The following is a 230,686-nucleotide window of genomic DNA, read 5'->3' as shown; positions in this document are numbered from 1 at the left end:
GCCGACAAGGCCCATCAGGTCTGCCCGTACTCCAACGCCACCCGCGGCAACATCGACGTCACCGTCACCGTCACCGAAGACGAGTAAGAGGAAACACCATGAAGGCACACGAAATTCACCTCGCGTCCCGCCCAGAAGGCTGGCCGACCGAAGACAACTTTCGCGCGGAGGTCATCGACCTCCCCGAACTGCAGGACGGGCAGATCCTCGTTCGCAACATCGTGATGTCGGTCGATCCGTACATGCGTGGTCGGATGAACGACGTGAAGTCGTACGTCCCGCCGTTCCAGCTCGATGCGCCGCTCGACGGCGGTGCCGTCGGCGAGGTCGTCGAATCCAAGGCCGACGGTTTCGCAGTCGGCGACGCTGTTGTGCACGGCAAGGGATGGCGCGATCTCGCCATCGTCCCGGCACAGGGAGCCAGCAAGGTCGACCTCGGCGCAGCCAAGGCATCGGCATACCTGAGCGCACTCGGAATGACCGGCACCACAGCGTATGCGGGCCTGACGGCCGTGGCGTCGTTCCAGAAGGGCGACGTCGTGTTCGTCTCCGGCGCCGCCGGAGCCGTCGGCTCGCTCGTCGGACAGATCGCCAAGGCGCTCGGCGCATCTCGCGTCATCGGTAGCGCCGGATCCCCCGCCAAGGTTGCTCGCTTGCTCGAGCTCGGGTTCGACGCGGCATTCGACTACCACGACGGCCCTGTCGCCGAACAGCTCCGACAGGCAGCTCCCGACGGCATCGACGTGTACTTCGACAACGTCGGCGGTGACCATCTCGAAGCTGCTATCGGGTCGATGAACAAGCACGGCCGAATTGCCATGTGCGGAGCCATCGCTCAGTACAACTCGACCGAACCGACACCGGCCCCGCGCAACCTCGCCCTCGCCATCGGCAAGGAGCTGACGTTGAAGGGATTCATCGTCGGCTCGTACGCGCACCTCACCGAGGAATTCCGCGCGAAGATGACGGATTGGCTCGCCAGCGGCGCAATCGAATTCGACGAAACGATCGTCGAAGGCCTCGACAACGCTCCGGCAGCCTTCATCGGACTGATGAAGGGCGAGAACACCGGCAAGATGGTCGTCACCATCTAGGTCGGGCCGGCACGGCGCGTCACCGCAGTCCACACCCCGGTCGGGAATTCCGACCGGGGTGTTTCCATGCGTGCACCGATTACAGTCGTTGCATGCCTGCCGCCCCACTTCCGTTGCGCGACGGCCTCGACCCCACCAGGGTGCGGATGCCCGACGTCGCGACCGGCGCAACGGTGCTCCAATATCTGTGTGCCCGCTTCCCGCAGGATGCGGCCAGGCTGACCGAGAAGGTGTCCGCCGGGGAGGTCGTCGATGCAGCGGGCGTACCGATCGACCCGTCGACGATCGCCGGCCCGCGTGCGGACATCTACCTCTACCGTGACCCACCGGTGGAATCGGCCGTGCCGTTCTCCCTCGATGTGCTGCACCGCGACGAGAACCTGCTCGTGGTGGACAAGCCGCACTTCCTCGCCACGACGCCGCGAGGCGCGTACATCGCACGCTCGGCGTTGGTTCTGCTGCGACGACAATTCGATCTCCCCGAGTTGAGCCCTGCTCACCGACTGGATCGACTCACCGCGGGTGTACTGGTGTTCACCGTGCAGCGGCAGGCGCGCCGGCCGTATCAGGAGATGTTCGCTCAGCGCACGGTCACCAAGCAGTACGAGGCAATTGCCCCACTGTCCCAGAATGTCGACTTCCCCCTGACGGTGCACAGTCGAATCGTCAAGGACCGCGGCGTTCTTCAGGCGCGAGAGGTACCGGGCGAGCCCAATGCCGAGACACGCGTCGAACTGGTCGACACTCTCGGATCGTACGGTCGATATCGGCTGCACCCGCGCACCGGGAAGACGCATCAACTTCGGGTTCATCTGTGCTCGCTGGGAATCCCGATCGTGGGCGACAACTTCTACCCGTCGTTCCGCGAGGTCGCCGACGACGACTACTCCGATCCGCTCCGCCTACTGGCTCGCTCCATCGAGTTCGTCGATCCGCTCAGCGGCGTGGTTCGACGGTTCGAGAGCAATCGGAGTCTCGATCCTCCTGCAGTGCAACCGATTTCGTAGTACCGGCTATTTCGTCGGCTCGGACGGTGATGCGGTGCGAGATGACCGCGAGCGCGAACAGACCGACCGCTACATTTCCCAGCGCAGCGAACCCCTCCTGGGCGAAATCCACGAGCGCGTTGAGCAACGTGAACACCAGTGCGGACACGCGGAGAGTGCGCAACGGCCACACGGGACCGCCCGTTCGCAACCGCAGCATCGCCGGCAGCGCCGTGGCGAAAGTGATGCAGGCACTGACGAACAGGATGCCGCTGGCGATGCCCATCCTGTCGACGTCGATCGTCAGGTCTCGGCGATCGATGAGCAGGTCACCCAGGACGAGCTCGACGATCCCGAACACGACTCCCGCCCCGGAGATCAGGACCAGTCCCCAGCCGACGACGGGAACCCAACGGGGACTGGTGAAGAACGCGGGAATCAGCCGTGGAACGAACTGGCGCATCGAGTAGGTACGCGATGTCGACCGGCGGCAGGTGCCGAGCAACAATCTGATTCCGGCTACGGTGTCCGGGTCGGCTCCGTCCGACTCCGCTCGCGCAACCATCCGCAGCGCCCAGTCGCGCCGATGCTCGGGAAGACCGTGCGCGACGCCATCCGCGGCGATCGCGGCCGCATTCGCCAGCGACTCGTCCCGCGAGGGCCTGCGGAACTCCCGCACGATCCTGCTGAACACCAACAGCAGCACCACCAGGACGTACATGATCTCCGACGACGGGCCGTAGAAGTAATCGTTGTCCTTGGTGACGAACTTGCCGACCTCGTCGAGAAACAACCCGAACCCGATTCCGCCGAGCACCACGGTGAGGACCCGAACGCCGAACCCGATGAACATCCACCCGATCAACAGAGCCAGCATCATCGCCGCCCCGCCGTACAGGGCGTGCGCGATGTGCAGCGACTTGCCACCGACCTGCGGGTAGTGCGTGAGCTCCAAATACGCCCTGGTGACCAGAATCGTGGCAATGGCCACCACCATGAAGGCCTCGGACGCGGAACTGCCGTAGGCATCGCGGACCACGCCGGTACGTTGCGGGTGCCCCGGACGAGCGATCATGAACCGAGTATGAGCTTCCCGCCGTCGCCTCCGGGCTGTTTTCGCCTCTGCATTCCCGCGCGCCGCATGGGGACGACTTGACAAATTCGTTTGCCGAAACTGCAATGGATCGATGACGGACGCAGAAACCACCCTCGACGAGCTCATCGCCGGCCTCGGCCCCCGCCTCAAGCGCATTCGGATGGAGAAGAACACCACCCTCGCCGCACTGTCCGAGACCACCGGCATCTCGATCAGCACGCTCTCGCGGCTCGAATCCGGTGACCGCAAACCCAGTCTCGAACTGCTGTGGCCGATCGCGCGAGCGCATCAGATGGCACTCGACGATCTGGTGACGACTCCCCCCGTCGCCGATCCCCGAGTACGCACCACAGCCACGGTGCGCGAGAACGTCACCATCCTTCCGCTGACGCTCCGCCCGGGTGGCCTGCAGGCCTTCAAACTGCTGATTCGTCCCGACGACAAGGAGCCACGCCCGCGGGTGCACGAGGGGTACGAGTGGTTCTACGTTCTCGACGGCACCCTGAGACTTATTCTCGGCGAACACGATCTGACGATGAAGGCCGGTGAGGCCGCCGAATTCGACACCCGGGTACCGCACTGGTTCGGCGCTGTCGGCAACCGACCGGTCGAGCTGCTGAGCTTGTTCGGACCTCAGGGCGAGCGCATGCACGTCCGCGCGAAACCGACTGTATGAAAAGTCATGTCGGTGTGAGACAGTGAAGCCCGCTCGACGCAGAATCCACTCGGTCATCCGCACCGACAACACCATCTCGAGGAAAAAGATGACCGACAGACTGCCCGATTCACCCGCCTCTCGTACCGACGTCGACATCGCGACCGGAGTGCTCATCGGGATCCACGGCGGCTCGGTGGCCGACGCCATCGACGAGTTGTTCACCACGGCGAAGAATCACCGGGTAAGTCTGTTCGAGCTCTCCCGCACGCTGATCACTGTCGCCGAGGGGCGCGACGTGGAGCAGTCCACGACGACTGACGCGGTGTACTCGGTGTGGGGTTCGGCGCTGGGCCGGCGTGGAGCCGAGACCACGTTCGGCTTGGTCACCGGTTCCGCCGCAGTCTGATTAGGCGGCTCGCTATCCGCGGACTGCCGGGTCGGTCCGCAGTTCCGGGAATCGAGCCGTCATCGCGTCGATGTGCCGATACATCTCGTAGAGCTCGGTGCGGAGAGTGGATGCCTCGGACTCGAATTGCCTCGCGCGAGATTCGGCACGATCGGCGCGAGCCCGAAATGCTTTGGATTGCGCTATTTCGATGGCCGCCGAACACGTCCGAATGTGTTCGGCCAGTCCTCGCGCGAACACTCTCGCCTGGGCAAGATTGACGTCGTAATTGTCGTCGCGCGGTGACGGTGCGCCGTTCGCTGTGCCCATGAAATGAAGTCGCCCTCGGTCGTCGGCCTCGATATCCTCCGACGAACTCTACGCTCGGATTCGAGCGACCCGTTCGAGAACCGCCCCTCCGCGAATCGCCATCACCCGAAGACGAGTGCCAACACCACCGACGCAGAGGTGGCAACGATGGCAAGGACGATGGTCGCTGCGATCGCACGTTGCCGGACGGTGCGGTAACCAGACGTCTCCAACCCGTCGTCGGCATCGTCCTCGTCGGCGGTACGCGCGGCATAGAAGTCGTCGGAGTCGACTCCGTCCTCGTCGAAATACACGACATCGCGCGGTGGGATCCAGCTCTGCCCATTGGCTGCGATTGCGGCTCCCAGTCGCTCCAGGCGCATCTGAGCCCGCACCGGATACCAATCCGAGGGCGCATGGATGGGGAGCGCTCGGGCGAGCATCAGCGGCGACCGGTACTGCTTCTGCAGTGCCGCGAACGCAGCGGACGCCGTCGGATCGTCGTCGGCCTTGTCGGTCAGAAACCACACGGCACCGGCCGCCGCACGATCACCGAGAAGGAGATACGTGTACGCGAGCAGTTCCAGAACCGCCGGCGACGACGGGTTGCGCGGCAAGGCGTCGAGGAGCCCGTCTCGTGCGGCGTTGGTGTCTCCACGTGCGAGATCGGCTTGCGCGCGAGCGATCACATCCACCTGTCGAGCCTAACGTTGCAATCGAGCGCCGTCACGGGACAGTGGGTACTCCGCAGACGACAAAGCCCCTCTCGACCGAAGTCGAGAGGGGCTTTGTCAGTGCTTGTCGATCACAACCGTGGTGGCCAGGGCCGGGATCGAACCGGCGACCTTCCGCTTTTCAGGCGGACGCTCGTACCAACTGAGCTACCTGGCCGGGCGGCACCGGTGAAACAATGCCATCGCAACGCCGGTGCTTTCACACCGATTCTGCGACCCTGACGGGACTCGAACCCGCGACCTCCGCCGTGACAGGGCGGCGCGCTAACCAACTGCGCCACAGGGCCTTGCTGTTGTTGCCGCGCTATTTCTAGCGCACCAACTCTCCGAACTGCAAATCTGCTTCTCGCCGGAGCGAGATGAAGAATGCTGTACTGCACATCGGATTGTCAATCCGATGCTTTCCTGCGTACCCCCTACGGGATTCGAACCCGCGCTACCGCCTTGAAAGGGCGGCGTCCTAGGCCGCTAGACGAAGGGGGCCCGCCGAATTGCTTCGACGCTACCCTCAACGGCGTTCCGTTGGGAGCTGGGATAGCTTAGGACACTTTCGCGGTAAATCTCAAACCGGCAGGTCAGAGGCAGTTTTTGCCTCGTTTTCGCCGAACTGCTCCCACCCGTGGAGCTCGAACTCGGCCAACCAACTATCCGACGCCATGGCAAGGAGCACGATCTCGACGGACTCCTCGAACCGCTCGCGTAGATCTGCGTTGTCGGCCACCAGATCCGACATGTAACGCTGACCCGCCATCGACGCAGCGAGTACCCGCACGAACTTGGCCGCGTCGAACTGCGGCTTGAGGTCTCCCATCGCCAGCGCTCGCTCGGCCTGCGCGTACCCCTGAGCGCCCCACACCCGGCCACCACCGGAGTGCACCTCTGCGTAGAACTCGGGCTCGACGATCAGCCGGAATTCTGCACGCACGATCACGTCGTTCTGAAAGTTCTGCGCGATGTCGTCGACGATTCCCTTGATGACGTAAAAGGGATGCGCGGTCGAATCCGCCCATTTCTCGGAGATTGCGACATAACGGTCGAGTCCGGCCGCGAGCACCGCTCGGGCCAGGTCTTCCTTGGACTGGAAATGGAAGTACATCGCCCCCTTGGTGGCGTTCGATCCTTCCAAGATGGTGTTGACGGACGCAGCCGCATATCCGCGCTTGGCGAATTCCGCCGCCGCTGCCTCGACGATTGCCGCCCGGGTCCGCCGTGCGCGCTCCTGTTGTGCCATTTACTCCGTGCCTCCGAGCCCAAGCGCCCTGCATATCCACAGGTAGTACAAGTAGAGAGTACTTCACCCGAACGACACGCGACTCGACTCACCTGCGGTCCGCTACGACGCGTGCAGCCGACAGAAAATTCGGTTGGGTAACTGAAACAAGCCGAATGGTATTGTTCACCCGGCTCGAGTGCGCTGCAGGGGGTGCGCACTCGAGCCGCTCACGTACGTCCGCTCGGGCCAGGTCGGCACCGCCGTTCGAGCCACAACGCCGAGACCGAGCATGCGTACGCATTCCGCCGAATGGCCGCCGGTCTCCCAGAGCCGGAAAGCAGTTGAATATCGAATTACATTCTGCACGAGCATCTCTCGAGGCACCTTCGTTTGCACCGCTCCTTAGCGCATGAAAACTGTTGCTGATCAATCGAATACGGCAAACCCGCTCCGTAAGGTCACCAAAAGCACTGTCTCATAATCGATATCAGCGGCGAAACGGTAACGGTTTCGACACATTCTCGGAATAGCCAAAGGCGTACACCACCTCGGGCATAGCGTGATGCGCATCACACATGTTGCTTCGGCCGATCGGGGACGGGTGCACACCATGAATCTATCGATCCGCGTATGTCGTTCGATGACAGTACTACTCGTGTCGTCGGCCTTGACGTTGTCGACGGCGCACACCGCCGCCGCCGACCCACTGACGAATTTCCTCGATCCCGTCGCCGATCCCGCCCTCTACCTGCCGACCCCACTCGGCGAGCCGTTCTTCGACCCGCCGGCAGGTTTCGAGGAGCTCCCGCCCGGATCGGTTCTCGGCACCCGACGCGTGAGCGTGGGGCCGCTGTTCACCCCGGTCACATCGACCCAGATCCTTTACCGCACACACGATTCCAAAGACCGACCCGTCGCTGCGGCGACGACCGTCATCGTGCCCGACGCGCCCTGGGCCGGTCCCGGCACGCGTCCCGTCGTCGCGTACAACATGGCCATCAACTCACTGGGCAACACCTGTGCACCGTCGTGGACCCTGCCCCGAGGTATTGCCCGCGAGATTCCAGCGGTGCAGGCGTTCCTCGCCAAGAATTATGCAGTGGTCGTCACCGATCACGAGGGTCCGCGGCAGGCGTACGCGGCCGGGCGCATGGCCGGCCATGCGGTGCTCGACGCGTTGCGCGCGATGGTGCGCCTCCCCGAACTAGGGTTGCCCGCGTCCTCCCCGATTGCCGTTACAGGCTATTCGGGCGGGGCGATCGCCACCGGATGGGCCGCTCAACTCGCCCCGTCGTACGCGCCGGAGGTCAATCTGGTGGGCGCGGCCTTCGGCGGTCCACCGACCGACTACCGGATTCTGCTGACGTCGATGAACGGCAACGTCGCGTCGACGCTGTTCCTGTCCGCAGCGCTCGGGGTTGCCCGCGAGTATCCCGAGATGTTCTCCCTGATGAACGCCAACGGACTGCGCCTGGCCACCGTGGCCAAAGATCTCTGCATCACACTGCTCGCTCCCGGCGGACTGGTGGCACCGATACCGGCCCAGGCCCTCTCGGACGTGCCGAACGTCGACCGGACCGAGATCGCCGAACGCATCATCGCCGCGACCCGGATGGGCGGTGATCTCGCCCCCACCGTGCCCACGATGATCTACCAGGGCCGTCAGGAATTCTGGATTCCCCGGGAAGGTGCGGAAACGCTGTACGACGAGTGGTGCGCACACGGTGCCGACGTACGCCTCGAGGAGTACTTCGGTGAACACCTCGTCGTCGCGATCAGCGGCATTCCCGGTGCGTACTCCTGGATCGACGACCGCCTGGCCGGTATCCCCGCGCCGCAAGGCTGCAGCAGTTTCGGGCGCTGACCCCCGAAACGCGGTGCCGGGGGTGCATGACCGACACGGCTGCACTGCCCATTACACTTTCGATCCGCGCCCCTATAGCTCAGTTGGTAGAGCTACGGACTTTTAATCCGCAGGTCGTAGGTTCGAGTCCTACTGGGGGCACCACACACCCTTCCGCCGAACTGCATTCGGCGGCACCCGGTCCGTACACTCGGGGTAACGATCGGCCCGTCCGCAGCGACGTGCAGGGAGAACTGCAGCAGTCGCGAAGATCCCCACATCGGCCGATGTCGGTCGTCACGACTGCTCGAACAGCAAGTGAACAGCCGCGACACGGTTCACACCGAACCTACGGTGCCGTAAGCTGGACCGGTCGTACGCAATCTATGGAGGCGATCTAATGGCGAGGGATCTGACACAGCTCGAGCTTCTGCAAGAGCTGGTGCCCACTGCCGAGGACAACGTGAACCGTCACATTTCGATGGCGCGCGAATGGCATCCCCACGACTACGTGCCGTGGGACGAAGGCCGTAACTTCGCCGCTCTCGGCGGTACGGACTACGACCCGGAGCAGTCCAAGCTCTCCGACGTCGCGCAGGCCGCGATGATCACCAACCTGCTCACCGAGGACAATCTGCCGTCCTACCACCGTGAGATCGCCGAGAACTTCTCCCAGGACGGTGCCTGGGGAACCTGGGTCGGCCGGTGGACCGCCGAAGAGAACCGCCACGGCATCGTCATGCGCGACTACCTCGTCGTCACCCGAGGCGTCGATCCCGTCGCCCTCGAAGAAGCCCGCATGATCCACATGACCAACGGCTTCGCCTCGCCCGCAGGTTCGCAGACCGGATTGCTCCACTCGGTGGCGTACGTGACGTTCCAGGAACTCGCGACCCGCGTCTCGCACCGCAACACCGGCAAGGTCTGCGACGACCCGATCGCCGACCGCATGCTCCAGCGCATCGCCGCCGACGAGAACCTGCACATGATCTTCTACCGCAACATCACCGGCGCAGCGATGGACATCTCGCCGGATCAGACGTTGCAGGCCGTCTCGGACATCGTGACGAACTTCGTCATGCCCGGTGCCGGCATGCCGAACTTCCGCCGCAACGGTGTGTTGATGGCCAAGCACGGCATCTACGACCTGCGTCAGCACCTCGAAGACGTCGTCTGGCCCGTGCTGCGCAAGTGGCAAGTGTTCGAGCGCAACGACTTCACCGCCCGCGGTGAGAACAAGCGCGAGGAACTCGCCGCGTTCCTCGAAGACCTCGAACGTCAGGCCACCAAGTTCGAGGAGATGCGAGATCGCTCGCTGGCCCGCGAACGCGCCAAGGCCGAAGCACGCGCGTCCTGAGTTTCGATCGACTGGTGTGCCCGGTACCGACTTCGGTGCCGGGCACCGCCTTTTCTCCCGAAAGTTCTCCCTTCGTTCCAAAGGCTTGTTTTCCATGACATTGCAGATCGGCTCCCTGGAGTTGCGCAGCCCCGTCGTCCTCGCACCGATGGCAGGCGTCACCAATGTGGCGTTCCGCACGTTGTGCCGCGAGCAGGAACTCGAGCGCGCGGGCAGCACGTCCGGTCTGTACGTCTGCGAGATGGTCACCGCACGTGCTCTCGTCGAACGGCAACCCGCCACGATGCACATGACGACCTTCGGGCCCACCGAAACTCCCCGGTCCTTGCAGCTCTACACGGTCGATCCGGACACCACGTACGCCGCGGCAAAAATGATCGTCGACGACAACCTGGCCGATCACATCGACATGAACTTCGGCTGCCCGGTCCCGAAAGTCACCCGCAAGGGCGGCGGCGCCGCATTGCCGTACAAGCGAAACCTGTTCGGCCGCATCGTCGCTGCCGCGGTCAAGGCCACCGAGGGCACCGACATCCCCGTCACGGTCAAGTTCCGTGTCGGAATCGACGAGAACCATCACACCCATCTCGACGCCGGCCGGATCGCCGCCGACGAGGGTGCAGCGGCCGTGGCGTTGCACGCCCGCACCGCCTCCCAGCGTTACTCCGGCACCGCCGACTGGAACGAGATCGCTCGACTCAAGGAGCACGTCACCGGGATTCCCGTCCTGGGCAACGGCGATATCTTCTCGGCGTCCGACGCCGTCCGCATGATGGCGGAAACCGGATGCGACGGCGTCGTCGTCGGGCGTGGCTGCCTCGGTCGTCCGTGGCTGTTCGCCGAGCTCAGTGCCCGTCTGAACGGGCGGCCGGAGCCGACGCCGCCGACCCTGGGTGAGGTCGCCACTATCATCGCGCGCCATGCCGAGTTGCTCGCGCAGCACCACGGTGAGGGCAAAGGCCTGCGAGAGTTGCGTAAGCACGTGTCCTGGTACCTGCGCGGCTTTCCCGCCGGCTCGGATCTTCGGGTGTCGATGGCATTGGTGTCGACCCTCGCCGAACTGGACGACCTTCTGGCGCAACTGGATCCGACCGTTCCGTTTCCCAAGGACGCCGAGGGTCCCCGCGGCCGGCAGGGCTCACCCGGTGCAGTGTCGCTGCCCGACGGATGGCTCGACGATCCGGAGGACCTGTGTGTCCCCGCCGGTGCAGATCTGATGCATTCCGGCGGCTGATCGACCCCCTCACCAGGGCCCGTCTCGCACGAAGTGGACCGCGCCGCTCGAGTCAGTACTATGGCTTGGATTGCCGAGTAGACGGCACATGCGTGTGATGGAAGGCCAGGTTCGAATTCGTGGGAGACGATCGAGAGTCGGGCCCGTCTGTGCCCGAGGGTCGCGCCCCATGGGAGCGCCCGCTGTCCTCAATCGGACGAACCGGCGCAGGCGGACGTTCCGGACAACGTCCCCCTCGGTCCGACGACCCCGCCGCACCCGACCCCGCTGGTTCGGAATCCGACGCACCCGACTCCGATTCTCCGCCGAAGCCGGGTGACAGCGGCCGACTCGGTAAACGCTCCCCACGCAACGCGGACACGGTGTCGGTCGCCGAGCTGGTCGACAAGATGTCTCGTTCGGGAGCGACCCGACGTGATCCCCCCGAACGGCCGGACGTCGAAGAGCCCACCGAGGTCATCTCACCAATCACCGACTCCACTCCCCCGCCGGCTCGGGCGAACCGTCCGATGCCCACCCCGCCGCCGCACGCTGCACCCGAACCCGTCGGAGCACCCGCCGCCGACCGGCCGGCGCTGACGCGTCTGGCGATGAGCCGGGTCCGGCGACGACGACGAGTACGCATGATCGGCCGAAGCCTGGTCTCGATCGTCGCGATCCTCGCCGTGGCTCTCACGGGAGTGGTGTGGGGCTACCTTCGCAACACCGATCAGGGATTCCTCCAAGTCGCCGCGCTCGACCCCGATTCGACCGATGTCGTCGACGCCGCAGGCCAGTACGGAGACGAGACCTATCTGATCGTCGGCACCGATACGCGCGCCGGTGCCAGTGGTCAGGTGGGCGCAGGAACCGTCGCCGATGCCGAGGGGTCGCGCTCGGACACCGTCATGCTCGTCAACATTCCGGCCGACCGCAGCCGCGTCGTCGCCGTGTCGTTTCCTCGCGACCTGGACGTGACCCGGCCCGAGTGCGAGCAGTTCGACAACGTCACCAATACCTACACCGGTGAGATGTTTCCGGAGGCGTACGGCGACAAGCTGAACGCCACCTACGCCCTCGGCGGCCCGAAATGCCTGGTCAAGACCATTCAGAAGATCTCAGGACTGCGGATCGGACACTTCGTCGGCATGGACTTCGCCGGGTTCGAGTCCATGGTCGACGAGGTCGGCGGTGTCGAGGTGTGTACCGCGCAGCCTCTCGTCGACTACGAACTCGGAGACGTGCTCCCCAATGCCGGTACCCAACGCATCGACGGCCGCACCGCACTGAACTACGTCCGGGCACGCAACATCGAATCGGAGGGCAACGGCGACTACGGCCGCATCAAGCGCCAGCAGCGTTTCCTGTCGTCACTGTTGCGATCGGCGTTGTCGAACAAGGTTCTTCTCGACCCGGGCAAGCTGAACGGATTCGTCAACGCGTTCACCTCCGACACCTTCGTCGAGAACGTCAAGACCCAGGACCTGGTGACGCTCGGCCGTTCGTTGCAGAACGTCGACGCCGGCGCGGTGACCTTCCTGACCATTCCCACCACCGGGACGAACGACTACGGCAACGAGATCCCCAACGAGGACGCGATCGGTGCCATCTTCCAGGCGATCATCGACGACCTGCCCCTGCCCGGCGAAGAACGGGCGGAACCGGTGACACCGGAGCCGACCCCGCCGCCCGCGGCTCCCGACGCCCCGCTGCTGGCCGTCGATCCTGGCACCGTGTCGCTACAGGTGTCCAACGCATCGGACATCGCGGGGATGGCGCAGACCGCATCCGATCAGCTGGCGACGTACGGGTTCCAGATCCTCACGGTCGGCAACTTCTCCGGCTCCGCCGCTCAGACCGTCGTTCGGTACTCCCAGGATCAGGAAGCTGCTGCGGCGACGGTGGCGTCGGCGATACCCGGCGCTGCGATCGAACTGGCTCCGAGCCTGAACAACGTCGTGGAGGTGGTCCTCGGTTCCAACTACCCGGGCTACACCCAGTACCCGGCCGACGTCGGTGCGCAGATCGACCCCACCCAGGTGGAGGGAACGACCGAAAGTGCACAGTTGCCCGAGGATCTGTCGTTCACCAACGCGGCCGACGACACGTGCGCCTGACTCCATTCATTCCCCGTTAACCCTCGGGACAGAGAACTGGTCGGTGTGACCTACTAAACTGCGCTCATGCGCGTCGCCTACAACGAACAGATGAACGAGCTCGCCGATCTCCTCGGAGAAATGGCGAGCCTGGCTGGTGCGGCCATGGAAAAGGCCACGCAGTCTCTCCTCCAAGCAGACCTGGTTCTCGCCGAGCAGGTCATTTCCGAGCACGACAAGATCACCGAGCTCAGCGCGATCTGCGAGGAGAAGGCATTCACACTTCTTGCGCTGCAGGCTCCGGTCGCGGGCGATCTCCGTTCGGTGGTGGCCGGCATCCAGATCGTCGCCGATATCGACCGGATGGGCGCACTCGCACTCCACGTCGCCAAGATCACCCGTCGCAGGCACCCGAACCACGCCCTCCCCGAGGTCGTCAACGGATACTTCGCCGAGATGGGACGCCTCGCCGTGCAGATCGGTGCCTCGGCCCGCGAGGTGCTCGAGACCCGCGATCCCGAGCGTGCTGCGAAGCTGCAGGAAGAGGACGAGGCGATGGACGACCTGCACCGTCACCTCTTCACGGTGCTGATGGACCGTGAGTGGAGCCACGGCGTCGCCGCCGCAGTGGACGTGACCCTGCTGGGCCGCTTCTACGAACGCTTCGCCGATCACGCCGTCGAGGTCGGCCGCCGAGTCATCTTCCTCGTCACCGGCCAGCTTCCCGCCGACCTCCACCAGCAGAACATTCCCAGCTCGTAGCACCCACTTCGCTCGAGGTCGAGTAGCGCTGCGCGACAACGCTACTCGATCTCGAACCCAGGGCAGGCGCACAAAGAAGAACCCCCGTCGAGCTTTCGCTCGGCGGGGGTTCTCTGTGCGGTGTGCGGTTATCCGAAGCGACCGGAGATGTAGTCCTCGGTGGCCTTCTGCGTCGGATTGGAGAAGATCTTCTCGGTGTCGTCGATCTCGATCAGCTTGCCGGGCTTGCCCGTTGCCTCGAGGTTGAAGAAGCCGGTCTGATCGCTCACGCGCGCGGCCTGCTGCATGTTGTGCGTGACGATGACGATCGTGAAGTCCTGCTTGAGTTCCTGAATCAGGTCCTCGATCGCCAGTGTCGAGATGGGGTCCAGGGCCGAGCACGGCTCGTCCATCAGCAACACGTCGGGAGAGACGGCGATGGCGCGGGCGATGCACAGACGCTGCTGCTGACCACCGGAGAGTCCGCCGCCTGGCTTGTCGAGGCGATCCTTGACCTCGGTCCACAGGTTGGCACCCTTGAGCGAGCGCTCGGCGATCTCGTCGAGTTCCTTCTTGCCGCGGCCACCCTGCAGCTTCAGCCCGGCGACGACGTTGTCCTTGATGGACATGGTCGGGAACGGGTTGGGTCGCTGGAAGACCATGCCGATGGTGCGTCGCACACCGACGGGGTCGACGCCACTGCCGTAGATGTCCTCGCCGTCGAGCAGCACCGAACCTTCGACGCGAGCGCCGGGCGTGACCTCGTGCATACGGTTGAGCGAACGCAGGACGGTCGACTTACCGCAGCCGGACGGTCCGATGAACGCGGTGACGCTGCGCGGCGGGACTGCCAGAGTGACGTCGGAGACGGCATGGAACTTGCCGTAGTAGATGTTGACGTCCTTGAGATCGAGACGCTTTGCCATGTTCTGATTCCTTAGGATTCTCTGGAGTCGGGTGGGTCAGAAGTTCTTGGGCGAGAAGAACTTCGAGACCAACTTCGCGCCGATGTTGAGTATTGCGACGATCAGGATCAGCGTCAGGGCTGCTCCCCACATGCGCTCCGCGGTGAGCACGCCGGTTCCTGCTTTCTGCAGGTCGACCATCATGAGCGGCAGTGACGTCTGCGGCCCCTCGAAAATGTTGAAGTTGATAGCGGTGGCCGAGCCGACCAGGATCAGCACCGGAGCCGTCTCACCCATGACGCGGGCCAGCGCCAGCATGATGCCGGTGACGATGCCGGACAATGCGGTGGGGATGACGATCTTGGCGATGGTCTTCCACTTCGGCACGCCCAGTGCGTAGGACGCCTCGCGCAGATCCTGCGGAACGATGCGCAGCATCTCCTCGGCCGACCGCACGATGACCGGAATCATCAGCAGCACGAGGGCGAAGGCAACGGCGACACCGGAGCGCTGGAACCCGAAGGTGGCGATCCACAGCGCGTAGATGAACAGGGCCGCGACGATCGACGGAACACCGGTGAGGATGTCGACCATGAACGTCGTGACCTTGGCCAGTTTGGTCCCTGCGCCGTACTCGACGAGGTAGATGGCGACGAAGATGCCGATCGGGATGGAGATGACGGCGCAGAACAGTCCTTGCAGGAGGGTTCCCACGATCGCGTGGTACGCACCACCGCCGGCGATGAACTGGGTGATTCCGGCCTGCGAGTTCTGCCACCAGGCCGGTGCGACCACAGCGGACAGTCCACGTGAGATCACCGTGTAGAGCACCCAGATCAGTGGTACGAGGGCGACGAGCACCGACAGGCTGACGAGAATCGTCGCCGCGAGGTTCGACGCCTTGCGCCGGGCGCTGACGCCCTGGAACGTGGGCTCCTTGACGGGCTTGTCCATGGTTGCGGTCATGGGTCAGTCCTTCTTTCCGGCGATGGCGGCGCGGGCACCGGCGTTGACGACGAAGGTCAGGACGAACAGCACCAGACCGGCGGCGATGTAGGCACCGGCCTGCAGCGGGTTGTTGAACTCGCCTGCTGCCAGCGCGATCTTGGTCGCGAATGTGGAACCGCCGTCGAACAACGTTCCGCCGAAGGTCGCCTGGGTGCTGCGGATGATGATGTAGAGCGCGATGGTCTCACCGAGTGCGCGTCCGAGACCGAGCATCGAACCGCTGACGAAGCCGGACTTGCCGAACGGAATGACCGTGGTGCGAACAACTTCCCAGCGAGTGGCTCCGAGCGCAAGGGCCGCCTCGACCTGGCCCTTGGGCGTCTGAACGAACACCTCTCGGGTCACGGCGGCAATGATCGGCAGGATCATCACGGCGAGCACGATGCCGCCGGTGAAGATGGTGCCGCCGCCTGCGATCGATACCGAGCCAGTGCTGAACAGCGGGAACCAGCTCAGCGACGAGTTCAGCCATTCGGCGAACGGGCTGATCGCCGGGGCCAGGACGTACAGGCCCCAGAGGCCGAAGACGATCGACGGGACGGCGGCGAGGAGGTCGATGACGTAGCCGAGCGGTCCGGCAACACGCTTGGGTGCGTAGTTCGTCAGGTAGATCGCGATACCGAGCGCGACGGGCATCGCCAGGATCAGAGCGAACAACGACACGGTGACGGTGACCAGAAACAGGTCGAGTACACCGAACACCATTGCCGAGGTGTTCGAGGTGTCCCACGCGCCGTTGTAGGTCAGGAAGTTGACCGTGTTGTTGGACAGTGAGGGAATCGCTCGCCAGAGCAGGAAGATGCCGACCGCAGCGATCAGGGCGATGATGAAGATGCCCGAGCCCTTGGCCAGGCCGGAGAAGATCCTGTCACCGGGACGGGTGACCGTCCCCGATGTTTTCGAGTCTGACAATTGTGGTTCTTCCGGTTCGTGGGCGGCACCTGTGGTAGGCACGGTAGCCGCTGAGGGGATGCCGGTGATCGAGTGGGTGTCGCTCATACCGCTCACTGTCTCGTGTCGATGCAGGGTGGTACGCCTTCGGCCCGCGTCACCGCGAGCCGAAGGCGAAACCGGGTTTATCGAGGATCAGGCGATCGCTTCGATGGCGGTGACCAGGCGTTCCTTGAATGCGTCGGGCAGCGGCACGTAGCCGGCTTCTTCGAGGCCCTGCTGGCCCTCGTTGGCTGCACTGAGCAGGAAGGACTTGACTGCTGCCGTGGTGTCGGCGTCGTAGCCCTTCGAGCAGACGATCTCGTAGGTCGCGAGGACCAGCGGGTAGGTGTCCGCTGCGTCGCTGGCGTAGAGGCCGTCGATGTCGATGACGAGGTCGTTGCCCTCGCCCTTGAACTTCGCGGCGTCGATTGCCTTGCCTGCGGTCTCGCTGCTCAGCTCGACCGGTCCGTTACCGAAGTCGACGGCGGCCTTGCCCAGCGACTCCTGGTCGGCGAAGCCCTTCTCGACGTAGGTGATGGCACCGGGGGTGGCGGCGACGGCCTGGGCGACGCCCGAGGATCCGTTGGCACCTTCGCCGACGCCGCCGGCCCAATCGGAGCTGTGGTTCAGCGTCCATGCCTCGGGAGCGGATGCCGCGAGGAAGCGCTGGAAGTTGTCGCTGGTGCCCGACGAGTCGGAGCGGTAGACCGGGGTGATCGCGGTCGACGGGAGCGTTGCGCCCTCGTTGAGTGCAGCGATGGCCGGGTCGTTCCAGGTGGTGATCTTGCCGGTGAAGATCTGCGCGATGACGTCGGGGTTCAGCACCAGGTTGTCGACACCGTCGACGTTGTAGGCCACTGCGACCGGGCCGAAGACCAACGGCAGGTTCCACGCCGGGTTGTTGGCGCAGCGCACGGCGGCCTGTGCGGCCTGGTCGTCCTTGATGGACGAGTCGGAGCCGGCGAAGTCGACGAGGCCCGCGACGAACTGCGTGCGGCCGTTACCCGAACCACTGGTGGTGTACTCGACGGCCTTGCCTGCGCAGACGCCGGAGTAGATCGAGGTGAAGTTGGACATGGCGTTCTGCTGTGCGGACGAGCCTTCACCGGTCAACGGGGACTTGCCTTCGCACGAAGCCGAGGACTGCGATGCACCGTCCGTGGTGGCGACGTTCGCGTCGCTACCGCATGCGGCCAGCAACATGGCACTGACTGCCACTGCACTCACGAGAGCACCGTTGCGCTTGAGGTTCACCTGTTTCCTCCGAGGAATCTTGGGCCGTGATCGCGGCGCGAACTCGAGGTTCGCGCTGCGACTGTGAAGGTGCCGGCTCAGAAGAACCCTCGCACCAGGCAGCGTAGGTTGCCGCCCAGAGAGAAAGGTAAAGGCAGGTGGTAGACGTTTACCCCCGCGTGGGTGAACGGAAGATGAACACCGTGCTGGAAATGTCCGATTACGCGGTCCGCGCGTACGCGGCGTCGACGTGGTAATTCGCGAACCCGAGCTTGGTGTACGTGTGCACCGCCGCGGTGTTGTCGGCCTCGACGTACAGCATGATCTGGTCCAGTTCACGACCGCGCAGATAGTGCAGCCCGGCCAGGGTCAGTACCCGTCCGAGACCGCGACCCTGCGCCTGCGGATCGATACCGACCACGTACACCTCGCCGATGGCCGGGTCGTTGCCCCCAGGGAGTGGAGCCTGCGGAACGACCCGATCCTCAGCGGCGTGAACTTTCGTCCAGTGGAATCCGAGCAGGTGGTCACTGCCTTCCTCGAAGGCCAGGAAGAGACCCGCCGGATCGAACCACGGCTCGTCTCGCCGCGACGCGATGTCGCGGTCGGTCCAGCCGCCCTGCTCGGGATGCCAGGAGAACGCCGCGTTGTTCACCCTCAGCAATTCGGCATCGTCCTGGTGCCCACGATAGGTTCGCAGCGAAATACCTTGCGGTACAACCACATCGGGCAGTTCGGGCTCTGCCGCGGCCCGCCGCATCTGCAGCAGTTCCCGGGCCACCGTCAGCCCGAGCGCACGCGCCACCGACTGTGCTGCGGGCAGATTTCCGTGCGCCCAGATCGGCGTGCCGGAGCCGAGATCGAGTGCGCTGGTGACCAATCGCCGACCTATGCCACGACCGCGATACTCCGGATCGACCACTGCCTCGGCCATACCGTCGGCGACGCCGACGTACCCGACGACTCGATCTGCGTCGGTGGCAACGAATCGAACGACGCTCTCACCCGCGTCGACGGCCTTGACGGCCTGCTCGGACAGCGGTGCCGTACCGTCGATTTCGGTTGCACGCGAAAGAATCCGGTGAATCTCGTCGCTGACGCGCGAGGACGGTGCGTCGCCGTCGAGGGGGTGGACGTCGAACGCAGTATCCGAATTCATCTACGAGAGCGTACTCTCTTGCTCGAACTCGAAATCCGCATCGTCGGAATCGCCGGCCATGGCGTCCGGAGCCGTACCGCCCTTGGAGTTACGCGACGGACGCACGGCCTTGTAGCCCACGTTCCGCACCGTTCCGATCAGCGACTCGTACTCGGTACCGAGCTTGGCGCGGAGGCGTCGAACATGGACGTCGACGGTGCGAGTGCCACCGAAGAAGTCGTAGCCCCATACTTCCTGCAGCAACTGGGCGCGGGTGAAGACGCGGCCCGCATGTTGAGCCAGGTACTTCAGCAACTCGAATTCCTTGTAGGTCAAATCGAGTGGGCGACCGCGCAACCGCGCGGTGTACGTGCCCTCGTCGATGACCAACTCACCGAGCGTGATCTTGCCCGACGTCTCGGGACTCGCAACCCCGCCGCTCCGGCCGACCAACAGACGTAGCCGAGCGTCCAGTTCCGCGGGACCTGTGCCGGGCAGCAGGATGTCGTCGAGCCCCCAGTCGGAATTGACTGCGACCAGGCCGCCTTCGGTCAGGACCGCGACCACGGGGATGGCCGAGCCGGTACTACCGAGCAGCCGACACAGACCGCGAGCAGCAGCCAGATCGGTACGTGCATCCACCAGCGCGATGTCGGCAGAACCTGCTTCGAGGAGAGAAGACACCTCGGTCGGTACCGGCCGGATGTGGTGAGCCAGCAACGCAAGAGACGGGAGTACGCCCTCCGGATTGGGATCGGAGGTCAGTAACAGGAGCTCCACTGCGTCTCCGTTCTTACCGCTGGCCGGTCCAGCCGACGCTGGAATCGAGTGATCGTCAAGGACACAGACTAGCTTGTCCGTACAACCGGTCGAAGCGGGCAGTACGCGATGCTTCGGTCACAATGGACCGGTGCGCACACTTCTCATCGGACTCGTCAGCCTGTTGGCCCTCGCGCTCGTCGTCGATTTCGGGGCCGCGGCCTACTCCGAATATCGCGTCTCGCGCGCCATCCGCGACGGCGGCGAACTCACCTCGGACCCCCAGGTGATCGTGCACGGTTTTCCGTTCCTCACCCAGGCCGCCGACGGCCGCTATCAGAACATCGAGATCCGGGCCCAGGACGTCCCGACCGAATACGTCGGCTCGACGACCATCGAAGCCAATCTGCGCGGCGTCCACATCGCCCTGTCCGACCTGATCGACAACAACGTCCGCGACATCCCGGTGGACGAGCTCGACGGCCGCGTCCGCATCGAGGCAACCGATCTCGGACGGTTCCTCGGCATCGTCGACCTGCAGGTTTCCGCACCTCCGGCCGACAAGTCCGACGGCACGGGCGGCTCCGGCGGGTCGGGCAAGACCACCGCCGGTGGCGTCGTACTGACGGGAACGGTTCCGGTGGGACCGCTGCAGACCACCGTCAGCGTGCAGGCCGACCTTCTGCTCGAAGGTGACAGTGTCGCCATCGTGGCATCGGACTTCTACTTCGGACCGGAGGGGCAGGCCGACTTCACGATTCCCGATTTCGCCAAGCCCACCGTTCTCGGCCTGTTCACCAAGACCATCGAACGTCAGAGCCTGCCGTTCGGACTGCTACCGACGGATGTCTACGCGGAGGGTTCGCAGATCGTCGTCGAAGGGTCGGGAGAGAACGTGAACATCGACCTCAACGAGATCGAAAAGCCGTGACAGGGATCACAGTTCTGGTCGTCGTGGCGGTCCTTACCGTTGCTGTCGGACTGATTCTGCGTCGTCGTTCCGGTGCCGTACGCACCATCGCGTCCACCGATTCCGACGACGTTCTCCCGCTGCTCGTCGATGCGGGCGTCACCTCGGGAACTCCGACGATTTTGCACTTCTCCGCGGACTGGTGTGGTCCGTGCGCTGCCGTGCGTCGTGTGGTGCATCAGGTTCTCGCCGACCGCACCGACGCACGCGAAGTCGAACTCGACATCGATGCTCATCCTGTTCTCGCCCGTGAACTCGGAGTGCTCTCGCTGCCGACGACCTTCGTCCTCGACGGAGAACTGCGTCGGCGTTCGAGAATTGCCGGAGTGCCGTCGGCCGCAGCCCTGCGCGAGGCGCTCGACGCGCTGTAGGGCAAGAGCTACTCAGGTGGGCGGTACGACGCGCCCCTGGTAACGGGTAGGATGCACTTCGTGTTCTCCCGCCGCGAGCTCATGCTCACCAGTCGACGCACGGTTGATCTGTGCCGACTGGGCGGTTGTTGCTGTCGCTGCTGCTGATTTCCGTCTGCCGCCACGCCCATGCGTGATGCCGGCCCGATGATCGAAATCCACATCCGAGCACCGGCGACAAGCCGTGCCCCGGCCTCGCACAGGAGTACCTCTCGATGTCGACATCCGACACCCACACCACCACGATCGACCAGGTCGACGTCCGTGGTCCGCGCTTCGCAGCGTGGATCACCACCGCAGTTCTGGTCGTCGTCCTCCTCGCGAGCACGGTCTCGGTTCCCGCAGCGGCAATCCTGCTGGGGCTCCAGGCGATCGTGTTCGGAATCGGAGCCGTCCGCGGACCCAAGCACAGTCCGTACGGCACGATCTACGCGACATTCGTCGCGCCGCGGCGCTCACCGACCACAGAACGTGAGCCGGTGGCCCCGTTGAAGTTCGCCCAACTGGTGGGCTTCGTGTTCGCCGCCGTCGGAGTCCTCGGATTCGCTCTCGGCGCTCCCGTCGTCGGCACCGTAGCGACAGGCTTCGCGCTCTTCGCGGCGTTTCTCAACGCAGCGTTCGCGGTGTGCCTGGGCTGCATGATCTACCCCCTCGCAGCTCGATTGCGCGGCAACTCGCGCACCGCAGCGTGACAATTACCCCCTGATCCGACAAGAAAGACCGAAAGGAACACCATGGCTCGCTCCGACGTCCTGGTCTCTGCCGACTGGGCCGAGCAGAACCTGAACGCACCGAAGATCGTCTTCGTCGAGGTCGACGAAGACGCCAGCGCCTACGACGGCGGACACATCGAAGGTGCGGTCAAGCTCGACTGGCGCAAGGACCTGCAGGACCCGGTTCGCCGCGACTTCCTCGATCAGGAGCAGTTCTCCGGCTTGCTCTCGGCCAAGGGCATCAGCAACGACGACACTGTTGTGCTCTACGGCGGAAACAACAACTGGTTCGCCGCCTACGCCTACTGGTACTTCAAGCTGTACGGCCACAAGGACGTCAAGCTGATCGACGGCGGCCGCAAGAAGTGGGAGCTCGACGGCCGCCCGCTGTCGAAGGACGTCGTCAGCCGGGAGAACACGCAGTACCGCGCCGAGGCACCGGATCTGTCGATCCGCGCGTTCCGCGACGAGGTCATCGACGCCATCGGCAACAAGAACCTGATCGACGTGCGCTCCCCCGACGAGTTCTCCGGCAAGATCCTCGCGCCGGCACACCTCCCGCAGGAGCAGGCTCAGCAGCGTGGCCACGTCCCGTCCGCGATCAACATCCCGTGGAGCACCACCGCCAACGAGGACGGCACGTTCAAGTCCGACGAGGCACTCGAAGAGCTGTACAAGACCAAGGGCTACGACGACAGCAAGGCCACCATCGCCTACTGCCGCATCGGTGAGCGCTCGAGCCACACCTGGTTCGTGCTGAAGGAGCTCCTCGGCAAGGAAGACGTCAAGAACTACGACGGCAGCTGGGTCGAATACGGCTCCCTCGTCGGAGCACCCATCGAATTGGAGGTTCACTGATATGTGTGGAGCACCCGTGCAGGGTCAGACCATCCCCGCAGGCGTCGACGTCGAGAAGGAAACGGTCATCACCGGCCGTGTCCTCGCCGGCGACGGTGAGCCGGTAGCGGGCGCATTCGTCCGTCTCCTCGACGGCACCGGCGAATTCACCGCCGAGGTCGTCGCGTCGGGAACCGGCGATTTCCGTTTCTTCGCTGCCCCCGGACAGTGGACGCTGCGGGCGTTGTCCGCATCGGGCAACGGCGACACCGTCATCACGCCCGAGGGCGCGGGCGTGCACTCGGCCGACGTCACCGTCGGAGTCTGAGTCACCGAACCGAACCGAACACATAGAAGAACCCCGCACCTGGCAACCAGGTGCGGGGTTCTTTTCGTTGCTCTAGCCGACCGCTCGCGCCGGCTCGGGGACCGTGGAGTACTGCGGCGGGAGCATGCCGGGAGGTACCGGGATGCCCTGGGATTCGAGGAAGGCTCCGAGGTCGCTGACGCGAGTCTGCGTCCCCGGCTCCGGCAGCACCCGGGATTCCGGGGCGGGCCCGGGCGTCTCGGGTGCTTGGGTCTCGGGTGCCTGGGTCTGGGGTGCCTGGGTCTCGGGGGTGGCCGGGTCGACCGCGGGAGGCGCGTTCTTCTTCTCGCGTTCGGTTCGGGCGAGATCGGTCACCCACGCGACCATCTTTTCGCTTTCCCACTCGACCCCGTCGTTGGGGTCGTTGTACCAGTAGGACAGGTGCTGCAGAAAGCCGATCGCCAAGTAGGGGCCGAGCACGACGTCGACGATGCCCTTGTTGTTCTCCACCAGGCCCTCGCCCTCGGCGCGCAGCTTCGCCTTCACCGTTTCGGCACCCGGACCGAGAGCCCAGTTGAGATCGGCGAGTAGTTGGTCGGGCGACAGCGCTGCTGCAGCCTTCGCGTCGTCCACCTGATACTGCCGGTCGGAGACTTTGACGAGAACCTGCAGGAGCGTCTCGTCCGACTCGAGCCACGACTTGTTCGTGGCGATATCGATGATCGCGCGGGTGGCAATGGAGGCGACCGTCCGACCGAAGTCGGAGACGGTCTGCACCGGGTTGAGCAGCGTCAACCGCATCTGACCGAGTACACCGAGCGCCAGCTGCAGCAGTTCGATCTTGTCCGGCGAGTCGCAGGCGAGATCGTAGGGCCGACACGACCAGGTGACCTTGTCCGTCATCGACCCGTAGTCCCGCGGCGCCTGGTCCATGAAGCCGCCGAGGGACTGGCCAACCTCGTCACCGAAGTTCGGCACGCCGGCCGGGCGGTAGGGCGACCCCACCATGACGACACCGACGACGTCGTCGGACGTGACGAGAGCATTGGGATCACGGTGGCCGAGTTCCATCGTCACGCGATCGAGAATTTCGCCGCCGACGCTGTACCCGAGCAGCGCGAACTTGGTCTTCTCACCGCACTTGGTCTTGTACTCGTCCATCAACCGATTGGTCGACGCGATGCCGTCGGCGATCGACTCCTGGTAGGTCGGCACGTTGTCGAGTACGTCGAAACCGTAGGTGGAGGAATACGGGACGTAGAGCCAGCCGACGGTGCCGGGGCTGTCCGCGTTCGCCTCACCGACCGGAACGGTGACGTTGCCGACCCAGTTCGACGCGATCGTCTGCGCTTCTTCGTTGAGCGGATTGCGATCGGAGTCCGAGTCGGTGGCTCCGGACACCGCCAACAGCAGTACGTCCGGGCAGTCCTGCGCGTAGTTGTTCGGATCGATATTCGGGCCCTGAGACGAACCGAAGTCGGCCGAACCCGACTCTGCCGAACCCGAATCGGACGATCCCGAGTCGGGCGCGGCCAGCGCAGCAGCGGGAGCTGCAAGGGCCAACGCCACTGTGACAACCGCCGATCGAACCAATACGGAACCGAACGACGATGTCAGAACACGCTTACGACGCAGCATTTCTGCAGAGACCTCCCCAGCCTTACAAGACAACAGCCTTTTCGACACACATAGTGAATTCGTCGGCGCTCTCGAAGTCGAGAGCCCGACGCCCCCGGGAAGAAGGTACCTGCTCGCGTCGGTTTCGCCATCACTACGAGTGATCCAGGGCACTGTGGGCCGCAAAAATGATGGTGTGTCACCAATGCCACAGCGCGGAAACGGACCGTTGTCATCGACCGGTCTCGCCGCGGGTTAAACTCGGTTCCGTGGTCATCTTCTTCGAGGTATTGCTGGCGCTTGCGGCAGTAGCCATCATCGCGTTCTCGCTCTATGTCGTCTACCGACTGGTCAACGACGAGTCGTGACGGAACCGGGCGCGGGCAACCCCGACAGCATCGACGACGGACTGGGCACCCCTATCACCAGCGGTGACCAAGCCATTTCGGCTGCCGAGCAGAAGTTCGCCGAGGCGTCGGCGCGCAACATCCCGGTGCTGCCCGACATCCCCCATCCGGACGACACCGCAAACCTGCGGCTCGGTCCCGATCTGCACCCGTCGATGCTGGCGCTGCTGCCACTCGTCGGCGTGTGGCGCGGTCAGGGCGAGGGGCACGATCCGGAGACGGACACCGACTATCCCTTCGGTCAGCAGATCGTCGTCTCCCATGACGGCGGCAGCTACCTCAGCTGGGAATCGCGCTCCTGGAGACTCGATTCCGACGGCAATTACGCGCACCCCGACCTTCGGGAGACCGGGTTCTGGCGCATCAGCGGCGGCGACGGAGTCAAGGGGTCCAAGGACGAAGAAGTCGTCGAGCTGCTGCTGACGCACAGCACCGGCGTCGTCGAACTGTATTACGGTCACGCCCTGACCCAGTCGTCCTGGGAACTTGCCACCGACGTCGTCATCCGCAGCACGTCGGGTGCACTGGTAGGCGGAGCTCGCCGCCTGTACGGAATCGTCGAGGGCGGGGATCTGGCGTACGTCGAGGAACGTGTCGTCGCCGACGGCCCGCTCGCACCGCGTCTGTCGGCCCGCCTCACCCGCTACATCGGCTGACGCAGAATCTTTTTCGGATCTCGGGGGCCGTTCGCATGCGAACGGCCCCCGAGCTATACCTGACGTCAGGTCCCGACCGGACAGGTCGGGGGCTCGGGGGCCGGGTAGCTGCCTGGGATTCGCCTGCCGCTCGCGCGGTCTTCGCAGTGAATCCGTCAGCGATTGCGGCTAGCTGACAGCCACCTCACGCGTCCTAGAGTTCATCAACTTCAGACCACCTCCTCTCTCGTGTACTCCCAACGTACGCCCGCGATCGGGAGTCGGCAAAGGGTTTTTTCGCAGTCCGGTCTCCGAGGTCGATCACCTGGTCGGCGTCGGTGTTCTCGGGCAGTTGGTGAGTGACGACGACCACCGTTCGCTCGGCACCGAACAGCCCGTCGTCGGTGGTGAGCAGCTCGCGCAGAATCCGTTCGCCGGAGATTCTGTCGAGATGTTCGGTCGGCTCGTCCAGCAGCACGACGGGCGCGGTGCTCAGCAGTGCGCGTGCGAGAAGGAGTCGACGACGCTCGCCACCCGAGACCGCCTGCGCCCCACCGATCAGTGTCGCGTGAACGCCCTGGGGCAACGCGTCGAGCCACGGTCCGAGACCCACTCGTCGCAATGCCTGCGTTGCCTGGTCTTCGTCCACGTCGCCGCGCACCACTCGCAGGTTCTCCAGAATCGAGGTGTCGAACAGGTGCGCGTCTTCGGCGGACAGCGCTGCATCCGATCCGAATTCGACGGCGAGTGCCCGAAGCATCGTCGTCTTTCCCGATCCACTGGGCCCGATGATTGCGCTCCGCGCATGTGCGCGGAAGTTCGTAGCAGGGGTCGGGCAGGAGTGGAGCCCGCGGAACGACCCGTCCAGGCAGGAGTGGAGCCCGCGGAACGACCCGTTCAGGCTGCCACTCACATGGGGAGCCGCATCGAGCATGGTCATGATTCGGGTGGCCGCGATTCGGCCGCGCATCAGTGCGATTGCCGCTGCGGGCAGAGCTGCGGTCGCCTCGAACGCGGCTAGTGGAACCAACACGATGATCGCGAGCGCCATCGGCGTCATGCCGCCCGCCGTGCCTCCGTCCGGGCCGTACAGCCCGATTCCGATCAGCGACGACCCGATCACCGACGCTCCGATCGCCAGTGGCTGTGCGGCATCGGCGAGTGCCGACGGACGCGCCGCGCGATCTCGCGCAACCACCGAGTCGTGTGCTGCGCCCTCGGCTTCGGCGAGTGTCGCGTCCAGACGACGGGCGACTCGCAGTTCCGCCGCATGGTCGAGTGCGCGGACCGCTGTCTCGGCGAAGCGCACGTCGGCTTCGGCACCGGCTTCCTCGGCGATCCTCGCCGACCGGGCCGCGAGTATCGGTGCACCCACGCCGGCGATCAGCAATGCCACCGCCAGAATCGATGCGGCGGCAGGTGCGATTCCCGCGAGCAGGCCCACGGCCGCGAGCATCATCAGCACGCTCACACAGATGGGAACGACGGCCCGGATGACGACGTCACCGAGAACGTCCACGTCCGCACCGGTGCGCGCCAGAACGTCACCCCGTCGCAGTGCGACCGCGCCGTTCCCGTTCGCCAATCTCTCGTAGATTCTCGTGCGGGCCGCCGTCGTTCCGCGCAGCGCCACATCATGGGTGGTCAAGCGTTCGAGATACCGAAACACCCCGCGCGAGATACCCAGTGCCCGAACGGCTACGACGGCAACCGACAGGTCCAGCACCGGTGGCATCTGCCACGCCCGGGTGATCAACCACGCCGACAGTGCCGCCAGGGCGAGTGCACTGCCCAGCGTCGCCACCCCGGCCAACACGGCCAGTACGACTCTGCGCGGAGACAGCTCCAACAGCGCCAGCGCTCGTCGCAGATCAGACATGCTCGAACTCCCGCTTCGCGGTCGAGTCGCTGCGCACCTCGACGATGCGGTCGGCGGCATGCAGCACCGAACGCCGATGACCGACCATCACCACAGTGACGCCGCGGTCGGCGGCATCTCGAACCGCCTGCAGCACAGTCGCTTCACTCAGCGGATCCAGGTGTGCCGTCGGCTCGTCCAACAGCATCACCGGAGCATCGGACACGAAGGTACGTGTCAGTGCGAGGCGCTGTAGCTCGCCGAGCGAGAGCCCCACCCCACCCTGCCCGACGCGGGTGTCCCAGCCCTCGGGGTGTTCTCGAAGCACCTCGTCGAATCCGGCTGCGCGGCAGGCGAGTTCCAGTGCAGCCGAGTCGGGGATTCCGTGCAGGGTCACGTTGTCGTAGAGCGTGCCCGGCACCAACACCGGCCGCTGCGGGAGCCAGGCCACCTGCGCCCACCACTGTTCGAGATCGAGTTCGGCGATCGGCACTCCCCCGACGCTCACCGCGCCGGTCGACGGCGGAGTCAGGCCCAGGATCGCGTGCAGCGCAGTCGTTTTACCTGCGCCGTTCGGTCCGGTCAGGACCGTGACGGTGCCCGCCCGGCACAGCGCACTCAGCTCCGCTGGTGCCGCTCCGTCCCGACTTGCAACGCCGAGCCCGTCCAGCTCGATGTCGACCGCTGTTGCGTCGGCGGTGCGGCCACCGGTCGGCCGCGCCGTTCGCCGGTCCAACACCCGGAATGCACGATCGGCTGCCTCGACGCCGTCCTCGGCCGCATGAAACTGGGTGCCGACGGCACGCAGTGGAAAGTACACCTCGGGCGCGAGGACGAGCGCGATGATGCCGGCTTCGAGTGTCATCTCGCCGAACACCAGACGCAGCCCGATGCCGACGGCAACCAGCGCTACACACAGCGTCGCGAGCAACTCGAGCACCATCGACGACAGGAACGCAATCTTCAGTGCGCGCATGGTCGTTCGACGATGGGCGTCGCCCAATGCACGAACGCGAGCGGCCGGCCCGTGCTCGCGCCCGAGCGCGCGCAGAGTCGGCAGGCCTGCCAACAGATCGAGCAGTTGCGCAGACAACCTGGTCATCGTGGTGAGCGTGGCGGCCGCCCGGCCCTTGGTCAGCAAGCCGATCAGGATCATGAAGACGGGGATGAGCGGCAGGGTCACGGCGATGATGGCGGCCGACGTCAGATCCTGTGTGAGGATGACGATCAGGACCAACGGGGTGACGATGACGGCCAGCACCAGCGCCGGCAGATAGCCGGTGAGGTACGCCCGTAGTCCGCCGATGGCGCGGGTCACGACGACGGCCAGTTCTTCGCGCTCGGCGTCGAGCTCGCGAGGCTCGAAACGCGTTGCCGTCGTGAGTACTTCGATCTCCAGCTCGGCGACGACCCGCGACGCAGACCGGTGTGCGTAACGAGACTGGGCTCCGGTCGCGAGCACCCGAACCACTGTTGCACCGGCCAGGACGACCAGTTCCGTCGTCCATGCGGACAACGATCTGGCCGACGGGTCGGTGATGACGCCGGCCAGCACGCGTCCGATTGCCAATGCACTCACGATGATGCACAGGGTGACCACGGTCGACAGCGCGACCGTGACGAGCACGTAGCCGCGGGCGGAGCGTGAGTACTTCCACAGTCGCGGATCGACCGGGCCCTTCGGCCGTGTTCGCGCGGTGGTGGGTGCGGTCACGACTTCACCGACAGCCCGATCGAGTCGGGGATCTGGGCGCTCGAAATACGTTGCCGGAAGACCCAATACGTCCACGCCTGGTAGCCGAGGACGACGGGTGCAGCGAAGGCCGCAGCCCACGTCATCACCGTCAACGTGTACGGGCTGGACGACGCGTTGGCGATGGTGAGATCGAAGGCGGCGTCGGTGCTGGACGGCATCACGTTGGGGAACAGGGACGCGAACAGCAGCACGACGACGGCGACGATGGCAACGCAGGTGAAGACGAAGGCCCAGCCTTCACGTACTTTCGCCGTCAGCGCGACGACGAGCAGCAGTGCCACTGCTGCCACCGCGACCAGTACCCACGTCCAGGTTTTCCCGTACGCGAGTTGTGTCCACAGCGCGAAGGCTCCACCGACGAGCACTGCCGGAACCGACAGCCACGCTGCCATTTTCACCGAGTCCTCGTGGACGTCGCCGGAGGTCTTGAGCGCGATGAACACGGCACCGTGCAGTGCGAACACCACGGCCATCGTTACTCCGCCGAGCAGTGCGTACGGGTTGAGAAGGTCGAAGAACCCTGCGGTGACCTTCTTGTTCTCGTCGATCGCGACTCCGCGGACGATGTTGGCGAACGCGACGCCCCACAGCACCGCCGGAACCCACGAGCCGATGCCGATGCCGATGTCGCAGCGACGACGCCACACCGGGTCGTCGATCTTGCCGCGCCATTCGATGGCGCAGATGCGCAGGATGAGCGCCACCAGGATCAACAGCAACGGCAGGTAGAAGCCCGAGAACAACGTGGCGTACCACTCGGGAAACGCCGCGAACAGGGCACCGCCTGCAGTGATGAGCCAGACTTCGTTGCCGTCCCAGACCGGGCCGATGGTGTTGAGAACTGCGCGACGACGCTTCTCCCCCGTCACCGGGTCGGGGTGCCTACCCAGAATGGGCATGAGCATGCCGACGCCGAAGTCGAAGCCTTCGAGCACGAAGTAGCCGACGAAGAAGAAAGCGATGATGAGAAACCAGAATTCGGGCAGTGACATTGCTATCCCCTAGTACGCGAACGAGAGCTGCTTGGGCTCATCGTCTTCCGATTCCGGTGGGTCGACGTGCGGGTGCGCGTCGTGGTCGAGAGGTCCTTCGATGACGTAGCGCCGAAGCAGGTAGAACCAGACACCTCCGAGAGCGGCGTACAGCAGTGTGAACGTCACCAGGGAGGCGACGACGAGGCCGACGGGATGGTCGGAGACCCCTTGGTCGACGGTGAGCCGGATCTGATCGACTCCCGAGAGGTTGGGCGCGACAACCCATGGCTGACGCCCCATTTCGGTGAAGATCCAGCCGGCGCTGTTGGCCAGGAACGGCGTCGGAATGGCCAGTAGTGACAGCCAGGAGAACCACTTCTGGTCGGGAATCCGGCCACCTCGGGTGACCCACAGTCCGGCGACAGCGAGCAACGCAGAGCCTGCGGCCAGGCCGATCATCATCCGGAACGCCCAGTAGGTGACGAACAGGTTGGGCTTGTAGTTGCCCGGTCCGAACTGCTGCTCGTACTGATCCTGTAGTTGGTTGACGCCCTGCACGGTGGCACCGAAGTCGTTCTCCGCCAGGAACGACGTGAGGCCGGGGATCGCGATGAGGTGCACCACGGATTCGCAGTTGTTGTGGGTACCCACGGTCAGGAGCGAGAAGCTGGCTCCGGTTTCGGTGTCGCACAACGATTCTGCGGAGGCCATCTTCATCGGCTGCTGCTCGAACATGAGCTTGCCCTGAATGTCTCCGGTGATGGCGAGCGCCCCACCCGCAACGATCATGACGATGAACGACATGCGCGCTGCCGATCGGAACATCGAGCGCGAGTCGGTGGCTGGTTCATCCAGCTTCTTCTTGCGCGCCTCGCGCACCATCCACCATCCGGAGATGCCTGCGACGAATGTGGCGGCGGTGAGGAATGCGCCTGCGACCGCGTGCGGAAATGCTGCCAGCGCAGTGTTGTTGGTGAGCAGCGCCCAGATGTCGGTCAGCTCGGCGCGGCCGGTTTCTTCGTTGTAGATCGCGCCGACGGGATGCTGCATCCAGGAGTTGGCTGCGATGATGAAGAAGGCCGAGGCGTTGACGCCGATGGCGACGAGCCAAATGGTCGCCAGGTGAACGAGTTTGGGTAGTCTGCTCCATCCGAAGATCCACAAACCGAGGAACGTGGACTCGAGGAAGAACGCGACCAGCCCTTCGAGTGCGAGGGGCGCACCGAACACGTCACCGACGAATCGTGAGTATTCGCTCCAGTTCATTCCGAACTGGAACTCCTGCACTATTCCCGTTGCGACGCCGAGTGCGAAGTTGATGAGGAACAGCTTGCCGAAGAACTTGGTCAGTCGATACCAGGAATCCTTGCCGGTGATCACCCACATGGTCTGCATGGCCGCCACCATCGGCGCGAGGCCGATGGTGAGGGGTACAAGAATGAAGTGATAAACGGTGGTGATACCGAACTGCCACCGCGAGACATCCAACGCGTCCATCGATACTCCGAACTCTTCCACCCGAGCTGTGACGGGCAACACCGCAGGTCAGGGCATTGGCCCTCGACTGATTCGAATGTACTACTACGAGTAGTAGTAGGGAAGAGTCTTTCGACAGGGCCATTGGCCCTCAGAGCATCCGGACGGTCTCCACCGCGAGATCGACCATCTCTGGCACCTCGTCCGCGCGGCTGGGCCGCCCCAGAACGACGCCGTTCATCGATGTCACCCGCGCCGCGAGCGTGACGCTCGAAACGAGCCAAACACCGTCCGCTGCAATGAGATCCGCTGGATACAGATGCCCGTGCTCGCACGTCCAGCCGGCCGCCTCGGCCACCGAGAACAGGGCGGCAACAGTGGTGCCCGCCAGGATGCCCTGCTCGACCGACGGTGTGACGAGAGTCTTACCGCGCGCCACCACCACCGTCGACCGGGGTCCCTCGAGCACTCTGCCCTCGCTGCTGAGGTAGATCACGTCGTCCACGCCCTGGCGGGCAGCGTGGCGCAGCGCGGCCATGTTGGTCGCGTACGACAACGTCTTCGCGCCTGCCAGCTGCCACGGCGCACCGGCGGAGAAGTCGACCGAGTAGCCCCGATCGAGCGTCATCACCGACACCCCGTTCTCCCGGGCGTTGCGCACTCGACCCGGCAGTGGCCCCAGCGTCACGAACGCCGTCGGATCGCCGCCGCCCTCACGACCACGGCTCAGCACCAACCGCAGAACGCCCTCGTCCGTGGACTTCTCCGTCCACAGGCCGACCGACTGCTCGATCACTGCGCGCCAGGCATCCGGATCGGGGACGGGAAGATCCAGGGCCGCCGCCGACACGGCCAGACGCGCCAGGTGCAGCTCGACGCCGCAGGCCGAGCCGTCACGCACCAGCAGCGTCTCGAACGCGCCGTCACCACGCACGGCAGCCAGATCGTCGGCGAACAGCAACGGCCGATCCGCGTCGTGCACTCGGCCGTCCAACGTCACCACTACCGACTCCGACATGCCGCCACCCTAAAGGCTGTGGCCGGGTGCTCCTACTATGGAGTGGTGTCCGATCCTGTGACGATCACCCCGAGTCCTCTTCTCACTCTCCCCGGCGCAGTGCCCTCTCCCGACGACAGCGTCGATGCCGGCGTCGCCTGGCACTACGGCAATCCGTTCGGCGAACAACGCAGTGCCGTCAGCGCAGCCGCCGTCATCGATCGATCCCACCGATTCGTGCTTGCCATCAGCGGCGACGAGCGCTCGAGCTGGCTGAACACGATCTCGAGCCAACTCGTATCGGATCTGCCCGACGGCAGTTCGGCCGAAAACCTCAGCCTGGACGTCAACGGCCGGATCGAGCATCACTTCGTTCAGACCGATCTGGGCGGGGTCACCTACATCGACACCGAACATGCACGGGGACCGGATCTGCTGTCGTTCCTGAAGAAGATGGTCTTCTGGGCCAAGGCCGAACCCAGAGAGGCCGACGAACTCGTCGTTCTCTCCGTCCTCGGATCCGACGCGGCGTCGATCCTCGACAAGGCGGGCCTCCCGGTTCCGAGCGAGATCTACGGCGCGTCGGCAGTGGACGGCGGCGGCTTCGTCCGGCGGATGCCCTGGCCGGGTCCGAACTCGTACGACGTCGTCGTCCCCCGAGCAGGCCTGAGCGACTGGTTCCTTCGCCTCCGCGACGCCGGTGCTGCCCCGGCCGGAACGTGGGCGTACGAGGCGTTGCGGGTGGAATCGGTGCGACCGCGGGTGGGCGTGGACACCGACGAGAAGACCATTCCGCACGAGGTCCGATGGATCGGCAGCGCAGCCGAGTTCGGCGCGGTTCATCTGGAGAAGGGCTGCTATCGCGGGCAGGAGACCGTCTCGCGGGTGCACAACCTCGGTCGACCGCCGCGTCACCTGGTACTCCTGCATCTCGACGGTTCCGCCGACGGACGGCCCGTGACCGGCGACCCCGTCACCGCCGGTGGCCGCGCGGTGGGGCGTCTGGGGACCGTTGTCGACCACTTCGAGCTCGGGCCCGTTGCCCTCGCGCTGGTCAAGAGAACGATTCCGGTGGACACCGCCCTGGAGGCGGGTCCGTGCGCAGCGTCGATCGACCCCGATTCCATCCCCTCGTACGACGACGTTCAGGCCGGCCGCGCGGCCGTCGATCGCCTTCGCGGCCGGTGACCGGGACAGTCTCGGCGGTCTGCGTGGTGCATGCCGACGTCCCGTTCGGGCGGCGCGGCGTCGTCGACAGCGGCATCGACAAGCGCCCCGTGCACGGCCCGGTGGATGTGCACGAGCTCGGCATCGGCGGGGACCACTGTTCCGACACCAAGTTCCACGGTGGTCTCGATCAAGCCGTGTACGCCTACGACGAGGCAGAAGCCCGGTACTGGGCCGATCAGCTGGGTGCGCCCGTCGAGCCAGGACGGTTCGGCGAGAATCTGCGGACCAGCGGCGTCCCGGTGACCGACGCGGTGATCGGCACGCGGTGGCGCATCGGCACGGTGACGCTGGAGGCAACCATCGCACGCAAGCCCTGCGGCACGTTCGCGCGGTGGATGGGCGAGCCGGGGTGGGTTCGCCGATTCACGGCCCAGGGAGATGTGGGTGCTTACTTCCGAGTGCTCGAGCCCGGGGTCTTCGCCGCCGGTGATTCGGTGACGGTCGAATCGGTTCCTCGGCACGCGGTGACGGTGCGGATGCTCTTCGAGGGGCGGGACGCCGCGGCGATGCAGACTCTTCTGGACGAGCCCGGATTGGCACCGAAGGTGTACCGCGACGCGGCGGCGGCGCTGAAATCGTCGCGGAGGCCATGACGCGCAGCACTACTGTTTTCGTGTCGTAGCGCGAAGATAGTTCGCCTGAGCACGGATATGCGCAGGTACAGGCAGCGCGGACCCCTGCCCCGGGCGTGTCGCGCCGCGGGGCCCGGCATCGACACGTGGTGCCGTATGCGCATCGCGGCGATTCGCGCGCTAGAGTGTGTGCCAGGAAGAAATACCAACTCTAACGGGGCCGCCAAATTTCCCCAGGCCGCCCCGCAAGTCCGCGAGGGGGCACCGCCATGGGCCGAGGCAGGGCTAAGGCAAAGCAGACAAAGGTCGCTCGTGAGCTCAAGTACAGCTCGCCGACAACGGACTTGGAGAGTCTGCAAAGAGAGCTCTCCGGTGGTTCGTCCAACTCCCATCGTGGCGGCATCCACTCTGACTCGGATGTGCATTCCCGAGTCGAGGAAGACGAGTACGAGGACTGGCGACGCTAGAAACTGTGCACTGAACGACTGAGGGGGAGCCGCACCGCGGCTCCCCCTCACTTGTTCGTCGTGTGACCGGTCGGTCAGAACCTCGGGTGGTTACCCAGCAGCAGCGCTCGCTCGTCGGCGACGTCCTTGCCCGCAGCCTTCTTGACCGTGCCGAGAGTCCAGCAGTCGATGTGGCGTGCGGTCAGTACCGCCAGAGCACGATCGACGTCCTCGGGGGCGACGATCGCGACCATGCCGACACCCATGTTGAACGTCTGCTCCATCTCTGCGCGCTCGACGCGTCCGCGTTGCGCGATGAGGGAGAAGATCGGGGCCGGGCTCCACGTGGTCCGATCGAGTTCGGCCACGAGGCCCTCGGGCATGACGCGCGAGAGGTTGTTGGCGAGTCCGCCGCCCGTCACGTGGCAGAACGTGCGCACGTCGGTCTCGGCCGCGAGTGCGAGGCAGTCCTTGGCGTAGATCTTCGTCGGCTCGAGCAGTTCTTCGCCGAGTGTGCGGCCGAACTCCTCGACGTGTCCGCCGAGATCCATGTGGTTGATCTCGAGCAGCACCTTGCGAGCGAGCGAGTAGCCGTTGGAATGCAGACCGGACGATCCCATGCCGATGACGACGTCGCCGGGACGCACGCGCTCGGGTCCGAGGATCGAGTCCGCCTCCACGACGCCGATGCCGGTGGCAGAAAGATCGTAGTCACCGTCGGCCATCAGCCCCGGGTGTTCGGCCGTCTCGCCGCCGAGCAGCGCACAACCGGCGATGATGCAGCCTTCGGCGATGCCCTTGACCAGTTCCGCGACCTGCTCGGGTACGACACGGCCGACGGCGATGTAGTCCTGCAGGAACAGCGGCTCGGCTCCGCACACGACCAGATCGTCGACGACCATGGCCACGAGGTCGAGACCCAGGGTGTCGTGCTTGCCGAGGGCCTGGGCGACGGCGACCTTGGTGCCGACTCCGTCGGTCGAGGCAGCCAGGACCGGCTCGCGGTAGTCGCCCTTGAGCGCGAACAGACCGGCGAAACCACCGAGACCGCCCATGACCTCGGGCCTGCTGGCCTTCTTGGCGAGTGGCGCGAACAGTTGAACTGCTCGGTCTCCTGCGGCGATATCGACCCCGGCCGCCGCGTAGGAGGCACCGCCCGAGTGAGTTGCGCTCGTGGGTTGGGATTCCTCGGTCATTCGGCTCCAGCCTGTGTACTCGTTCATGTCAGCGCCCCCAAGCACGCGAACCGTGCGTAGCGGCGCAGATAGCGCCCTAACGGTACCGGAGTGCCCGCTGGCGGGAAGAATTCACGTGTGCAGCCGCTTGCCCGGGATGGCGGCCAACAGCTTCTTCGTGTACTCCTCCTCCGGCGAGCGCAGAATCTTCCACGGCGTGCCCTGCTCGACGACCTGGCCGCCCCGCAGCACCACCACTCGATGTGCGACGCGATCGACCACTGCCAGATCGTGGCTGATGAACAGGCAGGCGAACCCGAACTCCTGCTGCAGCGCCTCGAACAGGTCGAGCACGGCCGCCTGGACCGAGACGTCGAGTGCACTGGTCGGCTCGTCCGCGACCACCAGATCCGGTCCCAGCACCAGTGCCCGCGCCAGGCTGACGCGTTGCCGTTGCCCACCGGACAGCTCGTGCGGGTAACGCTTGTCGGTGCCGGACGGTAGCTGCACGGCGTCGAGCAGCTCGGTGGTCCTGGCCGCGATCGCATCCTTGGTGCCGTACTTGTGCACGATCATCGGCTCGGCGATGCACTGTCCGACGGTGAGCCGCGGGTTCAGCGACGCCGACGGGTCCTGGAAGACGAAGCCGAATCGCTTGCGCAAGGGCTTGAGCTTGCGCTCGCTCACGCCGGCGATGTTCTGTCCCATCACCGTCACGCTGCCGCTGGTCGGCTTCTGGAGCGCTGCAACGCACCTGCCGATCGTCGACTTACCGGAGCCCGATTCGCCCACCAGACCGAGGGTTTCGCCGCGGTGGATGGTCAGCGAGACGTCGTCGACCGCTCGGAATGCCGAGGAGCCGACCCCACCGGAGAACTGCACCACCAGCTGCGAGACCTCGAGTACCGGCTCGCCCGACGTGTCGATGGTCTTGTCCGACTCCACTGCAGCAAGGGTCGGCACCGCGGCCAGCAGCTTTTTGGTGTACTCGTCTTCGGGGGCGTCGAACAGCTGTGCCACCGGCGCTTCCTCGACGACTCGGCCGTTCTGCATGACGACGACGCGGTCCGCCAGATCGGACACGACGCCCATGCTGTGGGTGATCAGCACGATGGCGCACCCGAGCCGGTCTTTCAGATCGCGCAGCAGCTCGAGGATCTCGGCCTGCACCGTGACGTCGAGGGCGGTGGTCGGCTCGTCGGCGATGATGACTTTCGCCTCACACGAGATGGCGATCGCGATCATGACGCGTTGCTTCTGGCCACCGGAGAGCTCGTGTGGGTAGTACGAGAAGCGCTGCTCGGGATTGGGCAGACCCACCATCGTCAGCAACTCGACGGCCCGGGCCTTGGCATCCTTTGCCGACATCCGTCTACCGTCGTCAGGAGTGTGGGCCCGGAGTGCTTCGACGATCTGATACCCGATGGTGAACAGCGGATCGAGAGCACTGCCCGGCTCCTGGAACACCATCGAGATCTTGTTGCCCCGCAGCCTCGCCCACGCCTTGTCGTTCAGCGTGGTGACGTCCTGCCCGCCGAGAACCACGTGCCCGTCGACCCGCGCGGTGTCGGGCAGCAGCCCGATGGCGGAGCGGACACTGACGGACTTACCCGACCCCGACTCCCCCACCACAGCGAGAACTTCACCGGGATAGACCTCGAACGAGACCTCGGTGACGGCATCGACTTCGCCGGCATCGGTGACGAACGAAACGGACAACGACTGCACCGACAATGCGGACTCGCGTGGAGTCACGACACTCGATGTCATACCTTCACCGCCTTCTTGAACTTCTTGCGGGTGCGCAGCAGCGGATTGAGTGTCTCGCTTGCACTTTCACCGACCATGGTCAGACCGAGGACCACCAGCACGATGCCCAGGCCTGGGAACACCGACGTCCACCAGATGCCGTTGGAGATGTCCGGTAGGGCCTTGTTGATGTCGTATCCCCACTCCGAGGCGGAGGTCGGCTCGATCCCGAACCCGAGGAAGCCGAGCCCGGCGAGGGTGAGGATGGCCTCTGCTCCGTTGAGCGTGATGATGACCGGCAGCGTCTGCACCACGTTGGCGAGTATGTGCCGGAACAGAATTCGCGGCGTGCCGGCTCCGGTCACCCGCGCGGCGTCGACGTACGGTTCGGTCTTGACGGCCACCGTCGCGTTGCGGACCACCCGGAAGTACTGGGGCACGAAGATCGCCGTGATGGCAATGGCCGCGGAGGCGATACCGCCGAAACTCGACGACTGACCGCCTGCCACGACGATCGAGATGACCACGGCGAGAAGCAGAGACGGGAATGCGTACATAGCATCCATGAACAGCACGAGCACCCGGTCGAACCAGCGGCCGATGTAACCCGAGGCCAGACCGAGGGGAACGCCGATGATCAGGGACAGCACCAACGACGAGGCGATGACCATCAATGCGGTTCTGGCACCGTAGATCACCCGCGAGAACACGTCCTCACCGCGAACCGAGGTACCGAACCAGTGGTCCGCGGACGGTGCCGCCTGGCGGGCGAAATCCGCACCGGCGTCGCTGGTCTGCGAGAAACCGTACGGCGCGAGAATCGGCGCGAACAGCGCCGCGATCACGAACCCCACCATCAGCGCCAACCCGACGATGAGCGTGACCCGCTGCAATCCCGAGGTGGACTTCACGAACGCGACGCCGGGGAACCCTCTGCGGTGCGGACGGGTGGGAGGGACGTCGGACAGCACGACTTCGGTGCTCATCAGAACCTCACTCTCGGGTCGATCAGGGCGACGATCGCGTCGGTGACGAAGCTGACGACGGCGACCACCACGGCCAGGAACGTCACGATGCCCTGCACTGCAACGAAATCGCGGGCCTGCAGATAACGGGCGAGTTCGTAGCCCAGTCCTTGCCACTCGAAGGTCGTCTCGGTGAGTACCGCACCGCCGAGGAGGACGGCGATCTGCAGTCCGATGACGGTGACGATGGGAATCATGGCGTTACGGAACGCATGTCGCCTCGTCACCGTGCCCTCGCTCAACCCGCGCGCGCGGGCGGCGTCGACGAACGGTGCCTGCAACGTCTGAATCAGGTTGACTCGCACCAATCGCAGGAACACACCGGCCGTCAGCAGGCCGAGCGCAAGAGCGGGCAGAACCGCGTGTTCGAGCACGTCGACGGCGTAACCCGTGTCGCCGTACAGGAACGAGTCGATGATCAGAATGTTCGTCTTCGGGGAGACGTTCTGCAGTGCCAGTTCGACATTGGTACTGGCCCGCCCGGCGACCGGCAGCCAGCCAAGCTTGACGGCGAACAGCAGCTTGAGCAGCATGCCGACGAAGAACACCGGGGCCGCGTACGCCAGGATCGCGAAGATTCGCAGCGACGCGTCACCGAACCGGTCGCGATGGGTGGCGGCGTAGAACCCGAGCGGGATGCCGACCGCGAACGCGACGAGCAGCGCCCAGAACGCCAATTCCAGTGTGGCAGCACCGTTGACGAGCAGGACGTCACTGATCGCGCGATTGTCGGTGGCGGAGCGGCCGAAGTCGCCGCGCAACAATCCGGTGAGGTACTCCCAGTACTGCGTCAGGATCGGCCGGTCGTATCCGGCCTCGGCCTTGCGCTGGGCGATCTGTTCGGCGGGTAGTCGACCGCCGAGGGCGGCGGTGATCGGGTCACCGATCACACGCATGAGAAAGAAGACGACGGTGACGAGAATCCAGGCAGTCGGGATGATCAGCAGGAACCTGATCCCGAGATAGCGGGCGAGCGCGCCGTATCGTGACGGCGCGCTCGCCTGCTGCGCTTTCTTCTCCCCTACCGGCGTCTGTGCGGTAGCGGGCACCGGTCAGCTCTTGGCGAGAGTGACGAAGCGGAACTTGAACGAGGCGTCGAGGGTCTCGTCCACACCGCTGATCTCATCGGTGGCGACGGCGATCTGCTTGCCCTCCAACAGCGGAAGGGTCGGCAGGTAGTTGGTCGCGAGCTCGGTCTGAATCTGTCCGATGATCTGCATCCGTGCGTTCTCGTCGGCCGTCGTGCGCTCGAGGTCGAGCAGTGACGTGATCTCCGGGTTCTCGAAATGCGACTGGAGGAAGTTGTCCGGTCCGAAGAACGGCGTCAGGTAGTTGTCTGCATCGGGGTAGTCCGGGAACCAGCCGAGCTGGTACACCGGGTACGCGTCGGCGACACGTTCCTTGGTGTACGTGCTCCACTCGGTGGACTGCAGGTTCACATTGAACAAGCCCGTCGCGTCGAGCTGGCTCTTGATCGCGGCGTACTCCTCGCTCGAACTCGAGCCGTAGTGATCCGGGTTGTACTGCAGGTTGAGTTGGATCGGAGTGGCGACGCCTGCAGCGGAAAGGAATCCGGCAGCCTCGTCTTTGTTCGGTGTCTCACCGTAGACGTCGGAGAAGGCCTTGTTGGAACCTTCCAGACCGGTCGGCACCACGGAGTACAGCGGGGTGTAGGTGCCCTTGTAGACGCCGTCGGAGAGCGCCTGGCGATCGACCGAGGCAGCAATTGCCTTGCGTACGGCCAACTTCTGCTCGGGGGTGTTGCCGGGCATCGTGTTCATGTTGAAGACCATGTAGCGGGACTCGCCGCCGGGGCCCTCGTGCACCGTCAGGCCGTCGACGGCTCCCAGCGATTCGACGTCGGTCGGGGTGAGGGAACGCCATGCCACATCGATGGCCTTGTTCTGCACATCGAGCTTGAGGTTGTCGGAGCTGGTGTAGTACTTCACGTTGACCGACGACGTCTTCGGGGTGCCGAGAATGCCGTTGTAGTCACCGTTGGCCACGAAGCTGACGAGTGAGTTCTTGCCATAGCTGGAGATGGAGTACGGGCCGGCGAACGGCTTGCCCGCAACCACTGCGTCGTCGTCGAGCACCTTGTCGGCCGGGAACACCGTCTGGTCGACGATCGGGCCCGCAGGTGTCGCGAGGATCTGCGGGAAGGTCTGATCGTTGGCCGCTTTGAGGGTGAACTCGACGGTCTTCTCGTCCGGTGTCGCGATGCTGTCGAGATTGGTCAGCAGCGACGCCGGACCGTTCGGATCGTTGATCGCGACGATGCGGTCGAACGAGAACTTGACGCTCTCGCTCGTCAGCGGATTGCCGTTGGCGAACTTCAGGTCGTCCTTGAGCGTGCACTTGTAGACGGTCGGCTCCGCGAAGTCGCAGCTCTCGGCCGCATCGGGCTCGAGCTCGGAGCTACCGGGAGCGAAGTTCATCAGGAAGGGATACGTCTGGTTCATCACCATGAACGATCCGTTGTCGTACGAGCCGGCCGGGTCGAGCGAGGTGACCTGGTCCGTGGTGCCGACCGTGATGGTCTCGCCGCCGCCGTCGCCGGATCCACCGGCGTCGGTGCGTCCCGAGCCGCACGCTGCGGCGGTCAGTGCGAGTACCGACAGTGCGGCCACTGCGGCGGTCTTCTTGCCGTGCTTACGCACAGCCGTTCGTGATGCGGCGCTGTAGCGCTGCATGCGTCCGTCGTCGGGCGACAGGGTCATCTGAGCCTCTATCCAATCGGTGTGTCCTATGTAACTCGGGACAGTACCGATGGACTGTTTCCAATATGTGGCATTGAGAAAACCCTGCTGTTCCCTAACGGAAAAGACCAGGTCAAGGACGGCTGAGAGCGCTCACATTCGCGTCGTTGTCCACCGGTTGCCCAGCGGCCGACGCCAGCAGACCCTCGAGCACGTGCTTGCCGAGTGCATTGTCCGCGGGCAGATCGATGGGGTACTTCCCGGTGAAACATGCTGCACACAAGCGCGATTCGGGCTGCTCCGACGCCGCGATCATGCCGTCGATGGAGATGTAGCCCAGCGAGTCGGCACCGATGGCCTGCCGGACGCCTTCGAGGATTCCATCCTCGGAATCGACGCCGTTGGCGATCAGCTCTGCGGGAGAAGCGAAGTCGATGCCGTAGAAGCAGGGCCACCGCACCGGCGGGGACGCGATACGGACGTGGATCTCGAGGGCACCGGCCTCGCGCAGCATCCTGATCAGCGCCCGCTGCGTGTTGCCGCGAACGATCGAATCATCCACCACCACGAGCCTTTTGCCGCGAATGACCTCTTTGAGAGGGTTGAGCTTGAGCCGGATACCGAGCTGCCGAATGGTCTGCGACGGTTGAATGAACGTGCGGCCCACGTACGCGTTCTTCATGAGCCCCTGGCCGTACGGGATTCCCGAGCCCTGGGCGAAGCCCACGGCTGCCGGAGTTCCGCTCTCGGGCACCGGGATGACCAGATCACCCTCGGCCGGATGCTCCTTGGCGAGACGACGTCCGATTTCCACCCGAGTCGAGTGCACCGAGCGACCGCCGATGACGCTGTCGGGCCGTGCGAGATAGACGTACTCGAACACGCAACCCTTGGGCTCGGGGGCAGCGAAACGCGAGGACCGAACGCCGTCGGCGTCGATCGCCAACAGTTCGCCGGGCTCGATGTCGCGGACGAACGCCGCACCGACGATGTCGAGTGCTGCGGTCTCGCTGGCGACGACCCAGCCGCGATCGAGGCGACCGAGGCACAGCGGCCGAACGCCGTGCGGATCACGCGCGGCGTAGAGGGTGTGCTCGTCCATGAAGGTCAGGCAGAACGCGCCTTTGAGCAGCGGCAGCAATTCCATGGCCGCCTGCTCGATGGTGCAGTCGGCGGCCTTGTGCGCCAGCAGTGCCGTCACGACATCGGAATCCGACGTCCCGTTGCCCTGCAATCGATCGCTGATCAGGCCCGCATCGCGAGCCTTGGTGGCGAGTTCTGCGAAGTTCACCAGATTGCCGTTGTGCCCGAGCGCAATACCGGTACCGGCAGTGGTGGTACGGAAGATCGGCTGCGCGTTCTCCCACGTCACCGAACCACTCGTGGAGTAACGGCAATGACCGATGGCGACGTGCCCGGGCATCGCGCCGAGTGTCTGCTCGTCGAACACCTGACTGACCAGGCCGAGATCCTTGAACACGAGCACCTGGGAGCCGTCGGACACCGCGATGCCTGCGGCTTCCTGCCCACGGTGCTGCAGCGCGTAGAGGCCGTAGTACGAGAGCTTGGCCACGTCCTCGCCCGGTGCCCACACACCGAACACTCCACACTCTTCGCGCGGCTCGTTCTCCGGCTCGTCGATGGGTTTGCCTATTAGAAGATTCGGACTGTCGACCGACAAATCGGCGTTGGTCACGGGCATTGCTCCCTAGGGGGTCCGGGGCGGGGGGCCGTGCCCAGTCTACGGGCACACGGGCTGACACAACGCATCGTGTGTCCAGGAGATTCCCGACGGCCGAACGGCCGCTGAAATCCGGCGGTCAGGTGATGGTCAGCAACGGCAACCACCGACCCACCTCGACGGCCCGGCTGCCGGACGCGTCGATCGAGCCGTCGCCGAGCGCCTCGGCGAAATCCCGGGTCCCGGTAGCCACCTGAAGCCATGTCAGAGCATCGGTTTCGACGACGTTCGGCGGGGTTCCTCTGGTGTGCCGGGGCCCGACGATGCACTGCACCGCGACGAACGGTGGTACCCGCACCTCCACCGACGAACCCGGTGCGTTCTGACCGAGAGTTCTGGCCGTGGTGCGCACGGCGGCGGCGATCTGCGCGCGCGGCGGCTTCTCGGCCTCACCTCGGATCCAGTCGGCGACGGCCAGAACGGCCTCGCGAACCTCGGCGGGACCGACCTCCTTGTGCGGCGGCATCTCCGATCAGTTCCTTTCGCGTTCGGTCGCCGCGAGATGCGCCAACACGGCACCGCTCGCGTTGAGTGCGTAGTGCAGCGCAGCAGGGGCGAGCACACTGCCGCTGCGTGCCCGCAGCCACGAGAACACCACCCCGGCGACGGTCGTCGCGGCAACGGTCCCGGCCACCGAATCCCCGGCGGCGCGGGCGGGACGAATGTGCCACAGTCCGAAGAAGACCGGCGACAGGGCAGGCGATGCCGCATCGAGCACACCGCGGAAGAGCAACTCCTCGGTCAGCACCGTCCCCACCGGAATCCGAAACAGCACCCACTCCGCGAGATCGTCCTCGGACGGACGGACGCGTCGACGCAGTGCGGGTACGGCGGCCACCACCGCAGACCCCAGGACGGGTATCGCTGCCGCAGCCGCTCCCCATTTCAGCCCGGATGCGGCGTTACGCAGGCCCAGCCGTTCGGCATTCGATCCCGACACCGCAGCCACAGCGACGGCGAACGACGCGTTGGCCACTGCCCGCCCGCGGGCTCCGAGCCCGGCCGCAGGCAGCACGTATGTGCTCCACGCCGTTGTCACGAGTCCGGTCAGAATGGGTCGTTCCGCAGGCTCCACTGCGGTTGCCAGAGCGGTTCTCACTTCTCGGGACCGTCACGTCCGGCGAACTGCTCCATGACGCCGCGCACTCGTTCGGTGTCGCGGTCGGTCCACCCCTCGGGAGCGGCGACGGCCACCCAGCCGTCGAGCACGAGGGTGCCGTAGTTGTGACCGTGGCCGTCGGGGACGCCTGCTGCGTTGGTCAGGTCCGCTGCCACCTGCCAGAAGGTCACCACCGGGAACCAACGCATGCTCGGCAGTCGGTCCGGCCCCGGCGGCTCGGACAGCCAGTCCGGGCGCTCGAACAACAGGTCCGGTGACCACCAGACCACCGGATCCGACGCATGCTGGACGTACAGGATGCGCGGGGCGTACCAGGGCTGATCCTCCGGCGGGATGCCCGACGAATTGTCGGCGAAGCGAACCGTCAGGCCCTCGGAGTACACCGGCCGAACTTCGGGGCTGCCCGGATCACGCCTGCTGACGAACTGACTCCAGATGCGGTTGTCGTTCGGCGGACCCACCCACAGGACGCCGTCGGTGGTGGCGCGGATGTCCGCCAACCCGTCGAACGCGCCTTCACCGGACTTCGTCCCCAGACTTTCGCCGTAGACGTAGAACTTGGGACGGGTGGCCTCGGGCTCCTGCAGCCACCGGTCGTGCACCTTGTCGATCAGAGCCTTGCCTGCCTGGGCGGCTTTGTCGCCCTCGGCGATGAACGAGATCCAACTCGGCAGATACGAGTACTGGGAAGCGACGGTGGCGACATCGCCGTCGAACATCAGCTCCTCGGCCTCGACGGCGGTGGGGTTGACCCAGCCGGTGCCGGTGGTCGGCACGACGATGAGCGCTTTGCGCTGGAACGCGCCGGTGCGTTCGAGTTCGGCGACGACGATGTCGAGTCGTTCGTCCTGAGTCTCCGCGGTTTCCAGTCCGGCGTAGGCCCGAATGGGTTCGAGGCTCGGACGTCCGGTGGCCCGTTCCATCTCGTCGGCTCGCAGGCCGCTGGAGACGAAGTTGCGGCCCTCGAATCCGAGTGTGTCCCACGGTGCCAACGAGTTCGGGCTACCCGACCTCTCGTCGGCGACGGGTTGCTCTGTGCCCTCTCGCGTTTCGTTGTTCTGCAGACTGAACACCGAGTTGGTCACCTCGGAGACCGCACGCAGCAGCACACCCTGAACCAGCGCGACGACCAGAACCACCAGGACGATCACGCCGAGTGCGTTGGCCACCTCGCGTGGCATCTTGACGATGCGATTGATCTGACGGGCGAGCAATCGGACGACGTCGCGTAGCACCCGCGAGATCGAGATGAGCAGTGCGGCAATGGCAATGCTCAATGCTCCGGTACGGAGGTACCCCGTCGTGGTGGTCCCCTCCGCGTCCATGAGCGCGGCGAGCTCACGCTGCCACTGCGCCGAGACCGCCAGCATGATCATCGACGCAGCGACGGCGACGACGAGTACGACGACCTTGACTGCAAGTTCGACCTTGCGCGGCAATGGCCACCACGAACGCGAGGACAGCCACCATCGCGTCACCGCCCATCCCACGGCCACCCCGAAGGCGTACCCGATAGCCGAGTTGATGCCGCCGATGATGCCCTGGAACAGCCATCCACGAGGCAGCAGCGACGGCGTCAGCGACCAGCAGAAGAACAACGCGCTGAACGCGATTCCGGTGAAGTCCAGACGCAGCAGGCCCCACGACCACATGACGAACGGATGCTTCTCCGGCGACGGAGCCGAGAACTCCACCGTCGGGAAGTGATACCGATGATGCTGATCCTGCTCGAGTGTGGGCTCGGTCCCCCTTCGACGCTCCGATACCTGTCCCCCCACCTCGGTCAGCCGAAGAGTCTGGGAAGAGTGCTCTCGAACGTCTCCCGCAGTTCCGTCATCGGCACGGAGAACTGCCCCTGGACCTCGATCGAATCCGAGCCCTCGTCGACGACACCCACTCGCGCCCACGGAAGTCCGCGTGCGGTGCACATGCCGGTGAACCGGGTCTCCTCGGTGCGCGGCACGGCGACCAGCACCCGGCCGGAGGATTCGGAGAACAAGGTCACGAACGGGTCTGCGCCTTCGGGCACGATGATTCGGCAACCGGTTTCGCCGGCCAAGGCTGCCTCGACGACGGCCTGAGCGAGACCACCCTCGGACAGGTCGTGTGCAGCCGAGACCAGGCCGTCGCGGGAGGATGCGAGCAGGATGTCTGCCAACAACTGCTCCCGAGCGAGATCGACCTTCGGCGGAACGCCGCCGAGGTGATCGTGCTCGACCTGCGCCCAGATGGACCCGTCGAACTCGTCGTGGGTCTCCCCCAGCAGGATCAGTGTCTCGCCGGGCTCGAGGCCGAGCCCGGTCGGGATGCGGCGATGGACGTCGTCGATGACGCCCAGTACTCCGACCACGGGGGTCGGCAGGATCGGCTCCGCGCCGGTCTGGTTGTAGAAGCTGACGTTGCCGCCGGTGACCGGGATGCCGAGGCTGACACACCCGTCCGCCAAACCGCGTACGGCCTGCTGGAACTGCCACATGACACCCGGGTCCTCCGGCGAACCGAAGTTCAGGCAATTGGTGACGGCCTTGGGAGTGGCGCCGGTGACCGCGACGTTGCGGAACGCCTCGGCCAGAGCAAGCTGCGCGCCCTGGTACGGGTCGAGTGCGGTGTAGCGGCCCGACGCGTCGGTGGCCAAAGCGATTCCGCGACCGGTCTTCTCGTCGATGCGGATCACGCCTGCATCGGCGTTCTCGGCCAGCACGGTGTTGCCGCGGACGTAGCGGTCGTACTGCTCGGTGATGAATCGGCGGCTGCACAGCTGCGGCGAGCCGATCATCTTCAGCAGAGTGGCCTTCAGCTCGTCCGCGGTTTCCGGACGCTTCAGCGACGCCGTGCTGTTCGCGATCAACGCATCCTGGGTGTCCGGACGCTGCACCGGACGGTTGTACACCGGGCCTTCGTGCGCAACGGTTTTCGGCGGTACATCGACGACGGTATCGCCGTGCCAGGTGATCTGGAGGTGCTCGCCGTCGGTGACCTCACCGATGACCGTGGCCAGGACGTCCCACTTCTTGCAGACGGCCATGAATGCGTCGACGTTCTCGGGGGTCACCACGGCGCACATGCGCTCCTGGGATTCGCTCGAGAGCACCTCGGCCGGAGTCATGCCGGTGGCGCGCATCGGCACCTTGTCGAGCTCGATGTGCATGCCACCACTGCCGGCGGACGCGAGTTCCGATGTGGCGCAGGACAACCCGGCACCACCGAGGTCCTGGATGCCGACGACGAGCTTGTTCGAGTACAACTCGAGGCAGGCTTCGATGAGCACCTTCTCGGTGAACGGATCGCCCACCTGAACCGCGGGAAGCTTCTTGCGGCCCCCACCGGTCTCGTCACCGTCGAAGGTCTCCGACGCGAGCACGGACACGCCACCGATGCCGTCGAGACCCGTTCGTGCACCGAACAGAATGATCTTGTTACCCAGGCCCGACGCGAACGCCAGGTGCATGTCCTCGACCCGCATGACGCCGGCACACAGGGCGTTGAGCAGAGGGTTACCGGCGTAGGAGGCGTCGAACACCGTCTCGCCGCCGATGTTCGGGAGACCGAGGGAGTTTCCGTACCCACCGACGCCTGCGACGATGCCGCTCAGGACACGGCGCGTATCGGGTGCATCGGCAGCACCGAAACGCAGCTGGTCCATGACGGCGATCGGGCGAGCGCCCATGGCCATGATGTCGCGGACGATGCCGCCGACGCCCGTCGCCGCACCCTGGTAGGGCTCGACGTACGACGGGTGATTGTGGCTCTCGACCTTGAACGTGACGGCCCAGCCGTCGCCGACGTCGACGACGCCCGCGTTCTCGCCGATACCGGCGAGCATCGGCTTGCGCATCTCGTCGGTGGTGGTCTCGCCGAAGTACTTCAGGTGCACCTTCGAGGACTTGTACGAGCAGTGCTCGCTCCACATGACGGAGTACATCGCCAATTCGGCGTCCGTGGGCCGACGACCGAGGATTTCCTTGATACGGACGTATTCGTCGTCCTTGAGTCCGAGTTCCTTGTACGGCTGCGCAACGTCGGGGGTGGCGACGGCGTTCGAGACAGTGTCTGTGGGTACAGAGCTAGCGGACACGAGGAATAGGTCCCTTCGATGGAGCGAAATGCCAGGGAGAGTCTATAAGGTGCCGCCGACATGTACGGCATCGGACGTATCGGCCTCGTGCGAACATCACCTGATGGACATTGCACTGACCGAGGACGATCTGGACGAAACGGGCGTCATCGACCCGTCGATGGTGGCCAAGGGAGTCGACGTACCGCCGAAAGCCGTCGTCTGTTTCTTCGCCGAGGTGATCGAGAGCATTTGCGCGAAAGGCGACGCCCGCGTGGTGTCGATCATGCGCTCCGAGCACGGCGAACACCCCGTCTACGAGATCGAACGAGACGGTCAGAAACTTGCCGTCTTCCATCCCGGCGTCGGCGCACCACTGGCCGCACTGTTCCTCGAAGAAGCCATCGCCATGGGCTGCACGCAGTTCGTCGCCGTCGGCGGTGCCGGGGCGCTGTCCGACGACTTGGGCATGGGACACGTCATGGTCGTCGACAGCGCCCTGCGCGACGAAGGCACCTCGTTCCACTACCTGCCACCCGGTCGAGTGGTCGACGCCGATCCCGCAGGCGTCGCCGTACTCCAATCGGTACTCACCGACGCCGGCATCGACTTCGTCACCGGCCGCTCCTGGACCACCGACGCGCTCTACCGCGAAACCCGCGGCCGAGTCTCGCGCCGCGTCGAGGAAGGCTGCCGAACGGTCGACATGGAGGCGTCGGCCTTCTGCGCAGTCGCCCGATTCCGTGGAGTCCGATTCGCGCAACTGCTGTACGCGGGCGACTCCCTGGCCGCCGACTGGGATCACCGCGGCTGGACCAAGGCAACAACGGTGCGCGAACAGTTGTTCTGGCTCGCTGCCGACGCCTGTCTGCAACTCGATCCGCTCTAGGTCCTCGGGTCGCTGGTCGGGGTCGCTGGTTCACCCCCCCGGATTTCGCAAACGCGCGCGCGTTTGCCGAACGCGAGCGAAACAGCCCCGGAATCGGGCACGAATCCGCGCGCACCTGACAAATGCGCGCGCGTTTGCGCCGCCGATCGGGCTCAGGCAGGAGCGAGGAAAGCCGCCAACGCGTCGGCGTATGCCTTCACGTCGCCGGCTCCCATCAACTCTCGGGACGAGTGCATGGCGAGTTGCGCTGCGCCGACGTCGACCGTCGACAACCCGGTGCGCGACGCGGTGATCGGTCCGATGGTCGATCCGCACGGTAGATCCGCGCGATGGACGTAGCGCTGCAACGGTACGTCGGCTTGCTCGCAGGCCAGTGCGAATGCACCGGCACCGGCGGAATCGGTTGCGTAGCGCAGGTTTTGGTTGACCTTGAGTACCGGTCCGCCGCCGAGTTCGATGCGATGTGCAGGCTCGTGACGATCCGGGTAGTTCGGATGCGTCGCGTGCGCCATATCGCCCGAGGCACAGATGGATCCGGCCATCGTGCGCAAAAATTCCTCACGACCGCCGCCGCGCCCGAGCACGATGCGTTCGAGCACGGTGTTGAGCAGGTCCGAGAACGCGCCGCGGTCGGACATACTGCCGACTTCCTCGTGGTCGAACAGTGCCAGCACCGGAGTGACGTCGGTCGGATTCTCCACTGCCGCAAGCAAAGCCTGCGTTCCGGCGTAACAGGTGCCCTGGTTGTCCAGACGCGGCGCACTGACCAACTCGGATTCGACGCCCACCACCGCGCTGGGTGCCAGGTCGTGTGTCATCAGTTCCCAGCCCAGCACCGAACCGGGATCGACGCCTTCGCGGTCGGCAACGTAGGAGATGAACGATCGCGGCGAGTTACCCACGCCCCAAATGGCATTGACGTGCCGCTGCGGATCGAGCGTCACGCCTTTGCGGTCCTCGGACAGGTGGATCGCCAGCTGCGGAACGCGAAGGATCGGCTCGTCCACCTTGACGAGTACCTCGCGGGCGGTGTTGCCGTCACGCACGCTGAGCCGGCCGGAGATACCCAGGTCGCGATCGAGCCAGGAGTTGAGCCAGGCACCGCCGTACGGCTCCAGCCCGACCATCTGCCAACCCGCCGACTCCAGATCAGGATGCTGTTTCACCCGGAGATTGGGGCTGTCGGTGTGTCCGCCGACGATGCGGAAGGGGCCCTCACGCTCGGTGCTCCAGGCAACGAGTGAGCCGCCGCGGATCAGGTAGTAGCGGCCCGCTTCCGTCGGCCAGGCATCGGTCTCGTCCAGACGCACGAATCCGGCGTCCTCGAGCTGCACCGACACCGTCCGACACACATGGAACGGGGACGGCGAGACGTCGACGAAGTTGCAGAGACCGGCAGCAGAGGCAGAGGACGACATGGGAACCATTGTGTCAGCCGCCGCGTCGAACACCCCGAGAGCACACACCGACCGGGGGAGAAACATGATGATCGAGCCGACACCGAACCAACACGTCGCTCACGCAACCACACTCGCCATCGTACGAATGAAAACGATCGAAGCATTTCGTACCCGCGGAATGGTGGTGCACCGTGAGGATGCGACCACGCTCGGTGCGGAGTCGGGTGCACGCTTCCCGCTCGACAACGTGTTCGCCCGCTGCTCGGGTGCGCCCCGGTCGGCGTGGGACAGCATCATCGGCGGCCATGTCCAGGTCATGATCGAGGCGATGCGCGAGTCCGCTCCGGCGTTCATCGCAGGCCTGTCCGACGACGAGTTCCATTCGAAACTCCGTGAACGCGTCGTCGCGCCGTGCGTGTTGGAATCGATGGGTTCGTACAGTTATTCGGTTCCCCTGCTCGCGGCACCCGATGCGCCGAGGCGGGTGTTGAATCTGTCGTCTCCGAATCGAGCTCTGACGTTGTCCGACAGTCACTTCGAGGGGCGCGACATCGACGCTGCGTGGGCTGCGGGTCGCAAGAACACTGCGGCGATCGAGTTCGAGGGAGCGCAGTTGCTCGAACGCGAGGGGGTCTGCATCGAGGTGCTCGACGGCGATTCGATCTATCTTGCGTCGAAGATCGCCGATATGACCACGTTGATTTCGTCGCATTTGGGCGAATGCCTGTACGGCGTACTCTTCGCCGTCCCCAACGCGTACGAATTCGCCTTTCATCGGCCCCGCGACGCCGACGACGCAGTCGCGGCAGCCACCGCACTCGCCGAGCTGGCCGACGTGTTCTCTCGCGATACACCGAGCCCACTGTCGCGCTCGGTGTTCTTCTGGCGAGACGGCGAGTATTGCGACGTGACGCACGGGCCTACGGGTATCTTCACCTCAGCGTTGACCGAACTACGCGCACGCGCGGCCTGACTGCGATCACGTGCCGACAAACCCGCTATTCAGGCGGCGGAGTGGTCGGTCGTCCCGCTGCAGCGTCGCGAATCCAGTCGGGTACGGGTTGATGATCGCGTTCGGCCATGGTGATGTACGCGCGGGCAGCGGCAGCGGCGACCGTTGGCCGTGGTGCTTTGATGTTGCGTTCGTCGGTGGTGGTCATCGCGGGTCCTCCTGCTCGCTCTCGCCGTCAGTGTCCTCGGTTTCGCGCGGTTTCGCGCGGTTGCGCCAGTGCGCGACGTGCAGACCGGCCCGCAACGGCAAGCAGCACCTTGCGTTCGGTGCTGGCGATGAGAGCGACCCCGACGACGGCCAGAACGCCAACGACGAGCGTTACCCACGACTGGGCGGGCATCCGCTGCTCAATGCGCCCCGGATACGCAGAACACGTTGCCGTCGGGATCGCTGAGCGTCACCCAGCGAAAGTCACCCATGGTGTGCTGCTGGACCTCGGTCGCACCCGACTCGACCAGCCGAGAGACCTCGTCGTCGAGGTTCTCGGCGGTCATGTCGAGGTGGAGGCGATTCTTACCCGGCGACGGGTCGTCGACCTTCTGGAAGGCCAGTCGATACGGGGCCGAAGCGAGTGCGACGACGTAGAACCAGCCGTCGTTCTCCTCGACGACCGATCCGTCGACCTGTGAGGCCCACCAGCGAGCGAGCGGGCCTGGGTCGGGGGAATCGAACGTGATCATGCCCAGGGTCAGTGTCATGGCGGAAGATTAGACCCACCCACCGACACGAAAATCAGGCGTTGACGATCGCGTCCAGTGCCGAGTAGAAGATGCCGAGCCCGTCGTCGCTCGGGCCGGTCAACGGCTCGGTGGCGTGCTCGGGGTGGGGCATCAGGCCGACGATCCGACCGTTTGCCGACGAGATTCCGGCGATACCGCGCTGCGACCCGTTGGGGTTGCTCCCGCTGTAGCGGAACACGACGCGGCCTTCACCTTCGAGCTCGTCGAGCACGCTCTGCGATGCCTGGAATCGGCCCTCGGCGTTCTTGACCGGAATCAGGATCTCGGCATCCTGCTCGTATCGCGACGACCATGCCGTGCCGGCATTCTCGACCTTCAACCACTGGTCGCGGCACACGAAATGCAGGCCCTCGTTGCGCGTCAACGCTCCGGGAAGCAGTCCGACCTCGCACAACACCTGAAAACCGTTGCAGATACCCAGGATCGGCATCCCGCCCTCAGCCGCCTTGACGACGGACTCCATCACGGGAGCGAAGCGGGCGATCGCACCGGCCCGCAGATAGTCGCCGTACGAGAATCCGCCGGGGACGACGATGGCATCGACGTTCTTCAGATCGGCGTCGGCGTGCCACAGGCTGACGGCCTCGCCGCCGGCGAGAGTCACGGCGCGGGATGCGTCGACGTCGTCGAGAGTTCCGGGGAACGTGATGACTCCTACGCGGGCGCTCATGAGATGCGGGTCACTTTCCAGTCCTCGATCACCGTGTTGGCGAGCAGCGATTCGGCAAGCTTCTCGAGTTCGGCATCGTCGACGGAATCGTCGATCTCCAGCTCGAAGCGCTTGCCCTGACGCACATCGGACACACCGGAGATTCCCAGCCGGCCCAGCGCACCTGCGATGGCCTGACCCTGCGGATCGAGAATCTCGGCCTTGGGCATGACATCGACTACGACTCGGGCCACGAAAGCGCTCCTTGAAATACGTACAGCAAGACAGTTACCGGCAGGTGGGAGTCTACGCAGCCCTGGCCAGCGGAGCGAAACCGCGCTTACTGTGGAGTGCATGCGGCTGACACACTTCGGACATTCCTGCGTTCTGGTCGAACTCAACGGCACCACGGTGCTGTTCGATCCCGGCACGTTCTCTCACGGATTCGAGGGCATCACCGGACTCGACGCCATCCTGGTCACTCACCAGCACCCGGATCATGTTGATCTGCAGCGACTTCCCGCGCTTCTCGACGCCAATCCCCGCGCCGAGCTGCATGCCGATCCCATGACGGCAGGCCAGCTCGGAGGGAAATGGATCGCGGCCCCGGCGGGCAAGGACTTCTCCGTGGGCGGCATCACCGTCACCGGAGTCGGCGGCACGCACGCCGTCATCCATCCGGAACTGCCGGAGATCGACAACACCGGTTACCTTCTCGGCACTCCCGAGACCCCGGGGCAACTGTTCCATCCCGGTGACTCGTTGTTCGTTCCCGAGCAACAGGTCGAGGTACTGGCACTGCCCGCGGCCGCACCGTGGTCGAAGCTGTCCGAGACGGTCGAGTTCCTGCGTGCGGTGGCACCGAGAATGGCCTTCCCCATCCATCAGGCCGTGGTCGCGGAACAGGCGAGGGGCATCTACTACGGCCGCTTCAAGGACATGTCCGACGCCGAAATCCGCGAACTCCCCGAGGAATCGTCCGTCTCGATCTAGCCGGTGACCTCGGGCGGGAGGGTGCCGATCATGGTCACTTGCGTTCCGTCCCACTGGTAGTCGATCGTGGCCGGACCGCCGGTCGGGTTCGCATTGGCGTCATCGGCGAGTGGCCAGCGGTAGTTCACTGTGATCGTGTCGGCGGACTGTGCCGCCACCGACGTGAACCCGTACGGCTCCAGCGTCGCGGTGCCGAGGTACTCGGCGTCGTGGAAGAAGAGCAGATGCGTCGGCGAGCTGACCGTCGCGCCGTACGGGAGGGCTTCGACCCAGGTGAACGACGCACAGGGATCGCCCATGTCGGTGGCGACCCACGGTGAATCTGCGAACACGAGCGGCAGCGAGTCCACGGCCTGCGGTACCGGCCCCCACGTCAGATCCAGGCACAGTGGCTCGGCTTCCGACGGACCCATGGGGACCAGGTCGCTGGCCTCCTCGGGTGGCGTTCGCTGCGGCTGCGCTCCCTCGGTCACGGTGGCCGGGTCGGGTGTCACCGGTGCCGGACTTGTCTGGGTGGTTGCCTGGGTGGCCGCCGGAACGGCCGAGGACGGTGCTGCCGACGGCGTTCCATGCTCCGATCCGCCGCACGCGACGAGAGCTGTTGCACCTACTGCGAGGAGCAGAAGTCGTTTCATGAAGACCGCCTGGTTCGATTTGCCCGACGCCAGGTATGTCCCCTCGCAAACATGTTCCGTTACATCAAATTTCGATCAAGGGGCCTGAACCCTGCCGGCGCAGGCAACTCTTGCTCCACTGTTCGCTCGCTCCGCGGTATTTCAGCGGAAGCCGCCACAGAGTGGAGCGCCAGTTGCACTCGTCAGTCGAGCCGAACCAATTCCCGCAGTGCCGACTCGTCCACCGCGTCGAGTCCGTCCAAGAATGCAGCGGCGAAGGTACCCGGACGTGACGTCGAGCGAGCCGCAATCTCCGACGCGACCGCCACGTGCGCGTGCGCGGCGACGGCACCGATCAACTCAGACGGAGAAACGGAACAGTACGCAGCCGTCAGCGCACCCAACGCGCATCCGGTGGCTGTAACTCGTTGCAGCAGTGCGCTTCCGCCGCCGATCTTCACCGTCGAGCCTTGCGCGAAGATGTGGTCGACCTCGCCCGAGGCCGCTACGACCTCGGCGCGGTCGAGGAGAGAACGCGCCGCGTCGACGGAGTCCGCCACGTGTGCAGACGAATCCACGCCTCTCGATCCACCCTCAGCGCCCGCGAGTCCCATCACCTCGGAAGCATTTGCGCGAATCACACTGGGCCGGTTGGCAAGTAGTTCCAGCGCGACCTGGGTTCGCCACGGCAGCCCGCCCGCGCCCACCGGATCGAGTACCCACGGCTTCCCCGCTACACGCGCGGCAGCGGACGCCAGACGAGAACTTTCCACCTGCGCAGCCGTCGGAGTTCCGAGATTGACCAGCACCGCGTCGGCGATCTCGGCGAAGCCGGCCGCTTCCTCCGGATTGTCGACCATCGCCGGAGCCGCACCTGCCGCGAGCAGGGCGTTGGCGACGAATTGCACCGACACCGTATTGGTCAGACACTGCACCAGCGGATTGCGATCACGCAGCAGTCGATGCGCGGCAACGATGTCGTCCAGGGTCACACTCGAGGCATTCATCGCTGTCGAGTCTACGACCGCTCCCACCCCGTTCGCGTCAATGGACCACCCCACCCCCTTCGGATCAATGCGCCTTTCTTGCAATCTGAGTGACTGAAAGCCACATTGATCCCAATTGGAGGTACAGAGCAAGCCGGGGGCGGGGCGGGGCGGGGTGAGGCAGCGAGGAGTCAGGCCACACGAGTTTTGGTGCGCGGGATCCATTCGTAGAGTCCGGCTGCGGCGTTGTGGTGCAGGGAGAGGTCGATGGCATCGAGGATTGCCTGTCGGGGCGCGGGGCGTCCGAGTTGTTTGGCGCTGATGGCCAGGCGCACCACTCCCCCGCGTCGGGCGGTGCGACCGGCGCCGAGTACGAGTGCTTTGAACCACCAGGGTTCGGCTTTGAAGCCTTCGCCGATTCCCCAGACCCGGGCGCGGATGGTGCCGTCTCGGTCGAGATCGTGAATACCGTTGAGCGAGGCGATCATTCGGAATCCTGCATCCGGGAGCGCCTCGATGGCTCCGGGTGAGGCGATCCAGCGCGGAGCGGCGAACACTCGGGTGCGCAGACCGGTCTGTTCCATGACGCGGTCCGCGGCCATCAGTCGCAGTCGAGCTTCGTGGCGCGGCAGTGCGGCGAACTCGGAACGTCGACGCTTAGTCGCGGCCTGGTCGTAGCCGTGCAGAACGATGGCGTCGCCACTGTCGCGACGGGAGCGCAACCATTCCTGGGTGGGCACGTCCGCGGCCAGCCGGTACTTGTCCTTCAGCCGCGGTGCGACGAGCAGCGACAGCGGGACGCCCCGTCCGTCGAGGTCTCGCGCGAACTCGGCGGCGTGCTCGTAGGTGTCGTTCTTGATTCCGCTCACCGACACGATCAGGCGTCCAGACATGACTCGAGCCTCGCACACCAGCGTGAACGAGGCTCGACGTCGATGCAGACAGAAGCTAAACGGCGATCGTTTCCTTCGGCAGGATCTTGTCGATCGCGGCGAGGACCTCGGGTGCGTCCGGCTCGGTGCGCGGGCGGAACCGGTTGGTGACGACGCCATCCGGGGAGATCAGGAACTTCTCGAAGTTCCACTGAACGTCTCCGGCGGTGCCGTCGGCGTCCTCGGTCTTGGTCAGTTCGGCGTAGAGCGGGTGCCGGTTGTCACCGTTGACGTCGACCTTCTCGGTCATCGCGAACGTGACGCCGTACGTGGTGGAGCAGAAAGTTTCGATTTCTTCGGCGGTGCCGGGCTCTTGGCCACCGAACTGGTTGCACGGCACCCCGACGACCGACAGGCCACTGGCGGAGTACTCGTTCGCGAGCTTCTCCAGCTTTTCGTACTGCGGGGTCAGTCCGCACTTGGACGCGACATTGACCACGAGGACGGCCCGTCCGGCGTACTCGTCGAGCGAGGTGGGCGCACCACCCAGCGTGTTGATGCCGATGTTCTGAACTTCAGTCATCATCCGAACTTACCTGTGAGTACCGACAGAATGGAACCGACGCACAAAAGCAAGTACGACCCCGCTGGTGGCAGGGCCGTACTTGCGTTCTTCCGAACCGGGCGACGGGGGGATGCGCGTCGCCCGGCAGGTTCTTATGCCTTGGCGGCGTTCTTTTCGATGATGACCTGCTTGTCGGCAGGCCGGTCGTCCTCGGGGTAATGGTCGTCGACCATGGTTTCCTCGTCGAACGGCAGGTTGCCGTCGAGCACCGTGTTGACTCGTTCCTTGTCCAGGGTCTTGGTCCAGGTGCCGACCAGCAAGGTGGCAACGGCGTTACCCGAGAAGTTGGTGACGGCGCGAGCCTCGGACATGAACCGGTCGATTCCGACGATGATCGGGACGCCGTCCAGCAGCTGAGGGGCATGACTTTCCAAGCCGCCGGCCAGCGTGGCCAGGCCTGCTCCGGAGACTCCGGCTGCACCCTTGGAGGCGATGATCATGAACAGCAGCAGCGAGAACTGCTCGGGGATCGAGAGCGGCAGGTTCATGGCGTCGGCGATGAAGATCGAGGCCATCGTCAGGTAGATCGCGGTGCCGTCCAGGTTGAACGAGTAGCCGGTGGGGACGACGATGCCGACGGTGGTGCGCTCGACTCCGACGTGCTCCATCTTGGCGATCAGACGCGGCAGGGCCGACTCGGACGAGCTGGTGGCGACGATGAGCAGGTACTCACGGGCCAGGTACTTGACCAGCTTGAAGATCGAGAAGCCGGAAACGAACTTCAAGATCAGGCCGAGGAAGAAGAACACGAAGATGAAGCAGGTGACGTAGAAGGCCAGCATCAGAGTGCCGAGCTGCAGTACCGCGTCGAATCCGGTCTTGCCGACGACACCGGCGATGGCACCGAAAGCACCGATCGGGGCGAGCCACAGGATCATCGTCAGGATGCGAAAGACGAGCTTCTGTACTGCACCGATGCCCTTGAGGATGCCTTCGCCGCTCTTGCCCATGGCCTGCAGGGCGAAGCCGACGAGGATGGCGACGAACAACGTCTGCAGTACCGAGCCTGCGGTGAGCGACGACAGCAGCGAGGTCGGAATGATGCCTGCGATGAAGTCCATCGTGCCGCCGGCCGCCTCGGCCGTCTTGACCAGTTCATCGGCTCCACCGCTGGGCGGAATGTCCAGACCGTCACCGGGCTGGATCAGGTTGCCGACGACCATGCCGATACCGAGCGCGATGGTGGACATGCTGAGGAAGTAGGCCAGGGCCAAGCCGCCGACGCGACCGACACTGGCTGCCGCGCGGACCGAACCGATGCCGAGGACAATGGTGCAGAAGATGACCGGGCTGATCATCATCTTGATCAGGCTGACGAAGAGCGTGCCGAGCACGGCCAGCGAGACGCCGAAGTCCTTCCACACCAGGCCGACGATGACTCCGGCGATGACGGCGATGATCACCGCGATGTAGAGCCAGTGAGTCTTGTCGCGCTTCTTCTTGGGCTCGGTGGGCGGATTGTCGAACCGCTCCGCATCGATGGTTGTCATGAATGTTCCTTCTGGTTCAAGTGAAGCGCGAGTCGAACTGCGGACTTCGTAACTGTCGCGGGTGGAGTGAGGTGGGTCACCCCTGCTGAGAGATGATGTTGCTGCACCCAGTGACTGGAGTCACCTATACGTTCATTCTGTTCACATCGATGTTTCTTGTCCGAAAGGAATGTGTTGTCCTCGAAGCGGCCGCTGAGCGTGGCGGGCCAGGTTTTGGTCCTGCAACTGGTCGTCATGGCCGTCGTCGTTCTCGCCGGCGGGATACTGACGATCCTCAACGAGAGGTCTAACAGCGACGACGCCACCCGACGTGAGGTGACGGCGATCGCGGTGAGTATCGCCAACGAACCGTCGACGCCGCTGGCCATCGAATCCGAAGACCCGACGTCTCGTCTGCAGCCGGAAACGGAGAAGATCAGGCAGGTCACCGGGGTCGACTTCATCGTCGTCATGGCTCCCGATCGCACCCGCTTCACGCACACCACCGTCGACCTGATCGGTAAACCGTTCAGCGGCAACATCGATCGCGCACTGCTCGGTGAGACGTTCACCGAGACGTACGTGGGCTCTCTCGGCCCGTCCATCAGGGCGGTCACACCCGTCACCGATACCGACGGCGAGATCGTCGGTCTCGTGTCCGCTGGAGTCACCCGCCAGAAGATCAGCGATCAGTTCCTGCAAGGCCTGCCGTTGATCCTCGCCGTCGTGCTCGCGGCCTTCGTCGTCGCTGCGGCCGGTTCGACGCTGCTCAGCCGCCGGCTACGGCGTCAGACATTGGGAATGGCTCCGGCCGAATTGCGGACGATGTACGAGCATCACGACGCCGTTCTGCATTCCATCGGCGAGGGCCTGTTGGTGTTCGGACGCAGCGACGAGGCGGAGTTGGTCAACGACGAGGCCCGACGCCTTCTCGACCTACCGGACGGGCCGGTGTCGCTGACGTCGTTGCCGGAGTCGATGCAACAGATGGACACCGGGATCGTCCGCGGTGAGCTGCACCTGACGAAAGATCGTGTACTCGTCGTCAACCAGGATCCGGTCATGTGGGAGGGCAAACGCCTGGGTAACGTCCTGACGATTCGCGATCAGACCGAGTTGCGTTCGTTGATGGGCGAATTGGATTCGGTGCGCAGTTTCGCGGAGTCACTGCGCTCGCAGGCGCACGAGGCGGCGAATCGATTGCACACGGTCATCACGATGGTCGAGCTCGGTCGGCCCGAAGAAGCCGTCGAATTCGCGACGGCCGACCTCGAACTCTCGCAGACGCTCATCGACCGGTTGATGAACGCGGTCGGCGAGCCTGCGCTCGCGGCGCTGTTGCTCGGCAAGGTCAGCCAGGCTGCCGAACAGGGCGTCGAGCTGACGATCACCGACGACACGGCGATGGAACACGAAGGGGTTCTGACTGCTCGCGAATTGGTGACGCTGGTAGGCAATCTGATAGACAATGCGATCGATGCCTCGAAAGAATCCGACCAGCCGTGGGTCGAAGTGACGGTCCGCGACGCCGACGGTGAACTCGTCGTCCGGGTGGCCGACAGTGGTCCCGGCATGCCACCGGAAACCTTGAAAGCTGCTCTCCGGCGGGGATACTCGACCAAATCGGGATCTCGCGGACTCGGCCTCGCGCTCGTGACGCAGGTGATCACGCGGCACGGTGGCACGTTGACCTCGGAAGTGACGTACGGGTCGGTGTTGGTTGCGACCATTCCGGGAGCGACGTCGTGATCCGCGTACTGATCGTCGACGACGAACCGCTCATCGCCGAGGCACACAAGACGTACGTGGAGCGAACGCCCGGTTTCGACGTGGCCGGAGTCGCACACACCGGCGCTGCGGCCATGCGATTCGCCAGCACCGAACCCGTCGATCTGGTGTTGCTGGACATCGGGCTGCCCGACGCCAGTGGCATCGACGTCGCTGCGGCGCTCGGCGGTCTTCGTCCGAGCCCCGACGTCATTGCCATCACCTCCGAACGTGATCTGTCGGTAGTTCGTTCGGCAGTGGCGCACGGCATCGTGCTGTATCTGCTCAAACCGTTCACGTTCGCTGCGTTCCGCGACAAGCTCGAGCGCTATCGCGAATTCCACGATGCATTACCCGCCGGCGAGAACGCGTCCAGTCAGCGAGACATCGACCGTGCGATGGCGCATCTACGCACGGCCGACGAACGCGTCTCCACCCCCAAAGGCATAGCCCCACAGACGATGGACGGCATCACCGCCAGCGTCAAGCAATCCGTCGACGGCCTCAACGCCTCCGAGGCGGCCAAGGTTGTCGGCGTATCCCGGGTGACGGCCTGGCGCTACCTCGAACGACTGGCCGACGACGGCCTGGTCACCCGGCACACCGAATACGGTAAAGCCGGGCGACCGCAGGTCCGCTACGTGTGGCGCTGACGCGCCAGTGGTGTGGTTGAGTGCCCCCTGGGGCGCTTGATCACTCCACTGCGGCGCCAGCCGCACTCACGATCCACGCGTACTCGAAAGCCGCTTCCTTCCACTTCTCGTAACGCCCGCTGACTCCGCCGTGACCGGCGCTCATTTCGGTCTTGAGCAGCAGGTCCGAGTCACCGGTCTTCGTAGCACGCAGGGCCGCAACCCATTTGGCCGGTTCGACGTACAGGACGCGGGTGTCGTTGATGGACGTGATCGCGAGGATCGACGGGTAGTCCTTGGCCTCGACGTTCTCGTAGGGGCTGTACGACTTCATGTAGTCGTACACTTCCTTGTCCGCCAACGGGTTTCCCCACTCGTCCCATTCGATCACCGTCAACGGCAGCGACGGGTCGAGGATGGAGGTGAGTGGGTCGACGAACGGAACGTTGGCCAGGATGCCGTTGAACAGCTCGGGTGCGAGGTTGGCCACCGCACCCATCAGCAGACCACCTGCGCTGCCGCCGTCGGCAACCAGATGCTTCGGTGAGGTACGGCCGGTGCCGATGAGATGCTGTGCGGCAGCGATGAAGTCGGTGAACGTGTTCTTTTTCTGCAGCGTCTTGCCCTGGTCGTACCAGTGCCTACCCATCTCGCCGCCGCCGCGCACGTGTGCGACGACGAAAACGATGCCGCGGTCGAGCAGAGACAACCGCGCCACCGAGAACGACGGGTCCATCGATGCCTCGTACGATCCGTAGCCGTACAGCAGCGTGGGAGCAGGACCCTCGGGGACGTCCTTGCGAGCGATGACCGACAGCGGAATCTCTGTTCCGTCCGGCGCGGTCGCCCACTCTCGGTGCTGCACATAGTCGCCGGCGTCGAACTCACCGAGAACCGGCTGCGATTTGCGGAGCAGCAATTCCCCGCTCGCGATATCCAGGTCGTACACCTGACCGGGGGTGATGAAGGAGGTGTAGACCATCCTCAGCAGGGGCTGGTCCCACTCCGGGTTCGAGCCGGCTCCGACCGAATAGAGCTCCTCGTCGAACTCGAGCTCGCGGTATTCGCCGTATCCCTCGTCGGTCAGCGGCCAGATCGCCATGCGGGTCAACGCTTCTCGGCGGTAGGTGAAGATCAGGTGTCCGGCGAAGGCGTCGATGTCCTCGACTCGGACGTCGTCGCGGTGTGGAACCAGAATGCGCTGATCGAGTGGATCGCTCACCGGGGCCTCGGCGAGCAGGAAGTTCTCGGCCTTCTCCCCCTCGGTACCCCAGCCGTTGACCGAGCCGTTGTGGGTGATGAGGAAGCGATCCTCACCGGCCACGACGGCGTGTTCGATGCTGTACTCGATGCCGTCCGTGCGCGGCAGTACGACGCGGAACTCGCCCTCGGGATCGGTGGATTCCAGGACGAGGCACTCGGAGGTGATCTTGGAACCGACCCAGATCATCAGGTACTTCTCGCTACGGGTGGAACCGAAGCCGACCCAGTAGCTTTCGTCGGGCTCGTGAAAGACCTTGACGTCCTCGGCCTTACCGAGGGTGTGTCGCCAGACGGTGTCGGGACGCCAGGATTCGTCGACCGTCAGGTAGAAGACGTGGGTGGCGTCGGCGGTCCAGGTGGCTCCCGGCGCGACGTTCTCGATGGTGTCGGCCAGCAGTTCTCCGGTTTCGAGGTTCTTGAAGCGCAGTGTGTACCGCTCGTCGCCCTCTGTGTCGGTCGAGTACGCCAGCAACGTGCCGTCGAGGCTGATCGAGAATGCACCGAGCGAGAAGAAGTCGTGACCCTCGGCTTCGACGTTCGCGTCGAGCAGGATTTGCTCACCGGGTACGTCCACGTCGGAAGACAGCGTCGGCGGTGTCCAGTCGTCGGGAGAGTCGACGGGGCAACGGCATTGGAGGCCGTACGACTTACCCTCGACGGTGCGCGAGTAATACCACCACTGGCCCATGCGCGTCGGCACGGACAGGTCGGTCTCCTGGGTGCGCGATTTGATCTCGTCGAAGATCGTGCCGCGGAGTGCTTCCAGTCCGGCCGTCTGCTGCTCGGTGTACGCGTTCTCGGCTTCGAGGTAGGCGATCACCTCGGGGTCTTCCTTGGCGCGCAACCACTCGTAGTTGTCGATGAACGTGTCGCCGTGATGGGTGCGCCCCTGCGGCACCTTCTTGGCAATGGGAGGGGTGATCGTCATGGCGTGACCCAATCGTCGAAGTTCAGGCCCGAGATGCGCTCGTAGGCCTCGATGTAGCGGCTGCGCGTTGCGGCGACGACGTCGTCGGGCAACGGTGGCGGTGGGGTGTCGGACGCTCGGTCCCAGCCGGATTCGCCGGTCAGCCAGTCGCGAACGAACTGCTTGTCGAAACTGGGCTGAACGCGACCTTCTTCGTACGAGTCGGCAGGCCAGTAGCGTGAGGAATCGGGGGTGAGCACCTCGTCGGCGAGAACGAGGTTGCCGTCGGCATCGGTCCCGAACTCGAACTTGGTGTCCGCGAGAATGATTCCGCGTTCCAGAGCGAAGTTGGCTGCACGCGAATAGATCTCGATGGTGTCTTCGCGGAGCTTGAAGGCCAGCTCGGCACCGACCAGTTCGACGGCCTGGTCGAAGGTGATGTTCTCGTCGTGCTCACCCAGTTCGGCCTTGGCGGCAGGAGTGAAGATGACCTCGTCGAGTTTGCTCGATTCGATCAGGCCGGGCGGCAGTTCGACGCCGCACACGGCACCGGTCGCGTTGTAGTCCGCCAACCCGGATCCGGTGAGATAGCCGCGAGCAACGCACTCGATCGGCACCATGTTCAGCTTCTTCACCACCAGGGCGCGGCCGAGCAGTTCGGCGGGGATGCGTTCGTCGAGCGGATCACCGGCCAGGTGGTTGACGCCGCCGAGCTCCTCGAAGAAGAACACGCTCATCGCCGTCAACACCCGTCCCTTGTCCGGGATCGGGGTGTCGAGGATGTGGTCGTAGGCCGAGATTCGATCGCTCGCGACGAGCAGCAGATGCGCGTCGTCGATCGTGTACAGATCGCGGACCTTGCCGCCGGTCAGATGCTCGTAGCTACTCAGTGATGGTCGCACGAGGCTCAACACTATCTGGGCCGGTGCCGCCACGTCGGCGGGCAGGGATCACAATGAGTAGCAATGGCAACGACCGAATCGACCCCGGACATCGGATTCCGCTCCGAACGCGGTCCCATCCTGATCGCGCTGATGCTCAGCTCGTCGCTGGTTGCGCTGGACGCGACGATCATCGCCACTGCGGTGCTCACCATCGTCGGCGACCTCGGCGGGTTCGCGCAGTTCCCGTGGTTGTTCTCGATCTACCTGCTGGCACAGGCTGTCTCGGTGCCGCTCTACGGCAAATTGTCCGATCTGTTCGGGCGTAAGAAGATCATGGTGTTCGGCATCGCGGTGTTCTGCCTGGGCTCGATTCTGTGCGGCCTGGCGTGGAGCATGCCTGCTCTGATTGCTTTCCGCGCGATTCAGGGACTCGGTGCGGGTGCCGTGCAGCCGATGTCCATCACGATCGCAGGCGACATCTACACGCTGCCCGAGCGCGCCAAGGTGCAGGGCTACCTGGCCAGCGTGTGGGCGATCTCTTCGGTGCTCGGCCCCGCCCTCGGTGGCGTCTTCTCCGAGTACCTGTCGTGGCGGTGGATCTTTTTCATCAACATTCCGCTGTGCGCGGTGGCGGCGTTCATGTTGCTGCGCAAGTTCGAGGAAGGCGCTGTCGAACGCGCCAAGCCGAAGATCGATTACCTCGGTGCCGCTCTGCTCACCGTCGGCGCGACGATGGTGCTCCTCGGCCTGCTCGAAGGCGGCCAGTCCTGGGCCTGGGGTTCGCCGATCAGCATCGCGATCTTCGTCGTGGGCTTCCTACTGCTGGCGGTGTTCGCATGGGTCGAGTCCCGCGCCGAGGAGCCGATCCTGCCGCTGTGGGTGTTCACCCGGCGGGTGCTTGTGGTCAGCAGCTTCATCTCGTTGCTCGTCGGCGCATTGATCCTGGGACTGACGTCCTACGTCCCGACCTTCGTACAGGGCGTGTTCGGCACCGGAGCCATCATCGCCGGCTTCTCGCTGTCCACGCTGACCCTCGGCTGGCCGATCGCGGCATCCCAGTCCGGGCGGGTGTACCTGCGCTTCGGCTTCCGCACGACGGCAGTGGTCGGCGGTTCGATCGGGATCGTGGGTACGGCACTGACGACTCTGCTCGACGCCGATTCGCAGATCTGGCACGTCGCGGCGATGTGCTTCGTCATCGGCCTCGGCATGGGGTTGATCGCGAGCCCCACCTTGATCGCCGCACAGTCGAGCGTCGAGTGGGCCGAACGCGGCGTCGTCACCTCCACCAACATGTTCGCCCGTTCACTCGGTAGCGCCGTCGGCGTCGCGGTGTTCGGTGCCATCGTCAACGCCCGTGTGTCCGGAGATCCAGAACCCGAACAACTGTCCGACGCCATCCATCTGGTCTTCATCGGAGTGCTGGTCGCCGCCGTCCTGATGACTGTCGCTGCGGTGTTCATGCCCAGGCGCACGGCCCGATAACTCGCCCACTGGTCCCGCCGCGTACCGCGACCGGAACCCTGCGTCACGGCATCAACGCACCGAACGCGGAAACCAGTGCACCGGTGAGGTCACCGAGACCTTCACGGCTGTACCGGGAGCGAATCGGTCGCAGGCCCGAGCGACGACGCGCAGCCGGAGCCCGGTATCGCGGTGTCGCACAGTGACCGAGCATTCGGGGCCGGTGAACACTTCGTGTTCGACGAGAAATTCGCCGTCCTCGCGCTCCGAGACCACCAACTGTTCGGGCCGGAGCAAGACCTGCCCCATACCCGTTGCCCTGGTGGTGGATTCGAGACGACCGAGAACGGTGTCGACCCAACCGTCGAGCGCGGCAGCGTCGACGTAATAGGCGTCGCCGACGAAGCTCGCCACAGCCGGCGTGGTGGGCCGCTCGTACAGTGCACGCGGCGTATCGACCTGCGCACAGCGCCCGCCCAGCAGAACCGCAACCCGATCCGCGGTGCCCAGAGCCTCGGCCCGATCGTGGGTGACGAGAATCGACGCGGTCTTGCTGGTGAGCAACAACTCTCGCACGTCCTGCCGAATCGAGGTCCGCAGACCTGCATCGAGAGCAGCGAACGGCTCGTCCATCAACACCACCGACGGAGCCGGGGCCAACGCGCGCGCCAACGCGATCCGCTGCTGCTGCCCGCCCGAGAGTTCGCTGGGTCGAACCGCACCGGCGTCGGGCAGTCCGACGAGCTCGAGCATCTCGTCGACGCGTCGGGCCCGTTCGGCTCGGCCCGACAGGTACGGCCGCACGAACCCTGTGCGCAAACCGAATTCGATGTTTCGGCGCACCGTCAGATGTGGAAACAGTCCACCTTCCTGCGGCATCAGGCCTACTCCCCGCTTCTCCGGTGGCACCTGAACACGCCCGGCGACGGAGAGGTCGCGCCCGTCGGCGGTGATGCGGCCCGCGTCGATACGGTGCAGGCCTGCGATCGATCGCAGCAGAGTCGTCTTGCCGCAGCCTGAGGGTCCGAGAACGGCGAGCATCTCACCGTCGCCGAGGTCGAGATCGATTCCGTGCAGCACCGTCGTACTGCCGTAGGAGGCAACGAGATCGGACATCACCATGCTCATGACAGTGTCACTCGCTTTCGCGTCGTACGCCGCAGCGCCCGAGTCAGGACGATCGTCGGGACCACAGAGATCAGGATCAACGCGAGGGCGTAAGGGGCTGCCTCGCCGTAGCGGAATGCCTCGGTGGTGGACCACAGCGTGGTCGCGAGCGTGTCCACACCGCGGGGACGCAGCATCAACGTCGCCGGTAATTCCTTGGCGACGGTCAGGAACACCAGGGCGGCTCCGGCCGCGATGCCGGGCGCGGCGACAGGAATCGTCACCCGCAGGTCGGTGCGCACTCGCCCGGCACCGAGGGTCCGTGAAACATCCTCGAGCACAACCGGAGTGGCGTCGACGACCGATCGGGTGCTGCCGACGGCCAACGGCAGGAACAGCACCACGTACGCCAGCACCAGCAGCACCGCGGTCTGATAGAACGACGGCAGAAATCTGATTCCGAGAAACACCGTCGCCAGTCCCACGGTGATACCCGGGAGACCGTGCGCAATGTACGTGGACAACTCGGCGGTGCGCGCACTGCGGGACGTGGACCGGGCCGCGAACAACGCCACCGGCAACGCAAGCACGGCTACCACCAGAGCAGCAGTCGCCGAGTACTGAACTGTCTTGGCGCTGACAGCCAGCACGTCCGCCCAGTCGACGGTGAAGCGCAGCGATCGACTGAGCCATCGCGCCAGGGCCAGAATCGGTACCAGCACCGAAACACCGAGGGCTGCAACGATAACGGCCAGAGCAGGCACGCGCCACCGGCCGAGAACCACAGGCTCGGCCATCCGGTCGGTACCCGATCCCACGCGCGCCGTGGCCCCGCGTCGAGCACGCCGTTCGAGGAGGGTCAACACCAACGCGCCCACCACGAGGACCAACCCGAGAACAGCGGCCGCGGTGCGATCGAGCCCGCCGCGGTAGGCGCTGTAGATGCCCAGAGTGAAGGCGTCGTACCGCATCAGTGCCACCGCCCCGAAGTCACTGATGGTGTACAGCGCCACCAACAACGCGCCTGCTGCCGCAGCCGGAACGACGCGACGGCACTCGACGGTCAGCGCGGTGCGTACAGCGCCTCGACCGAGGGTTCGCGAGACCTCGGCCAACGACGGGTCCGCGGTGGCGAACGCCGCGGACACCGGCAACATCACCAGCGGGAAGCACGACAACGTGAGCACCAGCGCAGCACCGGAAAATCCTGCAAGGGAGGGTAATTCAGCGATCCACAGATACCCGGACACGTACGACGGGATGGCCAGCGGTGCCGCGAGGATCATCGAGAAGATGCGTCGACCCGGTAGATCGGTTCGGACGGTCAACCAGGCGAGCAGCGTGCCCACCACGACGGAGGCGACCACCACGGTGAGCGCGAGCGTGGCCGTCCGGACAACGAGGTCGAGGGTGCGTTGCCGCAGGAGCAGCCGCAGTACCTTCTCGGTTCCGCCGTCGAACGCTCGAACGAACAGGTACACCAAGGGTGTCAGCGTCAGCGCTCCCACGCACAACGCGGTCGTCCCGAGAACGGGACGACCGCCGAAGTGGCGCCGCCGAAGCGGCTGGAGTGCGGACACGAACACCGACTAGATGATTCCGACGTCGGTGAGCAGGGTTTGCGTGGCTTCGAGGGACGAGAGCCGGCCCAGGTCGAGGTCGGTCGAACCCAGGTCCGACAGCGGCGGCAGGTCGTAGTCGGACGTGACGCCGTCGATGACGGGGTATTCGGCGGTCTCGTTGGCGAAGTATGTCTGCGATTCGGTCGAGAGCAGCTCGCGCACGAAATCGAATGCCGCTTCCTGGTTGTCCGACGCCGCCAGCACACCGGCACCGGCGACGTTGATCAATGCGCCGGGGTCGCCGGGCTCGAAGTAGTGCAGCTCGACGGGAGCGTCGGCACCGTTCTCGTCCTTGAACGGGTACCAGTAGTAGTGGTTGAGCAGTCCCGTGGCGACCTGTCCGTCGTTGACGGCGGTCAGCAGCGGACCGTTGCCCTCGAACGCGACCGGCTCGTTGGCGACGAATCCTTCGAGCCAGGTGCGCGCACCCTCCTCGCCGCGCTGCACGCGCAATGCGGTGACGAACGCCTGGAACGACGCGTTGGTGGGTGCGTAGCCGATCTGTCCGCGCCAGCGTGGGTCGAGCAGTCCGTCGATACCGGTGGGCAGGTCTGCTGCCTGCACCGAATCGGAGTTGTAGGCCAGCACGCGGGCCCGTGCGGACGTGGCGACCCAGGTGCCGTCGGTGCCGCGGTACTGCTCGGGGACGAGCGCGAGGATGTCCTCGGGCAGCGGTGCGAGCGCCCCTGCTTCGTCGAGGGCCCCCAGTGCACCTGCATCCTGGCCGTAGAAGACGTCGGCCGGCGTCGCGTCGCCCTCTTCGAGGATCTTGGCGGCCTGGGCGTTGGTGTTGCCCGAGTAGTCGACCTCGACGCCGCCGCCGATGCGTTCGATCAGGGGGTCGACGAGTTCTTCGCCGCGGCCGGAGTACACCACCAGGGCGGACTCTGCGGTGGCGGACTCGGAGGTGGAGGTGGTGTCACCCGAGTCCGAAGAGCTGCAGGCGACCAAACCGAGGGCAAGGGTTGCACTGCACGAGAGCAGCGCCAGACGGCGAACGGTGAACACGGTTCTCCTGACGAAAACGGGTCAAACGGACAATTCGAGAAAGTACACCACCAAGGTGAGGCTCAGCTACTTTCCCCCCGGATTGAACGACCGGCCGCCCGGGCATTCCCGCCCGATGACCGAACGCGTGCTCGTCACCGGTGCCAGCATCGCCGGCCCCACCGTCGCCTACTGGCTCGACAGAGCGGGATACGACGTCGTCGTCGTCGAGCGCAGTCCGCAGCTGCGTCTGGGCGGCCAGAACATCGACGTCCGCGGTAGTGGACGCGAGGTGCTGCGGCGCATGGGTCTGGAGCAGACCCTGCTGGCCAACGGCACCACCGAGAAGGGCACCAGATTCGTCGACGATTCCGACGCCACCATCGCGGCCTTTCCGGCCGGAGACGGATCACACGACGGGCCGACGGCGGAGATGGAGATTCTGCGCGGCGAGTTCGCGCGGATTCTCGTCGAATCAGCCGGTCCGCGAACCGAGTACCGGTACGGCGATCGCGTCGTCGACGTGGCTCAGGATGCCGACGGCGTCGATGTCACGTTCGCGTCGAACGCAGCGGAAAGGTTCGACCTCGTCCTGTTCGCCGACGGGATCCGTTCCAGTAGCAGAGAACTGGCGTTTCCTGCCGAGGCGGAGACCACGCCCGTCGGCCTGTACACCGCCTACGGGGTCTTGCCGAAGGGACCGAGTGACGACGGCTGGTGGCGCTGGTACAACGCCCCCGGATCCAGGGTCGCCAATCTGCGCCCGGACAACCTCGGCACGACGCGTTTCAGCCTGTCCTGGGTGTCCGACGATGGCGGGTACGAAACCGCGTCTACCGAAGAAGTCGTGGCCGCCCTGCGAGCGACGTTCGCCGACGTCGGCTGGGAAGTGCCCAGAATCTTGAATTCGCTCGGACCGGGTTCGGAGCTCTACGTCGACTATCTGGCCCAGGTGCAGGCCCAACGCTGGTCGAACGGCAGAATCGGCATGCTGGGCGACGCTGCTTGGTGCGCAACACCATTGAGCGGGATGGGCACCACGTTGTCGGTCACCGGGGCCTACGTGCTCGCCGGGGAACTCGCCCGAGCGCGCGATCATCGCACCGGGTTCGAGGCCTTCGAGGCGCGCATGCGTCCGTTCGTGAATCAGGCTCAGAAGCTTCCGCCCGGCGTGCCTCGCGTCGCGCATCCGAAAACGACTGTGGGAGTAGCTGCTTTTCGCACCGTGCTGCGCCTGGCCGGATCGAAGCCGGTCCAGGCGGTCACGAGCAGATTCCTCGGTCCCGACGCGGCGACGCTGGAATTGCCCGACTACGAATTTCGGCGTTAGAGCCCGACCCGCTCGAGCAGCGCGTCGAACGCCTCGCTGGCTTCCTGCTCGGTGCGGCCGGATTCGATGACGCCGTTGTACACCGCAAGCGCCTCCTCCTGGTACTGCTTGTACTTTTCGAGCCACTTCTCCGAGTCAGCGCGCCAGTAGCCGATGATGTCGAAATACTTGTTCTCGTAACCCAAGTCCTTGCGGAAGTACTTGCGTACCCGGCGCGAGGACGACGCCTCTGCGGCGAACCACACGTAACCGCGTCCCTCGGGCAACGGGTATGCGAGCACCGCGTCGTCGAGCACGCTGGCGCTGTCACCGTTCCCGGATCCGATACGCCAATCGAACGTCACGTCGGCGGCTGTCTCGAACGTCTGGATGTCGCCGCGTTCGAGTACCTCGACAATCGCGTGTGCGCGGGTGCCTGCGGGCAACTGCTCGATCAGCCGACCCAGTGCAGGAACCCCGGTCATATCGGCCACCAGCAGCAGCCAATCGACGTCGGCGGGCGGTGAGTACCACGACCGCGGACGGGTGAAGAGCACCGTCTGACCGGGGGCGGCCTGCTGGGCCCAGGTGGCCGCGACGCCACCCTCGTGTGCGAAGAAGTCGATGGTCAACTGGCCGCGGTCGGGATCGACGCGTCGGATCGTGTAGTTCCGGCCCTCCGGCGCGTTCTCGAGGCCGTGGAACCACCACAGGCCGTCGACCTCGGTCATCGGCGGCGGTGCCGACTCGCCTTCACGCGGAAAGTAGACCCCGACGCACTCGTCGGGTGCCCCGAGCGTGCGGTAACCGGCGACGTGCTCGCCGCCGAAGGTGACGCGCACCATGTGCACGGTGAGCTGCTCCACCGCAACGACGTCGGCGTAGTGGAAACCACGCTGCTGATCGGTCATCTTCGTCCTCGATACATCTCTCGTCCGACTGTGCGAGAACCCTCAGGCTAACTCGGCGGCAATTCTGTTCGATTCTAAACTAAGCCTTGCCTAGCCTGCCAGCGGCCACCTTGGGTATCACCAACGGAGTGTGCGATTCGGGATCGTCGATGATGCGGCACTGCAGTCCGAACACCGCCTCCACCAAGTCGGCGGTGACGATCTCCGCCGGTGGGCCCTCGGTGACCACCGCGCCGTCCTTCATCGCGATGATGTGGTCGGCGTATCGACATGCGTGGTTGAGATCGTGCAACACCGCGACGAGGGTGTTGCCGTTGTCCCGATTCAACGTGGCCAGCAGGTCGAGAAGTTCGATCTGGTGCGCGATGTCGAGAAAGGTCGTCGGCTCGTCCAAGAGCAACAGCGGTGTCTGTTGCGCGAGAACCATTGCCACCCACACTCTTTGCCGCTGTCCACCGGACAGCTCGTCGACCGGACGGGCCGACAGCGACGTCACTCCGGTCGCAGTCATGGCCTCCACCACCGCGGCCTCGTCCGCGACGGACCATTGCCGAATCAACTTCTGATGCGGATAGCGGCCTCGCGCAACCAGATCGGCCACCGAGATGCCGTCCGGCGCGATGGAGGTTTGCGGCAGGAGCCCGAGTCGGCGGGCGACCTCCTTCGCCGGGTACGACGAGATGGACTTGCCGTCGAGCAATACCGTGCCGCCGGTCGGCTTCAGCAGCCGCGACAACGCGCGCAACAGTGTCGATTTACCGCAGGCGTTCGGCCCGACGATCACGGTGAACTTGCCGTCGGGAATGTCGACGGTCAACTTCTCGCTGATGATTCGTTTGTCGTATCCGACGGTGATGCCGTCCGCGTACAGGCGTGGCCTCGTCGTCATTGCTTCCGCCCTTCTCGTGCCAACAACCAGACGAAGTACGCGCCGCCCACACAGACCGTCACCACGCCGACCGGAAGTTGAGTGGGTGCGAACACTCGTTGCGCTGCAACGTCACTGACGATCAGGAGCAGAGCGCCCATGCACGCCGCGGGCACCATCGCCACCGACGAGGTACCGGTGAGTCGCCGAGCCAACTGCGGCGCCGCGAGCGCAACGAACGAAATGGGCCCCGCTGCGGCCGTGACCAGTGCCGTGAGGGCGACCCCGAGAATCACCAGCATCAGACGCGTCGGCTCGACGCGGATTCCGAGCGCTCTCGCCGCGTCGTCACCCATCTCGAGTACCGGTAGCCGTGTCGACAGCGCCGCCGCCACGGGGGTGACGACAGCGAGGGCCACGAGAACGGGAACCACCTGCGGCCACCCCAGCCCGTTGAGTGTGCCCGCGCCCCAGACGGCGGCTGCGATTGCCTCGGAGACATCGGCTTTCACCACGAGCCAGGTATTGACGGACGCCAGGACGGCACTGACCGCGATACCGACGATGATCAATCGAAAGCCCTGCACGCCGCGCTTGTAGGCGAGCACGTACACGACGGCGGCGGCCACCAGTCCGCCGACGAGCGCGCCCGCTCCGGTCCGGTAGTAACCGCCGCCGAGCGTCAGGATGACGACGAGAGCGCCGGTGTACGCGCCGGTCGAGAAGCCGATGATGTCCGGGCTGCCCAACGGATTTCGCGTCAACGACTGAAAGATCGCACCCGACACCCCCAGGGCAGCTCCGAACAGGAATGCCAGCGCAACCCGGGGGAACCGCGACTGCATGACGACGATCTCGGTGATGCGCGGGGCGTCGCCGAACACCGCTGCGAGCACCTGGCCCGGTGGAACGTGGTAATCGCCGGTGCCGATCGCGAGGACGGCGACAACCGCTGTCAGCAACAGCAGGGCCGCGCAGACGAGGACCGTACGAACGTCGATTCGTGCGCCCAGGACTGTGCGAACGATCCACACCTTTCTGCCGAAGTCGATGTTCCCGGCGCGCGGTGCCCGGATCACAGCCCGCTCGCCTTCTTTCGGCGGACCAACAGGATCAGGACGGGGGCCCCGACGAAAGCGGTGACGATACCGACCTGCAACTCCCCCGGCTCGATGACGATTCGGCCGACGAGGTCGGCGAACAACAGCAAGGCCGGTGCCGCGAACACGGTGTGGATCAGAATCCAACGCTGGTCCGGCCCGACGAACCAGCGCACCATGTGCGGCACCATCAGCCCCACGAACCCGACCGGTCCCGCCGCCGCTGTCGCCGCTCCGGCCAACAGGGTCACCGCAACGACCCCGACGGTCCGCGTCCGAAGCGCATTGGCACCCAACGACCGGGCCAGCTCGTCGCCCAGTGCGATCGCATTGAGCGGACGCGCGACGAGCGCAGCCAGGCACAGTCCGAGTACGACGAACGGGCCGGTGGCCGCCGCGATGTCGAGGCCTCGACCCGCCAACGAGCCTGCGCCCCAGAACCGCATCCTGGCGAAGGCGTCCGGGTCCAGCAGCAGCATCCCGGAGGTGACGCCGCCGAGCACCGCACCGAGGGCAATACCGGAGAGCGTCAAGCGAATCGGAGTGGGACCCGCTCGCCCCACCGAACCCAGCGCGTACACCGCGACGGTGGCGAGAACGGCACCGACGAACGCGAACCACACATAGAACCGAACGTCGGTCACGCCCAACACCCCGACTGCGAAGGCGACGAAGAGTGCCGCTCCGGCATTGACGCCCAGAATGCCCGGGTCGGCCAACGGGTTGCGCGTCATCGCCTGGATCAGCGCGCCCGCGACGCCGAGCGCGGTACCGACGAGCACACCGAGCACGGTCCGCGGAACTCGGAGCTCACGGACGATCACCGCATCGGTGGAACCGTTCGACGACCACAATGCGTGCCACACGTCACCGACAGCGATGTTCTCGGCTCCCACAGCGATACTCACCAGGCACAGAATCGCGAGGACGGCGACGACGAGAATCAGACCGGCGGTCCTGCCGGCATCGGTTCGGGCCAGACCACCGACGAGAGCCGGAACATCGCTCTGTTCCGGCTCGTCGCCCGCAGTGATACCCCGCCGTTTCACACCACCGAACGCACCCTCGCACCCACCGCGGACTTGACGATCTCACCGCTGCGCACAGCGATGTTGGACAGCAGAGAGGACGTCAAACCGTGGGTGTGCTCGGTGCCGCCCTGCAGGTAGATCGAACCCACTGTCGATCCACGCGTGACGAGCCGGTAGTCCCGCGTCACGCGCGGACCGTGCGCATCGAATTCGACGGCGTCGAACAACGGCCCGAGGATGTCGGGCAGATCGAGTGACGTGAAGCCGGTGGCATAGACGACAGCGTCGCACAGCACGTCCTCGGCCAGTCCTGTCGGCCCGTGTTCCACCGATGCCCGCACGCCCGACGCCTCCTCCGTGACATCGGCCAGTCGGGAGGCTCCGTGCACGAACAGCCGGCGCTGTCCGCTGACCCGCTCGGCGTACTCGCGCGCGTACAGCTCCTCGATCAGGGGCAAGTCGACGGCGGAGTAGTTGGTTCCGCGGTGATAGTTGAGCAGCTGATCGCGCAGAGAATGCGAGGACGAGTAGAAGTCGTCGACGGCGGTCGGATCGAAGATGCGGTTGGCGTAGGGGCTGTCGTCGGCCGGACTGTACCCGTACTTGCGCAGTACCGCATGCACGGACGCGTCCGGATAGGTCGAATGCAGGTAGTCGACCACTTCGGCTGCGCTCTGCCCGGCACCGACGACGACGAACGTGCGGTGAGTGCGCGACGGCAGCCGGTCGAGGTGGCCGAGCAGGTCGTGATTGTGGAATTGCCGCGCCGACGCGCTGACTCCGTCCGGCAGGGCCGCGGTCAGGCCGCCGGCGAGCACGATGTTGCGGCCGCGGACGGTCCCGGTGCGCCGCCCCTCGGTGCGGACGCCGTAACCGTCACCGGTGTCGACGACCGCGGACGCCCGCGTGCCGTAGTGCACCGCGGCGTCGACTTTGCCTGCGGCCCAGGACAGGTAGTCGTGGAACTCGAGCCGGCTGGGGAAGAACGTCTGCAGATTGATGAAGTGGTTGAGCCGGCCCCGTTCGGCGAGATACGACAGAAACGTGTACTCGCTGCTCGCATTGCGCTGGGTGGCAAGGTCTTTGAGGAAGGAGATCTGCATCGTGGTTCCCGGCAGCAACATTCCGGGGTGCCAAGCGAACTCGTCCTTCGACTCGACGAAGCACGACGTCAGGCGCTCGGCCGGAGCACACTGTCGATTGTGTTCCTCGATCGCGATGGCCAAGCCGAGGTTGGAGGGCCCGAAGCCGACCCCGACGATGTCGTATTCGCCGTCGAGGTCGCTGCTGTAGTCGTCGCTCGGGCTCATCGGATGCTCGCCCCCGACATCTGATCGAGCGCACCGGGGACCGGTTCGGCAGGGTCCACTCCGAGGGCAACGATGCTGTTGTCCGAGTCGACGTGCACCACGGAGGGACTGTGTGTGGGCAGCTCGGCGTTCTCGACCTGACGGAACGACATGATGATCACCAGATCACCCGGAGACACCAGATGGGCCGCGGCACCGTTGATTCCGATCACGCCGGATCCCGGATGGCCTTCGATCACGTAGGTGACCAAGCGAGCGCCGTTGGTGATGTCGACGACGTGGACCTGTTCGCCCTCGATCAGATCGGCCGCCTGCATCAGAGTCGAATCGATCGTGATGGACCCGACGTAGTGCAGATCGGCGTGAGTGACAGTGGCACGGTGGATCTTTCCACCCAGCATGGTGCGGTGCATCAGGCGTCGTTCTCCTTCTTACGGACGAGATATGGGGCAACGCTGGCGAGCTTCTCGCAGGTCTCGTCGAATTCACGTTCGGGCTTGGACTGGCCGACGATGCCGGCTCCGGCACGCAGCCATGCGGAACCCTGCTGCTCGTAGACGGCGCGCAGCACGAGTGCTGCTTCGAATTCTCCCGTCGATGATGCCTTCACGACGGCACCGGAGTACAGGCCGCGCGGTGAGTCGTCGAGCCGACCGATGGCGTCGATGGCCTCCTTCTTCGGGATCCCCGACGCCGTGACGGCCGGAAACAGGGCACCGAAGGCATCCCAGCAGGACAGGTCCTCGCGCAGGCGTGCGCGCACGGTGGACGCGAGATGTTGGACACTTCCCCGTTCGCGCACGCTCATGAAGTCCGAGACGGCCGTCGACCCCGGGCTGGCGATCGATTCGAGTTCCTCGAACGAGGTACGCACGGACACAGCGTGTTCGGTGATCTCTTTCGGATCCTGTTCGAGATCGGACTTCGCTGCCGAGTCGGCATCGGAACCGAGTCCGAACGCCCTCGTTCCCGCGAGCGGCTCGGTGGTGACGATCCCGTGTGCGTCGACGGAGGCGACCAATTCCGGGCTGAAGCCTGCGGCACGCAGATCGCCGAGATGCAGCAGAAAAGAGCGGGCCGGAGTGTTCGCCGTACGCCCGGCGCGGTAGGTGCCCGGCATGTCGAGATCGAATGGGATACGCACGCTCCGGGACAGAATGACCTTGGCGTAGTCGCCCCGTCGGATTTCCGTTACGGCCTGTTCGACGCGGCCGCGGTAGTCGTCGAGATCTCCGCCGACGTCGAGAGCGTGCACGGTCGGCAGCTCGTCGCCGCCGATCGCGTCGAGCGCGGCCAGTACCGAGGCGCGGTCCTCGTCGCTGCCGGTCACCTCGACGGCATCGTGTTCGCGGCCGAAGCGGACCTCGACGCGGGGCACCACCAGGTGCGCGAGGATGTCGTCGGCGTCGCGCCCGGCGGCAGTGGACCGATCGACGTCGTGCAGGTGCTCCGCGAACCCGAAACCGACGAATCCGTAAGCGTTCCACTGTTCTCGGGTCAGGCCCGTGCACGCCTCGCTCAGGGCCGCTGCCGGGTTACCGGACCAGCTCCGCTCGGTCGGTTCTCCGGCCCCCCAGGTGGTGGTCACGAGGTGGGGCCGAAGCACGATGCGAGCGACCACGCCGCCCGCGAACACCCAGCGTCCCCGGTCCTCGTACACGACGTACTCGTCGAACAATCCGGACTCCGCCAACGCGACGACCGTACGCAGTCCCCGCTGCAGTTCGGTCCCCTCGGCCGTGTCCATCGTCGTTTCTTCGACAACGGTCATTGTGTGTGCACTCCTGACGGTGAATCGGTCCGTGACCGCGCATTGCGCGCAACGTCTGCGGTCGGCATCGGCGCGCGCCTTCGATAGGGAACGCTAACCTAACCGACTCGGCAGCACAACGGCTTCCTCGGTGTCAGCGAACACGGCGTAGATCGAGCACCGAGATACCCCAGCCGACCAGCGTCGACGCCGCGACCTCGAGGCCGGCATCGGCTGCTACGCAGGCAAATTCGGCTTTCGTTCGTACACCGCTGCCGTGCATGCAGAGCATCAGCAGATCGAATTCCGACTGGTCCTCGTTGAACGACCCGTCGTTGGACAGTCGCTCGACGACCACCAATTTTCCGTTGTCGGCCAATCCTGTTGCCGCGTTGCGCAACAGCAGTGCGAGATCGTCGTCTCGATAGTGTCCGGTGACCTCGAGCAACAGATACGCGTCGAATCCGTTCCCGTGCTCCACATGCGGCTCGGACATCACGCTCTGCGGGTGATTCACCACTCGCCCTTCGAGTTCGGGCCATTTCCCGAGGTCGCGTCGAATCAGGTCGAGTTCGCTGGGCAACCCGAGCACACCCGCCGATACTCCGTCGTAACGGGAGAGAACGGAACCGAGCACCACTCCGGATCCTGCCCCCGCCACCAACAGGGTCGAGACCCCGTCGAACGAATAGTCCTGCACCAGAGCAGGACCCAGGAACGCGGCCTCGTCGGCGATGTGGTTGTGATGCAGTTCGGCGAGCCGCGGGGACGCCTCGAGGTCTTCGGTCAACGTGTTGCCGGTCAGCAGGCTCGCGCTGGCGGTACCGGTCCGCAGGCTGTCCACCAGACCTGTGATCGACAGTTCCACCCGTGCCTCGATCCCGTCCAGGTCCAGCCAGTGCGAGATCCAGTCGTCGCCGAGCATCGCCTCCCCGATATCGCCGAGAATCAGATCACCGGTGGAGTTCTCGGCGAGGACGTCGACGGCACGCAGATAGCGCACGAATTTTGCGAGGGCGCGCGGGTCCGTCTCGGTGGCTTCCGCCAGCGATTCGACGGAGCACGCCCCTCGGGACACGTGCAACGGGATACGTAACGTGTTGGCCGCCCTGAAAGCGAAGGGCGACAGTATTTCCGCACGTTCGGCGAGCCTGTCGAACGGCTCGGACTCACCGCCGCTGAGGTCGGGCACCTCGGGATCGTCGGCGCGGGTCAGAACCTCGGCGCGACGCCAGTACCCGGTGACGTCGACCATCTCCGGCGGCAGGCCGCGATCCTCGCGTAGATACCGACGGATTCCTTTGAGAGCGGTCGCTTCCCCTGCCACCCAGGCGAACACCGTTCCGTCCCACCAGGGTGCCGCCCGCACCGCACTGTCGAGCAAGTCGCCGGTGCCGGCGGTGACGCCGTCACGGTGGACCCACGTGATCTCGGCGTCGGCGGCCGTCGGCAACGGCAACTCTCGCTCGACGTCGGCGACCTCGACGAACACCCGAATTCGCCGGCCCGGCAATGCCTCTTCGAGATACCGAGCGATGGCAGGTAGCGCGGTCTCGTCGCCGACGAGCAACACCCAGTCGACATCGGCCGGAGCATGGCCCGACCGCACCGGTCCGAGCAGGGTGATGGAATCGCCGACGCGGCAACGCCGACCCCACGTCGACGCGATGCCGGTGTCGTGGGTGACGAAGTCGAGAGTCACCTGCGCGGTCTCGGGATCGGCGCTGCGCACGGTGTAGTTGCGGGTCACCGGACGCGGATCACGCGGCCATTCGACGGTGCGCTCGTGCTGGGTCGGAAGCACCACCGTGCCGTCGGTCTCCGCCGGGAAGAACAACCGAACGAAGTCGTCGAATCCTTCGCTGCGCAACGCCGGGAACCGGTAGTCGCCGCGCGAGAACTCGCGCAGCTGCGGCCCACCCAACACGATTCGGCGCATACCCGAACCCAGCTGACGTGTTTCGATCACCGTTGCCGTGCGCAGGACTTCGGGAAAGACGACCTGAAGTCGATGGGACCTTGCCACGGTGGAACACGCTCCTGTCTTCGAAAGTGAATACGCCTGTGCTCGCGTCGAGTGGGCCGCCCGAGTGTTGTCAGCCCTGAACGTTCTCGGCGGCAGTGTTCAGCGCCGAGGCCACGTCGTCGAGGATGTACGGGATCGTCAGCACCGTCAGGCCACCGAACGCGAAGTTCTTGTCGGCACTGAGGGCCTCGGTGGAGGCGGTACGTCCCTGCGAAAGTACGGGCTGCGAGGCCACGGCGGGTTCGGCCAGGAACCCGGCGAGAGATTCCTTGTCGTACGCCACGACGAACAGCACGTCGGACTTCAGCAACGACGCCTGTTCGAGGCTGAGCTCGAAGTACACGGCGTCGGGGTCCTTGGCCGGGTCGGCCTGTTGAATGGTGGGCTCGTTGACGAGACCGAGCTGCTCGAGGAACTCGACTCGTACGTCGTTGTCCTTGCTGACGGCGAAAGTGCCGGGTGCGTTGGGCAGCGCGACGGTGACCGTCTTGCCCTGCAGCGCAGAGTACTTCGTCGCCGCATCGGCAATCGAGCCCTCGACTCCGGAAACCAGGTCGGCGGCCTCCTTCTCCTTGCCCAGCGCCTTGCCCGCGATGGTCAGCTGGTCCTCCCACGACGTGGTCCACTGCTTGTCCGGGTACGCGACGACGGGCGCGATGTCGGAGAGCTTGTCGAACTCCTCCTGGCTCAACCCCGAGTACGGCGCGAAGATCAGATCCGGTGCGGCGGCAGCGAACTGCTCGACCGGAACCGCTCCGGTGCCGTCACCGGAGAGCAGTGTCGGCGCGTCGCCGCCCAGGTCGGCGAGAGCCTTCGCATCCCACGGCAGAACGCCGCGTTCGTCCGCACCGTACTGGGCACCGTCGAAGGTAGGCATCGCAACGGGTACGACTCCGAGGGCGAGAATCGCGTCCTGGTTCGACCATCCCCAGGTCGCGATCCGCTTCGGTGCCTCGGGGATCGTCGCGGATCCGAGTGCCGAGTCGATCGTGACCGGAAATGCGGACTCCTGCGCAGACGTCGTGGAGTCGGCGGCAGGCGTCTCCTCGGTGTCGCTGCTGCATCCGGCGGCGAGGGCGATGGTCAGCCCTCCGGCGAGCGCGATCGACGCGGCGCTCCTCATCCACTTCGTACGAACCTTCATCGTTCCTCGGAACCTCTCGACTCGACCACGCACTGACTGCGTCCACACCCGACCGGGCGAGGCGACTGACAAGGTAGCACTAATGAGGTTACCCTTGCCTCATTAGGCCGTCCTCGGACTCCCTGTCCTCCACAATTCGACACGCGGCCGACAGGGCCTCCCGCCAGAGCCCGGCCAGTTCCTCCACACCGTCGAGCACTCCTGCCGGCCACGTGTACGTCACACCGAGTACCGACGACCCGTCCTGTTCGTGCACGTAGCTGTCGACGACCAACGCATAGCCGCAGGGCGTCTCGGTGCCGGGCGTGGTGTCGAGACTGCTACGCAATCGGCTGGCCCCGAACGGACCGCCTGTCGCGGTGTCGAAACGGCCCAGATAATTGAATTCGATGTCGGCCGTGGGCATGTGCCGCAGCACCGCACCCGCCTCACCGCTGCACCACCGCAGCATGCCGTACGTCGACCCGTCTCCCGGCACCGAATCCCTCGACCTAGCCGCGTCCGTCGCGATCGTACGCAGAACCGATTCTGCGGCAACAGGATCGGACCGGTGCGACATCAGGGCGCGATGGTCGGTCGCGTCAGCGGTCAGGCGGAGCGGGAACACAGCCGTGAGCCATCCGACCACGGAAGAGCCGTCCACCCGATCGGACGCGATTCCCGACCGCCCGTGCCCCTCCACGTCGACGACGAACGACTGCGAACCCGCCGCACCGCTGTCCATCCACTCGACTGTCGCGGCCGCGAACGTTCCCAACAACAGATGTTCGACGGACACCCCGAGCCGCGGGCGGGCTGCGGCGAGAATCCGCGCGCTTTCCTGAGGAGAGAGCGCGAACGTGGTGGTGCGTACGCCTGCACCGGTATCGATCGACGGATCGACCGAACGCACCATCGGAACCCGTTCCGCCCCGTCGCCGACGCGTGTCCAGTACTCCAGATCGGCGAGCACCTCGGCAGAGCCGGCGAGGCGGTGGATCTCGTGCGCCCACTGCCGCATGGAGGGCCCGATCGGGCCGCGATCCGCCGACAACCGCTGCTGCCACGCAGTCGTGATGTCCGGCAGCAGTATTCGCCAGCTGACCCCGTCGACCACGAGGTGATGCAGCGTGATCAGGAGCTCACCCGAGGAGTCGGTGTCACCGTGGTGGCGCAGCCACACCACATCGACCATCCGGCCGATCCGGGGATCGAGCCGACCACGTGCCGCGCGTGACTGGGCGGCAACACGCTCTGCGAGCAGCGATTCGGTGAGCCCGTCCACATACTCGGTACGGACCCACTCGGCCACGTCGGCAGTACCGTCCGGCAACACGGTGAACACGGACTCGGAGCCGGGACGACGCTCGAAACTCGAATGCAGGATGGGGTGCCTGGCCACCACGAGATCGAGAAGCTCGATCAGCGAGTTCTCGGTCAGATCGGCGGGAGCCTCCAGCAACACCGCCTGCGAGATCTCGTCGACGGACCCATCGAGGCTGTCCATCCAGCGGAGGATCGGTGTCAACGGGACTTCTCCGTACGGCGACAGTTCCTCGACGCCGGAGGCCATCGGTTGCGCCGACTCCGCTTGCTGAGCAAGTGCTTCCGGCGTGCGCCGAGCGACGATGTGACGGGGCGAGACCGCCATGCCCACCGTCCGCAGCCGCGCCGACAACTCCATGGCCATGATGCTGTCGCCCCCGAGATCGAAGAAGTCGTCGTCCGCGGAGACCTCCGGCGCATGCAGCACAGCGGCTACTGCGCGGCATATCTCCCGCTCGACGTCGGTGCGCGGCGCGCGCCCGGAACCGAGAGTCAGGACGGGGTCGGGTAACGCGGCCGCATCGAGCTTTCCGTTCGGCAGCACAGGGAACGCATCGAGCACGGTCACCGACGATGGAACCATGTACGACGGAAGGAGTTCGCCCAGACCCGCGCGCACGGCGCTCACGTCGATCGTCCGTCCCGGCGCAGCAACGACGTATCCGGCGAGGGTCGCCTGCCCGGTAGCGATACCCGACGTATGCACCAGCACCCGCGCGTCTGCGACGGCATCGATCTCTCGCAATCGACTTTCGACTTCCCTCACTTCGACGCGATGCCCGCGGATCTTGACCTGGTCGTCCGCGCGACCGGCATACCTCAATGTGCCGGATTCGGTCCACGACACGAGATCCCCGGTCCGATAGAGCCGAGTACCGTCCGCGGCGAAGGGATCGGCAACGAAGCGGTGCGCGGTGCGCCCCGGCGCGTTGCGATACCCGCGCACCACGCCCGGCCCGGCCAAATAGAGCTCGCCGAGCGCCCCGGGAGGCGCGAGCCGAAGACAGGCGTCCAACACGTATGCCTTCAGGTTGGTCACCGGCCTACCGATCACGGGCTCGGGCGACAGATCCGTCGATGTGAACACCGCATCGACGGTGGCCTCGGTGGGTCCGTAGAAGTTGTATGCGACCACAAACTCGTTCGCGCGCAACTCGTTCCACAACTCGACCGATACCGCCTCGCCGCCGACCCCCACTGACGTGAGTGTGTCGATCGATCCCGACCGCATCATCTGTTCGAACAACGACGGTACGACCTCGATGAAATCCACCGACAGCGTTCGCAGTCGCTCGGTGAGTTCTCTCGGATCGAGAACGACCTCCGGATCGATGAGATGCACTGTGTGCCCGCCGAACATCCACAACTGCGGTTGCCAGGATGCGTCGAAGGCCATCGACCAGGCATGCGCCACGTTCAGAGTGTCCGTGCCCGCGCGCGCCGCCGTCGGCAGATGCACGCTCTCGCGATGGGAGTGATAGAGATTCGCCAGTCCTCGGTGCGGTACCGAGACTCCCTTGGGCACACCGGTCGTACCGGAGGTGTAGATGAAGTACGCCGGGTGGTCGGGATGCAATGCGGACCGACGCTCGGAATCGGTAACGGCAATCCTGTCCGTCGACGACGGCGTCAGGGCCTCGACCGCCGATGCCGTCACCGTGATCACCGGCTGCGCATCGTCGAGAATCTGCCGCGCGCGTTCGGTGGGCCAGTTCGGGTCGATCGGGAGGTAAGCGGCCCCGGACTTCATGACCCCGAGGATCGTCGCCATCGTCGTCACGGTTCGTGGGGCCTCGACGGCCACGATATCTTCCGCGCCGACACCGAAACCGAGGAGCCATCGCGCAATTCGATTGGAGACGCGATCGAGCTCGGCGAACGTCAGAGCCGTGGCGGCGTCTGCAACAGCAACGGTGTCCGGTTGCAACGCGACGCGGTCGGCGAACAGGTCCACCATCGTCCCGTCCGGATACCGACGCTGCGAGCCGGCGTACTCGGTGCGGAGAATCCGAGTCGTCGTCTCGTCGACGAGAGACAGTGCGGCGATCGGCGGGTCGCCTTCGTCGGCGAACGCACCCAACACCGAGGTCAGTGCGGACGCCACTGCGCGGGCGCGAGCCACGGGCACCGAGTCACTGCGGTATTCGACCACCAGCCGCATCCGTTCGCCCGGATGGACCGTCAACACGAGCGGGTAGTGCGTCACTGTGTGGAACCCGGCGACCGACACCGAGAAGTTCTCGGCATCGACACCCGAAGTGTCTGCAGCAGCGAAGTTCTCGAACACCACGAGTGTGTCGAACAGCGTTCCCCGTCCGACGGCCTTCTGAATGTCTGCCAGGCCCACGTGATGATGCGGAGCCACGGCGATCGAGAAGTCCCGCAGACCAGCGAGCACGGTCGACAGACGTGCATCGGGTCCGACGTCGACACGGACGGGAACGGTGTTGATGAACAGTCCGACCATGTCTGCGACACGATCGAGGTCGGTGGGACGCCCCGAGACCGTCGAGCCGAACACGACCGACGGAGAATCCGTGAATGCCGAGAGCACCACGGCCCATGCTGCATCGACCAGTTCGCTCAGCGTCGACGATCGACGACGCGCCGACTCGATGAGCCGAGCGGTGTCCTGCGCACTCCACTCGAGGTCGATCTCGTGCGCCTCGGAACGTACCGACGACGATGCCGATGCCGACGCTGCCACCATCGTCGGTGCCACGTCCGCGCCGAGCGCGCGACGCCACGCGTCGACGGACGAGTCGTCGCGGCCCGCGAGCCACCGCAGGTAGTCGTCGAACCGCGCAGGTTCCGGCAGTGCCAGGCCTCGGTAGAGCTTGAACAGCTCGGTACCCACAGTGCCCATGGACCACCCGTCCACGAGAAGATGGTGGACGGTCAGCACCACCCGGTGACGATCGTTCCCGCAGTCCAGCAGCAGAATTCGGACGAGCGAGTCCTGCTCTATGTCGAACGCACGCCTGTCCTGGTCGATCAGGTCACGGGCGGTAGGCGATGTCGGATCGTCGACGACATGACGGCGGAGTACGACTCGACCCGTATCGCGGATCGCGACGGTCGCCCCGGTGCTCAACGTCAGAAAGCGCGAGCGCAGCGCTGGATGACGGTCGAGGAGCGCGTCGAGTGCGCCCTCGAGACGTCGCGGATCCAGCAGCCCGTGCACCTCGAATTCGGTGGCGATGACGTAGATTTCCTCCACTCCGTCGCCCGAGGCTACGGACTGGAATGCCAAGCCCCGCTGCAGCGGAGTGGCCGGGCGAGCTGCCGCTGGATCGATTCCACGAGAGCGCAATTCGGCTACATCGGCATCGGTCAGCAGAGCTACCGAACTGTCGGGCCGGTCGACGATCGCAACGGCCCGGGCGCTTCGGCCCCGCTCCACCAGCCCTGCGACCGTTCGACACTCGAAGACGTCTGCGGTGGTGATCGGAAGTCCGGCGGTGCGCGCGTGATGGACGAGGGTGATGGCGGTGATGCTGTCGCCGCCGAGCGAGAAGAAGTCGTCGTCGACGCCGATGGACTGGGCGCTCTCCGCACGGGTGGTGTTTGCGAACAGCGCCGCGAGCGCTCGCTCGTCCTCGGATGCAGCCGGTCGCGATCGGCTGGGACCACCGTCGGGTATTCCGCGCTCCTGCAGAACTTTTCGATCGGCCTTGCCGTTGGGGGTTCTGGGAATACTGTCGACGGCCACCCAGAATGCGGGCACCAGATAGTCGGGAACCCGGCGACGAAGCGCCTCCCGCACCGACGCGGTGTCGACCGAGTCGGGAGTCACGTAGGCCACCAGCACACCGACGCCGTCACCGTCGGACACAGCGACCACGGCGCACTCGTCGACCGAAGGGTCACTGGCCGTCCAACTTTCGACCTCACCCAGTTCGACGCGATGGCCTCTGATCTTGACCTGACGATCGTCTCGACCCAGAAATACCAGGACGCCGTCGACGAGACGGGCACGGTCCCCGGTGCGGTACATTCGCGCACCATCGCCGCCGGGATCTGCGACGAAGCGAGTCGCGGTCTCGGCCGGTTTCCCGGAGTATCCGCGGGCGAGCTGCACGCCCGACACGTACAGGTCGGCAGGAACGGCGTTCCGAACCGGGCGTAGCCGAGAGTCGAGCAGCCGTAGTGTGGTGTTGTCCACCGAGGTTCCGATGACCGCAGGGTCGCCGTCGACCCGCTGGACGGCGACGTCGCCTGCGACTTCGGAGGATCCGTAGGAATTGTCGATCGTGGCGTCCGGCGTCACCGCTCGGATCACGTCGATCATGTGGTCGGTCAACGGTTCTCCGCTGAGTATCCAACCGGTCACCGAAGCGCAGTCCGACGGCGCCGCAGCGGCCAGCGCGGCAGCCAGAGAACCGATGGCGGTGACCTGTTCGGCACCGGACCGTCCGATGAGCGAGGCCACGGCACCCGAATCGCCGTACTGGTGATCCTGCGCGAGTACCACACGTTGGCCCGCGAGAATGCCGGTGAGCAACTCCGTCGCGCCGTCGATGAACGCCAGCGAACTCTTGGCAACTCGGCTGCCCGGTCTGCCCCACCGCGTCACCGCCCACTGCAGCCGGTTGGCCAACGCGTTCCTGGTGCCGACCACACCCTTGGGCGTTCCGGTCGAACCCGACGTGTACACGAGATAGGCAGCGCACTCACCCGGGACGCTGCGACCGAACGGCGGCGTCCAGTCCTGTTGTCGTACAACGGTATCGACGCGGACCGCAGTCTCCATATCCGTCAGTGCCGCGGGGGTCGCATCGTCGATCAACAGCAGGTCGTGCCCGGAATCGGACAGGATCAGTTCGATCCGCTCACGCGGGTAGCGAATGTCGACGGGTACGAACGCTGCGCCGACGTCGATGGTCGCCAACAGCGCCGCCACCATGTCGAGACCTCTGCTCACCGCAACAGCGACGCGGCTTTCGACACCGATGTGGTGCACACGCAGCAGTGCGGACACCTGTCCGACCCGCGTGGACAACTGCCCGAACGTGATGTGCTCGCCGCCGATCAGCAGTGCCACGTCATCGCGGGACTGCCCGAAACGCGCTGCCAGAGCGGTCTCGATCGGCACCACGGTTCGGTCCGGTCCGACGCTGCGCCCCTGGCCATGTGGGGCGGCCACCAGTCGAGTGACGTCGATGTCCGACACTGTCGTCATCCGATCGAGCATCTCGACGAACGTCTCGGCGTACATGGCGGCCTGCTGCCGGCCGACAGCGGCCTCGTCGTGCAGTACGAACGCCCACAGAGCAGGATCGGGGCCCACGATCAACGCCATCGGGAAGCTCATGTGCGCACCCAGCACCGTGATCTCGTCGACGGTCCCGCTCGTCTCGGGTATCGGTGCGGGATAGTTCTGGTACACGACTATGGTGTCGAACAGCTCTCCGCCGCCGACTGTTCCGGCGATGTCGGACAGCCCGAGGAACCGATACTCGTCCAGGTCGAGGTGGTCTGCCTGCACGCGTGCGAGCATCTCGGTCGCCGTTGCAGCCGAGTTCCACCGCAGGCGGACAGGCACGGTGTTGAGCAGCAAACCCACCATCGCCTCGGCACCATCGAGATCGAACGGCCGCAGCGACGTCGCCATCCCGAAGGCCACATCGTCGGAACCGGTTCTCGCCGACAGCATCGCCGCCCAGGCTGTCTGCACGACGACGTTCGTGGTCACGCCGGTACGACGCGCGTATTCGGACACCCGCTGGGCCAACGCATCGTCGATATCGACGTCCAGGCGCGTGCGCGTGCCCGCGCTGGACCCATTCGTTCGGTCCCCGGCAACGAGGGTCGCGGACTCGAACCCGTCGAGGTAGTCGGCCCACCGCTGACGCGCAGTGACGTTGTCCTGCAACGCTGTCCACGCGAGATAATCGCCGAAGTCGGGTGCAGGCGGCAACCGCGCCCCCTCGCCCGATTCGTAGAGAGCGATCAGCTCCCTGACGAAGATGGCCTCGGACCACCCGTCCATCAGCGCGTGATGGTAGGTGATCAGAACTCGCGGGGCGCGCGCAGAAGTGGAGTAGGAGAAGCGAATGAGCGGCTGCTCGAAGAACGCGAACCCGGCCGAGCGGTCTCGTCGGAGATGATGATCCCACTCGTCGTCGACGGCCGTGACGACCGGCGTCGACGCGCGCGGTACCACCCAGACCAGATCACCGTTACGGCGTTGCCGCAGCAGCGCTCTGATGTTCGGGTAGCGATCCAACAGCAGTTCGAGGGCACGATCGAGCCGGCCGCGATCCACCGCGGCGGACAGGTCGAGCACCGTCTGTGACAGGTACGGATCCTGCGCTCGCTCGGCGAGCGTCGATTGCAGGTACATCCCGACCTGCAGTGCGGTGAGTGGGAGTACGGCGGCGATCTTGGACTGCGACGTGGCCGCGGTGTCGGTCGTCATGTCTGCTCACATACTGCTTTCGAATTCGTCGAGCTCGTCCTGGGACAGTTCCACCGTGGCGGCGGCGTGGACAGCGGGGCGTGCGTCGGCGTCCGGTGTGAGCTCCGCCCCGAACATTCGCACCGTCCGCTTGCGCATCACCTCACGCGGTGCCAGCGGAATCGAGGCCTTTCGCGCCCGCGATGCCACGGCCAGGCAGGTGATGCTGTCGCCGCCGAGCGCGAAGAAGTCGTCGTCGATCCCCACGCGTCCGACACCCAGAACCGCCGCGACGATCTCGCACAACATCGTTTCCACCGGCGTTCGGGCCGGTACGAACGTGCCTCCGCCCACGGCGTCGACGGTCGGAAGAGCCCGCACATCGAGCTTGCCGTTGATCGTCATCGGAATGCGTTCCAGGGCAGCGAACAACGTCGGCACCATGTACTCGGGCAACGTCGCTGCCAGCCGGTCTCGAATGGAACCGAACAGCACGGACGTGTCGGTCGTACCGCCGTCGCGAGGAACGACGTATGCGGCCAGGGCGCGAGTACCACCGATCTGCACTGTACGCACCACCGCGCCCATCACACCCTCGCATGCGGCCACGGCGCGTTCGACCTCTGCGGTCTCCACTCGATAGCCGCGAATCTTCACCTGGTCGTCCGCGCGACCGAGGTAGTCGAACAGACCGTCGGCTCGAATGCGAACCAGATCACCGGTGCGGTACATCCGTGCGCCCGGAGTCAAGGGGTCGGCCACGAATCTCGTTGCCGTGTCGCCGAATCGGTTCACATAGCCGCGCGCAAGACCGACACCGGAGAGGTACAACTCCCCCACCGAACCGATCGGGACCGGCCGTAGCCACTGGTCCAGGACGGACGCACGTGTGCCCAGAATCGGTGATCCGATGGACGGCCCGACGCTGTCCCTTGTTCCGGTACCGAGCGCGTTGATCGTGTACTCGGTAGGCCCGTACAGGTTGTAGCCGATGCCGTCGAGCCGACTCCACAGTGCATCCGGTACCGCCTCACCACCCAGCAAGACCAGGGGAATTCGATGTCCGTCGCGTTCGTCCAACAGTCCGAGATCGAGCAGATGTCCGGCATACGTGGGCGTCACGTTGACCACGTCGATTCTGTTCTGCTCGCAGTAGTGCGCCAATGCCTCACCGTCGCGGCGTAATTCCTCGTCGCAGATGTGTACCTCGTGACCTTCGACGAGCCACAGCAACTCCTCCCACGACATGTCGAAGGAGAACGACACCGTGTGTGCGATCCGCAGGGTGCGGTCTCCTGCCGCGGCGACGGTGGGAGCGAAGATCTCGTTCCGGTGATTGATCTGCATGTTCGTCAGACCGCGATACGGAGTGACGACGCCCTTCGGTGTTCCGGTCGAGCCGGAGGTGTAGATGACGTAGGCGGGGTGCTCGAGTCGGCCGACGGTGCCGGACGCAAAACCGACCGACGCTGTAGCCGCCTCGACTTCCGACGCGTCGATGTCGTACGCCAACTCTGTTGCGACCTCAGGGGAGTCGATGACCATCCGTGTGGCGGTGGTGGCCAATCCCCGACTCTCCGTGTCCACCGTCGACACCAGAACGGCCGGTTGCGCGTCGGCCAACATGACGTCGAGACGCTCTGTCGGATAGTCGAGTTCGAGGGGCAGGTACGCGGCACCGGTACGCAGCACCGCGAACAGGGCCACCACCATCTCCACCGATCTCGGCAGAGCGAGGGCCACGATGCGTTCGGGAGCGGCACCCCGGCGAAGCAGCGCCAGCGCGCAGGCGTTCACCCGCCGGTCGAGGTCGCCGAAGGTCAGCCGCCGGTCTCCGAACACCAACGCGATGTCGTCGGGAACGGCCTCGGCGCGTGCGGCGAGCAATTCGGCGATCGTGTTGTCCTGCAGTCGTTCCGATCGGCCGTCGAACTCGTTCTCGACGACACTCGGCATGTCGCCCGGGGCAGACGGCCAGCGCGATATCGGCAGATCGGGCTGCGCTGCAACGGTATCGAGTGCCGATGCGAACGAGTCGAGCAGCGATCGGGCACGCTCGTCGTCCACAGAATCGGGTAGATACGTCACCGACAGGTTCAGTTCGTCGCCGGGATCCACTGCGATGGACACCGGGAACTCGGACCCATCGACGGTCGAGATGTGTCGCACGCGGCGCTCGTTCCCTGCCGACGTCGATTCTTGTCGTCCCGCAGGCCCGGCAGCGTTACGCAGGACGAGCAGGGTGTCGAACAGAGCCCCCGCACCGATGGCCTGCTGAATTCCACCGAGACCGAGGGTGTCGTGCGGCATCAGGTCGAGACGCTGATCCTGCACGCGCGCAGCCACATCGGTGGCCGAATCGAATCCACCTGCCGTCACCCGGATCGGCACCGTGCTGATGAACGCGCCGATCGCGGTGTCGGAACCGGCCACATCCATGGGCCGACCGGCGACGGCGGTACCGAACACCACATCGGACCGCCCCACCACACGCATCAACACACTCGCCCAGGCCGCTGCGAGAACCGTGAACAGAGTCGAACCGGATCGACGTGCGTGCAGATCCAGCGCGCCGGACACCGCTGCCGTCACTCTGCGTTCGATCCTGCGGGGTGAACCGTCCCCGCGGGTGGCCTCCGCAGCCACCGAGGTCGGGCTGTCGATATCGCCGAAGTACCGCTGCCACGCCTGCTCGGACTCGGCACGGTCGCGAGAAGCCAGCCAACGCAGATACTCACGGTAGCCGTGGTCCGTAGTAACGGGCGTGCCGTTCTCGTCGTGCTGCTCCAGGACTCGAGCCACGAGCAGTGCCGAGGATCCGCCGTCGAAGCACCCGAACCAGTAGGTGGTCAACAGTCGGTCGACCCCTCCGGGAAGGTGCACCAGGGTGACCCGAAACAGTGGCGGCGCAGCGATGTCGAACGAGAGCGCCCGGTCGTCCGCGAGAATCCGGCTCCATCGATCGTCCACCTCGCTCGCCGGGCACGCACGGAGATCCACCACCGTCAACGGTGCCTGCACCGCAGAGAGTACGACCTGGGCCGGCGCGGTGTCGTCCGGCGTCACGAAGGCCGTCCGCATCGCCGCGGTGGTATCGACGACCGATTGCAAAGCTCGCCTGATCCTGTCGTCGTCGAGGACGCGGTCGACCTCGACGACGGTGCGGACGGTGTACAGCTCGGTTGCATCGGCGTCGACACCTACCTGGAAGACGAGCCCGAGCTGCAGTGGTGACAGTGGCCAGACGTCGTCGATCGATCCGAATTGCTCCCTCAACGAATCGAATTCGGTGGACTCGACGTCTGCGAGTGGGCCGCGGCTCGCCTCGGGTGCGGCCTCGTCGCCTCGGGCACGCCGCAACCGCTCCTGCACCAACCTACGTCTGACGTCGTCGAGATCCATGGGTTCCTTCATCGAGTCGGCTGCTGTTGCGTGCACTGTGTGACGAGCAAGGACTTGTCCACTTTGCCGATGGCGGTGACGGGCAGCGATGTTCGTGTCACCACGCGATCGGGCAGTTTGAATCCGGCGCAGCCGGCCGCCGTCAGGAAGGCCCGCACGTCGGCGACGGTCGGACCACTTCCGTTCGGCACCACGACTGCGCAGACACTTTCGCCCACAGCGGCATCGGGCACCCCGATCACCGCGACCCGCGCTACTGCAGGATGGGTGAGCAGCAGGTCTTCGAGCTCGTCGGCCGCGACGTTCTCGCCGTTTCGGGTGATCACGTCCTTGATGCGACCGGTGACGACGAGATGGCCGGACTCGAGCTCGCGCACCTGATCCCCACTGCGATAGAACCCATCAGGGGTGATGGCAGTCGTATTATGTTCTGCCGCAGAATAATAGCCATTGATGGTGTAGGGGCCCCGCGTCAGCAATTCACCGACTTCCCCGGGCGATACATCGTTTCCGTCCGCACCGACGACGCGCACCTCGTCCAGATGGGACAACGGCCTGCCTTGCGTTCCGATCACCAGTTCCGCGCTGTCCTCGGCTCGGGTGTAGTTCAGTAGCCCTTCGGCCATGCCGAACACCTGCTGCAGCCGGCATCCGAGCGCGGGCTCGACCAGCTTGGCGACCTCAGGTGCCAGCTTCGCTCCCCCGACCTGCAGCAACCGCAAGCTGGACAGGTCTGCATCCTCCCATTCCGTTGCCTCGCACCACAGATGAGTCAACGTCGGAACCAGCGCCGTGATCGTCACGCGATACCTCTCGATCAGCGCGAACGCGTGGTCTGGGCTGGCACTGCCGGAGAACACCACCGTTGCCCCTACCCCGAGGGCACCGAGCAGCCCGGGGCATGCGAGCGGAAAGTTGTGTGCGGCAGGGAGAACGGCGAGATACACGTCCTCGGGCCCGAGATCGCAGACCTCCGCACTGGCCCTGGCGTTGTATTCGTAATCGTTGTGCGTACGGGCAATCAGCTTGGGCAATCCCGTCGTGCCACCGGAGACCAGCAGTAAGGCAGGATCGGTCGGCCGGGCGCGCGGAAACTGTCGGGGCACCCCGGCCACCGCGGACAGAGAGGTATGGGACCCGCCGCCGTTCGATTCGGGTCCGGAACTGTCGACGAAGACGTGCCGAACACTCGTCACCGACGCGAGAACCTCATCGGCGAGTTCGCAATAGTCGAAGTCGCCGTCCCGATCGGAGATCACGTACGCCACCGCCGATGCGGTGGCGGCGAGATGGGTGATCTCACGTCGGCGATGTGCAGGCAGCGTCAGCACCGGGATCGCTCCGCATTCGAGCAAAGCGAACAGCACGACCGCAAAGTTCACGGAGTTCGGCAATTGCACGACCACCCGGTCGCCCGGTTCGATGCCGCGATCGGCGAATCCGGCTGCGACGCTCCGCACTCGTCGAAGCAGCTCGTCGTACCTCAGCTCCGTGCGATCGTCGACGACCGCCCTCGAAGGGCCGAACTGCGTCGCCCACGTTGCGAACACCTCCGGAAGGGTTTCACCTCGCCACAACCCGGCGTCGAGGTACCTGCGGGCACGCTCGTCGCCGAACGGTACGAAAGCGTCGACGTCGGCGTCCGGCTCGGCAAGTTCGGTCATGTTCTGCACCATGGATTCTCGTCCTCCGGGAATGCGAAGCGGGTCAGGAATGGTGTTCGAGCGCGGCCGACAGTTCGTCCTCCGACATCGCTTCGACCGACAGGAAGATCTCGGCGGTGGCCTCGAGGAATTCTGCGTCACCTTCTGCGCCGATCATCCGGTCCGCGAGCCCGGCCACGGTGGGTGCCGCGAACATCATGCGCACGGTGACCGACGTGATGTCGAAGGACTCGCGAATGCGGGCGACGATGGTCGTCGCCAGGACGGAATCGCCGCCGAGCGCGAAGAGCGTGTCCGTCACACCGATGCCGTCGACGCCGAGTACCTTCTGCCAGATCAGGGCGAGGGCGCTTTCGAGGTGAGTTCTGGGCGCAATCCGGGCATCGACCCGTTCGCTTTCTCCCGCTGCGCGACACAGCCGGACGACGGCAGCGGAGTCGATCTTGCCGTTGACGGTCAGCGGCAGCGCGGAGACCGTCACGATCTGCTCCGGCACCATGTGCGCTGGGAGACGCTCGGCGGCCCTGGCCCTCACGGCCGCTACCGTCTCACGGGGATCCGCGTCTCGATCGGTCGGCACCACGGCGGCCAGCAGGATCGGAGCTGCGGTGCGGTCGACAACGGCTGCGGCACTGGCCACCTCGTGATCCGCGGTGAGTGCCGCTTCGATCTCTCCGAGTTCGATCCGAAATCCGTTGATCTTGATCTGGTTGTCCACACGGCCCACGAATTCGACCATGGAGCGGGTCTCGACCATCGAGCCGGGGCAGTACCGAACCAGGTCTCCGGTGCGGTACCAGCGGTAGCGGTCGGCCTCGACGAAGCGCTCGTTCGTACGCTCGGGATCGCCCAGATAGCCGTCGGCGAGACCGACGCCCGCGACCCACAACTCACCGGGCACCCAGTCCGGCACCTGGTTCCCACGCGCATCGACCACCCGAAGCGCCATCGACGCGAGCGGCACCCCGAACGGGACCGTGCGCCAGTTCGGATCGACGTCCACGACCTCACAGATGCTGTTGTGGATCGCGGTTTCCGTAGCGCCACCGAGTCCGGCGAACCGACATCCGGGAACCGCCGCCGTCAGCCGCCGGTAAAGGTCGATACTCACCTTGTCGCCGCCGAGCATGACGACCTCGAGCGAACCGCCCACATCGTCACCGGTGGACAGGATCATGTCCAGCAGCGGGGGCACGCAGCTGATCACCGTGACGCGATGCGCACGAATCAGCGCGGCCCAGCGCTGCGGATCCTTGCGCTCGTGTTCCTCGATGAGCACGGCCGTACCGCCGGCCGCGAACACCGAGAACAGGTCGAACGTGCACAGGTCGAAGTCCAACTCGGACAGGCACAATGGACGGTAGCCCTCGTTCAGGTCGAAAAGTTCGACCAGATCCATGATCGTGTTCATCGCGGCTCGATGCGAGACCACAACACCTTTCGGTTCACCCGTGGAGCCGGAGGTGAAGATCATGTACGCGGGCGCGGTGTCGGGGCCGAGGTGCGGGGCGGGCCGAGGCTCACTCAGGATCGCGTGGGACACCGCGAGACCGTCGTCGCCCGACCCGCCGATCGTCACCGTGAACCCCGCTTTTCGGGCGATCAGCGCAGCACGGCTCGACGGTTGGTCGACGCCGATCGGTACGTACACCCCGCCCGCGGCGAGCACACCGAGAACTGCGACCACTTGATCGGGCCCCTTCGGCAGCGTAACCCCCACCGTGTCGCCCACCCCCACGCCGCGATCGGTCAGCGCAGCAGCTACTTTCAGAGCACGATCTCGTAGGTCTCCGTACGTCATCGACTCGTTCTCGCCCCACTCGAGCGCCAGCGCGTCGGGATGCTGCGACGCGCGATCGAAGAAGGCGCGGTGCAGAGTCTCGTTCCCGGCCGACTGCGATGCGTCCGTTCGGGGTACATCGGCTGCCGGAGTTCGCGACATCAGCTGACGCGGTGGAACCAGCTGACCCACAGGCTCCGCCCACACGGAGTCACCGTCGACCACGAGTGCGCGAACCAGCGTCTCGAACGCGTCGAACATCGCGTCGGGAACTCCTGGGAGGAACTCGTTCTCGCGTATGTCCCAGTTGACCAACACGCCACCGTCGAGTTCGGTGATCTGCGCGTCGAGAACCACCTGCGGCCCCTGCGACATGATCCACACCGGATCACCGAAGACCTGCCGCGCGCGAGCGTCGAACAACTCGCCCAAACCGAGCGCGCTCGTGAAGACGACGGGAGCCAGCACCGGCTCTCCTCGACGGCGGCCGAGGTCGCGTAGCACCTCGACTCCGGAATAGTCGGCGTGCGAGGCGTCTTCGTGCAGTCGGGACCGGATCCGACGGGAACGTTCGACGAACGAGAGCGGCTCGCTCAGATCGACTTCCAGCATGACCGACGACGAGAAGTCACCGATGAGATTCTCGACGTCGGGATGCGTCGGAGCGCGATCGAACATGGGCACGTTGAGCAGAAACCGTTGTTCACGAGACCAGGCACCGATCACCTCGGCGAACGCCGTGGCCACTGCCACCGCCGGGGTGACTCCGTGGGCTCTGGCGTGCGTCTGGAGATCGCCGTATGCCGCGGAGTCGAGATGAAATGCCCGACGCAACGCTACCGGAGCGCCCGAATCATGTTCCAGCAACGGAAGAGTCGGCGCACCGGGCAGTGAGTCGACGCGCTCGGACCAGTAGCGTTCGGCCTGAGCACGGGCGCTGCGTCGATCGATCGGGCGATCGGCGAGGTACCGCGAATAGCTGTACTCGATTGCCCGGAGGGGATCGCCGTCGTAGGCCCGCGCCAGGTCTGCAACCAGAATACGGAAACTCACTGCGTCGCCGGCGATCATGTCGATGTCCAGGTGCAGACGCGTGCGACCGTTCGGCAGGAGCGACAGATCGGCCGAGAACATCTCGCCCGCTTCGATATCGAGCATCTGGTGGGTCAGACGGAGCCGCGTTTCTTCGAGGCGGTCGGTCGGGTCGGACTCGGATCGTAGGTCGTGGACCGTCAACCCGCGCCACCCCGAGGTCGGTTCGATGCGCTGCTGTCCGTTGTCCGAAATTCGGGCCCGCAACATCTCGTGCCGTTGTGCGACGGCATCGAGCGCCGCACGGAGTCGATCGGGATCCACTGCCTCGCCGTCGAATTCGGTGTAGAGATGCGGTGCGACCCCGCCGAACCGCTGCTCGGCACTGCGCCCGATCCAGTAGGCGTGCTGCAACAGTGCGAGATCGAACTCCGACGTGTCCGGTTCGACCAGCGTCGATTGTCGCTCCGGGTTTCGGGAACTCGATTCGGCCGAACCACCGATCAGTTCGGACCAGGCAGAAATGTTCGGCTGCGCAGCGAGCTCGGCAAACGTCACCGTCGACCCCTGCTTGCGGAATCTCCCGACCAACCGCATCAGAACGATCGATTCGAGACCGAGCTCGAACAGATCCGCGTCCATCGACACAGCCCCGGGTTCCGCACCGATCAGTTCTGCAACCACCGCCCGCAGTTCGTCCCGTCCGATTCCCCGCTGATCCATCCGGTGAGTCCCCTTCGATCGACTGTGTTGCGTATGCGCGCGACCAGGCGATATCCAGAGCCCGTCCATAAGGAAAGGCTACCCTCGCTTAGTCGACCCTGAGGAGGCTAGCATCTGTGGGCCACCGCGAGGAGGGTGCCCTCGGCCCCTACCTCGACACCAGGAAGAACGGCGCTCCACTCGACATCGGCCATCTCGGCCTCGACGAAAGCAGACACGTGACATCGATTTCGAGCAGATTCGGTTCCGCACCCCGCGCCCTCACCGGAGGCATCGCGGTTCTCGTGCTTCTCGCCGCTGCCGCGTGCAGCAGCGGCACCACCGACAGCGACGACGCCGGCACCCAGGCCGTCGACCTGAACGCGAACCCCGCCGCGTGCAGTGCGAACGACCGCGTCGACTCGGTCGACCGAGCGTCCGGACCGTTCACGTACACCGACGGCCGCGGACGGACCGTGTCCCTCGATGCACAACCGACCAGAATCATCGCCGACGAGGAATCCGCCGCTGCGCTGATGTCGTACGGAATCAAGCCGATCGCCATCTGGTCGACGACGCCGATGGGCACCAGCCCGATTCTGAGTTGCTCCGATCTGACGGGCATCGAATCGGTCGGCGAGACCTGGGGCACCTTCGATTTCGAGAAAGCCGCCAGCCTGGACCCGGATCTCGTCATCGGTGAGTTCAACCCGAGATTCGGCCAGTTCGGCAAGTTGACCACGACGGCCGATTCGTCCAAGGCCGACACGATCGATCGGATCGCTCCCACCCTGGGGGTCACCTTGGACACGACGTCGACCGCGAAGACCATCGAGAACTACGCCGGGTTGGCGTCGTCGCTCGGCGTCGACCTCGACACCCCACAACTGGCAGACATCAAGTCCGACTACGACGCTGCTGTCACCAACTTCAAGAAGGTTGCGTCCGAACGTCAGGACCTCACCGGAGTCGGAGTCTGGCCCCTCGACGTCGCCTACGTACTCGATCCGTCGGCGGATCCCGACTTCAGCGACTACGAAAGCTGGGGCCTGAAGATGTCCACCCCCGACGGCACCGACGACGGTTACTGGAAGAAGGTGTCCTGGGAGAACGTGTCGAGTGTCGATGCCGATGTCGCGTTCGTCTACCACGACGTTGCCAACGCATCCGACGTGAAGCTTGCCGACATCCCGAGCCGTTACCCCGGCTTCGACACCATCTCCGCCGTCGAGAAGCAACAGATGGTGCTGTGGGACTACGGCGCCAACAAGAGCTACAGCCGCTACACCAACACCATCGACGTCTACGCCGATGCACTGTCCAAGGCGCAGAAGGTCACTGCCGAGTAAGCGCGGCCGCGATCTCCGCCGCCAGTCGGTCGAGTTCGGATCGATGCGGCGACGACGGCCGAGCCCGCAGGCCGAATCCGTCGCCGATCATGCGCGGGATGACGTGGAGATGGACGTGGAAGATCTCCTGACCTGCCACCGTGCCGTCGGCGAGGAACAGGTTCACCCCGGCGACACGCGGATTACTCGCTCGCACAGCGGCAGCCACCTTCTGCCCGACGACGAACAGATGCGCACCGATCTCGGGCGGCAACTCGGCCAGCGTCCGATACTGCTGCTTGGGCACCACGAGCACATGCCCGGTGGTGAGAGGCCTGATGTCCATGAACGCGATCGCGGTGTCGTCCTCGTGGACGCGCGACGCCTCGGCGGTCCCGGCAATGATCTCGGAGAAAATCGTGTAGGGGTTCACGGCATCGAGCCTAGGCGTGAGCGCAGACTGCACGAACTACACCGCGACTGCTGAAACTGCGCGACTCACTCGACCCGACTACTGTTTGCCGATGAGCATCGGCGGGGTTCTCTTCGACATCGACGGCGTACTCGTCACGTCGTGGCAGGCGGTACCCGGAGCAGCCGCGACGCTGAAGTACCTGGACAACAACAACATTGCACGCGCGTTCCTGACCAACACGACCTCGAAGACGCGCGAGCAGATAGCGGCGGCATTGCGCGACGTCGGACTCGACGTCCATTCCGACGAGATCGTCACCGCCGCGTCGCTCACCGCGGATCATCTACGCGAGAACTACCCGGATGCTCGGGTGGTCATGATCAACAACGGCGAGATCGCGGCCGATATGCCGGGCATCGAATTCGTCGACGAGTCGTCCGTGGATCCGGATGTCGTGGTCGTCGGCGGTGCCGGCCCGGAGTTCACGCACGAGCGGCTCAGTCGCGTCTACGACTGGCTGTGTCGCGGCATTCCCGTCGTCGCGATGCATCGATCGTTGATGTGGAGTACCGGTGGCGGGTTGCGCATCGACACCGGCATGTACCTCGCCGGGATGGAGCAAGCGTCCGGACACGCCGCGAAAGCCATCGGCAAGCCCGCTCCCCTGGGCTTCCGCACGGCGTCCGAGCGGATGGGCGTCGACCCGGACGACGTCGTCATGGTCGGCGACGACCTCGACAACGACGTCCTCGCCGCTCAGGTCGTCGGCATGACCGGTGTTCTGGTGCGCACCGGAAAGTTCCGTCAGGACGTGCTGGATCGACGCATCACCGACGAATTCGCGATGGAACCCGATCACGTGATCGATTCCGTCGCAGACCTGCCCGACGTCCTGATGTGAGTGGAAACTCGTAGCCCACTACGAGTTCCCACTCACAACAGAGAACTCAGAGAATCGGCGACGGGCTGTAGGCCGCACCGGCCGGGAACTTCGCGATCAGCCGCTCCACGGCCGAGACGACCGCACTGACCTGAGCGTCCGCAGCGCCGACAAAGGCCGTCTTGTCGGCCAGCGCCGCATCGAGTGCAGCGCGGTCGAGCGGCAGGCGGCCGTCGGCGGCCAGGCGATCCAGCAGGTCGGGCTCGAGTCCCTGCTCACGCATGGCCAACGCGACGGCGACGGCGTGTTCCTTGATCGCCTCGTGCGCGGTCTCGCGGCCGACGCCTGCGCGTACGGCCGCCATCAGCACCTTGGTCGTCGCGAGGAACGGCAGGTAGCGATCCAGTTCCTTGGCGATGACGGCGGGGTACGCGCCGAACTCGTCGAGCACGGTCAGGAAGGTCTCGATGAGACCGTCGATGGCGAAGAACGCGTCGGGTAGCGCGACGCGACGCACGACGGAACAGAAGACGTCGCCCTCGTTCCACTGCGCTCCGGCGAGCTCGGCAGCCATCGATCCGTAGCCGCGAAGCACCACCTGCAGGCCGTTGACGCGTTCACACGAGCGCGTGTTCATCTTGTGCGGCATCGCCGAGGAACCGACCTGGCCGGGCTGGAAGCCCTCGGTGACCAGCTCGTGGCCCGCCATCAGGCGGACGGTGTGTGCGAACGACGACGGCCCGGCACCCACCTGGACCAGCGCGGACACGACCTCGTGATCGAGCGAGCGGGGATACACCTGGCCGACGCTGGTGAGCGTGTGCCGGAAGCCGAGATTATCGGCGACGATGCGTTCGAGTGCGACGAGCTTCGCCGAGTCTCCGCCGAACAGGTCGAGCATGTCCTGCGAGGTGCCCATCGGGCCCTTGATTCCGCGCAGTGGGTAACGCGCGATCAGTTCCTGCAGCCGGGACAGCGCGAGCAACAGCTCGTCGGCGGCCGACGCGAAGCGCTTACCCAGCGTGGTGGCCTGAGCGGCGACGTTGTGGCTACGGCCGGCCATGACGAGGGAGGAGTATTCGGCGGCGCGTTCGGCCAACCGCTTCGCCACGGCGACACCGTGCGTGTGGACGTGTTCGAGCGAACGCAGAATCTGCAGCTGCTCGACGTTCTCGGTCAGGTCGCGGCTGGTGAGCCCCTTGTGGATGTGCTCGTGACCGGCGAGGGCGTTGAACTCCTCGATACGAGCCTTCACGTCGTGCCTGGTGACGCGTTCCCGCTCGGCGATCGATGCCAAGTCGACCTGGTCGGCGACAGCTTCGTAATCGGCGATGGCCGCGTTGGGCACGTCGACTCCGAGCGAGGACTGTGCGCGCAGCACGGCAATCCACAATTGCCGTTCGAGCGTGATCTTGTATTCCGGAGACCACAGCTCCACCAGTTCGGGGCTTGCGTAACGGGTGGCCAGGACATTCGGGATGCTCACGATCATCCAGCTTACGTGGCCCAGTTGTCGGTCTCGGATGAGGTCGGACTCGAATTCGGCCGTCGGACCGAGCATCGCCGCAGCGTGGAATAACCGCACCGCATTCCGATGTTGCAGCCGCCGTGAGCCGAACAGTGAAGGTCGACATCTGGTCCGACATCGCGTGCCCGTGGTGCTTCGTCGGTAAGCGCCGTTTCGAGGCAGGTGCTGCGGAGTTCATCGCCGATGGCGGGACGCTCGAGGTGGAGTTCCACTCGTTCGAGCTGGCACCCGACACACCGGTCGACTTCGACGGCACCGAAGTCGACTTCCTCGTCTCCCACAAAGGCATGCCGGCCGCCCAGGTCACGCAGATGTTGGGGCAGATGACCGAGCTGGCCGCAGGCGAGGGGCTCGCGTACGACTTCGACGCCGTGCAGCACACCAACACCGTCAAGGCGCACGAACTCCTGCACTTCGCCAAGTCGAAGGGCAAGCAGGTCGAGATGAAGGAACGGCTGCTGGCGGCCTACTTCGAGGAGGGCCGCCACGTCGGACGCGTCGACGACCTCGCCGACCTGGCCGCGGAGATCGGCCTCGATCGTGACGAGGTGGTCGAGGCGCTGAAGTCCGAGGAATACCTGCCCGCCGTGCGCGCGGACAAGGAGCAGGCCATCGCCTACGGAATCAGTGGTGTGCCGTTCTTCGTGATCGACGGTCGCCTCGGCGTGTCGGGCGCACAGGAACCGTCGGTGTTCGCTGACGTCCTGCAGAAGGCCGCCACCGGCTCATGAGCGGCCCTTTGGAGATGGTCGGCGACGGCCGCGGCCCCGTCTGCGAGGACGGTGTGTGCGAGGTGCCGCCGATCCGAGACGCAGACTCGGGCGAGAACGACTTCGGGTTGAACACGCCGGCCTGAGGGGGCCTGAGTCAATCGGCCGACACCTGTTCCGCCGGTGCGACGATGTCGATGACGGCCAACAGCATGCTCCGCGCCATTTCGCGCGGATCGGGATCCACCTCGCTGAGCGCGCCCACCACTGCACCGTCGACCACTGCCACGAGTCGTCGTAGCTGCTCTTCCTGCACGGTCCGCCCCGATCGACGCAGCACATCGGTCAGCAGGTCGTCGATCTGGGCACGCAGCCTCAGCTGCACCTCACGAAGTTCCGGATGCCGAGCCGACGCGATGAACCGCTCGTATCTGGCGACCAGTTGCTCATGACCGCCCTGCGGCCCGATCAGCAGGTCGACGATGAGATCGACCGTCGACTCCATCTTCTGCGAGCACTTGCCCTCGTCGTCGATACGTCCGCGCATGACGTCGATCTCGCGGGTCCCGACGACGTCGACCGCGGCGGCCACCAAGTCGCCGAGCGACTCGAAATAGTAGGTGGTCGACGCCAACGGCAGTCCGGCGCGAGCGGCCACCGACCGGTGCCGAACCGCGTCGAATCCACCCTCGACCAGCAGGTCTGCAGCCGCCGACGCCAGAGCGTGGCGGCGGCGCACTCCCTTCGGAGTCGCACCCGACACCTTGTGCTGCGACTCGGTCGGACCTGCGGACATTCCAGTCATCGTGCCAGCTCGCAGCCGTTCGTCGGACTGCTTTCGCGCTATGGAATTGTCAGTGTTCGTGGCTCATCGACCTATCGACCTTCGCTCCGACACCATCACCCGACCAGATTCGATCATGCGACAAGCAATGGCCGACGCCGAAGTGGGTGACGACGTCCTCGATCACGATCCGACGATGGCGGCGCTCGAGGAGAGAGTGGCGGATCTGCTCGGCTTCGAGGCGGCGCTGTGGGTGCCGTCCGGTTCGATGGGCAACATCATCGCGCTGATGCTCCATCTGCAGCGCGGCGATCGATTCCTGGCCCCGGAGCACGCGCACGTCCTGGGCTCCGAGCTCGGCACCGCAGCCTGGTTGGCGGGCGGAATGCCCGAGGCACTTCCCCACGACGGTGGCCCCGGACGCCCCCTTGCGTCGACGGTGCGTACGGCAGCCGGCGGCGTCGGACCGTACTTCGCCTTGCGGACCACATTGCTCTCACTCGAGAACACACACAATTTCGCCGGCGGTGCCGTGCTAGGACCGGACGAGTGGGCGGAACTCGTTGCTGCCGGACGTGACTCGGGATTGAGAATTCACCTCGACGGGGCTCGACTGTGGAATGCCGCTGTGGCACTCGATGTTCCGATCGCGTCGTTGACCGCCGGCGCAGACACGGTGCAGGTATGCCTGAGCAAGGGGCTCGGCGCACCCGTCGGCTCGATGCTCGTCTCCGATGCGGCGAGAATCCACGAGGCCCGGCGTGTGCGAAAGATGTTGGGCGGCGGCGTGCGTCAGGGCGGGGTTCTGGCTGCGGCAGGGCTCGTCGCCCTTGATCGAATCGGCGATCTCGCCGAGGATCACGCAAATGCCTCGACGCTGGCACGCGGCCTTCGCGATCGGGGCTGGGAGGTCGCAGAACCCCAGACGAACATCGTGCTCGCCGCCGTCGCCGATCCTGTTAGGACGGTGACCGAGCTGGCCGATCTGGGCATCGCCGCCGTCACCGTCGCCGGCAAGGTGCGCTTCGTGACGCATCGCGACGTATCCGCCGCCGACATCGACGAGGTACTGGAGCGGCTGCGCCGCATGTGAGCGCAGCGCTTTCCTGTCGTTCCGCAGGCTCCACTCCTGCCTCGTAGCCTGCTACGAGTTTCCATTCACATGCGACGTAGTCGCTCCAACGCTTCTTCGACGTCGGACGTGGTGCCCGCGAACGAGAATCGCACCGTGTGGTTCCCGCGGACGGTGTCGAAGTCGACGCCGGGTGCCAACGCGACACCGGTCTCGGCCAGCACGCGGGCGCACCAACTACGAGAGTCGTCGGTGAGATGCGCGATGTCGGCGTAGACGTAGAAGGCACCGTCGGCCGGAGCCAGATCGGTGATACCCAACGCAGGCAAACCGTCGAGCAGGATCCTGCGGTTGACGGCGTACCGCTCGACATGCGAATCCAGCTCGCGGCGCGACTCTTCGGTGAACGCCGCAATGGCTGCCACCTGCGAGATCGCCGGCGGGCAGACCGTCATGTTCGACGCCAATCTTTCGACGGCCCTGCGCAATCGGGCCGGTAGCAGCATCCAGCCCATGCGCCACCCCGTCATCGAGAAGTACTTGGACACAGACCCGATGGCCACGGATTCCTTCGACGTCTCCCAGGCGCTGGACGTGTGCGCATCGCCGTAGGAGATGCCGTGATAGATCTCGTCGGAGATCAACAGCGTTCCGTGCTCGTCGCACCAGCGTGCGATGGCGGCCAGCTCGTCGGGGTCGATGATCGTGCCGGTGGGATTGGCCGGACTGGCGACGATGAGCCCGGCAGGCGGCTCCGGTAGTTCGTCGAGCATCGCGACGGTGGGCTGGAACCGTGTCTCCTCCACACAATCCAGTTCGACGACGCGACAGCCCAACGCCGCCAACGTGTTTCGATACGCCGGGTACCCGGGCCTGGCCATGACGACGGTATCCCCCGCGTCGAACGCCGCGAGGAACAGCAACGTGAATGCGCCCGACGACCCAGTGGTGATCACCACGTCGTCGGCCTCGACGGTGATGCCGTACCGCGTGCTGTGATACTCCGCGATCGCTTGCCGTAGCGGCAGAATACCCAGCGTTTCGGTGTACCCGAGCAGATGCGAATCCAAAGCGTCTCGGGTGGCGCGCAACACCGGCTCGGGTGCCCTGGTCGACGGCTGACCTGCGGCAAGCGACAGCACATCACCGTGAGTACGCGCCCGCTCGGCTGCCGCGGCGAACACATCCATCACGTGGAACGGCTCGACCTTCGATCGCTGCGATTCACTGTGCATTCCATCGACACTACTGACCTCATCGCCCACTATTCGCACTACCACACGGCATACCGTCGGAGCCCTCGCAAAGTGTGACCTGAGGTCAGCTATCCACAGGAATCAAGGCTATCCACAATTTGCGAATCTCTCTCCCGCGACGACTATTTCGACGCAAGGCTGTGCGAATGACGGTGTACACGCAACAACAACTACTCGATTCGGGAATGACCAGAGGAGCTATCACCTACCGCACCAAGACCGGAAAGTTGACGCGGATACTGCCTGGCATCTACTGCACCGGCGAGCCCGATTTCCGCGACCGGTGCGCCGCGGTCACGTTGTGGCAACCGAAAGCCGTGCTCAGTCACCTGACGGCTGCGTGGTGGTGGACCCTGCTCGACCACGAACCGGAGCAGGTTCACCTCACGATCGCTCGCTCTACAAAACGGGCAGGCCCGCCGTGGGTTCGCCAATACCGCCGAACCCTGATCGAGTCCAGCTACGTCGATCTGCTTCCCGTTGTCACGATCGAACAGTGCATCATCGACGCTGCAAACATGCTGCCCACGACTGCACTGGAGCAATTCTTCGACGCCGCACTCACGCACAAGGTCAGCTGGCGGGCGGTTGCGCTGCAGTGTGAGGAGTCTGCGGGGATGGCCGGGATTGCAGCGGTGAGAAAACAACTACGCGTGTGTTGTCCACGCACCTTGTCCGAGCCGGAGCGAATAGTGGCGCGCGCACTCACGGCGCGGGGCTACCACTTGGAAATCAACGCCGAGGTGGGCCGGTACTTTGCCGACCTGATGGACCGGAGGTCACGGGTGATCGTGGAGATAGACGGCCGTGAGTTCCACGTAGAGTCCAAGGTGTTCACCAGCGATCGAGTTCGGCAGAACTCTCTGCAACTCGACGGTTGGTTGGTTCTGCGTTATTCGGCAGCGATGGTGATGAGCAACCTCGCTTACGTGGTGGACCAGATCATCGATACGGTGCGTCGACGCCGGAAGGCACTGACCTGAGCGCCCACAATTCGCTCCCAAAATCGGGAAAAGGTGTTTCAGCACGAATAGTGGGCGCTGAGGTCACCTACAGCGAGATGCGACCCTCCACGGCAGCGAGGCCGATGTCGGTGCGGAAGTGGCTGCCCGGCAATCGGATTCCGGCGATCCGGGAGTAGGCGTCATCTCGGGCGGCGGTGAGGTCGAATCCTGTGCCGACGACGCTCAGCACGCGTCCACCCGCGGAGACGACCGCGCCGTCCTTCACAGCGGTGCCGGCATGCAGGACGCCTTCGCCCTCGGAGCCGAGGATCTCGTCACCGGTGCGGGGGCGACCGGGGTAGTTCTCGGCGGCGATGACGACGGTGACCGCCGCGCCGTCCTTCCAGCGCAGAGGCGGCAGTGATGCCAGCGTGCCGGTGGCCGTCGCATTCAGCGCCTCGCCGAGCGGCGACTCCAGCAAGGCCAGCACCGCCTGTGTCTCGGGATCGCCGAAGCGACAGTTGAATTCGACGACGGCCGGGCCGTCGGCACCCATCGCGAGACCGGCGTACAGCAGACCCGAGAACGGCACACCACGCTTCACCAGCTCGGCCGCAACGGGTTTCACCACATCACGGACAATCTCGTCGACGGCACCTTCGGGCAACCATGGGAGTGGGGTGTACGCGCCCATGCCACCGGTGTTGGGGCCGGTATCTCCGTCGCCGACGCGCTTGTGGTCCTGCGCGGGCAGCAGCGGCACCACGGTCTCGCCGTCGACGAGGCAGAACAGGGACACCTCGGGGCCGTCGAGGAACGACTCGAGCAGTACCGGGTGACCGTTTTCGAGGAGTTCGGCGGCGTGGTCGCGAGCGACGAGGCGGTCGGTGGTGACGACGACGCCTTTGCCTGCGGCGAGTCCGTCGTCCTTGACGACCCAGTCGGGGCCGAATCGGTCGAGGGCGGCATCGAGCAGTGCGGGCGAGTCGACTATTTCGCTGTGTGCGGTTCGCACGCCTGCCTTTGCCATGACGTCTTTGGCGAACGCCTTGGATCCTTCGATGCGTGCGGCGTCGGCCGACGGGCCGAACGTGGCGATGCCGGCCTCGCGCAGAGAATCGGCCACTCCGAGAACCAGGGGCACCTCGGGCCCGATGACGACGAGATCCACCTCGAGCTTCGTGGCCAGTGCTGTCACCGCCTCACCGGATGCCACGTCGACGGCGTGCTGTTCGGCGAGCGTGGCCGTGCCCGCATTGCCGGGAGCGACGAACAGTTTGTCGACCGACGGGTCGGCCTTCAACGCAAGTAGAAGGGCGTGCTCACGAGCACCGGAACCTATGACGAGTACGCGCACAGTGCATCAGACTATCTGCTCGACGCCGTCGGGCCCCGCACCTGTCGTGATGCGGGGCCCGTCGGGGATGGCGAAGTTACTGCGTCAGGTCGTACAGCGTGACGTTGTCGACGGTGGTCGCGGTGAAGTTCTCGGTCACCCATGCCGAGATTTCAGCCGAGGAACCCGACTCCCTGCCACCCATACCGCCGCCTCCGATGAAGTAGTGGATTCGGCCGTCGGCCACGTACTGCTGGAACTCGGCGAGGGTCGGCGACGGGTCGGTTCCGTTGAAACCGCCGACGGGCATGACGGGATCCTCGGTGGCCAGTTGATAGCCCGCCGCGGTGTTGGCACCGATGGCCGCCGCAACCCAGGTGTACGAGGCGGCGTCCTGTTCGAGCATCGCGGTGACCTCGGCGGTCGGGGTGCTGCCCTCGAGCAGTCCACCCATACCGCCGCCCATGCCCATCTCGGCGCCGCCCGGCAGCTGGCCGGCCTGACCCGGGAGTCCCGCCGGTGGCTGCATTCCGGCCGGCATCTGTGCACCGGGAGGCAGCTGCATTCCACCCGGCAGACCACCCTGCCCGCGCCGGCCCTCACCCATGCCGCCGAATCCGCGCATACCGGTGTTCGGCCCGGCGGACACGATCGATCCGGTGTGCGGGGTGCCGATCGTGTCCACCGCGTACGCCGTCGGCCCGGCCAGTCCGGCAAACATCACCGCGAGAATCGCGACCGCGGCGAGCCTGCCGCGAGTGAGCGCCGGAATCAGCAGAGCCACCACCGCCACCACACCGACGACCAGGATCGCCCACTTCAGCCACGGCACGAAGCTCGCGCTACGGCCGAGCAGCACCCACGCCAGTGCGACGGTCGACGCCACCGCGAGCGCCATCGCGATCCGGACCCACAACCGCTGTCGTTCGCGCCACAGCATCACACTGCCGATACCCACGAGCGCAGCGACGGCAGGCGAGAGTGCGACCGTGTAATACGAGTGGAAGATGCCGGCCATGAAACTGAACGTCAGACCGGTGACGAGCAGCCATGCGCCCCACACGATCAACGACGCGCGTGGCGCATCGGTGCGAGGGGCTTTGCCTCGCAACACCAGTCCCGTTACCAGCAGCACCAATGCGGCGGGGATGAGCCAGGCGATCTGGCCGCCCTGGGAGGCGTCGAACATGCGGAGGATGCCGGTCTCGCCCCACATCGACCCGCCGCCGCCACCGACACCGCCCGGGGTGACGCTGCCGGTCTCGTTGCCACTGAGTCGGCCCAACCCGTTGTAGCCGAGAGTCAGTTCCAGAATCGAATTGTTCTGCGAGCCACCGACCCACGGCCGCGAGGATGCCGGCCAGAATTCGACGATCAGCAACCACCAACCGGCCGAGACGATCATGGCTCCGAGCGCGGCGAACAGTTGCAGCACTCGAGTGCCAAGTTTGGGCGGCCCAGCGATCAAATACGTCAAGGCCAGCGGCGGTACGACGAGCATCACCTGAAGCTGCTTGGTGAGAAAGCCGAATCCGACGAACATACCGGTGATCAACAGCCACTTGGTCTTTCCCGATTCGACGCCTCGCAACATGGACCAGACGGCGGCGATCATCAGCAGCACCAGCAACGCGTCGGGATTGTTGAACCGAAACATCAGTGCGGCAACGGGTGTCAGCGCCAGCACCAGTCCGGCGAGCAGCCCGGCGGCCGCACCGAATCGGCGGACGACGACGGCTCGTAGCAGCGCAACGGAGGCGACTCCGAGGAGCGCCTGAGGCACCAGCATCGCCCAGGTGTTCAGACCGAACACCCGCACCGACAACGACATCAGCCACAGTGACATCGGCGGCTTGTCGACGGTGATGGAGTTGGCCGCGTCGGAGGACCCGAAGAAGAACGCCTTCCACGACACCGAACCTGCTTGTATCGCTGCGGAATAGAAGGAGTTGGCCCAACCCGAGGCACCGAGTCCCCAGATGTATGCCACGCCGGTGCCGATCAGCAGAGTGACCAACCCGAGAAGTTCCCACCGCCGGGAGGTCGCCGGCTCGGTCGGCGCGGCCGCGGACGGCCGTTCGATCGTCGTGGTCATCGGTTCTCCCCCGAAGGATCGGACACCGAAAGATCGGGCTCCGGATTACGGAAGACCCACCGCAGTGCGACGAATCGGCACACGGTGGCAACGAGATTGGCGACGACGAGAACGGCCAGTTCGATGTGCCGCGACACGTCCGGGGACCAGGCGTGCAGTACCGCGAGCGAGCCGCTGGTCATCAGCAGCGCGAAGCCGAAGATCGCCAGACCCTGCAGCTGGTGCTTACCCGCGCTCGCGGGCCCTCGGACGCCGAAAGTGAAGGCACGGTTGGCCGCTGTGTTCAGTATCGCGGTGATGAGCAGTCCGGCGAAGTTCGCGGCCTGTGCCCCGATCATGGGATGCAGTATAAGATACAGCAGTGCGTAGGCCACGGTGCTCGCGACACCGATGATGCCGAATCGCACCAGCTGGCCGATCATTCCGTGCGGTACACCGGCGACGAGCGGCTCCCGTCCCAGGCTTCGACGCAGTTCGGCGACAGGGAGCATTCCGGTCGCAAGGGCACGACCGACGCGCCAGCATCCCTGCAGATCCTTGACGGCGGTATCGAGGAGGTGGACGCTGCTGTCGGGGTCGTCGACCCAATCGACCGGCACCTCGTGAATCCGTAGGCCGACCTTCTCGGCGATGACGAGCAGTTCGGTGTCGAAGAACCATCCGGTGTCTTCGACGAGTGGAAGCAGTTGTCGAGCAACATCGGTGCGCATCGCCTTGAACCCGCACTGAGCGTCGGAGAAGCGGGCGCGCAGCGAGGTGCGCAGGATGAGATTGTAACTGCGCGAGATCAATTCACGTTTCACTCCGCGAACGACCCGGGACGACCGGTTCAGCCGAGAGCCGATGGCGAGGTCCGAGTGACCCGACAGCAATGGGGCGACGAGCGGCATGAGGGCGTTGAGGTCGGTGGACAGATCGACATCCATGTAGGCAACGACGTCGGCGTCGGACGCGAGCCACACCGCTTTGAGTGCCCGCCCGCGTCCCTTCTCGTCGAGGTGATGAACCCGAACTCCGTCGATCTCGTCGGCGAGCCGATGCGCCACCGCAAGGGTGCCGTCGGTACTTGCGTTGTCGGCGATGGTGATCCGCGACCGAAACGGGATCCTTTCCTCGAGATGCTCGTGCAGTCGACGAATGCACTGCTCGAGATCCGCCTCTTCGTTGTACACCGGGATGACCACCTCGAGCGTGGCCGTTGCGTTCGAGCCGGGCCGGTGGCCTGCTGCTCGGGCGAGGTAGTTCGTTGTCATGAGGCAACACTCGTGTGTGCAGCTGGACCCACGCTGCGACGAACCTGGCAATCACCTGGGAGACGCCCCAATAAGGCATTCTGTCCCCATGGCTTCTATTTTCAGCAAGATCATCGCAGGTGAGATTCCCGGACGGTTCGTCTGGCAAGACGACGACGTCGTGGCGTTTCTGACGATTGCCCCCGTCACTCAGGGACACACGTTGGTGGTTCCGCGTGCGGAGATCGATCAGTGGCAGGACGTCGACGGTGCCGTGTTCGCCAAGATCACTGCCGTCGCGCAGATCATCGGTCAGGCTGTCAGGACGGCGTTCGACGCGCCCAGGGCCGGGCTGTTGATCGCCGGTCTCGAGGTGCCGCACCTGCATCTGCACGTGTTTCCGGCGTACGACATGGGCAATTTCGACATCTCCGGTGCGGATCCGAACCCGTCCGCGGAGTCACAGGACGAGGCTGCCGACAAGCTTCGAGCAGCGCTACGCCACCTCGGGCACGAGGCTCACGTCCCTAACTGATGCGCCTTGCTCAGCGCAGAGGTGCCAGTAGCCGTCGGCGCGTTCGAAGCTGCGTCGATACCGCGTCGGATCGGTTGTCCGGGTCGTAACCCGGTCCGATGTCGGTATCGATGTCGCGTGGGCCGGGTGCGACGCCACACTCGGGGCACAGTCCGAGCGGTCCCAGATCTGTCCCGCAGGTCGCATGCAGAAATCGGCGACGTGCGCCCGTGGGCTTCGGGTTCTGTTCCTCGCCCCAGTAGCTCAGGGCGTAGACAGCCGGCCACAGTCCTTCGAGGGCGTGCGTCGGGACGTAGTCGTCGTGGCCGCCGCCATGGGCTCGGGCTTGCCGGTCGAGCAATCCGGCATCGACCAGGGTGCCGAGCCGTTGAGCCAGGACTGCCTTGGAAATGTCGAGGTGGACCTGGAAGTCGCCGAAGCGTCGGACCCCGAAGAAGCTGTCGCGCACGATGAGCATGGTCCAGCGCTCGCCGACGAGTTCGAGCGCGCGGGCCAAGGGGCAGTCCTGGCGGGCGTAGTCGGTTCCGAGTGCCATGCGCCGATCGTACAGTCTGTTGACCGAACCAAGTTGGCCGGTTACAGTTCGATCACCAGACCAGAGAGACGACGATGACCGACACTGCACCCACGCCCGCCGGCACCACGAACGGCACCCGCGCACTGGCCGTCGCCGCATCGGGCACCTTGTTGACGCTGATGGCGTTCACCGCTCCGCTCGCGACGATCAACAGCACCGCGCTGGACCTGATGTCGGACGCAGCGGGACGGACCTGGATTCTGAGCTCGATGAGCATCGGTCTCGCCGCCGCGTTGCTCACCACCGGGACCGTCGCAGACGACTTCGGCCGTCGCCGCACGTTCGTACTCGGAGCAGTCGTTCTGGCCGTCGGCGCAATCGTCTGCGCCGTCTCTCCCAACACCCTGATCTTCGTCCTCGCCCGCATCCTGCAGGGCCTCGGCGGCGCGGCGGTCGTCGCATCGAGCCTCGGCATCATCGCGCACACGCACCAGGCCGGGCCGGTGCGCGCCAAGGCCAGCGGAGTCTGGGGTGCCAGCGTCGGGGCCGGTATCGCGCTCGGCCCGCTGCTCGCCGCGCTTCTCGACCGGTGGGCCAGCTGGCGTGAGGCGTACGTGGTCCTCGCGATCGCCACTCTCGTGCTCGCCGTCGTCGCGCAGCTGCGCGTCGAAGAATCCATGTCCGACGCCCCGCGCGGCCTCGATCCGGTCGGCGCGGTGCTGTTGGCCACGGGAATCGGCGCACTACTGGCCGCGCTGGTCGAGGGGCGGCAGGGGTGGACCGCCGTGACTCCCATCGTGTTGTTCGTTCTCGCCGCCCTCCTGCTGCTGGCCTTCGTCGCGCTCGAATTGCGCAGTGCGAGCCCGATGCTCGATCTCACGTTGTTTCGGCATCCACCGTTTCTCGCCGCCACGGTCGCCGCCCTGACCACGGGCGGCGGAATCATCGCACTGATGTCGTACATGGCCGGGTTCGTGGGCACCGCGCTCGGCATCGATGCCCTCGGGGCAGCGATTCTGCTGTTCGCGTGGTCTGCGACCTCGGTCGTCACCGCCTTGCTGGCTCGGCGCATCCCGGCCGCCATCAGCGGCCGGACCCAGCTCGCCGCCGGACTGATCGGTGTGGCACTCGGCATGGTGATGCTGACGGGCCTCGCCGCGGACGCCGACTGGCCTCGGCTGCTGCCGGGACTGCTCGTGGCGGGCGTCGCCAGTGGCGTCCTCAACGCCGCGCTGGGACGCGAGGCCGTGGCCAGCGTCCCGCCCGGACGCGGCGGTATGGGCAGCGGGGCCAACAACACCGCGCGCTACGTCGGATCCGCTATCGGGGTCACCGTCGTTGCGGTGGTTGCCGTGCCTGCCGGCGATCATGCCGCGGCAGCTCTGGTCACGGGCTGGAACACCGCGGCTCTGCTCACCGCGGCCATTTCGCTCGTCGGAGCTGCGGTCGTGGCGATGTCACGCACCCGGCGGTAGCGAGTACTCCTGCTCGGGACGCCCGGTCGATCCGTACCGCAGTTGCATTCGCAACCGACCCTTGGACACCAGGGTGGCCAGATACCGCTGGGCCGTCGCTCGCGAAATGCCGATGGCTGCAGCGACTTCTCCGGCCGACATCGGCTCCGCCGTTCCGCGCACCGCGTCGAGCACCAGGTCTCGGGTGACCGACTGCGAGGCCGGTAACGGAGCCGCAGCGCGCGGGCGGAGGGCGTCGAGCCCACCGTCGATGTCCGCCTGAGTCAGTTCGTCCGAACGATCGAGCGCGCCGCGGTATGCGAGATACCCGGTGAGGCGATCGACCAGCGCCGAGCGTGGAAACGGCTTGATCAGATACGTCCATGCGCCCGCGGTCATCGCCGATCGCACCGTGTGCTGATCCGCAGCAGCGGAGAGCACCACCGCGTCACACGGCAGCTCTCGCACCAGGTCGATACCGGACCCATCCGGCAGATAGACGTCCACCAGTGCCAGGTCGAACGACTGTGTCGTCAGCAGCTCGCGTGCCTGGGCGATACTCGTCGCCACTGCGGCCACTTCGTACTGGTCGAGCGAATTCACCAGTGCGGCATGCAGATCTGCGACCCTGAAGTCGTCGTCGACGACGAGAACTTTCATTGCGTCACCTCTTCGATCAGTAGTGCGTCGGGAATCGAGGCGATGAACACTGCGCCTCCGCGATCGTTGTCGGCCGTGATCTGCCCGCCGGCATCGGCCAACGTCACTTCGCCGCCTCGGGTTCGCGCGATCTGTCGGCTCAGTGCCAGTCCCACACCTCGGCCACCCGGCGTATCTGCCGTCGACTTGGTCGAGACTCCCTCGACGAACACCTGCTCGGGCGCCAACGCAACGCCGTCACCCGAATCGACGACGACGATATGCAGGGTCGAATCCTCCTGCACCAGCTCGACTTCCACTTCGGCAGGTCGACGTGCACCGAGCCGTGCTGCGTCGATGGCGTTGTCGATCAGGTTGCCCAGCACGGTAGTGACATCCACCGGTCCGACCAGTTCTCCACCGACCCAAGTGTTCTCCCCCAACACCAATCGCACGCCACTTTCGCGCGCGTGTGCCGCCTTGGCCGTGAGGAAGGAACGTAGGTAGGCGTCGGAGACCGCATCGATGCCCTCGACCGCCTCCGATCTAGGTCCGACACCGAGAATCTCGTCGATGTACTCCGACGCCCGATCGGGGTGGCCCTCGTGCAGCAGCCCACTGACCAGATGCATCCGGTTCGCGAACTCGTGTCGCTGGGCGCGCAGCACCGCGGACATCGACTGCACCGCGTCGAGTTGACGCGTCAGTGCCTCCACGTCCGTTCGATCTCGCACGGTGAGTACCGTTCCCAGATCTCGATTGTCACGCAGCACCTTTCGCGCCGCCGCGATGACGACGACCTCGTCGACAGCCGCGAGTACCGGCTCGCCCGTAGGCATCTCGATGACCTCGAGCAATCTGGGTGTCAGACCGATGTCCTCCACGCGCATTCCCGGCTTGCCCTCGATCGAGAGCAAGGTGCGCGCCTCGTCGTTGACCACGGTGACGATGCCGTCCGGATCGATGGCCACCACGCCTTCGCCGATGCCGTGCAGCACCGCCTCCTGCTCGCGCACGAGCTCGGCGAGTTCCTCGGGTTCGAGGCCCAGGGTCAGCCGCTTCCACCTGCGCGCCAACAGGATCGACCCGAGCACACCCAACAGCAGCACTGCGCCGGTGACCAGTGCGCCGTTGATCAGATCCTTCACCAGCTCGGTTCGCACTGCCGTCGTGGAGATTCCGACGCTCACTTCGCCGATCACGACGTCTGCCGAGCCCGGAGCCAGGATGGGCACTTTGGCACGGACGGAGTCGCCCAGTGTGCCGCGTTGGGATTCGACGACCTCGTTGCCCGCCAATGCGCCGGACGGATCGGTACTCACCCGTTGCCCCAGGACGGTCGGATCCGGATGTGCCAGGCGCAGTCCCCGGTCGTCGGTGATGACGACGAACAGAGCATCGGTGCGCTCCCGGGCGCTTTCGCCCGTCCGTTGCAGTGCACCGCCTGCCAGCACTCCCGCCGGCGCAGCATCGGTGCCCGCGGTGTCCGCGGCCGAGAACTGCCCCACGAGCGAACGCACCTCGGGGTCGGAGGCTACGGTCCGCGCGACCGCGAGTGCCCGCTCGCCGTACTCCTCGCTGGCCTGTTCGCCGCTACTGATCGCGAATACTCCGAACGCCACTGCCAGCGCCACCGCAACCAACGCGGCCTGCAGCAGCAGCACTTGAGTCCTCAATCGCACCAGCCAAGGCTAGAGCGAGAGCTGCTCGAGCACAATGCGCAAAAGGCTCTTTACGTTGCTTGCGCGGGTAGTGCGCACAACGGCGAACATGTGATGCCGGTTACGTAACTTCAGTCACAACACGTAGTCCAACCGGACCCACCTCACACATTTCGAGAAGGAGTGCACGATGTTGGTGATACTCGGCTTCCTCATGGTAGCCGCCTTCATGTTCTTGATCTTGACCAAGAGAGCCACGCCCGTCGTCGCACTCACCCTCGTCCCCGTCATCTTCGGTCTGCTGGCCGGCGCGGGACTCGGCATCGGTGACATGATCACCGACGGCATCAAGTCCCTCGCTCCCACCGCGGCCCTGCTGTTCTTCGCGATCATCTTCTTCGGAATCATGATCGACGTCGGACTGTTCGACCCACTGGTGCGCGGCATCCTGCGTGTCGTACGCAACGACCCGATGAAACTTGTTGTCGGAACGGCTATTCTGGCCATGGTCGTCTCGCTCGACGGCGACGGCTCGACCACCTTCATCATCGTCACGTCCGCACTGCTGCCGCTCTACCTGAAACTCGGTGTCAGCCCGGTCATTCTGACGGTCGTCGCCGGACTTGCCAACGGCACGATGAACATCATCCCGTGGGGCGGCCCGACGGTTCGCGCTGCATCCGCTCTGGGAATCTCCCCGTCCGACGTGTTCGTTCCGATGGTTCCGTCGATGATCGTCGGCCTGATCATCGTGCTGCTCTTCGCCGTTCACCTCGGCATCATGGAGCGTCGACGCATCGGCAAGCTGATCTACGAACCCGAACTTGTTTCCTCGGGCGGCGGCGGAAGCATCCGTAACGGCGGCAAGGGAACCGGCGGAGCGGGAACCGGCGGATCGGACGGCTCCGGCGAATCGGGTCAGTTCTTCGACGGTCTCGACCCCAATCGCGACACGCTGCGCCCGAAGTTGCTGTGGTTCAACGCTGCTCTGACGGTCGTTCTCCTCGTCATCCTGGTCATGGACATTCTTCCCATCCCGGTGCTGTTCATGATCGCTGCCTCGATCGCGCTGACGGTCAACTTCCCGAAGGTCAAGGAGCAGGGCGACGCGATCGCTCGGCACTCGTCCTCCATCGTCTCCGTCGTCGCCATGGTGCTCGCTGCAGCAATCCTGACGGGCGTCTTCCAGGGCACCGGCATGGTCGAGGCCATGGCCGAGTGGCTGCTCAACGTCATCCCGTCGGGCATGGGCCCGTACCTGGCCGTCATCACCGGCATCCTGAGCATCCCGCTGACGTTCTTCATGACCAACGACGCGTTCTACTTCGGCATCCTGCCGGTGCTCACCGAGACCGCAAGCAAGTACGGCATCGACCCGGTCGAGATGGCCCGCGCCTCCATCACCGGTCAGCCCGTCCACCTGCAGAGCCCGCTGGTTCCGGCCATCCTGCTCCTGGTGACCCTGGCCGGAGTCTCGCTGGCCGATCACCACAAGAAGGTGTTGTGGCGAGCGGTGGTCGTCTCCCTCGCAATGCTGGCGGTCGGCATCGTCCTCGGTCAGATTCCGTTCGGCTGATCCCTCACCCCCACCTTCCTGAAAGAGACACCGTCATGACTGTTGGCGTACTGCACAACAATTCACCCGAGGGCCGCGCAGCACTCGCGGCCGCCGTTCGAGAAGCTCGGATCAGAGAGACCGATCTGGTCGTCCTGCACGCACTGTCGGGATCGGCCGAGCCGTCCGCCGAGGCAGGCGAAACCGCTGCGGTCTCCACCTCAGTAGAGACCGCCTTGGCCGACATCGACAACGCCGAGGCCGTGGCCTGGACCGTGGCGGTGGGTCGCCCCGATCCCGACGCCGTGAACACTCTGCTGACTCTGGTGGAGGAGCAGAAGTCCGAGATCCTCGTCGTCGGCTCCCGGCACCGCTCGGCAGTCGGCAAGTTCCTGATGGGACAGACGATTCAGCGCCTGCTGCTCGAAATTCCGGTTCCGGTTCTACTGGTCAAGTCCGGAGCGTGAATGTTGCCGACAAGGTGACGACCGTAGTGCGGCACAGCCTCCGATGGATCGGCCTCGCGGCCGTATCCGTCGGGGGCTGGGCCCTTTTCGCGAGTCTGGGCCTGACCGCGCCGTCGCTGTTCGCCGCACTCGTCGTCGCCGTGGTGTTCGCATTGACCGGGTTGGGTCCGGCCGCGGTCCCCCGTCCCGCGTCCATGGCAGCGCAGGGCACGCTGGCGGTGACGATCGGACTCATGCTCGACACCGACACCCTCGCTGCGCTGGGAGAGAACTGGCTTCCCGCGGTCACCGTCGGGTTGGCAACCCTGATCGTCAGTGCCGGCTGCGGTGCCCTGCTGGCACTGCACCGCGACGTCGATCCGGTGACCGGAGCACTGTCTCTGATTGCCGGTGGCGCAACAGGTCTGGTGTCGGTCGCCCGCGAGCTCGGCGGTGACGAGCGCATCGTCGCCGTGGTCCAGTACCTTCGCGTGGCGTTGGTGGTCGTCACGATGCCGTTGATCGTCACCTTCGCCTTTCACACCGACACCGGTGGCACGTCCGGTAGCGACGAGGCGTCGACGACACCGTGGTACATCGGCACGGCCTTTCTGATCGGTGCCGTCGTCGTCGGAATCCTGCTCGCGAAAGCGATCCGACTCCCCGCCCCCGCCACGCTCGGACCCTTGATCGTCGCCGGAGCCTGCGAGCTACTCGGCTGGCCCGTCGACATCGCCGTCCCGGAAGTCCTACTGCCGTTGGCGTTCATCGTCATCGGATGGCAGGCGGGACTTGCCTTCACCGTCGCCAGCCTGCGGGCCATCGGTCGCATCTTCCCGTGGGCCGCGCTGCTCGTACTCACGATCGGTCTGATCTGCGCACTCCTGGGCTGGGCGCTGTCCGCCGTCACCGGAGTCAGCATGTTGACCGGTTATCTCGCGACGACGCCCGGCGGACTGGCCGCAGTGCTCGCCGTGTCCGCGACGACGGGATCTGACGTCACGTTCGTCGCCTGCGTTCAGGTGATCCGGCTGGTGTCGATGCTCGTGGCCGCGCCCCTCGCTGCTGCCGCGTACACCAAGATCGCCGAACGCAAGAAGGATCGGTCCATGGCCGGGTGAGCAGATCAGTCTGCAGCCCTGGGTAGTTCGACCCGGAACGTTGCACCCGCGCCGGGAGTACTTCGCACGTCCACGGTCCCGTTGTGGGCGGCGACCAGGGCTGCGACTATGGACAGGCCGAGCCCACTGCCCCCGCTCTCACGGGTCCGGGACGAGTCGGTGCGATAGAAGCGCTCGAAGACGTGAGCTGCTTCCTCCTCACCCAGCCCAGGGCCGGTGTCTTGCACCTCGAGTACCACCGACTCCTCGGTGGTGCCCACGCACACCGTGATCGACGCGGACTCGGGCGTGTGCCGCACTGCGTTCCCCACGAGGTTGGCCAACACCTGACGCAGCCGGGCATCGTCGCCGGCGACCTCCGGAATACCTGGTCCTGCCGATACCTTCAACGAGATGTCGCGTGCGGGCGAGACAGCCTTCGCATCGTGCACGGCATCGGCGGCGATGGTGAGCACGTCGACACGACGTACCTCGAGGGGACGCTGGGCATCGAGTCGCGCGAGCATGAGCAGATCCTCGACGAGCAGTCCCATGCGCGCCGATTCGCCCTCGATCCGCGTCATCAACAATGCGATGTCGCTCATCGCCCCCTGCCGGTACAGCTCGGCGAATCCCCGGATGGTCGTCAGCGGAGTCCGCAGTTCGTGGCTGGCGTCGGCGACGAACCGGCGCATCCGATCCTCGGACGCCCGCGCCGCTTCTTCCGAGGCGGCGGTCGCCGCGAACGCCCGCTGTATCTGCGAGAGCATTCCGTTCAATGCCGCCGACAGTCGACCGACTTCCGTTCTCTCACTGCGGTGGGGCACCCGCCGGTGCAGATCGCCTGCGGCAATCGCAGCTGCCGTCGTCTCCACCTCACGCAACGGCCGCAAGCTGCGCCGCACCACGAAGTACGCCACCACACCCAACACCACCAATACCGCTGCTCCGATGTACAACTGGAGCACCATCAGTCGGCTGACGGTCTGCTGATTGGGACCCAGCGGAATTCCCACAGTGGTGGATCCGTCACTGTTGGTCACCGTCAACACGCGCCACTGTTTCCCTGGGTCGCTCTCGGAGCCGACCGTCGTCGGGCGATCGGCGGTGACACCGGATAGATCCGGAACACTTTCTGCCACATCGTTGATGGGTCCCCGTACGGTGCCGTCGTTCGCCACGGACCGGACGTAGAAATTCGACGGCGGGCGACCAGGATTGGGCTCGCCGATGGGTGGAAGTGGGCGGGAGTCCGGTTGCGCCCAACCCCGAGATGCCTCGACCAACTGCTGATCGAGGCGACGCATCAACGACGTCTCCAACGAGGACGTCACCGCGACACCCGATGCCAGCAGTCCGAGCCCGACCAACAGCAGCAGGGCAGCAACCAGAGTGAAGCGCAGCGGGATGTCCCCCAGCCGTGAGCGGAAGCCGGTCACCGCGGCTGCCGCATGACGTAGCCGACGCCCCGCAACGTGTGGATCAATCGGGTATCGCCCGTGTCGACCTTACGACGCAGATACGACACGTACGACTCCACCACTCCCACCTCACCGCCGAAGTCGTAGTGCCACACGTGATCCAGAATGCGGGGCTTGCTCAGCACTGTTCCGGCATTGACCATGAAGTACCGCAGCAGTGTGAACTCGGTCGGCGAGAGCGAGACCGGCTCGCCTGCCTTCCACACCTCGTGGGTGTCGTCGTCGAGTTCGATGTCCGCGAACGCGACTCGCGACGATTCCGTCTCCTCGGTCCGACCGGACCGGCGCAGAATCACCCGGAGCCGAGCCACCACTTCCTCGAGGCTGAACGGCTTGGTGACGTAGTCGTCCGCGCCGAGCGTCAGACCGGTCACCTTGTCTTCCACGGAATCTCGCGCCGTCAGGAACAACGCCGGAGCATCCACTCCGTCTGCGCGCAGCCTGCGCAGCAGACCGAAGCCGTCCATGCCCGGCATCATGACGTCGAGGATCAGTGCCTCGGGCCGAAAGGTACGCGACTTGTCCAGGGCCTCGGGGCCGGAGGACGCCGTCGCGACCTCGAATCCCTGGAACTTGAGACTGACCGCCAACAGCTCGACGATGGTCGGTTCGTCGTCGACGATCAGTACACGCGCTTCGGGGGTTTCGCTCACGGTGTCCATCATCGCGCGCGTTGCTGCTCGTCCGCTGGACTCTCGCTGTGAGGTTGCTGTGAGCCCCGAACGAGAGGGGCCCGAAGAGAGGGCATGATGGAGCGCGATGCTCCCTGCGAACACCGATCGCCGCCCGAGGCGCGGGCCGACGGTCACTTCCATGCACGTATTCGCAACTCTGCTCGTGTTGGGCATCGTGACAGGTCCGTACCTCGCCGAGTGGGTCGCCGCCTCCCCTGCCCTGCGAACCGGAGCCACCGTCTTCACCGGGATCTTCGTGCAGGCGACGCCGTTCCTGGTGCTGGGCGTGCTCGTCAGCGGCGGCATCGCCGCGTTCGTCTCCCCGGCCGTGCTTCGACGTGTGGTCCCGAGAAACGAGCCCGCGGCGGTCGGTGTGAGCGGACTCGCCGGGATGGCATTGCCCGGGTGCGAGTGCGGAGCTGTTCCCGTCTCCCGGCGGTTGATGGATCAGGGAATGCCGACGTCGGCGGCTCTGGCATTTCTGCTGTCGGCACCGGCGATCAACCCCGTCGTTCTCGTGTCGACTGCGGTGGCCTTTCCTGGTGAGCCGGCGATGGTTCTCGCCCGGTTCCTCGCCTCGCTCGCCACCGCTGTGGTGATGGGCTGGCTGTGGACGCGATTCGGCAAGGCCGAGTGGATCACCGCGCGGCTGGCGGATCGAGGTCACGATCACGAAGGCTCGAAGTGGGAGACGTTCCGCGAGTCGGCTCGTGCAGACCTGCTGCAGGCCGGGGCGTTTCTGGTGTTCGGTGCCGCGGCAGCCGCGGCCCTGCACCTGGTGATTCCCGACCGGGTGTACGAGCACCTGGCCGGTCAGCTTCTGCTGGCCATCGTGGTGATGGCCGTTCTGGCGGTTCTGCTGGCGCTGTGTTCGGAGGCCGACGCGTTCGTCGCGGCCAGTATGTCGATGCTGCCGCTGCTCCCGCGCCTGGTCTTCCTGGTAGTCGGCCCGGCCGTCGATCTGAAGTTGATGGCGATGCAAGCGGGCAGCTTCGGGCGCAGTTTCGTCCTCCGCTTCGCACCACTGACCTTCGTCGTGGCGATCGTGTGCGCCTCGGTCGTCGGCGGACTCCTGATCGGCGCGCGATGAAACGCGAGGTGCAGAACGTCCTGCTGTTCCTTTTCGGCGGAGCGATCGTGAAGATCTCGCTCGACGGCAGCTTCGTTCGGTACGTCAAACCGTCACTGCATCCGTATCTGCTGATCGCGGGCGTGCTGATCGTCGTCCTCGCGGCAGCCTCGATTGTCGCCGACATCCGGCGCGGTGGGCCGACGGACGGCCACGATCACGACGCACGCCCGTATTGGCTGCTGCTCGTGCCGATTGCGGTGATCCTCCTCGTCGCCCCGCCCGCGCTCGGTGTCTCGGCGGTCGGCGACCGATCCGTGGACGCCGTCTCGACCCACGAGAAGACACCCTTCCCGCCGTTACCCGACGGGCAGGCCCCGGACGTCGCGTTGCTCGACGTCGTGCAGCGGGCCGTCCGAGATTCGGAGGACAGCCTCGACGGCCGGGAGATCAGTGTCACCGGATTCGCCGTGGCGACCGCGAACGGTGGGTCGCCGCGCGTCGACGGCACAACCGACGGTCTCGATCTCGCCCGTGTCCTGATCATCTGCTGCGCGGCCGACGCGCGGTCCATCCGAATTCATCTGGACTCCAATTCGACTGTCCTCGAGAATGTTCCGGACGGAACCTGGCTGCAGCTCACCGGCACCGTCGACGCATCGTCCGCGACCGAAGCCACCGCCTTCACCCCCACGATGACGGTCTCCACGGCCCGGCGCATCGACCCGCCGACGAACACGTACGCGTACTGACACCGGAAAATTCGCGTCCCCGCCGAAGAAAAATTGGTACCGTCGTACAGGTCACTTCCGACAATCGGACGAGGCGCGCCGTACCCGAACAGCGACAAGACGGTGCCGAGAGGTGATTTCTCATGGCATGGCTGATTCTCGTCGTTTCCGGCGTTCTCGAAGCGATCTGGGCGACTGCGCTCGGTAAGTCCGAGGGCTTCTCCAAGCTCGGACCATCGGTCGTTTTCGGTGTCGCGGTGGTGCTCAGCATGATCGGTCTCGCGGTCGCGATGCGGTCGTTGCCCACCGGAACCGCGTATGCGGTGTGGGTGGGAATCGGTGCCACCTTGACCGTGGCGTACGCGATGATCACCGGTGCCGAAGCAGCGTCGTTCCTCAAAGTCGTACTTCTGGTCGGCATCGTCGGCTGCGTTGTGGGACTGAAGGTTCTTCACTGATTTTCTCGGCTACAAGCAGTTACAGTAAAACGATGAACTGGGTGTCAGCGATCACACTGCCCGCACGGGCCGGCTTGGCCATCGCCGAGCAGGCGATCGGCGTCGCAGAGGTCGCGTTGGCGACCACCAGGATGGCGTTGGCCACCGGCGCGTCCGGCACGGCCGGTGTGGCGTCGCTCGCCAATCCGCGCGGCGGCACGATGCAGCTGCTCACCCAGCTCGGCCAGCTGACCTCCGACGACCGCGCGTTGGGCAACGCTCTGAAAGAGGGCGGGCCACTCGACCGCCTGCTCGCCCAGGGCGGCGTCGTCGATCGACTCACGTCCGAGGACGGCACGCTCGAGCGTCTGCTGTCTCCGGGTGGGCCGGTCGAACGCATTCTCGCTCCCGGCGGACCGCTGGACCGACTGCTCGCCGAGGACGGACCGCTCGAGCGGTTGCTCGCCGAGGGCGGTCTTCTGGACAGGATCACCGCCACCAACGGCCCCCTCGAACGCCTGACGGCGAAGGACGGTCCGCTCGAGGTGTTGACGCGTCAGGACGGTCTGATCGAACGGGCTATCGCGGAGAACGGCATTCTCGAGACGATGCTGGCCGAGGACGGTGCCGTCGAGCGTCTGACGGCCAAGGGCGGGCCGCTGGACCAGTTGGTCAAACTCTCCGAGACGCTGACGTCCGTGGCTCCGAACATCGAGCGTATGAGTATCTCGATCGACATCCTGCAGGATTCCGTGGAGATCCTCTCGGCGGCGGTGCATCCGCTCGGCGAGCTGGTCGGCCGGCTGCCGAGCCGCTGGCTCAAGAGCGGTAAGCAGTCGGTGCACGAGCTGCACTGACGGGCCGCAACTTCGGCGCTTTGCCGAGAGTCGTCGACGGCAGATGTTAGCGCTCACACTGCTCACGCGGGGTGCAAAAAGAATTCTTTGACAATGCCGATGTTATCGCTCACACTTTCGTTTTGATGTGATGCGAACCACACGGGACCACCCGACGGCCTCCGCTTCACGGTCTACCTCACAACACAGGGAGAAACGATGAAGTTTCGAAAGCTATCCATGGCTACGGCCGCGGTGGCCCTCACCCTCACGCTCGGCGCGTGCGGATCGAGTACCAAGACCGCAGACGAGGCTCCGGCCGAGGGCGGCAGCACCGCAGGTGCGTTGATCGGCGTCACCATGCCGACGAAATCCTCCGCCCGCTGGATCGCCGACGGCGACAACCTCAAGAGCGCGCTGGAGGGCCAGGGATACAAGGTCGACCTGCAGTACGCGGAGAACGACATTCCCACCCAGGTCAACCAGATCGAGAACCAGATCACCCAGGGCGCGAAGCTGCTGATCGTGGCCTCGGTGGACGGCACCGCCATCACCACCCAGCTGCAGGAAGCCAAGGACAACGGCATCGGTGTCATCGCCTACGACCGGCTCATCCGCAACTCCCCGGACGTCGACTACTACGCGACGTTCGACAACTACAAGGTCGGCGTCGACCAGGCCACCTCACTGTTGGTCGGCCTCGGGCTGAAGAACGAGGACGGGACCGACAAGGCCGACGCGCCCGCCGGCCCGCTCAACATCGAGGTTTTCGCCGGTTCGCCCGACGACAACAACGCCACCTTCTTCTTCGACGGTGCCATGGAGACCCTGAAGCCGTACCTGGACAAGGGAACTCTGAAGATCGGTAGTGGAGAGTCCGACTTCGGAACCGCTGCCACCCTGCGCTGGGATCCGGCGACGGCACAGAAGCGCATGGAAGACCTGCTGACCAAGACGTACTCCTCGGGCCAGAAGGTTCAGGGCGTGCTCTCCCCGTACGACGGTCTGTCGATCGGAATTCTGTCCGCGCTCAAGAGCAACGGCTACGGAACCGCCGGTCAGCCCTACCCGGTCGTCACCGGACAGGACGCCGAGGTGCCGTCGGTCAAGTCGATCATCGCCGGTGAGCAGTACTCCACGATCTACAAGGACACGCGCCAGCTGGCCGAGGTCACGATCCAGATGGCTCAGGCCATGCTCAACGGTCAGACTCCCGAGACCAACAACACCACCGATTACGACAACGGCGAGAAGGTCGTTCCGGCGTACCTGCTGCAGCCCGAGATCGTCTACAAGGACAACTACGAGAAGCTGCTCGTCGAGGGTGGCTACTACACCGAGGATCAGTTGAAGTGAGTTCGGCGATGACGAGCCCGATTCTGGAGATGCGCGGCATCACCAAAACATTTCCCGGCGTCAAGGCGCTACAGGATGTCACTCTCTCGGTGAATCGCGGCGAGATCCACGCGATCTGCGGCGAGAACGGAGCAGGCAAGTCGACGCTCATGAAGGTGTTGTCGGGTGTGTACGCACACGACACATTCGACGGCGACATCGTGTTCGACGGTCGGGAGTGCATGTTCTCCGACATCCGGAGTAGCGAGGCCGAGGGCATCGTCATCATCCATCAGGAACTCGCACTGAGTCCGCATCTCTCCATTGCCGAGAACATCTTTCTCGGCAACGAGCGGTCCAAGCGCGGGTTCATCGACTGGAACCGAACGAATTCCGAGGCCGCAGCCCTACTGAACCGGGTAGGGCTGCGGGAGAATCCCGTCAACGTCGTGAGCGATCTCGGCGTCGGCAAGCAGCAACTCGTCGAGATCGCCAAGGCACTGTCCAAGGACGTGACCCTGCTGATTCTCGACGAACCCACTGCGGCACTCAACGATTCCGACTCCGCACATCTGCTGGATCTGTTGCGCGGTCTACGGGACGAGGGCATCACGTGCGTGATCATCTCGCACAAGCTCAACGAGATCGCGGCCATTGCCGACCGGACCACGATCATTCGGGACGGCAAGACCATCAAGACGCTGGACATGCGAGACCCGGACGTCACCGAGGATCGCATCATCTCGCTGATGGTCGGCCGCGATCTCGAGCACCGGTTTCCGCCCCACGAATCGACTGTGGGAGAGGAAGTTCTGCGGATCGAGGACTGGACCGTGCACAGTCCGACCCAGCAGGGCCGAACCGTCGTCGACAAGGCGAACCTCACGCTGCGGCGCGGTGAGATCGTCGGCCTCGCCGGATTGATGGGTGCCGGCCGTACCGAGTTGGCCATGAGCGTCTTCGGCCGAAGCTACGGGATCGACATCTCGGGACGGCTCTACAAGTACGGCAAGGAAATTCACGTCAAGTCCGTCAACGATGCCATCCATCACGGCATCGCGTACGCCACCGAGGATCGGAAACGGTACGGGCTGAACCTGATCGACGACATCAAGCGCAACATTTCCACCGCGGCGCTGGACAAGTTGGTGACGGGAGGCTTCGTCGACGCCAACCAGGAATACAAGGTCGCCGAGGGCTTCCGCAAGAGCATGAACATCAAGGCACCGAACGTCTCCGCCGTGGTCGGCAAACTCTCCGGCGGCAATCAGCAGAAAGTCGTGCTGAGCAAATGGATCTTCAGCGATCCCGACGTGCTCATCCTCGACGAACCGACGCGAGGAATCGACGTCGGCGCGAAATTCGAAATCTATTCGATCATCAACCAACTCGCCGACGCCGGAAAGGCAGTGCTGGTGATCTCGTCCGAACTTCCGGAACTTCTCGGTCTGTGCGACCGGATCTACGCGCTGTCCGCCGGCCGGATCACCGGTGAGGTCGACCGCGAGGACGCAACCCAGGAATCTCTCATGCATCTCATGACCCGTGGAACAGGAGTACTTCGATGAACCAGCTGTCGACCGTTCGGGGGCTGCTCACGCGAAACCTCCGACAGAGCGGAATCTTCATCGCGTTCGCGCTGATCATCGTGCTCTTCACCGTGCTGACCGGAGGTCAGCTGTTGGTGCCGCAGAACATCAGCAACATGGTGGTGCAGAACTCGTACATTCTCATTCTGGCCATCGGCATGGTCGTCATCATCATCGCCGGCCATATCGACCTGTCCGTCGGATCGGTGGTGGCGGCCACCGGAGCCATCGCCGGTGTCCTCATGGTCCAACAGAACGTACCGTGGCCACTGGCGGTGCTGATCACGTTGATCGTCGGCGGCCTGATCGGTGCCTGGCAGGGTTATTGGGTCGCGTACTTCGGCATTCCCGCGTTCATCGTCACCCTCGCCGGAATGCTCGTCTTCCGCGCGGTGACTCTCATCGTCCTCGGCAACCAGGGCATCGGGCCGTTCCCCGGACCGGTACGCACACTGTCCAACGGCTTCCTGCCCGGCTTCATGGGCAATGTGGGACTCGGGCCATTGGGTGGGGCGGACATCTTCACGTTGCTCGTCGCGATTCTCGCGGTCGCTGGAATCGTGTTCAGCCAGTGGCGTTCCCGAACGGGCCGGCAGAAGTACGGCCAGACCGTGGACGCGATGCCGCTGTTCCTGATCAAGATGGCGTTCGCCGCCGCTCTCGTGCTTGCGATCGCCGTCCAGTTGGCTCGTTTCAAGAACCTGCCGTACGTGCTGATCCTGCTCGCCGTGTTGGTCATGGGTTACTCGACGTTGGCCGGCAAGACCGTATTCGGTCGGCACGTGTACGCCATCGGCGGCAACATTCACGCCGCGTCCCTGTCCGGTATCAAGGTCAAGCCGGTCACGTTCTGGATCTTCGTCAACATGGGTGTCCTTTCGGCTCTGGCCGGAATCATCTTCGCCGGACGCCTCAACCAGGCCGGTCCTACTGCGGGCAACGGCTTCGAGCTCGACGCCATCGCGGCGGCGTTCATCGGTGGCGCAGCCGTACAGGGCGGCGTCGGCCGCATCGTCGGCGCGCTGACCGGTGGACTCATCATCGCCGTGATCAACAGCGGCATGTCGCTGATCGGATCACCCAGCGAGAGAGTGCAATTGGTGAAGGGTCTGGTGCTGCTCGCCGCCGTGGCGTTCGACATCTGGACCAAGCGTCGTGCGGCGAGCGGTAAGGGCGGCAAGGGAGACAAAGCCGCGTCTCCCACCAGTTACCTGGGCGTACCAGTACCCGCTGAGATGTTCTCCCCCGGCGAGCCCGGAAAGCCGGCACCGCCGACCTCTGCATCGATGACGAAAACGACGTGATCCGGGCGGTGACGCGCCGATCCGGTCCGGGCATGCTGAGATGGTGTTCGACCAGCGAAGGAGGATGCGTGCGATGACGCCGACCCGCGGACCGGCCATGACCGACGTCGCTCGGCTCGCGGGTGTGTCCCACCAGACCGTCTCTCGGGTCATCAACGGCCATCCCAACGTCACCGAGGCGACCAGAACGAGGGTCGAGCAGGCGATCGCGGAGCTCGGCTACCGGCCGAACACCGCAGCTCGCGCTCTGGTCACCGGCCGCAGCAGCACCATCGGGATCGTCGGCACCGGCAACGCTCTGTACGGGCCGGTGTCGACGCTCTACAGCGTCGAACAGGCCGCACGACAGGCCGGATACTCCGTCGTCGTCGGCGTCCCCACCTCGTTCGACGAGGTGGCGATCAGCACCTGCGTGCGCAGGTTGCAGAAGCAGGGCGTCGACGGCGTCGTCGTCATCGCGCCGTTGAGCACCGACGGCGGCGACATCGCCGAGTTGGCCGCCGAACTGCCACTGGTGGCCGTCGAAGGATCGCCGGAAGGCGATCTGGCGGTTGTCGCGGTCGATCAGGTCGCCGGCGCGCAATCCGCCACCACACATCTGCTCTCACTCGGTCACCGCGCCGTCTGGCACGTCGCAGGCCCCTCGGGGTGGTACGAGGCGGCCGATCGCGTCATCGGGTGGCGCTCGGCCCACGAGCAGGCCGGTGTCGAACCGCCACTCGTTCTCGCCGGCGACTGGACCGCGAAGTCCGGCTTCGAGGCCGGCTGCCGATTGGCCGAGAACCCGGATGTCACAGCGGTGTTCGCCGGAAACGATGCGATGGCTCTCGGGGTGTTGCGCGCCCTCGAAGTGCACGGCCGAAAAGTTCCGACGGACGTCAGCGTGGTCGGTTTCGACGACGTTCCCGACGCGGAGTTCTTCTCCCCTCCCCTGACGACGATCCGTCAGGAATTCAGCGAGGTCGGCATCCGCAGTGTCGAAATACTGTTGGCCCAAATCGATTCCGGCAACCGCAGCACCCGGCGCTCGCGCATCGAGCCGAGCCTGGTGATCCGGTCCAGCACTGCCGAGGCCCGTGACGCTCACATCCGTAGCTGAATCTCCACCAACAACCGCGCGTCCGGATCCGACAGATCCAACTCCAGAATCTGCTCGACGCGTCGGATGCGGTAACGCACCGTGTTCGGGTGGATGTGCAGCCTCTCCGCTGCGGCACGCACGTCACCGAAGCAGGCCAGGTACGTCTCGAGACTCTCTCGCATCGCGCCGTCGTGGGTGGCGTCGTACCGATCCAGCGCCGCGATCCGCGGGTCCCGTAACTGCTCGTGATTCGAGATGATGTCGACGATCTCGCCCAGCAGCACAGACGTTCTCGACTCTGCGAGCGTGGTGACCCGAACGTCGCCGGTGGTCGCGTCCAATACTCGGTCGACCTCGAACCGGGCTGCGGCCACCCCGTCGAGATCGGCGATCGGCGCGGCCACCGCAGCGCGCAAGCACAGTCCGGTTCGAGTCTCGATGCGCGACACGGCATCTGCGGTCCACACCGGAATCGCCGTCCCCGACGCAGCTCCGGAGAACAGTACGTAGATTCTCTCGCCGATGACGGTCACCAGCGAGTCTCGCCTGAATGCGCTGGCGTGCAACCGGATCGACGGAGCCAGACCGGTGATGTCGAATTCACCACAGGCGGCGAATCCGACGACCGCGGCCGTCCCCGTGGTCGGAATCGACAGCGCCGCGGCCAGCGACGGAATGTCCACGCCGCCACCCCGCGCGCCGAGCAGTCGCTGAATCTGCAGCGCCTCGTTGGTCGGGGCGTTCGCGATACGGGTGATCAGCCGGGCTGCGACCGCCGACGCTCCGCGCAACACCGCATCGGCGTCCACCGACAGCGGACGAGCTCCTTCCTGTACCCAGATCGTTCCCAGTGTTGTTGCTGCGCCGCTGATTCGACGTATTCCGACGGCAAGGCGTCGACGGATACCGAGTTCGGCATCGGCCGGCACGTCGATAACGTCGTCGGTACGGCGGAGTCGGTCGAACACCCCGCGCTCGTGCAGACGGCGAAGGTAGTCGGCCGGTCCTTCTCGCCCCAGGATCGACAGGGTCCGCAACTCGTCGGCCGAGTCGTCCGATGCCGAGTACGCCAATACGTGCGAGCGCTCGTCCTCGATGCTCACCATGCCCTTGGTCAAGGACGCAACCGTCTGCGCCAATTCGTACAGATCGGTGTCCGCTCCGAACAGCCCGTCCTCCGAGGCCGGTGCGCGTGACTGGTCCAGGACCCCGCGCATCGTCGACAGCAGCAGTTCCCAGCGGGTCTGGTGGTGTACCGCGACCAAGGCGATTCCGGTCTCTCGGGCGGCGTGGGCCAACGCGGTCGAGTCCGCCACCTTGGTCAGCACCGCAAGGGGCCTGTCGACCACCGGACGCAACGCCAGATCGTCGAACCACCGCAGCGCATCGGTCTCGGTGACGCCGACCAGCAGGGTCAGATCGGCAGCCGTTCCCGGTGGTCGACGAAGGTCGTCGCCGTCGAGCAGGGCCACGGACTCGACGGCGATCTCGGTTCCCGCCGGCGCGACCACGAGCTCGACCACGGCGCTGTGCAGCGACGTCAGCAGAGACCGCAGCGTCACAGTATTGGCCATGCGGACAAGTACACCACGAATTCTTTGGCCGATGAGCTGATTGAACGGGACGTCGAGGCGACTTCAATGAGCAGCACACACCCGAGTGCGAGGAGTCACCATGGACGCGGTCACATCAGTTCCCACCCCGGTCAACGAGCCGGTCAACACCTATGCCCCCGGAAGCGCCGAGCGCGCCAGGCTGCGCATCCGCTTGGACGAACTACGTGCGAACCCCGTCCGCATCCATCAGGTGATCGGCGGTGTCCACCGCGACGCCGCCGGCACCGATACCGATGTGGTCGAACCCCATAGGCACGCCTCGGTCATCGGTAGCTTCGCCGAGGCAACGCACCGGGACGTGCAGGACGCGATCTCCGCAGCGACCGCAGCTGCACCGGCCTGGCGCGATCTTCCGTTCGACGAGCGAGCTGCAGTGTTCCTGCGCGCGGCCGATCTGCTGTCGGGTCCGTGGCGCGAAAGGATCGCTGCCGCAACGATGCTCGGGCAGTCCAAGTCGGCCTACCAGGCCGAGATCGACGCACCGTGCGAGCTGATCGACTTCTGGCGGTTCAATGTCGCGTTCGCACGACAGATCCTCGCCGATCAGCCGGTGTCGGCCCCGGGCGTGTGGAATCGCGTCGAGTACCGCCCGCTCGAGGGTTTCGTCTACGCGATCACACCGTTCAACTTCACCGCCATCGCCGGCAACCTGCCCACAGCGCCTGCACTGATGGGCAACACGGTGCTGTGGAAGCCGTCTCCCACCCAGGCAGTTGCCGCGTACCTGACGCTGCAGCTCCTCGAGGCGGCAGGTCTGCCGCCGGGAGTGATCAACCTCGTCCTCGGCGACGGTCCGATGGTCTCCGAAGTAGCCCTGGCCGATCCACGCCTGGCGGGCATCCACTTCACCGGATCCACTGCGACCTTCCAGACGCTGTGGCGCGAGGTCGGCAACAACATCTCGAACTACCACTCCTACCCGCGGCTCGTCGGCGAGACCGGCGGCAAGGATTTCGTAGTCGCGCATAGCTCGGCCGATCCGGACGTGTTGACCACGGCCATGATTCGCGGTGCCTTCGACTTCCAGGGGCAGAAGTGCTCGGCCGCTTCGCGGGCATTCGTGCCGAAGTCGCTGTGGGCTCGCATGGGCGAGACGTTCATCGAGCAGGTGTCGGCCCTGAAGTACGGCGACGTCACCGACCTGTCGAACTACGGCGGTGCCGTCATCGACCGAAAGGCGTTCGACCGCAACGCAGCAGCGCTCGACCGCGCGAAATCCGTGACCGGCCTGACCATCGCCGCCGGTGGAACGTGCGACGACACGGAAGGGTACTTCGTTTCTCCCACGGTCCTTCTCGGCGACGATCCCACCGACGAAGCCTTCACCACCGAGTACTTCGGCCCCATTCTGGCCGTGCACGTCTACGACGACAACCGGCCCGACGCCTATGCCGACGTACTGCGCACCGTCGACACCGGATCGAAGTACGCACTGACCGGTGCCGTCATCGCCACCGATCGCACGGCCGTCGAGCAGGCCCATTCGGCACTGCGATTCGCCGCCGGAAACTTCTACGTCAACGACAAGCCCACCGGCGCGGTCGTCGGTCAGCAACCGTTCGGCGGAGCGCGTGCGTCGGGTACCAACGACAAGGCCGGCTCACCGCAGAACCTGTTGCGCTGGGCATCGGCACGCACGGTCAAGGAAACGTTCGTCCCGCCGACCGCACACGGCTACCCCCATCAGGAAGGCGAGGGCACACGATGACCACAGTGCTGAGCAACCCACTGCGGCCGGCTCTGCTGGCGGCCGCACGCTCACCGAAATTGCAGGCCACCGTGACGCGGCTGCGTGCCACCCGATCGCTCGTCGACCGCTTCGTCGCCGGTGAATCGGAGCCCGCCGTGGTCACCGCCGTCGATGCCCTGCTGGCGTCGGGACGATTCGTCTCGGTGGACTATCTGGGCGAGGACACCACCGACCGCGCGCAGGCGACAGCCACCGTTCAGTCGTACCTGTCACTGATACAACGCTTTTCGACGCGTAGTACCGCCGAGACCGCGCTCGAGGTATCGCTCAAACTCTCGGCCCTCGGTCAGGGAATCGACCGGACGCTGGCGCTCGAGAACGCGCGCGAAATCTGTACCGCGGCAACAGCGGCGGGAGTGTGGGTGACCGTCGACGCCGAGGACCACACCACCACCGACTCGACCCTGTCCATCGTGCGCGAACTGCGGCACGACTTTCCCGATCTCGGCACGGTGCTGCAGGCGTACCTGAAACGAACCGAGGCCGACTGCAGGGAGCTGTCCGGACCGAGATCTCGCATCCGCCTGTGCAAGGGCGCGTACAACGAGCCGGCGTCGGTGGCGTTCCAGGGTGCACGGGATGTGTCGGACTCCTACCTACGGTGCCTGGAAGTGCTGATGAACGGCAGCGGCTACCCCATGGTCGCCTCCCACGATCCCGAGATGATCGAGGCGGCGGAGCGACTCGCCGCGAACGCCGGACGGTCCGCAGCCGACTTCGAGTTTCAGATGCTGTTCGGAATCCGCGACCAGGAACAACGACGACTGGTCGACGCCGGCCAGCACGTGCGTGTCTACGTGCCCTACGGAGAGCAGTGGTACGGCTACTTCATGCGCAGACTCGCAGAGCGGCCGGCCAACCTCATGTTCTTCGCGCGGTCGCTGCTCTCTCGCAACTGACTTCACTCGGATCGGCGAACGTGTGTTCGAAAGTGTGTCGGTGGGTCGCGGTAGATTCTGTTCATGCTTTCGGGGGACGGCGGATCAGGGGTGGACGGCATCGAGACGGTGCCGCCTGCCCCTGACGTGTCCGACCCCGACTTGGCTGGGTTGGTCGACGCGGTGGAGTCGGCGGTCGCCGAGTTGGCGGGGCAGGCGTCGGTGGCATGGTCGAATGCCGACCGGCGTGCGGTGATCCAACGCATGGAAACTGTGTCGCGGTCTGTGACGGCGTATTCGCACACCTGGCTCAACGAGTTGATCGCACAGCACGGCCTCGATGTCTATCCGGGGTCAGTGCCGTGCTCGGTGGCGTGGATGCTGCGAATCACCCCACGAGCGGCCGGGGCGCGAGTGCGTCTGGCCGCCGAACTGGGTGATCGCACCGCACTGTCCGGCGAAATGCTGCCTCCCTTGTTGCCGCACACCGCTGCAGCGGTACGGGCAGGACTGATCGATGCCAAGCACGTGCAGATGATCCGCGAATTCTTCCGGCACCTACCCTCGAGTGTCGATCCGCAGACCCGAGATCGCGCCGAACAGCAATTGGTCGGTCTCGCCTCGACCCGACGGCCCGACGACTTCGCACCACTGGTCGCGCACCTGGACTCGATCCTCGACCCCGACGGCGACTTCGACGAGAACGAAGACGAAGACGAAGACAAGAACGCGAAGCCGAGGCCAAGGAAACGGGATGCGTTCTTCTACCTCGGTGAGCAGGGTTCCGACGGAATGTCCGAGGGAAAGTTCTGCGTCGACTCCGAACTACGGGCCTACCTCGAAGCCTTGTTCTCCAAAGCCGCGAAACCAGGAGTCAACAATCCTGCCGACCCGACATCGATCGTCCACGAGGATGAGACCACCGGCGACGAGGACGGCGGCGGGGACGGCGGCGGGAGTGGCAGTGCAGCTACGCCAAAGCCCGGGCCGATGCCCGACGAGGCAGGATCCAGCGATGCTCGATCGGGTGACGAATACCTGTGGGATGGGACGGACGACAACGGTGCCAACTTCTACGGTGACGACGACCGCAGTGGCGAAGACCGCAGTGGCGAAGACCGCGGTGAGGGTGAGTACACCGACAGCAGCGACTGTGGTTGCGGCACAACGCCACACAGCACGCCCAACACCAACGACACCAACGACACCACCGGCTCCGGCAGCGCTGCTGAACCCGGCGGCCACGCCGACGCCGACGCATCGGACACCGCTGCTCGCGACGCTGCCGCCGCACGGGATCGACGCACCCAGAACGAACGCCGCCACGACGCCCTGAAGATGGCGCTGAGGCACACCCTCGCCTCCGGCACCCTCGGCACCCACCGCGGCCTACCCGTCACCGCCATCGTCACCATGAGTTCGAAAGACCTCGACGCCGGCTGCGGCTACGCCATGACCGCCACCGGATCCCGCGTCTCGATCCGCGACGCCATCCGCATGGCATCGCACGCCCACCACTACCTCACCATCTTCGACGACAACGGCAGAGCCCTCTACCTCGGCCGATCCAAACGCATCGCCTCCGCCGACCAACGCATCGTCCTCATCGCCCGAGACAGGGGTTGCAGCTTCCCCTCCTGCACCCGCCCCGCGACCTGGTGCCAGTCACATCACCTCGACGACTGGGTCGAGGGCGGACCCACCGACATCGACTCCCTCACCTTCGCCTGCGACATGCACCACGCACTCGTCGGCACCGGCCCCGGAAAGTGGGCCACCACCAAAACCACAGCGCGACATCGCTATCCGGGCAGAACCCTGTGGCACCCACCAACCGGAATGGACCCCACACGCCGTGGGCTGATCAACCACGCACACCACCCAGAAGAAGTCCTCTACCCACCCGACCAGCACAACGACAACACCCGCGACACCGGCGACGAAGAACCACGACAACCCGCCTGACGACCCACACCACCACCACGGCACAGCTCTGCCTTCAACACAGCCTCGCCTCCCACACAGCCCGGCCCTCCCATACAGCCCGGCCGTCCCACACAGCCCGGCCCTCCCATACAGCCCGGCCGTCCCACACAGCCCGGCCTTCCGCTTTTCGTAGCGGCTGTCGCCTGTGATGCGGCTGGGTTAGGTTGCGCAACATCGGGGCACCCTCACCGCATGGCAAATTACAGAGTTATCGACCCGCACGGAACCGTCGTCGCCACCAAGGACATCACCAGTTCCGAGGACGCGCACGCCTGGTTCAAGGACAGCCGCGCCGACAACGAGGAGCTGGGCTGGCGCCTCGAAGTCGAGCACGACGGCGACTGGGCATTCTTCAGCGACTCGGAAGGCACCAAGGACTAGACCTTGTGCTTTCACACGACAATCGGGCGGTCCCAGTGATTCGCGGGACCGCCCGATCGTTGTGCGGGGGGACGGCAAACGACAGTGGGCAGCCCCTGTGCAGGAGCTGCCCACCTCTTGTCGCGGCGATGTCGCCGCCAGTTCTATTGGTCGGTCGTCGGTCGGGAGGTCGGAATCGTCGACTCGAGGTCGGCAACCTGCAGCAGGCGGGTCACCGATCGGCTTGCCACGATCGACCACGAAGCACCGATGCCAGCCGTGTATTCACGAACTGCATCGAAGACGGAGAGTCCGGCGATGCCGAAGAACTCGACATTGGACAGGTCGAGAGTCAGATGCCGTTTGCTGGACACGCGACTGCAGACGAAATCGGAGAACATCGGCGCGCTGAGCATGTCGATGTCGCCGTGGACGGCGACGACGAGTGAACCGTCGGTGCCGTCGTGCGCGGTGAAGATGGCTCCGGTTGCTGCAACGGACACGGACTTCTCCGCGACGCTCACCGAAGTGGTTCGAACTTTGTTGCCTCGTGATTCAACACTCATGGCAGATCCCATCGATCGGTCGAACTGAAGGGGAAACCGATCTACGCAACGGGAGCAGAATTCTTCGCCTGACCCGGGCGCACACTTCGCTGCGTTTCCCCGTGACCGGCTGTTAGCTCAACCACGGCCAACCCTACGGCACCGGCACGCTCGGAGTCCAGCATTGGCACAATGCGGGCCCCCACCAGCGGTTCGAACATCCCGATGCGAACGCGGGCTACGTGCGGGTGCTGTTTCCCAGCTCGGCGTGATGCTCGCGCATGGCTCCGATGAGCGCTTCGAACACTCGGTGGGCAGCGTCGAGATCCGAATCCGGTAGGTCCTCGAGCGCAGCGCTGGTGCGCGCTCCCAGTGGTCCGAAGAACCCGCGAGCAACCTCCATACCGTGCTCGTCGTAGCGAAGTATGACTTTACGTCGGTCCGACGCGTCGGATTCGCGTCGAATATGACCGGACGCGATCATCCGCTCCACCAGATACGTCATCGCCGCGGACGACAGTCCGAGCATCGTGCCGAGCTCACCCGCGGTGAGGGGCGCGCCCTCGACGTCGGCGACCATCACATGCAGCAGAGCGCGAAAGTCGTTGGGCCGCAAGCTGTGCAACGCACCGAATACCTGACCGATCTGTTCCGACACCGATGACAGCGCCCGAAGGTCCGCCGATATCGCGGATTCGAGGTGGTTTCGGTCGGTCATGGCGGTGGTAACTCCTTCGCTGCGGTCATGGTCAGACTACTGCCCGCAAGAGATTCAGTTGCTTAATATCTAAGTAAATGAGATTGTTTCTTCGTGGACAGCACCCGTACCGAGACCACCGCAGCCTGGGACCGCATCGCCGCGGCCGTGACGCATCGTCGATCGTGGGCGCTCGCCCTCGCCATTCTTATTCTCTCGATTGCCGTGATCGGGCTCGTCGGTAGCAACGATTCTGCCGGTCAGTCGCCGAACTCCTTGCCGACATCCGCCGAGTCGTACCAGGTGGACGAGCTGCTCTCCCAGTTCCCGGACTCCGACACCGCACCGGTGATCCTCGTTCTGAGCCGCGTCGATGGCGGTGACCTGACCCCGGCCGATATCGAGGCAGCCGCTGCTGCGCAGGCCAGGCTGCTCACCGTCGACCGGTCGGTGACCGACGAACCTGGACCCCCTCCGATCGTCGCACCGGACGGGAAGGCCGCAATCGCGTTCGTTCAGGTGAACTCGGAACTGTCCGGCTTCACCCTGAACGACCTGATCACAAGCCTCCGATCCGCGGCGACGGTCGGCCTACCGTCCGATCTCAACGCCCAGGTCACCGGCGGGCCGGCATTCGGAGCGGACATCGCCAACTCGTTCTCCGGGGCCAATTTCACGTTGCTCGCCGTCACCGCACTCGTGGTGGCAGTGCTCCTCATCGCCACTTATCGATCGCCCATTCTGTGGTTGGTTCCGCTTGCCGTCATCGGTTTCGCCGATCGGTTCGCCTCCACCGTCGGCACGGCCCTCGCCGAGGCGACCGGGCTGTCGTTCGACGGCTCGACCTCGGGGATCACCAGCGTGCTCGTGTTCGGCGCAGGCACCAATTACGCCCTGCTGCTGATCTCTCGTTACCGCGAGGAACTCCGCCGCGAGTCCGATCACCGGCTCGCGTTGCGCCACGCCGTCCGGAACGCGGGACCGGCCATCCTCGCCAGCAATGCCACCGTTGTCCTCGCACTGCTGACTCTGTTGCTGGCCATCCTCCCCAGCACTCGCAGCTTGGGAGCGCTGGCCGCGGCCGGCCTCGTCGTCGCATCGGTGTTCGTGCTGTTCGTACTGCCTCCGTTGTTGGCACTGTGCGGCCCGAAGTTGTTCTGGCCCTTCGTCCCCAAGCCGTCCGATCGCGATACCACCACCGAGGGCGTCTGGCATTCGGTGGCCGCCGGTGTCGCTCGTCGTCCGGTGGCGACCGCCTCCATCACCATCGCCGTATTGCTCGCCTGCTGCGCGGCCTTGGTCGGCACACAGATCGGGCTGTCGCAGACCGAGCAATTCCGGGTGACCGCCGAATCCGTCGAAGGATTCGACACTCTCTCGCAACACTTTCCGGCCGGATCCGCAGACCCGATCACGGTTCTCGCACCCACCTCGGATATCGACGGCGTCGTCGCCACCGTCCGGGACGTCGACGGCGTCGTCTCGGTGGATCGGGTCGCTGATTCCGGTACCGGACTGACCCGGCTGTCGGTGGTCACCGACGCTGCCCCCGCCTCCGACGAATCGTTCACCGTCGTCGAGAACCTTCGGTCCACCCTTGCGGGTGTCGACGACGCACGAGTCGGCGGCAGCGACGCCAAAGCACTCGACACCACCGACGCTGCCGCCCGCGATCGGCTCGTGGTGATCCCGGCGATCCTGGCGGTCGTTCTACTCGTGCTGTTGATACTGCTTCGCGCCGTCGTCGCACCGCTGATTCTCGTCGCCACCACGGTCCTGAGTGCCGTGGCCGCCATCGGTATCGGTAGCTGGGTGAGCCTGCACGTCTTCGGCTTTCCCGCGCTCGACGACAACACTCCCCTGTTCGCGTTCCTGTTTCTCGTCGCCCTCGGTGTCGACTACACCATCTTTCTGGTCACCCGGACCCGGGAGGAGACGGTTCGGCACGGCACCAGATCTGCGATCGTGCGGGCGGTCTCGGCCACCGGCGGCGTCATCACCAGCGCGGGAATCGTTCTGGCAGCAGTGTTCTGCGTCCTCGGCGTCCTCCCGCTGATCACCCTCACCCAGTTGGGAATCATCGTCGGCCTGGGCATTCTGCTCGACACCTTCGTGGTACGCACCGTCGTGATTCCCGCCCTGTTCACCCTCATCGGCCCGGGGATTTGGTGGCCGAGCACGATCGACAACGAGACGACCGCAACCAAGGAGCGAAATTCATGAAGGTACGTACGATGTTGAGCCGCACCGCAATTGCAGGAGCAGTCGCAGCAGGCGCCCTGCTCGGCGCGGCCCCGGCGCAAGCGCAACCGGTCGGCCCTTTGGGGTCGGTCGGTCTCGATCCACTGGCTCCGATCCCGTCACTCGATGTCGAACGGTACCTGGGCACCTGGAACCAGGTTGCCGCGGTGCCGCAGCCGTTCAACCTGATCTGCGCCCGTGACACGCAGGCGAACTACCAGATAATCGACGAATTCAACATTCGCGTCGAGAACACCTGCACCACCTGGACCGGCGGCGAGAACCGCATCGTCGGCAATGCTCGGGTCAACGACACCGTCACCAAAGCCCAACTGCACGTGAGCTTCCCGGGCGTCCCCACGCAGGAGAGCCAGGAGGGGCCGACCAACTACATCGTGGCCTACATCGCAGACGACTACTCGTGGGCCTTCGTCGGAAGCCCCAACCGCACGTCCGGATTCGTGCTCAAGCGCACGCCCGACGTCAGCGTCGAGCAGTTCCGCGAGATCCGCAGCGTCGTCGAATCGCTGGGTTACGACTCCAACTTCATCACCACGACGCCCACCCCGGGCGGCGCGACGACGATTCAGCAGCTTTCGACCGTGTAGTGCGGCGGAGCCGCAGTGGCGTGGTTATGTGCCGCAGAGGGCTTAAAACCACGCCACTGCCGGAGGCACTCAGCTCGCGGACAGGATCGAGATAGCGAAGATCAGGCTGTCGCCCTGCTCGATTCCGGCTGCCGGATTGCCGGTCGCGTAACCGTCGGCCGACGTCACCGCTACGGCGACGGTCGAGCCGACGGTCTGTCCGGCGATGGCTTTCTGGAAGCCCGCCACCACGCCGGTCAGTGGGAACTCGACCGGTGCGCCGCGCTCGAAACTGCTGTCGAACGTCGATCCGTCGCGTCCGTTGACGCCCAGGTAGCAGACGGACACGTTCGCGTCGTCGGCGACGATCGGGCCGTCCCCGGCCTTCAGCGTTTTCACCTGCGTCTCGGCGACGCTGAACGGGGCTTCGACGTCGACGGCCGGGGCCGCTGTATCCGTCGATCCGGTGACGGCGATGCTGCCGGTGTCGCCTGCCAGTGTCCACTCCGGGGTGGCCGACGGGTCGGGTGTGCCCGTGGGGCAGCTACTCGAAGCCGTCGCATCGGTGGAGGACGTCGCCGAGGACGTCGTCTGCGTCGTCCCGGAATCCGAGTCGGAACTGCATGCACCCGTCAACAGGACGAGTGAGGTGGTGGCGGCCAGGAACAGGGTGCGGGTCGAGGTGAGTTTCACGGGGCCCACGCTACAAGTGGCATACGGGGCCCCGTGTATCCCGTCAGATCGCGGAGCGGAACACCTCGGCGACCGGGGTGGACGCGCGGCCGATCAATGCCTGCAGGTCACCGGAATCGGTGTCGAGTTCCCCGCGGGAGATACCGGCATCCGCGCTCGCCAGCATGGTCGCCACGAAATCGGGCAGTCCTGCGCCCTGCAGAATCGAGGCGTACTCCGACTCGGTGACATCCTTGTAGACGACCGGCTTCCCGGAGATGCCGGCGAGAACGTCCGCGAGTTCGGCATAGGTCAGGCGCTCGTCCCCGCCGAGCTCGTAGATCTTCCCGCCCTGGTTCTCGAGAGTCAGCACAGCCGCGGCAGCGGCGGCGTAGTCGGCGCGAGAGGCAGCGGCGATCTTGCCGTTCCCGCCTGCACCCAGCCACACTCCGCTGTCGATGGCCTGGCCGAGCGAGCCCAGGTAGTTCTCCCAGTACCAGCCGTTACGCAGAAACACAGCGGGAATCGGCGAGGCCGTCAATCGCTCTTCGGTGGCCTTGTGCTCCGGCGCAAGGCTGATGCCGGAGGTGTCGGCAGCGAGCACGCTCGTGTATGCGACGAGGCTCACCCCGGCTGCCTCGGCGGCGTCGATGACGTTGTTGTGCTGAGCAATTCGCTGGCCGACCTCCGATCCCGAGATCAACAGCACCTTCTCGACACCCGCGAACGCAGACGTCAGCGCGTCGGTGTCGCTGTAGTCGGCCACCCGTACCACCACACCGCGCTCGGCGAGTGCGGCCGCCTTGTCGGCGTTGCGTACGACGGCGACGATGTCGGCAGGCGCGACGCCGCGATCGATGAGTGCGGCGACGACGAGCCCGCCGAGATTGCCTGTCGCTCCGGTGATGGCTGTGGTCATGGAAAACGCTCCCGAGGTTGAAGTATCAAGTTCCGTTTCATCATGCACTTACTTTTCGTGCAGTGCAACATCAGAATTTAGCGCTGCCGGTACGGCCTGCGCTAACATGGAGAAATGTCCGAGGCCGTCGAATCTCTCGAAGCATCCGTCTTCGCACGGGAATGCGGGTCACGGCAGACGCTGCAGAACGCGACGAGCAGGTGGGGAGTGCTCGTCCTGGCGGCCCTCACCGAGAGCGACTACCGATTCAATGCCCTGCGCCGACGCGTCGACGGCGTCAGCGAGCGAATGTTGGCACAGACGCTGCAGACCCTCGAACGCGACGGCCTCATCGTGCGTACCGTGCTCGAGACCATCCCGCCCAAGGTCGAATACAGCCTCACCCCGCTCGGACGTGAGGTCGGATCACGGTTGACCGACCTCATCGAACTGATCGAGGGCTCGATGCCTGCCGTACTCGAAGCACGCGCCGAGCACGACGCCCGCTAGTCAGCTGAGGGGCGTCACCAGACACCATTCGTTGCCCTCGGGGTCGAGTAGCACCTGGAACGACCCGGCCGCAGTGGTGTGCCGGTCCCCCACCGCCGTCGCACCCAGACCTACTGCCTGCTCGACGGCAACGTCGATGCTGGGAACGTCCACGTCGAGATGTAGTCGATTCTTGCCGGACTTACCCTCGGGCACTCGCTGGAACGCCATCCGGGTGAACCCGGGAACATCGACGAAATGCCACGAGTCGTCGCGCACGACGGGCTGACCACCGAGCACGCCCGCCCAGAATCGGGCCAGCACAGCCGGTTCCGTGCAGTCGAATACGACCTCGTCGATACGTCCGATCATGGAGCCATCGTAAGCACCGAGGGTGGGGGAACGCTGTTTACCGCGCTGTGATCATACCGAGATGCACTCGTGACCATGCGGATCTCTGAGCGCGTCGCTACGGGGTAACACTCGAGGAAGGTCGTCGGGGCGCACGAGCATGTCGATCCGGCAACCGCAGGAGCGCGGCACGCCCGGTGCCTGCGCCAAATCTTGGAGGCATCGACCATGTTCCATACCAAGAGAATTCTCGGCGGAGCGGCAGCATTCGGATTCGCCTGTACCTTCGCGACCCTGGTGCCCGGCACGGCCTCGGCCGCACCGGTTGTCTGCACCACGGCACCCGGAGGGGCCGACGTCGCCGCGCTCGTCGGAGGTTCACAGTGCGACAGCTCCGCAGACGGCGCAAGTGCCGCAGCAGGAGTCGGCCTCGAGGGATGGGGCTCGGCGGAGGCGATGAACAACGCGGCGGCACTGGCCCTCGGTCTCAACGGCGGAACTGCCGTCAGCAACGCCGGTTTCGGCGGCGCGCCTGCTGCGATCGCCTTCGGTCCCGGTGCCATCGCACAGAACACTGCGGCCGGCCTCGGACTGTCGATCGCCGTGGCTGCGCCGGGCTCGACGATCACCCTCACCCCCGAGGGTGCCGTCTGCAACGGTGCCGGCTTCGCCGGAAGCTTCACCACCCTGCAGGGCTGCATCGGCTGATGCCCGTCGTCGTCGGGGTGAAACACGACTTGCGCAGGCCATATCAGTGCCGCCGGGCCCAGGTTGATCTACAGTCTCACTGACTACAGTCTCGGTACGCGAGCCGGTGACGGCCCGCTGAACAAGGAGTTCGACGGCAATGATGTCCTACCTGCTCTACGACGTTCTGCTCCCCCAACTCGGCCACGATGTCGCGTCGTATTGGGCACACCTTCTGGTCATCGCCCCGATCTGACATTCGGACCCGGTGCGTACGAAAAATCCCCGCTCGGCCGCGTTGGCCGGGCGGGGATGATTCGTATGGGGTGACCGAAGATCAGACGGGCTCGGGCAGCAGCCGCGTCAACACATCCGACAGGGTGACAACGCCGATCGTGCGCGCACTGTCACCCGCCTCGGCCGACGGTTCGACGACCAGCGCCAGATGATGTCGGGTCTCGCGCATCGACTGCAGGGCGACGTAGACCGGTGTCGTCCGATCCAGCGTGTAGGCCGGGCGGGTGATCTCGGCGAGATACTCCGGCTCGGTCAACGTATCCCTCACGTGTACAACACCTTTCACTACCTCGTCGTCACTGACGAGTATGCGCAGATGGCCGCTGACCCGAGACGCCTCCCGCACGTCGTCGATCGACGCCGACGACGGTACCGACGTCGGCGCGCCACTTCCGGCCACCAGGTCACCGACGGTGAGATCCTGCAATTCCAATGCCCCGGATATCTGCGCCTGGTAACTCGCGTCCAGGGCTCCCACGTTGACCGAGTGCTCGACGAGCTGACGCAGGTCGTCTGCGTTCTGCCCGGTGCCGACGGTGTCGGCCGGCTCGACGCCCACCTTGCGTAGGCACCAGTTCGCCATGTTGTTCAAGGCCGTCAGCACCGGACGCGTGAGAAACATGAACGCGCGCATGGGGATTGCGAGCATCGTTGCCGACTTCTCGGGATGCGCGATGGCCCAGGACTTAGGAGCCATCTCGCCGACGACCAAGTGCAGGAACGTGACGATGATCAGGGCCAGGACGAAGCCGAGGACGTCCGCGAACCAGTAGGGCAGGCCGATGCTCTCGAACAGCGGCGTGAGCCAGTAGTGCACGGCCGGCTTGGTGGTCGCGCCGAGCGCGAGGGTGCAGACGGTGATACCGAGCTGCGATCCGGCGAGTAGCACCGTCAGTTCCGAGGAGCTGCGCAGAGCAGCCCGCGCCGCCCGCGAGTTGGGGGCAGCGTCCTCGAGGCGATGCCGTTTGGCCGCAAGAAGTGCGAACTCCACGGCAACGAAGAAGGCGCTCGCAGCGATCAGACCGATGGTGACGGCCAGAAAGACCCAGAGGTTGCTCATCGGTGCGCTCCTGCAGTATCGGACTCGGCCGAATTCTCGTCGTGCTCGGTTGTCCGCTCGTCGATGGTGAGGGTCAGTAGTGACGGCACGTGACTGTCGATCTCCTGCACCTCGATCGTGACGAATCGAATCGGCGTTTCGTCGTCGTTGGCGAGGTCCGCGTTGTCCGGCGGAAGATCGACCTCGATTCGGGTCCCGATATCGGGTAGCGAACCATGATGGGCGATGGCGAATCCCGCGATGGTCTCGTAGTCACCGTCGGGGAGGTCGACGCCGATGGCGCGCTCGACCTCGTCGACGTGCACCTCCCCTGCCATCGTCCAGCTGCCGTCGTCGGCGCTGACCGGGCTCGGGTCGAGTACGCCGTCGTCGTGCTCGTCGGTGATCTCGCCGACGAGCTCTTCGGCCAGGTCCTCGATGGTGATCACTCCGGTGAGACCGCCGTATTCGTCGATGACACAGGCCAATTGGTTCCGTGTCGCCCGCAGCTCGCGCATCGCGTCGGGCAGGCTCTGCATCTCGGGAAGGATCAGCGCATCGCGGGTGAGGTCTGCGATGGGGGTCGAATCCGGAGCGGTGGAGGCCAACACGTCGTGCAGATGCACCACACCCACGATTCCGTCGTCCTCGTCGAGCACAGGGTATCGAGAATGTTCCTGGCCCATCAGTGTTTTCACCTCACCGAGGGTGTCGGTGTCGCGGACCGTCGCCGCACGTGAACGCGGGATCATGGCGTGTTCGACGTTGCGCGTGGGGAAGTCGAGAATGCGATCGAGCAGCGTCGACAGCTCGTCGGGCAGATCCCCGGTCTCCCGCGAGTCCGACACGATGTGCTCGAGGTCGCGTGGGCTGGCCGAATGTTCCACATCGTGCACCGGCTCGATCTTGAGTGCTTTGAGCAACAGGTTCGACGACTGGTCGAAAATGGTGATGAGCCAACCGAAGAGCTTGAGATAGATGGTCGTCGACAGCGAGAGCCATCGAGCCACGGGCTCGGGGCGGGCGATGGCGAAGTTCTTCGGAAACAGTTCACCGAAGAGCATCTGTACGAACGTCGCGAACGTGATCGCCAGAACGGCACCGAGGCCGACACCGACTGCTGTCGGAACACCGACGCCGCCCAGTATCGCTCCGAACGACTGCCCGATCAGCGGTTCGGCGACGTAGCCGACAAGCAGGCCGGTGACCGTGATACCCAGCTGTGCACCCGAGAGCATGAACGAGGTCCGCTTGGTGACGGTCAGCGTGCGAGCTGCGACGGCGTCGCCGGCCTCGGCACGCGCCTTGAGCCGGGACCGGTCGACGGTCATGTACGCGAATTCCTGCGCAACGAAGTAACCGGTTGCGACGGTGATGAGAAAAACGACGAGCAGGCCGAGCAGAAGAGTGAGCAGAACGCTCATTCGCCGGACACCGCCTCGCACGTAGTAGCTGTAGTGCGGGGAGCCGTGTCCGGCCCGGGTTTATCGCTGTCCATGATTCCTCGAGGTCGAGTGGTGGGATATTTGTCCGATACTACCGGGTCACGGCGCTTTCACGACGAGGACGGGGACCGGGCTGTCCAACAGAACGCGCTGCACCGTGCTGCCCATCAGGAATTTGCCGACCGCCGATCTGCGCTTGGACCCGATGACGAGCATCCCCGCACCGACGTCGGCGACGAGATCGACCAGTGCGCCGGCCGGGTCGCCGCCATCCGGTTCGACGCGCACAGTCGTCGCAGTTCCGGGGAGAGTCCGCTCCACCTCGGCCTGCGCCGCGCTACGGTCTTCCGCCGATACGGAATCGCGGTCCACCACGGACAATACGATCAGCTCGGTCCGACGCAGCTCTGCCTCTGCGGCACCGCGTCGCAACGCTTCCTGGCCCTCGGGGGTGTTGCTCATCGCTACTGCCACTGCGCTCGCTAATGACACGGTCTCTCCCGTTGCTCGAATCCACCGAAGATCGACCTCGATGTTGTGAACTGGACTAATCAGACAAACTGTATCTAACCTGACGCTGTGACACACCACACGAAAGGTCTCTGATGGCGATATCGCCCACCCTGCTACGAACGGCCGGAGCCCTGGTGGTGGTGGGAGCAGTCACCGTCGCCGGGATCGACGCCGCTCGCAGTGCCAGCGGCTCCGACGCCCGAGCCAAATTGACACTGATAGCACCTGCTGCCGCCGGCGGCGGCTGGGACCTGGTCGCGCGCGAGTCGCAGCAGGCGCTGCGCAGCGACGGCATCGTCAACAACGCGCAGGTGGTCAACGTTCCAGGGGCCGGCGGCACCATCGGCCTGAGCCAACTCGAGAACCTCAGCGGTCAGCCCACCACGGTGATGATCACCGGCACCGTCATGCTCGGCGGCATCGCGATCAACAACTCCGACACCACCTTGGCCGACACCGTGCCGATCGCAAAGCTCGCCGAGGACTTCGAGGTCTTCGTCGTTCCCAAGGACTCGCCGATCCAGAACCTCGACGACATGATCGAGGCGTGGCGGGCCAATCCCGGCGGGCTTCCGATCGGCGGCGGCTCCCTCGGCGGAATCGACCACATCGTCGCGGGCCAATTGGCACAGGAAGCCGACATCGACCCCGCCGCAATCAATTACATCGCCTACTCCGGCGGCGGTGAGGTACTCACGTCGCTGCTGTCCAACACCGTCGGCGTCGCGGTCAGTGGATTCAACGACTTCCGGGACCAGATCGAAGCAGGCAACGTGCGTGCCCTCGCCGTGGCCGCGCCCGAGCCGCTCGAGGGATTCGACGTGGACACGTTCATCGAACAGGGCTACAACGTCGACCTCGTGAACTGGCGCGGAATCGTTGCGCCGCCCGGGATTTCGGACGAGGACCGGCAGACGCTCGTCGACATCGTCACCGAGATGGTCGAGACCGAGCAATGGGCGACGGCCGTCGAACGAAACCGCTGGAAGGAATCGGTCGTCACAGGAGACGAATTCGGGGAATTCCTCGAGGTCGAGCAGGCACGTATCACCGGAATTCTGGAAGAGCTGGGGCTGGTATGACAACGACGACTCCCGACACCGCAACCTCCCGCTCCTTCTGGACGGGCCGTAGCGGCCTGATCGTTCCGGCATTGCTCGTCGCACTGGGCGCATTCCTGGTCTACGGGACCATCACGATGGATGTGCCTCCCACCGCCACCTCCCCTGGCCCGCAGGTCTTTCCGGCCATCGTCGCCGGCGGTTGCTTCGTGGTCGCCGTGTTGGTCACCATCCAACTCATGGTCAAGCCCGACGTCATCGATCGCGGCGTCGACGACGACGGCGTGCCGCACACCGGCACCGTGAGCAACTGGCGAACCCTGTCGATCACCGTCGGATCGGTGGCAGTGTTCATCGCTCTCCTCGACCCGCTCGGCTGGGTTCTCGCCGGTGCCATCCTCTTCTGGGGTGTCTCGGTCGGATTGGGTGGTCGCCGTTACGTGTTCGACGCGGCCGTCGCGCTGCTGGTCTCGAGCGCCGTCCAGATCGCATTCTCCGCGGGCCTCGGCCTGACCTTGCCCGGCGGCGTTCTCGCCCAGATCTTCTGACGGAGCTGAATTTTCGATGGATTCATTGAGCAATCTTCTCGACGGGTTCGGCACTGCGCTGACTCCGATGAACCTGGTGTGGGTGTTCGTAGGCGCACTGCTCGGCACCGCCGTGGGCGTGCTACCCGGACTCGGTTCTGCCATGGCGGTGGCGCTTCTGCTGCCGGTCACGTTCACTCTCGACCCCACCGCGGCGCTGATCATGTTCGCGGGTGTCTACTTCGGCGGCCTGTTCGGCGATTCCATCTCCGGCATCCTGATGAACACCCCCGGCAACAGCACCGCCATCGCCGGAACGTTCGAGGGCCACCGGATGGCCAAGAACGGCAGAGCCCCACAAGCTTTGGCCACCTCGGCCATCGGCGCGTTCATCGGCGGAATCGTCGCGACGACCCTGGTGGTGTTCTTCGCCCCGACGCTCGCATCGTTGGCGACCAACTTCGGTCCGGCCGAGTACCTCGCGCTAGCAGTGTTCGCCTTCATCGCTACCTCCGCGGTGGTCTCCGACTCCGCTCTCAAGGGATTGACCGCACTGCTGATCGGTCTCACCCTGGCCGTGATCGGCATCGACGGTCCGTCGGGCGCTTCACGATTCACCTTCGAAGTACCTGCCTTGTTCGACGGCATTCACATCGTCGTCATCACCGTCGCGATGCTCGCGCTCGGCGAGGTCATCCACATCGCTTCGAAGATCGGTCGCCCCGAGGACCGGTCGTTGATCAAATCGCAGGGCCGCCCCTGGCTGAGCAGGGCCGAGTTCCGCGACGCACTGCCGGCCTGGCTGCGAGGCACGGCATTCGGCGTGCCGTTCGGCGTCATACCAGCAGGCGGCGCTGAGGTGCCGAGCTTCCTGGCCTACGGCACCGAGCGTCGGCTCGATCGTAAACGCGAGAAGCCGATGTTCGGCAAAGGTGCCATTCGTGGTGTCGCAGGACCGGAGGCCGCTGGAAACTCCACAGCCGGGACGGCAATGGGAGCGCTACTGGCGCTGGGGCTGCCGACGTCGGCGACAGCGGCCATCATGTTGGCTGCATTCCAGCAGTACGGTATGCAGCCCGGACCGCTCCTGTTCGAGCGCAGTGGAGACATCGTCTGGGCCCTGCTGGCCAGCCTCTTCCTGGCGATGATCGTGCTGTTGATCCTCAACCTGCCGTTCGCACCACTGTGGGCGCAGTTGCTGAAGATCCCGAAGAACTACCTGTACGCGGGTATCTCGGTGTTCGCCGCCCTCGGCGTTTATGCGTCCAGTGCGTCGATCGTGGATCTGATCTTCATGCTCGGGCTCGGCATCGTCGGATTCATGATGCGGCGCTACGACATTCCGCTCGCACCGGTGTTGATCGCCGTGATCCTCGGCCCACTCGCCGAGGAATCACTTCGCCGCGCACTGGCCGTCAGCGAGGGCGACCCGTCGATTCTGGTCAGTAGCGGCATCACCATCGTGCTCTACGCACTGATGATCATCGCCGTGGTGTTCTCGATCGTCAGCAAGATCCGCGCCCGCAAGACCGCCGACTTCTGAGTGCGCTCCGCGCAGTGGTGTGGCTCTGTTCTCGGTCGTTCCGCAGGCTCCACTCCTGCGCGCCCGCAGGCGCATAACCACACCACTGCGAAGCACTCAGTGCTGCAGAGCCGGGTAATCCGTGTAGCCCTTGGCACCGTCGGTGTAGAACGTGCTCTGGTCCGGCTCGTTCAGCGGCAGATCCTCACGCCAGCGGTACGCGAGATCGGGGTTCGCGATTGCCGGGCGTCCGACCACGACGGCGTCGCCGACGTTGTCGTCGAGCAGCGACAGCGCTTCGTCGCGAGTGGTGATCTCACCGAAGCCGCTGTTGACGAGCACGGCACCACCGAACGCCTGCCGCAGATCCTGTACCAGCTCGCCCGACGGATCCTTGTGCAGCACACTGAGGTACGCCAGACCGAGCGGCGCGAGCCGCTCGACCAGCGCGCGGTAGGTGGCACGCACGTCGTCGGAGTCCGTCTCGAGCGCATCCTGAATGTTGTGCTCGGGCGAAATGCGGATGCCGACCTTGCCGGCTCCGAGCGCCGCGGCCACGGCCTCGACCACCTCGGCCACGAATCGCGCCCGGTTCTCGGGCGAACCGCCGTACTTGTCGTCACGCTGGTTCGAGGCGGGCGAGAGGAACTCGTGCAACAGGTAGCCGTTGGCACCGTGAACCTCGACGCCGTCCATACCGGCAGCGACCGCATTCTTCGAGGCCTGTACGAAATCGGCAATCACCGAGGGCAGTTCGTCCTCCCGCAGTGCACGCGGGGTGGGGTACGCCTTCTTTCCCTCGTACGTGTGAGTCTCGCCGTCGATGGCGATGGCACTGGGGCCGACGACCTCACGGCCACCCGTCGTCGCCTCGTGGGTCACGCGCCCGGCATGCATCACCTGAGCGAAGATCAGCCCGCCGTCGGCATGCACTGCGTCGGCCACATTGCGCCACCCCTCGATCTGCTCGTCGGTCACCAGACCGGGCTGACCGGGGAAGCCCTGGCCCGCATGGCTCGGGTAGGTGCCTTCACTGACGATGAGACCGAGGGACGCCCGCTGCTTGTAGTGCTCGACCACCAGCGGACCCGGCACTCCGTCACGTCCTGAGCGCACCCGCGTCAGCGGAGCCATCACCAACCGGTTGTCGAGCTTCAGGTCACCGAGCGTCAACGGGGAAAACAACTTCATGGTTCTCTATCTCCTTACGAGTGCGTGCACAGTACTTGCCACTGATCACTCGAACGACCGAGATCCATGAAGCTATTCCGATCCGAGACATTGCTCACTCACAGGATGTACAGCATCTCCTGGTACGTCGGCAGCGGCCAGAGATCGTCGGCCACCATTGCCTCGAGGGTGTCGGCCGCAGAACGGACAGCCGCCATCGCAGGCAACAGTTCGTCCTTGGCGTGGGTGGCCTCGGCCAGAGCGTCGCCGCCCGGATTCGCTTCGAGGGCGGTCTTCAATGTCGCCAACGCTGCGCGCAGCTCCGACAGTGGAGCCGAGACTGCGTGCAGCGCAGTCATGTCCACGTCGTCGACGCCCGCGCCCTTGAGCGCACTGACGTTCTGCGCCAATTCCGTCTGGTAGCGCAGTGCAGCGGGAAGGATCGATGTCTGACCCATTTCCAGCGTCAACCGCGCTTCGACGAACACCGTCAACGCGTACTGCTCGAGCCCGATTTCGTAGCGCGAGTGCATCTCTCGGTGGTTGAACACCTTGTACTTCTCGAACAGTTCCATCGCCGACTCGGAAATCAACTCCGGCAACGCGTCGAGCGTCGTACGCAGGTTCGGTAGGCCGCGTGCCTCGGCCTCGATCTGCCAGTTGTCGGAGTAGCCGTCGCCGTTGAACACCACCGCGCCGTGTTCGGTGATGATCTCGGTCAGCAGATTCTGCACGGCGGTGTCGAAATCGGTGCCGTCGGCGACGGCCGCTTCGAGGTTGGTCGCCATGTAGTCGAGCGCCTCGGCCATGATCGTGTTGATCGTGACCATCGGGCCGTTGACGGTCTGCATCGAACCGGGGGCGCGGAACTCGAACCTGTTGCCGGTGAAGGCGAACGGGCTGGTTCGGTTGCGGTCGCCGGGATCGGTCGGCAGTACGGGCAGGGTGTCGGCACCGATCATCATGGTGCCCTTGCCTTTCGAGGATGTGGCTGCGCCCTTGGCGATCTGGTCGAACACGTCGGCGAGCTGATCGCCGAGGAAGATCGAGATGATCGCGGGCGGAGCCTCGTTGGCACCGAGGCGGTGATCGTTGGTCGCCGACGCCACGGATGCGCGCAGCAGACCGCCGTACTTGTGTACCGCGCGGATGACGGCGGCACAGAACACGAGGAACTGCGCGTTGTCGTGCGGATTGTCGCCGGGCACCAACAGCGATCCCAGGTCGGAGTTGCCGAGCGAGAAGTTGACGTGCTTGCCGGAGCCGTTGACACCCTCGAAGGGCTTCTCGTGGAACAGGCACTCCATGCCGTGCTTCTTGGCAATGGTCTTGAACGTCGTCATCAACAGTTGCTGGTGATCGGCCGCGATGTTGCCGCGCTCGAACATCGGCGCGATCTCGAACTGTCCGGGTGCTACCTCGTTGTGCCTGGTCTTGGCAGGAATGCCGAGCTTGAACAGCTCACGCTCGGTGTCCATCATGAAGCCGAGCACGCGCTCGGGGATGGCACCGAAGTAGTGGTCGTCGAATTCCTGGCCCTTCGGCGGCTTCGAGCCGAACAGGGTGCGACCTGCATTGAGCAGGTCGGGACGGGCCAGGAAGAAGTGCCGGTCGACGAGGAAGTATTCCTGCTCCGGGCCACAGAACGAGACGATGTTCTCGATGTTCTCGTGTCCGAACAGCTTCAGGATGCGCTCGGCATGTCCGCCCATCGCCTGCTGCGAACGCAACAGCGGCGTCTTGTGGTCGAGGGCCTCACCGGTCATCGAGACGAACACCGTCGGGATACACAGGGTGTTACCGTTCGGGTTCTCGAGGACGTACGCCGGGCTGGTGACGTCCCAGCCTGTGTATCCGCGTGCCTCGAACGTGTTGCGCAGGCCGCCGTTGGGGAAGCTCGACGCGTCGGGCTCGCCCTGAATCAGCGTCTTGCCTGCGAATTCGGCGAGCGCACTGCCGTCACCGACGGGATCGAAGAAGCTGTCGTGCTTCTCGGCCGTCAACCCCGTGAGCGGGTAGAAGACGTGCGCGTAGTGCGTTGCGCCCTTCTCCAGAGCCCAGTCCTTCATCGCCGACGCCACCGCGTCGGCCACCATGGGGTCGAGCTTCTTGCCCTTGTCGATCGTGGCCATCACCGACTTGAAGACCGACTTGGGCAGTCGCTTCTGCATGACGACCTTGCTGAAGACGTTCTCACCGAATATCTCGCCCGGCTTCTCGTCTCCGACGAAGCTGACCGCAGGCGGCACGTACGCCTCGACGTCTTTGATCGCCTGCAGGCGGACGGTATTTCCACTCATGGCTACCCCTTGGCAAGGTGCGCTCCGCACCTGGTGTGTGCGGAGTCCGACTCGGCGACTGTACGAATGCCTCGTGGCGGTGGTGTTTCGTCGCTGTGTCCACTGCAATGCAAAACCGTCGGAAGGCAGGAGTTTCCTTCCACTTAGACGGGGGTAAGTCCGTAGCCAGCGTAATCAACCGGAAAGCGTGGCCCCATGACCGACGAACTGACCGTCCGCCGCGTGATCGACGCTCCTCCCGCCTCCGTCTTCACCGCGCTCGCCGATCCCGAGGTCCAGGCCGCGGTCGATGGCTCGGACATGCTCCGCGGCGCGATCGATCCGACGCCGCTGAACGCGGTGGGCGACACCTTCGCGATGGATATGTATCAACCGGAACTGGGCGAGTACGTCATGGAGAACACCGTGTTCGTGTTCGAGCAGGACCGACGCATCGGTTGGATTCCCAATCGCCAGGGCATGGAACCCCGTGGCACTCGGTGGTCCTGGGAACTCGAGGAGGTCGCCCACGACAGGACAGCACTGACGCAGGTCTACGACTGGTCCCGCGTCACCGATCCGGAGTTCCGAAAGATGGCCGGCTTTCCGAGGGTGACCGAAGAACAGATCGTCGGCACAATGCGCCGTCTCGCAGAACACCTCGGCGTCACCGTCGAGAACTGATCCATCGAAAGAGAGAACCTCATGGTCGACGTCACCCGAACCTTCACCGCCGCTGTCGCGCTCGACAAGGCCGCGGCATTCCTGCGCGACTTCTCCAATGCGTCGGCGTGGGATCCGGGAACCGAGAGCTGCACCCAGGTCTCCGACGGCCCGGTGGCCGTCGGAACGCAGTGGCACAACGTCTCGAAGTTGTTCGGAGTCACTACCGAACTGACGTATACGTTGGTCACCGACGAGCCCGATCACGTCGTGCTCGAGGGGAAGAACAAGACGGCAACCAGCGTCGACGACATCACGCTGACGGCCGAAGGCCCCGGGTCGACCCGGATCGACTACCACGCGCACGTCGAATTCAACGGTGCGGCAAAGGTTGCGGGCCCGTTCCTGAAGGCGGGCTTCGAGGCAAAGGTCGCTCCGGAGACCGTGGAGAAGATGACCGCCGCGTTGGAAAGACTGTGACCTCGGCGCTTCCGAGCTCAGTACCTCGCAGTCATTGCCGTTCCAGCGCAGGTTTTTTCGCGAGGACGGTGAAGTTGTCGGCCGCGGACTCGTGTCGGTCCGGCGCGATGCGCTCGCCGTCGTCGCCGTAGACGGCGAGCAGTTCGAGGCCGGCGCCGGCCACCAGAGTGCGGACGTCGTCGAGGGTCGAGAAGTGCATGACGAGAGCGAATTCATGGGCTTGCAACGGGGCCAGAGCCCACGATCGGTGATCCTCGGCCTTCGACCGGTTGACGAGCCAGTTCCGCACACCGCGCACCTGCACAGACGGATCGAGCAGACGACGTCCGACGGCGACGAGAAGTGCTCGCAGCGAGAACTGTGGCCGAGTCGTCGGTCGCCGTAACTGAAACGGGCTCTCCAGATACGACCGGCCACCTCGATTGAGCGTCGAGAAGACCACGACGCCTGTCTCGTCGGTCACCCGCGCGAATTCGGCCAGTACGCGGCGGCGTTGCTCGTGGGTCACGGTATCGAGTCCGTTGTTGCTGAAGACGACCAAGCCGAACTCACCGTCCTCGAACGCCGCCAGGTCACGAGCGTCGGCGACGTGCGCAGGAAGATCGGGAAAATTCTTCCGGAAAGCGTCGATCATGTTGGGGGCGTAGTCGATTGCCACGTAACGCTCGGACAGCAATCGCAGCAGCGGTGTGGTGCGGCCGCTCCCCACACCCACGTCCAGCACCGGAACCCCGCGGGCCAGGTCTGCGGCGGCGACCAAGGCTGCGGCCTCACCGCGATCGAGAAATCCGTCGGTGGGTCCCATGAATTCCACGTACGTGGCGGCGACCCGAGCATCGTCGAAAACACCCCGGTTGGAGTCGGTGGACAACTCGGACACCTCCACGTTGACGAGCTGCGGACGTACCGCAACTGCCGACGACCGTACCGACGAACCCTGAGGCGCGCCTGAGGTGCTGCCCCGGCATCTCGGCACAGGTATGGTCTGGTTCCCCTCGTCCGTGCATCATCGACATATGACGAATTCGTACGACGCGTGGCCCGAACTTCGAGTCGACAGCTGGGCGGACACGCGCGACACGGTGCAACTGTGGACCCAGATAGTCGGCAAGACCCGAATGGCGTTGTCTCCTCCGCTCAACCACTGGTGGGCAGTTGCGCTGTACGTCGACGCCTCGGGCCTGACGACGTCGCTGATGGCACTCGGCGATCGAGGCCTCGAGATTCGCTTCGACTTTCTCGCACACCAGTTGATCCTCGCCACCACCGATGGCGAGCGCCGAACCATGAAGCTCGAGCCTCGAACCGTTGCCGACTTCTACGCCGAGTACACCGATCTGCTCTCCGGGCTCGGCGTGGAGGCTCCGATCGTGGCAGTGCCGGTCGAACTGCCACACGCGACACCGTTCGCCGAGGACGTCGAGCACGCGTCGTACGACGCCGATGCCGTCCAGAAGTTCTGGCGAGCGCTCGTCAGCGCTGATCGGGTGTTCTCGGAGTTTCGAGCCGGCTTCCGCGGCAAATCCAGCCCGGTCCACTTCTTCTGGGGCGCTTTCGATCTCGCTGTCACACGATTCTCCGGAAGGCCTGCACCACAACATCCCGGTGGTGTTCCGAACTGTCCCGACTGGGTGATGCACGAGGCATACAGCGACGAGGTGTCGAGCGCCGGGTTCTGGCCGGGCGGGGCCGCGGAGGGCGCGTTCTACGCGTACGCCTACCCGAACCCGGACGGGTACGACAGTCATCCGGCCGTCACCGCCCCCGCGTACTTCGATCGTGATCTCGGCGAGTACGTACTTCCGTACGAGTCCGTCCGCACCGCCGAGGACCCCGACGCACTTCTGCTCGCCTTTCTCGAGAACACCTATCGCGCTGCTGTCGAGACCGCCCACTGGGACTAGCTCGGGTGGGGCGGTCATCGTTCCCCCCATTCGGGGGTATCCCACGGGTGACCCGGATCACTACCGTTCGTCGCATTCGGTATCGCACATATACCCGATACCCGACAAAAACGGAGGAACCATGACCGCTGTCTCGCCCGAGGATCCGGGCGTCGCCACTCCGACCCCACCGGCGGTGCAGACGAAGACGAGCGTCCGCCGAGTTGCGGTTGCCAGTGGTATCGGCACCACGATCGAGTTCTACGACTTCTTCATCTACGGCACTGCCGCCGCGCTCGTCTTCCCCACGATTTTCTTCCCGGCGCTCGGATCGACCGCGGGCACCGTGGCGTCGTTCGCGACGTTCGCCGTCGCGTTCATCGCCAGGCCCGTCGGTGCGGTGCTGTTCGGCCACTTCGGCGACCGCATCGGTCGTAAGAAGACCCTGATCTCGACCCTGCTGTTGATGGGGGTGTCCACCTTCGCGATCGGTCTACTGCCCGGCGCAGCGACCATCGGAGTCGCAGCCCCGATCATTCTGGTACTGCTCAGATTCGGGCAGGGATTTGCCGTCGGCGGAGAGTGGGCGGGTGCCACGCTGCTCACGGCCGAGTACGCACCGGCCGGCAAGCGTGGGTTCTATGCGATGTTCCCGCAGCTGGGACCCTCGGCCGCGTTCATCTTCTCCAGTGCGACCTTCCTCGCCACCGGCCTGCTGTTCGGCGATACCAACGAGACCTTCCTCAACTACGGGTGGCGAATTCCGTTCCTGCTCAGCGCTGTTCTGGTCCTCATCGGCCTCTACATGCGGTTGGCCATCGAAGAGACTCCGGTCTTTCGAGCCAACAAGCTCGCCGAGGAGCACGCTCCGGCGAACTCGGCACCGACCAAACTGCCGATCTTCGACGCATGGCGCATCCAGAAGCGTGAAATCATCACTGCGGCAGGCGCATTGGCGTCTCTCTTCGCCTTCTTCTACATGGGGACCGCATACCTGACGAGCTACGGCACCAAAACCCTCGGGTTCGACCGCCCGTTCGTGTTGGTCACCGGGATAGGCGCTGCGGTGATCTTCGGTATCGCCATCGCCACCTCGGCAACCTATTCCGACCGCGTCGGCCGACGTCGGGTCATCATGGCGGCGTGCATCGTCGCGGTGCCGTGGTCGATAGCACTGTTCCCCTTGCTGGACTCGGGCTCACCGGTCGCGTTCGTGATCGGCATGTGCGTGACGCTCGCGATCTTCGGTGTTGCGTACGGCCCGACCGGAGCTCTGCTTCCGGAGCTCTTCCAGACCCGATTCCGTTACACCGGAGCAGGTTTGGGCTACAACCTCGCCGGCGTTCTCGGTGGCGCGATTCCGCCGATGCTTGCCGCACCGCTCACGGCCGCGTTCGGCAGTATCTCGATCGGCGTGATGCTGGCTCTGCTGTCGGTGCTGAGTCTGGTCTGCACCAAGAGACTGATCGAGACCAAGGATGTCGACATGGCGTAAGGGCCCACAACCGACACACACACAAAGAACCGCGGCCACCCGGAAATCGGGTGGCCGCGGTTCTTACCAGCTGTCCTGGAACGAGACTCAGTCGTCGCCACGGGGCGGTGGCTGAACGTCGACGCCACCGGAGTTGTGCTCCGGTCCCGCCGCGGGGTGCTCGGCCGGTACGCGACCGCGAGTCTTGGCGGCCTCACTGTCCTTGGTGGCACCCTCGGCGAACTTGCGACGCCAGCTCTCCTCGGGACGGTAGGGGCCCGGCTTCGGCCGAACCTTGCCACCCGGGAAGGCCAATCGCGCGATGGTCCGCTGGACCATCCCCCACTGCTGAAAGAACGGCCCGGTGTTGTAGGGCAATTCGTAGCGCTCGCAGATGTCCTTGATCTTCGGCGCGACGTCCGAGTACCGAGTGCTGGGCATGTCCGGGTACAGGTGGTGTTCCACCTGGTAGCTCAGGTTGCCGCTCATCAGGTGGAACAGCGGTCCGCCGTCGATGTTGGCGGCACCGACGAGCTGGCGAACGTACCATCCGCCGCGGGTCTCGTTCTCGACCTCTTCCTGGCTGAACGTGTATGCCTGGTCCGGGAAGTGACCGCAGAAGATGATCGCGTTCGACCAGACATTGCGAATGATGTTGGCGGTGAAGTTGGCGGCCACCGTCGAGAGGAACGTGCTCTCGACACCACTGACCCGACTGTCCAACAGGGCGGCCGTCCGGCGGTTCTTGCCGAAACGCGCGGATCCCCGCAGCTTGGACGCGAGGCGAGACCTCTTGCTCTCGGGTAGACGACCACCCGAGGCGAGCTGCGCCAGCGCGAATGCCCCGGCACTGATCAGCGGCCAGCCCACGTAGTCCTTGACGAACTGCTTCCGTGCCTTGACGCCGATGCCCTTTAGGTCCTCGACGAGCTCCTTGACGGGCTTCTCTCCGCGACGGATAGCCTCGATGTCGAGATCGTGCAGGGCGACGCCCCACTCGAAGAACGCCATCAGCAGCACGTTGTAGAACGGCTGGGCCAGGTAGACGGGGCTCCACTTCTGACGTGGATCGATACGCATGATCTCGTAGCCGAGATCCTTGTCCTTGCCGCGAATGTTCGTGTACGTGTGGTGCACGTAGTTGTGGGAGTGCTTCCACGAGTTGGCGGTGGACGCGGTGTCCCAGTCCCACACCGAGGAGTGGATTTCCGGATCGTTCATCCAGTCCCACTGGCCGTGCATGACGTTGTGGCCGATCTCCATGTTCTCGAGGATCTTCGCGATGCCGAGGCATGCGGTGCCGGCCAGCCACGCCGGCTTGCTGGTGGAGCCGAGCAACAGCACGCGGCCGGCAACCAGCAGCTGACGCTGGGCTGCGATCACCGAGGTGATGTACTTGCGGTCCTTGTCACCGAGGCTGGAGTACACCTCGTCGTGAATGGCGTCGAACTCCTTGGCGAGTTCGGCGATCGTCTCGTCGCTCAGGTGCGCCAGCGGGTTCACCGGCTCATCGGTGTCGGTGACGCGCCTGGTGGTTTCGTCGATAGACATACATTCCCCTGTTCGAATGGAAGATCAGAGTTCGATTTCGATGTCGCCCTCAGCAGTGTTGACACAGATCCGAACCGCTTGCCCCGTAGGTTCGGAGATATCCCCGTTACGTAGGTCACGTAAACGCCCCTTCCTCAGGGTACCTACGCACGTATGGCAGATGCCGATTCGGCAGCCGTACGTCAAATCCAGGCCGGCTTCCTCGCCCGCGGCGAGAATCGTTGTGCCGCCGTCGCACTCGACGTCCTTCTCGCTGTTGACGAAGCGCACGGTTCCGCCTTCACCAGCGTCGTCTCCACCGCCGATGACGGGCTGGAAACTCTCGTAATGGAAGCGTTCCGACTCGCCCTGGTCTTTCCAGTACGAGCGCAGATCGTCGAGATGCTCGCCCGGACCGGAGCAGAATGCTTCTCGCTCACGCCAATCCGGGACCAGTTCGTCCAGTTCCGACGCCTTCATCCGACCTTCGTCACTGGTGATACGTAGCTTCACCTTCAGTCCGCCGTGCTTGGCTTCCAGTTGCTCGAGCGTATCCGCGAACATCAACTGTTCACGGTTGTGCACCGAGTGCACCACGACCACGTCGCGGACCTGGTCGTGATGATCCAGGGATCGCAACATGCTGATGATCGGAGTGATGCCACTACCGGCGCTGATGAACACCATCTTGTCCGGAACCGGACTCGGAATCGTGAACTCACCCTCGACCTCGCTGAGCCGGACGATATCGCCGGTTCTGATGGTACCCACCAGATACGGCGACACCGTGCCGGACGGCACGAGCTTGGGACTGACGCTGACCAACCCGTCCTCCGGGTCCGGATCGGACGTCAACGAGTACGCCCGCCAGTGATAGCGGCCGTCGATCAACACCCCGAGCCGTACGTACTGGCCCGGCGTGTGACCCTGCCACTCGAAACCGGGACGGATGTACACCGACACGGCCTCGGATCCCTCGGGAACCACACGTTCGACCTTGCCGCGGAGCTCACGAGTGGTCCACAGCGGATTGATCATCGACAGATAGTCGTCGGGCCGGAGCGGATTGAACAACGACCGGACTGCGCGCAGCATCGTCCGTCTTATAAAAGAAACCTGGGGCTTGGCCCCCCGTTCAGCCATACTCAACGGTAACCCCGGGCGGCCTGCCGCGCGCCGGAATTGCTCAGACTCGAATGAGACTGCTACACAACACGAACAGAACCGGGAAATACCGACCGGTCAGCGTGCTCGCGACACTCGGTCTCCCAAGGCGGCACTGACCTTGCCATACCAGCCCAGCGGCCGGGTACCTCGAGTGGGTACATCCGCCAACAACGCCTCGGCTGTTTCCTCGGCATCGATCTTGTTGTCGCCGATGCCACCGGTCGCCCCGCGCTTGGCCCACCCCACCACGTAACACCCGGGCACCGGAGTGCCGTCGGCCGCGGTGACGCGGCCGCCCTCGTTACGGATGGTGCCGGTGATGTCGTCGAACGGGACGCCCGGCGACGGTGTTCCGCGATAACCGATCGCGAGCAGCACCAGCTCCGTCGAGAGAGTGACCGCGTGTTCACCCACTCCCACCTCGATGGACTCCACCGAGCCCTGCCCATGCACAGCAGAAGGTGCCCGCCCGAAGGCGAACACGATGCGACGCCCGTGCGCGCCGGATCCGAGATCGACCCGGGCCGCACCGGCCAGCGCCGATGCGGGAGCGGACAACGGCAGCCGGTCGATCGCGTCGAAAATTCCGTCCGGTCCCGCCACGACGACGTCGACTCCGGCGCGATCGACGAGCGCCTTGCACTCCGATCGTGTGAATGCCGCGAACTCCGGTCCTCGTCGCGCCAGGACGACCACCTCTCGCACGCGATTGCGACGGAGCTCTGCCAACGCGTGTGGGGCGATCTCGGTTCCGTTCAGAGAATCGGGATCGGCCGTGAGAATGCGCGCGGCGTCGAGGGCGACGTTGCCGTTGCCGATGATGGTGACGCGGTCGACGCCCGTGAGATCGATGGCGTCGGCGGGGACGTCGGGATGCCCGGTGTACCAGCCGACCAGGGTGCGCGCGCTGACCGAATTGTCGAGATCGACACCGGGAATCTCGAGCGCTCGGTCCTTGTCGGCACCGACGGCATAGACGACGGAGTCGAACTTTCGAGCCAACTCGACGTGATCGACGTCCTTGCCCACCTCGATGCCGAGCTTCATCGTCACGCGTGGGTGCGCGAAGATTCCACGAAAGTGCTCGCTGATGCGTCGAGTGCCGAGGTGGTCCGGTGCCACGCCGTAGCGCGCCAGACCGCCTGCGGTCGGCAGCCGGTCGTAGAACGTGATCGTGGTTCCCGGCACGCGCAGCAGGGCTTGCGCGGTGTAGCAGGCCGCCGGACCGGTGCCCACGATGGCGATGCTGACCGGAGGCAGCTCGTTGACCGTCGCCACCGGAAAGCGCGGCTCACCCCACTCCGCAACCGCCGGCTTGTCGCGGTAGTAATCCGCGTTGATCTCGGCGTAGATCTGCTGGTCCGGAGTCAACCGGGACACCCGGGTGATCGCGTCGACCGGGCACGCATCTGCACACGCACCGCAGTCGATGCACGATCGTGGATCGATGTAGAGCAGCTCGGTCTTACCGAAATCCGGCTCGTCGGGGGTCGGATGAATGCAGTTGACCGGGCACACCGACAGGCAGGATGCGTCGTTGCAACAGTTCTGCGTGATCGCGAACGGCATGGGTTATCGGATGTCCTTCACGGCCTCGAACAGTGTTTTCTCGAACAGTGTGGTCAGAGCATGTGCAGACGACGGTAGATCATCTCCGCCGGCTTGGTGATCAAACCGCAGTCGAGAAGAAATGCCATCAGATGCTCGCTCGAGGTGCGCATCATCGTGTGGTGGTGGGCGTTGTTCTTCGCTTCCTTCACCGCACGGTCGACGTCGAGGCCCGCTGCTGCGTAGACCTCCTTGTTGACCATGTTGGACACGATCAGTCGAGCGGCGATCGCGACGACGAGCGCACTGGCCTTGCGGCGAGCCGGACTCTTGCCTTCGATGTCTTCACGCATCTGCGCGCGCGCGAAGGTCATGTGGCGCGATTCCTCGACGACGTGGATCTTGCTGGTGGTGCGCACGAGGGGCAGTACGTTCTCGCCGCGCATCCAGTCGCGCTGCATGACGTCGAGAACTTCTTCGGCGACGAGAATGCCGCCGTAGGCGACCTCGGCGGAGGCCAGGGCCTTGAATCCGCGGCCGAGTTCGATGCTCGACCGGCGCGGCAGGTACGCCTTGATGCCCATCTTCTGGCAGGCCCGAGCGAACATGATCGAGTGACGGCACTCGTCGGCGATCTCGGTGAGCGCGAACTGGAAATCCGAGTTGGACGAGTCCTTGCAGTACTGATCGCGCAACACCATCTGCTGCAGGATCATCTCGAACCAGATGCCGGTGCTCATGATCGAGCAGACCTCGTGGCGAGTGAGCGTGATGCGCTGTTCTTCGCTCATCTCGTCCCACAACTTCGTGCCGTAGAGCGTGCTCCACTCCGGATTGAGACCATAGAGGGACGGATCGAGATCGGCCTCCCAGTCGACCTCTTCGGCCGGGTCGTACGACAGCTGGGCGGCGGAATCGAGCAAACGTGCGGAAACATCCTCGGGCTCGAGGACATCGTTCCTGGAGAGTGTGCTGGTCATCGCCGTCGTTCCTTTCATCGTCGAACAGGAGTGGTTAGCTGTTACGGAGATTACCAGGTACTTGTCGACACAGATAGTCACTCGGGCAGAATCGCCCGAATTATTTTCGTCGGGGCACCTAGAGTTCGAGCGTGCAGAGAACGAAGAAGCGCCAGTGATCGCAGCACTGAGGTCCGCCCTCGCCCGCACCCCGATGCGCCTCTACGCGGCGGGAATGGTGTCGGCCAACGCCATCGGGGCGGTCATCGTCTTCGTGTTGGCGCGGTTCATCCTGCCGCTGCCGGTCGGATCGGAGGAGATCCTGTTCTGCTCTGGAGGTCACTCCGCAGGCTGCGCTCCTGACCGCAATTACCTGGCGTTCTTCGTCTACCTACCGGTCGCGATCGGCATCGGGATCGCGCTCGGACTTCGCGTCGCGAGACCGCTCGTCGAGTGGCTGCACACCGGCGGCACGCCGTCGGACGAGACCACGATCGCCGTGATCCGGCTGCCCCTCCGGCAACTCGGCGTGCACGTTCTGTTGTGGGCGCTCGGTGTTGCGGTGTTCGTCGGCGTCAACGCCTCGGCCGGGGCTGCACTGTCGATCATCGTGGCCATCGCCGTCAGTTTCGGCGGACTGGCGACCTGCTCGCTGGGCTACCTGGTGGCCGAACGCACCCTGCGGCCGATCACCGCGGCTGTGATGGAGGTCAGCGAGGTCACCGACGCCGCGGCACTCGGCGTGAAACTGCGCGTCGTCCTGATCTGGGTACTGAGCACGGCCATTCCCATCCTGGGGCTGGGGCTGATCGGACTCGGCCGACTGATCGATACCGTCATACCCCCGGACGTCGACCTGTCCCCCGCTATGGTCTCGCTATCTGCCATCGCCCTCGTCGTCGGCTTCGGCGGCATGTTCCTCGTCGGTCGCTCGGTGTCCGATCCGCTGCAGCAGGTGAGCTCTGCCATGCAGCGAGTAGAGGCCGGTGCCACCGATACCCGCGTCGACGTCTACGACGCGTCCGAGATCGGCAGGCTGCAGAACGGGTTCAACAAGATGGTCGTCGGTCTCGACGAGCGGGAGCGACTCCGTTCGCTGTTCGGCCGGCACGTGGGCCACGACGTCGCCCAGCGCGCGTTGGCCAGCGCGCCCCGTCTCGGCGGCGAAAACCGGACCGTCGCCGTCCTGTTCATCGACCTGGTCGGCTCGACCGCACTGGCCGAGCGCGAATCCGCCGCGACGGTCGTGGACCTGCTCAATCGATTCTTCGCAGTGGTCGTCGAACACGGCGAGCGCAACGGCGGTTTCGTCAACAAGTTCGAGGGCGATGCCGCCCTGCTGATCTTCGGCGCTCCGGTCGATCATCCCGACCCGGCCACCGCGGCGCTGCGCACTGCACGCACCCTCGCCGCCGCGCTTCGAGCCGACGGCGGATTCGAGATCGGCATCGGCGTCACGTACGGGCCGGTGATCGCCGGCAACATCGGGGCCGAGTCCCGTTTCGAGTACACCGTCATCGGCGACACGGTGAATCAGGCTGCGCGGCTCACCGATCTCGCAAAAGACGACCCCGACACCGACGTGCTCACATCGTCGACGGTGCTCGAACACGCAACCTCGGACGAGCGGCAACTGTGGGAATCGGGTCGGTCCGTGACCCTTCGCGGGCGATCCGCACCGACGGTTCTGGCGGCTCCGATACTGCGCGGCGAACAGGCGAGCACACGGTAGAAAATTCGAAGGTTTCCCTTACGGTGCCGATGGGGCATACCCCCCGAACCAACCCACCCATCGCGCTGGCGCGAGACATTTGCTGGTACAACGTCTCTCGCTCCGAAAGGCACCCATGCCCGCAATTCTGTTCGGCTCCATCAGCACTCTCGTCGACACCTCCGAGCTACAGCGACGCTCGTTCAACGAGGCCTTCGCCGCCCACGATCTGAACTGGAACTGGTCGCAGGACGACTACCGGTCCATGCTCGGATCGAACGGCGGTGCCGACCGCATCAGCGAATACGCGTCGAGCACCGGAATCGAGGTGGACGCGGCCGCCGTGCACGCCACCAAGTCCGAGATCTTCCAGCGATTGATCGGCGAATCCGACGTCAAGACGCGACCGGGCGTGGCCGACACGATCGACTCCGCGAAAGCGAACGGGTTGAAGGTCGGGTTCGTGACCACGACCTCGCGAGAGAACATCGACGCACTGCTCGCTGCCCTGTCTCCCGAGCTCACCGCCGATTCGTTCGACATCATCGTCGACGCCTCGTCGGTCGACGCAGGCAAGCCCGACCCCGCGTCGTACGAATTCGCATTGAAGACGTTGGGCGAGAACGCGTCCGACAGTGTGGCCATCGAGGACAACGCCGGCGGAGTCAAGGCGGCAGCGGCAGCGGGCGTCACCTGTGTCGCGTTCCCGAACGAGAACACTGCCGGTACCGATTTCGGCTCGGCCACCGACACCGTCGATGCACTCGATCCCGAGCGCGTCCGCGCCCTGATTTCAGCCTGAGCGGAGCCTGCGGAATGAGCATTTTGCCTGATCCTTCATCCATCTCAGGAGCAACAAGTGAGTAATCTTCAGGCCCAGGTCGTCGCCGGCGACAGATCGTTTCGTGTCGAGGGATACGAGCGGATCGAATACGACTTGATCTACGTCGACGGAGTGTTCGCGATCGAGAACACCGAATTGGCCGACAGCTACCGTCCGTACGGGCGCGCCCTGATGGTTGTCGACGAATCGGTGCACGCCATCTACGGCGACCGGATCAGTGCATACTTCGATCACCACGGCATCGCCCTGACAGTGGTGCCGGTGCACATTGCGGAGACCGCGAAATCACTCGAGACGTTCGAGCGCATCGTCGGCGAGTTCGACGCGTTCGGTCTCGTGCGAACCGAGCCGGTCCTCGTGGTGGGTGGTGGATTGACCACGGACGTAGCCGGTTTCGCGTGCGCGAGTTACCGCCGAAACACTCCCTACATCCGCATTCCCACCACGTTGATCGGCCTGATCGATGCGAGCGTCTCGATCAAGGTGGCCGTCAACTACGGCAAGCACAAGAATCGTCTGGGGGCCTACCACGCCTCGCAGAAGGTGCTGTTGGACTTCTCCTTCCTCGGCACACTGCCCGAGGATCAGGTCCGCAACGGGATGGCGGAGCTCATCAAGATCTCCGTGGTCGGCAACCTCGAAATCTTCGAGTTGCTCGAGCAGTACGGCCCGGAACTGCTACGCACCCGGTTCGGCCACCTCGACGGAACTCCTGAGTTGCGTTCGGTCGCAGACCGTTTGACGTACTCGGCAATCGCGACGATGCTCGAGCTCGAGGCACCCAACCTGCACGAGATCGACCTCGACCGAGTCATTGCATTCGGGCACACGTGGAGTCCCACGCTCGAGCTCACTCCGCCCGCGCCGTTCTTCCACGGCCACGCGATCAACATCGACATGGCCCTGTCGACGACGGTCGCCGAACAACGCGGCCACCTGTCGACGGCCGATAGAGACCGCGTGCTCGGAGTCATGAGCAGCATCGGATTGGCATTGGACAGCCCGTACCTGACACCCGAGTTGCTGACCGAGGCAACAGCATCCATCCTCAAGACTCGGGACGGGATTCTGCGCGCCGCGGTGCCCGACCCGATCGGCACCTGCCGCTTCCTCAACGACCTGGAGCCTCGCGAACTGGCCGACGTCCTGTCGTTGCACAAGAAGATCTGTCTGGACTTCCCACGGGCGGGCGAGGGTCTCGACATGTTCACCGCACCCACGCCGTGACCGATGCAGCCATGACGCCGCGTCCGGTCACCCCGACGACGATCCTGGCGCGCGAGCTCAGCGAGATAGCCGCGCTACTCGACGCCGATGCCGGGGTGACCGACGAGCTGACCACCCGTGTTCATCGGGCCCGCGATCTCGCCGCGGGACTCGACCCGTATCTCGACACCTGCACCACCTCCGAATCTGCGGCACTGGCCACGTTGGCGTCGCGGACCCGCTCTGCGGATTGGGGATCACGCGACGTGGTCTCCGGTTCCGGGCCCCTGGAGATGGAAATGCTCTCCGGTCATGTGGAGGGACGCTTCCTGGCGTTTCTCGTGCACATGACGCGGGCGACTCGGGTGCTCGAGATCGGTATGTTCACCGGTTACTCGGCGTTGGCGATGGCCGAGGCGCTGCCCGCGGGCGGCGAGGTGGTCGCCTGCGAGGTGGATCCGTACGTGGCCGAGTTCGCGCAGTCCTGCTTCGCGGAATCGACTGCAGGATCTGCCATCTCGGTGCAGATAGGGCCTGCGCTCGACACTCTGCACGGGCTCGACGGGAAGTTCGACCTGGTGTTCGTCGACGCCGACAAGAGCGGATACCGCGGGTACGTGGAGTACCTGCTCGAGAGCGATCTGCTCTCCGACGGTGCCGTGATCGCCGTCGACAACACCCTGTTACAGGGTCAGCCCTACGCTCCGCAGCCGAACGAGAACGGCCGGGCCATCGCCGAGTTCAACGACTATGTCGCGAACGACCCTCGCGTGGAGCAAGTTCTGATTCCGTTGCGCGACGGTGTGACACTGATCCGGCGCACATGATCCGCACCGTTGCGGCGCTGATCGGCCTCACGGTCACCCTCCCCGTCGACCTCGCGGCGGTGGGGGTGGCCGCGCTGCGCGGTACCCGGCCCGTCGCCCATCGAACCGATTCGCCCAGAACGATTCTGATCAGTGGCGGCAAGATGACCAAAGCCTTGCAACTCGCACGGTCCTTCCATCTCGCCGGCCATCGGGTGATCCTCGTGGAATCGGCGAAGTACCGCTGGACCGGACATCGTTTCTCCCGCGCTGTCGACCGTTTCCATTGTATTCCAGACCCGGGTGATTCGGGATATGCGCAGGCTCTGCTGGACATCGTGCGCCGCGAGGGCGTCGACGTCTTCGTGCCCGTGGCAAGCCCGGCCGCGAGTATTCACGACGCCGACGCGCGTGCACTCCTCGATGCGCACTGCGAGGTGATCCACGGCGACGCGGATACCGTACGGATGGTCGACGACAAGTCCCGATTCTCCGAGCACGCAGTGTCATTGGGACTCCGTGTTCCCGACTTCAGGCGCATCACCGACCCCGCCCAGATCGACGAATTCGACTTCGCGCCGGGCCGTGAGTACATCCTCAAACGGATCTCGTACAACCCGGTCGGCCGAATGGATCTGACGCGGTTGACGGCGCACACGCCGGAACGCAACTCCTCGTTCGCCCGGAGCCTGCACATCACCGAGAACGACCCGTGGATCCTGCAGGAATTCATCGCCGGACAGGAGTACTGCACGCACGGCACGGTGCGCGAGGGTCGCCTGCAGGTGTACGGCTGCTGCGTGTCGTCCGCCTTCCAGGTCAACTACGAGATGGTGGACAAGCCCGAAATCCTGCGCTGGGTAGAGACATTCGTCTCCTCGCTCGACACCACCGGGCAGCTGTCGTTCGACTTCATCGAGTCCGCCGCCGACGGCCGGATCTACGCCATCGAATGCAACCCGCGCACCCACTCGGCCATCACGATGTTCTACGACCACCCCGACCTGGCTGCCGCGTACCTCGACGACGGTCACCCGATGACCATGCCGCGTGCGACGGCCCGGCCGACGTACTGGATCTACCACGAGCTGTGGCGTCTGATCACCGAGGGTGATCGAGTATCTCGGCTCCGCACCATCTTTCGAGGCAAGGACGCCATCCTCACCGGTTGGGATCCCCTGCCGTATCTGTTGGTACATCATCTTCAGATTCCGTCGTTGCTGATCCGGAACCTCCGCGAGCGGCGTGGCTGGTCCCGAATCGATTTCAACATCGGCAAACTCGTGGAAAACGGAGGCGACTGATGACGTTGTCTGTCGTGGTGCTCGTCGGGTCCTCGGTGGACCGCTTTCACAGTGACCTCTCTCGGGTCTACGCCGGCGGCTTCCTGGATGCGCTCGGCACGAACCCGGCGTACAGCTTCGAGATCGCATTCGTCTCCCCGGGCGGCCTCTGGAGTTTTCCCACCGGTCTCGAGGATTCGAGTATCGCTGCGGCGCAGCAGATGCCGTTGGCACAGGCGGTGGAGCTCATCGCGGCGCGCGACTTCGACGTCATGGTTCCGCAGATGTTCTGCATGCCGGGTATGACGACGTACCGCAGCCTGTTCGACCTACTGGGCGTGCCCTACCCTGGCAACGGTCCGGACCTCATGGCGTTGACGGCGAACAAGGCCCGCGCCCGCGCCGTCGTCGCGGCAGCCGGCGTGGGTGTTCCCGACGGCGTGGTCGTCCGATCCGCCGACGACGTGATGGACCTCGCCCTGCCGGTCGTGGTCAAGCCCGTGGATTCGGACAACTCGATGGGTGTCTCGCTGGTCCACGGGTCCGACGGGCTGGCACCCGCGATTCGAGAGGCTCTGACGTATTCGCCTGCTGCACTGGTGGAGACGTACGTTCCACTGGGTCGTGAAGTTCGGTGCGGGATCATCGTCCGAGATGGCGAACTCGTGTGCTTGCCCCTCGAGGAGTACGCCGTCGACTCCGTCCGCAGTAGTGCGGACAAGCTGAATCGCACATCCGACGGCGATCTCTACCTGGTGGCGAAAGAGCAGACCAGAGCCTGGACGGTCGACGTCACGGATCCGATCACCGAAAAAGTCTGGGCAGCAGCACGATCGAGTCACATCGCACTGGGATGTCGGCACTACGGCCTGTTCGACTTTCGCATCGACCCGGACGGCGAGCCGTGGTTTCTCGAAGCCAGCCTCTACTGCTCCTATTCGCCGTCCAGCGTGTTGGCGGTGATGGCCGCAGCCGCGGGCATCACCGTCGAAGAATTGTTCGCATTCGCGCTCGAAGAACTGCCGGTGAAGGAGTCGTCGTCATGACGTTGGGAATCGAGATGGCCGATCTGAACTTGGAATCGGTTTCGGTAGAGCAACTTCGAGAGCTCCTCGCCGAACACGGGGTGTTGATTCTGCCGAACCAGCCCGTCGACGATCAGCGCTTCCTGGCGTTCCTGCGCCGATTCGGAGAGTTGATGTTCACCGAAGGCGAGACGCCTGTTCCCGACTGTCCGGATCTGAACGTCATCAGCAACGTCGGCCGTTCCACGCCGCCGAAGTCCACGTTCCACGTCGACACCACCTACATTCCGAATCCTCCCGCCTACACCGCGTTACGCGCGGTCGAAGTTCCCGCGGCCGGCGGCAGTACGTTGTTCAGCGACCAATACGCCGCATACGAGACGCTTCCAGCGGAAGTGAAGGAGCGTTTGGCCGGGCGCACGGTGACGCACCGAGTGACCGGCGTGGCGTCGGATTCCGATTCTTCCGCCGACCATCCACTCTTCGCCGTTCACCCGATATCGGGACGCACCGCGCTGTCGCTGTCCGCGCCCGCTCGCTGTGTCGCGATCAGCGGACTGACCGAAGACGAAGCACGAGACACCGTTCGCTACCTCGTGGAGCATTCCACGAGGGAGGACAACCTGCTGCGGCACAACTGGTCCCCCGACGACATGGTGATGTGGGACAACAGGTGTGTGATGCACCGCGCCGATCACAGCGGGGTGGTCGGCAACCGGGTGATGCACCGCGGGATGGTGGCGAGCACCCACCCGACTGCCTCGGTGTGACCGATGACTCAAAGATTTGCCGCCGCGGCTCACGCCCGGAGAATCGAGTCATGACTTCCCCCTTGGCGATCAGCCGCGAAACAGCCGTCGGCGCCGAAGCTCGTCTGTCCTGGATCCTGTCCGGACTGGCAGGCATGGTGGGTGCGGTCGCGTTCCTGCATTCCGCCGGCTACTTCGTGACCTTCATGACCGGCAACACCGAACGAGCCGTCGTCGGACACTTCGGCCATCCGGAGGGCAAGGAGGTGGCACCTGGGGCGTCACCCTGGGCCGCATTGGCCCTCATGGCCGCGTTTCTCGGCGGCGTGATCGTCTCGTCGATCTGTCGGCGCCGCTACTGGTCCAACCACCCCCATGGAGCGACGGTGTTGACCACCGTTGCGCTGGGAGCTGCGGGTCTGATCGACATCGCTGTCTCCGGGTGGTCGTCGGCAAACGTGAACTTCTACCCGATCCTCCTCGTCGCCTTCGCGCTGGGCGCGTTGAACACCGCGTTCACGAAGAAGGAGGAGACGTACATCCCGCTCAGTTACGTCACCGGAACGGTGGTCAAGCTCGGCCAGGGAATCGAGCGTCACCTCTTCGGCGGCGGAACACACTACGACTGGCTCTGCTACGCAACGCTTCTGGGCTCCTTCGCGGCGGGAGGTGCTGTCGGTGCGTTCATCGGCGTCGTGATCACCGGGCCGCAGGTGCTACTGCTCACTGCGCTCATCAGCTTCGGTGCAACGATCTTCACGTTCACCCACACCGAACGGAACTCGTTGCTCGGCTGATCGGTGGCTGATCGGCTAATCGGTGACCATCGGGGATGCGCCGACGATCGTGCGCAGCATTCGGTCGACGACGGGACGTGGCAGCCGCGATCCGATCAGCACCTGCCTCCCCACGAGACCCTCGATCATGACCACGAGCATCTCCGCATCCCCCTGGGGGTCTTCGGATTCCAACGACGCGACTATCCACTGGGTGTACGCGACGAACGCGGCCCGCTGGGAGTCGAACAGATCGCGGATTTCCCGATCGTGTTGCGCTTCACCGAGCAGGATGCTGCGCGCGATCACTCTTTTCGTCGCTTCTCCGGTGGTCATCGCCTCGATGAAGTCGATGATGCGGTTCACGACGATGTCCACGGTGAGTGGTTTGACATCGACCAGACCACCGAAGGTCGCGCCGGCAGTGTCGTAGTCGCGGGCGAACAACAGCTCGAGCGCCAGGTGCAACAGTCGTCCGCGAGTGGGCGCGTGGTAGTTGACCGACCCGGGGCTCAATCCTGCTGCAGCGTCGACCGCCCGGTGCGTCAAGCCGCGAAAACCTTGCGTTGCCAGCACTTCGATTGCTGCCGCGGCGATTTCGTCGCGCCGACGCACTCTCGACTCGTCGTCCTTGGGACGGGCAGGACTCATACCACGGAGTCTAGTGCCCCACCATTGACAGTTGCCGAAGTCACGTCATAGTCTCAACCGATGTTGAGGAACCCCGTCCGATGAGCCGCGGCCCGTCGCGACGACAAATGATGGTGGGTGCCGCCGCGGCTGCAGCCACGGCTGTGTTCGGCCCCGCGGCACGAGCGGTCGCAACTCCCGGCACCGGTTCGAGTGAAGACTGCGGCGAGCGGTACCAGGGCTACCGCGACATCGACCGAGGACGGCCCTATGCCCATTTCTTCGCCGCACGGACGACACCGGCACCGGCCGTCGTGACCGACGCAGTCGGCGGGCCGCCGATAGCACCAGAGTGGGTCCCGCACTTCGATTCCATCACAACCGATCTCGCGCCCACGGGATATTCGGCGATCGAAACCGGCTACGGACAACGCGCCGACGGCATGACGTTCGTGGCGGTGCTCACCGCGATGCCCCGGGTCACGGCAGCGATGTGGGATTGGTGGTTCGGTTGGCATTCCGCCGAGGCGGCCCGCTACAAACTGTGGCACCCCGATGCCCACCTCCACGCCGCACTCGCCGAGGACCGGACGGCCCACGCGATTCCGGACAAGGCGAAGTACATCGGCAACACATCGTTCGTCGACGAGTACGTCGGCCCGAAGCTTCAGCAGCTGGGTATCGGCTTCCGTGACCCTGTTGCACACGGTTTCGACGTTCCCGCAGACCAGACGGTCGTCTTCGGCCGAGTGGGAAGTTCCATCGCACCGGTGGATCTGGGCTGGCTCGCCCATCAGGTTCGGCCGGTACAGGGCGGTGCCGAGATGCGCAGCCGCTTTTATCTGAACCTACGAGGATTGCACGTTCCCGATCCGAAGCAGGCCGTGTGCGCAGTTCGCCGGGGTACGTCCGTGGATCCGAGCGACCTCGTTCTCGGACTCGACCTCGCCCGAGATCTGCTGCTGCACTGCGGACAGGAGATGAACCACCTCGCAGGGTTTTTGCCGGAGCTGCACGCAGAGTTCGGCGGTTGATCCGTCCACGAGGGGCAGCTAGTGACCCAAGAAGACTTTCGCCAGCACGATGAGCGCCGCGACGACGGCAGTGGCAAGCCCGATCACCAGGGCCCGAAACGTCGGACGGTTCCCGCGAACTCGTTCCGTGACAATCGGTATGGTGGCGATTCGTACGACGATCACCGCACCGGCCAGCAGTTCGGCCCATTGTGCCGGAAGCACCGACAGCCACCCGAGCGCCAGCATCGCCGCCGGAAACGTCCCGGAGCTCAGAATGGGGACTGCATCCCGGAATTCCTCGATGGCCTCGAATGTGCGCTGTTCGTCCGTTGCATCACCGTGCGCCTCCGGTATCTGGCTCCCGGCGACGAAATCTGCGAACACATGCGCGAGAAAAGTCGTTGCCACAGTGGCCGCTACGAGAACGGCCGCCGTCCCGTGCCCGATCGAACTCGGCGTGGAGGCGGCAACCGCGGCGAGGACCAGGATGTTGCCGTAGATGTACGCCGAGAGCCTCCTGGCCGCCCGAACGGGCGACAAGGGGCCGTCGGACCGGGTGACCAACCGACGGTAGAGATGTGTGCCGCCGGGGCGGTGTCCGGGATCGGTCATGCTGCAGATCGTCGCACGTGGCCGGCGATCGGTCGACGAATCATCCCTGCTGGTCGGCCAGCCACTGCCGAATGTCGTCCGTGACGGGCTCGACCATGTCGTCGTACTCGTGATGTTCGCCGACGAACGCGGCCACCAACGGACAGATCGGAACGGCGTGCTTGTTCTCGGAACGCGTCGCGTCGAGCGCGTGCCGAACGACGATCGTGGCCAGGCCACGGCCGCCGTAGGCCGCATCCACTTCGGTGTGGAAGAAGACGCGCCTGCCCTGCTCGTCGTCGGCGAACTCGGTGAAGCCGACCTGTGTGCCCTCGACCGAAATCGTGAACCTGTCTGCCTGATGGGCGATCTCGACTTCGGCACCGGTTTTGTCGACCGTCATCGACGCTCCCCTTCTCTCGATGGCACGCCCCAGTCGGTTGGGTACGCGGTCGGGTCAGCCTACCCAGCTGTACACCGAAACCCAGTCCAGCAACAGATGCCCGTTGCTGTTTCCGGTGCCGTTGGTCTCGGTCTGCAGTTCCCAGCGCATCGGACCCGAGGGAACCCACTTGGTGCTGTCCAGAACCACGGTGTCGTCGAGGATGTAGCGAACGCGGCCCGGGGACCACTCGATGGTGTACGTGTGCCAATCGGTGAAGTTCGCGCCGATGTTCCGAGCGACGTCCTGGCAGCCGCCGACGCACGAACCGGCACCCGAGTAGTGATGGAAGCCGCCGACCTGCCCCGCGAGACTTCCTTCGGGGAAGTCCATTTCGCCGTCCGCAGGCCATCTTTCGGACTGCGGCCACAGCAGCCATGCAACGTAGTACTCGGCCAGAGTTGCCGAATCGACCTTGAATCGCGCTGTGTATCTTCCGTATGTCTGGTTCTGCCCTGCCGCGTTGATCACCGGCGAGACGCTGGCACCGGCCGGGACACCGTCGACATTGTGCAATCCGTAATCGAGCAGGCCGTCGTGCGTGGACAGCACGGCGTCCGCTCGGTACGGGCGCTTCTGATAGGTGTCCTTGTAGCACTTGGGGTATGTGCGCCACTTCTGATTCTGCGCACCGACGTAGACGATCTTGGTGGGATCGCAGTCGTTGGCCCAACTGCCGACGGCGGAAGGCTTCGCGAAGTCGTCGACGAAGATCTGCTTCCAACCGGGTAGGTCGCCCACCGGCGCTGCCACCCCGCTGGGAGTGGTGGACGGAGTGGTCGGTGGCGTCGTGGGCGGCGTCGTCGTGGGCGGTGTCGTCGGAAACGGCGTGGTCGCGGTGATCCACTTCTGAGCAGCAGACCCGTTGCATTTCGCCAACACCGGTCGGTTTCCGTTGACCTCACGCGAATTCTGAATGCACAGGCCGGTCTTCTGCAGCAACGAGATCGAGCCGTCCCCACGGATCGACCATTGCTGCGCGGGCTTGCCGTTGCACGCCCACGTCGTCAACGCGACGCCGGCCGCCGCGTAGCCCGATGCCGGCGACAAGCATCGGCCCTGCACTCGAATCGTGGCGTCCTCGGTACCGGTCCACGTCTGCGCGCCGGTACCGTTGCAATCCCAGATCTGGACGGGATTGTTCTGTCCGGTGAGACCGCCCTTGTTGTCCAGGCAGAACCCTGCGGGCGTCTTGATCTGTCCCGAGGTGGCGGCCGCGGCCTGTGGCGCGTGAACTACGAAAGCCGAAAGTAATACGGTGGTTCCGAGCGTCACCAAGGAACGCTTCAGAACAGCACGGCCCGAAACAGTCATGGTTTCATCCTTCGAGAGACCGAACATCGCATTGGATACACGGCGGATAAATACAATTGATTGCCGGCATCTCGAATCATAGGGATGATTCAGACATTGCGCAGTGAATTCGCATTCACCCTGAAACGCCAGGTCAGAGGCGTAATTTAAAGAAATACGACCGGTACGAATTGGAGATTAAATATTAAACTAGTTGCTCCGGATCGAAAATCTATTCACACGAATCGAATTGTCGAGCAAATCGTGCATCTGGACTTTTTATGATCTTGTATCCATCATTTCGCTGGCAAACGAGCGCATTGCCAGCCCTGCGCAGGATCCGGCCCGTCAGTTCGAGGGACGGTGCACATCGCGTCCCGGCTTCCCGAGCACCGGGTCCGGAAAGCGGCACCGAACACCCTCTGTACGGTGGAGCGAAGGACCTCGACCGCGCATCACAAGGGAAAGGAACTTCATGGATCGGCCACAGAGGCTGGAGAAAGACCCGAACAAAGGCTTCGTAGCGCTGCTGGGCTGGAGTTTGGCCGCAGTGGAAGCCCTGGACGCGTTCGATCGACGCTACGTCGTCGTCGCGCCAGAGTGGGCCGAGGCGTACTGCACCGAGCATGACATTCCGTACCTACCGTGGAACTTCGAGCGACTCAACGACAGGTCGCTCGAGATCGCGGAGACTCTCCGAGACAAAGGCGTCGATGTAGCGATACCGCTGTACGAGGAGACAGTCGAGTGGGCCGGTGCCATCAATTCCGTGCTGCTGGGCAATCCGAGGTTGTTCGGCCAGGCGATGCTGCTCCGAGACAAGGCACTGATGAAGCGCCGCGCACAGCTCGGTGGCATTCGTGTCGGCATCTTCGAGGAAGCACACGATCGTGAGGACGTCATCCGCTTTCTGCGTCGGGTGAACCAGACGCTGCTCAAACTCGACGGCGACCCGAACGACCCCATCCACCTCAAGGCCTTCGACAAGGCAGGATGCCTGGGCCACCGCGTCATTCGGACCCCCGACGAAGTCGACTCCATCCCGGACGAGGAGTTCCCGGTACTGATGGAGTCGCATCTCGACGGCTGGGAGTTCGCTGTCGAGGCGTGGATCCACAACGGAAAGATCAAGTTCCTCAACATCTCCGAGTACGTCACGCTCGGGTATTCGGTGTTCGTCCCCGCGACGCCGGAGCTCGAGAAGTACCGCGAGCAGATCACGGTTCAGATCGAGAAGCTCATCAAAGCGTTCGACATCGAGTTCGGGTTCATCCATCCCGAGTATTTCGTCACCAGCGACGGCGAGATGTACTTCGGCGAGGTTGCCTACCGCCCACCAGGTTTCAAGGTGTTCGAGCTACTCGAGCGGGCGTACGGCTTCAACGCGTACCAGGGCCTGGCTCTCGCCTTCGACCCGAAGACCACCGAAGAAGAAATCGACGCCTTCTTCCCGCGCGAGGTAGTCGATGCCACCGGTCACGCGGGATGCTTCGGTGTGTACCCACGGCGACGCGTCGTCAGCGATCTCGTCATCCCCGACGTGACCGCCGACGACGACTACTACGAGACCAACGACCTGTCGGCACCGGTCGAGGAAACCGTCACCAAGAGAACGGCTTTCGGTACCCACTGGGGCTTGCTGTACTTCTTCGGCGATGATCCGTACCGGATGCGCGACCTGCTCAAGCAACAGGAAGAACTGGACTTCTACGTGTGAAGCAGCAACTCGGCAACGACCACGAACCCACGACGCAGACGATGAACGACGCTGCACCGATCGACAAGGCTCTGGTGTCGCGGCTGGCGCAACTCGATCACGCCGTCGACGCGCTGGCCGCCGCACCGGAGTTCAGCAAGAGCACCAAGGTGCGACGGGTTCTGGATTCTGTGCACCGAGTGTTGTTGCAGCCCGGCGGTTGTGGCGCGGTACGCGAACGCGCCGCGGCGCTGGAGAACGCCGGGCTGTTCGCCGGTACGGACTGGGCGCAGCCGGACATTCTCGTTCCCGCGTTCGTGGGTCCGAGCCTGCGCAGTGGCAACGACGACACCGTGGTTCTCGAAGCAGCCAGCGAGTTGCGGATGGTCGCGATCGTCGCCGGTGAGTACGAGCATCCCGCAGTGACAGCTGACGATGCGCGACGCTTCCTCTCCCAGGTACTCGCCCTGAACCTCGAGGTGTTGTTCACCCCGCCCTCGGAATCGGAACGAGTCCGTTCGGGTCGGACCGCACATCTGATCCGCGATCTCTTCGGCTACGTTGCCGGGGAAATCGGCTACGACAGTGTGCTGGACGAATTGCTCGAAGAGATCTGGCGGATTCTGCGTCAGCGTCCGATCCAGGTCGACACCATCAAGTCCATGGTCACGCGCATTGCGATCTATCGCGACGACCCGACCGTCGATCTCGGCACGTCCGGTCAGGGACTCGATCGGTTGACCACGGCGTTGTTCGGCACCACGGACGCGTGCCGCGAGGACCCGGGCGTGGAGGTCTACCGGAACCGGCTCGAGGCCATGGACGTCGAGGCACTGCAGTTCGAGGCCCGCGGTTTCGCCCGGGCGATGCACGACACCGGTCTCGTTTCGCCGTACCACGCCACACTCACGCAATATCTCGTCGACCACTACTCGTATGTCCTGCCCGAGGCCTTGGGGCTGTCCGACACCGGGCGTACGTGCCTCACTCGCTACCCGGAATTGGTCCACCGTCTGATCGAAGAAACCGTGTATCCCGAGACGGCGCAAAGTCTCTACGGATTGGCACTGCTCCTCGACCGCGGAATCCTGCATCAGCCGCCGATCGTGCCGTCCCTGTGGCGTCAGCTATCGCTCACCCTCGCGCCCGCAGTGCGAGAACGCTTGATCACCACTTTCGGTCCGGTTCCGGCACCGGAGTCGCGATTGCTCGGTGGGTTGCTCTCCATGCTCGGTCAACCGCTCGGTGTCGGCCAGGGCGACAATCCCACGTGCCAGTCGGCGCGCGCGCTGTCGATGTGGGCGTACAACGATCCCGACTACCTGCTGCAGATGGTGGTGTGGGCGGCACGAGACGAAGAGATCGTCATGCACTTCGAGGGCCAGTCGATCTCGTCCGTCGACAGCGAAAGTGGTGTCGCGACCTCGGATCCGGTCGATCTGGACCCGGCATCGCTGATTCTGGTTCCGCACCTGGACCGGATCTACGCCGAGATGGTCCGACGCTGCGCCGACAGACCGGGCGATCCGCATCGCTGGGTGAACCCCGAATTCCACGGGTGGTGGTCGGCACGCGAGTTCCATATCGATGTGGACGTCGCGACCGGGAATCTGGTCGATCTCGATGGTTTCCTGCGGCAGTTCCATGCCGCTTATCACCCCGAGTACAACGGCCATCAGCCGCTGATCCACCCGCAACCCGCGGGGGTGGCCGTAACCGACAGCGCTGCACGGTATGTGGGGTGGCACGCCATTGCCATTCTGCGTGTTGCCCCCGATCCCGACGGCGTCATGCGGGTCTACTTCTTCAATCCCAACAACGACAGTGGGCAGGATTGGGGTGACGGAGTCGTCGTCGGAACGGCAGGGAACGGCGAACGCGCGGGCGAGGGCTCGCTACCGTTCGAGCAGTTTGCGTCTCGCCTGTATATCTTCCACACGGATCCGTTGGAAAAGGGTGAGCCGGAGAAGATTCCGAACGCGGACATCGACACGATCGTCGGTTACATCGAACGCAGTTGGGGTGCCGAGCGCTCGGCGCGGGCCGCGTATCAGCCGTTCCAGGAGTAGACCGAGACCCAGTCCAGGATCAGATTGCCCTCGCTGTTTCCGTCTCCCTTGGTTTCGGTCTGCAGCTCCCATCGCATCGGTGTGGACGGTACGAAGTCGGTGGAGTCCAACACGACCGTGTCGTCGAGGAGGTACCGGATCCTTCCCGGTGACCATTCCATGGTGTAGGTGTGCCAGTCGGTGAACTGCGCGCCGATGTCGAGGGCGGGCGTTTTGCACCCGTCGGCGCACGAGCCTTCGCCCGAAAAATGATGGAACCCACCGACGTTGGCCGACAGCGCACCTTCCGGGAAATCGAACTCGCCGTCGTACGGCCAGTTCTCGGATTGCGGCCAGAGCAACCATGCCGCGTAGTACTCGGACAGATCCGGTGAATCGACTTTCAGACGCGCCGAATATCTTCCGTACGTCTGATACTGGTCGGCACCGATCAGTGGGGAGATACTCGCTCCGGCCGGAACGCCGTCGACCTGACCTAGGTGGTACTGCAGAGCGCCGTCGGCAGTGGACAGCACTGCATCGGGCCGATACGGCCGCTTGTCGTAGGTGTCGGGATAGCACGACGGATACGTGCGCCACCGCTGGCCCTCGGCTCCGGTGTAGACGACCTTCGAGGGGTCGCACTGATTGGCCCAACTGCCGGTGGCGGACGGGGCGGTGAACTCGTCGACGAATATCTGCTTCCAGCCGGGCAGATCCCCGGTGGGTGCAGCAATTCCTCCGGGGTTGTCGGCGGTCGGTTCCGCGGCCGCTACCGGTGTCCATGTCTGCACCGACGAGCCGTCGCATTCGGCCAGCACGGCCACACGCCGAGAGGTCTGCCGTGCGTCGTCCGCGAGACAGAGGCCGGTGCCCGTCAGAGCGATCGCACCGGATTCGCCCGCCGTCCAACTGGCGACCGCACTGTCGTCGCAACTACCGAGGACAACAGGTACACCGGCTGCGGCCTCGCCGTTCTTCGGCACCAGGCACTGCGATTGCGACCGAACCGTGCCGTCGGCCTCGGCGACTACTTGCTGCGCCGGCGTTCCGTTGCACGTTGCGAGACGGATGGTGTCGGTGTCACTTCCATCGAGGCAGAGCTTGTCGGGAGACTCGATCTGCCCGGTGAAGGTCACTGCAGACGGTGTGTCCGTGTCCGTGGTCGAGTCCCCGGAGAACACGCCGCAGCCCACGACGAGTACGGACACGATCGCCAGCGTCCCCGTAGCGGCAAGAGTCCTCCCCGTGCGGCAACCGCTACCCCACCGACCGAGACGCGAACGTGCACGAACAATCCGCATCGGGGTCGTCCCCATCGTTGCCTCCAAAGTGACGATCCGTCCCAGCCGAGGGTACAGATCGTCAGCAGGAGCAACTTTCGAGAAGCTTACGGCGCGGGATCAGTCCTTCTTGTCGAGCGATTCGGGCTTGTGCACTGCGTCCTTTCCGGACTTGTCACTTTCGACGCGGTACTGCGGGTCGTCTTTCGAGGCCTTGACCTTGCGGCCGGCGGCTTCGGTCTCGGAGGTGATCTTCTCCTGCACCGTTCCCTCGGTGGTAGTTCCGTGGGTCTGCCATTCGACCTTGTCGCCCTTGTGCAAATCGTCCTTCGACATGTTCCGGTGATCCCTTCGTCGGTGGTCTGTCCATCGACACTTACCCACGAGCGCGTCGGCGCAATCAGCTGGTTCCCAGAGCCGGAGCCAGTGTGGTGAACCAGGCCTCTCGCAACTGGTCCTCGAACAGCGGCCAGGTATGCGCACCTTCGTCGCGCATGGATACCGTCGCCGGAACGTCGGCCCGACGCAGGGCGTCGACGAAGATGGACGTGCAGTAGTTGACCATCGCTTCGACCGCCATGCCGCCGAACGGTGGAACGGCACCGTCGGGAATGCGATCCACGGCGCCGGGCGCACCGCGTGACGAGCTCACGTACACCGCCGTTCCACGAAGTCGTTCGACGTTGAGCGACGGGTCGTGGTCTCGCCATCCCTGACTTCCCGGCAACCCCCACATGTTGAACGGATTGTTGAGCCCGCCGGCGATCATGGCCGAGATGCCGGCGGTGGCAAGCGGATTGGACGGTGCCGGGCATCCACTGAACGACGCGGCGGCGTCGAACACATCCGGGGCCTGGATCGCCAGATCCAGCGCCGGGCCACCGCTCATCGACAGGCCCGCGACGCCGCGCTTGCCCGTCGAGCCGTAAGCAGCGTCCACGGCCGCGGGTAGTTCACGGCTCAGATAGGTCTGCCAGAGGTTGGTCCCCAGCACCGGATCGGTTGTCTGCCAATCGGTGTAGAAGCTGAACCGACCGCCGATCGGTGCGACGACGGTGACGTTCTTGTCGAGGAAGAACTTCTCCACTCCCGAGTTGTTGAGCCAGCCGACCCCGTCCTCGTTGCCGAGGGCACCGTTGAGCAGAACAAGCGTGGGCGCGGGCCCACCTCCGGGCGAGTGCAGCACCTCGTTGGAGATGACCCGATTCATGGACGGAGAGAACACGTTCAGCACCGCGCGCGTTGCCGACACCTGGTGGATTCCGACGGCCCCGACTGCCGCGTCGGCCGATCCGGTAGTGCCCGGCAGCGCCTGCGCCGGGTTTCCGGCCAACACTATCGACGCCAGTACGGCCGCCGTCACCACCGCGGTGGATCGAGTCAGCTTCTTTCTCATCTGTCCCACAGGCAACATCAGCACCATACGAGGGTTGCACGAATTCCGCTTTCGACCGCTAACGATCCGATTACAAAACCGCCCGGTCCGTTCGCTGTTTCCCGGTGTCTCTACGAACCTGCGGTACGAATTCGAGTGGCGCGCAGCGTCAGATGATGCCGCTCGGCCACCGAGGACGCCGACTCGGCCGCCCGCACGAACAGCTCGGCCGCCAACCGGAGATCGCCGGCCTTCTCGTGCAGATGCGCAGCCACCGCGTGGTACCGCGGTACTGCGGAATCGACGGCGGCGAGCGCCGCGAGTCCGGCGGCCGGGCCGTCCGCTTCCCCCACCGCGACAGCTCTGTTGAGCCGTACTACCGGACTGTCGGTGATCGCGAGCAACTCGTCGTACCACTCGACGATCTGTACCCAGTCCGTGTCCTCCACCCGTTGCGCATCGGCATGCAGGGCGGCAATGGCGGCTTGTATCTGGAACTCGCCCAGCCGATCCCGAGCGAGCGCCGCCTGCAGAATCCGAACTCCCTCGGCTATCGAGACGGTGTCCCAGCTCGACCGATCCTGCTCGGCCAAGGGAATCAGCCGGCCGTCGGAGCCTGTTCTCGCAGCGCGCCGGGCGTGGTGCAACACCATCAACGCCAACAGTCCAGCGGTCTCCGCGTCGTCGGACAGGGTCGCGAGCTGCCTCATCAACCTGATCGCCTCGGCCGCGAGATCGACGTCGCCGGTATACCCCTCGTTGAATACCAGGTACAGCACCCGCCGAACCGTCGCGAGGTCGCCCGGAGCGTCGAAACGAACGTCGCGCACCGCCCGTTTGGCTCGGCTGATGCGCTGGGCCATGGTTTTCTCCGGCAGCAGATACGCCTGCGCGATCTGCCGCGTCGTCAGACCCCCGACGGCACGCAACGTCAGCGCTACCGCTGCTGCGGGTGTCAGCACCGGGTGCGCGCAGAGGAAGAACAACTGCAGTGTGTCGTCGACGCCGTGGACACTGCCCGGTTCCGGCTCGGCCGCAACCCGGTTCTCTCGATCCCGTCGAGCCTTCTCCGATCGCTGGGCGTCGAGAAATTTGCGCCACCCACGGTGACGAGCCACCCCTTCGGGTCGGACGGCGCGTCACCCGCCTCTGCCGACGCTCCCCACACCGATGCCGCCTGCACCAACGCCTCCTGGACGGCGTCCTCGGCCGCCGCGAAATCTGCTCCGCGGTGGACGAGGACGCCGATCACGGACGGAGTCAGCATCCGCAGCGCGTGAGGATCCACGAGTGCCGTCACTCTTCGATCGTGGCGGGGGCCTCCATGAACGGACGCAGCTCGAGCCATTCGCCGATCGGCTCACCACCGGCACCGGGTGCTGCCGAGAGCTGCCCCGCGAGTTCGAGTGCGCGGTCGTAGGACTCGACGTCGATGACCATCCAACCTGCGATCAAGTCCTTGGTCTCCGCGAACGGACCGTCGGTGACCGGGGGCTTTCCGGCCCCGTCCGACCGCACCCACGTTCCCTCGGGGGCCAGGGCCTGCGCGTCGACGAACTCGCCCGTCTTCTCGAGCTCAGCGGCGAAGTCTTGCATGAACTGGATATGGTCGTGCACTTCGGCCGGGGTCCACCGGTCCATCGGAATCCAGCCGGCAGGCTCGGGGGCCCCGCGGTAATGCTTGAGCATGAGGTACTTGGCCATGATGTCTCCTAGCGTCGGATGCAGTCATTCTTTCTGCATTCGCCCCTGGGACGGAGCCGGTCGCCCGATATCTACATACTCGACCGAGAAACTTCACCGCATCGTGCGTCCGACCGAGCCGAGCATCTGGGTTGCCTCGACCACGCGGGCTGCCATGGCCGACTCGGCCGGCTTGCCCCACGATCGGGGGTCGTAGGCCTTCTTGTTGCCGTACTCGCCGTCGATCTTGAGAACCTGGTCGTACTTGCCGATCATGTGGCCGGCGATGGACCTGGTGAACGCGTACTGGGTGTCGGTGTCGATGTTCATCTTGATCACCCCGCTCGCCACTGCCGACGCGATGTCGGCGGCACTCGAGCCCGATCCACCGTGGAAGACGAGGTCGAACGGCTTGTCCTTTCCGGTTTCGGCACCGACGACCGACTGGATCTCGTCGAGAATCTCGGGACGTAGATGTACCGAGTCCGGGTTGTAGACACCGTGGACGTTACCGAAGGTCAGCGCCGTCATGTATCGACCACGCTCGCCAGCACCGAGCGCGGCGATCGTGGCGCGGGCGTCGTCGACGGTGGAGTACAGCTGCTCGTTGATCTCGTGAGACACCCCGTCTTCTTCACCTCCGATCACTCCCACCTCGATCTCGAGAATGGTGTCGGCCTGGACCGACAGATCGAGCAGTTCCCGTGCGATACGCAGGTTTTCGTCGAGCGGCACGGCGGAGCCGTCCCACATGTGTGATTGGTACAGCGGTGCCAGGCCGCGCGAGCGTCGTTCGATCGCGTCGGCCAGCAGTGGGCGCACCCAATCGTCGAGGTTCTCGGCGGGGCAGTGATCGGTGTGCAGGGCCACCGAGATCGAATAGTGCTGCGCCACTTCGTGGGCGTACTGCGCGAGCGCCTTGGAGCCGGCGAAGCGGTTCTGCACGGCATTGCCGGACAGGTACAGCGCGGTGCCGACCGACACCTGGATGATGCCGTCGCTCTCGGCTTCGGCGAATCCCTGCAGCGCCGCGTTGAGCGTCTGTGAGCTGGTGACGTTGATCGACGGGTACGCGAACCCGCCCTCCTTCGCGCGGTCCAACATGGCGACGTACTGTTCCGGACTGGCAATCGGCATGGGCTGTTCTCTCTTTCGGGTGCGGCTGGTCTTCAGCGTGTTGCTGCAGCGCAGCCGCACGAATTGCGGTGGGTGAACGTCGTCGGTACCGAAATGGACCGCGGCGCGTCGTCACGGCCTTCGATTCGACCGATCAACAGGTCGGCGGCGGTTCTGCCGATGGTCTGCACGTCCTGCGCGGCGGCAGTCAGGCGCGGCTCGAACAGATCGGACCACTCGAAATCGTCGTAGCACACGAACGCCAGGTCGTCGGGAATCGACAAGCCAAGGCCGCGAACTGCTTTGAGGGAACCGATGGTCATCGAGTTGTTCATCGACACCAGAGCCGAAGGCCGGTCCGCGCCCGTCAGCAGTCGACGTACCTCCGTCTCGGCCACCTCGACGTTGGACCTTCCCTCGAGAATCAACCGAGGGTCGACATCGATTCCCCGGTCGGCGAGCGCCCTGGCATAACCTGCGAAACGCTCGGTGGTGGACGAGATTCCCTCGATGCCGCGGACGATCGCAATTCGGTCGTGGCCGGCGTCGAGCAGATGGGCCGTCAGCTCGTACGCGGATTGCTCGTTCTCCGGGCCCACCTGATCGCACGGGATATCCAGCATACGGTCGATCAGCACGAGAGGTGTTCCGCTGCGCATGATCTCGGGAATCGTCGACTCCTCCGAGCCGGCCGCAGGCGCAAGGATCATGCCGTCGACCTGACGGTCCAGCAGAGAATCGGTGACGCGCCGCTCCGACGTCGGCTCGTCGTGCGAGTCACCGAGAATCAGCACATAGCCGGCCTCCGACAACCGCTGCTCGACGGCATAGACGAGGCTGCCGAAATACGGATTTGTCAGCGCCGCGATCGACAGCCCCACCGTGTGGGTTCTACCGGCCGCGAGAGAACGCGCCACGACGTTGCGCCGGTATCCGATCTCGACGATGGCAGCGTCGACGCGTTGCCGGGTCGCCGGGTTGACCTTACGAGTTCCGTTGAGCACGTGCGAGACCGTCGACACCGACACTCCGGCGATCCGAGCGACGTCGTCCATGGTGGGCATGTCAGTCGTCTCCGTGGGTATCGGACGCCGGCGGTCTCATGTCAATCGCAGGATTCGATCGGCGCGCTGCGCGGTCGAACCGATGAGCTCGGCGTTGCGTTCGTCCGAACCCAATGCCCAGAACTGCGCTTCCTCGGGCGATTTCCCGTACGCCTCGTGCCGTGCGACGAGACGCTCGTGCCGAACGGCCGTGTGCGGAGCCAGGAACCACACCTCGTCGATCATCGCCCGTGCAGCAGGCCATGCGTCGGATTGCATCAGCAGGTAGTTGCCCTCGGTGATCACCAACGGAACGTCCGACGGGACCGGTACGGCGGACCCGATCGATTCCTCGATCTCTCGCCTGAACTTCGGTGCGTACACCAGCGGATCGCCGGGGCGTTGATCGTGAATCGCGGCGACGAGACGCGCATAGCCGCCGTCGTCGAAAGTATCGTGTGCGCCCTTGCGATCGAGCCTGCCCAGTTCGATCAACACCTCGTTGGCCAGGTGGAATCCGTCCATCGGAACCAGCACCGAAAGCTCGGGGCCCAGTGCATCCACCAACTGCTGTGCCACGGTGGACTTTCCGGCACCCGGTGCACCGGTCAGGCCGAGTATGTGCCGCTCTCCCGGCACGGCGAGCCGCCCGGCCAGCTCCACGAGTTCGTCGAGGGATGCTTCCTGCACCTGTCGGTCATTGCTCACTGTTGTCGCTTTCGAGTACGTGGGTGGGAAGTTCGCGTAGCCACGCTCTGGGGCCGATGACCGAACAGCGCAGCGCCGCAACGCGAGCCGACCGTCGGATACGTTCCTGCACGGAGCCGAACTGCGTCGAGTAGTACGCGTACGCGCCGTGGAAGACGTCGCCGGCTCCCAGTGTATCGACCACGGTGACCGCCTCGACGGCCACGGAGCCGGAGTTGCCCTCGGACCAGAATTCGACGGGCTCTCCGCCGTGGGTGGTGACGACCGTGCGTACGCCCGAGCGCACCAACGTCGCCGCGGTGGCAGCTGTGTCCGACGCTCCGGGCGTGCGAAAGTCCGCTGAGCACACCATGTCCGTGACGAACGGAATCAGCTCGCTCATCACGGGTTTCCAGCGTCCGGCGTCGACGACCGACGTGGTATCCCGCGCCGCCGCATGTTCCACGGCGGCGCGGGCGATCAGGGGGTGGTGGCCGTCGACGAGTACGACGTCGGCACCGGCGAGCACGGCATCGAGATCGTTCGGCGGCGCGGCGTCGGAGTGCACGGCGTCGGCCGAGACGACCGACCGGTCTCCCGTCGACTCGATCACCGTCACGGCCGAGACGGGTACTGCTCTCACGGTGCCCGCGATCGAGTCGATCACGCGCACATCGCATTCCGCAAGTTCTGCCTTGATCAAGGCAGCCACCGGATCGTCCCCGAGCGCAGTGACGAGAACGGCCGTACCACCCAGTGCGGCGAACGTGACGGCCGCGTTGGCGGCAGGACCGCCGGCCGCAACGAACTGCGCGTTCGAGGTGATCTTCTGGTTCGACGCCGGCGGCGACGACACTCGATGAATCACATCGAGTGTCGCCAGTCCGACGAAAACGCCGACCGGACGAGACGCATCAGAGGCCGGCGCGTTCCTCATCGGTCGGCTCCTCCGCGCCGGTCATGAGCGCGACGACCTCGGACATGGTGCGCTTCTTCGGATCCACGACGCCTGCGCGTTTGCCGAGGCGGTGGATGTGGATACGGTCGGCGACCTCGAACACGTGCGGCATGTCGTGGCTGATGAGTACCACGGGTATCCCACGGTCGCGAATCGTTCGGATCAGGTCGATCACCATGCCCGATTCCCGCACGCCCAGAGCTGCGGTCGGCTCGTCCATGATGATCACCCCGCGGCCGAATGCCGCTGCTCGCGCCACTGCGACGCCCTGACGCTGCCCACCGGACAACGTCTCGACGGCCTGGTTGACCGACTTGATCCCGATCTTGAGGTCCTGCAGATGCTTCGACGACTCGTCGCGCATTCTCGGCATGTCCAATCGCCGAAAGATGCTGCCGCTGATGCCTTTGCGCTTGATCTCGCGTCCGAGGTAGACATTCGAGGCGATGTCGAGCGCAGGAATGACGGCCAGGTCCTGATAGACCGTCTCGATCCCGGCCGCCCGGGCATCGCGGGTGTTCTTGAACGACACCGGCGAGCCGTTCATCAGAATCTCACCCGAGTCCGGTATGACTGCACCGGCCAAAGCCTTGATGAGACTGGACTTTCCGGCACCGTTGTCACCGATCACTGCCAGTACCTCACCGGCCCGCAGCTCGAAATCCGCGCCGTTGATGGCCGTCACGCTGCCGTAGGTCTTGACCAGACCACGTGCTTCCAGAGCGAGGGGGGCAGTCACTGTGACCTCCTGCGTGCGAATTGATCGACGGCCACCGCGACGATGACGAGAATGCCGGTCGCGACGTTCTGGTACAGGCTGTCGACGCCGGCCTGGGTGAGCCCGTTGCGCAGCACCCCGACGATCAGAGTTCCGATGAGAGTCCCGATGACGGTGCCCCGGCCACCGAACAGGCTGGTTCCACCGATGACGACCGCGGTGATCGTTTCGAGGTTGGCGTTCTGATAGGCGTTCGGGTCGGCATTGGGGATTCGTCCGAGCGCTGCCCATGCCGCGATCGCGGCGATGACACCGGTGACGATGTAGACCGAGAACAGCACGCGACCGGACTTGATGCCGGAGCGGTCCGAGGCCTGCGGGCTACCACCCACCGCGTATATGTGCCTGCCCCAGGATGTTTGGGACAATGCGTACCACATCACGGCGTACACGAGCAGCATCACCACCACGCCGTAGGTAGTGGAGAAGCTACCGATCTTGAACGAGGTGCCCAGCAGAGTCAGCGGTCCGCTCGGCACCTGGTACGTCTCGGATCCGGCCAACAGTCTCGTGGCTGCCTGGATCGCGGTGAAGGTACCGAGGGTGACGATGAACGGCGGCAGTCGCAGCATCGTCACCAATCCGCCGTTGATCGCGCCGAACGCCACGCAGACGGCCAGTGTCGAGCCGAGCGCCACCACCGGGCCGTTGGCACCAGCGGTCTGCGCCATGACGATGGTGCCCATCACGGCCACCGCGCCGATCGACAGATCGATACCGGAGGTGAGGATGATGAGCGTCTGGCCGACGGCCAGAATGCCGACCACCACGGACTGCTGCAGAATCAGAGAAACGTTCTGCGGGTTGAGAAACGAGCTCGAAATCGAGCTGAACACAATGATGGCGATGACGAGCGCGGCCATGGGCCCGAGCAGCGGTTCACGCAGGATGGTTCCCACGTTGAACCGGCTCGGAGCCTTGGGAGGCGCGGCAGTATCGGTGCTCACGAATCAGTTCCTGGTCCTCGACGGATTTCTGCGATCAGCCCCAGCAATTCGCTTCGCCCCATGCGGTGTCCTGGGATTCGATTCCGGCAACAGGCTTGTCGGTGACCAGCTGAGAACCGGTGTCGTTGAAGCCACTGGGCTTGGTGCCGTCCTGGGCGAACTTGACCACAGCGTCGACGCCCTGCTCGGCCATCTTCGCCGGGAACTGCAGCACCGTCGCACCGATGATGCCGGACTTGACGTTCGCGATACCGGTGCAGCTACCGTCGATCGAGCCGATGGTGATCTGATCGGCGCGGCCTGCGGACTGAATCGCCTGGTAGGCACCCGCCGCGGCGGGCTCGTTGATCGTGTAGAGCGCATTGACACCCGGAGCGCGCTGCAGCAGGTTCTCCATGGCCGTCTGCGCCTTGGTCTGGTCGCCGTTGGTGTTCTCCTGGCCGACGATCTCGGGAGAGCTGTCGGTCAAGCCCATTCCTTCGAGGAAGCCGTCGTGACGGAACGTGTCGACAGTGCCGCCCGCGGTGCCGTCGAGCATGATGACCTGGGGTGCAGTGGTTCCCAACGTGCCCTTGACCCACTCGCCCTGGCTGACGCCTGCCGCCTTGTTGTCGGTGGCGAACGTCGCGTCCACCGCGTCCTCGGGATCGGTGGCCGTGTCGAGGGCGATGACGACGACGCCTGCGTCGCGTGCCTTCTTGATCGCGTCGAGGACTCCGGTGGAGGAGTTCGGGGTGATCAGAATGCCTTTGACACCCTGGCCGACCAAGTTCTCGATCGCCGCGACCTGACCCTCGTTGTCACCGTCGAATGCACCTGCGAGAGCGACCAATTCGGCTCCACTGGAGTCCGCCTTGGCCTGAGCTGCCTCACGAAGCTTCACGAAGTACGGATTGGAATCCGTCTTGGTGATGAGTCCGACCTTGACGCTGTCCGAATCCGAACCGCTGCATGCGGTCAGTCCGAGCACGAGGGAACCGGCCATCAACGCGGTTCCGATCGTCAGCGTGGTCTTCCGACGGTGATTGAACATCTGGACTCCCTTGTCCTCGCTACGCAGGTCGCGTCGCTCGATTGCAGGAGCGTACGACCAATACAAGCGCTTGCGCATGCGCTTTCGCGAAATAATTCCGAAAACTTTTCCGACCGGCCGGCGTCAGCTCGCCATCACGCCGCTCAGCCCCAGTTCCCGCAAACGCGCGCGCGTCTGCCATCCGCGCGCGGAATAGTGCCCGATCGCCCCGCTATTCCGCGCGCATCCAACGAATGCGCGCGCGTTTGCCCACGCCGATCGGTCTCCGCCCCAGTTCCCGCCGCCCCTAGTTGTAATGAGCAGGGACGTTGTGGACGGCGTGGCAGCGACAGATAGGTGAGGACCTCCGGTATCGGTGTGGTTACCACAACTGCACCGACAACCGAGAGGTCCTCGTGTCGCACGCTAATGCCTTGCTCACCCCGAAGGGGCGATTGAAACTCGCGACATCGATCGTCGACGACGGATGGTCGATCCGCCGAGCGGCCGAACGATTCCAGGTTTCACCGACCACAGCCAAGAAATGGGCCGATCGATACCGCACCGGCGGCCCACCGGCAATGGCCGACCGCTCGAGCAGACCCCACCACAACCCGAACCGGACACCGACCCGCACCGAACGCCGAATCATCAACCTGCGCTTCCTCCGCCGGTGGGGACCACACCGCATCGGCTACCACCTGCACATGCCGCACAGCACCGTCTCAGCGGTCCTACGCCGCTACAAGATGCCGCTGCTTCGTCACCTCGACCAGAACACCGGACTTGCTGTACGACGCCCGCAGCCGCATCGCTACGAGCATCCCGCTCCCGGGGATCTGATCCACATCGACATCAAAAAGCTCGGCCGAATCCCCGACGGCGGCGGACATCGCAAGCTCGGCCGCGCGATCGGAAAGCGGCACAACAAGAAACAGGGCCGCGGTTACTCCTACGTCCATCACGCCGTCGACGATCACAGCCGGCTCGCGTATTCGGAGATCCTCGGTGACGAACGCAAAGAAACTGCATCGGGGTTCTTCGAGCGCGCCAAAGCCTACTTCGCAGCCCATGACATCACGATCGCGCGTGTGCTGACCGACAATGGATTCTGTTACCGCTCAACACTGTTCGCGCAGACCCTAGGCCCTGGAATCAAGCACAAGCGAACCAGGCCGTATCGGCCGCAGACCAACGGCAAAGTCGAACGATTCAACCGAACCCTCAACCAGGAATGGGCCTACGCGAACACCTACCTCTCCGACGAAGCCAGAGCGGCGACCTACCAAGACTGGATCCATCACTACAATCACCACCGACCCCATACCGGCATCGGCGGCAAGTCACCCATCGAGCGACTGACCGTCCACAACGTCCCCGGGAAGAACACCTAGTCCTCGCAAACGCGCGCGCGTTTGCCATCCGCGCGCGGAATAGTGCCCGATCGCCCCGCTATTCCGCGCGCACCCAACGAATGCGCGCGCGTTTGCGGAGCCGATCAGTCCCCGCCCCAGTTCCCGCCGCTCCCGTTCTCGCAAACGCGCGCGCGTTTGCGGAGCTGATCAGTCGCCTCGCGTGCTCGACGAGTCCTCGTCCACCACCGAATTCGGCTCGTCGTACGTGACGGTGATGTCCTGGAATCCCTTGTTACGCTGCGCTTCTGCTTGACCGGTGTAGGAGTTCTTGTCACCCTCGGTGAGTTCGACGTTGTCGGTGAACGGCGTCAGCAGAGCCCGGGGATGCAGGTGGTCTACGCGCACGGCGTTGATCTCGATGCACAGCACGATCAGTACCGACGCGACGTACAGGAAACCGAGCAGACCGAGGACGATGGCGAAGATGCCGTTGCTTGCACTCGCGTTGCCCACGACGTAGCGGATGTAGATGCCGCCGAACGACTGCAGCGCCTGCCAGACGACCGCCGCGATCGCTGCGCCGGGGAGTACGTCGCGCACGCTCAGGTCCCGCGCGGTGCCGATTCGGAAGGCCGCGGTGAAGACGGCGGCGTTGACCACCACCGCTCCGACGAGTGCGAGCGCACCACCGGCGAATCCGAACACGCCCGAGGACGCGACGCCGTTCAGCACCGTCAGTCCGATGATCGCCGTGCCGACAGTGCTGAGCAGCAACAATCCGCGCAGCCGACCCTTGATGGGGTCCGGTTGCTCGTTGCGCGGCACCGACCACGCGGTGTTCATCGCGTACTGCACGGCCAGCGACACTCCGAGTCCGCCGTACAGCGACCCGACGACGCCGATGACGATGGCCGTGGTTCCGCCACTGAGGCGATCCGGTTGACCGAGCTGGTCACCGATGACCGGGATCTGACTCATCGCCGAGTCGATGATGCGGGTCTGCAGCTCCGGGTCTCCGGCCAGCACGATTCCCAGCAGCGTGGTGAACAGCAGCAGAAGGGGAAACAGCGACAGAAACGAGTAGTAGGCGATCAGTGCCGCGAGGTAGCCGCCCCGGTCGTCCATGAATTTGTAGAGCACCGCCAGCGGGAAACCTGCCGAGGGGTGCCTGCGCTGGAAGTTGTCCACCTTCGCGACCATCATCGGTCGAATGTAGCCAGCGACGAGCCTGCGGAAACGTCGACGCTCCGGCTTTAGGTGTGACCCAGCTCTCACGGTCTGGACGTGCGCTTCGTCGGTCGAGCTCCGACCAACCTTTCGAGAACAACCCGAACCGAGAAAGGAACTCGCCATGAGCTTCATCGACAAGGCCAAGAACGCAGCAGAGGACGCCATCGGCAAGGCGAAGGAAGTTGTCGGCGACGCAACCAACAACAAGGACCTCGAGGCCGAGGGCAAGAAGGATCAGGGTTCGGCCGGCGTCAAGAAGGTCGGCGAGAACATCAAGGACACCTTCAAGTAACCAGCAGCCCCGGAAGGGTCGTCGATCGAATGATCGGCGGCCCTTCGTGCATCCCGCGATGATGCGCCGCGATACTCACCGGACCACCGCATCGCGAACCGTATAAAATCCATTGATCCGGCCTCGAGGTCGGGACAGGGCGTCCAGAAACAGGCGCACGATCGAGGATCTCGCCGACGCGACGACGTCGACGGTCCACCGCGCGAGAGGATCGTGTGAATGACTGATTCACCGGCCGAGCAAGACACGTCTCGAACGTCCGAAGCCCTGTCGCTCGCGCAGTTCGCTCGATCGCTGCGCGACACTCATCGGTCGATGCCGCAGACGTTGAGTGAGATTCTCCGAATGGCGATTCGGCTCATTCCGGGCGCAACCACCGGATGCATCACCACGGTGAACAAGGGTGAGCGCACAGTCGTCGCATCGACGGACCTGATCGCCGAGAAGCTGTGTCGGTTGCAGTACGAACTCGACGAAGGTCCGATTCCCACCGAGGTCCGGCACCTCGACGTCGTCGTGTCCTACGATCTGGCAACCGAACCGCGATGGCCGCAGTTCGCTGCGATGGCCGTCGAGGCCGGTTTCAAGTCGCTCTCGGCCTTTCAGCTCTACAGCAACGCCGATGACCTCGGGGCGCTGGTGTTGTACAGCGACGTCACGGGCGCGTTCGACGCCGACGCGGTAGCGATCGGCGAGGCGTTGGCTGCGCATGCTGCCATCGCGATGCTCAGTGCCCGCGACAACGAGCAATTCCGGACCGGTCTGGCGAGTCGAGACATCATCGGCCAGGCAAAAGGCATGATCATGGAACGGTACGACCTCGACGCGGTACAGGCGTTCGACCTACTGGCGAAACTCTCGCAGCAGCAGAATCTGCCGCTGCACACCGTCGCTCGCGATCTCGTCGACGCCGACCACCCGACGAACTCGACGTTCTGACCCCGCCCGCGGTCAACGCCCAGGCTCCGGCTGGCAGTGCGGACACCACCATGTTCGACGTCGATCGGGGTCGTTCGGCACGTCGGCCTCGACACGAATGACGGTCGCGCAACGCAGACACGGTTTACCGGCCCGACCGGCAACCCAGTGAGTCCGGCCGCGACGGGTGTCGCCGGTGGTGACCTGCATGGCCCCGGGGGTGCTCGCCGAATGCCGCATCGCCCGCTCGAGCAGAATCACCAATTTCTCCGCGTCGACGCCTGCCGACGGAGCCCAGGGCCACAGTCCACGCAGAAAACACAGCTCGTTCGCCCATAGATTCCCGGGTCCAGCGATGACCCGCTGGTCCAGGAGGGTAGAGACGATCGGCCGAGACCCCTGCGCGAGGATGTTCGATGCCGCACGATCGGTGTCGAACTCGGCGTGTAATGGGTCCGGTCCCAGATGCGCGACCAGCGCATTCATCGAGGCCTTGTACCCGTAGTCGACGACCGGCAACAGGATGCCGTACGCGGTCGGCCCGTCCACCGCGGCCAGCCGCACCCGGACGTCGGGCTGCACCCGCCGCGGTATCGAGCGGCCGGCTCGCACCACCGTCCACGATCCCGTCATGCGGAGGTGGGTGTGCAGCGTGGTGTCGTCGTCGAAATCGGTGAACAGATGCTTGCCGTGCGTCCGGTGCGCGACGACGGTTCGCCCGGCGAGATTCTCGACGGCGTGTGCGGGCACGTTCAGTCGCCCTGCCCGTAACGTGACGCCGTCCAGCGCTCGCCGCAATCGCGCGGCGAGCGCATGGACGGTGTCACCTTCGGGCATGGTCTCCGAGTATCCCGAGGGCGGCAGAAACAATCGGACCGACCGGCGAGAGCGCGTCGTCCTCCTCGCGTCAGTGCGCGGGCCGCCTGACGTATCCGACCATGAAGTCGACCGCCAGGAAGGCGACCAGGCTGAGCCCCAACAAGGGCAGGAACCAGCCGACGGCCACGGCAGCCGTGGCGAGGAGCACCGCAGAGATCGGCGAGATGCGGCGCAGTCCCCCACGCAGAGGCGGCCGGCCTGCGGTGAGTCCAACGCTCTTCGTGGGTCGACGCTTCCACCACATCATGTAGCCGCGCACGATGACCGATGCCAAGGCGAGCGAAAGCCCAACCAGGGCAATCTGATTGGCCACGCCGAACAGGGTCCCCATGTGCAACTGAATTCCCCAGGCCGCCAGCTTGGCTGCCACCGGCCAATCGGCGAAGTATTGGGTGTCGATCACCGCGCCGGTGCTGCCGTCGATCGAGATCGAGTTGTTCGACATCACCCAGGGCTGACGGGTTTCGGCGACGACGAACGCCACGTCGTCCGACGCCGGGATCGACGCCTCCACCGCTCCGTCGATGCCGTTCGCTGCGGCAGTATCGATTACCGAATCGATGCGGCCGACATTGCTGTCTGTCGCCGACGCATCGGCCGACATGTCCATCGAATGCCCACCGTGGCCCGAGTGATCCCCCGAGTGATCCCCCACGGTCGACGTGTCGGAGGAACCGATGGTCGTGGCGACGGCAGGGGTCGTCCAGCTCAATGCCGCACGGAGGTCGGTGACGTTCGCGCCCGCGTAGGTGGACCACGTGAGTCCGGTGGCGGAGAGGAAGATCAGACCTACAGCGATCCAGACACCGGCTACGCCATGCCAGTTCAAGGATCGGTTGCGGCCCTTCGATTCACGATCGAAGGTGAGCAGTGTCGCCCGGTCTCGGTTGCGTCGGTAGCGATCGATCCACAGGTACAGGCCGCCGAGCGCGATCACCCACAACCAGGATGCGGCCAGTTCGCTGTAGATCCGGCCCGGTTCACCGAGGTGCAGGTGTCGGTGCAATTCCGAGATCCACGTTCTGACCGGCAAGGCGCTCGAGGAGCCGTAGACGGCAAGTTCACCCACCGGTGACGCCGTGGCGGGATCGACGAAGACGGCCAGTCGTCGCGATTCGCCGAGGGTCGGGTCGGTGAACAGCACTCGGGTGGTGTCGCCGACTTCGGCGGCGGGTCGCACGGCCGACACGGTCAGATCCGGCCTCTCGGCCTGAGCGGCTCGGATCTGTTGGGCGACCGGGACAGCCGGTCCGGTGGAGTCGACGTGCAGATAGTCGCGGTAGACGAGTTGTTCGATGGTCGGGGCGACGGCGTAGAGGCCGCCGCTCACGGTGGCGATCAGGATGAACGGTGCGATGAGAATGCCCGCGTAGAAGTGCAGACGAAGAATCAGCGGACGCCAGCTGCGAGGGCCGGCCGAACGGGTGGGCGGGGAAGGATCGGCGACGCGTTCCTTTTCCGGTGTGGACATGAGAGCTCGTTTCGTGAAGGCAGGGGTGGGCGCGCGCCGTGGGCACGGGTCGACTCGATGTCGAGCGAATCGTGCTGTGCGCGTGAAGAAATTGCCGCAGCTCTGCTCGCCCCCGCGGTGCAGGAGCGGTCGTGGTGGGAGGCTGCGGTCAGTACGACGCGGCAGGCGGTCCGCGGTTCCCGGAGCCCGAGAGATCGAGGAGCCGGTGGACGCCGGGTGTGCGATACAGCGGAAGCGGGGCGGCACTCTGCGAGTCGTCGACGACGAGAATTGCCAGTATCGGGAGTATTCGACGAACAACGGTGGCTGCGTGCGAGATCCCACGCTCGGCCCCGTGCACGATCACCGCGCCGACGACGATCGCGATCGCGTGGGCCGCAAGCATCTGCTGTGTCAGCACCGAACCGTGGTGATCGCCGTCGACGATCGTCAGCAGCACGTGTCCGATCGTCTGCGCAGCGGCCAGCGTCGCCATCAGCTGCAGGCGAGGCGCGATGACGATCGGCACGGCGGCGGCAGCGTAACCGAGTCCCGCGCACACCAGAGCCAACAGGACGATCGCGGCGTCGGAGGGAAACATACCGCCGCCGACCGCGTGCGCGGTGGCGGTGATCGTTGCCGTCAGAGCGCCGACGGCAGACCCGCGCAGGGCGGCGGATCCGTCCGGGGTCGCGGGCACGAACAGCAGACTACTACCCGTTTCGGTAGACACAGTGACGTCTTGCTTCTGTCGCATGGTTTGTGCGCGAAAACCGATCCAGCGGTCTTTTTCAGGTCCGTTATGGTGATCGCGAGTATCACGCCACGTTCAGAGAGGATTGCCGTGCCGGACAGTTCGGATGTGGCTCAGGCCCGTGTGTTCGCCCACATGCTCGCGGCCGAAATTGCGTCGACATCGAGCCGAATCGAGGTCTCCGAGAACTACGCCCACAAGGCCTTCCGGGTGGGCGACCCCCGCAGCGCGAAGTGGCACACCGACGAGGCCCGCGCTCAGAAGCAGGCGCTGTACGAATTGCACCGCCAACTGGACGCACTGCACAGACGCTTCCAGATCTCGAAGGGTGAACCCGAACCCGTGTGCTGACGTCGGCTCGGTGTGTGAGGGCGCCTGGTCCGGGGTACCGCGACAAGATGGTTTTCGACAAGACAGACAACGGCTCGGGGGCCGAAAGCGAAGGACAACGAACGATCACGATCGGGTTGGTGGCCGACGAGGGATTCGCGTCGACGATAGCGGCCGCCATCGAACAGGAACTTCCGCCCACCATCACGATCGACGGAACCGATGCCCGACTGGACACGGCCCGGCCCGCAGTCACATTGCCTCCCACCGAGGCAGGTTCTGCGCCGTTGGGTCAGTGGCTGGAGGCCATTCAGGCCACCAACACATTCGACTTGGTGCTCTGTATCTCCGAGGTTCCGCGACGCGTCGGGGCCAGTCCCGTCGTCGCCGAATTGCGTGACGGTTCGACCGGTGCGTTGTACGTACCGTCGTTCGGCACCATAGGAGTACGGCGTCGCGCTGTGGCGGTGGCCATCGCCATCGTGCACGATCTCCTCCGCAGCGATACTGCCTCGCGGCCACACCTGCGACGGTCGATGTCCAAGTGGGCTCCGGGCCCCGACCCCGACGGTGGCGGCGAGCGAATCCTGCTCACTCCCGGCATGTTCGGCCGAACACGCATGATCATGGGCATGATTCGCTGCAATCGGCCGTGGCGTCTCGTCCCCGCACTGTCGAGCGTGCTCGCGGCCGCGAGCGCCGCGTCGGCGTTCGGTGTGTTCTACGCGAGCATCTGGCAGATGGCGGCCTCGATGACACCTGCCCGGCTCACACTGATCGGCGTCGCCGCCATCGTGGCCATCACGGTGTGGCTGATCTTTCCGCACGGCCTCTGGGAGCACCGACGGTTCCGCTCCTCGACCACCGATCGCTGGATATACAACTCTGCCACTCTCGGCACCGTCGTGGTCGGCGTGCTGTGTATGTATGCCGTTCTGTTCGCGGTCGTGTTGCTCTCTGCTGCCGTGGTGATCTCGCCCGAGTTTCTCACCGCTCAGATCGGGCGAGAAGCAAACACGGCGGACTACCTGTCACTGGCCTGGTTGGCGGCGTCGTTGGGCACGGTCGCCGGAGCAGTGGGCTCGTCGGTGTCCGATCGCAGCGACATCCTCAACGCTACGTACGGCCACCGAGAGATGCTCCGACGCCAGCACAGTGCGGAACGGTCCCGCACCGACGACGCCGGTGCGGCTCAGCCCGCGGCTCCGTCCCAGGACCGATGACCGAGCGTCGCGACCGCTGCGGTCAGAGCCGCACCGAGCAACACGGGTATCGCGATATCCACCCGAAGTAGCAGCGCCCCGATGACGGCACCGACGAACAGCACCAGGATCGCCCAGAGCCGCCGGTTGAACAGCCGACCGGGGCCCTGGCCGACGAAAGACTCGCCGGCGAGCGAGGTGATGGTCGACGTGACGACGACGGTCGTCATGTCCTTGACCGCGAGGAAGCGCGCAGCGAGCGCCTGAGCCCCCATGTCGACTGCGATGACACTGGCGATCGCGATACCCAGCGGCGAGTTGCCTTGCACGTCGACCACCAGCAGCGTGACGCCTGCTGCGAGAAGTGCCAGCGTTCCCACTGCGAAGATCGCGGTGACCCGGATGTTCCATCCCGGCGCAGCCGAGCGAAGCGTCACCCCGGCCAGCGCGGCACCGAGCACGAAGGCGAACAGCGCTACCAGCGGGCCGACGATCGGCAGTCCGTCCTCACCTGCCACCCCCATACCGAGGATGACGATGTTGCCGGTCATGTTTCCGGTGAAGATGCGGTCGAGTCCGAGGTAGCCGACGGCATCGAGCATGCCGGTCACCATCGTCAGCACCATCATCGACCACAATCGGAGGTGACCGTTCACGGCCTCGCCGACACGGTGCCTCATGGTCGTCGGTGCCGGCCCGTCTCCAGCCACCGTCGTTTCGTCGAGACTCATGCGGTCACCCACACGCCGCCGTCACTACGTGGGTCCGCGCCGGCACCGAGCGTTCCGTCGGCTGAAACCCTGGCCACCATGGAATGACCTGCGTTACTGTCCAATTCGGTGCCATGCTTGACGGTGAACACCGTCTGCGAGATCTGTTCGACGGCGGAGTCCTCCAATGTCGGCTCGACCAGTACCGAACCGTTGGGTGTTCCGGCTTCCAATCCGCCGACGATGAATCGAGGCGCGGAGACGGTCTGCTGTGGGTCGAATCCACGCAGCGCCCGCAGAATCAATTGGGTGTGAATCTGCGACTGCGCTTTGCCTCCCATGGTCGAGTGCGCGGACACCGCACCGTCCGCCCAGTCCACGATCACCGGAACAAGTGTGTGCGCGGGCCGCTTTCCGGACTCGACGCGATTGGGCGACGCGGCATCGAGCGTGAAGAACGCAGCACGGTTGTGCAGCACGAGCCCGGTGTCGGGCTCGAGGATCTGCGCTCCGAAGGAATGAAAGACGGACTGTATCAACGACACTGCGGTGCCGTCCTTCGCTACGACGGCGATTCCGACGGTGTCACCGCCCGGACGCGGAGACGCCGTCGAGGTCTGGCGTTCGTCTCCTGCCACCCGGGCTGCCGCCGCCTCGTGAATTGCCGCGAAGCCGGCCGGGGTCAGCTGATCGTGGATATCCACAGTGGCACAGCGTGGGTCGGCAAGGTAGGTATCACGATGCTCGTCGGAGTCGTAGAAGATCTCGGCCAATACCCCGGCGTCGACATCGCCCGCAGACGCGCTCCCGGACAAGGCGGCACCGAGAGATCGAATCAGTGTGTAGCCCTGCGAATTCGGTGGTGCCGTGGCCACCGAGAATCCGTCGAATTCGCGCACCAGAGGTTCTTCGACGATCGGACGATGACGTTCGAGATCCTCTCTCGATACCGGCACGTCGAGTTTCTTCAGTCCGGCGGCGAATCGGTCGGCGGTGTGCCCGCGATAGAACGAATCGAGGCCATCGGTCGCCAGGTCCGTCAGGGTTCGGGCCAACTCGGGCTGCACGACGAGGTGCCCGACGGGGATCGGCTGACCATCGACGAAGAACTTCGCGCGCAAGCCTGGATCGGTGATCAGTGCGTCACGGTCGAGCTCGATCATCTCGACGAGTCCGGGGCTGGCCGGAAACCCCTCTGTGGCAAGCGAAATTGCTGGTGCCAGTACGTTGCGTAACGGCAGCGAGCCACCGGCGTCGAGCAGAGCCGCCCACCCGGACACTGCACCCGGAACGGACACCGTCAGCGGACCGTTGATCGGCATCGTCTCGATCGTCTCGAACAGCTGATCCACGGATGCGGCCGAACCGTATGCTCCCGATGCGTTGATACAGGCGGTGCTGCCGTCGCTCCTGCGCAGCAACGCGATGACGTCACCGCCCACACTGCACATGTGCGGGTAGACCACGGTGAGGGCCGCAGCTGCAGCGACCGCTGCATCGACGGCGTTACCACCGGCTTCGACGATCGTGCGGGCAGCGTCGACGGCCGCGGTGTGCGGCGCGGCGATTGCCACGCCGGGTGCCGGTTGCGACTGTTCGGGCATGAATATCTCCTCGAGTGCGGCCGATCCGAGAGCAGGATCGGTCGGGGCATGTTCTGGGTTCGTCCGAAAGTGTTGCGTTGGAGCAGTGTCACGTCATGGAAGTGTCACGTCAGAGCGCTCGTGCGATGAGCGTGCGATAGGCACCGTACAGCACCGCCGCGGCGACGATCGACGCCGCCGCCGTCGCACCGAAGAACGTCAGTTCGGTTGTTGCAGAGTATTTCTGAGCGAGCATGCCGGCCAGCGTCGATCCTCCTGCCATCGTGAGGAAGTACAGCGAGGTCATGCCGGCCTTGTGCGATGCGGGTGCGAGCTGCGCCGTGGCCGACAGGACGGACGGTACGACGGCTATCTCGCCGGCACCGAACAGCAACATCGCAACGAGAACCAGCACAACGGAATTCGTCGCCCCTGATGTGCCCGCCATTGCCGCGAACATCGCCATCGCCACCGCCAGCAGGCCGATTCCCACGACGATTTTCGTTCCGGGACTGGGCTGCCGGCTGCCCATCCGCGTCCAGACGACGGCATAGATCGGAGCGATGACAGTGGCGAAGAGACCTTCCAACGTGATCACGGTTGCCGCAGGGATCGTCAACGAGCCGACCGTCAGATCGACGCGGGTGTCCATGTACACCGCCAGGGTGGTGAACAACTGGAACAGCAACGTCCAGAACAGCAAGCTACTGAGGAACACCGGAATGTAGGCGAGCACTCGTCGATGCTCGGTAGCGTCGACTTTCCTCGAGGACAACAGCATTGCGAAGTAGGCGATGCTGGCGATCACGATGATCGCGGTCAGCACGGTTCCCAGATTGTCGAGATTCAGGAGGCCGCTGACGGCCGCGGCAACGATGACCAGGGTGACCGATCCGGCGAGAGCTGCGGCCGCGGCCCGACGCGAGCGTGGCAGCGGATTGGGTACCGTTCGCGTGGCCTCGGGCAGATGCTTGTACCCGACCACGTACTGGGCCAGGCCGATCAGCATGCCCACTGCCGCCGCGCCGAAGGCGATGTGGAAACCGGCCGAGCTCTGCAGGGCACCGGTGAGCAGCGGGCCGAGGAATGCACCGAGCGATATACCCATGTAGTACAGCGAGTATCCCGAGTCGCGTTTGGGATCATCGTTCGCATAGAGCATCCCGACCATCGCGGTGACGTTGACCTTGAGTCCGCCGGTGCCGATGACGATCAACAACAGTCCTGCGCCCATACCCACAGTCGTCGTGACCAGAGCGAGCACCACGTGGCCGAGGATGATGGAGATGGCGGAGTAGAGAACAACTGTTCGCGGCGCGACGAGCCGGTCCGCGACCCACGCTCCGACCATCTGCGCGATATAGACTGCGCCGCCGTAGGATCCGGCGATACCGACTGCCACTCCGACGTCGAGTCCGAGCCCGCCGTCGACGAGCGAGTAGTACAGGTAATACGCGAGGATCACCTGTAGGCCGTAGAAGCTGAATCGCTCCCACAACTCCGTGCCGGCCAGCGTCACGAGCCCACGCGGCTGATCACGGAACGTCGAGCCGATCGAGCCGTGATCTCCGCTCGCGTTCGGCTTGTGGAGTGTTCCGTCCGTTGTCATGCTGGTCCACCTCTGGGGTCCATGGGAATCAATGGTTCAGGAGAATGAGTGACCGTTGTCACGATGTGTTGATCTAAAACTGGTAGGACCAGACCGTCAAGGTGAAGAGTGGGATATTTACACGTCAACGGATCTTTACTGGGGAAACAGAGTGAATCTGGTATTTTGGTAGGACCAGTTCGTAACCTGCGGGGACGGGGCTTTCCATGACAGCGTGGTCCGAAATCGACGTCGAAGCGGCGTCGGTCCCCGAGCTGCTCAGCGCCAGGATCGCGCAGCTGATCGACAGCGGTCGCGTCGAGGCGGGATCGAAATTACCCAGCGAACGCGCCCTGGTGACGATGCTCGGAGCGTCGCGAATCTCGATCCGCCATGCACTTCAGGACCTCGAATTGCGGGGCTATCTGACGCGTAAACCCCGAGCCGGCCGCATCGTCGCACCACTGGAGATGCGCGCTCTGGCCGAAGGAAGCATCTTCGGAAGCATGAGCAGTGACCAACGCACCGTTCGCGAGGTGATGGATCTACGCACGGTCGTCGAACCCCCCATTGCCGAGCGTGCCGCCGTCCGCCACCGCACGTCCGAGTTGCATGCCTTACGCACTCCACTCGAAACGTCCGAGCGAGAGCTCGGAAATCGGCCGCCGTCTCTGCAGGTCATGCAACTCTGCGACGTGCAGTTCCATCTCGCGATCGCCGGCCTTGCCCACAACTCCATGCTCACCAGGCTCGTGACCGAGACCAACGAGTGGATGGCACCGTCGAGGCAGGCAAGTTTTCAGACCGAGCAGCGGATGCAACGCTCCGTCGATGCCCACCGCAGCATCTATCACGCTATTGCAGAACGTGATCCGGTTCGCGCCCGGAAGGCAATGCACGATCACCTCGCCGACGTGCTCGAGGCGATCACACCGCTCGCGCACTGACTTTTACCGTCGATCGCACCAGCCTGTTGTCCGAAACGGTGCGCGTGAATGCGCTCGATTGGCCACTTCGTCGTGTGCGGATCGGGTGGATTCCGGACAGAATCGAGATGCTATCGGCTCGGGCCGATCGACCGCGAACAAAGGAGCTCGACAGTGCCCACCCTCGACCGTGACGTCGCTATCGTCGGGGCCGGCCCTTCCGGCCTGGCCGCAGCAACCGAGCTCCGCAAAGCAGGATTGTCCGTCGCCGTGCTGGAAGCGCGCGACCGCGTCGGAGGACGTACCTGGACGAACACCATCGACGGTGCGAGCCTCGAAATCGGCGGTCAGTGGGTCTCACCCGATCAGGAATCTCTCATCGCGCTGATCGGTGAGCTCGGCCTCGAGACGTTCGACCGATACCGCGAGGGCGAGTCCGTGTACATCTCCGCCGCGGGCGAGCGGACCCGTTACTCGGGTGACTCGTTCCCCGTCGACGAGACCACCGAGAAAGAGATGGACCGACTCGTCGCACTGCTCGACGACTTGGCCGCCCAGGTCGGCCCCGAGGAGCCGTGGGCGCACCCGCTGGCGCGTGAACTGGACACGATCTCGTTCGAGCAGTGGCTGATTCGTGAGTCCGACGATGCCGAGGCACGAGGAAACATCGGCATGTTCATCGCCGGTGGCATGCTCACCAAACCTGCGCACGCGTTCTCGGCACTGCAAGCAGTCTTGATGGCCGCATCGGCGGGATCGTTCTCGCACTTGGTGGACGAGAACTTCATCCTCGACAAGCGCGTCGTCGGTGGCATGCAGCAGGTGTCGATCCGGATGGCGGCCGCCCTCGGCGACGACGTCATCCTCGCCGCGCCGGTGCGAACGGTGCGGTGGAACTCCGACGGCGCAACAGTATTCGCCGACGGCGACATCGAGGTACACGCCAAGCGGGTCGTTCTCGCCGTTCCGCCGAACCTGTACTCGCGTATCTCCTACGACCCGCCACTCCCGCGTCGCCAGCATCAGATGCACCAGCATCAGTCCCTCGGACTGGTGATCAAGGTCCATGCCGTCTACGACGCCCCGTTCTGGCGCGAGGACGGGCTGTCGGGGACCGGCTTCGGTGCCTCCGAGATCGTGCAGGAGGTGTACGACAACACCAACCATCAGGACAGCCGCGGAACACTGGTCGGCTTCGTGTCCGACGCCAAGGCCGACGCGATGTTCGAGCTCGACGAGCAGGAGCGCCGCGCGACGATCCTCGAATCGATCGCACATTACCTGGGGCCCAAGGCAACCGAGCCGGTCGTCTACTACGAGTCGGACTGGGGTTCGGAAGAATGGACCCGTGGTGCGTACGCGGCCAGCTTCGATCTGGGGGGTCTGCACCGCTACGGCAAGGACAGCCGCACTCCCGTCGGCCCGATTCACTTCTCCTGCTCCGACATCGCCGCGGAGGGCTACCAACACGTCGACGGCGCAATCCGCATGGGTCACCGCACCGCCGCGGACATCGTCTCGAGAATCGTTTCCTGACACCCGATATTCGATCGCACACCGCAGACCCACACCTAGCACCGAGGACACACATGCGCACTGTCACAGAACACAACTCGCCCGCTGCTGCGGCCTCGACGCTCGGGAGGCAGTGATGACGTGGACGATGCCGGCCGAAGGTGTTCGGCACGAACGGACCTGGATGGCCTATCCGTGCGAGGGGTATTCGCTCGGTGACACGCCCGAGGAGCACCACGAGGCTCGCACCACGTGGGCCGAGGTCGCGCAGGCGGTCGCTCGATTCGAGCCGGTCACCGTCGTCGTCGACCCCGCCGAAAGCGCCGTCGCACGCACGTATCTGACCTCCGAGAGCGCTTTCCCCATCGACATCCTCGAGGCGCCGTTGAACGACGCCTGGATGCGCGACATCGGGCCCACGTTCGTGCTGTCCGAGGACGGCCGTGTCGGCGGCGTCGACTGGGTGTTCAACGGCTGGGGCGCGCAGGACTGGGCGCGCTGGGACAAGGACTCGAAGATCGGCGCGCTCGTCGTCGAGAAGTCCGGTGCCGAGATGATCGATTCACCGATCGTCAACGAGGGCGGCGGTATTCAGGTGGACGGACTGGGAACGGTTCTCGTCACCGAGACGGTACAACTCGATCCCGGTCGCAATCCCACGCTGTCGAAGGCCGATGTCGAGGCCGAACTTGCCCGCACGATCGGCGCCACCACGGTGATCTGGCTTCCTCGTGGACTCACCCGTGACGCGGACGAGTTCGGAACCCGAGGCCACGTCGACATCGTCGCTGCCATCCCCTCGCCCGGCGTCGTTCTGGTGCACGACCAACGCAATCCCGAACACCCCGATCACGACATCAGCAAGGCCGTGTTCGAGATCTTCGAGAACAGCACGGACGCACGCGGTGAGAAGTGGACCATCGTGAAAGTCCCGGCACCGGAGATTCTCCGCGACGAGGAGGGCTTCGTCGATTACAGCTACATCAACCACTACGTCGTCAACGACGGTGTGATCGCCTGCAGCTACGGCGATCCCGCGGACGAAGAGGCTGCTGCCATTCTGTCGGCGGCATACCCGGGCCGCACCGTCGTCACCGTCGACGCTCGGCCACTCTTCGCCCGCGGGGGCGGAATTCACTGCATCACACAGAACCAGCCACAGGCTCAGACGGACTGAGTGGACGCGGGGCAGGTGCCGAGTCGTGATTCCACGCAGATCGGTGTGATTACCCGATCTCGTGGTACCCCTGGAGTATGAGTGAATTCGCGACGGGACCGGTAGCTGCGTCCGACAACCCGCCTTCATCGGTCCCATCGTCATGGGGACTGGAGTCGACGTTGGCGGACGACGTTCCCGGCTTCACGGTGCCGTGGCAGGGCGCACCTGCACCGGATCCGCGGGTGCTGATCCTCAACGAGAACCTCGCCAGGTCACTGGGGCTCGACCCGTCGATGCTGCGCTCCGAGCAGGGCGCAGGCGTGTTGTCCGGGGCTCTCGCACCGGCCGATTCGACCCCCTCGGCGATGGCGTACGCCGGTCATCAGTTCGGCGGATTCGTGCCGTTGCTGGGCGACGGTCGAGCACTACTTGTGGGCGAGCTGCACGACGAACACGGCCGACGAGTCGATCTGCATCTCAAGGGCTCCGGTGCCACGCCGTTCTCCCGCGGCGGAGACGGGCGCGCGGTGGTGAGTGCGATGCTGCGCGAGTACCTGATCAGCGAGGCCATGCACGCTCTGCACATCCCGACCACTCGGTCGTTGGCCGTCGTCACGACGGGTGAGCAGGTGGTTCGAGAGGCAGGTCCGCAGCCCGGCGCAGTGCTGGCTCGGGTTGCCTCGAGCCACCTGCGCGTAGGTACCTTCGAGTTCGCGGCCCGCCGCGAGGGCCTCGCACACAGCCTGGCCGACTACGCCATCGCGCGTCATTATCCCGAGCTTGCCGAACTCCCGGCAGAGGGCTCGGAGAGTCGATACCTCGCATTCTTCGAGGCCGTCGTCGACAAGCAAGCGCAGTTGGTGGCGCAGTGGATGTCCGTCGGCTTCGTGCACGGCGTCATGAACACCGACAACACGACGATCTCCGGTGAGACGATCGACTACGGGCCGTGCGCGTTCATCGACGCCTACGATCCTGCAACGGTCTTCAGCTCGATCGATCACGGCGGCCGCTACGCGTACGGCAACCAACCCGCCGTCCTGGGTTGGAACCTGGCACGATTCGGCGAAACACTACTGCCGCTGGTCGATTCGGTTCCGGACCGCGCCATCAGCGCGCTGACGACGGTGTTGGACTCCTACGGTGATCGCTACCGACAGCACTACAAGAACCTGATGGCCGCCAAGCTCGGCCTCGATGCGATCGAACCGGACGGCAGTCTCCTCGACGAACTGCACGTGCTTCTGCGGGATCATCGTGCCGACTGGACCCTGACCTTCCGCGCGTTGGCGGAAAATCTGCGGGGCAACGACGTAGATTTTGCGTCACTCGTACCGCACGAGGCAGCTGCACCGTGGCTCGAACGATGGAGCGCAGCGGTGCTCGAGCGGGGCCACGACCTCCGGTCCGTCGCGGACGCCATGGACCGAGTGAACCCCGCGTACATTCCTCGCAACCACATGGTCGACGCGGCGCTGGCAGCAGCGACCGAGGGCGACCTCGCGCCCTTCGACCGCGTGTTGTCGGTCGTGACGAATCCGTTCGACGGTCGGGACGAGCTGTCGCAGTACGCCGGACCCGCGCCCGTCGACTTCAGCGCAGGGTTCCGAACGTTCTGCGGGACGTAGTCAGCTGACCGCAGCAGTTGCGACGCGATGTTCGCGTCGCAACTGCTGTGCGGCACAGGGAGTTCGGGCCTACTTCTCGTCGGGATCCAGGGCGTCCTTGATCTTCCCCATGACGCCCTTCTCGGTACCCAGTGCGGCCGACGCGGGATCCCCCTTGGCCCCGTCGTACGTCGCGTACAACTTCGGATCGGGTGCAGGCGCGGATGCCTTGCCGCCCAGAGGCTGCGGATCGGCGAGGAACCCCATCTGCCGTTTGCCGTCGGGCGCAAGCCGATTCGCCCAGCCACCGGTCGAGGAGAACTCACCGTCCGAGAGGTGCCACAGATCGGTTGCGTGCTCGGATGCCTCCTCGTCGAGAAGTGCACTCGGCGCTACGACGTCCTCGAGTCCGTCGGCTTGCAGCTCTTCGATGGCAGCGAGCCACAGATTCTGATGGTGCGTATCGCGAGCGAAATTGAACTGCAGCATGGCCTTGACGCCCGGGTCGTCGGTCATGTTGTACAGACGCGCGGTCTGCAGCCGCCCTTGCGCCTCGGCGGCAACGTTCGCACGAAAATCTGCGAGCAGGTTGCCACTGGCGATGATGTACCGACCGTTCCACGGGTAGCCGTTGGAATCCGCCGGGAGCGCACCGCCGCCGGACACGATCGCCTGCTGCGGGTCCATGCCGCCCATCACTGCCGCTACCACGGGATCGGTAGCGGCGGCTTTGGTCGACTCGGTGGCCGGTGCACCTTCGAGCAGACGAGCGACCATGGTGGCCAGCATCTCCACGTGACCCATTTCTTCGGTCGCGATGTCCATGATCAGGTCCTTGTACTTGCCCTCCATGCGACAGTTCCAGCCTTGGAACAGATACTGCATGGTCACGGTCATCTCGCCGAATGCACCACCGATGAGCTCCTGAAGCTTGTGTGCGTACACAGGATCCGGCTTCTCGGGCTTGGCATCGAATTGTAGGTAGTCGGTGTGTCGGAACATAGGGACTCCAGTTCGGGTCGAAGTTCGAGCAGGTGACTCGATCCGGCTACCCGCCGAAATTCCCAGCAAACACTGTGCACTGCAAGGGTTTAGAACTCGATACACAGGTCGGGACGGCGACTTCTCCACGCCTCGACGACGGACACCGGCGGAACATCCCGGTACACAGGGCTTTCCGCAGCACCGTCCGCACGAGGGCCGCGGTTCGATCGACCTACAGGTAAGTCCCCTGCAGTGCGTCCACTGCGGCGACTCGAGGTCGCGAAGGCGTCGTCGACGCGCCGACGACCCGACCGAGCGAGCCGGCACGCTCGACGTGCACACGTTCGCTGAGCCGTCGCACATTACGGTCGGCAGCGGAGGTGGCCAGGACGACGGTGAGGCGATACCCACGGCACAACAGCCGATGGGCTGCGTCGACGATGTACTTGGTTGCGGCATCACCGATCTCGGTGACACCGACCAGGTCGACCACCACCGGTCGGTCGGCGAGCACGGACCCCGCCAGGCAGTCTGCCAACAGGCGGGTATTGCCGGGATCTCGAGTGCGCCCTGCACCGAGACGACGATGGGGCCGTCGTCTCCGCGGTCGACGGACATCGAAAACGACGAGGATTCGGGAATCATGGGCATTGACCTCCACAGATCGAAGACTGTGGCAGGGGAAGATCGTGGTTCGTACCGCAGTCGATTCTGCGGGCGTGGTCTCCACCCAATCACTGTGTAGGATACCTCGACTCGGGCCTGGACGCGACCACCCCTGCGTTCGGCGGGGCCGTTGGCGTGGGCTCGGGACAGGTGCGAATGCACCCGCGAGGCTCTGTATATTATGACCCCGTTCGGTCGAGTCGGGGCCGGGAGTTGACGAGTGGCTGCCTTCTGTCCATGCGGGGGCCCGACCGAAACGAGCCCACCAGATGAGTGACTTTTCCATCGAAGACGACCGTCTTCACGACGCACCGGACGCCTCGGGTTCGGCGTTCGCCCGGATTGGGCAATACATCCAAGCGTTGCGCCGAATCAAGGGGAAGATACTGACCGGTGCCGACGTCGATGCCATTCTTCAAGCCGTGTGCTCCGAGGTCGCAGCCGTGGTTCCCGACGCGGATCTCGTCGGCATCACCATGCTCGACGACACCGGCCGACCGCGAACCGTGGCGTCCACCGACCCCGCTGTGCACGACATCGATTCCGACCAGTATCGCGCTGGTCAAGGTCCCTGCCTGCACGCCATCCGCAGCGGACGTATGGTTCGCGCACAGGCGCACGAGGCAGTAGCTCGCTGGCCTCGCTTCGCTGCCGCAGTGGCCGATCTGGGCGTCCACAGCTATTTGTCGGCCCCGCTGACGCCCGACGAGCACCGCCACGGGTCGCTGAACATCTACGGGACGAGTGCCGGCGGCTTCGACCCACTCGACGAGGTCTCGGTGGCCCTGCTCGCCACCTCGATCGAGACCGTCATCGCGATCACCGAGCGCGCCCGGTCGGCCGAACGAGAAATCACCGGCCTGCGGACAGCGATGAAAACGAGAGCTGACATCGACCAGGCGAAAGGAATCATCATGGCGATGCGCGGAATCTCCGCCGACGACGCGTTCGCCCTGCTGTCCGAGCAGTCGCAGAACAGAAACATCAAGGTCAGCGAGATTGCGTCGGCGATGATCGAGTCGGTTGCCGAACATTCGAACTCTCGAACCGGCCTGCACGAAGAAACGAACAGTGGGTATGATTCGGACAGCGTGGTGTAGCCCCTGCCCGCAGTCGACAGCGCCGCTCGCACCGGGTTCGCCTCGGTTCTGCAATCCTTGCCGGTCTCGGTTACGCCGCAGTGCGCTGTTCGACGGACATGCCACTGCACAGGGTAAGGACGGCGACCCCCTATGAAACACAACGAGTTGCTCGGGCTCGGCATCGCCAGCGAACACCATGACAACGCAATTGTTCTGCGGGTCAACGGAGAAGTGGATCTCGCGACCGCGTCCGATCTCGCCCACCACATCGAACAAGCGGTCACGGCAGAGCCGGCAGCCGTGATCGTCGATCTGTCGGGGGTGTCCTTCCTGGCCTCCGTCGGCATGAGCGTGCTTCTCGCAGCTCGCCGAAAGGCATGCTGCTCAACCTCGTTGGTGGTGGTCGCATCCGGGCCGACCACGGGGCGGCCGATGCATCTGGTCGGACTCGATGCTGCGATTCCGATTTTCACCGATATCGATTCGGCCCTCGAGTCCGTCGGTTCGTCGCTGAGGAAGTCCGTAACCGGGGCATCGGGCTCGTCCGAGTCCGGTGCCGGGTGTCCAGAGTGTGCGACCGGCACGTCGACCGCGGATGTACACACTGCGTGAACCGGTCCGATTTCCACCGCCTACCCGTCGAGATCGCACTAGTCTTGGTCGATGACGACGGGTGACGAGGACGAGGACGAGGACGAGGACCACCGTGCGTGGAACGACAAAGCGCGCAACGAAACTCCCACTCAGCAGTTGGATCGCAATTGGTCGTCGTTGCTACAGGAACTCCGTGTCGTACAGACCGGTGTACAACTTCTGACCGGGTTCTTGTTGACCTTGCCGTTCCAGGCCCGCTTCGACGGGCTGTCCACGGCCGGCCACGTGGTCTATCTGACGACGGTGTCGGCGTCGATGCTTGCGACGATCCTGTTGGTGGCTCCCGTCAGCATGCACCGACTCCTGTTCCGGCAGCGTGCAATAGGGGTCATAGTGCGCGTCGGCAACATACTCGCCATCAGCGGTCTCGCCATGTTGGGAGTGACACTGGTGGGTGCTGCCGCCCTGACGTTCGAGATAGTGCTCGGTGTGCGCGCCGCAGCCCCCGCGGCCGCTGTCGTGGCGTCGACGGCCGTCGCGTTCTGGTTCCTACTGCCCCGGATCCACCGCCGTCGATAACGTCTCGTCGACGGTGCCTCAGGGCCGGCAGTCGACGGCCGTGCGCCACCACCGATCGTCCGGCCCCACCGGCATGGCGCGCTTGTGCCGGGTCTTGTCGAACCAGCGCTCGATGGTGTCCACCGCATCGTCGTCGACGGGTCCGCCCTGCAGGTATGCGTCGATCTGTGCGTAGGTGACGCCGAGTGCTTGTTCGTCCGGGAGCGCGGGACGGTCGTCCTCCAGGTCTGCTGTCGGCACTTTGCGCCACGTCGATTCCGGTGCGTTCAGGTGCCGCAAGAGCTGCGCACCTTGGCTTTTGGTGAGACCGCTCAGCGGAGTGACGTCCGCGCCTCCGTCACCGTATTTGGTGAAGAAGCCCGTCACCGCCTCGGCCGCGTGATCGGTACCCACCACCAGAAGATTCTCCTGGCCGGCGATCGTGTACTGCGCGATCATGCGTTCGCGCGCCTTGATGTTGCCCCGTACGAAGTCCGCGATACGCGGAGTATCCAGCGCCGAGGCGGCCGAGCGCGCCGAGGCGTCGACGGCGTCGCGGATATCGACAGTGACCGTCCGGTCCGGCTCGATGAAGTCGAGTGCGACGACGGCGTCGGCTTCGTCCGCCTGAGTTCCGTACGGCAGACGCACCGCGACGAATGTGGCCTGGTTACCGAGTTCCGCGGCCTCGCGAACGGCCAGCCGAGCGAGCTTTCCGGCCAGGGTGCTGTCCTGTCCCCCGCTGATGCCGAGCACGAAACCCGCTGTGCCACTGACCCTCAAATAATCGGCGAGGAAACCGACCCGGCGGCGGATTTCCTCGTCGGGATCGATCGACAGCCGAACACCCAGCTCGTGCTGAATACGGCTTCGGACACTGGAATCGGTACTCATACTGCGCTCCGATCTCGTTGACGAACAGTTGTCTGCACTCGCCCGGCGTCAGTTACCCGTGGGCCCGTTTCCGCGCGTGGCGCAGCAGGGTATCGAGGGAAAACGCCATGGTCCGGGCCAGAACTTCTTCCGGTTCACCCTCGAAGTGCTTGCATTCGGTGCTCACGTCGCCGCGGTCGTACACCGCTGCCCACACCGTCCCCGGTGGTTGGTCTTCCTGGCTCTGCGGCCCGGCTTCGCCGGTGACGGCGATCGTCAGATGTGCGCCGACCAGCGACGCCGTCGATCGAGCCATCGCCGTCGCGGCCTGTTCGCTGACGACCGGGCCGTCGGGGACCTCGAGCAGCGTGTGCTTCACGCTCTCGTGGTATGCGACGATTCCGCCGCGGTACCACTGCCCCGAGGACGGTGCCTTGCCGAGCATGGCCGCTAGATTTCCGGCGGTCAGCGATTCGGCGGTGCCGATCGCGATGTCGTACGTCTGCGCCAGGTCGGCAATCTTCCTACATACCGAGGAGGCGTCGGCCTCGGTCGGTAGACGCTGTTCTGCATCGGTGTCCATCACACACTCTCCGTACCTGATTCGTCGAAGGTGTTCGCCGGATTGTTTCAGCGACTGGTTCTGTGGGCGCGGGGCCGGAGGCTGCAGGGGTTGAACCTCCGGCCCCTGGCTCGACCGCACGGCCCGGGCGCGTACGCCGAGCTGTGTATCGACTTCCACGCACGACGGCAGTCCAAACACGGGGCTTACGACCGATATTCGGGTCTTCATCGCAGATACCGGACCCTTGGCACGTGTTCGCGAGCAGTGCTAATTTCGGATCGACAGTCAGTTCCAGGAGGTGTGTTATGCCGAATCGACGTACTTCTGCGGGGGCAGAGCGACCGGTAGCGTTCTACTCCGACACAGACCGCGCCATGATCGACTTCGCCCTGAGATGGGTCAATCACGGAGGCGGACCGGACGACGAAATCCGGTCCGCCTTCGCGATGTCGACTCAGGACTACTACCGCACCGTGCTGGAGATCCTCGACCGCGATCCCGGCAGCGTGTTCGGCGAGTTCGGCCTCAGCCCTGTCATGGTGACGCGAATCAAAGCCATTGCCAGAAGGCGCATCTGGCTCACCCGGTGATCGGCTCCGCGCTACCGGATGTCGAATCGATCGTTGTCTGCCAGCTTCGCCCACGCGGCCACGAAGTCGTCGACGAACTTGCCACCGTTGTCGGCCTGGGCGTACACCTCCGACAGCGCTCGCAGTTGTGAATGGGACCCGAACACCAGGTCGATGGATGTCGCTGTCCACTTCTGGCGGCCGGAGCCACGATCCGTGCCGACGTAGGTGCCGTCCTCACTCGTCGTCCACTCGGTGTCGGAGTCGAGCAGATTGACGAAGAAATCGTTGCTCAGAACTCCGGGGCGATCGGTGAACACTCCATGGCTCGAACCACCGTGGTTGGCCCCCAAGGCTCGAAGACCGCCGAGAAGAACCGTCATCTCGGGCGCAGTCAGATTCAGCATGTAGGCGCGATCGAGGAACAACACCTGCGCGGGAGTGCTCTCCCCTGCAGCCATGTAGTTGCGGAACCCGTCGGCTCGTGGCTCGAGTACCGAGAACGATTCGATGTCGGTCTGCTCCTGCGTCGCGTCGGTGCGACCCGGCCGGAACGGGACGGTCACCTCGTAACCGGCGTCGCGTGCGGCCTTCTCGACGGCCGCATTGCCGGCCAGCACGATGACGTCGGCGAGCGAGACCTTCTTGTCACCGGCCGCCGAGCCCTCGAACTTTTCGCGTATACCGTCCAAGATTGCGAGCACCTCGCGGAGGACCTCGGGTTCGTTTGCCTCCCAACTCTTCTGTGGCTCGAGCCGAACCCGAGCGCCGTTGGCACCGCCGCGGTAATCGGTGACTCGGAAGCTGCTGACCGACGACCACGCGACACCGATGAGCTGAGCGATCGTCAAGCCCGAGTCGAGGATCGCCGACTTCAACGCAGATGCGTCCGCCTCGTCGATCAGGTCACCGTGCGGCGATGGAACCGGGTCCTGCCACAGCTGAGGTTCGGGAACCCACGGCCCGAGGTACCGGGACACCGGTCCCATATCGCGGTGCAGCAACTTGTACCACGCCTTGGCGAACGCGAGCGAGAGCTCCTCGGGGTGATCCAACCACCTCCGAGTGATCCTCTCGTACGCCGGATCTGCCCGCATGGAGATGTCGGTGACGAGCATCGTGGGGGCACGGCCCGGACCGCCGAACGGATCGGGAATCGTGCCCGCACCGGCACCGTCCTTGGCAGTGAACTGCCACGCGCCGGCAGGGCTCTTCGTGAGCTCCCACTCGTATCCGTAGAGATTCTTCAGGTAGCCGTTACCCCACTGCGTCGGAGTCTCCGTCCAGACCACCTCGAGCCCGCTGGTGATCTGGTCCTCGGCCTTGCCCTTGCCGTAACCGTTCTTCCAGCCGAGGCCCTGCTGTTCGATGGGGGCACCCTCGGGTTCCGGCCCGATCTTGTCGGCCGGTCCGGCTCCGTGTGTCTTACCGAAGCTGTGTCCACCGACGATGAGTGCCGCCGTCTCCTCGTCGTTCATCGCCATCCGCGCGAAGGTTTCCCGGATGTCGTGGGCCGCGGCCACCGGATCCGGCTCTCCCTCGGGGCCTTCGGGATTGACGTAGATCAAGCCCATGGTGGTGGCACCGAGGGGCTTGGAGAGCTCCCGTTCGCCGGAGTATCGCTTGTCGGTGCCCAGCCACTGATCCTCGGGGCCCCAGAAGACCTCTTCCGGTTCCCAGATGTCCTCCCGACCGAAGCCGAATCCGAACGTCTCGAACCCCATGGACTCGAGCGCCGCGTTACCGGCGAACACCAGCAGATCGGCCCACGAAATCTTGTTGCCGTACTTCTGCTTGACCGGCCACAGCAACCGACGCGCCTTGTCCAGGTTGGCGTTGTCCGGCCAACTGTTCAGTGGCGCAAAGCGTTGCGCGCCCTGACCCCCACCGCCTCGTCCGTCGAACGTGCGGTAGGTGCCGGCGGCGTGCCAGCTCATACGAATGAAGAGTCCGCCGTAGTGGCCGTAGTCGGCCGGCCACCAATCTTTCGAAGTGGTCATCACCGAGATGACGTCGGCTTTGAGTTCGTCCACATCGAGCTTCTCGAATTCCGCTTTGTAGTCGAGCTTTTCGCCGAACGGGTTCGATTTGGAGGTATGCGCATGCAGGATGGACAGGTCCATCTGCTCCGGCCACCAGTCCTTGTTCGTCAGCGGTGCGTGCGCCTTGGGCTTCGGCGACTCGATGACCGGATTCTCGCTCTCGCTGGTGCTGGCGGTCTCGGTGGCGGAGTGGGGTGGGCGTGCGTCGGAGGTCACGAATTGTCCTTTCCGATGGGCATTGTGGATGGACGATCGCGGGCTGCGATCGATCGGTCGGATGCACAACTGGGGCACGTTCCCCAGTAGGTCACCTCGGCCTCGTCGAGAACGAAACCGTGATCTCGGGCGGGTCGTGCACACGGTGGCTCACCGGTGGCGCAGTCGGCGTCGACGATGAAACCACAGGAACGGCAGACGATGTGGTGATGATTGTCTGCCACCCTGGTTTCGTAACGTGCCGAGTGACCCGCGAGGCGGATACGACGAACCAAACCCGATGCAGTCAACGCATCGAGCACGTCGTACACGGCCTGCTTCGAGACCGTGGGCAGGCTGGCGCGCGCCAGTCGCAAGATTGTGTCGGTATCGGAATGCGGTTGTGCATCAACGATATCGAGAACCAACTCTCGGGGACGCGTCACCCTCAGTCCGGCGTCACGAAGCATGCTGGCGGAAGTACTTGCCATGGCTTTCACGATAACCACCTTCGGTCGCATCGTCGATCGTTTCCTGGAATCGGTCGATTGTCGCGGCGCGGGCACGGCCGCCTGCAGACGAGGCCGACCACCGCGATCAACCTGCGTCCTGTGCCACCGGCGAGTTCCACTCGGCAGTAGTGAAACGGGCTGCGTGAGCAGCGACGGCGGCTGCGTCTGCATTGCGCGAGAAGATCCGGCGTTGGCGTTGCGCGCCGTTCCCGAGGTGCGTCAACCGTTCGAGAGAAGTCTGCACGCAGCGGAGGTCGCCTGTGCTGGTCAGCGCCGGTTCCACGTAGCGGACGAGCGATCGGAGCAGACTCGATGCCGACACCGGTCTCCCGGTGCTCGGATCCACTGCGACGCCGGTCAATCCATCCATGCGGGCACGGTGGTATGCCGCTGCGAGGTGATTGCCGGCCACGACGAGTGCCGGCTCGCCGCGGTCGATGGACCGAAGGGCCGTGACGACGAGACCGCGGACCAGTGCAGCGGACAACACCACCTCCTCGGCGACGGCAGGTACGTCGCCGACCCGCACCTCGACCGTCAGCTGGTGGGAGCTGGGCCGTACATCCCAGTAGAGCGATGCTTCGTCGAGAATCATCCCGGTCTCGATCATCGAGCCGACCAGGTCGTCGTACTCCGCCGTCGAACTCAGGTGAGGGGGCGGACCAGCCGTCGGCCACCTGCCCCACACCGTCGAACGCCAACTCGAGTGCCGAGTGTCGACGCCGTCGTGTATCGCGCTGTTGCACGTCAACGCCAGAAGTGTCGGGAGCCAGGGTCGCACGACATTGCATACCCCGATCGCCGTCTCCTTGTCCGGCACCTCGACATGAATGTGACCCCCACACGTGGCAACGCTCTCTGCCAGTGCCCCGTAAGTCTCGGCAAGACGCCGATAGCGGGAGCCGTCCGAGATGGGCAGGCGGCCACGATCAGCAGGCGCAACCGGCGAGACACCTGCCGCCAGTAAGTGGGCACCCTGCGCCAGGGCCACCGCCGACAGCGTGGCGCGGGTGGAGATCACGTTCTCCCGCAACTCGCGAAGACACTGCAGCGGAGGCGAATTGGCCTCCACCTGCACCTCGGTCAGCTCCGAGACGGCATCGATTCCCGCAGCTCGGGCATTCGCAACGACACCGGGGCCGACCGCCACCGGACGCAGCATGTCGATGTCGGCGAGAAAGAACTCCTCCTCCACTCCGACCGTGGGAACTGCCGCTGCACTCATCGGGCGCTGTCGCCCGGGTGATCGCCGACGACCACCGCGAGATACACCGCGGCGACGATCGTGCACGGTGCGGAACTGCCGGTCACGCCGACCGCGCAGGCGTCTCGCCTGTGCAGGAATTCGAAACCTGTTCGGATCGCGCCGGTTTCACCGCAGTTCGAACGGCGTCCGCGACGCTGCGGACGCACTCCGTACCGAGGTGAGCGCCACTCGGATCGAGTTGTCGCTGCAGCTCGGGTGTACAGGCGACGATCGCGCGACACCGGTGCGCAGCGAGCCGCGAGGCAGCTGCCGAGAGGACGGGAACCACTGCGGGGTCGACGAATTCGACATCGAGCAGATCCACGACCAGCGACCGCCCGCACACGATGGCCTCCGACACGCATTCGCCTATGACCGGAATTGCCGATCTGTCGATCGACCCGACGATGCGGATGACGACCGGTCCGCCGACGAGTTCGTCCACGGACAGCGCGAATGCGCCGTCCTCGGGATTGTCCGGCCCGCAGAACGACAATCGAATCGATTCCGGATCACTGTGCACCGACCGTAGAAACACCATTGCCCACCTCCACCGGCTCGCGACCGGAGACTGTCGGCTGCCTCTGACACCAGTTCTCGAGAAAACGAATCTCGGACTATCGGGTGTCGAAGAGCGCGGTCGGGCACATCTCGCAGTCGCTACTTTCTGACTACGGGGCTTCTCCTCAACCGCGTGCAGACAGTGTATACACAATTGCGTCCGGCGAAACCCGCTACGCTGCTTCGATTGTCGGCAGTCGACGGTTGAACCGACCGCAATCCAGTGCACGGTAGCCGTAGCGAACACGCTCCCCGCTTCGGCCGCAAGGGACGTCGGTTCGGCCCGTTGTGAACGCTCCAGCAAGGGCGACGCCCTCGTGTGAGGTTTCGCATTGCGGCTTTACGTAATAGGGTGTTGTTCGACGCCCAGTTGCGATGACCGCTCTGGCCGCGTCTCGAGTACGCTGACTCCAAAATCGGGTCGGCATATCCCACACCCTTCACCGGTGCCGGGCTATGCGCCCGAAAGGGGCCGTGCGAACCCATCAGGGATCGAAACGATATGCACGTTGCGCTTGTCTCCGAACACGTGAGTCCGATAATTGATGCGGCCGGCATCGAGGCAGAACAATCGGCTGCCCAGCTCGATCGGCTGGCCTCGTCGCTGGCCCGCGCCGGCACCCGAGTCGACGTATACACCAGGAAGCAGAACCCGGATCACGAGGACGAGCTGCTCACCCCCGACGGTTACCGGGTGGTCAACCTGTCTGCGGGGCCTGCTGTCCCGATGACCGAAGAGGAATCGATTCCTCACACGAGCGCGTTCGCCTCCGCGCTCCGCAATCACTTGCTCCGAACGAAACCCGATGTAGCACATGCACATTCATGGGTGTCGGGGCTGGCAACCGTACTGGCCGCCGGCGCGACGGGCGTCCCCACGGTGATGTCGTTCCACGGTCTCGCCGCGACCGACCGATCCGTGCCCCCGACGGCCGGCACCGATTCGGTGGTTCCCCGGGCGGCTATGGAGAAGAAGATCGCTCGATCGGCGAGCCGCATCATCGCGTCATGTCCCGACGAGGCCGACATGTTGACGCGGATGGGCGTCGCCAGAGCCAAGGTGTCCATCGTCCCGACCGGGGTGGATCTGAGTGACTTCGATCCATCCGGACCGACCGCACCACGCAGCGGTGCCGCGTGTCGGGTGGCGACCGTCGGGTCGGATGCCGAGGTATCGACGATCATCGAACTGCTCGGAAAACTCGACGACACCGAATTGGTCGTTGTCGGCGGCGAGCCACGCGAATCCAGCGGCGTGGCGCAGCTACGCACGGTCGCCGCAGCACACGGCATGGCCGGGCGCACGGTGTTCACCGGCCCGGTCCGCCATCGCCACATGTCGTCGCTGTTGAGGTCGGCCGACGTGTTCGTCTGCCTGTCCCCGACCGAATCGGCAGGGATCGCCACCCTCGAAGCCATGGCGTGCGGACTTCCCGTCGTCGCATACGGAGTGGGCTACGCCGGAGAGTTGGTGATCGACGGGGTCACCGGCCGCTCGATCAGGCCGGGCGACCGTCGTCGCTTGGCACGAGAGCTGGCGCTGCTGGTACGCAACGAGTCCAGGCGTTTCGAGCTGGGAGTGTCCGGCTCCGACCGTGCGCAATCTCGCTTCTCGTGGGACCGCATCGCCGAGGACACCTCACGCGTCTACGAGGCAACCGCACAGACCGGGTCGACAGTGAACGCCGGGTCGACCCAGCAAGCCGGGACGCCTCACGACCATCCGGTGCCGCCGACTGCACCCTCTCGTCGACACACGGTGTGAACAGCCGGCGAGCCTATTTGGACGAGCGGCCCTTGTTCGATTCGGAACCGAGGTCGACGAGTTCTGCGGCCAAGGCGGCCACCGGGACGTTCTGGGTTTGCGACAGCCGTGAAATCAAGTCGAACGCCTGTACCGCGTCGATACCGTACCGCTCCATCAACATGCCCTTGGCTTGGCCGATGATGTCCCGTGAAGCCAAGCCGGACTTGAACTGCTCGGTCTTGTTCGCTGCATACAACGCCACCGCAGCGTGGGTTGCGAGCACGCGACCCAGTTCCTCGTCCTCGTCGCTGAACGCATCACTGGTCAGTGCGAACAGGTTGAGCGCCCCGATGGTGTCCTCGTTGGTGTAGAGGCGGAAGGACAGGCTGCTGAGAACCCCTGCTCCCACCGCCTCCGGACCGAAACGTGGCCAGCGGGAATCGGAGCGGAAGTCGTTGCACCGCACGAACAGCTCGCTTCGTGCGGCATCGATGCACGGCCCCTCGTCGAGGCGTTCCTGCATGGCGTCGAGGCGAACCGGCAGCTCACTGGTCGCGGCGTGCGACTGGTACTTCTTCGGCCCCGCCACCACGAGAATGTCGGCGCAATCGACCGTGGGTATCAGAGATCGGGCGCTCTCCGTCACGCCGCGCAGAGTCTCGTCGAGACTGGACGGTGCGAAGAATGACCTCGTCGCTTCGGCAATCGCCTGTGTGAGGTCGCGAGCTGTCATCGATCGATCGGGTCCCATACCTGACGATGCTAGTCAAGAGGAATCGACTGCTCGACGGTTGAGTCCACCGGAAGCGGGGCATGCAGAGCGCAGCAACCAACCGACCGACGATCAGGAGTGCTCATGACCATGCCGACCGATGCAGGTGCAGAGATCCCATCCGAGGGCAGCAACGACGGTCCGCGCGAAGAATCTCCCGACGAGGCTGCAGTCGGTGCTCACGTCGACGAAGAGAACGTCCCACACCCGCCCGAGGACGACACGCAGAACTGATTCATCGGGCGGTCGGGGTCAGACGGAAGATCGGAAACCGCCTGCCCTCGGCCGTCTCCGTGTATTTCGCGAATCCGTCCGATGCGTCGAGAAATTTCTGCCACTGCCGGTCCCACTCGGATTCCGGAATCTCGTCGGCGTCGACGGCAACGGTGCGAATGCCTCCGTCCCCGGGTGTCTCGATGTCGATGGCCGGATGGGCTCGCAGATTGTGCACCCACGCTGGATCTTTCGGTGACCCGGCAGCCGAGCCGACCACCAACCAGCTCTCTCCCTCCGGAATCGCCATGAGCGGGTTGAGCCGCGCCGCGCCGCTCTTGGCACCGATCGTGTGCAGAACGACGAGCGAATCACCGAAGCCGGCCGTGGACACGTGGCCATTGTTGCTTCGGAACTCGTCGATGATGATCTCGTTGAAGTCGGCCATGGGCCGATTATGCCGCCGATGCGGCGCGGCCACTCCGCTTTTCGCCGGCGTTCGACGGTGTCAGTTTCCCGGTATTCCGTCCTCGTGATCGACGAGCAAAGACAACGACTCCCAATTCTCCTGCACGGCAGCGGCCGCGCCGTCCGCGTCACCCTCACTGCACAGCGTGATGATTCGTTCGTGTTGGGCTATCGAATCGCGGCCCACCAGCGAGGCGAACCGTAGTCGTTCGAGCCGGCGCAGGGTCGGCGTCACCTGCTCGAGAACCGTGACCACGACCAGATTCTGACTCGCTTCGACGGCGACTGCGTGGAACGCGTCGTCGCCGGCCAGCGCGAGGTCCACATCGCCTCGGGTGAATGCGGCGGCGAAATCCTTGTTGGCGCGACGCATCGCGGCGATGTCGCGCTTGTTCATCAGCGGTACAGCCGTCCGGACCGCGAGTGCATGCATCGATGCCGCGACCGCCTGCGCGTCCAGCACCGCCTTGCGTTCGATGGTCGACACGATGGTCGAACGCCCGGGCTGGGTGTGTACGAGGCCCGCCAGTTCCAGCCTGGCCATGGCGTCGCGAATAGGTGTACGCGACACTCCGAGCCACTGTTCGAGTTCGGCATCCCGCAGCCGCTCGCCGGGCGCGAAGGTGCCGTCGACGATGGCGTCGCGAATCGAGACGTAGGCGTTGTCGCGCAGCAGGGAGCGCTTGTGTTTTCCGAGCTCGACGGGGACCGGCATGCAAAATATCGTAGCCCACCGCTTTCGCTGGCGAGGTGTCCCACGTACAGTATGCGATATATTGCATCCTGCATGACACACCGATCAAAGGAGAACCACGTGGCGATCGCGGACTTCGAGCGTTATCCCCTCACCTTCGGCCCGAGCCCGATTCACCCGATGGAACGACTGAGCGCGCACCTCGGCGGGGCCAAGATCTGGGCCAAGCGAGAAGACGTCAACGCAGGATTGGCCTACGGCGGCAACAAGACCCGCAAGCTCGAATACATCGTTCCCGACGCGCTCGCGCAGGGTGCCGACACATTGGTCTCGATCGGTGGCGTGCAGTCCAACCACACGCGGCAGGTGGCTGCGGTCGCGGCAAAGCTCGGACTCAAAGCCGTTCTGGTGCAGGAGAAGTGGGTCGATTGGCCGGATTCGGTCAACGACAAGGTGGGCAATATCCTGCTCTCCCGCATCATGGGTGCAGATGTCCGCCTCGATCCGTCGGGCTTCGGAATCGAATTCAAGGACAGCTGGCAGAAGGCCATCGAGGACGTCGAGCGAGCGGGCGGCAAACCCTACGCCATTCCCGCAGGCGGCTCCGACCACAAGCTCGGCGGACTGGGCTTCGCCAACTGGGCGTACGAAGTACAGAAGCAGGAAGAGGAGCTCGGCGTCTTCTTCGACACGATCGTCGTGTGCAGCGTGACCGGGTCGACGCATGCCGGCATGATCGCCGGGTTCGCCGGGCAAGAACGGCCACGTCGAGTGATCGGCATCGATGCGTCCGCCAAGATCGCTCAGACCCGCGACCAGGTGGCCCGAATCGCCCGTAACACAGCAGAACTCATCGAACTGGGTCGCGATCTTCGCGACGACGAGATCACCGTCCTCGAAGGCTGGGCCGGCGACTACTACGGAATACCCGTCGACTCCACGATCGAGGCAATCAAGCTCACCGGCCGTCTCGAAGGCGTGATCATCGACCCGGTGTACGAGGGCAAGTCCATGGCCGGACTGATCGATCTGGTTCAGCAGGGCGATATCGGCAAGGACTCCACCGTTCTCTACGCGCACCTGGGTGGTCAGCCCGCCCTCAACGCGTACAGCGGAATCTTCTGAGCTGGACTTCGCGGTACCGGTGCCCGAGGATCGACAGGTGATCCTCGGGCACCGAACCTGTTTCTGCACCGGCCGACCCGAGTCGGCACGACGAGCGAAGGTGTACGCATGAGGCAGCGCTCCGACGAGTTGGACTCGCTGAGTTGCCGAATCACGGCGGCGCTGCAGGTCAATCCCCGGGCGTCTTGGGTCAGCATCGCCGAGGCGCTCGGTGAACCCGAGCGCACCGTCACCCGACGCGGCAAGGAACTACTCGATTCCGGGGACGTGCGCGTGGTCGGCGTCATCGGCGCGACGGGCGCGGTCGTTCTGCGAGCTCGATGTCACGTCGGTATGGCACGTGCGGTGGCAGTCGGGTTGGCGCGCCGCGACGACACAATGTTCGTGTACGCCACGTCGGGGCACGAGGAATGCGTCGCCGAAGTCCTGGTCGACGATGCCCATCTGGCGGATCTGATGCTCGACGACTTACCCGGCATCACCGGGATCAGGCGCATCAGGGTCGATCCCATCACGCGGGTCTATCGCTCGGTCCGCGAGTGGCGGCCGGCGATTCTCAATTCGCACCAGATCGCGGCCCTGACTCCTCCCGTACACGAGGGCTACCAACCGGACGGCCGTGTGGGACCGGAGATCTCGACCCTGCACCGCAGCATTCTGCGCGTCCTGGCCGAGGATGCCCGGACGCCCACCTCGGACATCGCGCGCGTCGTCGGCGCTACCGAGAACACTGTCCGACGCCACATGGACACGCTGGAGCAGACCAACAAATCCCGACTGCGGGTGGTCGTCGAGCCGGCGCTGCTGGGGTATTCGGCGGAAGCCCTTGCCTGGGTCAAGGTTCCGCCTCGACACCACGAAGCACTGGTCGAGCTATTGCTCGCACATTCGGAGGTTCGATACGCGGTGGCCCTCGCGGGCTCGGACAGTCTGCTCGTCAACCTCGCGTGCCCGGACCGAATGGCGTTGCATCGCATGACAACTGCGTCGGACTGGGCCGCCCTGGCCGACGCGATCTCGGTGGTGTCGATTCTGCGGGCCACCAAACGCAGCGGCAACCGTCTGCTGGCCGCGGACTCCGCGTCGTACCTGTATTGATCCGGTACGACGCGGCAGTCACTGCGGTCAACGGATCGGTGCGCCGGGGCCGAGGGGGATGCCGAGCATGTACCAGACTGCGAACAACGCCGCCCACACGATCAGCATGCCCAGCGCGACAGGGATGGTGAACGAGGCGAGGGTACCGATGCCTGCATTCTTCTTGTAGCGCTGGATGAGTCCGAGGGTGAGCACGAAGTAGGCCGACATCGGGGTCATCGCGTTGGTGCAGGAATCGGCGATTCGGTAGACGGCCTGGGTGGTTTCGGGGTTGACGTCGATGTACATGAGCATCGGCACGAGAACCGGGGCCAGCATCGACCACATGGCCGAACCACTGGTGACGAGCAGGTTCATCACCGAGATCAGCACCAGCATCATGGCGAACACCACGAGGGGGTGTAATCCCCCGGCTTTCAGCAGTTCCGCGCCCTCGACCGCAACGACGTTGCCGATGCCGGTCCACTTGAAGTAGGCGAGGAACTGCGAAATCGCGAAGAACAGCACCAGGATCGGAGCAAGGGTCTTGATGCCGACGGCCATCGATTCCGGAATCTCACGGAGCTGCCGAAGACTGCCGGTAGTGCGTCCGTACACCCATCCGACCAGGACGAAGGCGATCGCGATGAAGAACGCGATGTTCTGCAGCACGATCGACTGTACGAACCCGCCGTCCTCACCACGCAGCGGCGACGAGGGAGGAAGCAGTGCCGCGACGACGACGGCCACGTACACCGCCAAAGCTGCTCCGGCGCGGCGCATTCCCTTCTTCTCGATCGGCTCGAGATCGAGTGCCAGCTTTTCTGCGCCGTCCTCGACGCCCTCGTCGGCATCGAGATTCATGTGCTTGGCCATCACCAACTCCACCACCAGGGTGATGAAGATCGAAATCACCAGGGACGACGCGAGACTGAAGAAGTAATTGTCCACCGGGGTCACGCTGTAATCGGCATCGACGATCTGAGCGGCGGAGGTCGTCAACGACGACATGATGGCATCGCTGGGCGTGATCAACGGTGACGCGTTGTAGCCACCGGCGATGGCGACGAACGCCACCATCATGCCCAGTACAGGACTTCGGCCCGCTGCCTTGAACGCCATTGCCGCCAGCGGAAGGACGACGATGAATGCCGCGTCGAACATGACGTGAGACATGGTCCCGGCGAAGGCAACCGAGAACGTCACCCACTTGGCGGGCAGCTTCACGATGGTGGCGCGCAGCAGCGTGGTGAGCACACCGGAATGCTCGGCGACGGACACACCGAGGATGACGGTCACGATGATGGGGAGCGGCGCGAACCCCGCGAAGTTGTCCAGTGCCGTTCCGAAGATCATGGCTACGCCGTCACTGCTGAGCAGGCTGCGAACCATCGACACCTCACCGGTGCTGGGTAGCACCACCCCGGTGCCCAGTGCGGCGAGGATCGCGCTGACCACTGCCAGCACTGCGGCCAGAAGCCAGAACAGCAGGAAGGGGTGCGGCAGTTTGTTGCCGACGCGTTCGATGCTGGACACAAGACGGAACAGTGTCTTCAGTCCCCAGGGCATTCGTGCTTCGGGCGCATCCGCAGTTGCCGGTGGACCGTCGATCTGACTGGACATGATTGACTCTCTTTCGCATACCGTCGGACTGCGACCGAGCCCCGGGCTCGGATGTCCTGCTCACTCAAGTCGGTTCACGTTGCCGATATGTTGCATGTGTGAAATTTTCGGCCGTCTGAGCGAAACCGCCAATCCAACGGCGAAAACGCTCAATGGACGACGATAGCCCGGTGGGCTCCGCGCGGTGGTGCAGTCTTGAAACAGGCTTCCGACAACAACTCCGGCCGATCCGGATCGAAGCGAGGAGTTTCATGACCGGCGACATTCAGTCACTGTCCCTGCGCGCGCTCGCGGCACACATCCGCGATCGCGAGATCTCGGCCCGCGAGGCGCTCGAGTCGCATCTGGCTCGCATCGACGACGTCAACCCTGTCGTCAACGCGATCGTGACCTTCGACATCGATGGGGCGACCGAACGTGCGAGTGCAGCAGACCGCGCAACGGTGTCCGGCGAGGCACTGCCCGTTCTGCACGGCGTCCCGATGACGCACAAGGACAATCACCTGACCGCCGGTCTGCGCACGACTTTCGGCTCGCCGATTCTGGCCGACAACATCCCCACCGAGGACTCGGGCATCATCGCCCGCCTCAAGCGCGCAGGTGTCAACACCACCGGCAAATCCAACGTTCCCGAATTCGCTGCAGGTTCACACACTTTCAATCCGCTGTTCGGTACCACCACCAATCCGTACGATCCGACTCGCAGTGCCGGCGGCAGCAGTGGCGGTGCCGCCGCCGCCATCGCCGCCGGGATACAACCGGCGGGCGACGGGTCGGACATGGGCGGGTCGCTGCGCACTCCGGGATCGTTCTGCAACCTCGTCGGATACCGGCCGTCGTTGGGCCGAATTCCGATGCTGCCCGCCAAGAACCCGTGGGCCTGGATCGCTCGGCAGGGCGTGCTCGCGCACGACATCGAGGACGTGCGCTTTCTGATGCGCGCACTCGCCGGTCCGGATTCGTCCAGTCCTCGTGGTCTCCCGCTGGACGACTCGTACCGCTCGGAGGAAGCCGGCTCGCTGCGTGGGCTGAAAGTCGCGTGGACAACGGATTTCGGTCTCGGCGTACCCGTCGACCGTGAGGTGATCGACGTCCTGAGCCGCCGACTGCACGTGTTCGAGCAACTCGGTGCCAGTGTGGACGTCGATTGCCCGGACCTGTCCGACGCGGACGAGGTGTTCCAGACGACGCGTGCCTTCGACTTCGCCACCGCCTACGGGCACCTGTTGGACGAACACCGGCACCGCATGAAGAGCGCCGTGCAGTGGAACGTCGACAAGGGAATGGCGCTCACGACACGAGACATGATCTCCGCCAACACCGCTCGCAAGAATCTCGATACTGCAGTGCGGCAGTTCTTCTCGCGATACGACGTATTGATCGCGCCTGCCGTTCAGGTACTTCCGTTCCCCGCGGACGAGGAGTACCCCGCCGTCGTCGACGGCACCCCGATGAACAATTACCTCGACTGGATGCGGGCCGCTTCGCTGATCTCGGCGACAGGCCTACCGTCACTGTCGATGCCCGGCGGCTTCAGCTCCTCCGGCCTTCCGGTTGGATTGCAGATCGTCACCGCCGATCGCGCCGATCACCTGCTGCTTCGGGTGGCACATGCATTCGAAGCCGAGACGGCTTTCCACCGTCGTGCGCCCGAATCGGCGGCCGCCACCGTCTGACAGATCCGGCGGGCCGAGTTCAGGACCTGGCGACCGCGGCGACGATCAGATCGGTCAACTCCCCGATCGCTTCGGCCGGTGTGAGTGACCCGGATACGGCACCGTGGGACAACGCGTCTGCGGCACCGAAGACGGCGGTCAGAGATGGCGTGGACATGCCGTCGGCATCGGTGAACGGACGCAGAATCTCCCGACACCGCTCGAAGTAGGCGCGCTCGGCGGTGCGCTTGACCTGTTCGAGTTCGGGCGAACCTTCGAGTGCGGCAAGCACACCCGTCAATTCCCTCCCCTGGGCCAATGTGCACCCCACGTAGGAGTCGGCAATGGCCTTCGCCCGACCGCGGACCGTCATGGGTGCCGAGTCGAGAGATTCCTCCAGCATCGCCTCCTGCCTGGCATCGAATTCGGTGAACAGAGCGGCAAGAAGTTCGGCGCGGGAGGCGAAGTGGCTGTACACCACCGGTTTCGCGACACCGGCATGCTCTGCGAGCCGTCCGAGAGTCAACGCGTCGGCCCCCTCGGCGCGTACGAGAGCCCAGGACACCTCGATCAACTGTGCGTTTCGATCGGAGCGCGACAGCCTCGTCCGTGCCATTCCGCCACCTCCTTGCTTATGTACTAATAGTAACCTACTGTTCGTACATAGCCGATCTTCCCCAGCCGAAGGAACAGCCATGAACACGCTCGTCGTAGTCTCCCATCCCGACCCGCACTCTCTGACCCATCAGGTCGCTCACTCCGTAGTCGAGGCCATCCGATCCACCGGCACCACCGTGGAGACCGCAGATCTCGCCGCAGAGAGCTTCGATCCACGATTTTCGGCTGCAGATCTGAGCCTGTTTCGCGGAAACGGAAGCACACCGTCCGATGTAGCCGAGGAGCAGACACGGATCGACCGCGCCGAACACCTGATTCTCGTCTTCCCGATGTACTGGTGGTCGATGCCCGCACTATTGAAAGGCTGGATCGACCGCGTGTTCGTCGAGGGCTGGGCCTATGAATACGGGGACAGAGTATTCGTGAAGAAGCTGGACCGACTCACAATCCATCTGGTCGTCGTCGCGGGAGACGATGCAGACAGCTTCGAGCGCCATGGCGTCCATCAGGCCATTCGAACGCAGATCGAGCGCGGCATCATCGAATACTGCGGTGCCACAGTGGGATCCACGAACTTCGTATACGGGTCGGACACCAGGAGTCGCGCGGAACTCGCTACCGAGATCTCCGCTATCGGCAGCACGGTCGCAGACCGGGTCGCCGCGCAGCGCGCGCTCACCTGACCTGCCACCGCCACGCGGGACGAGGGTGGTCAGCGATTCCGCTTCTGCTCGGCACGGATCAAACCGCCGCCGACGATCAGCCGCTGAATTTCGCTCGTGCCCTCGTACAGGCGGAGAAGACGGACATCTCGATAGATTCGCTCGACGGGAACGCCGCGCATATATCCTGCGCCGCCGTGGATCTGGACCGCGAGGTCGGCAACTGTGCCGACCATCTCGGTGCAGAACAGCTTCACCGCCGACGGCGCGATCCGTCGATCGGTGTTTTCCACCCAGGCTCGGGCAGCCTCACGCACCATGGCCCGGCCTGCCATGACTCCCGTCTGCTGGTCGGCGATCATCGCCTGGACGAGTTGATGATTGCCGATGGGCTCGCCACCCTGCGTGGAAGACGCAGCGTAGGAGACGGATTCGTCCAGGGCACGCTGCGCTTGACCGACGGCGAGCGCTGCGATGTGGACGCGGCCACGCGCCAACGACGTCATCGCCGCCCGGTATCCGATGTCACCGTTGCCGCCCACCAGAGCGTCGGCGTCGACCTCGACGTCGGTGAACGTCACATCCGCGGTTCCTGCTCCCTGCTGACCCATCTTCGCGTCCTTGTCACCGACCTCGACACCCGCAGCGTCGGCGGGGACCAGAAACACCGCGATCCCGTTGCCGCTGTTCGGCTTCGGGTCCACTCGCGCGAACACGACGAACAGGTCCGCGATGGGCGCATTGGTGATGTAGCGCTTGCTTCCGCTGATGATCCAGCCAGTACCGTCCACTACTGCCGTCGTTCTCAGCCCTGCCGGGTTCGAGCCGGCACCGTCCTCGGTCAACGCGAACGACGCGACGACGTCGCCGGCCGCCATGCCGGGCAACCACGTTGCCTTCTGCTCGTCGGTGCCGAACCCGACGAGCACCTGGCCCGCGATTCCGTTGTTGGTGCCGAACATCGACCGCAACGACAGTGTGGTGTAGCCGAGCTCCATGGCAATCTCGACATCCTGAATCAAGTTCAGGCCGAGACCACCGAACTCTTGCGGAATCGCGTATCCGAACAACCCCATCTCGGCGGACTGTCTCCGGAGATCGTCGGGAATCGAATCGGCGTTCATGATCTCGAGTTCACGCGGAACCACCCGCGATCGGACGAACTGGGAGACCTGCTTCTTCACGTCCGCGAAGACGTCGTCGGGTACCTCGGCATTGCGCACGGTCATGGCACCACTATCGACGCTGCCCACGGATCGGACAACCAACAACCGCGAGTAGTTGACACAACAATCATAGTGGGTACCATCGAATACAGTTGACATCGCAACTACTTCGGATGTCCACCCGACGAAAGGTCTCATCGATGACGAAGATCGCAATCATCTACTACTCCGCAACCGGCCACGGATCCACGATGGCGAACAAGCTCGCCGACGCAGCGACGGCGGCTGGAGCCGAAGTACGCGTGCGGCACATCGCGGAGACGCGCGACCCCAGCACCTTCGCCGAGAACCCCGCCTGGTCCGCCAACTACGAGGCAACCAAGGATCTTCCCGCTGCCAGCGGCGACGACATCGTCTGGGCCGATGGCGTCATCCTCGGATCTCCGACGCGTTTCGGTAGCACTGCAGCACCGTTCCAGAACTTCATGGACTCGCTCGGCGGCTACTGGGCCAAGGGTGAACTTGCGAACAAGGCATACGCCGCCTTCACCTCGAGCCAGACCGCGCACGGCGGCCAGGAGACCACGCTCATCGGTCTCTACACCTCACTGATGCACTTCGGCGGCGTCCTGGTTCCGCCCGGATACACCGACGGACTGAAGTTCGCCGACGGCAACCCCTACGGCGTCAGCCACGTCACCGGACCCGAGAACAAGAACGAACTGGACGACGCGACCACCGCAGCGCTGACCCACATGGCCACGCGCGTCGTCACCATCGCCGAGGCTCTGGCGAAATAGAGGCCGGCTCTCCTCACCTCGAGAAGACCGCCCGATTCGCGTTCGCGTCCGGGTCCGCACATCGCCAGTGCGGACCCGGACGTAGTACATGCGTGATGACAAACGGCGTGTTTGTCATCTCGGGCGTGCACCGCCATGCTGTGTGCAGGGAACAGCAACTCCGCTGACTTCTGCGATCGGTCGGTGGCGTCGCCCACCGACTCGTCGCTGCGACGAGTGCGAAACGGACATCGATGAACGATCCCGGCTTCGATCCGCTCGTTCTCCGCGCCCTGTTCGACGAATCCCCCGACATGGTGGCCCTGTCCGCGTTCTCCGGCAGCGTGATCGACGTGAATCCGGTCGGCCTCCGCCTGGTCGGCCTGGAAGAACTACCGTCGTCAGGCCTGTCCACAGCAGATTTCTTCACCGCCCGCGGGCTCGAAGTCTCCGGTGACGTCGAACATGCATTGCAGACGACCGGTCACTGGCAGGGCCGTACCGAATTACGCCACTTCGTCTCCGGCGCGGGCATTCCCGTTGCCCTGTCCACGTTCGTCGTCCGACGTTACGGGCGAGAACCCGACCTGATCGCCACCATCGTCCGCGACCGCACCCGTGGACACCAGCGTGATCTGGACCTGCTGGCCGCGGCTGTATCGGCGGAGAGAATCGCAGTCGAGCAACGGGCACTGGCCGAATTGAGCGCACTTGCCGTCAC

211 protein-coding genes, 4 tRNA genes, 1 pseudogene and 1 riboswitch (2 of these 217 cut by a window edge) are annotated in these 230,686 nt (G+C 64.9%); of the genes and pseudogenes, 93 read left to right on the top strand and 123 right to left on the bottom strand.

The window, feature by feature from the left end; all coding sequences use genetic code 11:
• From K414_RS0110355 to K414_RS0110345, 3 genes are all read left to right on the top strand, one after another.
• Positions 1-87 carry the 3' end of an organic hydroperoxide resistance protein gene (locus K414_RS0110355; protein WP_027495882.1) on the top strand. The gene continues 339 nt to the left of window position 1, outside the view, so only the last 87 of its 426 coding nucleotides appear in the window; its start codon lies off the left edge, out of view; its stop codon occupies positions 85-87.
• Positions 88-98: 11 nt separating this feature from the next.
• Entirely contained in the window at positions 99-1,094 is a 996-nt protein-coding gene (locus tag K414_RS0110350) for an NADP-dependent oxidoreductase (RefSeq protein ID WP_027495881.1), read from the top strand.
• Positions 1,095-1,186: 92 nt separating this feature from the next.
• Complete coding sequence (locus K414_RS0110345) at positions 1,187-2,101, top strand: pseudouridine synthase (protein ID WP_027495880.1); 915 nt, start codon at positions 1,187-1,189, stop codon at positions 2,099-2,101.
• Here the strand turns inward: K414_RS0110345 and K414_RS26615 are convergent.
• Positions 2,031-3,155 (bottom strand): hypothetical protein, encoded by a 1,125-nt coding sequence (locus K414_RS26615; protein ID WP_051365048.1) that lies wholly within the window; start codon positions 3,153-3,155, stop codon positions 2,031-2,033. The genes K414_RS0110345 and K414_RS26615 overlap by 71 nt on opposite strands.
• A 112-nt stretch (positions 3,156-3,267) precedes the next feature.
• On the opposite strand from K414_RS26615, the gene K414_RS0110335 reads away from it, so the two are divergent.
• The gene (locus K414_RS0110335; protein ID WP_027495879.1) at positions 3,268-3,852 is read left to right on the top strand and encodes a helix-turn-helix transcriptional regulator; all 585 of its coding nucleotides are present in this window, start codon (positions 3,268-3,270) and stop codon (positions 3,850-3,852) included.
• A gap of 88 nt (positions 3,853-3,940) precedes the next feature.
• The gene (locus K414_RS26610; protein ID WP_045842143.1) at positions 3,941-4,240 is read left to right on the top strand and encodes an ANTAR domain-containing protein; all 300 of its coding nucleotides are present in this window, start codon (positions 3,941-3,943) and stop codon (positions 4,238-4,240) included.
• 12 nt (positions 4,241-4,252) lie between these two features.
• Here the strand turns inward: K414_RS26610 and K414_RS29365 are convergent, their stop codons facing one another.
• The 6 genes from K414_RS29365 to K414_RS0110300 all read right to left on the bottom strand — a co-directional run bounded on the left by K414_RS29365 (position 4,253) and on the right by K414_RS0110300 (position 6,493).
• Complete coding sequence (locus K414_RS29365; RefSeq protein ID WP_032365867.1) at positions 4,253-4,549, bottom strand: hypothetical protein; 297 nt, start codon at positions 4,547-4,549, stop codon at positions 4,253-4,255.
• A 101-nt stretch (positions 4,550-4,650) separates the two neighbouring features.
• A complete protein-coding gene (locus K414_RS0110320) occupies positions 4,651-5,223 on the bottom strand; it encodes a DUF6584 family protein (RefSeq protein ID WP_027495878.1) in 573 nt (190 codons plus the stop codon).
• 119 nt (positions 5,224-5,342) lie between these two features.
• A tRNA-Phe gene (locus K414_RS0110315) sits at positions 5,343-5,419 on the bottom strand.
• A 56-nt stretch (positions 5,420-5,475) separates the two neighbouring features.
• Positions 5,476-5,549, bottom strand: a tRNA-Asp gene (locus K414_RS0110310).
• A gap of 123 nt (positions 5,550-5,672) precedes the next feature.
• Positions 5,673-5,745, bottom strand: a tRNA-Glu gene (locus K414_RS0110305).
• A gap of 79 nt (positions 5,746-5,824) precedes the next feature.
• Positions 5,825-6,493: a TetR/AcrR family transcriptional regulator gene (locus K414_RS0110300; RefSeq protein WP_027495877.1), complete on the bottom strand. Its 669-nt coding sequence runs from the start codon at positions 6,491-6,493 to the stop codon at positions 5,825-5,827.
• 622 nt (positions 6,494-7,115) lie between these two features.
• Between K414_RS0110300 and K414_RS0110295 the strand changes: the two genes are divergently transcribed.
• The 6 genes from K414_RS0110295 (at position 7,116) to phoU (ending at position 13,746) form a co-directional block, all read left to right on the top strand.
• Positions 7,116-8,339 carry a lipase family protein gene (locus K414_RS0110295; protein ID WP_032407646.1) on the top strand — a complete coding sequence of 408 codons (1,224 nt, stop codon included), beginning with the start codon at positions 7,116-7,118 and terminating at the stop codon, positions 8,337-8,339.
• 68 nt (positions 8,340-8,407) lie between these two features.
• Positions 8,408-8,483, top strand: a tRNA-Lys gene (locus tag K414_RS0110290).
• A 235-nt stretch (positions 8,484-8,718) separates the two neighbouring features.
• Positions 8,719-9,675: an acyl-ACP desaturase gene (locus K414_RS0110285; protein WP_027495875.1), complete on the top strand. Its 957-nt coding sequence runs from the start codon at positions 8,719-8,721 to the stop codon at positions 9,673-9,675.
• A gap of 94 nt (positions 9,676-9,769) precedes the next feature.
• Positions 9,770-10,909, top strand: a complete 1,140-nt coding sequence (gene dusB, locus K414_RS0110280; protein WP_027495874.1) for a tRNA dihydrouridine synthase DusB — start codon at positions 9,770-9,772, stop codon at positions 10,907-10,909.
• 119 nt (positions 10,910-11,028) lie between these two features.
• Positions 11,029-13,005, top strand: a complete 1,977-nt coding sequence (locus K414_RS0110275) for an LCP family protein (RefSeq protein ID WP_027495873.1) — start codon at positions 11,029-11,031, stop codon at positions 13,003-13,005.
• A 66-nt stretch (positions 13,006-13,071) separates the two neighbouring features.
• Positions 13,072-13,746, top strand: coding sequence for a phosphate signaling complex protein PhoU (gene phoU, locus K414_RS0110270; RefSeq protein ID WP_027495872.1), 675 nt, complete (start codon positions 13,072-13,074; stop codon positions 13,744-13,746).
• 128 nt (positions 13,747-13,874) lie between these two features.
• Here phoU and pstB read toward each other — a convergent pair whose 3' ends face one another.
• The 6 genes from pstB to K414_RS0110240 form a co-directional block, all read right to left on the bottom strand.
• Positions 13,875-14,651 carry a phosphate ABC transporter ATP-binding protein PstB gene (pstB, locus tag K414_RS0110265; RefSeq protein ID WP_027495871.1) on the bottom strand — a complete coding sequence of 259 codons (777 nt, stop codon included), beginning with the start codon at positions 14,649-14,651 and terminating at the stop codon, positions 13,875-13,877.
• Positions 14,652-14,687: 36 nt separating this feature from the next.
• The gene (gene pstA / locus K414_RS0110260) at positions 14,688-15,596 is read right to left on the bottom strand and encodes a phosphate ABC transporter permease PstA (protein ID WP_027495870.1); all 909 of its coding nucleotides are present in this window, start codon (positions 15,594-15,596) and stop codon (positions 14,688-14,690) included.
• A gap of 3 nt (positions 15,597-15,599) precedes the next feature.
• Positions 15,600-16,637, bottom strand: a complete 1,038-nt coding sequence (gene pstC, locus K414_RS0110255; protein ID WP_027495869.1) for a phosphate ABC transporter permease subunit PstC — start codon at positions 16,635-16,637, stop codon at positions 15,600-15,602.
• An 87-nt stretch (positions 16,638-16,724) separates the two neighbouring features.
• Positions 16,725-17,825, bottom strand: a complete 1,101-nt coding sequence (pstS, locus tag K414_RS0110250) for a phosphate ABC transporter substrate-binding protein PstS (RefSeq protein ID WP_027495868.1) — start codon at positions 17,823-17,825, stop codon at positions 16,725-16,727.
• 199 nt (positions 17,826-18,024) lie between these two features.
• Positions 18,025-18,963: a mycothiol synthase gene (mshD, locus tag K414_RS0110245; protein ID WP_027495867.1), complete on the bottom strand. Its 939-nt coding sequence runs from the start codon at positions 18,961-18,963 to the stop codon at positions 18,025-18,027.
• Positions 18,964-19,722 (bottom strand): response regulator transcription factor, encoded by a 759-nt coding sequence (locus tag K414_RS0110240; protein WP_027495866.1) that lies wholly within the window; start codon positions 19,720-19,722, stop codon positions 18,964-18,966. It abuts the gene before it with no gap.
• Positions 19,723-19,852: 130 nt separating this feature from the next.
• On the opposite strand from K414_RS0110240, the gene K414_RS0110235 reads away from it, so the two are divergent.
• The 5 genes from K414_RS0110235 (at position 19,853) to K414_RS0110215 (ending at position 22,959) form a co-directional block, all read left to right on the top strand.
• A complete protein-coding gene (locus K414_RS0110235; RefSeq protein ID WP_027495865.1) occupies positions 19,853-20,632 on the top strand; it encodes an LmeA family phospholipid-binding protein in 780 nt (259 codons plus the stop codon).
• A complete protein-coding gene (locus K414_RS0110230; protein ID WP_027495864.1) occupies positions 20,629-21,042 on the top strand; it encodes a thioredoxin family protein in 414 nt (137 codons plus the stop codon). Before K414_RS0110235 ends, K414_RS0110230 begins: the two co-directional genes overlap by 4 nt.
• 254 nt (positions 21,043-21,296) lie before the next feature.
• A complete protein-coding gene (locus K414_RS0110225) occupies positions 21,297-21,773 on the top strand; it encodes a DUF4395 domain-containing protein (protein WP_027495863.1) in 477 nt (158 codons plus the stop codon).
• Positions 21,774-21,815: 42 nt separating this feature from the next.
• The gene (locus K414_RS0110220) at positions 21,816-22,652 is read left to right on the top strand and encodes a sulfurtransferase (RefSeq protein ID WP_027495862.1); all 837 of its coding nucleotides are present in this window, start codon (positions 21,816-21,818) and stop codon (positions 22,650-22,652) included.
• A gap of 1 nt (position 22,653) precedes the next feature.
• A complete protein-coding gene (locus K414_RS0110215; protein WP_008719402.1) occupies positions 22,654-22,959 on the top strand; it encodes a DUF1416 domain-containing protein in 306 nt (101 codons plus the stop codon).
• Positions 22,960-23,031: 72 nt separating this feature from the next.
• Here K414_RS0110215 and K414_RS0110210 read toward each other — a convergent pair whose 3' ends face one another.
• Positions 23,032-24,576, bottom strand: coding sequence for a cutinase family protein (locus K414_RS0110210; protein WP_027495861.1), 1,545 nt, complete (start codon positions 24,574-24,576; stop codon positions 23,032-23,034).
• A gap of 376 nt (positions 24,577-24,952) precedes the next feature.
• Between K414_RS0110210 and K414_RS0110200 the strand changes: the two genes are divergently transcribed.
• Positions 24,953-25,618 carry an FABP family protein gene (locus tag K414_RS0110200; RefSeq protein WP_027495859.1) on the top strand — a complete coding sequence of 222 codons (666 nt, stop codon included), beginning with the start codon at positions 24,953-24,955 and terminating at the stop codon, positions 25,616-25,618.
• Between the two features lie 193 nt (positions 25,619-25,811).
• On the opposite strand, the gene cydC is transcribed toward K414_RS0110200, so the two are convergent.
• The 5 genes from cydC to K414_RS0110175 all read right to left on the bottom strand — a co-directional run bounded on the left by cydC (position 25,812) and on the right by K414_RS0110175 (position 32,679).
• Positions 25,812-27,476: a thiol reductant ABC exporter subunit CydC gene (gene cydC / locus K414_RS0110195; protein ID WP_027495858.1), complete on the bottom strand. Its 1,665-nt coding sequence runs from the start codon at positions 27,474-27,476 to the stop codon at positions 25,812-25,814.
• Positions 27,469-29,169, bottom strand: coding sequence for a thiol reductant ABC exporter subunit CydD (gene cydD, locus K414_RS0110190; RefSeq protein WP_027495857.1), 1,701 nt, complete (start codon positions 29,167-29,169; stop codon positions 27,469-27,471). The genes cydC and cydD overlap by 8 nt, the downstream gene beginning before the upstream one ends.
• Entirely contained in the window at positions 29,166-30,203 is a 1,038-nt protein-coding gene (gene cydB / locus K414_RS0110185; protein WP_027495856.1) for a cytochrome d ubiquinol oxidase subunit II, read from the bottom strand. The genes cydD and cydB overlap by 4 nt, the downstream gene beginning before the upstream one ends.
• Before the next feature lie 9 nt (positions 30,204-30,212).
• The gene (locus K414_RS0110180; RefSeq protein WP_027495855.1) at positions 30,213-31,682 is read right to left on the bottom strand and encodes a cytochrome ubiquinol oxidase subunit I; all 1,470 of its coding nucleotides are present in this window, start codon (positions 31,680-31,682) and stop codon (positions 30,213-30,215) included.
• 130 nt (positions 31,683-31,812) lie between these two features.
• Positions 31,813-32,679 (bottom strand): aminodeoxychorismate lyase, encoded by an 867-nt coding sequence (locus K414_RS0110175; RefSeq protein ID WP_027495854.1) that lies wholly within the window; start codon positions 32,677-32,679, stop codon positions 31,813-31,815.
• Positions 32,680-32,724: 45 nt separating this feature from the next.
• Between K414_RS0110175 and K414_RS0110170 the strand changes: the two genes are divergently transcribed.
• From K414_RS0110170 to K414_RS28530, 3 genes are all read left to right on the top strand, one after another.
• Complete coding sequence (locus tag K414_RS0110170) at positions 32,725-33,846, top strand: folate-binding protein YgfZ (protein ID WP_027495853.1); 1,122 nt, start codon at positions 32,725-32,727, stop codon at positions 33,844-33,846.
• On the top strand, positions 33,843-34,481 hold the full coding sequence (locus tag K414_RS0110165) for an MOSC domain-containing protein (protein ID WP_027495852.1): 639 nt from the start codon (positions 33,843-33,845) through the stop codon (positions 34,479-34,481). The genes K414_RS0110170 and K414_RS0110165 overlap by 4 nt, the downstream gene beginning before the upstream one ends.
• 248 nt (positions 34,482-34,729) lie before the next feature.
• The gene (locus tag K414_RS28530) at positions 34,730-34,927 is read left to right on the top strand and encodes a DUF3073 domain-containing protein (RefSeq protein ID WP_072692062.1); all 198 of its coding nucleotides are present in this window, start codon (positions 34,730-34,732) and stop codon (positions 34,925-34,927) included.
• Between the two features lie 74 nt (positions 34,928-35,001).
• Here K414_RS28530 and purM read toward each other — a convergent pair whose 3' ends face one another.
• The 10 genes from purM to purL form a co-directional block, all read right to left on the bottom strand.
• Positions 35,002-36,102, bottom strand: a complete 1,101-nt coding sequence (gene purM, locus K414_RS0110160; protein ID WP_027495851.1) for a phosphoribosylformylglycinamidine cyclo-ligase — start codon at positions 36,100-36,102, stop codon at positions 35,002-35,004.
• Positions 36,103-36,213: 111 nt separating this feature from the next.
• Entirely contained in the window at positions 36,214-37,851 is a 1,638-nt protein-coding gene (locus K414_RS29765; RefSeq protein WP_027495850.1) for an ABC transporter ATP-binding protein, read from the bottom strand.
• Positions 37,848-38,816: an ABC transporter permease gene (locus tag K414_RS0110150; RefSeq protein WP_032367489.1), complete on the bottom strand. Its 969-nt coding sequence runs from the start codon at positions 38,814-38,816 to the stop codon at positions 37,848-37,850. Before K414_RS0110150 ends, K414_RS29765 begins: the two co-directional genes overlap by 4 nt.
• Positions 38,816-39,811, bottom strand: coding sequence for an ABC transporter permease (locus tag K414_RS0110145; RefSeq protein ID WP_027495848.1), 996 nt, complete (start codon positions 39,809-39,811; stop codon positions 38,816-38,818). Before K414_RS0110145 ends, K414_RS0110150 begins: the two co-directional genes overlap by 1 nt.
• A gap of 96 nt (positions 39,812-39,907) precedes the next feature.
• Positions 39,908-41,575, bottom strand: a complete 1,668-nt coding sequence (locus K414_RS0110140; protein WP_230591139.1) for an ABC transporter substrate-binding protein — start codon at positions 41,573-41,575, stop codon at positions 39,908-39,910.
• 112 nt (positions 41,576-41,687) lie between these two features.
• The gene (purF, locus tag K414_RS0110135) at positions 41,688-43,250 is read right to left on the bottom strand and encodes an amidophosphoribosyltransferase (protein ID WP_027495846.1); all 1,563 of its coding nucleotides are present in this window, start codon (positions 43,248-43,250) and stop codon (positions 41,688-41,690) included.
• 124 nt (positions 43,251-43,374) lie between these two features.
• Entirely contained in the window at positions 43,375-43,761 is a 387-nt protein-coding gene (locus tag K414_RS0110130; RefSeq protein WP_027495845.1) for a sterol carrier family protein, read from the bottom strand.
• A 6-nt stretch (positions 43,762-43,767) separates the two neighbouring features.
• On the bottom strand, positions 43,768-44,394 hold the full coding sequence (locus K414_RS0110125) for a CPBP family intramembrane glutamic endopeptidase (RefSeq protein ID WP_237606167.1): 627 nt from the start codon (positions 44,392-44,394) through the stop codon (positions 43,768-43,770).
• Entirely contained in the window at positions 44,391-46,109 is a 1,719-nt protein-coding gene (locus K414_RS0110120; RefSeq protein WP_237606453.1) for an alpha/beta hydrolase, read from the bottom strand. Before K414_RS0110120 ends, K414_RS0110125 begins: the two co-directional genes overlap by 4 nt.
• 89 nt (positions 46,110-46,198) lie before the next feature.
• The gene (gene purL, locus K414_RS26600; RefSeq protein WP_032390720.1) at positions 46,199-48,490 is read right to left on the bottom strand and encodes a phosphoribosylformylglycinamidine synthase subunit PurL; all 2,292 of its coding nucleotides are present in this window, start codon (positions 48,488-48,490) and stop codon (positions 46,199-46,201) included.
• Positions 48,491-48,593: 103 nt separating this feature from the next.
• On the opposite strand from purL, the gene K414_RS0110110 reads away from it, so the two are divergent.
• Entirely contained in the window at positions 48,594-49,358 is a 765-nt protein-coding gene (locus K414_RS0110110) for a nucleoside phosphorylase (RefSeq protein ID WP_230598144.1), read from the top strand.
• A gap of 152 nt (positions 49,359-49,510) precedes the next feature.
• Here K414_RS0110110 and K414_RS0110105 read toward each other — a convergent pair whose 3' ends face one another.
• Positions 49,511-50,785, bottom strand: coding sequence for a M18 family aminopeptidase (locus K414_RS0110105; RefSeq protein WP_027495841.1), 1,275 nt, complete (start codon positions 50,783-50,785; stop codon positions 49,511-49,513).
• Positions 50,786-50,903: 118 nt separating this feature from the next.
• Between K414_RS0110105 and K414_RS26595 the strand changes: the two genes are divergently transcribed.
• Positions 50,904-51,731 carry a hypothetical protein gene (locus K414_RS26595; RefSeq protein WP_174557233.1) on the top strand — a complete coding sequence of 276 codons (828 nt, stop codon included), beginning with the start codon at positions 50,904-50,906 and terminating at the stop codon, positions 51,729-51,731.
• 25 nt (positions 51,732-51,756) lie between these two features.
• Here K414_RS26595 and K414_RS29105 read toward each other — a convergent pair whose 3' ends face one another.
• Genes K414_RS29105 through purS form a run of 5 tightly spaced genes read right to left on the bottom strand, consistent with a single transcriptional unit; the run spans position 51,757 to position 53,413 of the window.
• Complete coding sequence (locus tag K414_RS29105) at positions 51,757-51,918, bottom strand: hypothetical protein (protein WP_155288495.1); 162 nt, start codon at positions 51,916-51,918, stop codon at positions 51,757-51,759.
• Positions 51,919-51,945: 27 nt separating this feature from the next.
• Positions 51,946-52,110, bottom strand: a complete 165-nt coding sequence (locus K414_RS29360) for a hypothetical protein (RefSeq protein WP_196250494.1) — start codon at positions 52,108-52,110, stop codon at positions 51,946-51,948.
• Between the two features lie 7 nt (positions 52,111-52,117).
• Positions 52,118-52,468 carry a VOC family protein gene (locus K414_RS0110085; RefSeq protein ID WP_027495840.1) on the bottom strand — a complete coding sequence of 117 codons (351 nt, stop codon included), beginning with the start codon at positions 52,466-52,468 and terminating at the stop codon, positions 52,118-52,120.
• A 34-nt stretch (positions 52,469-52,502) separates the two neighbouring features.
• Positions 52,503-53,180: a phosphoribosylformylglycinamidine synthase subunit PurQ gene (gene purQ, locus K414_RS0110080; protein WP_027495839.1), complete on the bottom strand. Its 678-nt coding sequence runs from the start codon at positions 53,178-53,180 to the stop codon at positions 52,503-52,505.
• On the bottom strand, positions 53,177-53,413 hold the full coding sequence (purS, locus tag K414_RS0110075; RefSeq protein ID WP_027495838.1) for a phosphoribosylformylglycinamidine synthase subunit PurS: 237 nt from the start codon (positions 53,411-53,413) through the stop codon (positions 53,177-53,179). Before purS ends, purQ begins: the two co-directional genes overlap by 4 nt.
• Positions 53,414-53,513: 100 nt before the next feature.
• Between purS and K414_RS0110070 the strand changes: the two genes are divergently transcribed.
• Complete coding sequence (locus tag K414_RS0110070; protein WP_027495837.1) at positions 53,514-54,152, top strand: MBL fold metallo-hydrolase; 639 nt, start codon at positions 53,514-53,516, stop codon at positions 54,150-54,152.
• On the opposite strand, the gene K414_RS0110065 is transcribed toward K414_RS0110070, so the two are convergent.
• The 5 genes from K414_RS0110065 to K414_RS0110045 form a co-directional block, all read right to left on the bottom strand.
• The gene (locus K414_RS0110065; RefSeq protein WP_027495836.1) at positions 54,149-54,787 is read right to left on the bottom strand and encodes an LppP/LprE family lipoprotein; all 639 of its coding nucleotides are present in this window, start codon (positions 54,785-54,787) and stop codon (positions 54,149-54,151) included. The genes K414_RS0110070 and K414_RS0110065 overlap by 4 nt on opposite strands.
• Before the next feature lie 182 nt (positions 54,788-54,969).
• A complete protein-coding gene (thiM, locus tag K414_RS0110060; protein ID WP_027495835.1) occupies positions 54,970-55,773 on the bottom strand; it encodes a hydroxyethylthiazole kinase in 804 nt (267 codons plus the stop codon).
• A gap of 170 nt (positions 55,774-55,943) precedes the next feature.
• Positions 55,944-56,645, bottom strand: coding sequence for a DUF2334 domain-containing protein (locus K414_RS0110055; protein WP_027495834.1), 702 nt, complete (start codon positions 56,643-56,645; stop codon positions 55,944-55,946).
• Between the two features lie 55 nt (positions 56,646-56,700).
• Complete coding sequence (locus tag K414_RS0110050) at positions 56,701-57,210, bottom strand: glutathione peroxidase (protein WP_027495833.1); 510 nt, start codon at positions 57,208-57,210, stop codon at positions 56,701-56,703.
• 131 nt (positions 57,211-57,341) lie between these two features.
• Complete coding sequence (locus K414_RS0110045; RefSeq protein WP_027495832.1) at positions 57,342-58,739, bottom strand: cation:dicarboxylase symporter family transporter; 1,398 nt, start codon at positions 58,737-58,739, stop codon at positions 57,342-57,344.
• Positions 58,740-58,973: 234 nt separating this feature from the next.
• Between K414_RS0110045 and K414_RS0110040 the strand changes: the two genes are divergently transcribed.
• Positions 58,974-60,467: a sensor histidine kinase gene (locus tag K414_RS0110040; protein WP_230073743.1), complete on the top strand. Its 1,494-nt coding sequence runs from the start codon at positions 58,974-58,976 to the stop codon at positions 60,465-60,467.
• Positions 60,464-61,138 carry a response regulator gene (locus K414_RS0110035; protein ID WP_027495830.1) on the top strand — a complete coding sequence of 225 codons (675 nt, stop codon included), beginning with the start codon at positions 60,464-60,466 and terminating at the stop codon, positions 61,136-61,138. The genes K414_RS0110040 and K414_RS0110035 overlap by 4 nt, the downstream gene beginning before the upstream one ends.
• A gap of 40 nt (positions 61,139-61,178) precedes the next feature.
• On the opposite strand, the gene K414_RS0110030 is transcribed toward K414_RS0110035, so the two are convergent.
• On the bottom strand, positions 61,179-63,308 hold the full coding sequence (locus K414_RS0110030; RefSeq protein ID WP_027495829.1) for a S9 family peptidase: 2,130 nt from the start codon (positions 63,306-63,308) through the stop codon (positions 61,179-61,181).
• Positions 63,305-64,189: a phosphoribosylaminoimidazolesuccinocarboxamide synthase gene (locus K414_RS0110025; protein WP_027495828.1), complete on the bottom strand. Its 885-nt coding sequence runs from the start codon at positions 64,187-64,189 to the stop codon at positions 63,305-63,307. Before K414_RS0110025 ends, K414_RS0110030 begins: the two co-directional genes overlap by 4 nt.
• A gap of 63 nt (positions 64,190-64,252) precedes the next feature.
• Here K414_RS0110025 and K414_RS0110020 point away from each other — a divergent pair, with 63 nt between their 5' ends.
• Entirely contained in the window at positions 64,253-65,656 is a 1,404-nt protein-coding gene (locus tag K414_RS0110020) for an MDR family MFS transporter (protein ID WP_027495827.1), read from the top strand.
• A gap of 51 nt (positions 65,657-65,707) precedes the next feature.
• Here the strand turns inward: K414_RS0110020 and K414_RS0110015 are convergent, their stop codons facing one another.
• Genes K414_RS0110015 through K414_RS0110005 form a run of 3 tightly spaced genes read right to left on the bottom strand, consistent with a single transcriptional unit; the run spans position 65,708 to position 69,372 of the window.
• Positions 65,708-66,757, bottom strand: coding sequence for an ABC transporter ATP-binding protein (locus tag K414_RS0110015; protein WP_237606166.1), 1,050 nt, complete (start codon positions 66,755-66,757; stop codon positions 65,708-65,710).
• A gap of 2 nt (positions 66,758-66,759) precedes the next feature.
• Positions 66,760-68,322, bottom strand: coding sequence for an ABC transporter permease subunit (locus K414_RS0110010; RefSeq protein ID WP_237606165.1), 1,563 nt, complete (start codon positions 68,320-68,322; stop codon positions 66,760-66,762).
• 9 nt (positions 68,323-68,331) lie between these two features.
• Entirely contained in the window at positions 68,332-69,372 is a 1,041-nt protein-coding gene (locus K414_RS0110005) for an iron ABC transporter substrate-binding protein (protein ID WP_027495824.1), read from the bottom strand.
• 115 nt (positions 69,373-69,487) lie between these two features.
• Here K414_RS0110005 and K414_RS0110000 point away from each other — a divergent pair, with 115 nt between their 5' ends.
• Positions 69,488-70,681 carry an FAD-dependent monooxygenase gene (locus tag K414_RS0110000; RefSeq protein WP_027495823.1) on the top strand — a complete coding sequence of 398 codons (1,194 nt, stop codon included), beginning with the start codon at positions 69,488-69,490 and terminating at the stop codon, positions 70,679-70,681.
• Here the strand turns inward: K414_RS0110000 and K414_RS0109995 are convergent.
• The 13 genes from K414_RS0109995 to K414_RS0109935 all read right to left on the bottom strand — a co-directional run bounded on the left by K414_RS0109995 (position 70,678) and on the right by K414_RS0109935 (position 97,106).
• Positions 70,678-71,571, bottom strand: coding sequence for a siderophore-interacting protein (locus K414_RS0109995; RefSeq protein WP_027495822.1), 894 nt, complete (start codon positions 71,569-71,571; stop codon positions 70,678-70,680). The genes K414_RS0110000 and K414_RS0109995 overlap by 4 nt on opposite strands.
• Before the next feature lie 79 nt (positions 71,572-71,650).
• On the bottom strand, positions 71,651-72,460 hold the full coding sequence (locus tag K414_RS0109990; protein ID WP_027495821.1) for an ABC transporter ATP-binding protein: 810 nt from the start codon (positions 72,458-72,460) through the stop codon (positions 71,651-71,653).
• A complete protein-coding gene (locus tag K414_RS0109985; protein ID WP_032388931.1) occupies positions 72,457-73,515 on the bottom strand; it encodes an iron chelate uptake ABC transporter family permease subunit in 1,059 nt (352 codons plus the stop codon). Before K414_RS0109985 ends, K414_RS0109990 begins: the two co-directional genes overlap by 4 nt.
• Positions 73,515-74,573 carry an iron chelate uptake ABC transporter family permease subunit gene (locus K414_RS0109980; protein ID WP_027495819.1) on the bottom strand — a complete coding sequence of 353 codons (1,059 nt, stop codon included), beginning with the start codon at positions 74,571-74,573 and terminating at the stop codon, positions 73,515-73,517. Before K414_RS0109980 ends, K414_RS0109985 begins: the two co-directional genes overlap by 1 nt.
• An 11-nt stretch (positions 74,574-74,584) precedes the next feature.
• The gene (locus K414_RS0109975) at positions 74,585-75,880 is read right to left on the bottom strand and encodes a SidA/IucD/PvdA family monooxygenase (protein WP_027495818.1); all 1,296 of its coding nucleotides are present in this window, start codon (positions 75,878-75,880) and stop codon (positions 74,585-74,587) included.
• Complete coding sequence (gene panD, locus K414_RS0109970) at positions 75,877-76,293, bottom strand: aspartate 1-decarboxylase (RefSeq protein WP_027495817.1); 417 nt, start codon at positions 76,291-76,293, stop codon at positions 75,877-75,879. The genes K414_RS0109975 and panD overlap by 4 nt, the downstream gene beginning before the upstream one ends.
• Entirely contained in the window at positions 76,293-77,651 is a 1,359-nt protein-coding gene (locus K414_RS0109965; RefSeq protein WP_027495816.1) for a salicylate synthase, read from the bottom strand. The genes panD and K414_RS0109965 overlap by 1 nt, the downstream gene beginning before the upstream one ends.
• A 133-nt stretch (positions 77,652-77,784) precedes the next feature.
• On the bottom strand, positions 77,785-79,656 hold the full coding sequence (locus tag K414_RS26590; RefSeq protein WP_051365046.1) for a siderophore-interacting protein: 1,872 nt from the start codon (positions 79,654-79,656) through the stop codon (positions 77,785-77,787).
• 70 nt (positions 79,657-79,726) lie between these two features.
• Positions 79,727-80,800: an ABC transporter substrate-binding protein gene (locus K414_RS0109955; RefSeq protein WP_027495815.1), complete on the bottom strand. Its 1,074-nt coding sequence runs from the start codon at positions 80,798-80,800 to the stop codon at positions 79,727-79,729.
• A gap of 88 nt (positions 80,801-80,888) precedes the next feature.
• Complete coding sequence (locus K414_RS0109950; protein ID WP_027495814.1) at positions 80,889-88,526, bottom strand: non-ribosomal peptide synthetase; 7,638 nt, start codon at positions 88,524-88,526, stop codon at positions 80,889-80,891.
• 6 nt (positions 88,527-88,532) lie between these two features.
• Positions 88,533-91,919, bottom strand: a complete 3,387-nt coding sequence (locus K414_RS0109945; protein WP_152530398.1) for a non-ribosomal peptide synthetase — start codon at positions 91,917-91,919, stop codon at positions 88,533-88,535.
• The gene (locus K414_RS0109940) at positions 91,916-93,571 is read right to left on the bottom strand and encodes an AMP-binding protein (protein WP_027495812.1); all 1,656 of its coding nucleotides are present in this window, start codon (positions 93,569-93,571) and stop codon (positions 91,916-91,918) included. The genes K414_RS0109945 and K414_RS0109940 overlap by 4 nt, the downstream gene beginning before the upstream one ends.
• 43 nt (positions 93,572-93,614) lie before the next feature.
• The gene (locus K414_RS0109935; RefSeq protein WP_027495811.1) at positions 93,615-97,106 is read right to left on the bottom strand and encodes a non-ribosomal peptide synthetase; all 3,492 of its coding nucleotides are present in this window, start codon (positions 97,104-97,106) and stop codon (positions 93,615-93,617) included.
• 116 nt (positions 97,107-97,222) lie between these two features.
• Between K414_RS0109935 and K414_RS0109930 the strand changes: the two genes are divergently transcribed.
• Complete coding sequence (locus K414_RS0109930) at positions 97,223-98,434, top strand: ABC transporter substrate-binding protein (RefSeq protein ID WP_027495810.1); 1,212 nt, start codon at positions 97,223-97,225, stop codon at positions 98,432-98,434.
• On the opposite strand, the gene K414_RS0109925 is transcribed toward K414_RS0109930, so the two are convergent.
• Positions 98,421-98,846 carry an HIT domain-containing protein gene (locus K414_RS0109925; RefSeq protein ID WP_027495809.1) on the bottom strand — a complete coding sequence of 142 codons (426 nt, stop codon included), beginning with the start codon at positions 98,844-98,846 and terminating at the stop codon, positions 98,421-98,423. The genes K414_RS0109930 and K414_RS0109925 overlap by 14 nt on opposite strands.
• 91 nt (positions 98,847-98,937) lie before the next feature.
• On the opposite strand from K414_RS0109925, the gene K414_RS0109920 reads away from it, so the two are divergent.
• On the top strand, positions 98,938-99,729 hold the full coding sequence (locus tag K414_RS0109920; RefSeq protein ID WP_027495808.1) for an HAD-IIA family hydrolase: 792 nt from the start codon (positions 98,938-98,940) through the stop codon (positions 99,727-99,729).
• Positions 99,730-99,775: 46 nt separating this feature from the next.
• Here the strand turns inward: K414_RS0109920 and purB are convergent, their stop codons facing one another.
• Positions 99,776-101,200 (bottom strand): adenylosuccinate lyase, encoded by a 1,425-nt coding sequence (gene purB / locus K414_RS0109915; protein WP_037219993.1) that lies wholly within the window; start codon positions 101,198-101,200, stop codon positions 99,776-99,778.
• A 116-nt stretch (positions 101,201-101,316) separates the two neighbouring features.
• Here purB and K414_RS0109910 point away from each other — a divergent pair, with 116 nt between their 5' ends.
• On the top strand, positions 101,317-101,967 hold the full coding sequence (locus tag K414_RS0109910; RefSeq protein WP_027495806.1) for a DsbA family oxidoreductase: 651 nt from the start codon (positions 101,317-101,319) through the stop codon (positions 101,965-101,967).
• Positions 101,964-102,092, top strand: a complete 129-nt coding sequence (locus K414_RS29760) for a hypothetical protein (protein WP_257886327.1) — start codon at positions 101,964-101,966, stop codon at positions 102,090-102,092. The genes K414_RS0109910 and K414_RS29760 overlap by 4 nt, the downstream gene beginning before the upstream one ends.
• 11 nt (positions 102,093-102,103) lie before the next feature.
• Here K414_RS29760 and K414_RS0109900 read toward each other — a convergent pair whose 3' ends face one another.
• On the bottom strand, positions 102,104-102,751 hold the full coding sequence (locus K414_RS0109900; RefSeq protein WP_032367536.1) for a TetR family transcriptional regulator C-terminal domain-containing protein: 648 nt from the start codon (positions 102,749-102,751) through the stop codon (positions 102,104-102,106).
• Positions 102,752-102,791: 40 nt separating this feature from the next.
• Between K414_RS0109900 and K414_RS0109895 the strand changes: the two genes are divergently transcribed.
• Complete coding sequence (locus K414_RS0109895) at positions 102,792-103,823, top strand: GntG family PLP-dependent aldolase (RefSeq protein ID WP_027495804.1); 1,032 nt, start codon at positions 102,792-102,794, stop codon at positions 103,821-103,823.
• Positions 103,824-103,888: 65 nt separating this feature from the next.
• Here K414_RS0109895 and K414_RS0109890 read toward each other — a convergent pair whose 3' ends face one another.
• The gene (locus K414_RS0109890; RefSeq protein ID WP_027495803.1) at positions 103,889-105,037 is read right to left on the bottom strand and encodes a pyridoxal phosphate-dependent aminotransferase; all 1,149 of its coding nucleotides are present in this window, start codon (positions 105,035-105,037) and stop codon (positions 103,889-103,891) included.
• Between the two features lie 206 nt (positions 105,038-105,243).
• On the opposite strand from K414_RS0109890, the gene K414_RS0109885 reads away from it, so the two are divergent.
• Positions 105,244-106,041 carry a DUF559 domain-containing protein gene (locus tag K414_RS0109885; RefSeq protein WP_237606163.1) on the top strand — a complete coding sequence of 266 codons (798 nt, stop codon included), beginning with the start codon at positions 105,244-105,246 and terminating at the stop codon, positions 106,039-106,041.
• Between the two features lie 67 nt (positions 106,042-106,108).
• Here the strand turns inward: K414_RS0109885 and purD are convergent, their stop codons facing one another.
• The 3 genes from purD to K414_RS0109870 all read right to left on the bottom strand — a co-directional run bounded on the left by purD (position 106,109) and on the right by K414_RS0109870 (position 110,686).
• Entirely contained in the window at positions 106,109-107,359 is a 1,251-nt protein-coding gene (gene purD / locus K414_RS0109880) for a phosphoribosylamine--glycine ligase (RefSeq protein ID WP_027495801.1), read from the bottom strand.
• 76 nt (positions 107,360-107,435) lie between these two features.
• Positions 107,436-109,433 carry a glycosyltransferase family 39 protein gene (locus K414_RS0109875; protein ID WP_027495800.1) on the bottom strand — a complete coding sequence of 666 codons (1,998 nt, stop codon included), beginning with the start codon at positions 109,431-109,433 and terminating at the stop codon, positions 107,436-107,438.
• Positions 109,430-110,686, bottom strand: a complete 1,257-nt coding sequence (locus tag K414_RS0109870) for a bifunctional glycosyltransferase family 2/GtrA family protein (protein ID WP_027495799.1) — start codon at positions 110,684-110,686, stop codon at positions 109,430-109,432. The genes K414_RS0109875 and K414_RS0109870 overlap by 4 nt, the downstream gene beginning before the upstream one ends.
• Before the next feature lie 88 nt (positions 110,687-110,774).
• Here K414_RS0109870 and K414_RS0109865 point away from each other — a divergent pair, with 88 nt between their 5' ends.
• On the top strand, positions 110,775-111,200 hold the full coding sequence (locus K414_RS0109865) for an HIT family protein (RefSeq protein WP_027495798.1): 426 nt from the start codon (positions 110,775-110,777) through the stop codon (positions 111,198-111,200).
• 10 nt (positions 111,201-111,210) lie between these two features.
• Here the strand turns inward: K414_RS0109865 and K414_RS0109860 are convergent, their stop codons facing one another.
• Positions 111,211-111,735 (bottom strand): helix-turn-helix domain-containing protein, encoded by a 525-nt coding sequence (locus tag K414_RS0109860; protein ID WP_027495797.1) that lies wholly within the window; start codon positions 111,733-111,735, stop codon positions 111,211-111,213.
• 74 nt (positions 111,736-111,809) lie between these two features.
• On the opposite strand from K414_RS0109860, the gene K414_RS0109855 reads away from it, so the two are divergent.
• Positions 111,810-113,192 (top strand): MFS transporter, encoded by a 1,383-nt coding sequence (locus tag K414_RS0109855; RefSeq protein WP_027495796.1) that lies wholly within the window; start codon positions 111,810-111,812, stop codon positions 113,190-113,192.
• Here the strand turns inward: K414_RS0109855 and K414_RS0109850 are convergent.
• Together K414_RS0109850 and K414_RS0109845 are read right to left on the bottom strand one after the other, a co-directional pair.
• Positions 113,175-113,831 carry a response regulator gene (locus tag K414_RS0109850; RefSeq protein ID WP_027495795.1) on the bottom strand — a complete coding sequence of 219 codons (657 nt, stop codon included), beginning with the start codon at positions 113,829-113,831 and terminating at the stop codon, positions 113,175-113,177. The genes K414_RS0109855 and K414_RS0109850 overlap by 18 nt on opposite strands.
• Complete coding sequence (locus tag K414_RS0109845) at positions 113,828-115,492, bottom strand: sensor histidine kinase (RefSeq protein ID WP_027495794.1); 1,665 nt, start codon at positions 115,490-115,492, stop codon at positions 113,828-113,830. Before K414_RS0109845 ends, K414_RS0109850 begins: the two co-directional genes overlap by 4 nt.
• A gap of 169 nt (positions 115,493-115,661) precedes the next feature.
• On the opposite strand from K414_RS0109845, the gene K414_RS0109840 reads away from it, so the two are divergent.
• Genes K414_RS0109840 through K414_RS0109830 form a run of 3 tightly spaced genes read left to right on the top strand, consistent with a single transcriptional unit; the run spans position 115,662 to position 118,593 of the window.
• The gene (locus K414_RS0109840; RefSeq protein WP_027495793.1) at positions 115,662-117,047 is read left to right on the top strand and encodes a citrate:proton symporter; all 1,386 of its coding nucleotides are present in this window, start codon (positions 115,662-115,664) and stop codon (positions 117,045-117,047) included.
• A 35-nt stretch (positions 117,048-117,082) separates the two neighbouring features.
• Entirely contained in the window at positions 117,083-117,493 is a 411-nt protein-coding gene (locus tag K414_RS0109835; protein ID WP_027495792.1) for a universal stress protein, read from the top strand.
• A complete protein-coding gene (locus K414_RS0109830; protein WP_027495791.1) occupies positions 117,490-118,593 on the top strand; it encodes an AbrB family transcriptional regulator in 1,104 nt (367 codons plus the stop codon). The genes K414_RS0109835 and K414_RS0109830 overlap by 4 nt, the downstream gene beginning before the upstream one ends.
• Positions 118,594-118,598: 5 nt before the next feature.
• On the opposite strand, the gene K414_RS0109825 is transcribed toward K414_RS0109830, so the two are convergent.
• A complete protein-coding gene (locus tag K414_RS0109825) occupies positions 118,599-119,981 on the bottom strand; it encodes a HAMP domain-containing sensor histidine kinase (protein ID WP_027495790.1) in 1,383 nt (460 codons plus the stop codon).
• A 26-nt stretch (positions 119,982-120,007) separates the two neighbouring features.
• Positions 120,008-120,715, bottom strand: coding sequence for a response regulator transcription factor (locus tag K414_RS0109820; protein WP_027495789.1), 708 nt, complete (start codon positions 120,713-120,715; stop codon positions 120,008-120,010).
• A gap of 151 nt (positions 120,716-120,866) precedes the next feature.
• On the opposite strand from K414_RS0109820, the gene K414_RS0109815 reads away from it, so the two are divergent.
• The 8 genes from K414_RS0109815 (at position 120,867) to K414_RS0109780 (ending at position 129,127) form a co-directional block, all read left to right on the top strand.
• Entirely contained in the window at positions 120,867-121,817 is a 951-nt protein-coding gene (locus K414_RS0109815) for a permease (protein ID WP_237606162.1), read from the top strand.
• On the top strand, positions 121,814-122,548 hold the full coding sequence (locus K414_RS0109810) for a TIGR03943 family protein (RefSeq protein WP_027495787.1): 735 nt from the start codon (positions 121,814-121,816) through the stop codon (positions 122,546-122,548). Before K414_RS0109815 ends, K414_RS0109810 begins: the two co-directional genes overlap by 4 nt.
• A 45-nt stretch (positions 122,549-122,593) precedes the next feature.
• A riboswitch (guanidine-III (ykkC-III) riboswitch) is annotated at positions 122,594-122,657 on the top strand.
• 13 nt (positions 122,658-122,670) lie between these two features.
• Positions 122,671-122,985: a multidrug efflux SMR transporter gene (locus tag K414_RS0109805; RefSeq protein ID WP_027495786.1), complete on the top strand. Its 315-nt coding sequence runs from the start codon at positions 122,671-122,673 to the stop codon at positions 122,983-122,985.
• A 32-nt stretch (positions 122,986-123,017) separates the two neighbouring features.
• Positions 123,018-123,821, top strand: a complete 804-nt coding sequence (locus tag K414_RS0109800; protein ID WP_027495785.1) for a hypothetical protein — start codon at positions 123,018-123,020, stop codon at positions 123,819-123,821.
• 198 nt (positions 123,822-124,019) lie between these two features.
• Positions 124,020-125,156, top strand: a complete 1,137-nt coding sequence (gene chvE / locus K414_RS0109795; RefSeq protein ID WP_027495784.1) for a multiple monosaccharide ABC transporter substrate-binding protein — start codon at positions 124,020-124,022, stop codon at positions 125,154-125,156.
• A gap of 8 nt (positions 125,157-125,164) precedes the next feature.
• A complete protein-coding gene (gene mmsA / locus K414_RS0109790) occupies positions 125,165-126,703 on the top strand; it encodes a multiple monosaccharide ABC transporter ATP-binding protein (RefSeq protein ID WP_027495783.1) in 1,539 nt (512 codons plus the stop codon).
• On the top strand, positions 126,700-128,028 hold the full coding sequence (mmsB, locus tag K414_RS0109785) for a multiple monosaccharide ABC transporter permease (protein ID WP_027495782.1): 1,329 nt from the start codon (positions 126,700-126,702) through the stop codon (positions 128,026-128,028). Before mmsA ends, mmsB begins: the two co-directional genes overlap by 4 nt.
• A 73-nt stretch (positions 128,029-128,101) precedes the next feature.
• The gene (locus tag K414_RS0109780; RefSeq protein ID WP_027495781.1) at positions 128,102-129,127 is read left to right on the top strand and encodes a LacI family DNA-binding transcriptional regulator; all 1,026 of its coding nucleotides are present in this window, start codon (positions 128,102-128,104) and stop codon (positions 129,125-129,127) included.
• On the opposite strand, the gene K414_RS0109775 is transcribed toward K414_RS0109780, so the two are convergent.
• Positions 129,112-130,683, bottom strand: coding sequence for a helix-turn-helix domain-containing protein (locus K414_RS0109775; RefSeq protein ID WP_037219077.1), 1,572 nt, complete (start codon positions 130,681-130,683; stop codon positions 129,112-129,114). The genes K414_RS0109780 and K414_RS0109775 overlap by 16 nt on opposite strands.
• 100 nt (positions 130,684-130,783) lie before the next feature.
• Here K414_RS0109775 and pruA point away from each other — a divergent pair, with 100 nt between their 5' ends.
• The 4 genes from pruA (at position 130,784) to K414_RS0109755 (ending at position 135,720) form a co-directional block, all read left to right on the top strand.
• A complete protein-coding gene (gene pruA / locus K414_RS0109770) occupies positions 130,784-132,433 on the top strand; it encodes an L-glutamate gamma-semialdehyde dehydrogenase (protein WP_027495779.1) in 1,650 nt (549 codons plus the stop codon).
• Positions 132,430-133,374, top strand: a complete 945-nt coding sequence (locus K414_RS0109765; protein WP_027495778.1) for a proline dehydrogenase family protein — start codon at positions 132,430-132,432, stop codon at positions 133,372-133,374. The genes pruA and K414_RS0109765 overlap by 4 nt, the downstream gene beginning before the upstream one ends.
• Before the next feature lie 63 nt (positions 133,375-133,437).
• On the top strand, positions 133,438-135,318 hold the full coding sequence (locus tag K414_RS28190) for an HNH endonuclease signature motif containing protein (protein WP_051365045.1): 1,881 nt from the start codon (positions 133,438-133,440) through the stop codon (positions 135,316-135,318).
• Positions 135,319-135,531: 213 nt separating this feature from the next.
• Positions 135,532-135,720 (top strand): hypothetical protein, encoded by a 189-nt coding sequence (locus K414_RS0109755; protein ID WP_027495777.1) that lies wholly within the window; start codon positions 135,532-135,534, stop codon positions 135,718-135,720.
• A gap of 143 nt (positions 135,721-135,863) precedes the next feature.
• On the opposite strand, the gene K414_RS26575 is transcribed toward K414_RS0109755, so the two are convergent.
• Together K414_RS26575 and K414_RS0109745 are read right to left on the bottom strand one after the other, a co-directional pair.
• Complete coding sequence (locus K414_RS26575; protein ID WP_230073692.1) at positions 135,864-136,202, bottom strand: STAS domain-containing protein; 339 nt, start codon at positions 136,200-136,202, stop codon at positions 135,864-135,866.
• A gap of 280 nt (positions 136,203-136,482) precedes the next feature.
• Positions 136,483-136,962, bottom strand: coding sequence for a MarR family winged helix-turn-helix transcriptional regulator (locus K414_RS0109745; protein WP_027495775.1), 480 nt, complete (start codon positions 136,960-136,962; stop codon positions 136,483-136,485).
• Positions 136,963-137,109: 147 nt separating this feature from the next.
• Between K414_RS0109745 and K414_RS0109740 the strand changes: the two genes are divergently transcribed.
• On the top strand, positions 137,110-139,164 hold the full coding sequence (locus K414_RS0109740) for an MMPL family transporter (RefSeq protein WP_230073745.1): 2,055 nt from the start codon (positions 137,110-137,112) through the stop codon (positions 139,162-139,164).
• On the top strand, positions 139,161-139,790 hold the full coding sequence (locus tag K414_RS0109735) for a lipocalin family protein (RefSeq protein WP_081701575.1): 630 nt from the start codon (positions 139,161-139,163) through the stop codon (positions 139,788-139,790). The genes K414_RS0109740 and K414_RS0109735 overlap by 4 nt, the downstream gene beginning before the upstream one ends.
• 69 nt (positions 139,791-139,859) lie before the next feature.
• Here K414_RS0109735 and K414_RS0109730 read toward each other — a convergent pair whose 3' ends face one another.
• Positions 139,860-140,438 carry an FKBP-type peptidyl-prolyl cis-trans isomerase gene (locus tag K414_RS0109730; protein WP_027495772.1) on the bottom strand — a complete coding sequence of 193 codons (579 nt, stop codon included), beginning with the start codon at positions 140,436-140,438 and terminating at the stop codon, positions 139,860-139,862.
• Positions 140,439-140,505: 67 nt separating this feature from the next.
• The gene (locus K414_RS0109725) at positions 140,506-141,360 is read right to left on the bottom strand and encodes an SDR family oxidoreductase (protein WP_027495771.1); all 855 of its coding nucleotides are present in this window, start codon (positions 141,358-141,360) and stop codon (positions 140,506-140,508) included.
• Positions 141,361-141,474: 114 nt separating this feature from the next.
• Between K414_RS0109725 and K414_RS0109720 the strand changes: the two genes are divergently transcribed.
• Positions 141,475-141,849: a helix-turn-helix domain-containing protein gene (locus tag K414_RS0109720; protein WP_027495770.1), complete on the top strand. Its 375-nt coding sequence runs from the start codon at positions 141,475-141,477 to the stop codon at positions 141,847-141,849.
• Here K414_RS0109720 and K414_RS0109715 read toward each other — a convergent pair whose 3' ends face one another.
• Complete coding sequence (locus K414_RS0109715; RefSeq protein ID WP_027495769.1) at positions 141,850-142,200, bottom strand: VOC family protein; 351 nt, start codon at positions 142,198-142,200, stop codon at positions 141,850-141,852. It lies immediately after the preceding gene.
• A gap of 207 nt (positions 142,201-142,407) precedes the next feature.
• On the opposite strand from K414_RS0109715, the gene K414_RS0109710 reads away from it, so the two are divergent.
• Positions 142,408-142,887, top strand: a complete 480-nt coding sequence (locus K414_RS0109710; protein WP_027495768.1) for a DUF6764 family protein — start codon at positions 142,408-142,410, stop codon at positions 142,885-142,887.
• A 316-nt stretch (positions 142,888-143,203) separates the two neighbouring features.
• Here K414_RS0109710 and K414_RS0109700 read toward each other — a convergent pair whose 3' ends face one another.
• The 3 genes from K414_RS0109700 to K414_RS0109690 form a co-directional block, all read right to left on the bottom strand.
• Positions 143,204-144,223 carry a hemolysin family protein gene (locus K414_RS0109700; protein ID WP_027495767.1) on the bottom strand — a complete coding sequence of 340 codons (1,020 nt, stop codon included), beginning with the start codon at positions 144,221-144,223 and terminating at the stop codon, positions 143,204-143,206.
• Positions 144,220-145,626 carry a hemolysin family protein gene (locus tag K414_RS0109695; RefSeq protein WP_027495766.1) on the bottom strand — a complete coding sequence of 469 codons (1,407 nt, stop codon included), beginning with the start codon at positions 145,624-145,626 and terminating at the stop codon, positions 144,220-144,222. The genes K414_RS0109700 and K414_RS0109695 overlap by 4 nt, the downstream gene beginning before the upstream one ends.
• Before the next feature lie 120 nt (positions 145,627-145,746).
• Positions 145,747-146,139 (bottom strand): universal stress protein, encoded by a 393-nt coding sequence (locus K414_RS0109690; protein ID WP_027495765.1) that lies wholly within the window; start codon positions 146,137-146,139, stop codon positions 145,747-145,749.
• 113 nt (positions 146,140-146,252) lie between these two features.
• Here K414_RS0109690 and K414_RS0109685 point away from each other — a divergent pair, with 113 nt between their 5' ends.
• The 3 genes from K414_RS0109685 to K414_RS0109675 are packed head-to-tail and all read left to right on the top strand — an operon-like array spanning position 146,253 to position 149,291.
• A complete protein-coding gene (locus tag K414_RS0109685) occupies positions 146,253-147,242 on the top strand; it encodes a tripartite tricarboxylate transporter substrate-binding protein (protein ID WP_027495764.1) in 990 nt (329 codons plus the stop codon).
• A complete protein-coding gene (locus K414_RS0109680; protein WP_027495763.1) occupies positions 147,239-147,769 on the top strand; it encodes a tripartite tricarboxylate transporter TctB family protein in 531 nt (176 codons plus the stop codon). The genes K414_RS0109685 and K414_RS0109680 overlap by 4 nt, the downstream gene beginning before the upstream one ends.
• A gap of 16 nt (positions 147,770-147,785) precedes the next feature.
• Positions 147,786-149,291: a tripartite tricarboxylate transporter permease gene (locus K414_RS0109675; RefSeq protein WP_027495762.1), complete on the top strand. Its 1,506-nt coding sequence runs from the start codon at positions 147,786-147,788 to the stop codon at positions 149,289-149,291.
• A 96-nt stretch (positions 149,292-149,387) separates the two neighbouring features.
• On the opposite strand, the gene K414_RS0109670 is transcribed toward K414_RS0109675, so the two are convergent.
• Together K414_RS0109670 and K414_RS0109665 are read right to left on the bottom strand one after the other, a co-directional pair.
• Positions 149,388-150,461, bottom strand: a complete 1,074-nt coding sequence (locus tag K414_RS0109670) for an alkene reductase (protein WP_027495761.1) — start codon at positions 150,459-150,461, stop codon at positions 149,388-149,390.
• Between the two features lie 98 nt (positions 150,462-150,559).
• Positions 150,560-152,740, bottom strand: coding sequence for a glutamine synthetase III (locus K414_RS0109665; protein ID WP_027495760.1), 2,181 nt, complete (start codon positions 152,738-152,740; stop codon positions 150,560-150,562).
• Between the two features lie 195 nt (positions 152,741-152,935).
• On the opposite strand from K414_RS0109665, the gene K414_RS0109660 reads away from it, so the two are divergent.
• Positions 152,936-153,403 carry an SRPBCC domain-containing protein gene (locus K414_RS0109660; RefSeq protein WP_027495759.1) on the top strand — a complete coding sequence of 156 codons (468 nt, stop codon included), beginning with the start codon at positions 152,936-152,938 and terminating at the stop codon, positions 153,401-153,403.
• Between the two features lie 21 nt (positions 153,404-153,424).
• The gene (locus K414_RS0109655; RefSeq protein ID WP_027495758.1) at positions 153,425-153,862 is read left to right on the top strand and encodes an SRPBCC family protein; all 438 of its coding nucleotides are present in this window, start codon (positions 153,425-153,427) and stop codon (positions 153,860-153,862) included.
• 31 nt (positions 153,863-153,893) lie between these two features.
• Here the strand turns inward: K414_RS0109655 and K414_RS0109650 are convergent, their stop codons facing one another.
• The gene (locus K414_RS0109650) at positions 153,894-154,733 is read right to left on the bottom strand and encodes a class I SAM-dependent methyltransferase (RefSeq protein ID WP_027495757.1); all 840 of its coding nucleotides are present in this window, start codon (positions 154,731-154,733) and stop codon (positions 153,894-153,896) included.
• A gap of 145 nt (positions 154,734-154,878) precedes the next feature.
• Between K414_RS0109650 and K414_RS0109645 the strand changes: the two genes are divergently transcribed.
• Complete coding sequence (locus tag K414_RS0109645) at positions 154,879-155,766, top strand: DUF5996 family protein (protein WP_027495756.1); 888 nt, start codon at positions 154,879-154,881, stop codon at positions 155,764-155,766.
• Between the two features lie 121 nt (positions 155,767-155,887).
• The gene (locus K414_RS0109640) at positions 155,888-157,240 is read left to right on the top strand and encodes an MFS transporter (RefSeq protein ID WP_027495755.1); all 1,353 of its coding nucleotides are present in this window, start codon (positions 155,888-155,890) and stop codon (positions 157,238-157,240) included.
• 87 nt (positions 157,241-157,327) lie between these two features.
• Here K414_RS0109640 and K414_RS0109635 read toward each other — a convergent pair whose 3' ends face one another.
• The 4 genes from K414_RS0109635 to K414_RS0109620 all read right to left on the bottom strand — a co-directional run bounded on the left by K414_RS0109635 (position 157,328) and on the right by K414_RS0109620 (position 162,444).
• Positions 157,328-158,770, bottom strand: a complete 1,443-nt coding sequence (locus tag K414_RS0109635; RefSeq protein WP_027495754.1) for an acyl-CoA desaturase — start codon at positions 158,768-158,770, stop codon at positions 157,328-157,330.
• Positions 158,771-158,794: 24 nt separating this feature from the next.
• Entirely contained in the window at positions 158,795-159,892 is a 1,098-nt protein-coding gene (locus K414_RS0109630; protein ID WP_051365043.1) for a ferredoxin reductase, read from the bottom strand.
• Between the two features lie 99 nt (positions 159,893-159,991).
• Positions 159,992-161,485 carry an FAD-dependent oxidoreductase gene (locus K414_RS26570; RefSeq protein WP_051365042.1) on the bottom strand — a complete coding sequence of 498 codons (1,494 nt, stop codon included), beginning with the start codon at positions 161,483-161,485 and terminating at the stop codon, positions 159,992-159,994.
• Positions 161,486-161,538: 53 nt separating this feature from the next.
• Positions 161,539-162,444: a diiron oxygenase gene (locus tag K414_RS0109620; protein ID WP_027495752.1), complete on the bottom strand. Its 906-nt coding sequence runs from the start codon at positions 162,442-162,444 to the stop codon at positions 161,539-161,541.
• 154 nt (positions 162,445-162,598) lie between these two features.
• Here K414_RS0109620 and K414_RS0109615 point away from each other — a divergent pair, with 154 nt between their 5' ends.
• The 8 genes from K414_RS0109615 to K414_RS0109580 all read left to right on the top strand — a co-directional run bounded on the left by K414_RS0109615 (position 162,599) and on the right by K414_RS0109580 (position 170,844).
• Positions 162,599-164,155, top strand: coding sequence for an adenylate/guanylate cyclase domain-containing protein (locus tag K414_RS0109615; RefSeq protein WP_051365041.1), 1,557 nt, complete (start codon positions 162,599-162,601; stop codon positions 164,153-164,155).
• Positions 164,156-164,270: 115 nt separating this feature from the next.
• Positions 164,271-164,936, top strand: a complete 666-nt coding sequence (locus K414_RS0109610; RefSeq protein ID WP_027495750.1) for an HAD-IA family hydrolase — start codon at positions 164,271-164,273, stop codon at positions 164,934-164,936.
• Positions 164,937-164,993: 57 nt separating this feature from the next.
• Positions 164,994-166,205 (top strand): sedoheptulose 7-phosphate cyclase, encoded by a 1,212-nt coding sequence (locus K414_RS0109605; protein WP_027495749.1) that lies wholly within the window; start codon positions 164,994-164,996, stop codon positions 166,203-166,205.
• A complete protein-coding gene (locus K414_RS0109600; protein ID WP_027495748.1) occupies positions 166,202-167,011 on the top strand; it encodes a class I SAM-dependent methyltransferase in 810 nt (269 codons plus the stop codon). Before K414_RS0109605 ends, K414_RS0109600 begins: the two co-directional genes overlap by 4 nt.
• Positions 167,008-168,294 (top strand): hypothetical protein, encoded by a 1,287-nt coding sequence (locus K414_RS0109595; protein ID WP_027495747.1) that lies wholly within the window; start codon positions 167,008-167,010, stop codon positions 168,292-168,294. Before K414_RS0109600 ends, K414_RS0109595 begins: the two co-directional genes overlap by 4 nt.
• Complete coding sequence (locus K414_RS0109590; RefSeq protein ID WP_027495746.1) at positions 168,294-169,319, top strand: D-alanine--D-alanine ligase; 1,026 nt, start codon at positions 168,294-168,296, stop codon at positions 169,317-169,319. The genes K414_RS0109595 and K414_RS0109590 overlap by 1 nt, the downstream gene beginning before the upstream one ends.
• Entirely contained in the window at positions 169,316-170,068 is a 753-nt protein-coding gene (locus K414_RS0109585; protein ID WP_027495745.1) for a TauD/TfdA family dioxygenase, read from the top strand. Before K414_RS0109590 ends, K414_RS0109585 begins: the two co-directional genes overlap by 4 nt.
• A gap of 50 nt (positions 170,069-170,118) precedes the next feature.
• Positions 170,119-170,844 (top strand): YoaK family protein, encoded by a 726-nt coding sequence (locus K414_RS0109580; protein WP_045842079.1) that lies wholly within the window; start codon positions 170,119-170,121, stop codon positions 170,842-170,844.
• Between the two features lie 15 nt (positions 170,845-170,859).
• Here K414_RS0109580 and K414_RS28185 read toward each other — a convergent pair whose 3' ends face one another.
• A complete protein-coding gene (locus tag K414_RS28185) occupies positions 170,860-171,474 on the bottom strand; it encodes a TetR family transcriptional regulator (protein WP_051365040.1) in 615 nt (204 codons plus the stop codon).
• 80 nt (positions 171,475-171,554) lie between these two features.
• Between K414_RS28185 and K414_RS0109570 the strand changes: the two genes are divergently transcribed.
• Positions 171,555-172,487: a hypothetical protein gene (locus tag K414_RS0109570; RefSeq protein ID WP_237606161.1), complete on the top strand. Its 933-nt coding sequence runs from the start codon at positions 171,555-171,557 to the stop codon at positions 172,485-172,487.
• 18 nt (positions 172,488-172,505) lie between these two features.
• Here K414_RS0109570 and K414_RS0109565 read toward each other — a convergent pair whose 3' ends face one another.
• The 3 genes from K414_RS0109565 to K414_RS0109555 are packed head-to-tail and all read right to left on the bottom strand — an operon-like array spanning position 172,506 to position 174,816.
• Complete coding sequence (locus K414_RS0109565) at positions 172,506-173,081, bottom strand: hypothetical protein (protein ID WP_051365039.1); 576 nt, start codon at positions 173,079-173,081, stop codon at positions 172,506-172,508.
• 40 nt (positions 173,082-173,121) lie between these two features.
• Positions 173,122-173,463, bottom strand: a complete 342-nt coding sequence (locus K414_RS0109560) for a GNAT family N-acetyltransferase (protein WP_027495741.1) — start codon at positions 173,461-173,463, stop codon at positions 173,122-173,124.
• Between the two features lie 54 nt (positions 173,464-173,517).
• Complete coding sequence (locus tag K414_RS0109555; RefSeq protein WP_032367295.1) at positions 173,518-174,816, bottom strand: glycoside hydrolase family 16 protein; 1,299 nt, start codon at positions 174,814-174,816, stop codon at positions 173,518-173,520.
• A 454-nt stretch (positions 174,817-175,270) separates the two neighbouring features.
• On the opposite strand from K414_RS0109555, the gene K414_RS0109550 reads away from it, so the two are divergent.
• Entirely contained in the window at positions 175,271-176,512 is a 1,242-nt protein-coding gene (locus K414_RS0109550; protein ID WP_027495739.1) for a carboxylate--amine ligase, read from the top strand.
• Between the two features lie 41 nt (positions 176,513-176,553).
• Complete coding sequence (locus tag K414_RS0109545; protein WP_032389164.1) at positions 176,554-178,560, top strand: hypothetical protein; 2,007 nt, start codon at positions 176,554-176,556, stop codon at positions 178,558-178,560.
• Here K414_RS0109545 and K414_RS0109540 read toward each other — a convergent pair.
• The 12 genes and pseudogenes from K414_RS0109540 to K414_RS0109485 all read right to left on the bottom strand — a co-directional run bounded on the left by K414_RS0109540 (position 178,542) and on the right by K414_RS0109485 (position 189,394).
• Entirely contained in the window at positions 178,542-179,750 is a 1,209-nt protein-coding gene (locus K414_RS0109540) for a ricin-type beta-trefoil lectin domain protein (protein ID WP_237606160.1), read from the bottom strand. The genes K414_RS0109545 and K414_RS0109540 overlap by 19 nt on opposite strands.
• 192 nt (positions 179,751-179,942) lie before the next feature.
• Positions 179,943-180,158, bottom strand: a complete 216-nt coding sequence (locus tag K414_RS0109535; protein WP_027495736.1) for a DUF2945 domain-containing protein — start codon at positions 180,156-180,158, stop codon at positions 179,943-179,945.
• A gap of 64 nt (positions 180,159-180,222) precedes the next feature.
• On the bottom strand, positions 180,223-181,218 hold the full coding sequence (locus K414_RS0109530; protein WP_051365340.1) for an alpha/beta hydrolase family protein: 996 nt from the start codon (positions 181,216-181,218) through the stop codon (positions 180,223-180,225).
• Positions 181,219-181,328: 110 nt separating this feature from the next.
• A pseudogene (locus K414_RS26560) lies at positions 181,329-182,485 on the bottom strand (DUF6596 domain-containing protein).
• A gap of 8 nt (positions 182,486-182,493) precedes the next feature.
• On the bottom strand, positions 182,494-182,901 hold the full coding sequence (locus tag K414_RS0109520) for a YciI family protein (RefSeq protein WP_027495734.1): 408 nt from the start codon (positions 182,899-182,901) through the stop codon (positions 182,494-182,496).
• A gap of 93 nt (positions 182,902-182,994) precedes the next feature.
• A complete protein-coding gene (fbaA, locus tag K414_RS0109515) occupies positions 182,995-184,017 on the bottom strand; it encodes a class II fructose-bisphosphate aldolase (protein ID WP_027495733.1) in 1,023 nt (340 codons plus the stop codon).
• A gap of 32 nt (positions 184,018-184,049) precedes the next feature.
• Complete coding sequence (locus K414_RS0109510; RefSeq protein WP_027495732.1) at positions 184,050-185,060, bottom strand: LacI family DNA-binding transcriptional regulator; 1,011 nt, start codon at positions 185,058-185,060, stop codon at positions 184,050-184,052.
• Between the two features lie 36 nt (positions 185,061-185,096).
• Positions 185,097-185,747 carry a nucleoside/nucleotide kinase family protein gene (locus tag K414_RS0109505; protein ID WP_027495731.1) on the bottom strand — a complete coding sequence of 217 codons (651 nt, stop codon included), beginning with the start codon at positions 185,745-185,747 and terminating at the stop codon, positions 185,097-185,099.
• Complete coding sequence (locus tag K414_RS0109500) at positions 185,737-186,663, bottom strand: PfkB family carbohydrate kinase (RefSeq protein ID WP_027495730.1); 927 nt, start codon at positions 186,661-186,663, stop codon at positions 185,737-185,739. Before K414_RS0109500 ends, K414_RS0109505 begins: the two co-directional genes overlap by 11 nt.
• Entirely contained in the window at positions 186,641-187,423 is a 783-nt protein-coding gene (locus K414_RS0109495) for an ATP-binding cassette domain-containing protein (RefSeq protein WP_027495729.1), read from the bottom strand. Before K414_RS0109495 ends, K414_RS0109500 begins: the two co-directional genes overlap by 23 nt.
• Complete coding sequence (locus K414_RS0109490; RefSeq protein WP_027495728.1) at positions 187,420-188,409, bottom strand: ABC transporter permease; 990 nt, start codon at positions 188,407-188,409, stop codon at positions 187,420-187,422. The genes K414_RS0109495 and K414_RS0109490 overlap by 4 nt, the downstream gene beginning before the upstream one ends.
• A 34-nt stretch (positions 188,410-188,443) precedes the next feature.
• The gene (locus K414_RS0109485; protein ID WP_228139392.1) at positions 188,444-189,394 is read right to left on the bottom strand and encodes a substrate-binding domain-containing protein; all 951 of its coding nucleotides are present in this window, start codon (positions 189,392-189,394) and stop codon (positions 188,444-188,446) included.
• A 443-nt stretch (positions 189,395-189,837) separates the two neighbouring features.
• Here K414_RS0109485 and K414_RS0109480 point away from each other — a divergent pair, with 443 nt between their 5' ends.
• Entirely contained in the window at positions 189,838-190,815 is a 978-nt protein-coding gene (locus tag K414_RS0109480) for an IS481 family transposase (RefSeq protein WP_027495726.1), read from the top strand.
• A 168-nt stretch (positions 190,816-190,983) separates the two neighbouring features.
• Here the strand turns inward: K414_RS0109480 and K414_RS0109475 are convergent, their stop codons facing one another.
• The gene (locus tag K414_RS0109475; RefSeq protein WP_027495725.1) at positions 190,984-191,976 is read right to left on the bottom strand and encodes a YhjD/YihY/BrkB family envelope integrity protein; all 993 of its coding nucleotides are present in this window, start codon (positions 191,974-191,976) and stop codon (positions 190,984-190,986) included.
• Positions 191,977-192,127: 151 nt separating this feature from the next.
• Between K414_RS0109475 and K414_RS0109470 the strand changes: the two genes are divergently transcribed.
• Positions 192,128-192,298, top strand: a complete 171-nt coding sequence (locus tag K414_RS0109470) for a CsbD family protein (RefSeq protein ID WP_027495724.1) — start codon at positions 192,128-192,130, stop codon at positions 192,296-192,298.
• A gap of 219 nt (positions 192,299-192,517) precedes the next feature.
• Positions 192,518-193,237 (top strand): GAF and ANTAR domain-containing protein, encoded by a 720-nt coding sequence (locus K414_RS0109465; RefSeq protein ID WP_027495723.1) that lies wholly within the window; start codon positions 192,518-192,520, stop codon positions 193,235-193,237.
• 12 nt (positions 193,238-193,249) lie between these two features.
• Here K414_RS0109465 and K414_RS0109460 read toward each other — a convergent pair whose 3' ends face one another.
• From K414_RS0109460 to K414_RS0109450, 3 genes are all read right to left on the bottom strand, one after another.
• Positions 193,250-194,053, bottom strand: a complete 804-nt coding sequence (locus K414_RS0109460) for a DNA-formamidopyrimidine glycosylase family protein (protein ID WP_027495722.1) — start codon at positions 194,051-194,053, stop codon at positions 193,250-193,252.
• Between the two features lie 70 nt (positions 194,054-194,123).
• On the bottom strand, positions 194,124-195,566 hold the full coding sequence (locus K414_RS0109455; RefSeq protein WP_027495721.1) for a PepSY domain-containing protein: 1,443 nt from the start codon (positions 195,564-195,566) through the stop codon (positions 194,124-194,126).
• A 148-nt stretch (positions 195,567-195,714) separates the two neighbouring features.
• Complete coding sequence (locus K414_RS0109450) at positions 195,715-196,245, bottom strand: hypothetical protein (protein WP_152530397.1); 531 nt, start codon at positions 196,243-196,245, stop codon at positions 195,715-195,717.
• Positions 196,246-196,389: 144 nt separating this feature from the next.
• Here K414_RS0109450 and K414_RS0109445 point away from each other — a divergent pair, with 144 nt between their 5' ends.
• On the top strand, positions 196,390-196,650 hold the full coding sequence (locus K414_RS0109445) for a hypothetical protein (protein WP_152530396.1): 261 nt from the start codon (positions 196,390-196,392) through the stop codon (positions 196,648-196,650).
• A 47-nt stretch (positions 196,651-196,697) separates the two neighbouring features.
• Positions 196,698-197,852, top strand: a complete 1,155-nt coding sequence (locus tag K414_RS26555) for a hypothetical protein (protein ID WP_081701691.1) — start codon at positions 196,698-196,700, stop codon at positions 197,850-197,852.
• Here the strand turns inward: K414_RS26555 and K414_RS0109435 are convergent.
• From K414_RS0109435 to K414_RS0109425, 3 genes are all read right to left on the bottom strand, one after another.
• Complete coding sequence (locus K414_RS0109435) at positions 197,822-198,562, bottom strand: YoaK family protein (RefSeq protein ID WP_237606159.1); 741 nt, start codon at positions 198,560-198,562, stop codon at positions 197,822-197,824. The genes K414_RS26555 and K414_RS0109435 overlap by 31 nt on opposite strands.
• Positions 198,559-200,145 (bottom strand): gamma-glutamyltransferase, encoded by a 1,587-nt coding sequence (locus K414_RS0109430; RefSeq protein WP_027495717.1) that lies wholly within the window; start codon positions 200,143-200,145, stop codon positions 198,559-198,561. The genes K414_RS0109435 and K414_RS0109430 overlap by 4 nt, the downstream gene beginning before the upstream one ends.
• A gap of 109 nt (positions 200,146-200,254) precedes the next feature.
• Positions 200,255-201,733: an oligopeptide:H+ symporter gene (locus K414_RS0109425; protein ID WP_051365037.1), complete on the bottom strand. Its 1,479-nt coding sequence runs from the start codon at positions 201,731-201,733 to the stop codon at positions 200,255-200,257.
• A 206-nt stretch (positions 201,734-201,939) separates the two neighbouring features.
• Here K414_RS0109425 and K414_RS0109420 point away from each other — a divergent pair, with 206 nt between their 5' ends.
• The 4 genes from K414_RS0109420 (at position 201,940) to K414_RS0109405 (ending at position 206,940) form a co-directional block, all read left to right on the top strand.
• Positions 201,940-202,659 (top strand): FCD domain-containing protein, encoded by a 720-nt coding sequence (locus K414_RS0109420; protein WP_027495715.1) that lies wholly within the window; start codon positions 201,940-201,942, stop codon positions 202,657-202,659.
• A 153-nt stretch (positions 202,660-202,812) separates the two neighbouring features.
• Positions 202,813-204,174: an NAD(P)/FAD-dependent oxidoreductase gene (locus K414_RS0109415; protein WP_027495714.1), complete on the top strand. Its 1,362-nt coding sequence runs from the start codon at positions 202,813-202,815 to the stop codon at positions 204,172-204,174.
• A gap of 115 nt (positions 204,175-204,289) precedes the next feature.
• Positions 204,290-205,330: an agmatine deiminase family protein gene (locus K414_RS0109410; RefSeq protein ID WP_027495713.1), complete on the top strand. Its 1,041-nt coding sequence runs from the start codon at positions 204,290-204,292 to the stop codon at positions 205,328-205,330.
• 77 nt (positions 205,331-205,407) lie between these two features.
• Positions 205,408-206,940 carry a YdiU family protein gene (locus K414_RS0109405; RefSeq protein ID WP_027495712.1) on the top strand — a complete coding sequence of 511 codons (1,533 nt, stop codon included), beginning with the start codon at positions 205,408-205,410 and terminating at the stop codon, positions 206,938-206,940.
• 69 nt (positions 206,941-207,009) lie between these two features.
• Here K414_RS0109405 and K414_RS0109400 read toward each other — a convergent pair whose 3' ends face one another.
• The gene (locus tag K414_RS0109400; protein WP_027495711.1) at positions 207,010-207,921 is read right to left on the bottom strand and encodes a manganese catalase family protein; all 912 of its coding nucleotides are present in this window, start codon (positions 207,919-207,921) and stop codon (positions 207,010-207,012) included.
• Positions 207,922-208,135: 214 nt separating this feature from the next.
• The gene (locus K414_RS29100; protein ID WP_161631793.1) at positions 208,136-208,417 is read right to left on the bottom strand and encodes a hypothetical protein; all 282 of its coding nucleotides are present in this window, start codon (positions 208,415-208,417) and stop codon (positions 208,136-208,138) included.
• Positions 208,418-208,838: 421 nt separating this feature from the next.
• Between K414_RS29100 and K414_RS26550 the strand changes: the two genes are divergently transcribed.
• The 3 genes from K414_RS26550 to K414_RS0109380 all read left to right on the top strand — a co-directional run bounded on the left by K414_RS26550 (position 208,839) and on the right by K414_RS0109380 (position 210,824).
• Positions 208,839-209,669, top strand: coding sequence for a GAF and ANTAR domain-containing protein (locus K414_RS26550; protein ID WP_051365036.1), 831 nt, complete (start codon positions 208,839-208,841; stop codon positions 209,667-209,669).
• Positions 209,670-209,801: 132 nt separating this feature from the next.
• Positions 209,802-210,263, top strand: coding sequence for an STAS domain-containing protein (locus K414_RS26545; RefSeq protein WP_051365035.1), 462 nt, complete (start codon positions 209,802-209,804; stop codon positions 210,261-210,263).
• A gap of 51 nt (positions 210,264-210,314) precedes the next feature.
• The gene (locus tag K414_RS0109380; RefSeq protein WP_027495709.1) at positions 210,315-210,824 is read left to right on the top strand and encodes a DUF6328 family protein; all 510 of its coding nucleotides are present in this window, start codon (positions 210,315-210,317) and stop codon (positions 210,822-210,824) included.
• Between the two features lie 18 nt (positions 210,825-210,842).
• On the opposite strand, the gene nadE is transcribed toward K414_RS0109380, so the two are convergent.
• Both nadE and K414_RS0109370 read right to left on the bottom strand, forming a co-directional pair.
• The gene (nadE, locus tag K414_RS0109375; RefSeq protein WP_027495708.1) at positions 210,843-211,697 is read right to left on the bottom strand and encodes an ammonia-dependent NAD(+) synthetase; all 855 of its coding nucleotides are present in this window, start codon (positions 211,695-211,697) and stop codon (positions 210,843-210,845) included.
• 52 nt (positions 211,698-211,749) lie between these two features.
• Positions 211,750-212,259: a CinA family protein gene (locus K414_RS0109370; protein WP_027495707.1), complete on the bottom strand. Its 510-nt coding sequence runs from the start codon at positions 212,257-212,259 to the stop codon at positions 211,750-211,752.
• 287 nt (positions 212,260-212,546) lie between these two features.
• Here K414_RS0109370 and K414_RS0109365 point away from each other — a divergent pair, with 287 nt between their 5' ends.
• The gene (locus K414_RS0109365) at positions 212,547-212,831 is read left to right on the top strand and encodes a DUF3263 domain-containing protein (protein WP_048317425.1); all 285 of its coding nucleotides are present in this window, start codon (positions 212,547-212,549) and stop codon (positions 212,829-212,831) included.
• An 11-nt stretch (positions 212,832-212,842) separates the two neighbouring features.
• Here K414_RS0109365 and katG read toward each other — a convergent pair whose 3' ends face one another.
• The 4 genes from katG to K414_RS26530 form a co-directional block, all read right to left on the bottom strand.
• Positions 212,843-215,068: a catalase/peroxidase HPI gene (gene katG / locus K414_RS0109360; RefSeq protein WP_027495705.1), complete on the bottom strand. Its 2,226-nt coding sequence runs from the start codon at positions 215,066-215,068 to the stop codon at positions 212,843-212,845.
• A complete protein-coding gene (locus tag K414_RS26540) occupies positions 215,065-215,538 on the bottom strand; it encodes a Fur family transcriptional regulator (protein WP_051365337.1) in 474 nt (157 codons plus the stop codon). The genes katG and K414_RS26540 overlap by 4 nt, the downstream gene beginning before the upstream one ends.
• Before the next feature lie 106 nt (positions 215,539-215,644).
• Positions 215,645-216,784, bottom strand: a complete 1,140-nt coding sequence (locus K414_RS26535; protein ID WP_051365034.1) for a glutamate--cysteine ligase — start codon at positions 216,782-216,784, stop codon at positions 215,645-215,647.
• Between the two features lie 82 nt (positions 216,785-216,866).
• On the bottom strand, positions 216,867-217,346 hold the full coding sequence (locus tag K414_RS26530; protein WP_051365033.1) for an STAS domain-containing protein: 480 nt from the start codon (positions 217,344-217,346) through the stop codon (positions 216,867-216,869).
• 549 nt (positions 217,347-217,895) lie between these two features.
• Here K414_RS26530 and K414_RS26525 point away from each other — a divergent pair.
• The gene (locus K414_RS26525; RefSeq protein ID WP_161631792.1) at positions 217,896-219,131 is read left to right on the top strand and encodes a glycosyltransferase; all 1,236 of its coding nucleotides are present in this window, start codon (positions 217,896-217,898) and stop codon (positions 219,129-219,131) included.
• Between the two features lie 13 nt (positions 219,132-219,144).
• Here the strand turns inward: K414_RS26525 and K414_RS0109330 are convergent, their stop codons facing one another.
• Positions 219,145-219,864, bottom strand: a complete 720-nt coding sequence (locus K414_RS0109330) for a GAF and ANTAR domain-containing protein (protein ID WP_027495704.1) — start codon at positions 219,862-219,864, stop codon at positions 219,145-219,147.
• Between the two features lie 105 nt (positions 219,865-219,969).
• On the opposite strand from K414_RS0109330, the gene K414_RS29355 reads away from it, so the two are divergent.
• The gene (locus tag K414_RS29355) at positions 219,970-220,119 is read left to right on the top strand and encodes a hypothetical protein (RefSeq protein WP_167328339.1); all 150 of its coding nucleotides are present in this window, start codon (positions 219,970-219,972) and stop codon (positions 220,117-220,119) included.
• 1 nt (position 220,120) lies between these two features.
• Here K414_RS29355 and K414_RS0109320 read toward each other — a convergent pair whose 3' ends face one another.
• Together K414_RS0109320 and K414_RS0109315 are read right to left on the bottom strand one after the other, a co-directional pair.
• On the bottom strand, positions 220,121-220,546 hold the full coding sequence (locus K414_RS0109320; protein WP_027495703.1) for a nitroreductase/quinone reductase family protein: 426 nt from the start codon (positions 220,544-220,546) through the stop codon (positions 220,121-220,123).
• 60 nt (positions 220,547-220,606) lie between these two features.
• Entirely contained in the window at positions 220,607-221,281 is a 675-nt protein-coding gene (locus K414_RS0109315; protein WP_027495702.1) for a GntR family transcriptional regulator, read from the bottom strand.
• A 99-nt stretch (positions 221,282-221,380) separates the two neighbouring features.
• On the opposite strand from K414_RS0109315, the gene K414_RS0109310 reads away from it, so the two are divergent.
• Together K414_RS0109310 and K414_RS0109305 are read left to right on the top strand one after the other, a co-directional pair.
• The gene (locus K414_RS0109310) at positions 221,381-222,385 is read left to right on the top strand and encodes a 1-aminocyclopropane-1-carboxylate deaminase (RefSeq protein WP_027495701.1); all 1,005 of its coding nucleotides are present in this window, start codon (positions 221,381-221,383) and stop codon (positions 222,383-222,385) included.
• Positions 222,386-222,493: 108 nt separating this feature from the next.
• Complete coding sequence (locus K414_RS0109305; protein WP_037219067.1) at positions 222,494-223,483, top strand: Lrp/AsnC family transcriptional regulator; 990 nt, start codon at positions 222,494-222,496, stop codon at positions 223,481-223,483.
• A 27-nt stretch (positions 223,484-223,510) separates the two neighbouring features.
• Here the strand turns inward: K414_RS0109305 and K414_RS0109300 are convergent, their stop codons facing one another.
• Positions 223,511-225,085 (bottom strand): AbgT family transporter, encoded by a 1,575-nt coding sequence (locus K414_RS0109300; protein WP_027495699.1) that lies wholly within the window; start codon positions 225,083-225,085, stop codon positions 223,511-223,513.
• A 251-nt stretch (positions 225,086-225,336) separates the two neighbouring features.
• Here K414_RS0109300 and K414_RS0109295 point away from each other — a divergent pair, with 251 nt between their 5' ends.
• Positions 225,337-226,761 carry an amidase family protein gene (locus K414_RS0109295; RefSeq protein ID WP_027495698.1) on the top strand — a complete coding sequence of 475 codons (1,425 nt, stop codon included), beginning with the start codon at positions 225,337-225,339 and terminating at the stop codon, positions 226,759-226,761.
• A 19-nt stretch (positions 226,762-226,780) separates the two neighbouring features.
• Here the strand turns inward: K414_RS0109295 and K414_RS0109290 are convergent, their stop codons facing one another.
• Complete coding sequence (locus K414_RS0109290) at positions 226,781-227,356, bottom strand: TetR/AcrR family transcriptional regulator (RefSeq protein WP_027495697.1); 576 nt, start codon at positions 227,354-227,356, stop codon at positions 226,781-226,783.
• A gap of 79 nt (positions 227,357-227,435) precedes the next feature.
• Between K414_RS0109290 and K414_RS0109285 the strand changes: the two genes are divergently transcribed.
• A complete protein-coding gene (locus K414_RS0109285) occupies positions 227,436-228,041 on the top strand; it encodes an NAD(P)H-dependent oxidoreductase (protein ID WP_027495696.1) in 606 nt (201 codons plus the stop codon).
• A 29-nt stretch (positions 228,042-228,070) separates the two neighbouring features.
• On the opposite strand, the gene K414_RS0109280 is transcribed toward K414_RS0109285, so the two are convergent.
• Positions 228,071-229,249, bottom strand: coding sequence for an acyl-CoA dehydrogenase family protein (locus K414_RS0109280; protein ID WP_027495695.1), 1,179 nt, complete (start codon positions 229,247-229,249; stop codon positions 228,071-228,073).
• A gap of 137 nt (positions 229,250-229,386) precedes the next feature.
• On the opposite strand from K414_RS0109280, the gene wrbA reads away from it, so the two are divergent.
• The gene (gene wrbA, locus K414_RS0109275; protein WP_027495694.1) at positions 229,387-229,986 is read left to right on the top strand and encodes an NAD(P)H:quinone oxidoreductase; all 600 of its coding nucleotides are present in this window, start codon (positions 229,387-229,389) and stop codon (positions 229,984-229,986) included.
• Positions 229,987-230,219: 233 nt separating this feature from the next.
• Positions 230,220-230,686, top strand: partial view of an EAL domain-containing protein gene (locus tag K414_RS0109270; protein ID WP_027495693.1) — the beginning only. The gene runs 1,744 nt beyond the window's last position; the window shows 467 of its 2,211 coding nt (coding positions 1-467); its start codon is at positions 230,220-230,222; the stop codon falls past the right edge of the window.

It is taken from the genome of Rhodococcus sp. JG-3 (genome assembly GCF_000482405.1).
In the GTDB taxonomy this organism is placed as follows: domain Bacteria; phylum Actinomycetota; class Actinomycetes; order Mycobacteriales; family Mycobacteriaceae; genus Rhodococcoides; species Rhodococcoides fascians.
This window is presented reverse-complemented; position numbering and strand designations above follow the sequence as displayed.

Coding starts and splice junctions, on each gene's coding strand:
- K414_RS26530 (WP_051365033.1), bottom strand. CDS start 217,346: ATGGTGTTTCTACGGTCGGTGCACAGTGATCCGGAATCGATTCGATTG.
- K414_RS0110055 (WP_027495834.1), bottom strand. CDS start 56,645: ATGTCTGGACGCCTGATCGTGTCGGTGAGCGGAATCAAGAACGACACC.
- K414_RS28530 (WP_072692062.1), top strand. CDS start 34,730: ATGGGCCGAGGCAGGGCTAAGGCAAAGCAGACAAAGGTCGCTCGTGAG.
- K414_RS0110345 (WP_027495880.1), top strand. CDS start 1,187: ATGCCTGCCGCCCCACTTCCGTTGCGCGACGGCCTCGACCCCACCAGG.
- K414_RS0109465 (WP_027495723.1), top strand. CDS start 192,518: ATGACTGATTCACCGGCCGAGCAAGACACGTCTCGAACGTCCGAAGCC.
- K414_RS0109365 (WP_048317425.1), top strand. CDS start 212,547: ATGCCGAATCGACGTACTTCTGCGGGGGCAGAGCGACCGGTAGCGTTC.
- K414_RS0110020 (WP_027495827.1), top strand. CDS start 64,253: ATGGCAACGACCGAATCGACCCCGGACATCGGATTCCGCTCCGAACGC.
- K414_RS0109780 (WP_027495781.1), top strand. CDS start 128,102: ATGACGCCGACCCGCGGACCGGCCATGACCGACGTCGCTCGGCTCGCG.
- K414_RS0109570 (WP_237606161.1), top strand. CDS start 171,555: ATGAGCCGCGGCCCGTCGCGACGACAAATGATGGTGGGTGCCGCCGCG.
- K414_RS0109320 (WP_027495703.1), bottom strand. CDS start 220,546: ATGGCCGACTTCAACGAGATCATCATCGACGAGTTCCGAAGCAACAAT.
- dusB (WP_027495874.1), top strand. CDS start 9,770: ATGACATTGCAGATCGGCTCCCTGGAGTTGCGCAGCCCCGTCGTCCTC.
- K414_RS0110180 (WP_027495855.1), bottom strand. CDS start 31,682: ATGGACGCGTTGGATGTCTCGCGGTGGCAGTTCGGTATCACCACCGTT.
- K414_RS0109700 (WP_027495767.1), bottom strand. CDS start 144,223: ATGAGCAACCTCTGGGTCTTTCTGGCCGTCACCATCGGTCTGATCGCT.
- K414_RS0109410 (WP_027495713.1), top strand. CDS start 204,290: ATGACGTGGACGATGCCGGCCGAAGGTGTTCGGCACGAACGGACCTGG.
- fbaA (WP_027495733.1), bottom strand. CDS start 184,017: ATGCCGATTGCCAGTCCGGAACAGTACGTCGCCATGTTGGACCGCGCG.
- K414_RS0109920 (WP_027495808.1), top strand. CDS start 98,938: ATGAGCATCGGCGGGGTTCTCTTCGACATCGACGGCGTACTCGTCACG.
- K414_RS0109865 (WP_027495798.1), top strand. CDS start 110,775: ATGGCTTCTATTTTCAGCAAGATCATCGCAGGTGAGATTCCCGGACGG.
- K414_RS0110285 (WP_027495875.1), top strand. CDS start 8,719: ATGGCGAGGGATCTGACACAGCTCGAGCTTCTGCAAGAGCTGGTGCCC.
- wrbA (WP_027495694.1), top strand. CDS start 229,387: ATGACGAAGATCGCAATCATCTACTACTCCGCAACCGGCCACGGATCC.
- panD (WP_027495817.1), bottom strand. CDS start 76,293: ATGCACCGCACCATGCTGGGTGGAAAGATCCACCGTGCCACTGTCACT.
- K414_RS0109870 (WP_027495799.1), bottom strand. CDS start 110,686: ATGACAACGAACTACCTCGCCCGAGCAGCAGGCCACCGGCCCGGCTCG.
- K414_RS0109400 (WP_027495711.1), bottom strand. CDS start 207,921: ATGTTCCGACACACCGACTACCTACAATTCGATGCCAAGCCCGAGAAG.
- K414_RS0109695 (WP_027495766.1), bottom strand. CDS start 145,626: ATGAGCGTTCTGCTCACTCTTCTGCTCGGCCTGCTCGTCGTTTTTCTC.
- K414_RS0109745 (WP_027495775.1), bottom strand. CDS start 136,962: ATGACCGACCGAAACCACCTCGAATCCGCGATATCGGCGGACCTTCGG.
- K414_RS0109990 (WP_027495821.1), bottom strand. CDS start 72,460: ATGACGACGAGGCCACGCCTGTACGCGGACGGCATCACCGTCGGATAC.
- K414_RS0110150 (WP_032367489.1), bottom strand. CDS start 38,816: ATGAGCACCGAAGTCGTGCTGTCCGACGTCCCTCCCACCCGTCCGCAC.
- K414_RS0109885 (WP_237606163.1), top strand. CDS start 105,244: ATGACCAGAGGAGCTATCACCTACCGCACCAAGACCGGAAAGTTGACG.
- pstA (WP_027495870.1), bottom strand. CDS start 15,596: ATGACCGCAACCATGGACAAGCCCGTCAAGGAGCCCACGTTCCAGGGC.
- K414_RS0109995 (WP_027495822.1), bottom strand. CDS start 71,571: ATGACCGATCAGCAGCGTGGTTTCCACTACGCCGACGTCGTTGCGGTG.
- K414_RS0109560 (WP_027495741.1), bottom strand. CDS start 173,463: ATGACGGTCGACAAAACCGGTGCCGAAGTCGAGATCGCCCATCAGGCA.
- K414_RS0109590 (WP_027495746.1), top strand. CDS start 168,294: ATGACGTTGTCTGTCGTGGTGCTCGTCGGGTCCTCGGTGGACCGCTTT.
- pstB (WP_027495871.1), bottom strand. CDS start 14,651: ATGGCAAAGCGTCTCGATCTCAAGGACGTCAACATCTACTACGGCAAG.
- K414_RS0109940 (WP_027495812.1), bottom strand. CDS start 93,571: ATGACCGAACTTGCCGAGCCGGACGCCGACGTCGACGCTTTCGTACCG.
- K414_RS0109735 (WP_081701575.1), top strand. CDS start 139,161: ATGAAGGTACGTACGATGTTGAGCCGCACCGCAATTGCAGGAGCAGTC.
- K414_RS26615 (WP_051365048.1), bottom strand. CDS start 3,155: ATGATCGCTCGTCCGGGGCACCCGCAACGTACCGGCGTGGTCCGCGAT.
- K414_RS0109855 (WP_027495796.1), top strand. CDS start 111,810: ATGACCGACACTGCACCCACGCCCGCCGGCACCACGAACGGCACCCGC.
- cydB (WP_027495856.1), bottom strand. CDS start 30,203: ATGTCACTGCCCGAATTCTGGTTTCTCATCATCGCTTTCTTCTTCGTC.
- pstC (WP_027495869.1), bottom strand. CDS start 16,637: ATGAGCGACACCCACTCGATCACCGGCATCCCCTCAGCGGCTACCGTG.
- K414_RS0110215 (WP_008719402.1), top strand. CDS start 22,654: ATGTGTGGAGCACCCGTGCAGGGTCAGACCATCCCCGCAGGCGTCGAC.
- K414_RS0110220 (WP_027495862.1), top strand. CDS start 21,816: ATGGCTCGCTCCGACGTCCTGGTCTCTGCCGACTGGGCCGAGCAGAAC.
- K414_RS0109685 (WP_027495764.1), top strand. CDS start 146,253: ATGGCGATATCGCCCACCCTGCTACGAACGGCCGGAGCCCTGGTGGTG.
- purM (WP_027495851.1), bottom strand. CDS start 36,102: ATGACCGAGGAATCCCAACCCACGAGCGCAACTCACTCGGGCGGTGCC.
- K414_RS0109315 (WP_027495702.1), bottom strand. CDS start 221,281: ATGCCGGTCCCCGTCGAGCTCGGAAAACACAAGCGCTCCCTGCTGCGC.
- K414_RS0109330 (WP_027495704.1), bottom strand. CDS start 219,864: ATGGGACCCGATCGATCGATGACAGCTCGCGACCTCACACAGGCGATT.
- K414_RS26555 (WP_081701691.1), top strand. CDS start 196,698: ATGGTTTTCGACAAGACAGACAACGGCTCGGGGGCCGAAAGCGAAGGA.
- K414_RS0110070 (WP_027495837.1), top strand. CDS start 53,514: ATGCGGCTGACACACTTCGGACATTCCTGCGTTCTGGTCGAACTCAAC.
- K414_RS0109550 (WP_027495739.1), top strand. CDS start 175,271: ATGGATCGGCCACAGAGGCTGGAGAAAGACCCGAACAAAGGCTTCGTA.
- K414_RS0109890 (WP_027495803.1), bottom strand. CDS start 105,037: ATGCACAGTGAATCGCAGCGATCGAAGGTCGAGCCGTTCCACGTGATG.
- K414_RS0110000 (WP_027495823.1), top strand. CDS start 69,488: ATGACCGAACGCGTGCTCGTCACCGGTGCCAGCATCGCCGGCCCCACC.
- K414_RS0109805 (WP_027495786.1), top strand. CDS start 122,671: ATGGCATGGCTGATTCTCGTCGTTTCCGGCGTTCTCGAAGCGATCTGG.
- K414_RS0109975 (WP_027495818.1), bottom strand. CDS start 75,880: ATGAGCCCGAGCGACGACTACAGCAGCGACCTCGACGGCGAATACGAC.
- K414_RS0110175 (WP_027495854.1), bottom strand. CDS start 32,679: ATGTCGGAGTCGGTAGTGGTGACGTTGGACGGCCGAGTGCACGACGCG.
- K414_RS0109935 (WP_027495811.1), bottom strand. CDS start 97,106: ATGGATCAGCGGGGAATCGGACGGGACGAACTGCGGGCGGTGGTTGCA.
- K414_RS0109965 (WP_027495816.1), bottom strand. CDS start 77,651: ATGACCGTTGTCGAAGAAACGACGATGGACACGGCCGAGGGGACCGAA.
- K414_RS0110110 (WP_230598144.1), top strand. CDS start 48,594: ATGGACATTGCACTGACCGAGGACGATCTGGACGAAACGGGCGTCATC.
- K414_RS0109950 (WP_027495814.1), bottom strand. CDS start 88,526: ATGACGACCGACACCGCGGCCACGTCGCAGTCCAAGATCGCCGCCGTA.
- K414_RS0109455 (WP_027495721.1), bottom strand. CDS start 195,566: ATGTCCACACCGGAAAAGGAACGCGTCGCCGATCCTTCCCCGCCCACC.
- K414_RS26540 (WP_051365337.1), bottom strand. CDS start 215,538: ATGGCAAGTACTTCCGCCAGCATGCTTCGTGACGCCGGACTGAGGGTG.
- K414_RS0109460 (WP_027495722.1), bottom strand. CDS start 194,053: ATGCCCGAAGGTGACACCGTCCATGCGCTCGCCGCGCGATTGCGGCGA.
- K414_RS0109280 (WP_027495695.1), bottom strand. CDS start 229,249: ATGACCGTGCGCAATGCCGAGGTACCCGACGACGTCTTCGCGGACGTG.
- K414_RS0109955 (WP_027495815.1), bottom strand. CDS start 80,800: ATGAAGGTTCGTACGAAGTGGATGAGGAGCGCCGCGTCGATCGCGCTC.
- K414_RS0109720 (WP_027495770.1), top strand. CDS start 141,475: ATGTCCGAGGCCGTCGAATCTCTCGAAGCATCCGTCTTCGCACGGGAA.
- K414_RS0109945 (WP_152530398.1), bottom strand. CDS start 91,919: ATGAAGGAACCCATGGATCTCGACGACGTCAGACGTAGGTTGGTGCAG.
- K414_RS0109675 (WP_027495762.1), top strand. CDS start 147,786: ATGGATTCATTGAGCAATCTTCTCGACGGGTTCGGCACTGCGCTGACT.
- K414_RS0109535 (WP_027495736.1), bottom strand. CDS start 180,158: ATGTCGAAGGACGATTTGCACAAGGGCGACAAGGTCGAATGGCAGACC.
- K414_RS0109645 (WP_027495756.1), top strand. CDS start 154,879: ATGACGAATTCGTACGACGCGTGGCCCGAACTTCGAGTCGACAGCTGG.
- K414_RS0110050 (WP_027495833.1), bottom strand. CDS start 57,210: ATGATGACTGAAGTTCAGAACATCGGCATCAACACGCTGGGTGGTGCG.
- K414_RS0109425 (WP_051365037.1), bottom strand. CDS start 201,733: ATGACAACGGACGGAACACTCCACAAGCCGAACGCGAGCGGAGATCAC.
- K414_RS0109585 (WP_027495745.1), top strand. CDS start 169,316: ATGACGTTGGGAATCGAGATGGCCGATCTGAACTTGGAATCGGTTTCG.
- K414_RS0109670 (WP_027495761.1), bottom strand. CDS start 150,461: ATGAAGTTGTTTTCCCCGTTGACGCTCGGTGACCTGAAGCTCGACAAC.
- K414_RS0110105 (WP_027495841.1), bottom strand. CDS start 50,785: ATGGTTCCCATGTCGTCCTCTGCCTCTGCTGCCGGTCTCTGCAACTTC.
- K414_RS0109820 (WP_027495789.1), bottom strand. CDS start 120,715: ATGGACACCGTGAGCGAAACCCCCGAAGCGCGTGTACTGATCGTCGAC.
- K414_RS0109420 (WP_027495715.1), top strand. CDS start 201,940: ATGACAGCGTGGTCCGAAATCGACGTCGAAGCGGCGTCGGTCCCCGAG.
- cydC (WP_027495858.1), bottom strand. CDS start 27,476: ATGTCTGATCTGCGACGAGCGCTGGCGCTGTTGGAGCTGTCTCCGCGC.
- K414_RS0109840 (WP_027495793.1), top strand. CDS start 115,662: ATGTTGGTGATACTCGGCTTCCTCATGGTAGCCGCCTTCATGTTCTTG.
- K414_RS26610 (WP_045842143.1), top strand. CDS start 3,941: ATGACCGACAGACTGCCCGATTCACCCGCCTCTCGTACCGACGTCGAC.
- K414_RS0109875 (WP_027495800.1), bottom strand. CDS start 109,433: ATGACCACGACGATCGAACGGCCGTCCGCGGCCGCGCCGACCGAGCCG.
- mmsB (WP_027495782.1), top strand. CDS start 126,700: ATGAACCAGCTGTCGACCGTTCGGGGGCTGCTCACGCGAAACCTCCGA.
- K414_RS0109655 (WP_027495758.1), top strand. CDS start 153,425: ATGGTCGACGTCACCCGAACCTTCACCGCCGCTGTCGCGCTCGACAAG.
- K414_RS0110030 (WP_027495829.1), bottom strand. CDS start 63,308: ATGACGATCACCCCTCCCATTGCCAAGAAGGTGCCGCAGGGGCGCACC.
- thiM (WP_027495835.1), bottom strand. CDS start 55,773: ATGAATGCCTCGAGTGTGACCCTGGACGACATCGTTGCCGCGCATCGA.
- K414_RS29760 (WP_257886327.1), top strand. CDS start 101,964: ATGAGCGGCCCTTTGGAGATGGTCGGCGACGGCCGCGGCCCCGTCTGC.
- K414_RS0109290 (WP_027495697.1), bottom strand. CDS start 227,356: ATGGCACGGACGAGGCTGTCGCGCTCCGATCGAAACGCACAGTTGATC.
- K414_RS0109545 (WP_032389164.1), top strand. CDS start 176,554: ATGAACGACGCTGCACCGATCGACAAGGCTCTGGTGTCGCGGCTGGCG.
- K414_RS0109475 (WP_027495725.1), bottom strand. CDS start 191,976: ATGGTCGCGAAGGTGGACAACTTCCAGCGCAGGCACCCCTCGGCAGGT.
- phoU (WP_027495872.1), top strand. CDS start 13,072: ATGCGCGTCGCCTACAACGAACAGATGAACGAGCTCGCCGATCTCCTC.
- chvE (WP_027495784.1), top strand. CDS start 124,020: ATGAAGTTTCGAAAGCTATCCATGGCTACGGCCGCGGTGGCCCTCACC.
- K414_RS0109765 (WP_027495778.1), top strand. CDS start 132,430: ATGACCACAGTGCTGAGCAACCCACTGCGGCCGGCTCTGCTGGCGGCC.
- K414_RS0109300 (WP_027495699.1), bottom strand. CDS start 225,085: ATGTCCAGTCAGATCGACGGTCCACCGGCAACTGCGGATGCGCCCGAA.
- K414_RS26550 (WP_051365036.1), top strand. CDS start 208,839: ATGAGTGACTTTTCCATCGAAGACGACCGTCTTCACGACGCACCGGAC.
- K414_RS0110210 (WP_027495861.1), bottom strand. CDS start 24,576: ATGCTGCGTCGTAAGCGTGTTCTGACATCGTCGTTCGGTTCCGTATTG.
- K414_RS0109285 (WP_027495696.1), top strand. CDS start 227,436: ATGAACACGCTCGTCGTAGTCTCCCATCCCGACCCGCACTCTCTGACC.
- K414_RS0109715 (WP_027495769.1), bottom strand. CDS start 142,200: ATGATCGGACGTATCGACGAGGTCGTATTCGACTGCACGGAACCGGCT.
- K414_RS0109435 (WP_237606159.1), bottom strand. CDS start 198,562: ATGAGTCTCGACGAAACGACGGTGGCTGGAGACGGGCCGGCACCGACG.
- K414_RS0109755 (WP_027495777.1), top strand. CDS start 135,532: ATGGCAAATTACAGAGTTATCGACCCGCACGGAACCGTCGTCGCCACC.
- K414_RS0110295 (WP_032407646.1), top strand. CDS start 7,116: ATGACAGTACTACTCGTGTCGTCGGCCTTGACGTTGTCGACGGCGCAC.
- purB (WP_037219993.1), bottom strand. CDS start 101,200: ATGATCGTGAGCATCCCGAATGTCCTGGCCACCCGTTACGCAAGCCCC.
- K414_RS0109430 (WP_027495717.1), bottom strand. CDS start 200,145: ATGCCCGAACAGTCGCAACCGGCACCCGGCGTGGCAATCGCCGCGCCG.
- mmsA (WP_027495783.1), top strand. CDS start 125,165: ATGACGAGCCCGATTCTGGAGATGCGCGGCATCACCAAAACATTTCCC.
- K414_RS0109635 (WP_027495754.1), bottom strand. CDS start 158,770: ATGTCTATCGACGAAACCACCAGGCGCGTCACCGACACCGATGAGCCG.
- K414_RS0109565 (WP_051365039.1), bottom strand. CDS start 173,081: ATGACCGATCCCGGACACCGCCCCGGCGGCACACATCTCTACCGTCGG.
- K414_RS29355 (WP_167328339.1), top strand. CDS start 219,970: ATGACCATGCCGACCGATGCAGGTGCAGAGATCCCATCCGAGGGCAGC.
- K414_RS0110065 (WP_027495836.1), bottom strand. CDS start 54,787: ATGAAACGACTTCTGCTCCTCGCAGTAGGTGCAACAGCTCTCGTCGCG.
- K414_RS0110130 (WP_027495845.1), bottom strand. CDS start 43,761: ATGCCGCCGCACAAGGAGGTCGGTCCCGCCGAGGTTCGCGAGGCCGTT.
- K414_RS0110140 (WP_230591139.1), bottom strand. CDS start 41,575: ATGACCCTGTCGCCCGACGACGGACGCATGCAGCGCTACAGCGCCGCA.
- K414_RS26595 (WP_174557233.1), top strand. CDS start 50,904: ATGAAAACGATCGAAGCATTTCGTACCCGCGGAATGGTGGTGCACCGT.
- K414_RS0110085 (WP_027495840.1), bottom strand. CDS start 52,468: ATGACACTGACCCTGGGCATGATCACGTTCGATTCCCCCGACCCAGGC.
- nadE (WP_027495708.1), bottom strand. CDS start 211,697: ATGAGTACCGATTCCAGTGTCCGAAGCCGTATTCAGCACGAGCTGGGT.
- K414_RS0109895 (WP_027495804.1), top strand. CDS start 102,792: ATGGAATTGTCAGTGTTCGTGGCTCATCGACCTATCGACCTTCGCTCC.
- K414_RS29365 (WP_032365867.1), bottom strand. CDS start 4,549: ATGGGCACAGCGAACGGCGCACCGTCACCGCGCGACGACAATTACGAC.
- K414_RS0109595 (WP_027495747.1), top strand. CDS start 167,008: ATGATCCGCACCGTTGCGGCGCTGATCGGCCTCACGGTCACCCTCCCC.
- K414_RS0109530 (WP_051365340.1), bottom strand. CDS start 181,218: ATGAGAAAGAAGCTGACTCGATCCACCGCGGTGGTGACGGCGGCCGTA.
- mshD (WP_027495867.1), bottom strand. CDS start 18,963: ATGAATTCGGATACTGCGTTCGACGTCCACCCCCTCGACGGCGACGCA.
- K414_RS0109305 (WP_037219067.1), top strand. CDS start 222,494: ATGAGGCAGCGCTCCGACGAGTTGGACTCGCTGAGTTGCCGAATCACG.
- K414_RS0109725 (WP_027495771.1), bottom strand. CDS start 141,360: ATGACCACAGCCATCACCGGAGCGACAGGCAATCTCGGCGGGCTCGTC.
- K414_RS0109640 (WP_027495755.1), top strand. CDS start 155,888: ATGACCGCTGTCTCGCCCGAGGATCCGGGCGTCGCCACTCCGACCCCA.
- K414_RS0110015 (WP_237606166.1), bottom strand. CDS start 66,757: ATGGTGATGTCCGATCTCGTTGCCTCCTACGGCAGTACGACGGTGCTG.
- K414_RS0109485 (WP_228139392.1), bottom strand. CDS start 189,394: ATGGCCGGTTCCCTCGTGCTCGGACTGACCGCATGCAGCGGTTCGGAT.
- K414_RS0109555 (WP_032367295.1), bottom strand. CDS start 174,816: ATGACTGTTTCGGGCCGTGCTGTTCTGAAGCGTTCCTTGGTGACGCTC.
- K414_RS26545 (WP_051365035.1), top strand. CDS start 209,802: ATGAAACACAACGAGTTGCTCGGGCTCGGCATCGCCAGCGAACACCAT.
- pruA (WP_027495779.1), top strand. CDS start 130,784: ATGGACGCGGTCACATCAGTTCCCACCCCGGTCAACGAGCCGGTCAAC.
- K414_RS29765 (WP_027495850.1), bottom strand. CDS start 37,851: ATGACATCGAGTGTCGTGACTCCACGCGAGTCCGCATTGTCGGTGCAG.
- K414_RS0110225 (WP_027495863.1), top strand. CDS start 21,297: ATGTCGACATCCGACACCCACACCACCACGATCGACCAGGTCGACGTC.
- K414_RS0109680 (WP_027495763.1), top strand. CDS start 147,239: ATGACAACGACGACTCCCGACACCGCAACCTCCCGCTCCTTCTGGACG.
- purQ (WP_027495839.1), bottom strand. CDS start 53,180: ATGAGCGCCCGCGTAGGAGTCATCACGTTCCCCGGAACTCTCGACGAC.
- K414_RS0109710 (WP_027495768.1), top strand. CDS start 142,408: ATGTTCCATACCAAGAGAATTCTCGGCGGAGCGGCAGCATTCGGATTC.
- K414_RS28190 (WP_051365045.1), top strand. CDS start 133,438: ATGCTTTCGGGGGACGGCGGATCAGGGGTGGACGGCATCGAGACGGTG.
- K414_RS0109815 (WP_237606162.1), top strand. CDS start 120,867: ATGCACGTATTCGCAACTCTGCTCGTGTTGGGCATCGTGACAGGTCCG.
- K414_RS0109620 (WP_027495752.1), bottom strand. CDS start 162,444: ATGACCAGCACACTCTCCAGGAACGATGTCCTCGAGCCCGAGGATGTT.
- K414_RS0110045 (WP_027495832.1), bottom strand. CDS start 58,739: ATGACAACCATCGATGCGGAGCGGTTCGACAATCCGCCCACCGAGCCC.
- K414_RS0109810 (WP_027495787.1), top strand. CDS start 121,814: ATGAAACGCGAGGTGCAGAACGTCCTGCTGTTCCTTTTCGGCGGAGCG.
- K414_RS0109835 (WP_027495792.1), top strand. CDS start 117,083: ATGACTGTTGGCGTACTGCACAACAATTCACCCGAGGGCCGCGCAGCA.
- K414_RS0109860 (WP_027495797.1), bottom strand. CDS start 111,735: ATGGCACTCGGAACCGACTACGCCCGCCAGGACTGCCCCTTGGCCCGC.
- K414_RS29360 (WP_196250494.1), bottom strand. CDS start 52,110: ATGCCCGCCCAGTCGTGGGTAACGCTCGTCGTTGGCGTTCTGGCCGTC.
- K414_RS29105 (WP_155288495.1), bottom strand. CDS start 51,918: ATGACCACCACCGACGAACGCAACATCAAAGCACCACGGCCAACGGTC.
- K414_RS0109500 (WP_027495730.1), bottom strand. CDS start 186,663: ATGAGGAACGCGCCGGCCTCTGATGCGTCTCGTCCGGTCGGCGTTTTC.
- K414_RS28185 (WP_051365040.1), bottom strand. CDS start 171,474: ATGAGTCCTGCCCGTCCCAAGGACGACGAGTCGAGAGTGCGTCGGCGC.
- K414_RS0109520 (WP_027495734.1), bottom strand. CDS start 182,901: ATGGCCAAGTACCTCATGCTCAAGCATTACCGCGGGGCCCCCGAGCCT.
- K414_RS0109610 (WP_027495750.1), top strand. CDS start 164,271: ATGCCCGCAATTCTGTTCGGCTCCATCAGCACTCTCGTCGACACCTCC.
- K414_RS0110040 (WP_230073743.1), top strand. CDS start 58,974: ATGGCCGTCGTCGTTCTCGCCGGCGGGATACTGACGATCCTCAACGAG.
- K414_RS0109380 (WP_027495709.1), top strand. CDS start 210,315: ATGACGACGGGTGACGAGGACGAGGACGAGGACGAGGACCACCGTGCG.
- K414_RS0109510 (WP_027495732.1), bottom strand. CDS start 185,060: ATGCCCACCATGGACGACGTCGCTCGGATCGCCGGAGTGTCGGTGTCG.
- K414_RS0109630 (WP_051365043.1), bottom strand. CDS start 159,892: ATGGCTGAACGGGGGGCCAAGCCCCAGGTTTCTTTTATAAGACGGACG.
- K414_RS0110335 (WP_027495879.1), top strand. CDS start 3,268: ATGACGGACGCAGAAACCACCCTCGACGAGCTCATCGCCGGCCTCGGC.
- K414_RS0109580 (WP_045842079.1), top strand. CDS start 170,119: ATGACTTCCCCCTTGGCGATCAGCCGCGAAACAGCCGTCGGCGCCGAA.
- K414_RS26570 (WP_051365042.1), bottom strand. CDS start 161,485: ATGCCGTTCGCGATCACGCAGAACTGTTGCAACGACGCATCCTGCCTG.
- K414_RS0109900 (WP_032367536.1), bottom strand. CDS start 102,751: ATGACTGGAATGTCCGCAGGTCCGACCGAGTCGCAGCACAAGGTGTCG.
- K414_RS0109800 (WP_027495785.1), top strand. CDS start 123,018: ATGAACTGGGTGTCAGCGATCACACTGCCCGCACGGGCCGGCTTGGCC.
- K414_RS0109660 (WP_027495759.1), top strand. CDS start 152,936: ATGACCGACGAACTGACCGTCCGCCGCGTGATCGACGCTCCTCCCGCC.
- K414_RS0109665 (WP_027495760.1), bottom strand. CDS start 152,740: ATGAGTGGAAATACCGTCCGCCTGCAGGCGATCAAAGACGTCGAGGCG.
- K414_RS0109405 (WP_027495712.1), top strand. CDS start 205,408: ATGAGTGAATTCGCGACGGGACCGGTAGCTGCGTCCGACAACCCGCCT.
- K414_RS0109370 (WP_027495707.1), bottom strand. CDS start 212,259: ATGGACACCGATGCAGAACAGCGTCTACCGACCGAGGCCGACGCCTCC.
- K414_RS0109470 (WP_027495724.1), top strand. CDS start 192,128: ATGAGCTTCATCGACAAGGCCAAGAACGCAGCAGAGGACGCCATCGGC.
- K414_RS26535 (WP_051365034.1), bottom strand. CDS start 216,784: ATGAGTGCAGCGGCAGTTCCCACGGTCGGAGTGGAGGAGGAGTTCTTT.
- K414_RS0109295 (WP_027495698.1), top strand. CDS start 225,337: ATGACCGGCGACATTCAGTCACTGTCCCTGCGCGCGCTCGCGGCACAC.
- K414_RS0109850 (WP_027495795.1), bottom strand. CDS start 113,831: ATGAAAGTTCTCGTCGTCGACGACGACTTCAGGGTCGCAGATCTGCAT.
- K414_RS0109775 (WP_037219077.1), bottom strand. CDS start 130,683: ATGGCCAATACTGTGACGCTGCGGTCTCTGCTGACGTCGCTGCACAGC.
- K414_RS0110350 (WP_027495881.1), top strand. CDS start 99: ATGAAGGCACACGAAATTCACCTCGCGTCCCGCCCAGAAGGCTGGCCG.
- K414_RS0110300 (WP_027495877.1), bottom strand. CDS start 6,493: ATGGCACAACAGGAGCGCGCACGGCGGACCCGGGCGGCAATCGTCGAG.